This window comes from Methylocystis sp. Sn-Cys (assembly GCF_016745395.1).
Classification (GTDB): Bacteria; Pseudomonadota; Alphaproteobacteria; order Rhizobiales; family Beijerinckiaceae; genus Methylocystis; species Methylocystis iwaonis.
In genome coordinates, this window is sequence record NZ_JAERVJ010000006.1 from 1 (window position 1) to 230686 (window position 230686).

194 protein-coding genes, 4 pseudogenes and 1 riboswitch (1 of these 199 cut by a window edge) are annotated in these 230686 nt (G+C 61.0%); of the genes and pseudogenes, 73 read left to right on the top strand and 125 right to left on the bottom strand.

Annotated elements, in window-relative coordinates:
* Positions 1–184 precede the first annotated feature (184 nt).
* Entirely contained in the window at positions 185–1291 is a 1107-nt protein-coding gene (locus tag JJT62_RS12550; protein WP_202073115.1) for a tyrosine-type recombinase/integrase, read from the top strand.
* A 310-nt stretch (positions 1292–1601) separates the two neighbouring features.
* On the opposite strand, the gene repC is transcribed toward JJT62_RS12550, so the two are convergent.
* The 11 genes from repC to JJT62_RS12605 form a co-directional block, all read right to left on the bottom strand.
* On the bottom strand, positions 1602–2948 hold the full coding sequence (gene repC / locus JJT62_RS12555; RefSeq protein ID WP_202073116.1) for a plasmid replication protein RepC: 1347 nt from the start codon (positions 2946–2948) through the stop codon (positions 1602–1604).
* A gap of 186 nt (positions 2949–3134) precedes the next feature.
* Positions 3135–4118 carry a plasmid partitioning protein RepB gene (gene repB, locus JJT62_RS12560; protein ID WP_202073117.1) on the bottom strand — a complete coding sequence of 328 codons (984 nt, stop codon included), beginning with the start codon at positions 4116–4118 and terminating at the stop codon, positions 3135–3137.
* Positions 4115–5314: a plasmid partitioning protein RepA gene (gene repA / locus JJT62_RS12565; protein WP_370568553.1), complete on the bottom strand. Its 1200-nt coding sequence runs from the start codon at positions 5312–5314 to the stop codon at positions 4115–4117. Before repA ends, repB begins: the two co-directional genes overlap by 4 nt.
* A 538-nt stretch (positions 5315–5852) precedes the next feature.
* On the bottom strand, positions 5853–7556 hold the full coding sequence (locus JJT62_RS12570) for a bifunctional protein-serine/threonine kinase/phosphatase (protein WP_370568541.1): 1704 nt from the start codon (positions 7554–7556) through the stop codon (positions 5853–5855).
* An 18-nt stretch (positions 7557–7574) separates the two neighbouring features.
* Complete coding sequence (locus tag JJT62_RS12575; RefSeq protein WP_202073119.1) at positions 7575–8837, bottom strand: MFS transporter; 1263 nt, start codon at positions 8835–8837, stop codon at positions 7575–7577.
* Complete coding sequence (locus JJT62_RS12580; RefSeq protein WP_202073120.1) at positions 8834–11539, bottom strand: nitrate reductase; 2706 nt, start codon at positions 11537–11539, stop codon at positions 8834–8836. Before JJT62_RS12580 ends, JJT62_RS12575 begins: the two co-directional genes overlap by 4 nt.
* 10 nt (positions 11540–11549) lie before the next feature.
* A complete protein-coding gene (nirD, locus tag JJT62_RS12585; RefSeq protein WP_202073121.1) occupies positions 11550–11888 on the bottom strand; it encodes a nitrite reductase small subunit NirD in 339 nt (112 codons plus the stop codon).
* A 9-nt stretch (positions 11889–11897) separates the two neighbouring features.
* Positions 11898–14378, bottom strand: a complete 2481-nt coding sequence (gene nirB, locus JJT62_RS12590; protein WP_202073122.1) for a nitrite reductase large subunit NirB — start codon at positions 14376–14378, stop codon at positions 11898–11900.
* Between the two features lie 363 nt (positions 14379–14741).
* Positions 14742–15905 carry a CmpA/NrtA family ABC transporter substrate-binding protein gene (locus JJT62_RS12595; protein WP_202073322.1) on the bottom strand — a complete coding sequence of 388 codons (1164 nt, stop codon included), beginning with the start codon at positions 15903–15905 and terminating at the stop codon, positions 14742–14744.
* Positions 15902–16474 carry an ANTAR domain-containing protein gene (locus tag JJT62_RS12600; RefSeq protein WP_202073123.1) on the bottom strand — a complete coding sequence of 191 codons (573 nt, stop codon included), beginning with the start codon at positions 16472–16474 and terminating at the stop codon, positions 15902–15904. Before JJT62_RS12600 ends, JJT62_RS12595 begins: the two co-directional genes overlap by 4 nt.
* 111 nt (positions 16475–16585) lie before the next feature.
* A complete protein-coding gene (locus JJT62_RS12605) occupies positions 16586–17692 on the bottom strand; it encodes an alpha-amylase (protein ID WP_202073124.1) in 1107 nt (368 codons plus the stop codon).
* A 583-nt stretch (positions 17693–18275) separates the two neighbouring features.
* Here JJT62_RS12605 and JJT62_RS12610 point away from each other — a divergent pair.
* Both JJT62_RS12610 and JJT62_RS12615 read left to right on the top strand, forming a co-directional pair.
* Positions 18276–19670, top strand: a complete 1395-nt coding sequence (locus tag JJT62_RS12610) for a cytochrome B6 (protein WP_202073125.1) — start codon at positions 18276–18278, stop codon at positions 19668–19670.
* Positions 19671–19801: 131 nt separating this feature from the next.
* Entirely contained in the window at positions 19802–20311 is a 510-nt protein-coding gene (locus JJT62_RS12615; RefSeq protein WP_202073126.1) for a DUF4142 domain-containing protein, read from the top strand.
* A gap of 16 nt (positions 20312–20327) precedes the next feature.
* Here the strand turns inward: JJT62_RS12615 and JJT62_RS12620 are convergent, their stop codons facing one another.
* Both JJT62_RS12620 and JJT62_RS12625 read right to left on the bottom strand, forming a co-directional pair.
* Complete coding sequence (locus JJT62_RS12620) at positions 20328–20783, bottom strand: MgtC/SapB family protein (protein ID WP_202073127.1); 456 nt, start codon at positions 20781–20783, stop codon at positions 20328–20330.
* Positions 20784–20805: 22 nt separating this feature from the next.
* On the bottom strand, positions 20806–22362 hold the full coding sequence (locus JJT62_RS12625; RefSeq protein ID WP_202073128.1) for a SulP family inorganic anion transporter: 1557 nt from the start codon (positions 22360–22362) through the stop codon (positions 20806–20808).
* A gap of 145 nt (positions 22363–22507) precedes the next feature.
* Here JJT62_RS12625 and JJT62_RS12630 point away from each other — a divergent pair, with 145 nt between their 5' ends.
* The 4 genes from JJT62_RS12630 (at position 22508) to JJT62_RS12645 (ending at position 26185) form a co-directional block, all read left to right on the top strand.
* Entirely contained in the window at positions 22508–23167 is a 660-nt protein-coding gene (locus JJT62_RS12630; RefSeq protein WP_202073129.1) for a carbonic anhydrase, read from the top strand.
* A gap of 61 nt (positions 23168–23228) precedes the next feature.
* The gene (locus JJT62_RS19170; protein ID WP_246744866.1) at positions 23229–23882 is read left to right on the top strand and encodes a hypothetical protein; all 654 of its coding nucleotides are present in this window, start codon (positions 23229–23231) and stop codon (positions 23880–23882) included.
* 240 nt (positions 23883–24122) lie between these two features.
* A complete protein-coding gene (locus JJT62_RS12640; RefSeq protein WP_202073131.1) occupies positions 24123–24974 on the top strand; it encodes a tryptophan 2,3-dioxygenase in 852 nt (283 codons plus the stop codon).
* Positions 24974–26185 (top strand): aminotransferase class V-fold PLP-dependent enzyme, encoded by a 1212-nt coding sequence (locus JJT62_RS12645; protein WP_202073132.1) that lies wholly within the window; start codon positions 24974–24976, stop codon positions 26183–26185. The genes JJT62_RS12640 and JJT62_RS12645 overlap by 1 nt, the downstream gene beginning before the upstream one ends.
* A gap of 27 nt (positions 26186–26212) precedes the next feature.
* Here JJT62_RS12645 and JJT62_RS12650 read toward each other — a convergent pair whose 3' ends face one another.
* Positions 26213–26731: an RES family NAD+ phosphorylase gene (locus tag JJT62_RS12650; protein ID WP_202073133.1), complete on the bottom strand. Its 519-nt coding sequence runs from the start codon at positions 26729–26731 to the stop codon at positions 26213–26215.
* Positions 26728–27063: an antitoxin Xre/MbcA/ParS toxin-binding domain-containing protein gene (locus JJT62_RS12655; protein WP_202073323.1), complete on the bottom strand. Its 336-nt coding sequence runs from the start codon at positions 27061–27063 to the stop codon at positions 26728–26730. The genes JJT62_RS12650 and JJT62_RS12655 overlap by 4 nt, the downstream gene beginning before the upstream one ends.
* 757 nt (positions 27064–27820) lie before the next feature.
* On the opposite strand from JJT62_RS12655, the gene JJT62_RS12660 reads away from it, so the two are divergent.
* The 7 genes from JJT62_RS12660 to JJT62_RS12690 all read left to right on the top strand — a co-directional run bounded on the left by JJT62_RS12660 (position 27821) and on the right by JJT62_RS12690 (position 45712).
* Positions 27821–31366 carry a FecR domain-containing protein gene (locus tag JJT62_RS12660; RefSeq protein ID WP_202073134.1) on the top strand — a complete coding sequence of 1182 codons (3546 nt, stop codon included), beginning with the start codon at positions 27821–27823 and terminating at the stop codon, positions 31364–31366.
* The gene (locus tag JJT62_RS12665; protein ID WP_202073135.1) at positions 31366–33237 is read left to right on the top strand and encodes a CHASE2 domain-containing protein; all 1872 of its coding nucleotides are present in this window, start codon (positions 31366–31368) and stop codon (positions 33235–33237) included. The genes JJT62_RS12660 and JJT62_RS12665 overlap by 1 nt, the downstream gene beginning before the upstream one ends.
* Positions 33238–33447: 210 nt before the next feature.
* Positions 33448–34599, top strand: coding sequence for a Rieske 2Fe-2S domain-containing protein (locus JJT62_RS12670; protein ID WP_202073136.1), 1152 nt, complete (start codon positions 33448–33450; stop codon positions 34597–34599).
* 30 nt (positions 34600–34629) lie between these two features.
* Positions 34630–34953 (top strand): SCP2 sterol-binding domain-containing protein, encoded by a 324-nt coding sequence (locus tag JJT62_RS12675; protein ID WP_202073137.1) that lies wholly within the window; start codon positions 34630–34632, stop codon positions 34951–34953.
* 138 nt (positions 34954–35091) lie between these two features.
* Positions 35092–37248 (top strand): AMP-binding protein, encoded by a 2157-nt coding sequence (locus JJT62_RS12680; protein WP_202073138.1) that lies wholly within the window; start codon positions 35092–35094, stop codon positions 37246–37248.
* Between the two features lie 144 nt (positions 37249–37392).
* A complete protein-coding gene (locus JJT62_RS12685; protein ID WP_255537267.1) occupies positions 37393–38199 on the top strand; it encodes a thioesterase II family protein in 807 nt (268 codons plus the stop codon).
* A gap of 16 nt (positions 38200–38215) precedes the next feature.
* Positions 38216–45712: a non-ribosomal peptide synthetase/type I polyketide synthase gene (locus JJT62_RS12690; protein ID WP_202073140.1), complete on the top strand. Its 7497-nt coding sequence runs from the start codon at positions 38216–38218 to the stop codon at positions 45710–45712.
* Positions 45713–45787: 75 nt separating this feature from the next.
* On the opposite strand, the gene JJT62_RS12695 is transcribed toward JJT62_RS12690, so the two are convergent.
* Positions 45788–48898 (bottom strand): chemotaxis protein CheB, encoded by a 3111-nt coding sequence (locus tag JJT62_RS12695; protein ID WP_202073141.1) that lies wholly within the window; start codon positions 48896–48898, stop codon positions 45788–45790.
* Between the two features lie 83 nt (positions 48899–48981).
* Here JJT62_RS12695 and JJT62_RS12700 point away from each other — a divergent pair, with 83 nt between their 5' ends.
* The gene (locus JJT62_RS12700) at positions 48982–49992 is read left to right on the top strand and encodes a chemotaxis protein CheB (RefSeq protein ID WP_202073142.1); all 1011 of its coding nucleotides are present in this window, start codon (positions 48982–48984) and stop codon (positions 49990–49992) included.
* 11 nt (positions 49993–50003) lie between these two features.
* Here JJT62_RS12700 and JJT62_RS12705 read toward each other — a convergent pair whose 3' ends face one another.
* The 13 genes and pseudogenes from JJT62_RS12705 to JJT62_RS12765 all read right to left on the bottom strand — a co-directional run bounded on the left by JJT62_RS12705 (position 50004) and on the right by JJT62_RS12765 (position 67894).
* A complete protein-coding gene (locus JJT62_RS12705) occupies positions 50004–52310 on the bottom strand; it encodes an ATP-binding protein (protein ID WP_210340659.1) in 2307 nt (768 codons plus the stop codon).
* A gap of 756 nt (positions 52311–53066) precedes the next feature.
* Positions 53067–53660 (bottom strand): annotated as a pseudogene (gene cysC / locus JJT62_RS12710) (adenylyl-sulfate kinase); the annotation flags it as partial.
* A gap of 240 nt (positions 53661–53900) precedes the next feature.
* Positions 53901–54926, bottom strand: a complete 1026-nt coding sequence (locus JJT62_RS12715) for a sulfotransferase (RefSeq protein ID WP_246744868.1) — start codon at positions 54924–54926, stop codon at positions 53901–53903.
* Positions 54927–55044: 118 nt separating this feature from the next.
* Positions 55045–56694, bottom strand: coding sequence for a methanobactin biosynthesis FAD monooxygenase MbnF (gene mbnF, locus JJT62_RS12720; RefSeq protein WP_202073144.1), 1650 nt, complete (start codon positions 56692–56694; stop codon positions 55045–55047).
* Complete coding sequence (gene mbnM / locus JJT62_RS12725) at positions 56691–58010, bottom strand: methanobactin export MATE transporter MbnM (protein ID WP_370568542.1); 1320 nt, start codon at positions 58008–58010, stop codon at positions 56691–56693. Before mbnM ends, mbnF begins: the two co-directional genes overlap by 4 nt.
* Positions 57989–58567: a methanobactin biosynthesis protein MbnC gene (mbnC, locus tag JJT62_RS12730; protein WP_202073146.1), complete on the bottom strand. Its 579-nt coding sequence runs from the start codon at positions 58565–58567 to the stop codon at positions 57989–57991. Before mbnC ends, mbnM begins: the two co-directional genes overlap by 22 nt.
* Positions 58536–59375, bottom strand: coding sequence for a methanobactin biosynthesis protein MbnB (gene mbnB / locus JJT62_RS12735; RefSeq protein WP_202073147.1), 840 nt, complete (start codon positions 59373–59375; stop codon positions 58536–58538). Before mbnB ends, mbnC begins: the two co-directional genes overlap by 32 nt.
* A gap of 79 nt (positions 59376–59454) precedes the next feature.
* On the bottom strand, positions 59455–60222 hold the full coding sequence (locus tag JJT62_RS12740; RefSeq protein ID WP_202073148.1) for a methanobactin precursor domain-containing sigma factor: 768 nt from the start codon (positions 60220–60222) through the stop codon (positions 59455–59457).
* A gap of 777 nt (positions 60223–60999) precedes the next feature.
* Positions 61000–62184: a methanobactin export MATE transporter MbnM gene (locus JJT62_RS12745; RefSeq protein ID WP_202073149.1), complete on the bottom strand. Its 1185-nt coding sequence runs from the start codon at positions 62182–62184 to the stop codon at positions 61000–61002.
* Positions 62181–63233 (bottom strand): MbnP family copper-binding protein, encoded by a 1053-nt coding sequence (locus JJT62_RS12750; protein WP_202073150.1) that lies wholly within the window; start codon positions 63231–63233, stop codon positions 62181–62183. The genes JJT62_RS12745 and JJT62_RS12750 overlap by 4 nt, the downstream gene beginning before the upstream one ends.
* Positions 63234–64119: 886 nt before the next feature.
* Positions 64120–65487 (bottom strand): hypothetical protein, encoded by a 1368-nt coding sequence (locus JJT62_RS12755; RefSeq protein WP_202073151.1) that lies wholly within the window; start codon positions 65485–65487, stop codon positions 64120–64122.
* A 9-nt stretch (positions 65488–65496) separates the two neighbouring features.
* Positions 65497–66867, bottom strand: coding sequence for a lipopolysaccharide biosynthesis protein (locus JJT62_RS12760; RefSeq protein ID WP_202073152.1), 1371 nt, complete (start codon positions 66865–66867; stop codon positions 65497–65499).
* Between the two features lie 31 nt (positions 66868–66898).
* Entirely contained in the window at positions 66899–67894 is a 996-nt protein-coding gene (locus JJT62_RS12765; protein WP_202073153.1) for a hypothetical protein, read from the bottom strand.
* Positions 67895–68487: 593 nt separating this feature from the next.
* Here JJT62_RS12765 and JJT62_RS12770 point away from each other — a divergent pair.
* Complete coding sequence (locus JJT62_RS12770; RefSeq protein WP_255537268.1) at positions 68488–69732, top strand: acyltransferase; 1245 nt, start codon at positions 68488–68490, stop codon at positions 69730–69732.
* A gap of 105 nt (positions 69733–69837) precedes the next feature.
* Here JJT62_RS12770 and JJT62_RS12775 read toward each other — a convergent pair whose 3' ends face one another.
* Positions 69838–71433, bottom strand: a complete 1596-nt coding sequence (locus tag JJT62_RS12775; protein ID WP_370568543.1) for an FAD-dependent oxidoreductase — start codon at positions 71431–71433, stop codon at positions 69838–69840.
* Between the two features lie 279 nt (positions 71434–71712).
* On the opposite strand from JJT62_RS12775, the gene JJT62_RS19175 reads away from it, so the two are divergent.
* Positions 71713–72006, top strand: a complete 294-nt coding sequence (locus JJT62_RS19175; protein ID WP_246744871.1) for a hypothetical protein — start codon at positions 71713–71715, stop codon at positions 72004–72006.
* Positions 72007–72012: 6 nt separating this feature from the next.
* On the opposite strand, the pseudogene JJT62_RS19570 reads toward JJT62_RS19175, so the two are convergent.
* From JJT62_RS19570 to JJT62_RS12790, 3 genes and pseudogenes are all read right to left on the bottom strand, one after another.
* Positions 72013–72390: pseudogene (locus tag JJT62_RS19570) on the bottom strand (aldo/keto reductase); the annotation flags it as partial.
* 399 nt (positions 72391–72789) lie between these two features.
* Complete coding sequence (locus tag JJT62_RS12785) at positions 72790–74307, bottom strand: aldehyde dehydrogenase family protein (protein WP_202073157.1); 1518 nt, start codon at positions 74305–74307, stop codon at positions 72790–72792.
* 208 nt (positions 74308–74515) lie between these two features.
* Positions 74516–75484, bottom strand: coding sequence for a helix-turn-helix domain-containing protein (locus JJT62_RS12790; protein WP_202073158.1), 969 nt, complete (start codon positions 75482–75484; stop codon positions 74516–74518).
* Positions 75485–75825: 341 nt separating this feature from the next.
* Between JJT62_RS12790 and JJT62_RS12795 the strand changes: the two genes are divergently transcribed.
* The 10 genes from JJT62_RS12795 to JJT62_RS12840 all read left to right on the top strand — a co-directional run bounded on the left by JJT62_RS12795 (position 75826) and on the right by JJT62_RS12840 (position 89712).
* A complete protein-coding gene (locus JJT62_RS12795) occupies positions 75826–77724 on the top strand; it encodes a methanol/ethanol family PQQ-dependent dehydrogenase (RefSeq protein ID WP_202073159.1) in 1899 nt (632 codons plus the stop codon).
* A gap of 355 nt (positions 77725–78079) precedes the next feature.
* Positions 78080–78646 carry a hypothetical protein gene (locus JJT62_RS12800; protein WP_202073160.1) on the top strand — a complete coding sequence of 189 codons (567 nt, stop codon included), beginning with the start codon at positions 78080–78082 and terminating at the stop codon, positions 78644–78646.
* A 447-nt stretch (positions 78647–79093) separates the two neighbouring features.
* The gene (gene sbnA / locus JJT62_RS12805; protein WP_202073161.1) at positions 79094–80110 is read left to right on the top strand and encodes a 2,3-diaminopropionate biosynthesis protein SbnA; all 1017 of its coding nucleotides are present in this window, start codon (positions 79094–79096) and stop codon (positions 80108–80110) included.
* A gap of 39 nt (positions 80111–80149) precedes the next feature.
* Positions 80150–81193: a 2,3-diaminopropionate biosynthesis protein SbnB gene (gene sbnB / locus JJT62_RS12810; RefSeq protein ID WP_202073162.1), complete on the top strand. Its 1044-nt coding sequence runs from the start codon at positions 80150–80152 to the stop codon at positions 81191–81193.
* A gap of 8 nt (positions 81194–81201) precedes the next feature.
* The gene (locus JJT62_RS12815; RefSeq protein WP_202073163.1) at positions 81202–82977 is read left to right on the top strand and encodes an IucA/IucC family protein; all 1776 of its coding nucleotides are present in this window, start codon (positions 81202–81204) and stop codon (positions 82975–82977) included.
* A gap of 278 nt (positions 82978–83255) precedes the next feature.
* Entirely contained in the window at positions 83256–84140 is an 885-nt protein-coding gene (locus JJT62_RS12820; protein WP_202073164.1) for an MFS transporter, read from the top strand.
* A 281-nt stretch (positions 84141–84421) separates the two neighbouring features.
* Positions 84422–85855: an IucA/IucC family siderophore biosynthesis protein gene (locus JJT62_RS12825; RefSeq protein ID WP_246744894.1), complete on the top strand. Its 1434-nt coding sequence runs from the start codon at positions 84422–84424 to the stop codon at positions 85853–85855.
* Positions 85852–87684 carry an IucA/IucC family siderophore biosynthesis protein gene (locus JJT62_RS12830; RefSeq protein ID WP_202073166.1) on the top strand — a complete coding sequence of 611 codons (1833 nt, stop codon included), beginning with the start codon at positions 85852–85854 and terminating at the stop codon, positions 87682–87684. The genes JJT62_RS12825 and JJT62_RS12830 overlap by 4 nt, the downstream gene beginning before the upstream one ends.
* Positions 87681–88487 carry an aldolase/citrate lyase family protein gene (locus JJT62_RS12835; RefSeq protein ID WP_202073167.1) on the top strand — a complete coding sequence of 269 codons (807 nt, stop codon included), beginning with the start codon at positions 87681–87683 and terminating at the stop codon, positions 88485–88487. The genes JJT62_RS12830 and JJT62_RS12835 overlap by 4 nt, the downstream gene beginning before the upstream one ends.
* Before the next feature lie 7 nt (positions 88488–88494).
* Positions 88495–89712: a type III PLP-dependent enzyme gene (locus tag JJT62_RS12840; RefSeq protein ID WP_202073168.1), complete on the top strand. Its 1218-nt coding sequence runs from the start codon at positions 88495–88497 to the stop codon at positions 89710–89712.
* 404 nt (positions 89713–90116) lie between these two features.
* Here the strand turns inward: JJT62_RS12840 and JJT62_RS12845 are convergent, their stop codons facing one another.
* Both JJT62_RS12845 and JJT62_RS12850 read right to left on the bottom strand, forming a co-directional pair.
* A complete protein-coding gene (locus JJT62_RS12845) occupies positions 90117–91259 on the bottom strand; it encodes a PepSY domain-containing protein (protein WP_202073169.1) in 1143 nt (380 codons plus the stop codon).
* A 66-nt stretch (positions 91260–91325) separates the two neighbouring features.
* A complete protein-coding gene (locus JJT62_RS12850) occupies positions 91326–93284 on the bottom strand; it encodes a TonB-dependent receptor (protein ID WP_370568554.1) in 1959 nt (652 codons plus the stop codon).
* Between the two features lie 563 nt (positions 93285–93847).
* Between JJT62_RS12850 and hemP the strand changes: the two genes are divergently transcribed.
* The 8 genes from hemP (at position 93848) to JJT62_RS12890 (ending at position 99647) form a co-directional block, all read left to right on the top strand.
* Complete coding sequence (hemP, locus tag JJT62_RS19575) at positions 93848–93970, top strand: hemin uptake protein HemP (RefSeq protein ID WP_283484295.1); 123 nt, start codon at positions 93848–93850, stop codon at positions 93968–93970.
* A gap of 253 nt (positions 93971–94223) precedes the next feature.
* Positions 94224–94940, top strand: coding sequence for a hypothetical protein (locus tag JJT62_RS12860; RefSeq protein ID WP_202073172.1), 717 nt, complete (start codon positions 94224–94226; stop codon positions 94938–94940).
* Between the two features lie 14 nt (positions 94941–94954).
* The gene (locus tag JJT62_RS12865; RefSeq protein WP_202073173.1) at positions 94955–96037 is read left to right on the top strand and encodes an ABC transporter substrate-binding protein; all 1083 of its coding nucleotides are present in this window, start codon (positions 94955–94957) and stop codon (positions 96035–96037) included.
* On the top strand, positions 96034–97095 hold the full coding sequence (locus JJT62_RS12870; RefSeq protein ID WP_202073174.1) for an iron ABC transporter permease: 1062 nt from the start codon (positions 96034–96036) through the stop codon (positions 97093–97095). The genes JJT62_RS12865 and JJT62_RS12870 overlap by 4 nt, the downstream gene beginning before the upstream one ends.
* Entirely contained in the window at positions 97092–97844 is a 753-nt protein-coding gene (locus JJT62_RS12875; protein WP_202073175.1) for an ABC transporter ATP-binding protein, read from the top strand. Before JJT62_RS12870 ends, JJT62_RS12875 begins: the two co-directional genes overlap by 4 nt.
* Positions 97841–98491 (top strand): hypothetical protein, encoded by a 651-nt coding sequence (locus tag JJT62_RS12880; protein WP_246744873.1) that lies wholly within the window; start codon positions 97841–97843, stop codon positions 98489–98491. The genes JJT62_RS12875 and JJT62_RS12880 overlap by 4 nt, the downstream gene beginning before the upstream one ends.
* Positions 98488–99096: a hypothetical protein gene (locus JJT62_RS12885; protein ID WP_202073176.1), complete on the top strand. Its 609-nt coding sequence runs from the start codon at positions 98488–98490 to the stop codon at positions 99094–99096. Before JJT62_RS12880 ends, JJT62_RS12885 begins: the two co-directional genes overlap by 4 nt.
* On the top strand, positions 99093–99647 hold the full coding sequence (locus tag JJT62_RS12890) for a hypothetical protein (protein WP_246744874.1): 555 nt from the start codon (positions 99093–99095) through the stop codon (positions 99645–99647). Before JJT62_RS12885 ends, JJT62_RS12890 begins: the two co-directional genes overlap by 4 nt.
* A 148-nt stretch (positions 99648–99795) precedes the next feature.
* On the opposite strand, the gene JJT62_RS12895 is transcribed toward JJT62_RS12890, so the two are convergent.
* From JJT62_RS12895 to ribA, 3 genes are all read right to left on the bottom strand, one after another.
* Positions 99796–101967, bottom strand: coding sequence for a TonB-dependent receptor (locus JJT62_RS12895; RefSeq protein WP_246744875.1), 2172 nt, complete (start codon positions 101965–101967; stop codon positions 99796–99798).
* Positions 101968–102220: 253 nt separating this feature from the next.
* On the bottom strand, positions 102221–102757 hold the full coding sequence (gene msuE / locus JJT62_RS12900; RefSeq protein ID WP_202073178.1) for an FMN reductase: 537 nt from the start codon (positions 102755–102757) through the stop codon (positions 102221–102223).
* A 25-nt stretch (positions 102758–102782) separates the two neighbouring features.
* Complete coding sequence (ribA, locus tag JJT62_RS12905; RefSeq protein ID WP_246744876.1) at positions 102783–103763, bottom strand: GTP cyclohydrolase II; 981 nt, start codon at positions 103761–103763, stop codon at positions 102783–102785.
* Between ribA and JJT62_RS12910 the strand changes: the two genes are divergently transcribed.
* Positions 103683–103913 (top strand): OmpW family outer membrane protein, encoded by a 231-nt coding sequence (locus tag JJT62_RS12910; RefSeq protein ID WP_370568544.1) that lies wholly within the window; start codon positions 103683–103685, stop codon positions 103911–103913. The two genes, ribA and JJT62_RS12910, sit on opposite strands and share 81 nt — an antisense overlap.
* 19 nt (positions 103914–103932) lie before the next feature.
* Here the strand turns inward: JJT62_RS12910 and JJT62_RS19430 are convergent, their stop codons facing one another.
* A complete protein-coding gene (locus tag JJT62_RS19430) occupies positions 103933–105915 on the bottom strand; it encodes a sigma 54-interacting transcriptional regulator (protein WP_202073180.1) in 1983 nt (660 codons plus the stop codon).
* 422 nt (positions 105916–106337) lie between these two features.
* On the opposite strand from JJT62_RS19430, the gene JJT62_RS12920 reads away from it, so the two are divergent.
* Positions 106338–106529 carry a hypothetical protein gene (locus JJT62_RS12920; protein ID WP_202073181.1) on the top strand — a complete coding sequence of 64 codons (192 nt, stop codon included), beginning with the start codon at positions 106338–106340 and terminating at the stop codon, positions 106527–106529.
* A gap of 44 nt (positions 106530–106573) precedes the next feature.
* On the opposite strand, the gene JJT62_RS12925 is transcribed toward JJT62_RS12920, so the two are convergent.
* From JJT62_RS12925 to JJT62_RS12935, 3 genes are all read right to left on the bottom strand, one after another.
* A complete protein-coding gene (locus JJT62_RS12925) occupies positions 106574–106819 on the bottom strand; it encodes a hypothetical protein (RefSeq protein ID WP_202073182.1) in 246 nt (81 codons plus the stop codon).
* Between the two features lie 187 nt (positions 106820–107006).
* The gene (locus JJT62_RS19385; RefSeq protein ID WP_202073183.1) at positions 107007–108401 is read right to left on the bottom strand and encodes a HAMP domain-containing sensor histidine kinase; all 1395 of its coding nucleotides are present in this window, start codon (positions 108399–108401) and stop codon (positions 107007–107009) included.
* Positions 108398–109078, bottom strand: a complete 681-nt coding sequence (locus JJT62_RS12935; RefSeq protein ID WP_202073184.1) for a response regulator transcription factor — start codon at positions 109076–109078, stop codon at positions 108398–108400. The genes JJT62_RS19385 and JJT62_RS12935 overlap by 4 nt, the downstream gene beginning before the upstream one ends.
* A 231-nt stretch (positions 109079–109309) precedes the next feature.
* Here JJT62_RS12935 and JJT62_RS12940 point away from each other — a divergent pair, with 231 nt between their 5' ends.
* Positions 109310–111622 (top strand): TonB-dependent siderophore receptor, encoded by a 2313-nt coding sequence (locus JJT62_RS12940; protein ID WP_202073185.1) that lies wholly within the window; start codon positions 109310–109312, stop codon positions 111620–111622.
* A 9-nt stretch (positions 111623–111631) separates the two neighbouring features.
* Complete coding sequence (locus tag JJT62_RS12945; RefSeq protein ID WP_202073186.1) at positions 111632–112474, top strand: DJ-1/PfpI family protein; 843 nt, start codon at positions 111632–111634, stop codon at positions 112472–112474.
* 201 nt (positions 112475–112675) lie between these two features.
* On the opposite strand, the gene pqqA is transcribed toward JJT62_RS12945, so the two are convergent.
* Both pqqA and JJT62_RS12955 read right to left on the bottom strand, forming a co-directional pair.
* Positions 112676–112753 carry a pyrroloquinoline quinone precursor peptide PqqA gene (gene pqqA / locus JJT62_RS19580; RefSeq protein ID WP_202073329.1) on the bottom strand — a complete coding sequence of 26 codons (78 nt, stop codon included), beginning with the start codon at positions 112751–112753 and terminating at the stop codon, positions 112676–112678.
* A gap of 140 nt (positions 112754–112893) precedes the next feature.
* Positions 112894–114291, bottom strand: coding sequence for a histidine kinase (locus tag JJT62_RS12955; protein WP_202073187.1), 1398 nt, complete (start codon positions 114289–114291; stop codon positions 112894–112896).
* A 105-nt stretch (positions 114292–114396) separates the two neighbouring features.
* On the opposite strand from JJT62_RS12955, the gene JJT62_RS12960 reads away from it, so the two are divergent.
* Entirely contained in the window at positions 114397–115029 is a 633-nt protein-coding gene (locus JJT62_RS12960) for a response regulator transcription factor (RefSeq protein WP_202073188.1), read from the top strand.
* Positions 115030–115191: 162 nt separating this feature from the next.
* Here the strand turns inward: JJT62_RS12960 and JJT62_RS12965 are convergent, their stop codons facing one another.
* The 12 genes from JJT62_RS12965 to JJT62_RS13020 form a co-directional block, all read right to left on the bottom strand.
* Positions 115192–115710 carry a hypothetical protein gene (locus JJT62_RS12965; RefSeq protein ID WP_210340661.1) on the bottom strand — a complete coding sequence of 173 codons (519 nt, stop codon included), beginning with the start codon at positions 115708–115710 and terminating at the stop codon, positions 115192–115194.
* Between the two features lies 1 nt (position 115711).
* A complete protein-coding gene (locus JJT62_RS12970) occupies positions 115712–116236 on the bottom strand; it encodes an SRPBCC family protein (protein ID WP_202073189.1) in 525 nt (174 codons plus the stop codon).
* A gap of 23 nt (positions 116237–116259) precedes the next feature.
* A complete protein-coding gene (locus JJT62_RS12975) occupies positions 116260–117237 on the bottom strand; it encodes a vWA domain-containing protein (RefSeq protein ID WP_202073190.1) in 978 nt (325 codons plus the stop codon).
* On the bottom strand, positions 117237–117827 hold the full coding sequence (locus JJT62_RS12980; protein WP_202073191.1) for an MxaK protein: 591 nt from the start codon (positions 117825–117827) through the stop codon (positions 117237–117239). Before JJT62_RS12980 ends, JJT62_RS12975 begins: the two co-directional genes overlap by 1 nt.
* Complete coding sequence (locus JJT62_RS12985; RefSeq protein WP_202073192.1) at positions 117824–118822, bottom strand: vWA domain-containing protein; 999 nt, start codon at positions 118820–118822, stop codon at positions 117824–117826. Before JJT62_RS12985 ends, JJT62_RS12980 begins: the two co-directional genes overlap by 4 nt.
* Complete coding sequence (locus JJT62_RS12990; protein ID WP_202073193.1) at positions 118819–119712, bottom strand: nonribosomal peptide synthetase MxaA; 894 nt, start codon at positions 119710–119712, stop codon at positions 118819–118821. The genes JJT62_RS12985 and JJT62_RS12990 overlap by 4 nt, the downstream gene beginning before the upstream one ends.
* An 8-nt stretch (positions 119713–119720) precedes the next feature.
* On the bottom strand, positions 119721–120566 hold the full coding sequence (locus JJT62_RS12995; RefSeq protein ID WP_202073194.1) for a DUF58 domain-containing protein: 846 nt from the start codon (positions 120564–120566) through the stop codon (positions 119721–119723).
* Positions 120563–121594: a MoxR family ATPase gene (locus JJT62_RS13000; RefSeq protein ID WP_202073195.1), complete on the bottom strand. Its 1032-nt coding sequence runs from the start codon at positions 121592–121594 to the stop codon at positions 120563–120565. Before JJT62_RS13000 ends, JJT62_RS12995 begins: the two co-directional genes overlap by 4 nt.
* Positions 121595–121726: 132 nt before the next feature.
* A complete protein-coding gene (locus JJT62_RS13005; protein ID WP_202073196.1) occupies positions 121727–122017 on the bottom strand; it encodes a methanol dehydrogenase [cytochrome c] subunit in 291 nt (96 codons plus the stop codon).
* A gap of 82 nt (positions 122018–122099) precedes the next feature.
* On the bottom strand, positions 122100–122675 hold the full coding sequence (moxG, locus tag JJT62_RS13010; RefSeq protein ID WP_202073197.1) for a cytochrome c(L), periplasmic: 576 nt from the start codon (positions 122673–122675) through the stop codon (positions 122100–122102).
* 30 nt (positions 122676–122705) lie between these two features.
* Positions 122706–123623: a methanol oxidation system protein MoxJ gene (moxJ, locus tag JJT62_RS13015; protein ID WP_202073198.1), complete on the bottom strand. Its 918-nt coding sequence runs from the start codon at positions 123621–123623 to the stop codon at positions 122706–122708.
* A 98-nt stretch (positions 123624–123721) separates the two neighbouring features.
* Positions 123722–125596 carry a methanol/ethanol family PQQ-dependent dehydrogenase gene (locus tag JJT62_RS13020; protein WP_202073199.1) on the bottom strand — a complete coding sequence of 625 codons (1875 nt, stop codon included), beginning with the start codon at positions 125594–125596 and terminating at the stop codon, positions 123722–123724.
* 343 nt (positions 125597–125939) lie between these two features.
* Here JJT62_RS13020 and JJT62_RS13025 point away from each other — a divergent pair, with 343 nt between their 5' ends.
* Positions 125940–126749: a serine protease gene (locus JJT62_RS13025; RefSeq protein WP_202073200.1), complete on the top strand. Its 810-nt coding sequence runs from the start codon at positions 125940–125942 to the stop codon at positions 126747–126749.
* Here JJT62_RS13025 and JJT62_RS13030 read toward each other — a convergent pair whose 3' ends face one another.
* Complete coding sequence (locus tag JJT62_RS13030; RefSeq protein WP_202073201.1) at positions 126750–127613, bottom strand: c-type cytochrome; 864 nt, start codon at positions 127611–127613, stop codon at positions 126750–126752.
* A gap of 293 nt (positions 127614–127906) precedes the next feature.
* Between JJT62_RS13030 and JJT62_RS13035 the strand changes: the two genes are divergently transcribed.
* The gene (locus JJT62_RS13035; protein WP_246744877.1) at positions 127907–128380 is read left to right on the top strand and encodes a DUF3617 domain-containing protein; all 474 of its coding nucleotides are present in this window, start codon (positions 127907–127909) and stop codon (positions 128378–128380) included.
* Between the two features lie 214 nt (positions 128381–128594).
* Here JJT62_RS13035 and JJT62_RS13040 read toward each other — a convergent pair whose 3' ends face one another.
* From JJT62_RS13040 to JJT62_RS13060, 5 genes are all read right to left on the bottom strand, one after another.
* A complete protein-coding gene (locus JJT62_RS13040; protein WP_202073202.1) occupies positions 128595–130049 on the bottom strand; it encodes a TolC family outer membrane protein in 1455 nt (484 codons plus the stop codon).
* Positions 130050–130163: 114 nt separating this feature from the next.
* Entirely contained in the window at positions 130164–130670 is a 507-nt protein-coding gene (locus JJT62_RS13045) for a hypothetical protein (RefSeq protein ID WP_202073203.1), read from the bottom strand.
* Between the two features lie 454 nt (positions 130671–131124).
* A complete protein-coding gene (locus tag JJT62_RS13050; protein ID WP_202073204.1) occupies positions 131125–132306 on the bottom strand; it encodes an HlyD family secretion protein in 1182 nt (393 codons plus the stop codon).
* A 23-nt stretch (positions 132307–132329) separates the two neighbouring features.
* A complete protein-coding gene (locus JJT62_RS13055) occupies positions 132330–133607 on the bottom strand; it encodes a glycosyltransferase family 2 protein (protein ID WP_202073205.1) in 1278 nt (425 codons plus the stop codon).
* Positions 133604–134890 carry a hypothetical protein gene (locus JJT62_RS13060; RefSeq protein ID WP_202073206.1) on the bottom strand — a complete coding sequence of 429 codons (1287 nt, stop codon included), beginning with the start codon at positions 134888–134890 and terminating at the stop codon, positions 133604–133606. Before JJT62_RS13060 ends, JJT62_RS13055 begins: the two co-directional genes overlap by 4 nt.
* A 532-nt stretch (positions 134891–135422) precedes the next feature.
* Positions 135423–135485, top strand: a riboswitch (Fluoride riboswitch).
* A gap of 91 nt (positions 135486–135576) precedes the next feature.
* On the opposite strand from JJT62_RS13060, the gene JJT62_RS13065 reads away from it, so the two are divergent.
* The 4 genes from JJT62_RS13065 (at position 135577) to JJT62_RS13080 (ending at position 141384) form a co-directional block, all read left to right on the top strand.
* Complete coding sequence (locus JJT62_RS13065; RefSeq protein WP_202073207.1) at positions 135577–137166, top strand: MFS transporter; 1590 nt, start codon at positions 135577–135579, stop codon at positions 137164–137166.
* A 31-nt stretch (positions 137167–137197) separates the two neighbouring features.
* Positions 137198–138751: an efflux transporter outer membrane subunit gene (locus JJT62_RS13070; RefSeq protein ID WP_202073208.1), complete on the top strand. Its 1554-nt coding sequence runs from the start codon at positions 137198–137200 to the stop codon at positions 138749–138751.
* Positions 138752–138753: 2 nt separating this feature from the next.
* The gene (locus JJT62_RS13075) at positions 138754–139983 is read left to right on the top strand and encodes an HlyD family efflux transporter periplasmic adaptor subunit (RefSeq protein ID WP_210340663.1); all 1230 of its coding nucleotides are present in this window, start codon (positions 138754–138756) and stop codon (positions 139981–139983) included.
* A gap of 174 nt (positions 139984–140157) precedes the next feature.
* The gene (locus tag JJT62_RS13080) at positions 140158–141384 is read left to right on the top strand and encodes a cation:proton antiporter (protein ID WP_202073209.1); all 1227 of its coding nucleotides are present in this window, start codon (positions 140158–140160) and stop codon (positions 141382–141384) included.
* Between the two features lie 125 nt (positions 141385–141509).
* Here the strand turns inward: JJT62_RS13080 and JJT62_RS13085 are convergent, their stop codons facing one another.
* The 3 genes from JJT62_RS13085 to JJT62_RS13095 all read right to left on the bottom strand — a co-directional run bounded on the left by JJT62_RS13085 (position 141510) and on the right by JJT62_RS13095 (position 147526).
* Complete coding sequence (locus JJT62_RS13085) at positions 141510–143288, bottom strand: carbohydrate porin (protein WP_202073210.1); 1779 nt, start codon at positions 143286–143288, stop codon at positions 141510–141512.
* Between the two features lie 536 nt (positions 143289–143824).
* Complete coding sequence (locus JJT62_RS13090) at positions 143825–147169, bottom strand: HAD-IC family P-type ATPase (RefSeq protein WP_370568545.1); 3345 nt, start codon at positions 147167–147169, stop codon at positions 143825–143827.
* A gap of 69 nt (positions 147170–147238) precedes the next feature.
* Entirely contained in the window at positions 147239–147526 is a 288-nt protein-coding gene (locus JJT62_RS13095) for a hypothetical protein (RefSeq protein WP_202073211.1), read from the bottom strand.
* Positions 147527–147669: 143 nt separating this feature from the next.
* Here JJT62_RS13095 and JJT62_RS13100 point away from each other — a divergent pair, with 143 nt between their 5' ends.
* Complete coding sequence (locus JJT62_RS13100) at positions 147670–148971, top strand: MFS transporter (protein ID WP_202073212.1); 1302 nt, start codon at positions 147670–147672, stop codon at positions 148969–148971.
* A 65-nt stretch (positions 148972–149036) separates the two neighbouring features.
* Here the strand turns inward: JJT62_RS13100 and JJT62_RS13105 are convergent, their stop codons facing one another.
* From JJT62_RS13105 to JJT62_RS13215, 24 genes and pseudogenes are all read right to left on the bottom strand, one after another.
* Positions 149037–149726, bottom strand: a complete 690-nt coding sequence (locus JJT62_RS13105) for an ATP-binding cassette domain-containing protein (protein ID WP_202073213.1) — start codon at positions 149724–149726, stop codon at positions 149037–149039.
* On the bottom strand, positions 149726–150895 hold the full coding sequence (gene devC / locus JJT62_RS13110) for an ABC transporter permease DevC (protein ID WP_246744879.1): 1170 nt from the start codon (positions 150893–150895) through the stop codon (positions 149726–149728). The genes JJT62_RS13105 and devC overlap by 1 nt, the downstream gene beginning before the upstream one ends.
* Positions 150892–151812, bottom strand: coding sequence for an efflux RND transporter periplasmic adaptor subunit (locus tag JJT62_RS13115; protein WP_202073214.1), 921 nt, complete (start codon positions 151810–151812; stop codon positions 150892–150894). Before JJT62_RS13115 ends, devC begins: the two co-directional genes overlap by 4 nt.
* Before the next feature lie 157 nt (positions 151813–151969).
* Complete coding sequence (locus JJT62_RS13120) at positions 151970–152746, bottom strand: DUF1295 domain-containing protein (protein WP_202073215.1); 777 nt, start codon at positions 152744–152746, stop codon at positions 151970–151972.
* 69 nt (positions 152747–152815) lie between these two features.
* Entirely contained in the window at positions 152816–153964 is a 1149-nt protein-coding gene (locus JJT62_RS13125) for an acyl-CoA dehydrogenase family protein (protein WP_202073216.1), read from the bottom strand.
* A 39-nt stretch (positions 153965–154003) separates the two neighbouring features.
* On the bottom strand, positions 154004–154897 hold the full coding sequence (locus JJT62_RS13130; RefSeq protein WP_246744880.1) for a hypothetical protein: 894 nt from the start codon (positions 154895–154897) through the stop codon (positions 154004–154006).
* 39 nt (positions 154898–154936) lie between these two features.
* Positions 154937–155086 (bottom strand): annotated as a pseudogene (locus tag JJT62_RS19585) (nitroreductase family protein); the annotation flags it as partial.
* Complete coding sequence (locus JJT62_RS13135) at positions 155083–155811, bottom strand: 4'-phosphopantetheinyl transferase superfamily protein (protein ID WP_202073218.1); 729 nt, start codon at positions 155809–155811, stop codon at positions 155083–155085. The gene JJT62_RS13135 and the pseudogene JJT62_RS19585, both read right to left, overlap by 4 nt.
* The gene (locus JJT62_RS13140; protein WP_202073219.1) at positions 155795–156142 is read right to left on the bottom strand and encodes a hypothetical protein; all 348 of its coding nucleotides are present in this window, start codon (positions 156140–156142) and stop codon (positions 155795–155797) included. The genes JJT62_RS13135 and JJT62_RS13140 overlap by 17 nt, the downstream gene beginning before the upstream one ends.
* Before the next feature lie 31 nt (positions 156143–156173).
* Entirely contained in the window at positions 156174–158786 is a 2613-nt protein-coding gene (locus JJT62_RS13145) for a beta-ketoacyl synthase N-terminal-like domain-containing protein (RefSeq protein ID WP_202073220.1), read from the bottom strand.
* A 3-nt stretch (positions 158787–158789) separates the two neighbouring features.
* Complete coding sequence (locus JJT62_RS13150; RefSeq protein ID WP_202073221.1) at positions 158790–160421, bottom strand: AMP-binding protein; 1632 nt, start codon at positions 160419–160421, stop codon at positions 158790–158792.
* Between the two features lie 11 nt (positions 160422–160432).
* Positions 160433–162562: an aminotransferase class I/II-fold pyridoxal phosphate-dependent enzyme gene (locus JJT62_RS13155; RefSeq protein WP_202073222.1), complete on the bottom strand. Its 2130-nt coding sequence runs from the start codon at positions 162560–162562 to the stop codon at positions 160433–160435.
* Positions 162563–162598: 36 nt separating this feature from the next.
* Complete coding sequence (locus tag JJT62_RS13160; RefSeq protein ID WP_202073223.1) at positions 162599–162871, bottom strand: acyl carrier protein; 273 nt, start codon at positions 162869–162871, stop codon at positions 162599–162601.
* Between the two features lie 10 nt (positions 162872–162881).
* A complete protein-coding gene (locus JJT62_RS13165) occupies positions 162882–163895 on the bottom strand; it encodes a methyltransferase (RefSeq protein WP_202073224.1) in 1014 nt (337 codons plus the stop codon).
* Between the two features lie 12 nt (positions 163896–163907).
* Positions 163908–166451 (bottom strand): aminotransferase class III-fold pyridoxal phosphate-dependent enzyme, encoded by a 2544-nt coding sequence (locus tag JJT62_RS13170; RefSeq protein WP_202073225.1) that lies wholly within the window; start codon positions 166449–166451, stop codon positions 163908–163910.
* Positions 166448–168934 (bottom strand): hypothetical protein, encoded by a 2487-nt coding sequence (locus JJT62_RS13175; RefSeq protein WP_202073226.1) that lies wholly within the window; start codon positions 168932–168934, stop codon positions 166448–166450. Before JJT62_RS13175 ends, JJT62_RS13170 begins: the two co-directional genes overlap by 4 nt.
* Positions 168935–169022: 88 nt before the next feature.
* Positions 169023–171740, bottom strand: a complete 2718-nt coding sequence (locus JJT62_RS13180) for a PEP/pyruvate-binding domain-containing protein (protein ID WP_202073227.1) — start codon at positions 171738–171740, stop codon at positions 169023–169025.
* A 51-nt stretch (positions 171741–171791) separates the two neighbouring features.
* Positions 171792–173438 (bottom strand): NAD(P)/FAD-dependent oxidoreductase, encoded by a 1647-nt coding sequence (locus JJT62_RS13185; protein WP_202073228.1) that lies wholly within the window; start codon positions 173436–173438, stop codon positions 171792–171794.
* Positions 173439–173522: 84 nt separating this feature from the next.
* Positions 173523–174032 (bottom strand): DUF6041 domain-containing protein, encoded by a 510-nt coding sequence (locus tag JJT62_RS13190; protein ID WP_202073229.1) that lies wholly within the window; start codon positions 174030–174032, stop codon positions 173523–173525.
* A gap of 268 nt (positions 174033–174300) precedes the next feature.
* On the bottom strand, positions 174301–174603 hold the full coding sequence (locus JJT62_RS13195; RefSeq protein WP_202073230.1) for a HAMP domain-containing sensor histidine kinase: 303 nt from the start codon (positions 174601–174603) through the stop codon (positions 174301–174303).
* A gap of 192 nt (positions 174604–174795) precedes the next feature.
* Positions 174796–175134, bottom strand: coding sequence for a cupin domain-containing protein (locus JJT62_RS13200; protein ID WP_202073335.1), 339 nt, complete (start codon positions 175132–175134; stop codon positions 174796–174798).
* Between the two features lie 364 nt (positions 175135–175498).
* Complete coding sequence (locus JJT62_RS13205) at positions 175499–175765, bottom strand: type II toxin-antitoxin system VapC family toxin (RefSeq protein ID WP_202073231.1); 267 nt, start codon at positions 175763–175765, stop codon at positions 175499–175501.
* The gene (locus JJT62_RS13210; RefSeq protein WP_202073232.1) at positions 175762–176013 is read right to left on the bottom strand and encodes a type II toxin-antitoxin system VapB family antitoxin; all 252 of its coding nucleotides are present in this window, start codon (positions 176011–176013) and stop codon (positions 175762–175764) included. Before JJT62_RS13210 ends, JJT62_RS13205 begins: the two co-directional genes overlap by 4 nt.
* 157 nt (positions 176014–176170) lie before the next feature.
* Positions 176171–177172, bottom strand: a complete 1002-nt coding sequence (locus JJT62_RS13215) for a GlxA family transcriptional regulator (protein WP_202073233.1) — start codon at positions 177170–177172, stop codon at positions 176171–176173.
* A gap of 139 nt (positions 177173–177311) precedes the next feature.
* On the opposite strand from JJT62_RS13215, the gene JJT62_RS13220 reads away from it, so the two are divergent.
* Together JJT62_RS13220 and JJT62_RS19590 are read left to right on the top strand one after the other, a co-directional pair.
* Positions 177312–178076, top strand: a complete 765-nt coding sequence (locus JJT62_RS13220; RefSeq protein WP_202073234.1) for a DJ-1/PfpI family protein — start codon at positions 177312–177314, stop codon at positions 178074–178076.
* A 330-nt stretch (positions 178077–178406) separates the two neighbouring features.
* Complete coding sequence (locus tag JJT62_RS19590; RefSeq protein ID WP_370568555.1) at positions 178407–178634, top strand: LysR substrate-binding domain-containing protein; 228 nt, start codon at positions 178407–178409, stop codon at positions 178632–178634.
* A 101-nt stretch (positions 178635–178735) separates the two neighbouring features.
* Here JJT62_RS19590 and JJT62_RS13230 read toward each other — a convergent pair whose 3' ends face one another.
* The 9 genes from JJT62_RS13230 to JJT62_RS19595 all read right to left on the bottom strand — a co-directional run bounded on the left by JJT62_RS13230 (position 178736) and on the right by JJT62_RS19595 (position 187357).
* Complete coding sequence (locus JJT62_RS13230) at positions 178736–179425, bottom strand: spermidine synthase (RefSeq protein WP_202073235.1); 690 nt, start codon at positions 179423–179425, stop codon at positions 178736–178738.
* Between the two features lie 18 nt (positions 179426–179443).
* Entirely contained in the window at positions 179444–180088 is a 645-nt protein-coding gene (locus JJT62_RS13235; protein ID WP_202073236.1) for a DUF938 domain-containing protein, read from the bottom strand.
* Positions 180089–180263: 175 nt separating this feature from the next.
* Positions 180264–181184, bottom strand: coding sequence for a ketopantoate reductase family protein (locus JJT62_RS13240; RefSeq protein WP_202073237.1), 921 nt, complete (start codon positions 181182–181184; stop codon positions 180264–180266).
* A 52-nt stretch (positions 181185–181236) separates the two neighbouring features.
* Positions 181237–182751, bottom strand: coding sequence for an argininosuccinate lyase (locus tag JJT62_RS13245; RefSeq protein WP_202073238.1), 1515 nt, complete (start codon positions 182749–182751; stop codon positions 181237–181239).
* A complete protein-coding gene (locus tag JJT62_RS13250) occupies positions 182748–183770 on the bottom strand; it encodes a 1-aminocyclopropane-1-carboxylate deaminase/D-cysteine desulfhydrase (protein WP_210340665.1) in 1023 nt (340 codons plus the stop codon). The genes JJT62_RS13245 and JJT62_RS13250 overlap by 4 nt, the downstream gene beginning before the upstream one ends.
* The gene (locus tag JJT62_RS13255) at positions 183767–185098 is read right to left on the bottom strand and encodes an adenylosuccinate lyase family protein (protein WP_202073240.1); all 1332 of its coding nucleotides are present in this window, start codon (positions 185096–185098) and stop codon (positions 183767–183769) included. The genes JJT62_RS13250 and JJT62_RS13255 overlap by 4 nt, the downstream gene beginning before the upstream one ends.
* Positions 185095–186009 carry a hypothetical protein gene (locus tag JJT62_RS13260; protein WP_202073241.1) on the bottom strand — a complete coding sequence of 305 codons (915 nt, stop codon included), beginning with the start codon at positions 186007–186009 and terminating at the stop codon, positions 185095–185097. The genes JJT62_RS13255 and JJT62_RS13260 overlap by 4 nt, the downstream gene beginning before the upstream one ends.
* On the bottom strand, positions 185996–186811 hold the full coding sequence (locus JJT62_RS13265) for a phosphosulfolactate synthase (RefSeq protein WP_202073242.1): 816 nt from the start codon (positions 186809–186811) through the stop codon (positions 185996–185998). The genes JJT62_RS13260 and JJT62_RS13265 overlap by 14 nt, the downstream gene beginning before the upstream one ends.
* A gap of 96 nt (positions 186812–186907) precedes the next feature.
* Positions 186908–187357: an OsmC family protein gene (locus tag JJT62_RS19595; RefSeq protein WP_202073243.1), complete on the bottom strand. Its 450-nt coding sequence runs from the start codon at positions 187355–187357 to the stop codon at positions 186908–186910.
* A gap of 322 nt (positions 187358–187679) precedes the next feature.
* On the opposite strand from JJT62_RS19595, the gene JJT62_RS13275 reads away from it, so the two are divergent.
* The 6 genes from JJT62_RS13275 to JJT62_RS13300 all read left to right on the top strand — a co-directional run bounded on the left by JJT62_RS13275 (position 187680) and on the right by JJT62_RS13300 (position 192799).
* The gene (locus tag JJT62_RS13275) at positions 187680–188693 is read left to right on the top strand and encodes a Nit6803 family nitrilase (protein ID WP_202073244.1); all 1014 of its coding nucleotides are present in this window, start codon (positions 187680–187682) and stop codon (positions 188691–188693) included.
* Positions 188683–189783 (top strand): MSMEG_0568 family radical SAM protein, encoded by a 1101-nt coding sequence (locus JJT62_RS13280; RefSeq protein WP_202073337.1) that lies wholly within the window; start codon positions 188683–188685, stop codon positions 189781–189783. The genes JJT62_RS13275 and JJT62_RS13280 overlap by 11 nt, the downstream gene beginning before the upstream one ends.
* Positions 189780–190334 (top strand): MSMEG_0567/Sll0786 family nitrogen starvation N-acetyltransferase, encoded by a 555-nt coding sequence (locus JJT62_RS13285; RefSeq protein WP_202073245.1) that lies wholly within the window; start codon positions 189780–189782, stop codon positions 190332–190334. The genes JJT62_RS13280 and JJT62_RS13285 overlap by 4 nt, the downstream gene beginning before the upstream one ends.
* The gene (locus tag JJT62_RS13290; protein ID WP_370568547.1) at positions 190331–191320 is read left to right on the top strand and encodes a sll0787 family AIR synthase-like protein; all 990 of its coding nucleotides are present in this window, start codon (positions 190331–190333) and stop codon (positions 191318–191320) included. The genes JJT62_RS13285 and JJT62_RS13290 overlap by 4 nt, the downstream gene beginning before the upstream one ends.
* 88 nt (positions 191321–191408) lie before the next feature.
* Positions 191409–192335, top strand: coding sequence for a Pnap_2097 family protein (locus JJT62_RS13295; RefSeq protein WP_202073246.1), 927 nt, complete (start codon positions 191409–191411; stop codon positions 192333–192335).
* Positions 192336–192391: 56 nt separating this feature from the next.
* Positions 192392–192799 carry a DUF983 domain-containing protein gene (locus JJT62_RS13300; RefSeq protein ID WP_202073247.1) on the top strand — a complete coding sequence of 136 codons (408 nt, stop codon included), beginning with the start codon at positions 192392–192394 and terminating at the stop codon, positions 192797–192799.
* Between the two features lie 123 nt (positions 192800–192922).
* Here JJT62_RS13300 and JJT62_RS13305 read toward each other — a convergent pair whose 3' ends face one another.
* Both JJT62_RS13305 and JJT62_RS13310 read right to left on the bottom strand, forming a co-directional pair.
* Positions 192923–193477 (bottom strand): cupin domain-containing protein, encoded by a 555-nt coding sequence (locus tag JJT62_RS13305; RefSeq protein WP_370568548.1) that lies wholly within the window; start codon positions 193475–193477, stop codon positions 192923–192925.
* Between the two features lie 135 nt (positions 193478–193612).
* Positions 193613–194278 (bottom strand): hypothetical protein, encoded by a 666-nt coding sequence (locus tag JJT62_RS13310; RefSeq protein WP_202073249.1) that lies wholly within the window; start codon positions 194276–194278, stop codon positions 193613–193615.
* A gap of 187 nt (positions 194279–194465) precedes the next feature.
* On the opposite strand from JJT62_RS13310, the gene JJT62_RS19205 reads away from it, so the two are divergent.
* Both JJT62_RS19205 and JJT62_RS13320 read left to right on the top strand, forming a co-directional pair.
* Positions 194466–196055 carry an oxidoreductase gene (locus tag JJT62_RS19205; RefSeq protein ID WP_202073250.1) on the top strand — a complete coding sequence of 530 codons (1590 nt, stop codon included), beginning with the start codon at positions 194466–194468 and terminating at the stop codon, positions 196053–196055.
* Positions 196052–197269, top strand: a complete 1218-nt coding sequence (locus tag JJT62_RS13320) for an MSMEG_0565 family glycosyltransferase (RefSeq protein ID WP_202073251.1) — start codon at positions 196052–196054, stop codon at positions 197267–197269. The genes JJT62_RS19205 and JJT62_RS13320 overlap by 4 nt, the downstream gene beginning before the upstream one ends.
* Before the next feature lie 69 nt (positions 197270–197338).
* On the opposite strand, the gene JJT62_RS13325 is transcribed toward JJT62_RS13320, so the two are convergent.
* The 4 genes from JJT62_RS13325 to JJT62_RS13340 all read right to left on the bottom strand — a co-directional run bounded on the left by JJT62_RS13325 (position 197339) and on the right by JJT62_RS13340 (position 201049).
* A complete protein-coding gene (locus JJT62_RS13325; protein ID WP_210340666.1) occupies positions 197339–198766 on the bottom strand; it encodes a DUF1116 domain-containing protein in 1428 nt (475 codons plus the stop codon).
* Positions 198767–198880: 114 nt separating this feature from the next.
* Positions 198881–199369 carry an MSMEG_0572/Sll0783 family nitrogen starvation response protein gene (locus JJT62_RS13330; RefSeq protein ID WP_202073253.1) on the bottom strand — a complete coding sequence of 163 codons (489 nt, stop codon included), beginning with the start codon at positions 199367–199369 and terminating at the stop codon, positions 198881–198883.
* A 67-nt stretch (positions 199370–199436) separates the two neighbouring features.
* Positions 199437–199715: a hypothetical protein gene (locus tag JJT62_RS13335; RefSeq protein ID WP_202073254.1), complete on the bottom strand. Its 279-nt coding sequence runs from the start codon at positions 199713–199715 to the stop codon at positions 199437–199439.
* 2 nt (positions 199716–199717) lie between these two features.
* Positions 199718–201049, bottom strand: coding sequence for an FAD-dependent oxidoreductase (locus tag JJT62_RS13340; protein ID WP_202073255.1), 1332 nt, complete (start codon positions 201047–201049; stop codon positions 199718–199720).
* A 776-nt stretch (positions 201050–201825) separates the two neighbouring features.
* Here JJT62_RS13340 and JJT62_RS13345 point away from each other — a divergent pair.
* From JJT62_RS13345 to JJT62_RS13360, 4 genes are all read left to right on the top strand, one after another.
* Positions 201826–203241, top strand: a complete 1416-nt coding sequence (locus JJT62_RS13345) for a cytochrome ubiquinol oxidase subunit I (protein WP_202073256.1) — start codon at positions 201826–201828, stop codon at positions 203239–203241.
* Positions 203242–203253: 12 nt separating this feature from the next.
* Entirely contained in the window at positions 203254–204261 is a 1008-nt protein-coding gene (gene cydB, locus JJT62_RS13350; RefSeq protein ID WP_202073257.1) for a cytochrome d ubiquinol oxidase subunit II, read from the top strand.
* On the top strand, positions 204261–204404 hold the full coding sequence (locus JJT62_RS13355; RefSeq protein WP_202073258.1) for a DUF2474 domain-containing protein: 144 nt from the start codon (positions 204261–204263) through the stop codon (positions 204402–204404). The genes cydB and JJT62_RS13355 overlap by 1 nt, the downstream gene beginning before the upstream one ends.
* Before the next feature lie 236 nt (positions 204405–204640).
* Positions 204641–206032: a PLP-dependent aminotransferase family protein gene (locus JJT62_RS13360; protein WP_202073259.1), complete on the top strand. Its 1392-nt coding sequence runs from the start codon at positions 204641–204643 to the stop codon at positions 206030–206032.
* Between the two features lie 520 nt (positions 206033–206552).
* Here the strand turns inward: JJT62_RS13360 and JJT62_RS19600 are convergent.
* Both JJT62_RS19600 and JJT62_RS19210 read right to left on the bottom strand, forming a co-directional pair.
* Complete coding sequence (locus JJT62_RS19600; protein WP_370568556.1) at positions 206553–206771, bottom strand: GCG_CRPN prefix-to-repeats domain-containing protein; 219 nt, start codon at positions 206769–206771, stop codon at positions 206553–206555.
* 330 nt (positions 206772–207101) lie between these two features.
* Positions 207102–207322: pseudogene (locus JJT62_RS19210) on the bottom strand (ParB N-terminal domain-containing protein); the annotation flags it as partial.
* Between the two features lie 242 nt (positions 207323–207564).
* Here JJT62_RS19210 and JJT62_RS13370 point away from each other — a divergent pair.
* Positions 207565–207840 carry a hypothetical protein gene (locus JJT62_RS13370; RefSeq protein ID WP_202073261.1) on the top strand — a complete coding sequence of 92 codons (276 nt, stop codon included), beginning with the start codon at positions 207565–207567 and terminating at the stop codon, positions 207838–207840.
* A gap of 85 nt (positions 207841–207925) precedes the next feature.
* Here JJT62_RS13370 and JJT62_RS13375 read toward each other — a convergent pair whose 3' ends face one another.
* The 3 genes from JJT62_RS13375 to JJT62_RS13385 form a co-directional block, all read right to left on the bottom strand.
* Positions 207926–208609: an outer membrane protein gene (locus JJT62_RS13375; protein WP_202073262.1), complete on the bottom strand. Its 684-nt coding sequence runs from the start codon at positions 208607–208609 to the stop codon at positions 207926–207928.
* 330 nt (positions 208610–208939) lie between these two features.
* The gene (locus JJT62_RS13380; RefSeq protein WP_202073263.1) at positions 208940–210091 is read right to left on the bottom strand and encodes a DUF5666 domain-containing protein; all 1152 of its coding nucleotides are present in this window, start codon (positions 210089–210091) and stop codon (positions 208940–208942) included.
* On the bottom strand, positions 210088–210942 hold the full coding sequence (locus JJT62_RS13385) for a DUF6502 family protein (protein ID WP_202073264.1): 855 nt from the start codon (positions 210940–210942) through the stop codon (positions 210088–210090). The genes JJT62_RS13380 and JJT62_RS13385 overlap by 4 nt, the downstream gene beginning before the upstream one ends.
* 511 nt (positions 210943–211453) lie before the next feature.
* Between JJT62_RS13385 and JJT62_RS13390 the strand changes: the two genes are divergently transcribed.
* The 7 genes from JJT62_RS13390 (at position 211454) to JJT62_RS13420 (ending at position 216623) form a co-directional block, all read left to right on the top strand.
* A complete protein-coding gene (locus JJT62_RS13390; protein WP_246744882.1) occupies positions 211454–212764 on the top strand; it encodes a glycosyltransferase family 1 protein in 1311 nt (436 codons plus the stop codon).
* A 10-nt stretch (positions 212765–212774) separates the two neighbouring features.
* Positions 212775–212912 carry a hypothetical protein gene (locus JJT62_RS13395; RefSeq protein ID WP_202073266.1) on the top strand — a complete coding sequence of 46 codons (138 nt, stop codon included), beginning with the start codon at positions 212775–212777 and terminating at the stop codon, positions 212910–212912.
* Positions 212913–213510: 598 nt separating this feature from the next.
* Positions 213511–214593: a sensor histidine kinase gene (locus JJT62_RS13400; RefSeq protein WP_202073267.1), complete on the top strand. Its 1083-nt coding sequence runs from the start codon at positions 213511–213513 to the stop codon at positions 214591–214593.
* A gap of 61 nt (positions 214594–214654) precedes the next feature.
* Complete coding sequence (locus JJT62_RS13405) at positions 214655–214927, top strand: hypothetical protein (RefSeq protein ID WP_202073268.1); 273 nt, start codon at positions 214655–214657, stop codon at positions 214925–214927.
* A 284-nt stretch (positions 214928–215211) separates the two neighbouring features.
* Complete coding sequence (locus tag JJT62_RS13410; RefSeq protein ID WP_202073269.1) at positions 215212–215607, top strand: hypothetical protein; 396 nt, start codon at positions 215212–215214, stop codon at positions 215605–215607.
* 263 nt (positions 215608–215870) lie between these two features.
* Positions 215871–216143, top strand: a complete 273-nt coding sequence (locus JJT62_RS13415) for a hypothetical protein (protein ID WP_202073270.1) — start codon at positions 215871–215873, stop codon at positions 216141–216143.
* A 99-nt stretch (positions 216144–216242) separates the two neighbouring features.
* Positions 216243–216623, top strand: a complete 381-nt coding sequence (locus JJT62_RS13420) for a DUF4189 domain-containing protein (RefSeq protein ID WP_202073271.1) — start codon at positions 216243–216245, stop codon at positions 216621–216623.
* Positions 216624–216944: 321 nt separating this feature from the next.
* On the opposite strand, the gene JJT62_RS13425 is transcribed toward JJT62_RS13420, so the two are convergent.
* Positions 216945–217541, bottom strand: a complete 597-nt coding sequence (locus JJT62_RS13425; RefSeq protein ID WP_202073272.1) for a hypothetical protein — start codon at positions 217539–217541, stop codon at positions 216945–216947.
* Between the two features lie 151 nt (positions 217542–217692).
* On the opposite strand from JJT62_RS13425, the gene JJT62_RS13430 reads away from it, so the two are divergent.
* A complete protein-coding gene (locus JJT62_RS13430; protein WP_202073273.1) occupies positions 217693–218406 on the top strand; it encodes a hypothetical protein in 714 nt (237 codons plus the stop codon).
* Between the two features lie 178 nt (positions 218407–218584).
* Here the strand turns inward: JJT62_RS13430 and JJT62_RS13435 are convergent, their stop codons facing one another.
* From JJT62_RS13435 to JJT62_RS13465, 7 genes are all read right to left on the bottom strand, one after another.
* Positions 218585–219136 (bottom strand): hypothetical protein, encoded by a 552-nt coding sequence (locus tag JJT62_RS13435; RefSeq protein WP_202073274.1) that lies wholly within the window; start codon positions 219134–219136, stop codon positions 218585–218587.
* A 19-nt stretch (positions 219137–219155) separates the two neighbouring features.
* Positions 219156–219416, bottom strand: a complete 261-nt coding sequence (locus JJT62_RS13440) for a hypothetical protein (protein WP_202073275.1) — start codon at positions 219414–219416, stop codon at positions 219156–219158.
* A gap of 346 nt (positions 219417–219762) precedes the next feature.
* Positions 219763–220254 (bottom strand): hypothetical protein, encoded by a 492-nt coding sequence (locus JJT62_RS13445; RefSeq protein ID WP_246744883.1) that lies wholly within the window; start codon positions 220252–220254, stop codon positions 219763–219765.
* A gap of 418 nt (positions 220255–220672) precedes the next feature.
* On the bottom strand, positions 220673–221230 hold the full coding sequence (locus JJT62_RS13450) for a hypothetical protein (protein WP_370568549.1): 558 nt from the start codon (positions 221228–221230) through the stop codon (positions 220673–220675).
* A gap of 195 nt (positions 221231–221425) precedes the next feature.
* Entirely contained in the window at positions 221426–221764 is a 339-nt protein-coding gene (locus JJT62_RS13455) for a hypothetical protein (RefSeq protein ID WP_202073278.1), read from the bottom strand.
* 25 nt (positions 221765–221789) lie between these two features.
* Complete coding sequence (locus JJT62_RS13460) at positions 221790–222248, bottom strand: hypothetical protein (RefSeq protein WP_202073279.1); 459 nt, start codon at positions 222246–222248, stop codon at positions 221790–221792.
* A gap of 157 nt (positions 222249–222405) precedes the next feature.
* The gene (locus JJT62_RS13465; protein ID WP_246744884.1) at positions 222406–222858 is read right to left on the bottom strand and encodes a response regulator transcription factor; all 453 of its coding nucleotides are present in this window, start codon (positions 222856–222858) and stop codon (positions 222406–222408) included.
* 231 nt (positions 222859–223089) lie between these two features.
* Here JJT62_RS13465 and JJT62_RS13470 point away from each other — a divergent pair, with 231 nt between their 5' ends.
* On the top strand, positions 223090–224178 hold the full coding sequence (locus JJT62_RS13470; protein WP_202073280.1) for a sensor histidine kinase: 1089 nt from the start codon (positions 223090–223092) through the stop codon (positions 224176–224178).
* A complete protein-coding gene (locus JJT62_RS13475) occupies positions 224175–224951 on the top strand; it encodes a LytTR family DNA-binding domain-containing protein (RefSeq protein WP_202073281.1) in 777 nt (258 codons plus the stop codon). The genes JJT62_RS13470 and JJT62_RS13475 overlap by 4 nt, the downstream gene beginning before the upstream one ends.
* Positions 224952–224978: 27 nt before the next feature.
* Here JJT62_RS13475 and JJT62_RS13480 read toward each other — a convergent pair whose 3' ends face one another.
* The 7 genes from JJT62_RS13480 to JJT62_RS19215 form a co-directional block, all read right to left on the bottom strand.
* Positions 224979–225719, bottom strand: a complete 741-nt coding sequence (locus JJT62_RS13480) for an ankyrin repeat domain-containing protein (RefSeq protein ID WP_202073282.1) — start codon at positions 225717–225719, stop codon at positions 224979–224981.
* Entirely contained in the window at positions 225716–226165 is a 450-nt protein-coding gene (locus tag JJT62_RS13485) for a hypothetical protein (RefSeq protein WP_202073283.1), read from the bottom strand. Before JJT62_RS13485 ends, JJT62_RS13480 begins: the two co-directional genes overlap by 4 nt.
* A gap of 37 nt (positions 226166–226202) precedes the next feature.
* Entirely contained in the window at positions 226203–226601 is a 399-nt protein-coding gene (locus tag JJT62_RS13490; protein ID WP_202073284.1) for a hypothetical protein, read from the bottom strand.
* A gap of 68 nt (positions 226602–226669) precedes the next feature.
* The gene (locus JJT62_RS13495) at positions 226670–227299 is read right to left on the bottom strand and encodes a hypothetical protein (RefSeq protein WP_202073285.1); all 630 of its coding nucleotides are present in this window, start codon (positions 227297–227299) and stop codon (positions 226670–226672) included.
* A 107-nt stretch (positions 227300–227406) separates the two neighbouring features.
* Entirely contained in the window at positions 227407–228048 is a 642-nt protein-coding gene (locus JJT62_RS13500) for a hypothetical protein (RefSeq protein WP_202073286.1), read from the bottom strand.
* Positions 228049–228169: 121 nt separating this feature from the next.
* Positions 228170–228940: a hypothetical protein gene (locus tag JJT62_RS13505; protein WP_202073287.1), complete on the bottom strand. Its 771-nt coding sequence runs from the start codon at positions 228938–228940 to the stop codon at positions 228170–228172.
* Positions 228941–229505: 565 nt separating this feature from the next.
* The gene (locus JJT62_RS19215) at positions 229506–229712 is read right to left on the bottom strand and encodes a hypothetical protein (RefSeq protein ID WP_246744885.1); all 207 of its coding nucleotides are present in this window, start codon (positions 229710–229712) and stop codon (positions 229506–229508) included.
* Here JJT62_RS19215 and JJT62_RS19605 point away from each other — a divergent pair.
* Positions 229707–229976: a spore coat protein U domain-containing protein gene (locus JJT62_RS19605; protein WP_370568557.1), complete on the top strand. Its 270-nt coding sequence runs from the start codon at positions 229707–229709 to the stop codon at positions 229974–229976. The genes JJT62_RS19215 and JJT62_RS19605 overlap by 6 nt on opposite strands.
* A gap of 618 nt (positions 229977–230594) precedes the next feature.
* Here the strand turns inward: JJT62_RS19605 and JJT62_RS13520 are convergent.
* On the bottom strand, positions 230595–230686 hold the 3' portion of the coding sequence (locus JJT62_RS13520) for an alpha-amylase (RefSeq protein WP_246744886.1). It continues 868 nt past the right edge of the window; the window shows 92 of its 960 coding nt (coding positions 869–960); its start codon lies off the right edge, out of view; its stop codon occupies positions 230595–230597.

The following is a 230686-nucleotide window of genomic DNA, read 5'->3' on the forward strand; positions in this document are numbered from 1 at the left end:
AACCGCCGCTCTTGTCGCATCATATCTAGGTCCGATAATGTGCGCTTATCGGACACGAATCGAGAGGCGCGGATTTCTGGGCGGTAAGCCCGCTTTTCGGCCTTCCAAAGCCCGCCCAGGCGTCGGATTTTTCCGGCCGGAACCAAGCCCAGCGGCCCCAAAAGGGCGTTAAAACGAGGACGACATGGCCGACATCGACGACAATCAGGACGCCGACGACCACGGCGGCGCGTCGCTCGCCGAGCGGGCCCCCTCGCCGCATCTCGCCGCGCTTTCGGAAAAAGCCCGCGATTACGCCCGCGCCGCCCGCTCGGAGAACACCCAACGCGCCTATGACGCCGATTGGCGGCACTTCGCCTCCTGGCTGCGACGCCAGGGGCTCGCCCCCCTGCCCCCGGACCCGCAGACCGTCGGCCTCTACCTCGCCGCCTGTATGGAAGCGGCCCCCGGCCGCAATCCGCTGAGCGTCCCGTCGCTCGAGCGCCGACTGTCCGGTATCTGCTGGCGCTATCGCCAGCTCGGCGCGCCGCTCGACGCCTCCGATCGGCATATAGCGACGGTGCTCGCCGGCATTCGCCGGACCCACGGCCGCCCGCCGGTCCAAAAGCAAGCGATCTTCGCCGACGAGCTGCTCGCCATGCTCGCCGTCCTCGACAATGATCTACGCGGCTTACGCGACAAGGCCATTCTCGCCATCGGCTTCGCCGGCGGCCTGCGCCGCTCGGAAATCGTCGGGCTCGATTGCGGCCCCGGTCAGACCGAGGATGGAACCGGCTGGATCGAGGTTTTTCGTCCCGCGAATAGGAGCGCCGGGGAATCGCCAGAGACGCGCGCTTCAGACGCCTCCGGCGAGGGCGGCCTGCTGCTCACCATCAACGGCAAGACCGGCTGGCGCGAGGTCGAAATCGGCTGTGGCTCCTCTCCCCTCACCTGCCCCGTCGCCATGCTGGAGACCTGGCTGAGGCTCGGGCGGATCAGTCACGGGCCGGTGTTTCGTCCCGTCGCCCGCAAAAATGGCGGCGTCTCGCCGGAGCGCCTGACCGATAAACATGTCGCGCGGCTCGTGCAGAAAACCGCCCTCGCCGCTGGCCTGCGCGGCGATCTCCCTGAGGGCGAGCGCCGCCTGGCTTTTTCCGGCCATTCCTTGCGCGCCGGCCTCGCGAGCTCGGCGCGGATCGAGGAAGCCCATGTGCAAAAACACCTCGGCCACGCCTCCCCGGAAATGACCCGCCGCTACCAACGCAAGCGCGACCGCTTCAAGGTCAATCTCACCAAAGCCTCGGGGTTGTGAATCCTCTGGCGAGCGCCTCGCGCATTCGAGGCTTAAATCGCTGGCGTCACATGGGCCGTAGCGATCGTGAAGCCAGCAACGGCGCGCGATACGCACTCGCTCCAAGATTGAGCAAGCCGCAGGCCTTCCTTCGCCGAAAGGTTCTCGCCGCCAGCACCATGCGCGCTTCCGGCCGGACAACCGGCGACGCGCTCACGAGCGCAAGTTTCAAACACATTCTCCAACGCTGCGATAATGGTCCGCTGGTCCTCGGATGCCGAGCGAAGCTCGACCGACTCGGGCAGTCGTCCAAGCGCGTCGCCTCGGAATGTCACCCTGCCCTTTTTCGCTCCCGCGCTGTTTTCCCAGCCTTTCCGCGCAGCAGCGCCATCAGCACTGGCCCGAGGGAGAATTCCCCTGCCCGCGCCTTGGCCGTCAAAACGCGCAAATAGCCGCCTGCAGATTTGATTTCATCGCCCCGCTGAAGGATCGCGGCGATGACGATCGCGGCGTCATGCTCGCCCAAAACATCGAGCGCCTGCGACCAGGCGTCTGGCGAAACGCCTAAGGCCGACCGCACGATGGCCGACGCGTCCACCAAGTCGCGCCAACAAGAAATCTCACCGCCCTTGGCGTAATCGACGATGTCCGGGCAGGCTTGCAGCACCATTCCGAGCGGGTAAGCGCGCGGCGCGACGGCGGCACGGGCTTCGAGTTTAGGATCGGGTAGCTTTCCTCCCAAATCTCCTGCCCTATCGCCTTCCGTGTCTTCGACGATTGGCCCGAGCGGTTCGGCCCTGCCTTCTCGAAGGCGAGGTTCAAGATCAGAAATGTTTGTGGTTTGATTCTGTATGTGGCGCTCAGTCTGAGACTCATTGCCGCTTGTTTTTTGGCGTTTCACATGGGTTTCCAGATCGTTAGTGATTTCCCCGGCAAGCTCCGCCAGTTCCGTAGCCAAAGCCTCCAACCCTGCCCGCGTCATCTTGCGCGCCAAGCGGCCGGAAAGCGCTCGATAATCGCCGTGGCGGGCCTCCCAATCGCCGGGAACGCCCTCCGCAATGCCGGTCTCGATCATCTTGACGATGTCGCGCCGAGTGAGCGTGATTTTTTCGCGCAACAGGGCCATGGCGCGGTTCTCCGCGCGCACCTCTTCGGCGAGATTTTCGATTTCGTTGGCGCGTGCAATCAACGGCGTCAGGTCGAAACCGAAGGACTCCTCTATCGCGCCGCCTTCCCCGCGTCTCGCGAACCGTTTTCCGTTAGGCGAGTCGCGCCGGATGATCAGGCCTGCCTCTACGAGCGACGCAAGATGCCGCCGCAGAGTCGCCGGCGCCATGCCGTGGGCGCGGATCGAAAGTTCTTTGTTGGAGGGGAAAACGACGACGCCAGGCGCGAGGGGAACAATCCCCTCCTCCGCAGCGGTCTTCGTACCGCCCTTGGACAGAGTCAGCGCGGTTTCCTGGTGGAAGCTCAGCAGGGCATGAAGCACCGACAGCGCGCGATCAGTGACGCCGAGCGGGCTCTTAGCTTCTGTGAGTGAGCGAAACAGCCGCCATTTATGGACAGCCGTCTCCGATGCGTCGGGTTGGGCGACAAAATCCCGTGTCGCCGCTTGCGCCGCCACCATGGCAAGCGACAACGATCGCCGCCCAAAGGGCGTCGTTGAATATGTGCGCATGCTCTTTTGCCTCTTCAGGCAAAAGAAATCAGCTCGCCGAAACGGCGCCGACACTTGACAGCGATTCGCGGAAGTGGGATTCTCTAGGTGCTACTCTATGAGAAGGGCTTCCGGGCGGTGACGTTTCGGGGGCCTTTTTCTTTTGCTGGTTCCTTTTCTTTCCTGATATTCCTACGCAACGATCCGCTACTCACGACTTGTGCGGAATTCCTCATAGAGATCGCTCAGGCGCCTGGCGACGTAAGCCCCGAAATCGGGCTCTATTTTCTCGTCGAAGCGCAATATGGTCGCCTTGGGATCGCGACTGATGCGCGCCAGAGGCGCGCCATCGGGGCGTTTCCATATCTCGTCGCGCGTCGTCTTGGACGCCTTTTCCATCGCCGCCGCAAACGCCTTCAGAAATCGGGCGTCGGAGTCCGCCGGCAAATTTGCGTCGGAAAGAACCGCCTCTACCCGCGCGAGCGTTTTTCTCCCGCGCAAAAGCTCGGCAAGTTGCAGCCATCGCCGGCGTCCAGCTTTTGGCGCCGGTCCGATCGCTCGAACGACTGCATCGGGCAGAGCCCGCGCGGCGGTGATCAACTTCGAAAGCTCGGTTTTGTCGGTGGAGAGCGCCGCCATAATCACGCTGCGATCGTGCCCGCTGTCCTCGAGGGATCGAGCAAAAACGGCGCGCTCGATAAAAGAGAGATCGCGCCGCGCGGAATTCTCGATGCCTTGCGCAATAACGAGCTGCCGGTCATCGAGATTGCGCACGACGGCTTTGATCTTGATCCCGAGATCTTGCGCGGCCTTCAAGCGCCTATGCCCATAGGCCGCCTGATAGCCGCCGCTACGCGTTGGATGGGGCCTCACGAGAATAGGGACTTCCTGACCGTGGGCCCGAAGCGATTCCTTGAGCGTCTGAAACTCGGGATCGTCGAGACCGGAAAATCTGTCTTTGACAAAAGAAACATCGACGGATTGGGGGTCCAATTCGACCACCGCCGAGCCGGTGGCGAGCGCCTCCTGGAGCGTCCGGGATTCTTCCGCCATCCGATCAAGCGTCAAGCTCATCGTTCGCACCGGCCCCGCAAGGACCCTGTCGTTGCTTTGCGGGGCAGGGCGGTCGGACAAGTTGGCCGCGGCCAACTTGTCCTCGAGGAGCGAGGTCAAAATGTTCCGTCGGCTCATGGAATCCGCCCCCAGGTTTTGAGAATGAGCCCGAGAATTTCGCTATTGACCGCTTCCAGAGACTCGATGGCGCGGTCGTAAGTCGCGCGCCCGATCGATCCGCGCTCGAGCTCGTAAAGCGACTGCTTGGTAAGCCCTGCATCCGCAATGGCCGTCGATTTCCATGCCGAGGCGGCGAGCACCTCCTCGCCGAAAAGGCTCCGAAGCAGCGCTACGACCTGCGACTGCGGCCCGTCATGCGGCTCGTGTCGCGTGATGACGTAGCGAATGAAGTCGTGACGGAGATCGCCGGCCGCTTTTCGAACCACCGCCATCAAATCGGACGCCATCAGCAGAAACTGCGACATGGACGCGACGTCGACCATTTGCGGATGAACCGTAATCAGAAGCGCTGTCGCCGCACAAAGCGCGCCGAGCGTCAGATAGCCGAGCTGGGGCGGGCAATCGACGACAACGATATCGTAGTCGGCTTCGATTTCAGCGAGAGCATTCCCGACCCGCTCGAAGAACATGCCGCCGGGCAGCCGCGTCCCAAGGGCCAAGGCGCGCGGCGTTTCGTGCTCGAACTCCATGAGCTCGAGATTGCCGGGGATGAGGTCCAGCCCGTCGAAATAGGTCTTGCGAACGCAATCTCTGACCGAACGTCGGGCCCCGTCATATCGGATGGCGCCATAAAGCGTGTCCCCTTCCGCGAGGTCGAATTCCGGCTGCAATCCGAGCAGGGCGGACAGGGATGCCTGAGGATCGAGATCGACGGCAAGCACCCGGAAGCCCGACATCGCCAGATATTGCGCAAGATACAGACACGTCGTCGTTTTTGCCGACCCGCCCTTGAAATTGACGCAGGCGATGGTCTGCATTTTCTCGCCCGGCCGGCGATGCGGCAACACGGACAGCGCATCGCGCGGTTTGACCCTGGCTATATGCGTGCGCAGCTCGTTAATTTGTGCGAGCGTGTAAGAGCGCCGTCCCGAAGCGCTTATTTCAGGCGCGGGGCCGATCCCGTCGAGAGAGAGCTGTCGAAGATATCCGTCTGACACGTGCAAAAGTTTCGCAGCTTCCCCCGATGAGAAGGATCGGAGCGACTTGTGACTGTCGGGGGGAAAAAGTCGTGTGCCAAGGGCCTGAAGCTGTTCGGACAAAAGGCGCGCATGCGCGGAGATACGCGCATCGGAAGTTGCCGTCGCCTCGTTTATCTGCGCACCCACGATTTTTTCCTGCGATACGATTTGAAAGCGCAAATTCGCCTTGGCCCGTATCAGGACCACGATTCGGCGCCTGTGCGCAACGAATTTTAGGTAAACGAGACGTTAACGCCGAATTTCGGGAACTAGATGACGGAGTTGGCCGCGGCCAACCCAGGACCGAAGACGTCGTCGGATCATTTCGAGCCGCCGCTTAGACAAGCTTGTCTCACAAGACATTTCTGGCCAAAGTGACAAAATCGGTCGAGCATTCTACGTATGCGCAAGGCGGGCGCTCCGATGGGAAAACCGCTCAAGCCGGAAGGGGAGAAAGCACGTCGACAGAGTCCTTGCCGGGGCCCCGAGCGCCAGAGACGGGGTGTCCCAGCAGGGCAGGGGAGTTGGGCTCGCAGAACGGAACCGCTCTAAGTCTCTCCGGCTCCGATAAGCGCTCGGCGCAATTGCTGACAAAGGCGCACGCCAGACCCAGCCGCCGATGGCCATGTTGTGATATCAGCGTCGACAGTCCCTGACACAACGCCATTTGCGCTCATCGTAGCGCCAGCGACGCGATCAGCAGACAAGCCAGCAGCAGACAGAGTCCTTGCCAGAACGCGAGAGGATTGCGCTCGTAAAGGGATTGTTTGCGCAACGGCGCAGGCCCGCTCCGCGCCGCGCCATTCTCGATCTCGAAACCGAACTCCAGGACGTCGCCGAAGCGGTCGCGCGGATCGACTGCAATAGCTTTTTGCACCGCTAAATCGAGCCATGCGGGAAGATCGGGCCTTTTTGCGCAAAGCGGCTGCGGCCGCCCGAAACGCGGCTTACTAAAGGGTTCGACTTCGCCATAGGGATAGGCGCCAGTGAACATGCGGTAGATCGTGACGCCGGTCGCATAGAGATCGGAGCTTTCGTCGCCCACCGCGCCTTGAAACAGCTCTGGCGCCATGTAGCTCGGCGTGCCGGGAATCTCCTGGCTCGTGAAATCATCCAGGCGCGGGGCGCGGCACACGCCGAGGTCGACGAGCTTCAGCCCGCCTTCCCGCAGGAGTATCACGTTATCTGGCTTAACATCGCGATGGATGACGCCAGAGCGATGCAACGTCGCGACGGCCCGGGAAAGGCGCGTCGCAATCAATTGGCCCTCCGCCAGCCCGACGCTCGGCTTCCGCCGCAGGCGCTGCTCTAGCGTCTCGCCTTCGTAGAACGGCATGGCCGAATAAAGGCGGGTCTGCCGCCCCGGCGGCAGTTCGACGATTTCGCCGATAAAGGGGCTCCTCACCCGCGCAGCCACCCACGCCTCATTGACGAAGGCGAGCCTGTAGGTTTCGTCCTCGGCAACGCGGGGGTGAGGGAATTTCAGCGCCAGAGACCTGCCAGTTTGCAGGTCTGTCGCCCGCATCAACAGGCTGTAACGTCCCTCGGAAAGAACCGATTCCAAGCGGAACCCGTCCATTGTTTCGCCGACCGCAGGCCACTCTCGAATGGGAAGAGCCTCGATAGCGCGCGATAAGGCGCGCTCATCCGCCGGAGGCAAATCGACGACGTCCAGAACAAGGGCGGTCGCATTATCGCTGCTTCCAGCGCGGAGCGCTGCTTCGACGATGGTCTCCGCGGTTTCTTGCGGCGAACGACGCTCCCCAAGCATCCCGCATAGAGCGCGATTGCGCAGCGACCCATGGACCCCGTCGGAGCAAATCAGAAAGCGATCATGCAAGGCCAGACTGATAGACGCCTGATCGAAGAGCAGCGCCTCCTCGAATCCCATCGCACGGCGCAGGGTGGCGAAATCGCCGCCCCCGACGATGTGATCTTGCGTCAGCAGCTCCAGACCGCCTGCGTTCAGGCGATAAACGCGCGTGTCGCCGACGTGAACCACGAAAGCGGCGCGGCGCGATAGAATAACCGCGCTGAAAGTCGTCGCCATCCCTTGAAGCGCCGGATCGACGCGCCCCTGAGCCGCGATCCAGGCGTTGGCGGCCTCGAGGGAACGCGCTGCGGCGCGACTGACCCCGATCGTTTCTGGCTGAGCATAATAACCTTCCATAAAGGAGCGAACGGCGGTTTCAGCCGCCGCGCGTCCGCCCTTGTGGCCGCCGACGCCGTCAGCGACGGCGGCGACCACTCCCTGCAATGCGCCGGCGCCGCGAGGGCCGAAACAAATCCCCACGTAATCCTGATTGTCCGGCCGCCGGCCTTTCTCACTGGCGAAGCCCGCTTCGACGCGAAGATCGTGATCATAGCGGGTCAGCACGAGTCGCCTCGAAATCAGCTAGATTCTCGCCCCAGACACCGCGCCCCATGTGGTGCGCCACCGGGTCTTGACGATAAACAAGCCGATGAGGCCGAGCAGCGCAAGAAGGCCGAAGAAAACAAAGCCGCCGCTGAAGCCGCCTGTGGCGCCTTTCGAAAAAGCCAGGGTTTTGGCCAGGAAAAAGCCGCCCAAGCCCCCCGCTGCGCCAACGAGACCCGTCATGGCGCCGATCTCCCGGCGGAACCTTTGCGGCAGCAACTGGAACACCGCGCCATTCCCCATGCCAAGGCAGAGCACGCCGATAGAGAACAAGCCGACCGCCGCGAAGGCGACCGGCGGAAGCTGCGTCAGATTCCAGCCCGCCGCGCCAGCCGCCGGGGCCGGCCCCGCAGGTAGAAGCGCGATCGCGAAGTAGCACAGCGAGACGGCCGCAAAGAGAAAAGACAACGTCTTCACGCCGCCGATCCGATCGGCGATGTAGCCGCCAACGGGTCGGAAACCCGAGCCAAAGGCGACGATGATGGAGACCATCAGTCCGGCGGCGACGCCGGACGCGTGGTACTGCGCCGTGAAGTAAAGCGGCAGCGCAGAGGCGAGCCCGACAAAGCCGCCGAAAGTGATGAAGTAGAAGAACATGAACCATAGGCTGTCGGAGTCGCGCAATATCTTGCCGTAATCGGACAGGCTGATCGTCGCCTTCGCGCCCGGCGCGTCCTTCGCGGCGATTGCGTAAATCGCAAAGACGGCGAGCATCAAGACGAAAAGCACACCGTAAACCGTTCGCCAGCCATATGTCTCGGCGATCCACGGCGCGAACAACGCGTCCAGCACAACGCCCATATTTCCGGCGCCTGCGATGCCCATCACCAAGCCTTGGTATTGCGGCGGATACCAGCGACCCGCCTGGGGCAGGGCGACGGCGAAAGACGCCCCCGCGATGCCGAGCACAATCCCGAAGAGCGCGATCGCTGAAGGACCGGTTAGTCCGAGGACGCTAACGAGCGCAACAGCGAACATCACGATCGCCTGGGCGACGATTCCCGCCTTTTTCGAACCGATGCTATCGGCAATAAGCCCGAGCGGCACGCGGAAAAAGGCGCCGCCAAGAACCGGAATCGCGACAAGCGACAACTTGTCCTCGACAGGGATCTGCATGCCTTTGGTGATGTAGATCATCAGCGGACCGAGAGAGACCCAGGCCATGAAGCTGATGTCGAAATAAAGGAAAGCGGCAAGCAGCGTGGGCCAGTGGCCAGCTTTTTTGAAGTCGTCGAGTTTCATGCGTGCTCCTCTTGGGGTGAATCCTCGGCCGGCGCCATCGCGCGCTTGGCGTGGCTGGTTTTTTCATTGATGAGGCGCTGAATCTCGGGGCGGCATGAGCCACACCCCGTCCCGGCGCGCGTCGCGCGCCCGATGGCTTCGACCGTTCGCGCGCGGCCGTCGATCGCCACCGCTATCTCTCTCGCGCCGACCCCGTGGCAGATGCAGACCGTGCGGCCGCAATCGGCGTGCGACAGCGGCCGGGCGGCAAGAAGCGACATCACGTCTTTTGGATCATGCGAGGCGAATTTCTCGCACAAAAACGCACGCGCCGCTTCGACGGGTTCCCGCGACACGATAAGCGAGCCCAGCGCCCGACCATGTTGATGGGCAAGGAAACGAAACGCCCCTCGTCCGAAATCCTCGACGCAGGCGAGTGCTGCGCTGTCCGCGGTGACGCCAAAGAGTTCGCGGGCGTATCTTTCGAAGTCTTCCGGTTCGCTTAGGCCCGCAAGCTCCATACGCCAGCCAAAACCCGTTCGCGCCAGCGCCCAGTAGCCGGCGTCGACATCGGTAGGTTTGTTGCGTGTCAGCGCGAAGCCGAACCAGGCAGCCGGCCAAGGCTCGATGCCAACGAACGCGCCTTTCGAATTTGGCTGGCCGGAAATCGGATCCGTATTCGCGCCGACAAGCGCGTCGATGCGGCCGCAGCTCGAATTCTGCTGCGTCCAGTGGATCGGCGCAAAAAGCGACCCTCTCCTTTGGCGATCGGTGACAAGCGCGCGAAGAATCACCGAGCCATGCGCATTAGAAAGACGCGCCAGGCTCGCCGGCAGAATATCGAGGGCTCGGGCGTCCGCCGGGTGAATTTCGACAAAGGGCTCGACGATGTGGCGCGACAGGCTTGGCGCGACGCCCGTCCGGGTCATGGTGTGCCACTGATCCCGAATACGGCCGGTGTTGAGCGTGAACAATCCCGCATTGCGCCTCTTTGGCGCATGAAACGGCGTGACGATAAAGCGCGCGCGGCCGTCCGGCGTGAAGAAGCCGCCGTTGGCGAAGAACCTTTGCGATCGTCTGTTTAGGAAGGAGCCCTTGCGCCGCGGCCATTGGAAAGGGGAAAGGCTGTCATAATCGCGTTGCGAAATATCGTCGTAGTCGGAGATATCGAAATCCCGCGATCCATTATTCAGATGACCCGAAAGACCGGCGTATTCCCGAAAAATGTCATGGGGCCCACCGTAGTCGAAACCCCTTGAATAACCCATAAGCTTCGCAACACGGCAGATGCTCCACCAATCCGGCATGGTTTCGCCGGGAGCCCGACGCAGCGGCCTTTGACGCGAGATGCGCCGTTCCGAATTCGTGACCGTCCCATCTTTCTCTCCCCAAGCGCGCGCCGGAAGCAGGACATGCGCAAATTCGGATGTATCCGTGCGCTCTACGACATCGGAAACAACGACAAAGGGGCAAGAGGCCAGCGCGGCTTTCACATTGTCGGCGTCGGGCAAGCTATCGGCTGGATTTGTCCCAATGATCCACAGCGCCTTGATCGTCCCGTCGGAGACGGCCTTGAAGAGTTCAACGGCTTTGAGGCCGGGCTTGGTTGCGATAGTGGGCGAACGCCAATAACGCCGTACGATATCCTGGTGCCGCGGATCATGAAGCTCCATATGGCAGGCGAGCTGATTGGCGAGCCCGCCAACCTCGCGCCCACCCATAGCGTTTGGTTGCCCCGTCACCGAAAAAGGCCCCGCGCCGGGCCTTCCGATACGCCCCGTCGCGAGATGGCAGTTCAGGATCGCATTGACCTTATCGGTTCCATGAATCGACTGATTTACTCCTTGTGAGTAGACCGTCACGACGCGCTCATTCTCAGCGTAAAGCTCATAGAAGCGCTGCAGTGACGCCTGTTCGATGCCTGTCGCCTTCGCCACGGAAGCGATGTCCCACGAATCCGCAATGGCGAGCGCATCGTCGAACCCGTGGGTGTGAAGGGCCACGTAAGACGCGTTGCATTTCCCGCTGCGATCGAGGTGACGAAGCAAGCCAAGGAAAAGCGCGACGTCGGAGCCGGGCGCAATCGAAAGCTGGAGGTCGGAAATTTCGCTCGTCGCCGTGCGCCGGGGATCGACGTTGACGACTCGCATCTCGGGCCGTGTGGCCTTTGCGTTTTCGAGGCGCTGAAATAGCACCGGATGGCACCAGGCGAGGTTCGACCCAACGAGAACAATGAGGTCCGCGAGTTCGAGATCCTCATAAACATTCGGGACGATGTCTGCGCCGAAGGCGCGCTTGTGCCCGGCGACGGTCGACGCCATGCAGAGACGAGAGTTAGTGTCGATATTGGCGGAGCCGATGTAACCTTTCATCAGCTTATTGGCGACGTAGTAATCTTCTGTGAGCATTTGTCCGGAGACATAGAAGGCGACAGAACTGGGGCCGTAGGTCTGTATCGCCTCGCGAAAGCGGCCGGCGACCATTGCAAGCGCCTCGCTCCAACTCGCGCGTTTGTCGAAAATTCGCGGATGAAGCAAACGCTCGTTTAGCGTCAACGTCTCGGCGAGGGTCGCGCCCTTGATGCAAAGCCGGCCGAAATTCGCCGGATGCTCTTCATCTCCGGAAATATGGACTCCGCCGGAGGCGGAAACGGTCGCCTTGACGCCGCATCCGGTTCCGCAATAGGGGCAAGTCGTGCGAATGATTTTAGAAGACGCGCTCATTGTCGCTCCTTCATGGCGTAACGGCGGCGGTCATTTCGAGATAGACGCGCCCCTTTTCGATCTTGACTGGAAAACTGCGCGCACAGCCGTGATCGGCTCCGGTGGCGGATCCACTGTCGAGATCGATGATCCAGTTGTGGAGAGGGCAGGCGACCTTTCGGCCATGAATGATGCCCTCGCTCAAAGGGCCGCCCTTGTGGGGGCATCGATTCTCGAGGGCGAAAACCTCGTCTCCGGCGGTGCGGAAGATCGCTATGTTTCGTCGCGGCGTTTTGACGACACGCGCGCCGCGTTGAGGGATTTGCTCGAGCGGCCCAATGTCGAACCAGTTTGGTGAAAGATGAGTCATCGCGCGTCCTCACTCCGCCGCAAGTTGCGCAATGGGCGCAACGATCGCCAAGGGTGCGAATTCCTGCGCGTTGAAGCCCGCCGCGCGTTCCGCCCAAGGATCCTTGCGCACGGCGCGCTGTGAGACGAGGAAGCGTTCATAAAGCGCTTTGCGCGCTACATGATCTTCCATGATTATATGACGCACGCGCTCCAGGCCGGTTTTCTCGACCCATTTGTAAAGCCGGTCGAGATAGGCGGCCTCTTCTCGATAGAGCTGCAAGATCGCGGCGACATATTCGAGCGTTTCCTCTTCGGTCTCGACATGCCCAAGAAGGTCCGTTGCGCGCACATGCAGCCCGGCTGCGCCAGCAACGTGGAGGTCGTAACCCGAATCCACGCAGATGACGCCAATGTCCTTCACCGTCGCCTCGGCGCAATTGCGCGGACAGCCAGATACGGCGAGTTTTACTTTGGCGGGCGTCCAGGAGCCGCACAACAGCCGCTCGAGCTTAACGCCGAGTCCCGTGGAATCCTGCGTGCCGAACCGGCACCATTCCTTGCCGACGCAGGTCTTCACCGTACGCAATCCCTTGGCGTAAGCATGGCCCGAGACGAGCCCGGCGCGATTGAGTTCCGCCCACACGGCAGGCAAATCTTCTTTTTTGACCCCGAGCAAATCGATACGTTGTCCGCCTGTGACTTTGACGGTCGGGATACTGAAGCGATCCGCAACATCTGCGATGGCGCGCAATTCATTCGGAGTCGTCAGCCCACCCCACATGCGCGGGACGACAGAGAAGGTGCCATCCTTTTGGATGTTTGCGTGCACGCGCTCATTGACGAAGCGCGATTGTGCATCATCGCGGTAAGCCAGCGGGAATGCGCAAAGCAGATAGTAATTCAACGCTGGTCGGCAGGAAGGGCAACCGCAGGAGGTCTTCCAGCCGAGTTCTTGCATAACAGCCGGCAGAGAGGTGAGGCTTCTGGAGACAATAAAGCCGCGCACTTCCTCGTGCGTGAGGTCCGTGCACTTGCACATGGCCTTACGCGTCGCGCCTTTGTATGTGTCTCCAAGCGCGCCGACGATCAACGCTTCCACTTTGGATGTGCATTGACCGCAGGAGGCGGACGCCTTCGTCTGCGCCCGCACCTCGTCGAGAGACGTCAGGCCTTGTTCCGTGATCGCCGAAACGATCGCCGCCTTACATACGCCGTTGCAGCCGCAGATCTCCGCATCATCCGGCAACGCTGCAACGGCCGCCGTAGGGTCCAGGGGAGGGCCTCCCTGATACGCCTGCCCGAAGATGAGCGTATCGCGCATCGCGGCGATGTCCGTCTCTTTTTTCAGGAGGTCGAATAACCACGGTCCGTCTTCGGTCTCGCCGTAAAGCACTGCGCCCTTGACGCGATTATCCCGAAGCACGATGCGCTTGTAGACGCCGCGCGATGGATCGCGCAAAACGATCTCGTCATCGTCGTCTCCCGGCGTAAAATCGCCGGCGGAGAAAAGATCGATGCCCGAAACTTTCAGTTTCGTGGAAACGACCGAACCCTGGTAGCGCGCAGCGCTATCGCCGCACAGTTGCGCCGCCACGACTTTGGCCATTTCGAAAAGAGGCGCCACGAGGCCGTAGCATTGGCCGCGATGCTCGACGCATTCGCCGACTGCATAAATATCAGGATCGCTGGTGAGCATTTCGTCATCGACCCTGACGCCGCGCTCAACCACGAGACCTGCCTCTTTGGCGAGACGCGCATTGGGCCGAATCCCCACCGCCATCACGACCATGTCACAGCGAATGTCTCTGCCTCCGTCCAGCTTGACGGCTTCGACCTTCGAGCTGCCGAGGATCGCCTGAGTGTTCGTTCCGGTCAGAACCTCGATGCCGCGCTTCTCGATAGCTTTCTGCAACAGATAGCCCGCGGAGGGATCCAGTTGCCGCTCCATCAGCGTTGGCATCAAGTGAACGACGGTCACCGCCATGCCCTTTGACTTGAGCCCAGCCGCCGCCTCCAATCCCAACAACCCACCGCCGATGACAACGGCATGGCCGCCTTTTTCAGCCTGTCCCAGCATGGCGTCGACGTCGTCGAGGTCACGGAAGGTGACAACGCCGGGCAGATCGACGCCATGAACGGGGATGGCGATTGGCGCGGAACCCGTCGCGATGAGTAGTTTGTCGTAATGCTCGTTCCGGCCTGACGCCGTCGTCACGCGCTTTGCGTTTCGATCGATGGAGACGACCGTCTCGCCCTTATGCAGCGCAACCCCATGGCGGGCATACCAGCTCTCGCCATGAATAATGATGTCCTCGTAGGCCTTCTCACCGGCGAGAACCGGCGACAACATGATGCGGTTGTAATTGACGCGCGGCTCCGAGCCGTAAACGCTCACGTCGAATGCTCCCGATCGGCGCTCAAAAAGCTCTTCGAGCACGCGGCCGGCCGCCATTCCGTTGCCGACGACAACGAGCTTGGGTCTATTCGCTTGATGCGTGGTGACAGGCATATTCTCGACTTCTGTTGAGCGTCCTCGCGGTCCGTTCACACAGTCGATCGTCTTGTTTCTATGAAGCTTGGCAAGACGACCGCGTCGCCTTGGAATCTTTTGCAGGATTCCACGGCGGCGTCTGTGACCGAGCCCATCGTTGGGCGCGGTTCCGGCGGACCGGAGGTCGTCGTTGACCGAAAACTCTCTTGCAGGAAGCGGGCCAAATCCGCGCAACTTCCCCAATGCGAGTCCATCTCGCGAGAAATCGCCGGCTCCCCGACGAATGCGCCAACTTGCAAGCTTGTCGATTATTGTCTTTGGCGCTTACTTCAGGGGCGCCGCTAGCTCAAAACATAATTTGATTGCCTAGAGACTGGGCGCTCAAATTTTCGAGCCGATGTCAAAGCCGTTCAAATAAGAATCGAGATCACGCTCGTCGAGATCAGGCCCCGCAAAAGCGCCGACGACGTCGGGAAGCGATTGGGACGAGACCTCCCGAACGCCAATAGCAGCGTCATAAAGATCGGCGCGATAGACTGCTTTCGCAATCTCCACGAGCTCGGTAGAAAAGCGAGCTTGGCCCCAGCGGAGCATTTGCGCATAAATCCAAACGGCATGGCGAGGATCGGGCCGGCAGGCGTTATTTTTTCCAAATATGAGATAATCTTCACATGCGCGCGCGCCGCCCTCCGAGTCGAGGTTTATTCGCCCCGCGAGCGTGCCCCGGATCGCGGCGTGACCGACGCCAATGTAATCCGGACGCGCCAACACGCTTACGACGTCGTCGCGGTTCATCGGATCATCGACATACGTCGCCGCCCGAGAGATCGCGCGCGCCAAAGCGGCCGCGACGTCTGGATCATCCGCCGCAGCGGCCTCGCGCATGGCCAAGACCTTCTCCGGCGCGCGGGAGAAGATTTCGCAACCAAAGTGAAGAATGATTCCGACGTCGGCGTCGACGGCCAAGGAGCTCCAGGGTGCGCCAACACAGAAGCCGTCGATCTGCCCTCTCGTTAAGCTTTCGACCATATAGGGCGGCGGAAGCACGACTAGTCGTACGTCCTCGTCCGGGTCGATTCCGCCTTCGGCCAGCCAATAGCGAAGTTCATAGTTGTGCATCGAGAAGGGAAACGTCATCCCGAATGTCAGAGGCTCGTCGCCGTGCTCCGCGCGTTTTCGAACGATCTTCCCGAGCGCCCTGGCGCTTGCTGCGGGATCTGAAAGCCTGTCATCAGAAGCTTCTTGCAGCTCGAGAAATAGCTTGCGCGACAAAGTGATTGCGTTGCCGTTCATGGCGAGGCTGATGGGAGAGACGAGCGGCGCCTTTACATGTCCAAGGCCGAGGTTCGAAGCCACGGCCATTGGCGCAAGGAGATGAGCGGCGTCGAACAAGCCTATGGCCAATTTGTCACGAATATTGGACCATGACGCCTCCCGAACCAACTGGACGTCCAGACCTTCCTCTGCCGTAAATCCTTTGTCGACCGCTATGAGCAAAGTCGCCGCGTCGACGAGCGGGATGAAGCCAATCCGCACAATTTTCATTTCAGCAGCTCTCTCGCCATAATGATCGATCTGGCGATGTCGCCAATCTTCTTGTTTTCCCGCATCGCGGCGCTGCGCATCAGCCGATAAGCCTGGTCCTCGGAGATGTTCTTCGACTTCATCAATATGCCCTTCGCACGGTCGACGTCTTTCCGCTGCTCGAGGTCGTCTTTCGCACGCTCGAGCTCGCTTTGAAGCTTGGAAAAGGCGTTGAACCGCGAGACGCAAAGGTCGAGTATGGATTTGATGCGCTCTTTCTTCAATCCGTCGACGATATAGGCGGATACGCCCGCATCGACGGATCTTTGTATCGAAACGGCGTCGCTCTGGTCGACAAACATGGCGACGGGCCTGCGCACGGCGCGACTCACCTGAAACATCTGCTCCAGCGTGTCTCGAGACGGGTTTTCGAGGTCGATCAGAATCACATCCGGATCGATGGCGTAGATTCGCGCGAGAAGATTGTTCATCTCGCCTATCCGCTGGACCTGCCCAAGCCCCGCCTCTCGCAAGCCCTCTTCGAGGATGACTGCGCGGATCGGGTTTTCGTCGACGATAACGATTTTCACGGCCCTGTATCCGCAGGAATTGGGTTTGCGCCCATTTACATTAAGCGCGATGGCTGGAGAAGCGCCAGCAGGCGCCTTTGGCTTCGCCAGTTTCTGCTGCGGCGCGAGGCCCTAGATCTTGAAGCGCAGCGCCAGCCCCGCTTGCCACGCTTTCGATAGCTGAGGGCCGTTTAGATTCTGATAGACCGGCAGCCCGGCTTCGATTGCAAGAAGGACATTTTCATACCCCACCAATTTGCCGCTGATCGTCGCGCCGCCAAAGAGCTCCACGCGCTGGCCGCCATAGAAATTCGGATTCGCCGCCTGCGCCTTTCCAGCGATGTTCCAGTCGAAGCCTCGGATTGGGCCTTCGAGGCTGCCTGTCACGCGAAATGTCGTCGTCACGCCGGGGATCCAGCTATATCCGCCCCACCCGGTAAATTCGTGGAGATCGCCCCACCGATAGCCTTCCGGATTTGCGGCCAGCGGAAAACGCCCGCGATAAGACAGGCCCCAGGACCAATTATTCAGTTGGCCGGCGTAAACGACGCCGGGCATTGCGTCGAATGTCCCCGTCCCGATCTGCATTGCATAAAAGGCGCGCGTCGTTGCGTAGGTTCCGTTCGGTTGCAACAAGGTAAATGTGTTGTGGTTGCTCCCGGTCGGGAACGACATGCCGACATTGACCTGCACGCGATTGATGTGATCTTCATAAACGCGCCAGATCGCTGACGCCGTTGTATCCGATATGCTGTCGGTTCCCGTGTAGCTCATGCCGAGAGGCGTAATCCCGCTCAGTCCCTTGAAGGTGAGAAAACTGAGATTTTTTTCAGTCATGCCCGTCCCGACAACGATCGAGAGAACTTTCGTCACGCCATAGGCCAATTGGACGGTCTGAACCGCTTGAAGAGCGCTTTGCGGCACGCCGCGCAATTTTTGCCGCGGGTCGAAAAACCAAGGCGTCGTCGCGACAATCTCCTGCGAGGAGACAGGGCGCGCGCCTTCGAGCGACGTCGACCGTCCGAGGAACTGCGGGACGATCGACAAAATCAGCTTACCGGCTGGCGGCATGTCGGCGCCGAAGACCCCAAGCGGCGCCGGCGCCAAGGGTTGCGGCGGCAAGGGTTGCGGCGGCGGGGTCACCTCGCTTTTCGGCGCGCCATCCGCCCAGGCGCCAGACGCGGCGAGGCAGAGCATAAAAAGGGCGTTGCCGATTCTGCTCATCGTTCTCTTGCTCATATCTCCCCCTCGCTCCTTCAGCTCGACGCGCGCGAAAGAGCGGCTCGCTGAAAACAAAAAAACGCCGCTGCCCAGAACCGCCGCACGGTTGCGGCAAGTTCTGGAGCAGCGGCGTTGCTGCGTGACCCATCATTGGGAGCTGGCGCCAAAGTCGGCGCATCTGGCGTGGGAGAATGCAAAGGGCGAGCCAAATGAAGACAGGGACGCGTTATCCCATGGCGCTAACTGATTGCGGGGCACCGCTGATTTTGCCCAGTTTAAGGCTGAGTATTTTGGAGGCGGCCATGTCTGCAAACTAAGCAAGCAGCACGCCGGTCGCACTAATATGAGGCGGATTGAATAGTGCAGAACCTCTGTGCCCGCGGAGCGTAGGCCGAAGCGCGGCGCCGATTTCCTGCCCGAGGCGATGGCTTCACCGCCGAGCGGCGACGCTTCTAACAGCTCAGCTCGAGGACAGGATCCGAGGAAGGTCGCAGCTCTTCACGCGACCGACCAAGCGTCGCTGTCGGAACTCGATGAACTGGGAATTGTTGAGACATGTGCTGCGTTCGGAGGACGCAGGGGTTCGCTGCGGGAGGCCCACATGTTCCGTCACGCGCTTTCCTCGATTGCGCCGATCGCGTTTGTTGTAGCGACGTCCTGCGCGACGGCCGATCCGTTACCGCCCGACGCGACCTATCGGCCGTTGCCGACCCAGCCTTTCGACGCAGTGAGGGCCGAGGACGAAGCGCAAAAGCCGGGCGTTATGCAGCGGCAGCAATCGCTGATGCAGGAGCGCTACGACCTGTCGGACCGCGCTCAGCCGGGCGCGATGATGTCCGGCGGGCGCAAGCCGGTGCAGGGCGCCGTTCGCGTCAGATTGCCGCAAGGCGTCTCCTGGGACAGCCTCGCGTCGATGACCCCCGACGACATCCGCAAGAAAGGTTTATTGCCCGCGGGCTTCATGCCGCTTCCGCACGTCAAGCAGGCGACGGGCGGCCAGGTCATTCCAAAGCAACAGATCGACGAGATCAATCGGCAAGAGGGGCGCGACCTGAAGCGATTCGACGTGGATTTCGATTTGCCCGCGCATTTAACGCCGGAATTTCCCCCGCCGATTTTTCTGACCACCCACCCCGAACTCGGCGACGTATCTCGCGGACAGCTCCTGACCATCAAGAACCATTATTCCATGATGGTCGGGTTCCTGACGCCGGTGCAGCTCGAAGGATTGCGCCTCCTGCTGACGCCATTCCCGCAGGAGGAATTCAACCAAACGGAAGATCGCAAGGTCGCCGAGCAATCGCTCGGCATCAGTTGCCTCGATTGCCATTCGAATTTTCACACCAACGCCGCTTTTCACCTCACCCCCGACGTTCGACCCCAGGCTTCGCGCTTCCGCCTCGATACGGTCAGTCTTCGGGGCATGTTCAATCAGCAAATCCACGGGTCCAAGCGCTCGCTGCGGTCCGTGGAGGATTTCGCCGAATTCGAGCAGCGCACCGCCTATTTCAATGGCGATCATGTCAGCGCGCAGCGTAAGGGCGTCCACCTTCCCAACCGGCCGGATCAAGTCGCGATGATGGCGCAAATGCAGAACATCATCGATTTCCCGCCGGCTCCGAAACTCGACCCGACAGGCAGGCTCGATCCCGCAAAGGCGACGCAGCAGGAGCTTTCGGGCGAGAAACTCTTCCTCGGCAAAGGGCGTTGCGCCGAGTGTCACATCCCTCAGACGTCTTTCCTCGACAACAATATGCATGATCTGAAGCTCGAACGGTTCTACGAGATCGGGCAGACGATCAACGGGCTGGTGGCGCTGCCCGACGGGCCGATCAAGACCTTCACCTTGCGAGGGATAAAAGATACGCCGCCCTATCTGCACGACGGCCGTCTGTTGACGCTCGCCGATACGGTTGAATTCTTCAACCTCGTGTTGGGCGTGAAGCTCACGCAGGAAGAGAAGGACGCGCTCGTCGCCTATATGCTGACGCTGTAGCGATAGAGACGCGAGATTTCCGAAAGGGCCTCAGCATGCGCATATGCTATTTTCCGCTCATTCTCGTCGCTTTGGCTTGGCCGGCTCTCGCGCAAGCGCCAGACAGGCGGACAGGCGCAGGAAATCCCGCCTTGGCGCCGCCGCCCAGCGCGAAAGGAAGCGCAATAGCGACGCGCGAAGCCAGCACGTTCAACGACGCGGACAGGTTTTTCCTGCGCGCGGCGGCGGTGAACCGCATGGCCGGAGCTGAAGTCGCGCAGCTCGGCGGACAGAAACGCGCCGACGCCCCGGTCGCGCAATTCAGCGAGCGTATGACGAAAGATCACGCAGCGTTGGGCGAGCGGCTCGCCGCCATTGCGAGGGACGCCGGCGTGTCTGCGCCTGCAGCTCTCGACAAGGAGCGCGCCGCTCTGCTGGACGAGTTGCGGAGCGCGAGCGGTCCTGACTTCGACAGGCGCTTCTGGATGTATCAGCTCGCCGAACATCAAAAGGCTGCGCAGCTTTTGTCCTATGAGATCGGGTCCGGTCTGAACCCGGCGCTCAAGGGCCTCGCTTCAGAGGTCTTGCCGACCGTTATGCAGCATCTGCGTCAGATCCAGACATATGCGGCGGCGGTGGCGGTGGGAACGGGATCGCAATAGCGCTGAACAGGAAAAATCAGGTCCCGCCGTCTCGCTTGGAATGCGCGTCTTCCGACTCTTCTTCCACTTTGAAGGGCGTGATGAGCTTCAGCGTCACGAAGGTCAAGGTCGCGATGGCGATCGCAACGTCGTAGCTTCCAAGCGCGACGGCGACACCGACCGCGCCTGTCGCCCAAAGGCTTGCGGCCGTCGCCGTCCCATGAACCGAGGCGCCAGTCTTGAGGATCGCGCCGCCGCCGATGAAGCCGATGCCGGTGACGACTCCCTCGACGATGCGCGCAACCCCTTCGGGCGAATTCACGAGGATCGACTCCGCAGCCTGAATGAAACCACAAGACGCGATCGCCACGAGCGGGAAGGTTCTCAGCCCAGCGCTGCGGTCTTCCTTTTCCCGATCCCATCCGATCGGCAGGGCGAGGACATAGGCCGCGCCGAGCGCGGCGAGATGCGGAAGGATTTGGAAGCGGTCCACTGCTGCATTCCTTGCGTCGCGCTCAGGTCGCATTCGCCGGGCGCCAAGCCTTTTCTTCGAAGAGCCGGTGCACGACGTCCCAGTCGAGATGGAGGCGGCCGCCCGCCGCTTCGAAATTCTCGCCCCAGTCCATGAGCATCGTCAGGCAGGCGTGGTCGATATAAGTGAGTCCGCTCAGATGAATATGCGCGTCATATCCTGCCGGAATCTTCTCGAAAACGCCGGCGAACCTCGGCAGACGGATGAAGGTCGCGGCGCCGTCGAGAAACACATGAGCGACGCCTGAAGCTTCGTCCTTTTCGACTCGAATGTCGAGATGAGAGAAAGTGTAGACGAGCCTCGCCAGCGATACGCCGATGCCGAGCAATATGCCTGTCAGAAGATCGAATCCAACCACGCCCGCGAAAGTGACGCCGAAGACGAGCGCCTCGATGCGATCCTGTCTCCAGAGATCCGTAGCGAAGTCCACCTTCACGAGCTTCACGCCGGTGTAAACGAGAATGGCGGCGAGGGCGGCGATTGGAATCATGCCGAGCAGTTGCGGCAGCAGCAGCACGAAAAGCAGCATCCAGGCCCCATGGAGGAACGCCGAAAGGCGCGTACGCCCGCCCGCCATGATGTTGGCGGAGGTGCGCACGATAACGCCGGTCAGCGGCAAGACGTTCAAGAGGCCGCACAGAATATTGCCTGTCCCCTGCGCGACGAGCTCACGGCTGTAACGCGTGCGCTCGGCATGGCGCTGGAGTGAATCTGCCGCCGTAGCGGTGAGCAGCGATTCGGCGCTGGCGACGAAGGCGAGCGACAGACCGGCGAGCCAGACGCCAATGTCGCGCAAGGCGTCGAGATCGGCGAGGCTCGGCGCACGCGCCGCGTCGAGCAGGCTCTCCGGCACGGGCACGCGCCTCATGTCGAGATCGAATATGGCCGCAGCCGCGGTGGCGGCGACGACGCCGAGCAGCGCCGCCGGCACGAGCCTCAGCGCTTTCGGCGCGAGAACAGACCATAAGGCGACGATCGTGATCGTCAGAAGGCCGATAATCGCGGCGGGTCGATGCTCAGCTACGGTAATTCCTTTGAACACCGCTTCGGGGATGAACCACAGATTGATCACGCCGCCGAACTCCTGGCCCGTGCCCGGCGGCGCGTCGTCGACCATGACGTGAAATTGCGAGGCGAAAATCAGCACGCCGATGCCCGCGAGCATCCCCTGAATGAGCGCCGGGGACACGGCGCGAAACACGGGACCTAGCCGGAGAAGCCCGGCAAGAACCTGGATCGATCCGCCGATCGCAACAATGATCCCGAGCGCTTCGAAGCCGAATTTCTGAATGAATGCGGCGACCATAACGGTCAAGCCCGCTGCGGGGCCGCTCACTTGCAAGGGGCTGCCGGACAGCGGTCCAACAACCAGGCCGCCGACGATCGCCGTCACGAGACCCACCGGCGCAGCCTTTTCCATGGGCACGCCGGAGGCAATTGCGATGCCCATTGAAAGCGGCAGCGCCACCAGAAAGACGACGATGGAGGCGAAAAGGTCGTGTCCGAATGTTCGCGCAAGCGGCGCCTTCAGTGACTCCATCGGCGTCTTCTCCTCGCATGTTTCTGAGGAGAAATAATGGGAGCGCCTCATTCTACCAGCCCAGCGGCGCCGAAAGCGCGGGCCGCTTGCTTGAATTCACTCCGGAGGCCGTCATCTTTTTAGGAGGCCCGGTAAGGAGAAGGCGATGCAGCGGCTTGTCGAGGGTCTCCATCATTTCCAGAGTGAAATCTTTGGCTCGCAGCGCGCGCTGTTCGAGCGCCTGGCGCTTGGCCAGAGGCCCGAAACAATGTTCATCACCTGTGCGGATTCGCGCATCGATCCCAATCTTCTCACCCAGACAGCGCCAGGCGAGCTCTTTATCATGCGCAACGCCGGCAATTTCGTGCCGCCCTATAATCCTCACAGCGGCGAGGCGGCGACGATCGAGTTCGCAGTAGCGGCGATCGGCGTGCGAGACATCGTCGTCTGCGGCCATTCCCATTGCGGCGCCGTGGAGGCGATCCTCGATCCGCCGCCGCCTGCGCGATTCCCCGCGCTCACGAACTGGCTCGCCAACGCCGAGTCGACTCGGCGGATCCTGCGGGACAAATATCCAGAAGCCGATCCGACGCGCCTGCTCAACGTCGCCGTTCAGGAAAACGTGCTGATGCAGCTCGAGAATCTGCGCACACATCCGGTCGTCGCCTCCGGCCTTGCGCAGGGTAATCTCAATCTGCACGGCTGGGTCTACAAGATCGAGACGGGCGAGGTCTTCGGCTACGATCCGCAAGCCCGTCAGTTCGGGCCGCTCACCTTGCACCGAGACGGGGAGGGCGCCGCGCCGCCCGCCGCGCGCAGCGTCTAGCGCGCTTTCCGCCCGCATGGAATCATCGGCAGACAAGGGCAGGGGAGAGAGGATCGTTAGAATGAAGGCGGGTCTTCTCGCGGCTGTCCTTTTCGCTCTCTGGGCGTCTCCGGCGTTCGCCGTCGAGAAAAGGCATCATTATGGTCACTTGCCGATCCATGTGCGTGGGACGCTGCAGGGCTGGCAGACGCATGAAGATGTTTTCTACGCTCGCGCGGGTCAGCGCATTCTGATCAAAACCCATTCGGCGCGCATGAAATGGCTCGTCATTTCCGTGACGCCGCTTTCCACCAATACGCCGATCTTCAAATCGGGCGAGACCCAAGGCGCCAGCCAGGAAGTCACAGCGCCCGCCTTTGTCTCGGCGAGCTCCGCGCGAGCCTCAAGAATACGCAGCCGTTGGCCCGGCAATGCGCAGCGCGTCGACGACCGTGCCGCCAACAAGGTGCTCTTCGATAATCTTATCGAGGTTCTCTGGAGTGCATCGCCCGTACCAGACGCCCTCTGGATAGACGACCGCAACAGGCCCGCTAGAACAAATTCGGAGGCAGTCCGCTTTGGTGCGCTGGACGCCGCCAGCCTCGCTCAGGCCGAGCTCCTTCAGCCTTTTCTTGAGATGGTCCCAGGATCGGGCGGCCAGTTCGTCGCTGCAACAGGCCTGCTGGCTGCATTTCACGCAGAGGAAAATGTGACGGCGCGTCGCGTCGAGACCTAATTTGGCGGCTTTTTTTCTTGCTTCGGCGAACATGCTTGGCTTTCGGCTGTTATGGCGATCGAGGCGCCTTCTCGGTTTTGCATATGCAATCGACCAACCTCGGAGTGGCTATTACATATGCCCTCATGAGCGCAATAGCCCCTTGTCTAGCGCGCTTCCGCTCGCATGGAGTCATGCGAGCGATTAGGCCTGGCGCCCCAGGTCCCGACGCTTTGAGGCAGTCACTGCTGAGCCATGAAGATGACAGAGACACAGCCGGTCCGTCCACTCGAAGACCAGATCGATCGCGACCTTGCTGGGCGTATGACCTATGCGGATTATTTGAAGCTCGACACCTTATTGAGCGCTCAGCGCCCGCTCAGCGCCGAGCACGACGAAATGCTGTTCATAATCCAGCATCAGGTGGCGGAGCTATGGTTCAAGCTCATCTTGCATGAGCTGCGCGCCGCCCGCAGCGCCATCATGCGCGACACGCTCGACCCCTGCGAGAAAATTCTTTCTCGCGTGAAGTGCATCGAGCGGCAGCTCTTCGATCAATGGTCGGTGCTCGAAACGCTGACGCCAAGCGATTACGCCAAATTCCGTCCCATGCTCGGGCCGGCGTCGGGCCTGCAATCTTACCAGTATCGCGCCGTCGAATTCATTCTTGGCAATAAGCAGAAGGATGTTCTCCAGCTTTTTGCGCATGACCCAAAAATCTGCGAGGAGCTTCGCCGAGAGCTCGAAAGCCCGAGCCTTTACGACGAATTTCAGCGCTATCTGGCGCGACATGGCCACGCGGTGCCTCAATCCTGTCTTAGCCGGGACTGGAGCGCGCCCTATGTGCGCAATCCGGCCCTCGTGCCGGTGTTCGAGAGCATCTATGCGGAGCCTTCCGCCCATTGGCCGGTCTACGCCTTGTGCGAAAAGCTTATCGACATAGACGAGCTGTTCCAGCTCTGGCGCTTCCGGCACGTCAAAACAGTGGAACGCATCATCGGCTTCAAGAAAGGAACCGGAGGCTCGTCAGGCGTCGCCTTCTTGCGGCGGATCGTCGACTATGTCTTCTTCCCCGAACTGCTCGATGTTCGCACACGGATCGGATCGGCGTGATGGATGACATCACGACTGCCGTGGCCGCTCTCGGGCCGGGACCTCTACAGGACGCATCGCTGCGGCGCTGCGTCGATCCGCTATTTTCCCGTGTGCTCGGAACGAATCCGGGCACAATTTGTCTCGCGAACCATTCTCTCGGGCGTCCGCTCGACAGGATGCAGGCGGACCTCGAGCGCTATACGGCTGCCTGGTATGACAATCTCGACGGCGCCTGGGAAGAATGGCTCGCAGAGGTAGGCGCTTTTCGGGCCAATGTGGGCGCTTTGATCAATGCGCCGGAATCGGGATGCATTGTTCCGAAAACGAGCGCCGGCCAGGGGCTGCGGGCGGTGCTGAACTGTTTCGACAGGCCGATCCGCGTGCTGACGACGCGCAGCGAATTCGATTCGATTGACTTCGTGCTCAAAAGCTTCGCCGGGCGCGGACGCGTCGAACTGCAATGGATCGCGCCGCACGCGAACCGGCTGTACCGGGAAGTGGACGTCATCGACGCGCTGGGGCAAAAGCCCGATCTCGTCGTTTTTTCTCTCGTTTTTTACGACACCGGGCAGTGGTTGCAGGATGCGGGGGCGATCGTGCATGCGGCGCGAGAGCAGGGGGCTTGCGTTCTCGTCGACCTCTACCACGCCGCCGGCGCTCTGCCGGTCGATGTTCAAAGCCTCGACATCGATTTCGCTATCGGCGGTTCCTACAAATATTTGCGCGGCGGGCCGGGCGCCGCTTGGCTCTATGCGCATCCGCGACGGCTCGCGACGATGCGCACCTTGGACACGGGCTGGTTCGCGCGCCCAGAGCCTTTCAACTTCACCCGGGCGGAGGAAGCGCGCGTAGCGGCCGGCGGCGACGGCTGGCTCGAGTCCACACCGGCCATCGCGCCCTTTTATCAGGCGCGCGCCGGTCTCGAATTCACACGCGCGATCGGCGTGGAGCGGCTGCGCGCCCATTCGCTCGCGCACTGCGCACGGCTCCAAGACCTGCTTGCCGCAAATGGGGTCGAGACTCTACATCCCGGCGCGCCGCGCGGCGCCTTCCTCGCGATCCGCACGCCGCAAGCCAGAGACTGCGTGCGCAGGCTCGAGGAGGCGGGCGTCGTCTGCGATGCGCGCGGCGACGTTTTGCGGGTCTGTCCGGATGTTCTGACCAAGCCTCAGGAAATCGAAGACGCGGCGCGGCTTATCAGCCTCGCGCTTTCAGCCGGCTCGAAATGACGCTGGTCTAAGAATGGCGTCTTCGGATCATTTCCAGGAGAGCTGATCTTTTGGCAGGCGGCCGCTTGGATCGTAGACAGAAACTTTGTGAGGGAGATGCTCGCCCCATTTCCACAAAACAAGGTTTTGGTCAGTCTCGCTGGCTCCCGGCGCGAAGCTCGGGACGAGGATGCCCACAGCGCCGGCATTCATGAGCCGCTGAGCGACTCGCCAAGAAGCCGGCTCCCGCCCCTGCGAAATGTCAGAGAACCAGGCGCAGGCCATATCGTCCAGAGAGACGCCAGCGGTTTTGCGATGATCTTCGGTTCGAAGATCGACAACATCTTCGCAGTCGATGTCGTATGAGCAGAGCACGCAGGGTTCGATCTTGTGCGCGAAGCCTTGGTTGATCTCCTTGACGGCTGTCATGATCGTGAGCGCGAGATAGAGCGCCGGCGCGCCTTTCGGGTTGAAGCGCGCCCCGCGTATCGCGGCGCCTGCCCCCGAGAGCGGAGCAAAAGACCAACGCGGATCATGCGCCCTGTAGCAGGTCGCCTGAAATCTCAAGCAAAGCCGCCTTGCGCGATATGATCGAGGTAATCGCGTAGCGCGCCGGCTTGCCCGTCCTTCACCAGGGACTCTGCCGTGCGCCCGCCGAAAGCGGCGATCGGCTGGGCGCGATACCAGGCCATCGCCTGCTCCTTGCCGCCTGCCCAATCCGAGACGCGCGACACGATCTCGAGCATTTCCTTGAGACGGGACTGGGTCTTGGGCGCCTCCAACCGGGCGAGCTTGTAGAACGCCTCGCGGCTCAAACCGACGGTTTCAGCGATTTGTCCCTTTGACATGCCGAATGTCGTCGCGACTTTATCCACGGTGACCAAGCCCCGGTGATTCATAAGGTCCGCAACCAAGGGCGCGGGCTCCAGCCCGGCTGGAAAATCGGCCGCGGCCTTTGCCCGTGATTTGCGGCGGACGGACGCTGTTGTCTTGGTTGTTGTTGCGCGGGATTTGGGAGTGACCATTGGAAGCTATTTTGCCTGATTTAGAGGGCGTATTATAGGGCATAAAGAGGTCGACGCAATTGGGTCACAGGGTTTTTCGGCTAGGCGAAGTTAATCGCGCCAAGAGGACAAGCTGAGCAGTAAAGGCGAGACGCTCGATCCCTGGGCCAACTAGTTTCGCCAAATCGCCGTTGCAGCGCCCCTCTGCCGCAAAAGGTACCCACAGATTTTTTCGCCTGCCGAGACGCCCGACGGTCCATGTGGCTCATCGATGATTTGCTGTGCTTATAGCCGCCCGTTAGTCAGCCCGACAATTAATCCCGCTGATACATGCAATATCCGCCCGAATTTCTGGAAAAATACCTCCTGGATTCTGTCTCGGCTTTCCCCTTTAAGCTATAGCGTGAGCGGAACTGGGCGTTTCGATCTCGCCTGGAGCGTGGCAAGATATCGCGCTAAGGCATAACCGTGTGCGGCTTCCGGATTAAAAGGCTTTTCGCATAAGGGGGGTCTATTGCGTCGGTTTTTCTGCTTGTCGATTGTCTTAGGCGTTTTGTGGAGCCAGGTTGCTTACGCCCAGGAACCGTTCCCCCGACCGCCGCCGCGCGCCGGCGTGATCGTGTCCGCCAAGGGCGGCGAAGAGTTGCGGATCATGCGCGAAGGACATTGGCGTCCCGCCGTGGTTACGCAGGATGTCCTCGGCGGCGACACGCTGAAGACCGGCGAGCTCGGCGCTTTGGGAATCACCTTTGCCGACCAGACGACAATTCGTCTCGGCCGCCAGTCGACCCTCGTCGTCAACGCCATCGCGTCGAGCCCGGAACAAGGAACGACCGAACTCACGCTTCCGGGGGGCGCGGTTTGGGCCCGGGCCTCCCGCGGGGGCTCCGGCGTCAAGGTCAACACGCCGGCCGCAGCCGCGGCCATCCGCGGCACCGACTGGTCGCTCAACGTCCAGGGCGACCGCACGGCGCTCGTCGTCATGGAAGGGGAGATCGAACTCTCCAATCCGCAGGGATCGGTGATAGTGCGCCAGGGGGAGGCGGCGAGCGCACGCATCGGCGAGAAGCCCACGAAGACGGTCCTCGTACGCTCCGACGACCGCGAGCAGATGTTGTTCTATGTGGAGCTGCGCGATTTGTTCCGTCAGCTTTTGGCGTCGCCGCTGCAAGGCAGTCGGCGTCAGGCCGAGCTGGCCCGTCTAACCGCCATCCCCCCCGCCTCGAGAACGGCGGAGGACTGGCTGCGCATAGCTGAAACCGGCGTCAACATCGACCGACGCGAAACGCTTCAACACGCAATCGCGGAAGCACACCAGCGCTTGCAAGGTCGAGAGGGCGGCGGCTCGGTCGGCGCTCTGCGAGCAAGGCTCGATCTTGTCGAGGCGATCGTCGCCGGCTCGGAGAAGCGCTACGCCGAAGCCGCGACGCTTTTCGCACGCGCGGCGCGCTCCCTGAGCGGGCCGCGCCGGGAGGAGGCCGAGTGCGGATATTTCGCGGCGGCGACGCTGGCGAATCCCAAGAAGCTGCTGCCCTGGCCCAAAGCCGGCGACGCCAATCAAAGCTTCTGCGCAGCCTATGTCACCGCGTTCGGCAAAACCATCGGCGAGGCTCAGACGATCCTCGATCTGGCGACGAAGACGCATCCGCGCGACCTCAGAACGGTTCTTTTGTCATCCGAGATTGCCGTGCTTATGGATCGGCGCAGCGCGCTGCGCGCGATGGTCGAGCAACTGCGCGCGATCGACCCGACAAGCGCAGAGGCGCTGTACGCCTCAGGCTCGCTCAAAGGATTGATCGATAACGACCTAGATGGCGCGGTTCGCGACCTGACCGAAGCCGCCCGTCTCGCGCCGGGTTCGAGCAGCGTCTGGAATGCGCTCGGGCTGGCGGAATATGCGCGCGACGCGAACCTCGAGGCCGAGGCCGCCTATCGTCGGGGGATCGCGGAAGATCCCTATAACCCGGTCCCCTACGCGAATCTCGCGACCGTGCTGCTGGATCAGAGCCGCGTGCGGGAGGCGGGGCAATTGATCGACAGGGCGCTCGAACTCGACCCGTCCCTCGACGCAGCCTACACGGCGAAAGGCCGCTATTACCTGCAGACCGGCGATATGACCAAGGCGCTGGAATATGTGCTGGCGGGAAGCGCGGCCAATCCCGCTTCGGCGCAAGCGCTCTTGATGACCGCCATCGTCCAATACCAGTCTGGAGACCTCCAGGTCGCCGCCCAGGCCTTCGACAACGCCGACCGCCTGGACAAGAACGATCCCGTCACCTCTATCGCGCGCACCGCGATCGCCATCGACCAGCGTGACGCGGACGCGGCGATTCTCAACGCCCGCGAGGCCGTGCGCCGCTATCGTAACCGGGGCGGGTTTTTCTCCGCCCTGGCCGCCACCCGCACAGGAGGAAGCTATCTGGGCGATGCCTATCGGCTCCTGGGACTCGACGAGTGGGCGCGCTTCTACACCGATCGCGTCGCCGATCCTTTCACGGCGGTCAGTTACTTCGATTATTCGGCCGTCCGCCGAACACGGCCTTTCTTCACTTTATCCACGCTCGATGAGCTCAATGGCGCTGAGCACGCCGACGTTGCCGGGAATTTCGTTATCCAGGGACTTCTACTCGACCCTTTGGCGGTTTCTAGCCGGCTTGGGCGTATCGATTTGCTGAGACGCCCGTTTCTCGACGTGGAGATCGGCGGGTCGTGGATCAACCGGGGCGGATCAGGCGGCTGGTGGAGCGAGGCGTCGGCGCAGGCGTTCGCCAACGACCCGCTTCCGACCGCCGTCTCTATCAACGCCTCGCAGACTCGCGCAATGGATCGCGCCGACCGTTATCCGGGAGGCGAGAAAACCCAGAACGCGAGCATCTTTGTCGGCATGGCCCCGAACGCCGCAGACCGGTTTCTGTTCTGGAGCGCCGCGAGCGCCGTCGAGCCGGACCTGATCTCGCCGGCGATCACTCTCGCGGATGAAGATCGGCGCAAAATTCGCGCGGGCCAAGCTGGCGCGGGCTACAGCCACACCTTCGGCTATCGAGACGTGCTGAACATGGCGGTCGTCGGAACGCGCACCGAGCTTCGAGACCGCCGCTTTGCTATCTCCGCCCTGCTCGACCCGTTTTTCAACCTATTTCCGATGACTCTCGAGACGCAAGTGAGACGCAGGGTCGAAACCGATACGCTGACAGCCGCCGCGAGCCACTTGTTCGGCGTGGGCGACCTTACGTTGCGTAGCGGCGTTGAAATGCAGACTGGCCGCTCGCGCGCCGCCGAGAACGATTTCCTGAGGCTGACCATTCCTGCCTTCGACACTCAGGCGACCCAATTGGTGAACAATGCGGCCAGCGTCAATTTCACCGCCGGCCGGCTCTATTCGTTCGCCACCTGGCAGCCGATCGACAATTTTCAGGCGGAGGCTGGCCTCGAAGCCGTCCGACTGGATACGAGCAACACATCGGTCGAAACAAGGGTCAATCCACGCGTTGGCGTTGGCTTCGCGCCCATTGACGGCCAGTGGTTGCGGGCGGCCTGGCGACGCGACACGGAACTGCCGAGCAGCTTCTCGCTGGCGCCGGTCGCGACGCTTGGTCTCGTCCCGAACAGTATCCCGCTCCTGCTCGCCGGGCGCAAAGAGACGGCGGCGCTCCGTTACGACGCCGAATGGACATCACAGATTTTTACTTCGGTGGAATACCAGCGCCAGCGCGCCTCTGGGCTTAGGGTAGGGGTTCCCGACACGCTCGAGACCTTCGACCTCGCCAAAGCGCGCCTCGATACTCTGAGCGCGAGCGCCAACCTCTGGCTCACACATGGCGTCGGCGTGTTCGGCGCAGTCGGTCTCGCCCGCTCGCGGACAACCGACGTCAACGGCGACGCCGTGGACGTACCTTACATCCCCAAGCGCTTCGGGCGGGCTGGTCTGACCTTCGTTCACCCGAGCCGCCTTCGTTTCAGCGTCGTCCAGAACTACATTGGCCGACGCTTCGACGCGCCGGGAGGAGTCGAGCTCAAGCCGTTGTGGACCACCGATCTGAGCGCGAGCTTCGAAACGCAGGACCGCCGTTTCCTCTTCGGCTTCTCGGTGCTCAACCTGTTCGACAGGCGATATGATCAATGGGCGGCGCGCGCTCAGAGCGAGGCTGTTGCCGGTGAACGGCGCACCCTCGCCGCAAGCGTGAGGGTCCGCTTCTGATGCTCGGCGGAGCGCGTCTGTCGGGGGCCCGCGCGCGCATGGGCGACATGCTGTCGCGCGTCATGAACGCATGGGCCCGCGCGCATCCATCGCGCCGTGGATTGCTGCTGGCCATTTTCATCGCCGTTCTCCTCTCGGCGCTGCATGCGCGCGCCGACCTGCAGTTCGCCGAGGCGCGGGCGTACGACCTGCTTTCGACTCTCTGGCCGGCGAGGCCGCCGGCGCCAGGCGCAGTCATTGTCGCGATCGACGAACCCTCCTTCGCCGAGGTCGGAGCGCGCTGGCCTTGGCCGCGCGCGCTCCATGCGCGCCTCGTGAAAGAGCTACGCGCGGCGGGCGCCCGCGTCGTGGCGCTCGACGTGCTCTTCGCGGAGCCGGCCGATCCGGAGGACGATGTGGTGTTGGCGCAGGCGCTCGGCGCGGACAATGTGCTTGCCGCCGTTCAAGACGTCATCCACATGGATCAGGGCACGCAGGTCTCTCGCGTGAACCCTCTTTCGATGCTGCTGGCTGGCGGCGCCAGATCCGGCGACACTTCTGTGAACCTCGACGGGGACGGCGTGATGCGGCGGGCGCCGCCCATCGAGGAAAGCTTCATCGAAGCCGTCCTGAGAGCGCGCGGCGAGACGGCGAAGAAAAGCCCACCCGGCGCTTTGCTACAGTTCTTCGGCGGCGCCAGAACTTATCCGACCGTCTCCTATTATCAGGCGCTCGATCCGAAACGCTTCCTCCCCGCCGGGTTTTTCAAAGACCGCACGGTGCTCGTTGGCCTCAGCCTGAAGGCGGCGCCCGCGACGGACAGCAGCGCGACGGACGCGTTCCAGACGCCCTTCACGATCCATGACGCCACGATGACCGCGGGCATCGAGCTGCACGCGACAATTCTCGACAATCTGAGTTACCGCCTGTGGACGACGCCGGTGAGCCAGAGCGTGTTGAGTCTCGCTGTGTTTTTCTCGGCGTGGATCGGCGCAGGCTTTCGCACGGGGCAGACGGCCCTTCGTCAGGCGGCCGAGCCAGCTCTGATGGTTATCGCTGTGATCATTGGAAGCTATCTGCTGCTCCGCTATGGGCGCTTATGGCTTGCCCCGGTCGCTCCGGCCCTGGCCGTCGTGGGCGCTTACGGGGCGCGCGTGGGTTTCGACTATGCGCGCGAGCGGCGTCTGCGCGCGCAGATCTCCAACGCCTTCGCGCGCTACGTCGCGCCGGCGCTCGTCGAAGAGTTGATGAAAGACCCGAAAGCGCTCCAGCTCGGCGGCGAGCGGCGAGAGATCACCGTTTTGTTTTGCGACGTGCGCGGTTTCACAGGCCTGTCCGAGCGTCTCAAAGATGATCCGATCAAGCTCATGACGATCATCAACCGACTGCTGGACGCGCTCTCCGCCGAAGTGCTAGCGACGCGCGGCACCATCGACAAATACATGGGCGATTGCGTGATGGCGTTCTGGAACGCCCCGGTCCCTGTCGCTGACCACCCCCACGCCGCCGTCGCCACAGCCGTTCGGATGGGAGAGACGGTCGCACGCCTCAATACGCAGCTTGCGGACGAAGACCCGACCCATGTGCCCCTCGCCGTCGGGGTAGGAGTCGCCACGGGGGTATGCGTGGTGGGCAACATCGGGTCGCGCTGGCGCTACGACTACTCTGTGCTTGGCGACACAGTGAATCTGGCCTCGCGACTAGAGGGCCTGACGAAAGAGTTCGGCGTCGGCGTCATCGTCGGACCGGAAACCGCGGAGAGGGTCTCGGATCGATATGATGTGCAGAAGCTCGCGCATATCGCCGTGAGAGGCAGAAGTGAAAAGCTTCCCGTTTTCGCCGTCTCGGAAAGGCGCGAAACATCTGCGACGATATTAGAGCAGACACCCTGAAACGCCATGACGCAGAGTCGCGCTTCAGCGCCAGCGCCACGCTCTGCGAGTCATATTAGCTAGAGTCTCTGTCGAACCCGAATGGTTCTTCGAGGCGGAGTCCCGCCAGCGCGTCTCATGTGCATTAGCACACAGGTTAACGCCCGAGGGAAGGCCTAACTGGCTCCGCTAGTTGATCGCGCAACTGCGTCACAACTCGAGGATGCTGAAATGAGTAGTTTGACAGACGTTGATTTCGAGCACACTGGACCCGGGTGCTCTGCTGGCGTGCTTCTGAGGCGCTTTTGGCAACCCGTATTTGTTTCCGAAGAACTCAAAGTCGCGCATCCCGTGCCGGTGAAAATCCTGGGTGAGGAGCTCACGCTTTATCGCGGCGAAGATAATGTCGCGCACATCGTCGAGGGGCGCTGTCCGCATAGAGGGCTCGTGCTCTCGGTCGGCAAAGTCGAGGGCGACAGCATTCGTTGCCGCTATCACGGCTGGCAGTTCGACGCTTCCGGCCAGTGCGTCGAGCAGCCCTTCGAGCCGAAGTGTTTCTCGTCGAAAGTGCGTTTGCGCAGCTATCCGGTCGAGGAATATTTTGGTTTGATCTGGGCCTATCTGGGTCCCGATCCTGCGCCGCCGCTGCCGCGCTGGCCCGGGTTGGAGCGCTACGGCTATTTCCATGTCGTGGAACAGCGCAAATGGAATTATTTTCACGACCTGGAGAACACGGTCGACGACGTTCACCAGCGTTGGGTCCATGCCGAGGGCATCTATCAGGACGCGGGCAACGCGGGTGAAATCCCGGCCTCCGCAGCGCGCGCGACCGATTATGGTCTGATGCAATATACGTCATTCCCGAGCGGCTACCTGCGCAAGCTGGCGCTGTTCATGCCCAACATGCTGTATTTCAATTCGGGCGCCGGGGTGTTGCGGGGATTCAAGAGCTTCCTTTGGAACGTCCCGATCGATGACGTCAGCCACAAGATGTTTTTCATCTTCATCGCAACACATCTGTCCCCCGAGGAGGGACGCAACGTCGCCGACGGCGTGCGCGCTGGCCTGCGATACGTGGAAACGCTGCCCTCGGTCGAGAATGTCGTCGATTCCGTGTTGTCCGGGCGGATACGCTGGGAAGACGTCGACTCTCGTCCCGATCTCGTGCTCATCGAAGATGGCATTGTTCTCAAGGGACAGGGCGTCATCCCCGACCGTTCGAAGAACCGCCTGGGAAGCTCCGATGCGGCGATCATCCTGCTGAGAAAGCTCTATGCGCGCGAGATTGCCCGCATCGAGAGAGGGGAGCCGCCCGCCGTGTTTTCCGTACCCGACGAGCGCATCCTGTCGCAGATCGACGAATTTCAACCCGAGCCGGAGTAAGCGGACATTCGAGATACGAGGAGGCCTCTCATGGTTACTGTCAAAGAAATATTGGAAAGAGCCAATGCAATCGTTTTTTCGAACAAGGAACAGGCGAGCGCGGCCAATGTCCGGTACAAATTTGTGCTCAATGGCGACGCCGTCTGCACATTCGTGCTCGATCTGACGGAGGCGCCCGGCGTTTTTGAAGGCGACGGAGCGGCCGACTGTACCTTCCGCATGGGCGCCGCCGATTTTATCCGGCTGGCCGATGGCGAGGTCGACAGTCGCGAATTGTTTTTCTCCGGCAAGCTGAAAGTCGACGGCGACATGGGGCTGGCGCTCAAACTCAAGAAGCTGATGGCGCCGGCTTAAAGTCCCACGCCGGGCAAGCGTTTCGTGGTCGTCGGAAACGACGACCCGAGCGCGGCAAAGCAAAAATCAACGAAGCACGCTCTCGCCGTGACAGCCGGCGAGGCGAACGAACGATCGCGCCATTTTGGGATACAGCAAATGATTAGCTCAATTAACCCGACAAATCACAAAGATCTGGTGACGGACCGTCTGCGGCGCCATGTTGCGGCCAATCCCAGCCGGCTGGCCCTGGCCTTCCTCGACGACGATCTCGAAGTCCGCGACTCCTGGACCTACGCGGAACTCGACCGCCGAGCGCGATCGATGGCCGCCTTTCTTCAGGAACGTGGCGCCGAGGGGGCCAGAGTGATTCTGGCCTATCCGACTTGCCTCGACTTCCTCGCTGCATTTTATGGTTGCCTCTACGCCGGGGCTGTGGCCGTGCCAGCGGCCCTGCCGCTCGCGCATGGCAAGGATAGGCGGCTCGAGCTCATCGCGGTCGACAGCGGCGCGAAGCTCGTCCTCACGATCGACAAATACGCCGACATGATCGAGCGTCGTTTCGTAGAGGCAGGCGACTCCGCCTCCGTGTCGGTGGTGGCGACGGACAGACTTCCGGATCGAAGCGACGCATTCCGGGAGATCGCCCGCGGCGCGGGAGACCTGGCGTTTCTTCAATATACGTCCGGCTCCACGCGCGCGCCTGCCGGCGTGATGATAAGTCACGGCAATTTGGCAAGCAATCTGCGGGCGCTGCAAGACGGGCTCGGATCGTCGCCCGACTCCGTCGGCGTTAGCTGGCTGCCGCTGTTCCACGATATGGGGCTCGTGGCGGGGGCGCTCGAGCCCACCTGGGCCGGAGGCTCGGTTTATTTGATGGCCTCAGCGAGCTTCGTTCAGAATCCAATGCGGTGGATGCGCGCATTTACGCGTTTTCGCGGCACCATGGGCGGCGGCCCCAACTTTGGCTATCAAGCATGCGTCGACGCCGCACGCACGCAGGGCGTCGACGGACTCGACCTCTCGTCGTGGGATCTGGCGTGGAACGGCGCCGAGCCCGTGCGCGCATCTACGGTGGCCGACTTCATCGCCACATTCGCTCCCGCGGGCTTCCGGCCGGAACGCCTCTCGCCGGCTTTCGGCCTTGCCGAGGCTACTCTTCTTGTTTCGGGCAAGCGCGACCTTGTTCCGCCGATCGTGCGCACGGTCGACGAGACGGCCTTGCGCAAAGGCAGCGTGATCCTGTGTGACGAAAAGACTCCGCAGGCAAAGCGTCTGGTCAGCTCCGGCGTGCCCGCGCTCGATACAGAGATTCGGATTGTGAACCCGGAAACGCTGGCCGACGTCCAGGCGTCGACCGTGGGCGAAATTTGGCTGCGCGGCGGCAGCATCGGCCAGGGCTACTGGGGCAAGCCGGCGGAATCGGTCGCTGTCTTCGGCGCCCGCACCGCCGCAGGCGAGGGTCCATTCCTGCGCACGGGCGACCTTGGTTTCATACACGAAGGCGAACTCTACGTAACCGGCCGGCGTAAGGACGTCATCATCATTCGGGGCGTCAATCATTACCCGCAGGACATCGAGCTGACGGTGGAATCCAGCCACCCCGCGCTTCGCGCGGGGGCCTGCGCGGTATTTGGCGTGGAGGACGGCGACGCCGTGCATGTCGTTGCGGTGCAGGAATTGAGCCGCGGCGCTTGGCGCAGCGTGGATCCTGCCGAGGTTTTCGACGCAGTCCGGCGTAACGTGGCGCGCGAACATCAATTGGCGCTCGACCGCGTCGTGCTGCTCCGGCCTTTCGGCTTGCCGATGACCTCCAGCGGCAAAGTTCAGCGCGCGCAATGTCGCGCCGCCTTGGAGGATGGCGCCTTGTCCGTGGTGCACGAGTGGCGCTCGACCTTGCAGGTCCCGGTCATGGACTTGACCGGCGAGCCCCTCACCCAGCCGGGCGTGCTGGAGCGGCGGTTGGCGGAATGGCTAGAGCGTGAATGCGGCGTGGAAGGCGTCACCTGGAAAACGCCGCTCATGGAGCTCGGAATCGATTCTCTCAAAGGCGTCATGTTGAGCAACGCTTTGTCAGCCGCGTTCAAACATTCGTTCCCCGTGACGCTGATGATCGAATACCCGACGGTCGAAGCGCTCGCGAGGCTTATCCGCGAAGAGGCGCTCGGCGTCGGCTCCGAGAAGCGCATCGTTCCGCCGCCGATGGCGTGGGAGGAGTCGACGATCAAACAGGAGATCGACCTTCTAGACGAAGCAGCCCTCGACGCTTTGCTGGAAGACAGCATAGACGCGGCGCTGAAGATCGATCGACGATAGCGACGCCGTTATAAAAAACTCCCCGCTCACGATCGAACCGCGCGCGAACGCGTCCACGATCGAAGCGGGGCTTTCAACAGATCTTGCTCAGCGGCGCGCAGGCGCCTCGATGCTGACTTTCACTGACATTGCGAGCTTTCGACAATGAATCCTTCAATTTCTAGCGCTCCCGGCTGGCTCTGGCCGTTGCCCGGCCCCGCAGACGCGCCTGTGGCGCTCATCTGTTTCCCTTCGGCCGGCGGCGGCGCGGTCGGATATCGATCGTTGATCGAACCATTGCGCGCCTGCGCGGATGTGTACATCGCATCGCTGCCCGGCCGCGAGTTCCGTCTCCGCGAGGAGCCGGCGCGCCATCTAGAGGACCTCGTCTCGCCGCTGGCGTCGGCGGTCGCAGAGCTGGCCAACCGTCGCCTCGTCGTCTTTGGGCATAGCTTCGGCGCCCTGCTTGCGTACGAGGTCCTGCATCGCTTGTGTGACGACGGTTGCATCGCGGCTGACGTGGCGCATCTCGTCGTGTCCGGCCGGATCGCCCCGCACCTCGCGTCCCGAACGCCCAGGCTGTCGCATCTCCCCACTCGCGACATCGTCTTCCGGATCGCGGAATTACACCGCAACATTCCTGCCACGCTGCTCGAGGAGCCCGACTATGTCGCGATGATCGGCCGCGCCTTGCAAGCGGATCTGCGGATCAACGAACAGTACCTATGGCGGGAACGGCGTCCATTGCCCTGTCCTATCACCGCAGTAGGCGGAATATCAGATCCTGTCGCATCGCGCGCTGAAATGAACGCATGGGGGAGGCATAGCCGCATAGGGTTCAAATCGAGGTTCGTCGAAGGCGACCACTTTTATTTCCGGACGCCCGCTGGCCAGCAACTGCTGATCGAGCTCCTCGAGCAAAGCTGCTCGTCTTTCACGGCCGCGCGAGGCGCGGCCAGTGCAATTGCTTAATGACGCGAGGATAAAAATGAGCGATCTCGACTTTAGAAAAAAAGCAGTTGTCGCGCTGGAGACTCTTCGGCGACGGGTTTCGGAACTCGAAGCCGGCACGGGCGATCCGATCGCGATCATCGGATATGAAGGGCGATTTCCTGGGGGCGAAGACGCCGACTCTTTCTGGACCTTGCTGCGCGAGGAACGCGATGCGATCTCCACGATCCCTGCGGACCGCTGGGACGCCGACGCCTTTTACTCGCCAGACTCCGACGCGGCCGGCAAAACCGTCACGCGTCGGGCGGGTTTGTTGGACGCAGTGGATGAATTCGACGCGCAGTTCTTCGGGATCGCGCCGCGTGAAGCGATCAGCATGGACCCGCAACATCGTCTGATGCTCGAAACGAGCTGGCGCGCGATCGAGCACGCCGGAATCGCCGCAACCGAGCTCGAAGGTTCGCGCACAGGCGTCTGGATGGGGCTGAGCACGCACGAATATCTCGGTCTTCTGGCCACGCATACGGCGCCCGAGACCCTGGACGCTTATTTCGCCACGGGCACGTCGCCGGCAGTGGGCGCCGGACGCATCAGCTATCGGCTCGGGCTCGAAGGGCCGGCTGTGACGGTCGATACGGCGTGCAGCTCCTCTCTCGTCGCAATTCACCAAGCATGCCAGGCTTTGCGGTTGCGCGAATGCGACCTCGCCCTCGCGGGGGGCGTGAATGTGATCCTCACGCCGGCAGTCATGGTCAGCATGTCTCGTGCTCGGATGCTTGCGCCCGATGGCCGATGCAAGACGTTCGACGCTGCTGCGGACGGCTATGTGCGCGGGGAAGGCTGCGGCGTTTTGGTTTTGAAACGCCTTTCGGACGCGGTTCGCGACGGCGACAATATCCGGGCGGTTTTGCGCGGCAGCGCCGTCAACCAGGACGGCGCGTCGGGCGGACTCACCGTGCCCAACGGCCGCGCGCAACAGCGGGTGATTCAGGACGCGTTGAAGCAGGCCGGTCTTGCGCCGGCGGAGATCGATTATCTCGAAGCGCACGGAACGGGAACGTCGCTCGGCGACCCAATCGAGGTGCAGGCGGCCGCCGCGGCTCTGGGAGCCGGCAGAACCGCCGACCGGCCGCTGCTGATCGGTTCGACGAAAACGAACATTGGCCACCTCGAGGCGGCGGCCGGGATCGCGGGCGTCATCAAGGTCGTGCTCGCATTGGAGCATGGGCTATTGCCGAAGCACCTGCATTTCCAAACGCCATCGCCGCACATTCCCTGGCGACGGCTCCCGCTGGAAGTGGTTTCAAAGGCGCGCCCCTGGCGCCGCGGCGAGCGTGTGCGCCGGGCGGGGGTGAGCTCCTTCGGCTTTTCCGGCACGAACGCACATGTGGTGATCGAGGAGGCGCCGAGCGCTCCTCTTGCGATGGCGTCCCGGGACGGCTCGTCGGCGCCGGCGGAGCGTCCGTGGCATCTCCTGACATTATCGGCGCGCACGGGACCGGCGCTGAAGTCGCTGGCGCTGGACTATGCGCGGCGCGTCGAGGCGCTGCCCTCGGCGTCGGCGCTGGCGGACGTCTGCTACACCGCGGGGGTCGGGCGCAGCCATCTCGAGCGCCGGGCCGCAATCGTCGCGGCGGACCCCGCCGGCGCAGCGCAACAGCTCGCAGCTTTCGCCGAGGAACATTCGTCGCCGGGCGTTCATAGCGGCGTGTCGGCGGACCCGCCGAAAACCGCGTGGCTGTTCACGGGTCAGGGCAGTCAGCGCGTGGGCATGGGCCGCGAGCTTTACGAGACACAGCCGGTGTACCGTCGAACGCTCGATGAATGCGCGGCGGCTGTGGAGGACATGCTGGAGCGTCCATTGCTCGATGTGATGTTTGCGAGCGACGGTGCGGTCAACCACACGTCTTATGCGCAGCCGGCCTTGTTCGCTGTGGAGATGGGCCTCGCGCGCCTGTGGGAGAGCTGGGGCGTCTCGCCGGATGTGGTGCTGGGCCACAGCGTCGGACAATATGCGGCCGCCTGTGTCGCCGGGGCTTTCACGCTCGCGCAGGGCGCGCAATTGCTGGCGGAGCGCGGCCGGCTGTTCGGCGCGCTGCCGGCCGGCGGGTCGATGGCGGCTGTGTTTGCGCAGGCGGAGGCGGTAGAGGCGCGTTTGGCGGCGTACCCGCGCCTTTCGCTTGCGGCCTATAACGGCGCACATGTGGTCGTCAGCGGCCCACAGCAAGACGTCCGCGCGCTTGTCGAGCTGTTTCGGCAGGAGGGGCTTCGCGCGGAGGAGCTGGAGACCTCGCATGCCTTCCATTCGGAGCTGTTGGAGCCGGCGCTGGACGCGTTCGAAGCCTATGCGGCGCAGATGCCGTGTGGCGCGCTGACGCGGACGCTGGTGTGCAACAGGACGGGCAAAGTTTTGGGCGGGCAGACACGACTGGACGCGCAATATTGGCGGCGACACGCGCGCGAGCCGGTTCAATTCGCGCAGAGCGTGCAGACTTTGGGGGGGCTCGGGTGCCGCGTGCTGCTGGAGATTGGGCCGCAACCCGTCCTGGCGGGGATGGCGCTCAGGGCATGGCCCGAGGGCACTCAAGTTCCGCAGGCTGTCGCGTCGCTGCGGCGCGACACGCCTGACGCGCGGCAGATTAAAGAAGCGCTCGGGCGGATTTATGTCGCGGGCGCGCGGATCGACTTCAAGGCTGTCGACGAACCGTGGGAGCGCAACAAGGTCGATCTGCCGAAATATTCGTTCAAGCGGAAAAAATTCTGGTTCACGCCGGCGCGCCGGTTCGCGGAGGCGGCTATCGCGCCGAGCGACAATATCCCCGAAACAGCATCGGCCGAACCAGATCGCCGCGACGCAGACGCCTGGCTCGCCCACGCGCCGCAAGGAGAACGCCTCGGGATCGTCGTCGAAAGGTTGCGGGCCGAGATCGGGCGCGCGCTGCACATGAGCGCCGAGGACGTCGACGCCCACACGGCTTTCGCCACAATGGGCATGGACTCGCTTACGGCGATGGAGCTGCGCAGCCGCATGCAAGCGGCGCTCGGAGCCGCCCCGCCAGTCGCGCTTTTCGTTGAGAGCCCGGACGTCGCAACGCTCGCCGCCCGTCTGCTGGCTTGGTGGGAAGAGTCGCAGCGGGACGAGTCGAAGCGGCAGCCGCCGATGGCGCGCATTCCTCGAGACGACTCTCCGCTGGTTCTCTCCTCCAGCCAAGAGCAGCTCTGGTTTCTTCATGAGCTGGCGCCGTCCTCCTGCGCCTATAACGTCGCAGCCGCCGTGCGCATCCGCGGCCCGTTGGATGCGGCGGTCATGGAGCGCAGCCTGAACACGCTCGTGGCGCGCCACGAGGCGCTACGCACCGCCTTTGGCGCCGATCGCGGCCAAGCGCGCTCGAAAATTGTACCCACGGTGAATGTTCCGCTTCCGATCGACGACGTCCGCGACGAGGCGGAAGTTTTCGAATGGGAGCGACGCGAGGCGGGCGCGCCCTTCGACCTGGTTTGCGCTCCTCTCTTCCGCGTCCGGCTGCTGCGCTTCGACGCGGCCCACCACGTGCTGCTGGTGACAATGCATCACATCATCACGGATGGCTGGTCATTCGGCGTGCTGCTGCGGGAATTGTCGGCCATATACGGCGCCTATCAGCGTGGCGAACCGTCGCCGCTCGCAGAACTGCCGATCCAATACGCCGATTATGCCGCATGGCAGCGCCAATGGCTCAGCGGCGACAGGCTGGAGGAATTGCTCGCCTATTGGAAATCGGAGCTGGCGGGGATTTCTCCGTTGTCCTTGCCGACCGACCGGCCCCCGCCGCGCACGTCGACCTTCCGCGGGCGTCGAATACGCTTCGAGCTCGGCGCCGACCGCGCGCGCGCGTTGCGCAAGCTGGCCCAATCCGAGCGCGTTACCCTGTTCGCACCATTGCTCGCTGCATTATCGGCAGTGCTCCAGCGCCATACGGGTCAGGACGATTTCGTCGTCGGCGCCATGAGCGCAAACCGGGGGCGGCTGGAAATCGAAAGTCTGATCGGCCTCTTCGTCAATGCCGTGCCCCTGCGAGTCCTTCTCGACGGAGACCCGGAAATTCGCGACCTGCTCGCCCGTCTGGCCGCGCGCTTACAGAGCGCGATGGCGCATGAAGCGCCATTTGATCTCGTCACCAATGCTGTCGAGCGCGAACGCGGCGGAGCTAGAAGCCCATTATTCCGCGTGCAATTGCTTCTCCAGGCAGCGATAAACCCGCCTGCTTTGCCAGGCCTCGAGATCGAGGTCGAGGAGATCGACACGCAAACCGCCAAGCGTGATCTCACATTCACGCTCTTCGACGATGCGACAATGGCCGGCCATGTCGAATATTCGACCGACCTGTTCGACGCGCCCAGGATCGAGCGCCTGCTGCGCCATTTCCTCAATGCGCTCGACGCGATTGTCGAGAACCCAACGCGCCGCCTGTCGGCCCTCCCGCTGCTCACGCCGGAGGAGCTTGCCGCCGGGCGAGCGGCCGCGCCGCTGGCGCTTGCCGGCCCGCTGACGGTCGCGGAACTCTTCGAGTCGGTCGCAGCCCTGCGCGGCGAAGCCGTCGCCTGCGAAGATGGCGAGCGCCGCCTCACTTACGCCGAGCTGGAAGCAGCCGCTCGCCGGCTGGCGCGCTGGCTGCGTAGCCAAGGAATTGGCGCCGGGGCGGCCGTGGCGGTACGGACGGGACGAAAGGTCGATATGATCGTCGGCATGCTCGGCGTCATGAAGGCCGGCGCAATCTATGTTCCCCTAGACGAATCCTATCCGAAAGATCGTATCGCGCACATGCTCGCCGAAGCGAAAGTTGCGCTCGAAGTGTCGGAGCCGCTCGGCCCCGAAGTCGCAAAAGAGACGGCCGAGCCGCTCGCGCCCGCGGTGGGGCCGTCGGATCCCGCCTATATCGTGTTCACGTCGGGCTCCACTGGCCGGCCCAAGGGCGTCGTGATCTCGCATGGCGCCGCCGCCGAATATGCGCAAACACTGGGACGCGAACTCGATGTGCGACCTTCGGACGCTTGGCTGCACACCGCTTCAATCGCCTTTTCGTCCTCGATGCGGCAGATTTTGGCGCCGCTCGCCGCCGGCGCGAGAATCATCGTCGCCGACAATGACGAACGACGCGATCCATTCGCCTTGCTTGCACGTGTGCGCGCGGCGGAGGCGACCATCGTCGATCTCGTGCCCTCGGTCGTGAGGCAAGTGGTCGACTCGCTGCGGATGCTGCCGGATGCCGAGCGCGCCACGCTCCTCGACAATGATCTGCGTCTCCTGCTTACCGCGAGCGAACCCCTGCGCTATGGGCTCGCGCGCGATTGGCGCGCGCTCGTCGGCGAAAAGGTTCGGTGGTTCAATCTTTATGGGCAGACGGAAACCGCCGGAATCGTCAGCCTGCATCCGGTCGATCCGCTGGCAGAAGCCGATCCGCAGGCGATCGTGCCGATCGGGAGGCCACGCGCGAACATCCGGATGATCGCGCTCGACGCACAGCGGCGACAAACGCCTGTCGGCGTCGCCGGGCAGTTGCACATCGGCGGCGCCTGCCTCGCGCTCCGATACCTCGGCGAGCCCGCTCTCTCCACGGAGCGCTTCTTCGAATTCGAGGACGCCAGCAACGTCCCGCAACGCTTCTATGCCGCTGGCGACATCGTGCGCATGAACGAGAACGGCCTGTTCGAATTCCTCGGTCGCGACGACGCACAAGTCAAAATCCGCGGCGTGCGCGTCGAACCCGGCGAGATCGAGCGCGTCCTGCTCGATCATCCGCTGGTGAAGGAGGCGGCGGTCGCGGCCTATGACGATGACGGCGACAAGCGCCTTGCCGCCTATGTGACCGTCAATGGGGCGGAAGTTTCCGCGCAAGCGCTGCGTGATCACTTGCGTTGCATTCTCCCAGAGCACATGATCCCGTCTTCCTTCGTGACCCTCGAAAGAATGCCAACGACACCGAACGGCAAGCTCGACCGCGCGGCGCTGCCGGCGCCGACGCGCATCGCGACGGACGTCGCGTTCGTCGCGCCGAGGCCGGGAGTCGAGGAGACCCTGGCGACGCTGTGGCGGGATTTGCTGAAGGTCGAGCGCGTTGGGGCGAACGACAACTTCTTCCTTCTCGGCGGCCATTCGATGCTCGCCGCCCAGCTCCGGGCCCGCATTCACCAAAACCTTGATGTGGAGCTGCCGCTGAACGCCATTTTCGAGGACCAGACGCTGGCCGCTCTTGCGGCGCGGCTCGAAAGCGCCCGCCACGGATCGTTCGCCGTCCTGCCACAACTTGTAAAGGCGCCGGCGGGAACTGCGACGCCGGCCTCCATGGCCCAGGAAATCGCATGGTCAGCGGAACAGGCTCATCCGGGATCGCCGGGGAACTGGATCGACGTGAGCGTGCGCATCGTGGGGCCGCTGGACGAAGAACGACAGATTCGGTCCATGCAAGAGGCGTTGCGGCGCCACGCCATATTGCGAACAATCGTCGCGCCGACCGACAGCGGGCTGACGCTGCGCGTTCTCGACGCCATCCCTGAGATCTCGCGCTGCGAGCTCGAAAGCCTTTCGCCGGCGGGGCGCGCATTCGAGCATGCCGCTGATGGCCAAGCGGCTGTTCAGATGTCGCTCGAGCGGAAGGGAGAGGAAGAATGGTTGCTACGGCTGCGCTGTCACCGCATGCTTGCCGACGGCGCAACCGTTCGTATGTTGCTTGGCGAAATTTGGGCCTTTTACGCGAACAGCCTGGAGGGAATGGACCTCTTCCCCCTCCTCGATCCGTCGCTGTCCTACGCGGACTATGCGAATTGGGAGCGTCAATGGCTCACCCAGAAAACGCGCGACGAACAGGTCGAACATTTTCGGCATGAGTATGAAGCTGGCCTCACGTCGCCGCTGCCGACCGATTGGCCGCGCGCCTCGGGCGAACTTCCTTCGGAGGGTGATATTCTGCGCTTCGCGCTTCCGCGCGTCGCGGTGGAGGCTGCGAAGGCTTGCGCCATGCGCGAACGCGCAACCTTGCCGATGGCGCTGAGCGCCGCTTTCGCGTCGACGCTCGCGCATGAACTTGGAAGAGAGAGCGTGACCATCGCCCTTCCGGTGTCGCGCCGGCACCCTCCGGCCACGCACCGAATGCTCGGACCTTTCATGAACACTCTGCCGCTGCGCATCGATGGCGCTCACCGCCCGATCGAGGAGCTCGCGCCATGCGTGCGCGCAACAACCCTTGCCGCGCTCGCACATCAGAATGCGCCGTGGCACGAGATCGTCGCGGCTCTACGAAAGGACCACGGCCCCGACGCGGAACGCCTCGGCGACGCCGCCCTCGTCGTCGAGGACGCGGCGCCGCAAAACGTGCAGCTTGCAGGTCTGCGGCTCTCTCGCATGCCTGCCGCGCGCATTTTCGTCCGGCGCCCGCTGACCCTTTCCCTCGCAATCGACGAAGGCGAGATCAGCGCCAGCCTGATGTATGCGACGAGCCTGTTCACGCGCGAGACCATCGAAAAACTTGCGCGAGGATTTCTCGCGGTCTTTCGCTAAAGAATGCGCTTCAGCACTTTTTAAAGTGCGCGCTTTCCGCTCGCATGGAAATCATGCGAGCGGCGAGAAAGCGCGCTAGGAAGTAAGGGGCAGGGCGATGGAACATTGGAACTCGCCAGCGTCACAGCTACTGCGAGCGCTACTGCCCTTCACGGCTTGCTCGATAACAGAAAAGGCGGCGCTTGCCGCGGCATAGTCGGGCGCGGCGGCGGCGCCGCGCTCCGTCCATTTCAGCTCCAGGAGTTGAGCGCCGTTCTCCATCGTCCGTGTTTGCCACCTAACTTCCACCTGCGCGTTTTTGTGCCCCTCGGTGCGGTGCTCTACGGCCGTTTGCGAGAGCGACTGCAAAACCAGGGCGAGCGCCATAGCGACTCTGGGCGCGACTAAGACCGAAGGGCCTGCGAGCTGGGTCGCTTTCATGAATTCAGCTCCGTGGGCGGCGAGCAGCCTGCGGGCGATGGCGTCGACAGCCGCGCCCCGCCAGTCGCTTTCCACCAGCAATCGATTGGTCTCCAAGAGCGCGTCGAGGCCCGACAGAAGCGCTTTCAAGGCGTCCGGCGTCGCCCGGCCGTCGCCAAGCGTATGGCTCGCCAGCATTCGCACGACCTCGAGCGTACACTCGGCTCGATCGGCAATTTCCTTGAGCAACCCTTGCTGGCGCGCTTCCCAGGCGGCCTCGGCTTCCCGGTGTTCGGTGACGTCGACGAATGTCGCGACGACGCCCTCGATTTTGTCATCGATGGTCCGATAAGGCCGCAGACGCAGCAAAAACCACCGGCCCGCAACGGTGCGCACCGTTCGTTCGATTGGAATAAGGTCGGCCAGCACGCGCTGCGCGTCCGCTACCAAATCCTGATATTCCAGACGATGGGTGAAATCGGTGACAGGGCGCCCTTCGTCGCCTTGGACGATGTTGAAGAGTTCGGCGATGCGCGGCGTGAAGCGTTCGATGCGCAGGCTCGAGTCGAGGAACATCGTGCTCACATCCGTCGCGGCCATCAGATTCTGCAAATCGTTATGCGCGCGCGACACCATTTCGAGCTTGAGTTTCAATTCATTGTTGAGGGTCTGAAGCTCCTCGTTGATCGACTGCAGCTCTTCCTTGCTCGTTTCCAGCTCTTCGGCGGTCGAGCGATATTCCTCGTTGATGGATTGCAGCTCTTCATTGGCGGCGCGCAGCTCTTCCGTCGCCGCCTCATATTGCTCACGCGTGGTGCGCAACACCGTTCGGGTCGCGTGCAGCTCCTCGCGAAGCTGAGCAACGACTCGCGACTGCTCGCCTCCTTCGGCGCCCGCGGGTGAAACCGGCTCGGCGGCGCCGCCCTCGATGAACATCACCAGCGCGGCGCGCGGCGCGTCATCGCGCTTGACCGGACGCACATGCAGCACGACGGCCTTGGGCGCGCCGTTGAAGCGCACGGGAATCGGCAGGCTGACCGTCGGCTCGTCGCTTTCGAAAGCGCGGTGCAAAGCGGCGCGCAGCTCCAGCCGAAGCTCGGGCCGCACGATTTCCGCCGCGTCATTGGTCATGGGTCCGCTTGGGAGCAGCAGGAATTTGCCGCAGGTTTCGGAGAGATTGACGATCAGATGCCCCTCGTCGACGAGCAGGCTCGGGGGCGCCAGATCTTCGAGCGCCTGGCGATGCAGCGAGGAATCGACGCCGCTTTGCGTGCGCGGCGGTCGTGGAACGCCGGGCAGCTCGGGAACGCGCACCGACGTGAAGAGGCGCGGCAAAGCCGGCAGCCTGTCTCGGGGCCTGTCGATGGCGCGATAGATATGGGAGTCGCGATCGACGGGTGCGAACAAACCCGGCGGATTGTCGGCGCTCTCCGACGTGCCCAGAAATAGATAGCCTTTCCCCAGCAGCGAGTAATGGAGAATCGAGATGACCTGTTGCTGCAGATCGCGATCCAGATAGATGAGCAGGTTACGGCAGGAGATCAGGTCGATATGCGAGAAAGGCGGGTCTTTCAGAATGCTGTGCGAGGCGAAGACGACGAGATCGCGCACCTCGCGCCTGATGCGGTATTGATCGCCTTCGCGCGCAAAGAAGCGACGAAGCCTTTCTTCCGATACGTCTACGGCAATTGCGGCGGGGTAGCGTCCTTCCCGCGCAATCGCGAGCGCGGCCTCGTCGATATCGGTGGCGAATATCTGAATATCGGGGCGCAGCTCGCGCCGCGCGGCTTCCTCCAGCAGAAGCATGGCGATGGAATAGGCTTCCTCGCCGGTCGCGCAGGCTGGAACCCAGACGCGTACCGCGTTCTCCCGCGGCTGATGATCGAACAATCTCGGGATCACATGCTTGGCGAGCGCGGCATAGGTCTCCGGATCGCGGAAGAAGCTCGTGACCGAAATCAGCAGGTCGTTGAAAAGCGCATGCACCTCCTCGGCGTGGTCTCGCAGATAGGCGAGATATTGATCCATCCGCTCAGTGTGCGTGACCTGCATGCGCCGTGCGATGCGCCGCATCAGAGTGGCGCGCTTGTAGCCTGAAAAATCCTGGCCGGTCCTGGACCGAAGATGCGCCAAGATGCGACGCAGGAAGTCCTCATCGCCTTCATCATTATGCGCATAGACCGAAAGATGCCCCCTCGCCCTGATCAAGCCGGCGAGGGTTCGCGCCAGATCGGCGACGGGAAGCACGAAATCTGCGCCGCCTTCGAGCGCATTTCGCGGCATAGAAGGGAATTCGGCCTCGTTTGGGTCTTGCACGAGAACGATTCCGCCTTTCTCCTGTATGGCGCGCGCGCCGATGGAGCCGTCCGCGCCGCCGCCGCTGAGAACAACGGCGTAGCCATCCCCGTGGTGCTCGGCCAAAGAGCGAAAGAAAAGATCGATCGGCGCTCTTTGTCCCCGAGGCTCGTCGAAAGGCCCGGTCGCGACGCTCTCCCCCGAGACCAGCAGCCGACGGTTCGGCGGAATCACATAGACTGTATTGGGCTCGAGAGGCGCGGGGTCATTGACCTGCAGGACACGCATCCGCGTGTGGTTTTGAAGGATGGCGGGCAATTCGCTGGAATGCGCGGGATCGAGATGGACGACGACGACGAAGGCGGCGCCGACATCGTCCCCGAGCGCGTCGAAGAATTTCTGAAGGGCAATAATTCCCCCCGCGGATGCGCCAATCCCGACGACAGGCAACCGAGGCGCGTCAGCGGGCAGCGTGTCGATATCCTCAACCATTTCTATTCTTCCCTCGCGCGCTAGCTTATCCAGCGATCCGCTTGCGCGCGCAAGCGAGTCCTTGCGTTTCTCGAATAGAGAGCATGCGCCCCGTGGAGCGGTCCGACATTATCGCCATCGGCGCCTCGGCTGGCGGGATCGACGCGCTGAGAACGCTCGTGGCCACGCTTCCAGCCGATTTGCCAGCTTCGCTGCTTATCGCCCAGCATCTCTCCCCCACAAGCCCCGGGATGCTTCCAGAGATTCTCGATCGTGCGGGACCTCTGGCGGCCGTCTCGGCGCAAGACGAGGAAACGCTCGAACCCGCAAAAATCTATGTAGCGCCGCCGGACCGTCATTTGCTGGTCGGCGAAGATGGTAGGCTCCGGTTGAGTCGGGGGCCCAAGGAGAACCTCGCCCGCCCGGCGATCGATCCGCTCTTCCGATCCGCAGCGCTCGTGTTTGGGCCGCGCTTGATCGGCGTGGTGCTCACGGGCTATCTCGACGACGGCACGGCGGGATTGCAGGCCATCAAGCTGTGTGGCGGCGCGGCCGTCGTGCAGGATCCAAAAGAGGCCGTGGCGCCGGGGATGCCGTCGAGCGCGCTCAAAAATGTCCAGGTCGATTATTGCCTCCCGCTCGTCGAGATCGGGCCGCAACTTGTCCGGATGATCGCAGAGCCCGCGCGGCCTCCGACAGACAAGCCGCGTGATCTCGCGGCGGAGGCTGCAATCTTCGCCGGCGGAGCGGGCTCGATCGAGACGCTGAGGCAGATCGGAGAGCCGTCTGCTTTGACATGCCCGGAATGCCACGGCGCTCTGACGCTGTTGCGAGGCGGAAGGCCCGCGCGTTTCCGGTGCCATACCGGTCACGCCTTCACGGAGCAGGCGCTGATGGCGGGGCTGGCCGAAAACACCGAGATCGCCTTTTGGAACGCCATGCGATGCTTGCAGGAAGAAGCGATTTTGAAGCGACACATGGCGGCGCATTCGATCGCCCGCGGCGCCGACGCCGAAGCGTTGCTGAAAGACGCCGACGAAGCGATGGCGGCGGCGGACCGTGTCCGGATCATTCAGGAAAATTACGCGAAGCGCCGACCTCGGCGCGACGGATGACGGGGCGGCGGTCACGCTTGCGCATCCCTTTGAAGCGCCTGCTCGAGAGCCTCCAGCGAGGCAGGCTTGATCAAATGGGCGTCGAAGCCGGCCTCTTTGGTCCTGGCGCGCGCCTCATCCTGACCCCAGCCCGTTAGCGCCACGAGCCTGAGCTCGCGTCCGATCTGGCTGGAGCGAATCCGCCGCGCGGTTTCGCAACCGTCCATCCCCGGCATGCCAAGGTCGATAAACACAACCTCCGGCGCGAAATCGCGAACAGCATCCACGCCAGAAGGGCCATCGTAGACGACTCGAACTTCCGCGCCCAAGGTCGAGAGCAATATGCCGAGACTATTGCCTACATCCAGATCGTCGTCGATGACGAGCGCCCGGATCGGCCGATCCGAGACCTTGCCTCGAGCTTTCGCCGGCGAAGCGCTCTGCGGAACAGAAGGCTGAAGCGGAAGGCGTACGATAAATTCGCTGCCTTTGTCCTGCCCCTCGCTTTTCGCCTCGATTGATCCGCCATGCAATTGCACGAGCTTGCACGTGAGCGCCAAGCCGATGCCGAGCCCGCCGACTCGGCGGCTCGAGTCGCCTTGCATAAAAAGGTCGAACACATGCGGCAGCGACTCAGGTGGGATTCCGACGCCATTGTCGCGCACGACGACCACAATCTCATCGCCCCGCCGCTCTGCCCGGATCTCGATCGCGCCTCCCGGCGGCGTGTATTTTGCGGCGTTGTTCACGAGATTGGCGAAAATCTGCACGAGCCGCACCGGATCGCCGAGCAAGGCGATTTTCTCGGCAGGCAAATGAAGGCCGACGTTGTGACGGTTCTGCTCGACTAAGGGCTGCGCGGTTTCGACGGCATTTCGCAGGATCGACGCAAGCTCGCAACGCTCCCGCCGAAGCTCGATCTTATCGCGCTCGATTCTCGAAATCTCGATCAGATCGTCGACGAGCCGCACCAGATGCCGCACTTGGCGTTCCATCATATCGAGCATGGTGCGTCGCTTTTCGGCGGGCGCGTCTTCGGTCCGCCGCAGAACTTCAACCGCATTGTGGATCGGCGCGAGCGGGTTGCGCAGCTCGTGCGCGAGGACCGCAAGAAATTCGTCCTTGCGCCGTTCCGCCTCTCGCCGGGCTTCATCGGCGCGTTTCTCTTCCGTAACGTCATGCGCGGTAACGACGGCGCCGACGATCTCGCCGCCGCGTCCGCGGATGGGACCAAAATTATACTTCCCGAACCATTGGGCGCCCGTCTCTTTGCGCCGCAAGCGATAAACGAGGCCGATGCCTGTCTCGCCCTTCATCGCCCGCCGGTCGGGCTGATCGCTCCAGGGCACGAAATGCCCTGACTCGTCATAATATTCGAAAAGCGAGGGGTCTGATTTTTTGTAATCCTCGGCGTCGTCGAATCTATGGAATCTGACGAAGCCCCCGTTGAACTGCGTCAGCCGCCCGTCCGCGCCGTAAATTGCGATAGACTCCGTCATACTTGCGAGGGCCGCCTCGAGCTGGGCCTGATTTGTCTCGAGGGCGTCCTCGATCGCCCGCCGCCCTGTGATATCCTGGACGGCGAGCAAAACGCCGCCAATTTTTTGGTCGGAGGCGCGCCACGGCGATGCGTCCCAAGCCAGCCACTGGCGGCGCCCATCAGGGGAGAGAAGGAGATCCTCTCGCCGCGAGACGCTTTCGCCCTGCAGCGCCTGTCGGTGCAGTTTGCGCCAGTGCTCCGGAACCCTGGGAAGGACGTCGTATAATGATCGACCGAGCACATCGGCCCGCATCCCAAAGGCGTCTAGCCATTTGTGACTATAAGCGATGTGGCGCATCTCCGTGTCGAACATGGCGATCGCGACCGGCGCCTGCCGAATAAAAGCGTTCAAGTGGCACCTGCTTTCGCAAAATCTCGAAACCAAAAGATTATTCTCTTTCGTTATAAGGGCGAGATCGACCGCAACGCGAACCGCGGCCGCGACGCCTTCGTCCGAGAGAGTGTTTTTTTGCAGATGGACCACCCCGTCGGTCTCCGCATCGAAATTTCCGGTCGAATGCGCGTCGATTGCGATAATGGAGCCAGACAGCTCGCCGCCCTCTCGCAAGGCGGCAAGAAGTTCATGGCGCTCGCTTTCCAAGCCTTCATCCAGGACGAGGCAGTCGGGCTTGAGCTGCCTCAATCTGGCGAGGCCGTCCTGCCCATAAGGCGCCTCGACCACAATAAGCCCGTCTCGTTCGAGCGCACGACAAACGAATTCCCGCTCTGCTCCGCCACTGCCGACGATCAGGACAAGGAAATGGCGTTTGCGATCTAATTGCGACGCGCATTCGGACATGCCCGAGGATGGTCTCCGCTCGTTTACTGGCTAATGGCCTTGCATCGCGCCGGCCATCCATGGCGCGCCCCCTAATTCAAACACGCGTCGATATTGTCTGTTCGGGCTTATTCCAACATTTCTAGCTATTTAGCGGGCGGATGGTAATGGAAAGCTTGCCTGCGCTTCAAGCGGGAGCGTAAGTGAGAGCGCCCAGGGCACGGCAGTTCTTCCGTGCGCGGCCAGCAGGCCGAGGGGACGGCGGCGCGCCTTCGCGGCAATCGAGAGCGCATTTTGGCAAAAGTTGATGGACTTTTGCGATTAGAATGCGCTCCAACTTTTTGACGCTGCGCTGCGCGCTTTCTCATCGCTCGCCTGATTCCATGCGAGCGGAAAGGGGGCCAAGGGCGTGCTAATCGGTAATGGAGGATCGCCGTCCTGGCCTCGATAAGGCGAATTCGCCGGCGCGCGAAAATGGCGCACAGGGCCGAGCGCCATGCTCTCGGAAACCTGCGCTCGCCACTTGCCGCTTCCGGCGCCTCGTAGCCGTTCGCGGTCAGGGACGGTCTCAAGGCCCGCCTGATCTGCGCTCGTCGTCCACAATGAGGACCCGAAGCTTGTTCACGCGCCGGTTCCCGGCAGTTCGAGCTGGCGTCGCCCACCAGGCCCTCTTGGGAACATAGATCTTCCCACCTTCAGGCGGCGAAGAAGCTCGTCCGGCGCGGTGTCGACCAGAATGACGTCATGGGCGTCCGGTCGGGGACAGAGACGTCTCGTCTAGCGAATATGCAGGTCCACGTAATCTTCGACGCGGCGTGCGAGCTCGAAGGGATCACAACCAACGGTCCGAATGTGGAGCTCAGGGCTCTCGGGCTCCTCGTAAGGCGACGAAACCCCGGTAAAATTCTCGATCTCACCGGACATTGCACGCTTATATAAGCCCTTGGAGTCGCGCCTCACGCATTCTTCGAGCGGCGTATCCACAAAAATCTCCACAAATTCCCCCTGAGCCATGATTTCGCGGGCCAGACGTCGCTCGAAACGGAAGGGGGAAATTAGGGAAACGAGCACGATGAGACCAGCGTCTACCATCAGTTTGGCGACTTCGGCGACGCGTCGGATATTCTCCACGCGATCGGCATCGGCAAAGCCAAGGTCATTGCTGAGCCCGTGACGGAGGTTATCGCCGTCGAGCAGGTAAGTATGTTTCCCTTTCTCGTACAAATGTTTTTCGACAAGACTGGCGAGCGTGGTCTTGCCGGCTCCAGAAAGTCCGGTAAACCACAAGACAACAGGCTTCTGGCTTTTCTGAGTGGCCCGCCTGGCCTTGTCGACCAGCGTCGGCTGCCACTGAATATTCTGTGTGCGCTGATGCACGGGGCTGCTCATTGGCTGCATTGCAGTTGCGTGAGGATTTCCTCTATCGTCGATCACACAGACACTCCCCAGGCCGGACACCGCCTAACGTCGCCGGAATGAACAATACGCGCGCCCTGAGATTAGGCTGGGTTCTCCCAGAACATCTGCCACCATTCCCGTTTGAATAACTCGCATTGGCGCTTGTCATTTCCGATCGCTCGCTGCGCGAGCCTCGGGAATGCGCCGCACCAATCACTCGGACCCCGTATAAGCTGTTCCCCAACCGAAATCTTTTCCGACAATTTCGTACGTCGCTTCATTATAGGGCCGGAAGAATTCTGTGAGTTCCGAGCGCAGCGCGTCGGGAAGCGCGCCTGATGGACCCGAGTTTTGCTCGTCGATAATAAGCGGCTCGATCTGCGGAAGGCCAAGGAATCCGTAGATCCGTTTCGTAACGCCGCCCGGATCGCGGAAGAGTTCGGCGGCGTCAACGACGAAAATGCGTTCGCGCCCGAACTGCTCCGCCAGCAAACGAAGAAACGGCGCATAGATGCCGTGCCTCAAATAGCCAGCGCGCGCCCCTGAAAAGGCATGGACCTCCATGCCCCCGGCTCGGATTGTCTCTTGTTCTGTCCGAATGAGCGTTTCGAACCTGGGAAATCCCTTCCAATGCGGGTCGAGCTTTTTTCGTTCTACAAATCGCTTTTGGTCCCAGCGCCAATGAGAAAATGCGCGTTCGACCGGATCCCGCAGCACGCAGACGATTCGCAAATTCGGAAACATCGACTTGGCAAGGAATATCCAAAGCGGATTAGGCATCACCGGCGTGCAATAGCCTGTGATCGCGCCGCCATACCGCCGTTCGGCGGCATGTTGCTCGGCCAGAGTGGGAAAATGCGCCATGAGGTCTCTCATGGTTTCTGTAAAGGATATTTCCTTGGAAAGCGGGAGCACCACATGGGGATGCTGGAATATATACGACGATAGAAATGACGTGCCCGAACGCACTGCGCCGATTGAAGCGAAGCTGGGCTCCATGCGTTCGGCCGACCCCAGCCGCCGCGCCCACACCCGCCATTTTGGGGGATTGAAGAAATAATAGCTTCTGAACTGGCGACGCGCCTCTAAAGGCAACTTCCGCCAATTCTCCCCAGCTAAAGACAGCTCTCTGAAATCCCGATAAGGAAGCTGCAGCGTCTCGACCCGTTTCTGGTCGACGGCTATACGCTGGGAAGCGAATGGGCTTTCAGAGACGCCGACACTCCGCGACATGTCCATCCTCCACATATTGGGGCATCCGATGCTAGAAACAAAAGCCGATCGAGGACGCTCGGCGTGCGCCTGCTTCTTAGCTCATGAGTTCGACACCCTTGGGTTGTTCCTTGTGGGTGCGAACTCATAGCCCCGTTTCGAACAGCGATTCAGCCTCGGCTTGGTGTGATTGCGTCATAGACCTCATGCCGCGCACACGCGCAAAAGCGCCTTCCAGAACCGAATGCGCTTGCCGTTGGCCCTCGCGCGACCGCCACGCAATATAGCCATCCGGGCGCACCAGAACCGCGCCGCTTGAAGACAATCCCAAGCGTGAGAGAAACTGATCGCCAGCATCGGCTATGTCGCTGGACAGCCGGTAGCACGAAAGCGGCGGGTCCGACTTGGAGATTTCCTCCGCAGCCTCGGCCCAGCATTTGCCTTCTGGACCCGCAAACAAAACGAAATGACGGCCGATCAGATCGTGAGAGGAGAGTCGCTCTCCGCCACGGACCAACCAGACGTGCGGAAGACGGGTTCCGGGCGCGCCGCTCGCCTCCAGCGGGTTTTCTACCGCTTTTCCACTATCGTCCTGTTCCGAAATGATGGCGCTGGAGCGATAGCGATACCCGATCGAGGTCGAGAGCATGTCATATTCATCGGCTGGAATGCGCAACTCCTGCCGGTCCGGCAAAAGACGTTCGACGTAATTGGCGATCTGCCGCGCAATGGCAATACGCGCGACCGGCCGACGCTCGGGCTCGTAGGTCTCGACCAGAGTCGGACCAGCGTGCCCTTTGATCACCAAGGCGAGCTTCCACGCAAGGTCTGCGGCGTCCTGTATCGCCGTTTGCCCGCCTAATCCTCCCACCGGCGGCATGACATGTGCGCAATCCCCGGCAAGCAATACACGGCCGAACGACATACGATCGGCCATCAAGGCAGACATCTTCCACGGCCAAATGTCGCGTATCTCGAATTCAAGATCGCTCAGGCCGACCGCGTCCCTCACAAATTGGGCGCAACGGTCCAAGTCAAAATCCGAAGCCTTGTCGAAGGCGGGGTCGTATTCGACGTTGAGTTGGAACAGATTTGGGTCGTCGCAGGTAACGATAGAGCCACTGAAGGACGGATGCCGGAGATAATAAAGCACAAGCCCGCGGCTCGGCAAAACCGACGCCAGATCGGCTTCGAAAAGAATTGAGACCGTATGCGCTAGCACGCCAGGTCCGTCCATCTTCACGCCGGCGACTTCTCGGATCGCCCCTTCAGCACCGTCAGCGGCGATGAGATAATCAGCAAACACGATCCTTTCGGCGCCGGTCCTTTCGTCACGAAGGACTGCTTCGACGCCTTCGCTCATCGCGCGAAACTCGACAAGAGTGGTCGTAAAATTGACATCGGCGCCGTGTTCCTCGGCATAGCGCAACAGCACAGGCTCGACGCGATCCTGACCGGCCGTGCATACCTTCGCGGGCGACACGAGAGTCGAGTCGAGCGCGTTCTTGGTGACCAGCGTTGCGATTGCAGGCCCGACGACCCGCTCGGCGATGATGAGCGTGGAGTCGTTTGCGGGAGCGCTGCTCGCAGAATGCAACGCTTCTTCCAGGCCTTCGACGACCCTCAGCACTTCCATGCTTCGCCTGTTCAATCCATGCGCTTTTGGAAGCCTCGATGTCGACTCGCGCCGTTCGACCAGCATGCATTGAACTCCCCGCCAGGCCAGCAGGGTCGCGGCGGATAGGCCAGCGTATCCCGCGCCTACGATCAACACAGGCACTCTCTGTCGGATCATCGAATAGGCCCTTCGGATGGAAGCGGTGAGAGGGAAGCGCTGTGGCGCGATCGACAGAGCGCGACCGGAATCAAGCAGACGCAAGCGACCTCCGGAATGATGAGCGAAAGATAAGCCAACCACGGAGCATCAGCGGAAAGGCCGAGAAACAGAAACAGCGGTGTGAGGAGCCATTGCGCAAACGCATCGATCATGGCGAGCTCGGGAAACCTGCCACGCGCGAGCATCGCTCCCCTCGACACGCAGCCCAAATATCGAATGGGAAGTGATAGAGACAAGACGGCGATAAACGTCGACCACCAGGGTCCGTGCTGATGGTATAGGGAGTCGCCAATCCAGTCGCGGCCAATGAATAGAGAAATTGCAATAATCGAAACGATTGGCGCGCCGGATTGCGCCAATTTGATCATCGCGGGTGACTGTTTCTGAGGCGCGACGGCTGTTAAACGCAGGGCAAGGAAACGCGTCAAGACGGGCATCGGGCTGAGAACAAACAACATGAAGGCTTGCCCCGCCGCGAAGGCGTCGAGACGATCGACGCCGTAGCCGCTAAATCGCGTGGAGGAGAACAGAGCCAGGGCGAGGAGCATTGCCGCTTGAGGCGACAGGATACGATGGGATTCCCAAAATGTTGTCCAGAGAAACCATCGCGCAAAGGCGCGCTCTGGCCAATCGAACGACCAGGCGCCGCGCTCTCGCAAACGAAGCCAAAGCCACAAGGACGAAGCGGCTGCGATGACGAAGCCGGCGATCATGCACCCCGCTAGATCGAATCCGAGCGCGTCCATGAGGAGGAAATTGAGAATAAACTTCGACGGCGCCTCGGCAAGTTTCGAACGGAACACCACCGAACCCTGTCCGAGGGCATGCAGCACAAAACCTTGTGCATTCGCGAGCATTCGCAAGGGCGTGCCGGCGACGAGCCAAAAGATGGGCTGGCCGATCAAAGGCGCTGCTTCCTCCGTCCCTATCAACTGCGCCAACAGGGGCGGATAAGCAAAGAAGCCGAGAGCGCTCGTGACGACGCCAACCGCCGTGACAAGAACGCATAACTGGCCGACGACGCTACCGAGATGGTCACGGTCTGTCGCATGAGCGGCGGCAATCCCGGCGACGGAGGCCAAGGCGATCGTCAAAGCCACATCCAGCAAGGTCATACGCATGAGAACGGCGAAGGCGCCCGCAACGCGCCCTCCCGATCTGGCGATCATAGCAAGGTCGATCTGCATGGTCACAGATGCAGCGCAGGCGCTCGCCGCGAGCATCGAATATCCACGCCAGAACCCCGTGTCGATCATCTCGACAAGCCTTGCCATCCGGGAAATCCGCCGAGCTCGAAATCGGGCTGCGTAAAATACCCGAACGTATTGGCTGGCGGCGGCAGCGCTTCCTCGGGCTCGATGAGCTCGATTTGCCGCCCACCCCGGATGCTGTGGCATTTCCAGCCCACCACGAGATCGCTTGTGTCGGCGCAGCCGATCACAATTCCACAGTCCCTGCTGCGATCGAGGATCGCCCAGCGCGCCGCAGAGGCGCCCATAATCGTTTGAAGCAGCCCGTCTCGATCCAACCGATCCCTGAATTCCGACTCTTGCAGCCACACATATACCCAGAGATAAAACGACCAGTCGAAGGCCAGACGCCGGCGCGCGGCCCATGTCATAAAGGGTCGAAAGATCGCCATCCCATCCGGGCCCGAGAGAGTCAGTAAATCCGGACATATATCGAACAGCGTGTGCCAGTAGACGCGAAGGCTCGTGTCGATGCGCACGAATGACTTATGATTTCGCGGGAAGTTTTCGCTCTCTTCGACCGACATGAGCGCGGGGTAGAGATCGCGATCAGCTCTCGTGGGCGGATAAGACAAGTTCATTCCTGTGACCTTCCAGCGGTTCGGCGAATATTTTTCTTATCTCTTTGAGGTCCTCGACGATGGCGTCGAACTCGATCTCGTCGTCACGCTCGTAAGTGATCGTCGCGCCCGATTTGTCGAAGACCGACCTGTAATCCCGAAGGAAGCTCAGAGTGTCCGCCGCCAGCGCCTCGGCGTGAGTATCCAATGCGATATATGGCTCGATCAGAGATTGCCTGTATCCGGCGACGTGAAAATGCTTGGCTGAACCGATGACGCGTCCCCATGACTCTAGGGGAGTCCCGCAATTGCGATGTGAACAGATCGCGTTGGAGGCGTCGAAGAGCACGCCTGCGCCGGTGTCGTCGACGAGGCGTTCGAAAAAGCGAGGCGCTTCGAGGCCGCCATCCATGATAGAGGGATAGTTTTCGAAATGAATTTTCTGGCCTACCAGTTCCTGCCAGCGCAGCGCCCGGTCGCGCACGAAATCATACTCTGCAAAATAGTCGATTTCTCCTAAATGAAAAAATTGCCGGCCGTCATGCGAAAACCGCAAAATATGATCCGAGACGTAGATCGGATCAGCGGCGTCTATGTAATCGCGTAATCTCTTCGCGAATTCGACGAGCGTCGCCTCGTCGCTTTCCAAAAAACGCGAATACATGACGTGGAAGCCGACAGGGCAATCAAAAGCGCCGGCAATTTCCGCAGGGTCGACGCAGAAAAAATTGTCGATTAGAAACTCGCAGTAGTCGATATGACCTTCAGCGAGCAATCGCTTCACCATATCATATGTGTCGCCGAGCGTGAAATTGAGGCCGATGCGCATGTAGCTCTATCCTTTCTGCGTCTTTTGTAGGCGCTTGCGGCGATCCCGGCTGGGATCGACGCAAGGCCTCGGCAGTTGGTTAGCCGTTCGTCATCGCGCAGGTCGACGCGCAACGGGCGCTGGCGCGGCCGATGACATTGAGCTCGACGCGCTTGGCAATGCGAATTTTCATGGCGTTTCTCCTGGTGTGAATTTGTCCGATTTTGATCGGACGAGGCTCCGAATTGGGAGGCCCGTTAGGTAAGACGATCGGCGCCGGGCAAATCGGACTCTGCTGAATTAGTTTTTTCTTATGGGCGCCAATTGAAGGTCGGCTGGCTTCCCCGGACCGTTGCGCCGCCTGGCCTTCAGCTTTGCCAGAATCGACATCCAGAAGCTCGAGTGCGCGATTGATACAGCGATAGACAGTTCGAACGGACAGGCCGGTTTCTTTCGCCACCTCGGCGTGGCTGTGCCCGAGAACCCGGCTTAGGAGGAAGATTCTGAGGCAATCCGGCGGCAGATGACCAAGGATCATTTTCAAGTGAAACATCGGGTCCGATTCGATCGAGGCGACGGCAACAGACGCCTCGCCACTCGCCAATTGTGTGAATGCTACGTCGTTGGCGATGGACTTGCTGCGCGCCCTCTCCCGGCGAAGCCAATCGATTGCGATGTTCGAGGCGGTCTTCGATAGATAGCTCCGGACGTTGGTTACATTTTCCCAGTCTCCCTTTTCGAGCATTTTTAGATAAGCCTCTTGGACGATGTCCTCGGCTTCGTGTGCGCCGATCAGACGTTTCGCTCGGCTTGTGAGCGCGCGATGGTGATTGCGAAACAAACGCTCGAGGGTGGATGAATGGCGCATGAGCACCTCGCGGTGTTGTGGGCGCTGTTGCGCTCCGGTTGGTGAAAGGGTGAGGTCGCGTGCATTCCGGCGGCCCTCTATTGAAGGCTCGACGTCCAATCTGGCCGTTGAGCGCGGTCTAGCGCGCAAACGCGTTCCGGGCGCCGGCCTCGTCAATGCGGGGTGCGTTGCAACGCGTTCAATTCAAGCGCGATGGCCACTACACCCAAGGCCACTGGAGATAGAAGCGAAAGGAGATTAGACGGGCGGAGCGCGCGCCCTTTGGCGGCGCGAATGCAGGGGCGATAGATCATCGCAGCCCCAAGGACTCGCGCCGATCTCTGTCGAAGAGTTGCCTATGTAGGCCGCGTGATCTTGGGCGTGCAGGAACGGCTGCAGATCCCCGCAAGCGCCACAGAAAAAGTTGCAATCGCACGCATAGGGAGATTCGATAGGGTTCAGAGGCGGTCCAGGCGAGGCGCCAATCCGGCAGATTTGGCCCTCTATGCGCGGGCCATGACCCCGCACGGCGAAAGTCGCCGGTGCGCCAATCACCTGCCAAAAGACGACTGTTAATAGGAAGATGCGAAGAAGCATGGACCTCCGCGATTCCTTGCTTTTGCCCAACGCCAGGACTCGAGGGGGACCCGCCTAGCGCGCTTTCCGCTCGCATGGAATCAGAATGCGCTCTAGGGACAAGTCCCGCGCGGCAGATGATGCTGCGCCAACGCGAGTGAAGCAAAAACGCCGCGCGTCAGGCGAATCTTGTTAGCCACGGACCGAATTCCTCAGAAGCTCTCAATGAGGCGGAGTAACGACCGAGACGCCGATCGAGGGCGAGGCACCGTTCCACGGATCGCTGAAACGCGGTGACGAGAGGAAAGACTCATCCGTAAGCGTTTTCAAAAACGCGATGAGATCGGATTTCTCTTGCTCGCTGAGATCAATCGGAACGATCAGCGCGCTCTTGTTTGGATTGTGGCGTCCATCGCCGGCGAAGGGGCCTTCCTTCAGGTTCCGCCCGCCGGCGGCATAGATCTCGACAGCATCCTCAAGAGTTGCAACGCTTCCGTCGTGCATGTAAGGCGCTGTCACCGCGATGTTCCGCAGACTGGGCGCGCGGAATGTCCCCATATCTTCTGGCTTGTGAGTGTTCTCGTAAACGCCGCGATTGGGCGCTGGATATGACCCGTCCTTGTCGAGATTATACAGCCCCGTATTGTGGAACGGCGTTTCGACGCCTCGGGTTTTGGCGTGATAAAACTGATCGTCGAAATTGACGCTCCCATGGCAGTGATGGCACTCGGCTTTCTCTCCGAAAAACAGATCCTTGCCGCGGATTTCCTCGGGGGTCAGCGTCGCGTTTCCTTGGAGGTAGAGGTCGTATTTCGAATTCGCTGACACAGCGCCGCGTTCGAATACGGCGATCGCTTTGATGATGTTTCCAAAGGTGAGCGGCTCCGCTTCGCCGGGGAAAGCCGCTGCGAAATCTTGGCGATAGGTTGCGTCATTTGCAAAGCGCGAAAGAATTTCCTTCCGGTTCTTGTCGTTGACGCCCATTTCGATCGGGTCTTCGCCAAAGAGCGGGGCTTCCATCTGTCGCTCCAGCGTGACCATTGCCGGGTTGGCCCAGGTAAGCGTCGCGCGCCAGGACACGTTTGCAATGCTCGGCGCATTGCGCGGCGTGTTCTGGCCCGTGGCGCCCACGCCGAGCTTGCGCCCGTCTGTGAACGCGAGACGCTGCAAATGGCACGAGGCGCAGCTTTCCTTCCCGTTTCCCGACAGCCGTGTGTCGTAAAACAACTTACGCCCGAGCTGGAAGCGGGACTCCGACATTGGATTGTCCGTCGGGACGCGAGGCGGCGGCAAGAAATCCGGCAAGGACCAGCGCCATGCAGACTCGTTTTGGTCCGCTCCTCCATGAGCTGCGGGAGAGATCAGCGTGAAAGCCGTCAGAAGGACGGCAAGACGACGATGAGTCATTTCGCGGCCTCCACACGGAAAATTTTCGTGACCGCGCCGGATGGTTTACCGGCGTCGTTCGCGTCAAGGGCGGTTTCTTTGAGCCGAAGCGCCAAATTCTCGAACATCGGCCCACATTCGGGGTCGGCGGGGCCGCTCATGCATCCCGTCGAGAAGCCCTTGTCTTGGCCGAGATCGATGCCGGAGAACAAGGCCGCCAAATCTAAAACCACGCGTTGTCGGGCCGGGTCGAATGACGCAAATTTTACCGGAATTCGATTGGCGCTGGCGCAAGAGGTGATCTCGCCTTTTACCGCGTCGCCACGACACCCAGTCGAGCCTAAATGCAGCATCCAGGTCGATACGGTGACTGTGCCATCGGCGTTGACCTTCGCAGGCGCCGGCTTCAGCGCATCGGCCATTGCGGGAGCGCCAATGGCGCTCGCCGTAGCGCCGTCCGCACTGCCCGGCGCAAGCTTGGGCGTGATCGGAGGGCGCGTCACGCCTCCCTCCGGATCGACTTCGACCTTGATGAACTTACGCCCGGCCTGCCAATTCCAGGCCATCGCCTGAATGTCGAGAGGCGCCGGCGCCGTCGCGAAGTTCGAGTGATTGAGAAAGATGTCCTTTCCCTCTTTATCCCTTACGACGCTTGGAACGCCGACGACGAAGCTGACGCCGCGATAACGTCCTTTCGGCGCCAGGCCCTTGATCGTGTCGTATGTGTCGGCATTGCCGACGCATTTGCCGGTCTTGTCCTCGAAATCCAGCAAAGCGACGTTTGCGTACTGCCAATCATTCTGGTCCAATTCGATGGGAACCTCGCGCCCGGCGGCGTCGATGAGCGTGGCAGCCGAGATATAGAGTCTCGCATCACGGAGCTGCGCAGAGCGGCCGCCGGTTCCGAGGCCAGGAATGTCTTGTCCGCATCGGACCGGATTGCCTCCAGCCGCCAATGAGAAACGAATTGCGACCTGCTGCTTGTCGCCTCGATCATCCTGCGCGGCTCGCGCGACGCCAAGAGGCGCAGAAACCGCCACGAACAGCGCCAACACCCGAAAAATGTACATAGCTTCGCCTCCTGTTCGCGACGTGCGCAAAAACAGTGCGAGAAGATGGCCGAGCGAATCTAAATCGCCCGGCGTGGAAGTATTAGGAGAGGGAGGTCGGGGGCCCGCGGGACAGCGGTATGAGGAAACGTCGGGATGGTAGCGACGGAGACTCTTGCGAACTCGACGCCGCCGACGATTCTTCTAGATCCGGCGTCAGTAAGATCGCCACAGCCGCGAGCAACGCAGGCGTCACGTTCCAATGGTCGCGTCCGGCGCCCGCACAAAGCACACACTGGCAATCGTGAGTAGAATGCGCTGGATCGCCATGAGGCGCGTCGTCCCCGCAAATTGCGCCAACCAAAGCGAGCGAAACCCCGGGAATATCGTTCTGGACGTGGCTCCGGCTGACGGGCGCGAAAAGAAAGGCGAGTGCTTGCAGCACAATTAGACAAATGACCGCGTGCGCACGAAAAGCGCGCAAAAAGTCCTTTATCTGGTAAAACTGCCGCATAGTTCCATGTCTCTTATTGCTGTCCGCTTGTCAATAGGCAACCAAGATTACAAGAAGCACATTTCTTGTGGAGCGCGCCTCGACGGCCACGGTAGTCTCAAGAGCCTCACGGCGCCTTGTCGCTTTAATTCTGGTTTAGTGCAGCTTCCTTCATCCGCCCGTTCTCCTCGTCGGCCTAGACAAGACGGATCGGGGCAAGTTCTCAGCCTTCCGGCAGCAGACGGCAAACGGCCCGGCCATTGGGCCACGGGATCGAACCGCGCATAAGCCAGCTCTCAGTAGGGCTTGTCGTGCGGTATGACGACCAAGGCCGAAACAGAAATGGCCCCGGTGACACCTCACCGCAGGCCTTCCGCGCGATCGAGGCGGTAGACGCGGTTCCTACCGGCGCGCTCACCCTCCTGTCGCAGAAGATAAAGAGCCGCCAGAAGGCGATACGCCGACGTTCGACGACGAGGTGATGCAGTTTGACCCACAATTTTTACGGAACGAGCCCAGTGCAAACGCTCCGCGCAAAATGACGCCCCAGAGGAAGTAGTATGGGATCGCAAAATAGGGTTTTTCCAGATTGTCTTCGCCTAACGAGCCCATAAGAACGAGCACGATAAAGGCTAACATCACAAAGATTCGATCCTGCCAGAGGCGGGAAGGCAAATGGGCGCCTGCGCGAAAAAATGCTTTCAGGGCGGCGTAAAAGAGCTCGGCATGCATCCAGAACCAGACGGCAAATCCGATCAGGCCGCATCGAGAAAAAACAGACATCATAGAATTATGTGGCTCTCGCACTTGAATTCCCGCGACATTTCCAAACGAGATCAGCGGGAATCCGAACCCCAGACCGGTGAGGAACGTCGTGGAATCCGCGGTAACTCGATCAATCAGGTCGGTCCACCATTGCATGCGCTGATCCACGCCCGAAGCGGCGGCGGATATCGCGTCGTTGCTCCCGTCCGAGATTCCGACCATCGCAGCAATGTGATCGACGAAAAACGAAAGAGAAACCTGACTCGTCAGGCGCCCCGGAACGTGCAATTCCAGGACTTCGATCGCCGCCAGCGCAGCAACCAAAAGAGGCGCAAAAGATAAAAGCGGTCGTATCGCCGATCTACGCAGGAACCACATTAGCAACAAGAGCGCGGCGAGCTGCATATAGGCGGTGCGATTTTGGAAAACGACAATGATATAAGAAGCCAGCGCGCCCGCCAGCAAGGCGGCCCAAGGCGCACCCGGAAATCTGATGATGAGATAGGCCGCCGCCCAAAAGATGACGACGTCCCCCGTGTTGAACAGGCCGAATATAGGAACCGCCTCACCATGCTCGGATACGATCTGAGGCGACGCCGCTATAATTTCGGTTCTAAAAAGATAGCCGACGCTGGCATAGGCGACAGCGACAACAAGCGCTGCCGGAAGCCAGCGGAACAACCGTTCCAAGGCTTGCTGTTGTGACGCAAACGAATATCCTACGATCAGATAAAGCGAGTCGATCGCTTGGGACGCGTCGCGCAGCGCCCACAATCCGTATTCGGGCGTAAAAAACACCGCCCAACCGATCGCATAACACCACCACGCGACGAGGGGGAACAGTCGGATAACCGACCTCATCTCGAGCAATGAGCTCACCACATTCGATCCCAGCAAGCCCAAAATCAGAACAGTTTCCCCAAGGGGGATGCCGAGTCCCGGCAGCCTGATCTGCATGAAGCTAAATCCCAGGATCAGGTTTCCCGCCAGGACCAGGGCCAGGGCAAAATTGAGCATCCAATCCTCCTAGTCCCTGTGACCTTGCGCATCAGACGCACGCTTCGATAACCGGTAGGAACACCATATGTTGCGGCTGAGAAGAATTACGCTACTCAGCGCCCAACCGATGAAGACGCCCAACAATCCGAATGCCGCGCATGCGGCTATGCCGATCGTCATCGTTGACGCCGTCCAAGCAAATTTGGAAAGGGCTATGGATTTCATCTTGCCGTTGAGGCGTAAGTTGAGCTCCACGATTGCGTTCAAAACGGAAAGCACCGGGATGACACAAAGCCACACGATCAGCGACGGGCTAACGAGCTTGTCGAACGCGCCTCGATAACAATAGTGAATGGCTTGCATGCCAACGAAAGAAAACAGGAACGCGTAGACGGCGGTCCCGCTCAAAACTGTGCCGGCGAAAAGCCCGAGCGTTCTTCGGTATCGATCGCGCTGGTTGGCCGAATGGTACCTCGCAAGCGTTGGCGCGGCCGCCGATAAAGTCGCCGCCGTCGCAAGATTTACCGGCAAGATCATGTTGAAAATAGCGCGGACGGCTGCAGTTGCCTCGAGGCCGATCATGGAGGGTCCCACCAAGTGGAAAATATTGCCGCCGAGCCAGTGGTTCGTCTGAGCGATAATGGCCCAGCGCCCATAGCGCCAATGGTCGCGCAACACCTCGCGGATCATCGACCCGACGCGCGCGAGCCTTAAATCGGGACGAAGAAATACGACCATAATAAACAGGCAGGGAAGAGCCATCGCTCCCCCGATCGAGATAATGGCGTAAGACGGCCTCAAAACGCCGGCGATGTGCAGAACGAACAGAAATGCCGGCGCCAAGATGGCGTAAGCCACTCCGCCAAGCGCAAACAATCCGTTATAGGAATGCGTGTAACACAACTGTTGCGTCATCGGGCGCAGGAACAGCAGCGGCGCTGCAATGAGGGCCCCCACCATCGTCTCCGCAATGAGGGGAGATCCCCGATCGTGAAAAATCGATCCCGCCGCCAGAAGCGCCAAAGATGCTAACACTGATGTAGCGAAATGCAGGAAGACGACCGCTCCCGTATAGCAGCGCAGGCGATTTGCGTATCTGGCGGGCCCGAGGATCGGAATTGGCTCAGACACGAGCGCTTCGAATAGCATACAGGTTACGATAATCAGGGAATAGCAGAAGCTGTATACGCCCACGTGATCGATCGGCATCCAGCGCACGAGCAAAACGGTCAGCATGAAGTTCGTGCCGGCGAAAATAGCTTGTTCGGCAATGGCCGACATGATTTTGATGAAATGAAGTAACCCGCTGGGCGCTTTTCTCAGACGCGCAAAGTCGAGCGCCGTCGCCTTCTGTTCGCCCTGCGCGTCATCAACAGTCGCGGCGGAAGGTCCTTCCATGGTCACTTTCCAATCTCACGGATGGCTGTGCTTAATGATGCTCGGAAGGCTGGATAATGCAGCGCCGATCCCCCGGGTCGTCTGGTTCGAACGGCGCCTGGTTTTCGGCCTTGACAGTATTATTGTTGGAGACCGTTACGTCGCTGCGCCCGAATGTGGACGCCGGGCGATGGGCGCTGTTGATGATAGTATTGCCCGTTATGACGTCGCCGGCGGAATAGGCCGTAATCCCCACTTCAAATCCGTCGACATAATTTCGCTCCGCAATTGCACTCTCGCCGGAAATCTCAATTCCAATGCCGGTCCGCAATGTCGTTTGCACATAATTGCCGATCACCTTTGTCCCTACTCCACCGTCGGTGACGATCGAATATCCGATTGTGTCAGCGGCCGGATTGTTCCAGGTCGAGAAGCGATTGCCTTGAACGAGAAGATTCCGACTTTCTCCGGGTCGTGGCGGAGCCTTTCCCTGGATCTCGATTCCCATACGGGAAATCCCCAGTCCGACATTATCCGAGACGATAACGTTCCGTCCCTGATTCTCGACGTCACCGAGTACGATGCTCATTCCCTGATAAACATTTTTGAAGACGTTGTGGTCGATCGACGAATTATCGAGATTATACCCGTAGACGCCGGAGCCGCCTGCGGCGACGTCCTCGAACCGGTTGCCCGATATCCGTGCGCGTTTCAGGAAATTGAAGGTCAGTCCGTTATGTCGAAACGTCGAGTTCGAAATCTCGATGTTCGACACGGAATCGGGCGACGCATTCCCAAACAGTCTGATCACGCCTCGCATTGGATTGGCGCCGTTGCCCAAGAAGCAGAAAGAATCGATCCTGATGTCGTGGCTGTCGTTTGGATCCGCGGTAAAGATTGGGCTCGAGCTCATCGCGCTCAGGATTGCGTTCTCTCCTTGAAATGTAACGCCCGATTTGAGGGCGATTTCGCCAAGGTGAAATAGCCCCGGAGAAAAGATGATTACATCGCCAAAGGCTGCCGCGATGATCGCGGATCGGACCGCCAAGGTGTCATCCCCTCCGGAGGGGGATACTCTCCTTTCGGCCGCATAGCCGCCGCTGTCCGCCACGCAACCAAGGAATAAGACGCCGGCGACTCCAATGGGAACGCGTGTTGAAGCGCGGCAGTATTTTGTTCGAGTGCGTTCAAAATTCGCGTGAAAGGTTCTCAATCTATTCGCTCACTGTGTCGTTTAGAACCGACAACAACATAGCAGCCATTTTGTGGTCGGGGTCCGACACAAAAGATTTGTCGCGTGCCTACTTAGAGTTAACTCCGGAGGGTATTTCCCGAGCAGCAGGCGACGCGATCGAGGGTTTAGGATGTTGCCGAGCGCTCCCACGCATGCCACTCAATGGAACGATCGCTGATTATGCATCTTATGGGTTGAACTTTTGGACTAAGTAAGCCTGCACATGCGTTCAATTGACCGTTTCCGGACTTTCCAATTACCTTCCCTGACGCCGTCGTTCTGCGGATAGCGCCATCGCCCAAAACCGCTAACTCGATGAATCGCAAGATAGCCGCGATCTGCCCATTGGGGCCGCCCCACTCCGTCGCGTTTGACAGCGAAGAGAGTCAAAAGAAGGTTAGAGCATCATGGGCCCACGCGCTTCGACTGCGAGTAGCCATTCAGAATTCGTATCGATCCAGATATTGCGGGCTTTCGCCGCATTCATGATCGTTGTCTGGCATTCACATCTCTCTATAAAGAACTTCGAAGATACGTACTGGCGATCCGACAGCTTTGAATACATGCAAGAACATTACCTGTTCCCGTTCAGGCACCTTGATTTTGGGGTGGATATTTTTTTCTGCCTGAGCGGCTTTATAATGTGTATGCTTGTCATGAGTGGGAAGGAGGCACAATTTAGGCTATACGTTTCCAGGAGGGTCGCTAGAATATACCCGATGTATTGGTTTTTCTCGCTTCTCGTGGTTGCCGCCTATGCATTGAACAATAATTTCAATGTTGGCGGACTCTCGGGAGATAGAGCGGCGGATATTCAAAGAATTGCCTTATCGCTGTCTCTCATTCCCCAATATAAAGCGCCGGTGCTCGGCGTCGCCTGGACGCTTATCCAGGAAATGATATTTTATTGTAGCGTGGCGCTGATTTTGATGTTCAATGGCTCGAGAGGCCTCGTTGCCTGGATCGCCTCTTTATCTGCGGTCTGCATAGCTCTGTATTTGGCTGGAATCGACCTCGTCAACGGGCAATTGTTGAGCCTCTATTACGTGGAATTTTTGTTCGGAGCGTTGGCCTACCGCTTTCATCGAAGCGTCGCTCCGCGCGAGCCAATTGCTCAGATTTTGTTGGCCGTCGCACTTTATGTTGTTGTGGGGGCGGCGCTCGAGCGTTGGCGAAGCTCCGGTCCTTCTTTGCTGCGCGTATTCGGCTGCGGAACAATGGGGTTTTTCTTCATCACAGGCTCGATTGGGCTCGAGAGATGGGCGTCACAAACGTCTTTGACGACGCGCTTCCTGCGGGTGATGGGAGATAGCTCATACGTGCTGTATCTCAGCCACTGGCTCGTGCTTTCAGCTCTCGGTAAGATTGGCGGGCTATTCGTCGGACTGCCCCGACCAGCAATCTTGCTTTGGCACGCGGGCTCGATTGCAGCCGCGGTCTCTTTTGCTCTCGCGTTCCACTTTTCCGTCGAAAAGCCCTTCAATAAATGGCTGTGGCGGCTTTTGCCCACTCGAAAAGAACGCTCGGCTTCTAATGACGAACATTTTGCGCCGTCGATCCACGGCAGCGATTTTGCCGAGGGCAAGGAGAGAGTTTTAGTTGGGACGCCGGCCCAACTTGCCGGCGCGGGCTCGTCTGAGAAAGCCTCCTAATACGACGCTTTATGCGAGAAGAAACGAAGCCGCAGACCCATTGGCCTCGGCGATTTTGGGCCGGCGAGATGTAGACGTTCGATCGATCTCGACGTTCGCGCGCGCTCAAGATTCTAAGCAGTATGTTCTGCCTGTTTTGAGCAGTCGCGGCGTAAGCCGATCGGCAAGCCGAAACGCCGCCATCAGTAACATCATTGTCGGGTTTGCGCCTCCGCCAGTGGGAAAAGCCGACGTTGAGAGGACGCTCAGATTCGGGATGGCGAATGTTTGGAGGTTTTTATCGACCACGCCGGTCGTTGGACTTTTCCCCATCCTGGTCGAGCCTCCAGGGTGATAGACGCCTCCTCCCGACGCCAGCTCTTCGAGAATCGTCGCTTGTGGCTTGATCTCGAATCTGGCGACCGAGGCGAGTGCGCTTGCCTCCCAGAAGCGCACGAAATGTTCGGTCAATATGGCGGCGTTACGGGCGTCTTCGTCACTTGGACGCCAATCTATCTCGGCGAGAGGATTCCCAAAGAAATCCCCTCGCTCGGAGGAAAGTGTGATCCGGTTTCTCGCGAGGGGGGTCTGCTCGATAACCATCTCGAGTTGGTGAGTCGCGCCTGGCGGATAGAGAAGGCGTTTCTCCGCCATGCGCCACCAGACTGCGCGGGCAAACCAGGGCAGTTGGGACGCCAGGAGCAATAAATCGCTCGTGGAAGGAAATCGTCCCTCTTGTCGCGCGCCGACGATTCCACGTAAGGCGTCCAAACCATTTTGCGAATGAGAAGCAAAGGAAATATGCGCAAAGCCGGTGCACGAACCAAGCCTTTTGCGTAGCTTCGGGTTCGGCTCGAGACGAAGAAATCTGAGCATCTTGTGTTCGAAGCGGATTCCCGCGGTTCGGTTCAAAGCGCGATCGTCACAGACCTGTATTCGGGCCGTCGGCGCCGCGAGATGGTCGTGGAAAAAACGGCCGAGGATGTTGTCGGGAGCAAAGATTCTGTGCCCGTAGCGCCGGTCCAAAAGGAGGAGAATGCGCGTGCTCTCGATGGCGCCGGCGGCGACGACAACTTCCCGCGCTTTCACGGAAAGGAGCCGGCCATTCAAACTCCTCGCGCAAACGGTTTCCATGCGTCCGCTAGAGTCGAGAGAGAAATCACTGACTGTGGCGCCGAGCCATATCTGCGGACCGCTTTCGCGTTCGAGCTCCTTACGCAAAAGATTCGCCGTGTTTCGATTGGAGACCGGTATGGCCTTGGCAAGGCGGGGTATGAAATCGAGCTGAGCGGCCTCCTTATGGCCGACCACTTCGGGCGCCTCGTATGGGCCCTCACTGACGCCAAACAGTTGTTCGACGTCCCCCTGGTAGCGGGTGAAGGCTTCCACGCCGACGGGCCATATGGCGTCCCAACCCGCGATGGGATCGGCGTCCTGCGGCAAGAAAGGGATCAGGGCGCCGCCCCATCTGGTGGAGGAGCCCCCGAGGCAACGGAATCGTCCTTCCTCGGCGCCCTTATAAATAGCCCCAGTTTGGATGACCTCATTGAGAGGGTGCCTGTCTTCCGTCTGCTGTTCTTGACCCGACTCGACGACGACGACGCGCAAGCCTTTTCGACTAAGGAGAACGGCGATAACGAGACCGACCGTGCCTCCGCCGATAATGGCGACGTCGGCCTCCAACTTTTGGTCCGCGCTTGATGTCATGAGATTTTGGATCATCGCGACACTCTCCAGCGCGTTTTGGCTCGCATGGGATCATGCGAGCGATGAGAAAGCGCGCAGATTAAAAAACGTGGAGCGCATACCTTTCGCAAAAGCCTAGCACCTTTTGCGCAATGCGCTCTAAGAGGCGCACGCGACCGCTGCGGTCGCGTCGTGCTTATCGACGGCGCTCACGAGACCGCCGATTCGCTCCGGCCGCCCTGTCGATACGAGGATGCATCCGGCGGAATTTCGTCGCAGCGCGCCTGCGAGCGCTTTTTCCGCGCAAAAATTCGGATGACGCTTCGCTTCAGAAAAATAGCCGAAGGTGATCTGAAGGGGGCGGCCGGCTTGGATCAAGACGTCTGCTTCGCGGCCCTCGACGCTGTCGCTACATTGTACGATCTTGGCGAGCGGCGACTCGCTGGCAAGAAATGGCGCAAGCCGTCCCGCTTCACATGCAATTCCGAAATTCGCCACGCGATCCCGCTCGCATTCGAGCCACCGAAGCCACTCGTCGGCGGCCAGCAGATGGGCGTGAGGTTCGTGCAGCAGATAGAGATCGACACGCTCCCTACCCAGCCGCCTTAAGCTTCCGTCGAGGGATCTTCGCGCTCGATCGACACTCCAATCCACGGTCTTCTTGCAAAGGGATGGTAAGATTTTTCCTACGCCTTTCCGAAGCGCTACAGAAATGGGCGTCTGATCTTCACCCCCTGCTGTGTAAATCCCAACTTTCGTCGCAACCGTCGCGTCTGGATGCGAAGCCAGGATTGCTCGCAAGTCGCTCTCCGCGATGCCGCTTCCATAAGAGGGCGCCGTGTCGAAATGCGTGATTCCCGAATCATAGGCCGCCGCGAGAAGACGATGACGCGCGGACGTCGAGCCTATGGAGCGCAGGCTAAAAAGCCGACCTGTGCCAAATCCGATCCTCGATAGACGCAAATTGGTCCCGTCGAGCAAGACGTTTCGCATGGGCTAGGCCTCAACAACGCGGTTGGAAGCATGACAAGCTACCGCGCCATTGGCGCGAGTGGTTGCCTGGCTGCATGGGATTGGTTCGCGCCCCCTCGCGGTCATAGCTGACGAGGGATCATGTCCCCGGCTTGCGTGCAGCCGCTCATCCTTGTGGTTTCCAGCCCTCTGTTTGCACGCTCGTCACCCCGGTCGCGAGGATACTAATCCGATAGCGCAGGAAAACTCAGCGAGCATCCGTGCTACCCCAAAATCGCGCACCCGCTTCTTCGAACAACCGAAAGCACGGCCTCCATGAAACGCCAGTTATCCTTGCCGCTGCGCCCGGGATCGCTAGCTTGCCCGAACGCAGCGGCTCCATCTGCGCCCACGCGGCGCGCGCCAAATCCGTGACGGGTTCTAGAAGAAACCAACCTTGTTCGGATTGTAGGAGACCAGCAGGTTCTTCGTCTGCTGGTAGTGACCGAGCATCATATGGTGGTTCTCGCGGCCTACGCCCGATTGCTTGTAGCCGCCGAAGGCGGCATGGGCAGGATAGGCGTGGTAGCAATTGGTCCAAACGCGTCCTGCCTGAATGGCGCGGCCCATTTGATAAGCGCGGTTGACGTTGCGCGTCCAAACGCCAGCGCCGAGGCCGAAGATCGTGTCATTGGCGATCTCCACTGCTTCTTCGTCGGTGTCGAACGTCGTGACGGAAAGGACCGGACCGAAAATCTCTTCCTGGAAAATGCGCATCTTGTTGTGGCCACGCAGCACTGTCGGCTGCACATAATTGCCGCCCGCGAGATCGTCTGGCAGCTCCGCCTTGCCGCCGCCGATCAGTAGTTCAGCGCCTTCCTTCCGGCCGATGTCGATATAGGAGAGGATCTTGTCCATCTGTTCGCGAGAGGCCTGCGCGCCGACCATCGTCTTCTCGTCGAGCGGATCGCCCTGCACAATCGCGCCCACGCGCTTCAGGGCCTTTTCCATGAAGGCGTCATAGATGTTCCGCTGCACGAGCGCGCGGCTAGGACAGGTGCATATCTCGCCCTGGTTCAACGCGAACATGACGAAGCCTTCCAACGCCTTGTCGAGGAAAGCGTCGTCCTCGGCCATCACATCGGCAAAGAAAATATTGGGCGACTTGCCGCCGAGCTCCAGGGTCGCGGGGATCAAACTATCGGCCGCATAGCCGGCGATCAGGCGGCCCGTCGACGTCTCGCCGGTGAAGGCGATCTTGGCGATCCGTTTGGAAGATGCAAGCGGCTTACCGGCCTCGACGCCAAAGCCATTGACGATATTCACGACGCCCGGCGGCAATAGGTCGGCGACGAGCTCCGCCCAGATCAAAATGGAAAGTGGCGTCACCTCCGCCGGCTTGAGGACGACGCAATTGCCGGCGGCGAGCGCAGGGGCGAGCTTCCACGCCGCCATCAATAGCGGGAAATTCCAAGGGATAATCTGACCGACGACGCCGAGCGGCTCGTGAAAATGATAGGCGATAGTATCCTGATCGATCTCCGAAAGGCCTCCTTCCTGCGCGCGTATTGCCGAGGCGAAATAGCGAAAGTGATCAATCGCCAGCGGCACGTCGGCTTTGGTGGTTTCTCGGATCGGCTTACCGTTGTCCCAGCTCTCGGCTTCGGCAAGGATCGTGAGATTCTGCTCCATGCGGTCGGCGATCCGGTTCAGAACGCGCGCGCGTTCGGCGACGCTGGTTCTGCCCCAGGAGTCTTTTGCCGCATGGGCGGCGTCGAGCGCCAGCTCTATGTCCGCTGCGTCAGATCGTGGGATTTCGCAGAGGATTTGCCCGTTGACCGGCGACGGATTCTGGAAATGTCGGCCATTCGCCGACTCGACCCATCGGCCACCAATAAAGTTCCCGTAATGCTCTTTGAATTTGGGTTGAATCGAACGGATGAAGGCTGGTTTGTTCATGGGGGTTTCCTCGGATTATCACACGCCGTTCTCCGGCGTCGCCCGAGGAAATTCTACCTATAGAGCTTCATCCGCTAGCGTCGGACGAAAAGCCTCAGCGCCGTCTGTCGCAATTTTGCGACACTCGAGCGCGTTCAATTTTCAAACCCGAACGCACTCGAGAGCGTGGCCGCACAAGAGCGGTCATATTCCCAGTTTTCGGAATTTCTCAGTGCGTATTCGAAATGCCGAGCTTGTTCATCTTACGGTGCAGCGTCGCTCGGCTGACGCCGAGCAGCTTAGCCGCGGCCGAGACATTACCTTCGGCGCGGGCGAGCGCTCTGCGGACCGCGCCGCGCTCGGCGTCGACAAGCTCCGCCTCCCCGCCGACGCCCGTCGGCAAGAGGAGATCGACGGCCGGTAGCTGCGCGGCGATGCGGGCGTCGGAAATATCGAGCTCCAGTCGCGCTGACCGGGTCGCGCCGATAATGAGATCGTGGCGATCCACCGCGAGCAGCGAGGCGCCATTGCGGCCGGCGCTCGGCGACAAGACAATGCGGGCGTCGGCGAAGAATTGACGGAAATTCAAAGCTTCGATCGCTCGCGCGGCGTCGGCCAGGGCCACCGCGACGAGGCCGATCAGCCCCTCGGATTTGATTTCTCGGCCGCAGGAAACGTCCAGAGCAGCGGCAAGCCGGCCTTGATGATCGTAAATGGGCGCAACGGTGCAGCTCAAGCCGGTATGACGGGCGCGGAAGTGCTGGTCGCGATGAATCGTGAGCGCGCGGGCTTCCGCGAGGCAAGTGCCGATGCCATTCGTGCCCTCGCGCGCCTCGCTCCACATCGCCCCGAGCCGCAGACCCCAGCCTTGAAAGACAGCCTCGTCGGCGCCGCGCCCTTCGATCGGCACGCCATCCTTGTTGGTCAGCAACACGCAGCAACCAAGCTCGGCGACGGCGCCGAACAGCCGATCGATTGGGGCTTGCGCGACCCGCGCCAGGGGCTCCAGCTCTTCGCGCGCCTGGCGCAGCTCGGCTTCAGTGAGGACATCTGGCGCGCGGCTCTGACCGGGGTCGAGCCCGTATACCGTCATCGAGCGGCGCCAGCTCGCGGCGATCGCCGACGTCGCCGGCGCGATCTCATTCTGGACGACCGAGCGCACCAAATCCGTGTGCGTATGTGGGATCCGCCCCTCCATCGAAGGTCTCCGGGAAAAGAAGAAGAAACGAGTATAAGCGCTTTCTCAGCGAGATGCACGCCGCTCCACCGCAGACGTCGACGCTCCGCGCGCGGTAGGAAACCGCCTTGCATTCCGGATCGGTGCGAAAAATCGTCGCAGAATTGCGACACACGGCGTTTCATTGCTTCGCCCCCCACTAGCGGTCGGCGCCGCCTTGTTTGAAATTCCCTTGGCACGAGCCGGCAATACGGTCCTCTGCTCCTCCCCGCGATAGACAGCGCACGTTCTCCCAGGCGTGCGCTGTCGATCCATCTGAGAGAGAGCCGCTTTCAAAAGATGCCGGGCCATGGAGGAAAGCCATGAACAAGTTCTTGGTGTCGTCGTCTCTTACAATGCTGGCGCTCGCTTTAAGCAACGACGTATGCGCCGACGAGTTGCTCGAGCTGCAAAAGGACCCGACACAGTGGGTGTCGCCCACGGGGGATTACGCCAATCTCCGCCATTCGGCCCTCAAGAAAATCACGACGGAAAACGTCGGCAAGCTCGTCGTCGATTGGCAGTTCTCGACCGGCGTATTGCGGGGCCATGAAGGCGCCCCGCTGGTGATCCATAACATCAAGATACCTGCCGAGGAAAAGGACGGCGTGGTCGTCAAGCAAGCTTACACGACCGACGTCATGTATCTGCATACGCCTTTCCCCAATGTCGTCTACGCCCTCGACCTTAAGGACCGCGACCACAAGATCATTTGGAAATATGCGCCGCAGCAGGACGCCTCGGTCATTCCGGTGATGTGCTGCGACACCGTGAACCGCGGCCTCGCCTATGGCGACGGCAAAATCTTCCTGGCGCAGGCCGATACGACGCTCGTCGCTCTCGACGCCGCGACAGGCGCTTCGTCGGGCGCGACCAAAGACAAGCCGATCTGGTCGGTTAAATTCGGCGATCCTTCGAAAGGCGAAACGTCAACCGCCGCGCCGCATATTTTCAAGGATAAGGTTGTCGTCGGCAACGCCGGCGGCGAATATGGCGTGCGGGGCCAGATCAGCGCCTATGAAATCAAGACCGGCAGACTGATATGGCGCGGCTATTCGACGGGTCCGGACAGCGACACGCTGATCGACCCTGAAAAGACGACGCATCTCGGTAAGCCCGTGGGCAAGGACTCCGGGATCAATAGCTGGCAGGGCGATCAGTGGAAGTTGGGTGGCGGAACGACCTGGGGGTGGTACAGCTATGATCCGGAGCTGAACCTCATTTACTATGGCACGGGCAATCCTTCGACCTGGAATCCGTTGCAGCGGCCCGGCGACAATCGTTGGTCCATGACGCTATGGGCGCGCGATCTCGACACCGGCAAGGCGCGTTGGCTCTACCAGACGACCCCCCACGACCAGTGGGACTATGACGCCGTCAATGAGCTTCTGTTGGTCGATCAGGAGATCGGCGGGAAGAAAGTGAAGACGGCTGTCCACTTCGACCGCAATGGTTTCGGCTACACTCTCGATCGCGTCAACGGCGATCTGCTCGTTGCGGAAAAATTCGATCCGGCTGTCAATTGGGCGACCAGGATCGACATGGACAAATCGTCGAAGACCTACGGCCGGCCAATTCTCGACGAAAGATTTTCGCCCGAAAAGAATGGCGAAGACGTGACGACGCAAGGCGCCTGCCCGACGACGCTCGGCTCCAAAGACGAGCAGCCCGCGAGCTACGACCCGAACACGGGGCTTTTCCTTGTTCCGACAAACCATGTCTGCATGGATTTCGAGCCGTTTCGCGTGAGCTACTCGGCTGGTCAGCCCTATGTCGGCGCCTCGGTGGAAATGTTCCCTGCCGACCGCGACAAGGGGCAGACGCACACGGGCAATTTCATCGCCTGGGACGCCAGGAAGGGAAAGATCGTGTGGTCGAATAAGGAGCAGTTCTCCGCGTGGTCGGGGGCGGTCTCCACCGACGGCGGCGTGACGTTCTACGGCACGCTCGAAGGCTATCTCAAGGCGGTCGACACCAAGACCGGCAAGGAGCTCTACAAGCACAAGACGCCTTCCGGCATCATTGGCAATGTCATCACTTATGAGGTCGAGGGGAAACAATATGTCGCGGTGTTATCGGGCGTCGGCGGTTGGGCCGGCATCGGCCTCGCGGCCGGTCTGACCAAGAGCAACGACGGTCTTGGCGCAGTCGGCAATTATCGCAGCCTTTCCAATTATACGGCGCTCGGCGGCGTGCTGACGGTCTTCTCGATAAGGGAGTAACGATCCGGATTTACTCCGACTGAGGTCTCGCGCCTGGCGCATCCCGTCACGGGACGCCGGGCGCTGTTTTTTAGGAAGACGCCGGCTGCGATTTGATCGCTGCTCTTCCTGATGGGCTTCAGTCGCCTTATCGGAGACGCGAACTCGGCCAGCTTTATTCATCCTGCTAGCGACGCTCGATTTGTAGCCCTATATCCTTGCTCGCCGGGGCGCCCGGCAGCGCTTGCACAGCTCCCCAGAAGGCGCGGCTTACGCCTGCTCTCGCGCGCCCAGAACAAAATGATGCGGCGCGGATTGATTTGCGCCCGCCGGTCAGCAAATCTCCTGCGAGCGAACCGATAAAAGAACCGCCCGAATGCCCCACGTTCCAGACGACGTTTACTCGAAGCGGACGAGAAGCATCGCTGACAATCTCCAGAAAGAACTAAAGCGTGTCGCTGCCGAAGCGCCGTGGCGACAGGTTCAGGAATTCGTCGATTTACTCGGCGTCGCGCAGATCGTTTACGGCCTCGAAGAGGTGGCGTCGCCCGAGGGTAAAGAGGCGGAAATGTTGCGCGCCGCAGCATTGCGTTTCGAGCGGCTGCTCCACCGCAAACGGGACAGGCTCGCCAGGGAAAATCCTTTTATGACAAAGGACGCCCGCACCCGTTTCGACAGTGATATCGAAGTCGTGCGCCGCTATACCCATGCCCTCTCCGCAGAAGCGCGGGTCGCGCTGGCCGTCCGCGACGCTTTCGATTGCGCCAATGAATCATATCCAGGAAGCGATAAAATTCCGACAAGTCTCACTCCCGACGGGCCGCTCATAGCGTTGACTTGCGCCGCGTTGGAGTTCACGCCCGTAAGAGACAAGGCGCCGCAAGCGCTCTGCAAAGCGCTTGAAAAATGGCCGGTCCTACGACGGCAAAAGAAAGAAGGGTGAGGCGAGACCAAACGCAAAAATGAAGCCGCCCAAAGGAGCGGTCCAAGTCAGAGCCAGAGAAGCGATCTCCGCGCGCGCGCGAGAACTGAGTGGCCGGTCGCCGCGGCGCAACTCTGCCAGCCCCGGGCAAAGTTGACGCAATGCTGCGCAAACCTCTTCACGCCATTCACGCGGAGCGCCCGATCGCCGAGCGCATCCAAATTGAAACCCTTCTCAACTGCTTCCTGTAAGGCTTCCAATAGAGACCTCAAATGCGTTGACGATCTTCAACGCGTGTCGGATGCTTATCGAGATCGATAGCCAATTTCAGCTTAGAGAGCATTGAAGATGAATATGGTCTACAGCTCCTCTTAACTCTCATCACTCACGCAAAAACCGCTGAACTCGCGTGCCGGCAGCGCAGCCGAACGCAGCGACATTGTCTTGCGCGTTGCACGGAGCGCACAGATGATTCCGAATTTATGTTCTTTCGTTGGTGACACGCCTCTCGTGGAGCTGGAAGTCTCTTTCGACAATGCGGCGATCAGGTTGTTCGCCAAGTTGGAAATGTTCAACCCCGGAGGCAGTATCAAGGATCGTCCGGCCTTGTTCATGATCCGACAAGCGATGGCTGACGGCAAAATCACTGGAGCTAGCCATTTGGTCGAGAGTTCGTCCGGAAACCTCGCCATCGCCATCGCAATGATCGCGCGACAGATGAAGCTGGAGTTTACGGCCGTCATCGATCCAAACATCACGAAAAACAACCGCGAGCTGATCGAGACTTACGGAGGCAAAATCGAACTCGTCGATGAAAAGGACGAAGAAGGCGGCTATTTGCAATCGCGAATTTGTCGCGTACGCCGACTTCTGGACGAACTACCAAACGCCGTCTGGCTGAATCAGTACGCCAATCCAGACAACCGACGATCTCATTACGAAGGCGTCGGAGCGGAAATTGTAAGAGACATGCCGGTCGAGCCGACACACGCCTTTATCGGCGTCAGCACATGCGGAACGATCATGGGGGTAGCACGTCGACTACGCGAAGCATGGCCAACCGTTCGTATCGTGGCCGTCGATGTCGTCGGCTCCGTCATATTCGGCTCTCCAGGTGGAAAGAGACGGCTTCCGGGCATCGGCGCCAGTCGTGTTCCAGAACAGCTCGATACGCGCGAGATCGATGAGGTCGTCTATGTGACCGATTGGGAGTCTATCTTGGGTTGCCATCGGCTCGTTCGCGAAGAAGGACTTCTTGCGGGCGGCTCCTCGGGCTCGATTATCGCAGCAATTGAAAAAATGGCCCCTCGCCTTCCGCGGGGCGCTGTCATCGTGACGATCATGCCCGATCGCGGCGAGCGTTATCTCGACACCGTCTACAATCGTAACTGGCTCTCTGAGAGCGATCGTGTGCGGCGACCACTCGACGAGTCGCACAGAGTCCTCGCCAAGTTCCGCGAACTGCAAAGCGTCAACCGATCTTAGCTGACCAAAAGCATCTTTCTCTTCCTGAGGTCTACAACAATGAGCGCTCTCGATATCGCCCGTCATACGCCGGCGACCACTCATGTATTGCGTTTTCTCTCTCGCACCGACATCGCTTCTCTCGGCGGCGATCGTTCCGGGCTCTACATGCAAGCGGTGGAAGACGGTTTCCGACTTCATGCCGCGGGCGACTATGCACAGCCGCTGAAGCCCTATTTACGCAGCCCCCGTTCCTCCCATATCGCCGACCGGATCATTGCAATGCCTGCCTGGATCGGCGGAAACGATCCGATCGCCGGGCTCAAATGGATCGGATCGAAACACGACAACCCGTCCGCCCGGTCCATCGACCGAGCGAGCGCCGTCATCGTCCTGAACGACCCCAGCACGCATTTCCCGATCGCAATTCTCGAGGCGGGTCGGATCAGCGCTCTGCGCACTGCTGCTGTAACGGGCGTAGCCTGCCGTCGCCTCGCGAAGCCACTATTCGATCGCGTAGCGATTATCGGTTGCGGCCCCATCGGACGCACGCAGATCGAAATGTTCTGCGAGCAATTCCCACACATTCGAGAGATCCGTCTTCACGACGTCCATGCAGGAAACCTCAGCGAAGGCGTTCAATGGGCGCAAGCCGCGTTTCCCGACGTAGAATTCGTGCCTGTCGAGCAGCCTCGCGCCGCCATTGAGGGAGCGGACGTGGTGGTGACCTGTACGGTAACCGATCGGCCATACTTGCAATTCGAGTGGCTCTCGCCGGGAACATTCCTCGCCAATGTCTCCATAATGGACGTGGAGAAAGAAGTCTTCTTGAGGGCGGACAAGGTCGTCGTGGACGACTGGGATCAGTCCAACCGCGAAAAAAAGATCATCAATCAACTCGTCGAGGCGGGCGCCTTCTCGAGGCGGCAGCTCTATGCGGAACTCGGCGAGATTGTCGTCGGCTCCAAGCCGGGCCGCGAGAACGCCGAAGAAATTATTCTGCTCAACCCGATGGGAATGGCGATCGACGACATTGTCTGCGCGCGGGCTATTCTCCGCCGCGCGGAAGCAGAAGACGTCGGAACAATGCTCGATTTGTTTTGAGGTCGATCATGCGCCAACCGCTCATCGCCTCAGCCGACCCTGTGCTCGCGGAGCTTCTGGAACTCTTGTGGACGGAGGACATCGCGGGCTTTCGCTCTCGGATGCTGGTCGAAGCCCGAGACGGCCGAGCGACTGCCTGCTTGCGCCTCGGCGAGCACGCGCTTTCGGCGGAGTTGGCTTGGGACGCCTGGCGCGAGGAGCTTCGACCGGTGGCGGTCTTCGAGCGCTCGTCGGGGGATGTTCGTCGGACACTAAATGCTAGAGATCTGTTGTGGATTGCGCTTTCGAGTCTGAGCGATCTCGATCTCGCCATACTCGATCGCACCATACGTCAGCTCGACGATAGCGTTCAAAATTTCGAGTTTCTGGAGAAAGCCGCTCCTCGCCTCGAGAATGAGAGCAAGCTCGCCCTCGCAAAGGGCGACAATTCGATCTGGGAACAGTTAGCGGCGTGGCGCGACAGGCCTTTCCATCCTCTTGCGGGCGGCAGGGGAGGCTGGGGACGGGATGAAATCGAATCCTATGGAGCGGAGTTTGGGCGCTTATTTGCGCTGCGTTGGTGTGCGGCGCCGCGTGATCGTATCCGGATGTCTCCCGCGATGGAGCGTGGAGAGCCGGCGGATTTCATCCTCGACTCACCCCAGGCGGAAGCGTTGACGGAAAAAATGGCGCGAAGCGGCCTTGCGGAGAGTCATATCGCGCTACCTGTTCACCCTTGGCATTTGGACACTGCGGTCGCTCTGGAATTCACCCCCGAATTAGCCTCGGGCGAGATCGTTGCGCTAGAGTTCATCGGACCTCTCGTTTCTGCAACGTCGTCTTTGAGAACAGTTGCAATTGCTGCAAATCCGCGTCGCCACATCAAGCTCCCCTTGGATGTCTGTACGCTGGGCGTGCGCCGGCTCATGAGCGCTCAGTCGCTTCACAACGGATTGATGGGCGCAGCGCTGCTGGAGCAAGCCTGCTCGCGTAGGCCGATCATTGGTGCGCGGGTTCGGATCGCCGACGAAACACGCTTCTGGACTTTCGACGAAGCCTCGCACGACATATTCGCACCACGGACGGCCGTTCTCGGTTGCGCCATTCGCGACCTTCCTGTCTCCGCCAACGACACGGCGCTGGTCCCGTTGGCGAGCTTTTCCGTCGCGCCATGTGCGGGATTGCCTCCGGTGATCGAACAGGCGCTCGAGATTCGGCCCGGAACAAGTGTCGAAGGCTTTCTCGAGGAGCTCTTTCAGCTCGTCATCGGCGTCGCTATCGAGGCGCTGCATTGCGGCTTCATGCCGGAGATGCACGGTCAGAACGTCCTGATCGAGCTGGTTAGGGGGCAGCCTACCAGGATCGTGCTGCGCGATCACGACACGGTGCGCTGCCTACCGGAATGGCTGAGGAGAGCGGGCCTTCAGCCGCCGGCCTATCTGATCAAAGATCCCCGCCGCGCGACCATGCTCCTGGAGCGCCCGGAGAGCCTGATCGCCTATGCGCAGACACTGCTGTTCGATGTCGCCCTGCGTGCGATCTGCGAAGCGATCGATCGTTCGGGGCGTCTCGAGCTTCACGCCTCGAAGCGCCTCCTCCGGCGCGTCACTACGCGGGAGATCGAGACGCTGGAGGCGCCGCCAGATATACGCGAGCGGCTGAGAACCGCTTTTCTCGATGATCGAGAATGGCCTTTCAAGCAGATTTTGACTCCTCTTCTCGCAACCACGCAACTCGGCCTCGGCATGCCAAGTGCGATCGGCCGGGCGAAAAACCCGCTCGCGAATCCGGAGCAGGCCGCATGAGCGCGTCTCTTCTGAGCTCCCGACACGCTTCGCTTCTCCTCGTGCAATTCCTGACGGCCGCCACCCCACTCGCCGTTATCCCGTTCCTCTCGTTGCAGTTGGAGCAACTGACGCGAGGTCGGACAGCGGAGGCGTCTTTCTGGACCGCGGTGGCGGCTGCCGCGCCCGCAGCGACAGCGGTGGTTGCGACACCGTTGTGGAGTCGTTTCGCGCGCGGGCGGGAGGTATCTCTGCTGCTATCTTCGACCTGCGTGTTGACCGCCGCGAGTTACGTAACCATGGCCATCGCGGATGGCGCCGCGACTTTCGCGATCGGTCGCGCTCTGCAGGGCGCCGCCGGCAGCAGCATCATCCTGCTGCTCGCCATCGACGGCTCGAGCGCGCGTCCCACGCGCGGCTATATCGACTTACAGCAAGCATTCTCCGCAGGCTGCTGTGTCGGGCCCATTCTCGGCGGATGGGCTTTCGCGCATCAGCGCCTCTCGGTCTTATTGTTTTTCGCCGCCGCCGCTCTTGTCGCGCTCGCGACCGCCTGCGCCCTGCTCTTCCGGAGCGCCTACTTCGATCCACCGCAACGACGCGAAGGCGAGACCCAATTGTCCGAGTCGGTCTTTGCACTTGGCGGTCGCAATCGCGTCCTGATCGTCGCCGCCCTGTTCGGAACGGCTGGCGCTTTCGGCTTCATTCCTTTTTTCGCCGAGTGGGCGATGAGGCGAGACGCCGCCCGTCTCGACTCGAGCGCCGCAGGCATGGTCCACGCGTCGGCCTGGTTAGCCGCGATGATCGTCCTCCCCATTTGGAGCCGAGTCATCGAAAGCGTGGCGGCGACCCGTTCGATCGCGTTTTCACTGTTGGGGACGTCGGCGGCCTGCGCAGCGCTGTCCCTTTCAGCAACCACGCCCTGGATTATCGCTTTTCGCGTCGCGCACGGAGCCTTTCATTCTGGGCTCAATCCGGCCGTCTACGCCGGCGTTCGCCAATCGGACGAAGGAGTCGGCGAACTCGCCTCGGCCCGTACTGCTGTGACCTTGGGGCAGATTCTCGGGCCTGCGCTATGCGGCGCCGTCGTTCCCTTTGCCGGCGTCGATGGCGCGCTCGCGCTCGCTGCGGGGCTTCCCGCCGTTGGACTGCTGGTTCTCCTCAGCGTGCGAGGCGATCGATGACGACCACGAGCGAAGAACCTGCGGCCTTTTGGGACCGTCTGGAACGAAACCGGCTGATCAACACCTGGGTGCGAGAGAGATGCCCAGAGCTTGCCGCGAGGATGGCGGAGAGATCCACAGAGGCGGCGGCAACCGTCTGGGAGATTCCTCTCGGCCGCCAATCCCTGCTCGCCGTCTGCGGACGCTACTCGCCAGGCGGATTCCACGATTGGAACGCGGTTCGGCTCCATGACTCTCGGACGAGCGCAGATCAAATCGCGCCGTTCGATCTCGCCCGCCTCATGCTTGACTCGCTCGGCGATGGAACAGCAGACGCGAGAAATCAAGCCTGCGAACGGATTCTTCATTCGATCGAATCGAGCCGCAACCACGCCACATTTCTCTCGAAACAGGAGCTAGTCTCTTGTGCAGAGCAAGCCGAGCGCAGTCTTTGGTTCGGACATCCTTTCCATCCACTCGCAAAGAGCATCCTCGGTTTCACGTCGAACGATTTCGACAGATACGGGCCCGAACGGCACGCGCGATTTCAGCTCTGCTGGCTTCTGGCGAAACCCGATCGGGTCGAGAGCTACGGTTGCACGCCAGAGTCGATGTCGAGCGCCGACGCCGTTCTGACCGCGGCGTCCGGATTGAGCACGAGTGTGATCGCCGGACGGACGCTCATTCCCTGCCATCCTTGGCAGGCCGAACGGCTCAGGAACATTCCGCATATTCGCGACGATTTGGATTCGGGAACATTGTCGCTTCTCGGTCCGTCGGGCGACGTCTCCATACCGACCTCCTCGGTGCGGACCGTTTGGTTCAAGGAGCGCAAACTTTTCGTCAAACTTCCTCTCGAAGCTCGCATCACCAATTTCTCACGCGTGAACACCGCAGAGCAGTTGGCCCGCAGCATAGCTGGGGCGCGCGCGATCACGGCGGCCGCAGAGCAGGTGCGCGCAGCAGGGCTCTCCATTCTGCGGGAGGCAAGCGGACGAATCCTGCGCGACCGGCGGGATTCTCGCCGCACCTATCCCGAGACTGGCTTTCTCTTGCGATTGGCCGACTTCGACGAAGGCGCCGATCCGATCGTCGTCGCCGGTTTCGTGGAGCGCGATCCCCGCACAGCTCGTCCGAATCTGTCCGCCATCGCAGGACAGCATTTCGATGGACAGCAACGGACATTCGAGTGGGTCGAAAGATACATGGAGGTCGTTCTGCTTCCACTCGTCAGGCTGTTCGCCACGACAGGTCTCTGCCTCGAGGCGCATGCGCAAAACAGCCTCGTCGGTTTCGAGAGGGGCTGGCCACGGCGCCTTTTCGTGCGCGATCTTGAGGGGGTCGCCGTCGATCGCGCGGTTTTCCAGCGCGCCTGTCCGTCCGTCGTCGATCTTGACGAAGCCTTGTTCTACGAGCGCGACGTGGTTCGTCGACGTTTTCTCTATTACGTCATCGTCAATCACGTCGCGCACGTCTTATCCGTCGTCGCGGAGCTTTCCGGCATGAGGGAGGAAAGCCTATGGGCGGCGAGTCGCAGTGTGCTCGAGAAGGAAGCGGGCGCAGCCCGAACAATTATCGAAGAGATTCTTTCCGCGCCTTTCCTGCCCGCCAAAGCCAATCTCATGAGTTGCGTCGCCGGACGCGGTGAAACGCCAGATTACGTGATGATCGCCAATCCGTTCACCGCCGGATGCGCCAGTATTCGTCCTAGAAATCTCGAAGAGGCTTCGCCATGACCCCATGCGAACCGAGCTATGCCAGGGCGCATGATCAAATCGATCTTGGCGCATGGGCGGCGGCCGGCCGTCGAGTCGTCTCGCAATTGCTGACGGCCCTCGTGAACGAAAGCCTCACGCCCTACTGCGCGGTTTCGATCGAGCCGGTCAATTCCCGCGAAGTGGAAGTCGTTCTGGACGTCCTTCCGGGAGCGCTTCGCTATAGGATGCGGGCGCGTCGTGCGCTCGCCTACGATCGCCTGTTGGTCATAGAGGACACGGTGCGCAGAATATCGGACACAGAGCAGAACCTCCCCGGTCCGATGCGTCTGCTGACCGATCTTTTTCCAGCGCTTCCAGGAACGCGGGAGGCCCGAACGCAGTTCGTAGAAGAAATTCTCCGTACCTGGTCGAACCACGCACAATCGCTCTGCTTTGGCGCGGCCAGAGGCGCCAAATTATTGGCGCTTCCGTTCGAGGAGGCAGAGAGCGCTCTGACCGATGGGCATCGGCTCCATCCATGCTTCAAATCCCGCATCGGCTTCTCGCCCAGCGACAACCTTGCTTACGGACCCGAATTCGCTAACGCCGTCCGACCGGTTTGGCTCGCCGTCCATCCGGAACTGGTAGCGAGCCGCGCTATTCGCACCGGGCAGGACCAAGATCATGCCATTATCGCTGCGTCGATCGACGAGGCGAGCAGGCGAGAATTCGCCGCCGTGCTCACCAGCATGGTCGACGAGCCAAGCGCCTACCACTGGCTGCCCGTGCATCCCTGGCAATGGGAAAGGATTGTGGAAGCGGGAACGGTTGCGCCGAGGGCGGATTCGCGCATCGTCCTCCTTGGGAGATCACAGCGCCGATATCTGCCTCAACAGTCGATCCGCACGCTGTCGGATATAACCGAACGTCACGCGCCGTCTCTGAAACTCGCTCTGTCCATACGCAACACGTCGACGGCGCGGACACTCGCGCGCCATACGGTCTTGAACGCACCGATCGTCAGTGAATGGCTGAGAAACATCGCATTCTCGGATTCCTTCCTCAGCAAAACGGGAGCAATTTTTCTCATGGAACATATGGGCAGCGCCGTTGCTTTGCCGAGAGATGACGATCCGGCCGGAGGACTGACCGGCGCTCTGGCGGCGATCTGGCGCGACCCCATCGGAATCTTTCTTGCCGAAGACGAAGAAGCCGCGCCTTTTTCGGTGCTCACCCATCTCGATCACGACGGCCGGCCGGCAATTGAGGACTGGATTCGGCGACATGGCGCGCAAGCATGGACATCGGCTTTGCTCCGTGCGGCGATGCTTCCGGTGGTCCATCTGCTTCTCGCTCGCGGGGTCGCCCTCGAGAGCCACCAGCAGAACATGATCTTGGTGCATCGCGAGGGATGGCCGGTCCGCGTTGCGCTGAAGGATTTCCACGACGGCGTTCGGTTCATCCCGAGCAAGCTCGATGCGCCGCGCCCGAACCTCGCCCCGACCCCTGTCGAGCATGCGCGCGTCAATCGCAATTCCTATGTGGAGGCGAGCGATCCCGAAGACGTGCGCGACTTCATGTTCGACGCTCTGTTCGGCGTCAATCTCGCCGAACTCGCCTTGTTCCTCGACCGCCACTTCGATTTCGACGAACAGCGTTTCTGGCTGCTGGCGATCGATATGCTTCGAAAATATCTGTCGGAAAACGACAGCGCGCGCGCTGGCGTGAAGACGTTTCGTTTTCTCGATCCGTCGGTCGCTGTCGAAGATCTCGCGCGGCGCCGTCTAGAGCCAGACGCCACTTCGGGAAGGCGCGCACGCAATCCTCTCGTCGGTCTGAACGGCGACGTCGTCGGGATGTTCTCGTGACCGCGCGGCTGAGGCTGCGAAGCCTGCTCGATCAGGGCCAGCCCGCCGGAGGGCTTTTCCTTTCCCTGCCCGCCCCTCAAATCATCGAGATCGCCGCCGTCGCAGGATTTGATTTCGTTCTGATCGATCTGGAGCACACGCTGATCGGCGGAAGGGAGCTGGAGGAGCTGATCGCCGCGGCCGATCGCTCGGGAATAAGCGCTTTGGTGAGAGTGGCGGATGCGCGCTCCGAACGTATTCTTCCGGTCCTGGACGCGGGAGCGGCCGGCATCGTAGTCGCGCGCGTCTCGAGCCTCGAGGACGCGAGAGAAGCGATTCGCCGAGCGCGCTACGCCCCCTTGGGGAACAGGGGATTGAATGCCGGCCGGCTCGGGCGTTTTGGAGACTGCGACCTGCCCGCGCTTCTTCGGCAACTCGATCGGGAAACGCTCCTGATCGCGCTCATAGAGGATGCCGTCGGCCTCGCCGCCGCCGAAGAGATCGCTTCTCTGCCCGGGCTCGACGGCCTGCTCCTCGGAGCCGCCGATTACTCTCAGTCGATTGGCGTCCCCTGGCAAACCACAGCGGAGCCCGTTCGGGCGGCGGACCGACAACTCGCCGCGATCGCCCGTCGAACCGGCCGCTATTTCTTTGCAATTCCGCGGCGCGACGAGGATGTCGTCGATCATCTCCGCGACGGCGCGCTCGGAATCATCGCCGGCAATGACCGTGGCGTTCTGCGGCAGGCGCTTTCGTCCAAAGACCGCCTCTGGCGCGAGATTTACCGCAGGCAAGAATTGCAAGAATTGGAAGCAGGAGAATAGAGGACGAATGACCGCCTTCGCTCCATCCCTCGAAATGATAGAACATCTGGTCAGCCGCGACCGTCCGGTGTCGGCCTTCATCCATGATCTCGACGCGCTCGATCGTCACGCGCGTCGGCTCGTATCCGCTCTGCCGCCGGGGGCCGATCTTTTCTACGCGATCAAAGCGAACAGCGATCCGGCCATACTGAGAACATTGGCGCCGATCGTCGCCGGCTTCGAGGTCGCCTCGGCCGGAGAAATCCGCAAAGTGCGCGAGGCGATCGGGGACGACGCCCGCATCATTATGGGCGGGCCGGCGAGAACCGCCACGGATTTCGCCGCGGTCATCGACCATGTCGTCGAACGCGTGCATATCGAGAGCATTCATCTTCTCCATCTCGCCAACGCGGTGGCCGAGGCCAGGAATACGACGCTTCCCATTCTCCTTCGCGTGAATCTGTCAGGTCCGGTTCCCGGCGCGACGATCACCATGGGCGGACGGCCGACCCAGTTCGGAATAGACGAAGCCGAGATCGACGAAGCCGTCGCCGCGCTCGCCGCCTGTCCGCATCTGCGCTTCGACGGATTTCATCTTCACACCGTATCCAACAATCTCGACGCCGATACTCATGCAGATTTCTGTCTCGAGGCTCTATCGCGAGCGAGGCGCATCGCCGATCGTCACGGGCTCGATCTCCGCGTCGTGAATCTCGGCGGCGGTTGGGGCGTCAACTATGCCAGGATAGACGCTCTTTTCGATGTGGATTGCCTCGCCGGGCGCCTGCGAGACGCGCTGGAGCCGGGTGCGCCGCAAATTCAGTTCGAGTGTGGGCGGATCGTCGCAGCCTATTGCACTGTCTATGTGAGCGAGGTCGTCGACGTCAAAACGAATCATGGAAAGGCCTTTGCGCTCCTGCGCGGCGGTTCCCATCATTTCCGCCTGCCCTCGGCGTGGCGCCACAGGCACCCATTCATCGTCATTAATCGGGAGAACTGGCCATGGAAATGGCCAAGGCGCGCCCATACGGATTGCCTGGTCACCGTGACTGGAGAGCTCTGCACGCCAAAGGACGTGCTGCTCGATGCAGAACCTCTTTCCACTTTGCGCATAGGCGATCTCGTCTGTTTCCTCTTGGCGGGCGCCTATGGCTGGGACATTTCGCACCACGATTTCCTCAGCAATGCTCATCCGGAAAGGATATTTCTGCCCGCTCGGCAGGCCGGCGGGGACAAGGAAAGGTGAACATATGAGAACGCAGAACATTCGCCTCCTCTCGCCCTTGGAATTGAAGCCGCATGAGCAGACCGACAGTTGCCGCGTTCGCCATGTGATCGGTCTCCTCCTGCGCGAGCAGGCATGGACGCGCCCCATCTGTGTCGAGGCGACAAGCCTTTGCGTCATGGATGGCCACCACCGGCGCCTCGCCGCCATCCATTTGGGGCTCGCCGCGGTCCCCGTGATCGCCTTCACCTATGACGAGATCCGGCTCGGAAGCCGACAGCCGGGCATGAGCATAGGGCCGGAGGAATTGATCGATTGCGCAATGCGAGGGCGTCTCTTCCCGCCCAAATCCACGCGCCACGTCTTTCCGCCGTTCCAAACGGATGCTATCCCGCTCGCAAAGCTTCTCTCCTCGCCGGCTCGCCTCAGAGCATGTCCGGAAGAGAGCCCAAGTTACCGGAGACACGTTGACGCGAGTTGGAATTCGCAAGCCTCCGAGCGCGCCTCTTGTTTCGCCACATCACAAAGCCCGTGACGAACAGCACGAGCGGCGCAAAGCCGGATGCGAATGCCGCCAGACGGCCAAGCGCTCCGAAAGTGGCGCCGTTGTGCAACCAGAGCTGTTCAGTAACGTATCGATCGCCCGCCGACATAACATCCGAGGTGCGAGCGTGAACGATGTCGCCCGTCCAAGGGTCGAGCCAAATCGCCCCCCGTGAACGCAGGGCCGGATCGGCTCCAGCCGGACGGAACAACACTCGCCAGGTGTTGCGCGATTCGGTCGGAGGATTGAGGAGCGCGATGTTTGCACCCGGTTGCGCGGCGCGCGCGCGCGCGAGGATTTGATCAGCGGAAAGTTTGCGCGCGTTCTTGTCCAGCGGCGTTGCGACCTTCGGCGAGGGATAGGGCGTGGCGATCGAGATCAGGCCGATCACCGGCCGCATGACGTCGGGAAAAACGATTCCCACGCCGGTAGCTGCAATCATCGCCAGCGCAGGCAAAGTCCACGCGCCGGCCGCATTGTGAATGTCCACGACAAAACGCTGCGGCGAAACGCCTTTGCGGAGAGACATCGAGCGCCAGACGCGCCCCGGCCGCGGCCACCATAAGTATAGCCCCGACAGGGCCGAGCAGAGCAGACAGAGACCCAGGACGCCGACGAGCTCCCTCCCCCACCACTCGCGCAGCAATAGCGAGGAGTGCAATCGGTAGATCGTGAACGCGAACGCGTTCGTATAGTCGCGCCTCCCGAGGACCGCGCCATTCGAGGGGTCGATCATCGTGGTCCAGAGGTCCGAATGAGGCCCCTTGCCGTGCGCATGAATCGCAATCCAAACGGGCCAGGTCGTGTCGGGCGCGATGATGGATGTGATCGGCGCCGGGTCGGCCGCAGCCGCCGCTTGCATCGCTTCGGCGGCCGTAACATTGCGTTCGGAGCCGAGTGGATTGTAGAGCGCCGGATTCAGCGCAGCGTCGATCTCGCGGTAGAAGACGTTGAAGCTGCCGGTGAGACCGATGAGAACGAGCAGAGCGCCGGCGACGAGCCCGATCCATCTGTGCAGCAACATGAACGCCCCGCGTAAACGGTGCGTCCATGCGGCTGCAGAGCCAGTGATCACGGAAGGCTTCCTCTCTCAGAAGTCCACGGTGGTCGAAACCAGGAACGTGCGAGGCGCGCCTGCGGTGAGAAGACCACGTCCGGTCGTCGCCCAATAGTTCGTGTCGAGGACATTCTCGACACTCAGGCGAAGCGTCACCGGCCGGCCCTCTAAGTCGATAGTGTAGCGCCCACCGAGGTCCAGCCGCGTCCAGTCTGGTATGCTCTGCGTGTTGGCCTGATCGTAAAATTGGGACGAGGTGTAGATGACGCGGCCGGTGAGCGTCGCAGTTCCCGGCGCCGACCAGAACGGCAGGTCGTATTCGCCGTATAGGTTGAGCTGCACGTCCGGGACACCGGCGGCGGTCTTGCCATTATTGGTTCCGCTGGCGGTCTTCGTCAGCACGCCGTCGAGCAGGGTGACGCCGCCGAGAAGACGCACTCCCGGCAAAGGCTCGCCGAAGATATTGAACTCCAGACCGCGATTGCGCTGCTCGCCATCGACCGAGAAACGCCGGGTCGTCGGATCGGTAAAGCTGCTCGGCTGCGTGATGTCGAAGGCGGCGAAGGTCAGTCCCAGAACTCCGAAGTCGTATTTCGCCCCGACCTCGATTTGCCTCGCTATGAACGCCGGAAACGCCTCGCCGGCGTTCACCGCATTCACCGGCGCAATGCCCCCCGAGGTCAACCCTTGAATATAGTTCGCATAGAGCGACAGATTCTCGATCGGTTTCACCACCAATCCCGCCGCCGGGCTGAAAGCCTGATTTGTGGAGCTAGACGCGATCAGTCCCGTATTGGCGTTGTAATTTTTGACGTCGATCTGCTGCCAGCGTCCGCCCAGGGTGAGGAGCGCCCTGTCGTCGAAAGCCGACAATGTATCGGCGATCGCGACGCCGCGATTCATGCGCGCGGCGGTCCGCGGCGCGTCTCGCGGTAAACCGAAATCGCTTCGCGCAGGAACATAGAGAGGAACAAAAATGTTCGAGGTGATCGCGCGGCCGACGGTCGAGTTGGTAATCCCCGTGTCTTGCCACAGACCGACAGCAGAAGCTGCGAGCTGATGCTTAATCGGACCCGTCTCGAAGCGGGTGCGCAGACCAATGTCGGTCGTATTGCTCTGCACGTCCTGCGGCGTGAGAGTGGGCGTCGTGCGAAAATCGCCGCGCGCGTTGACTATCTGCAACACTCCTCCGAAGAACAGCTCGTCGAACCGGGAGTGGCCGAACGCCGCGTAAACGGTGGCGTTTTCCGATACGTCATATTCGGCGCGCAATGCGCCGTGCCAATGGTGGGCGTTATAATATTCCCATGGCTGCTGCGGGTTGATGACAAGCGATGGCGAACTTGGAATCGGAAAGCCGGTCGATACGGTTTTTTGCCGCGTTGGCGCGTCGAGATCGCGCCCCTGGAGTTCGAGATCGGTGGTAACGCGCAATCTGTCGCCACGGTAGTCTAGAGCCAGCGCTGCGACCCCGAACTCTTCGCCTTGGAAGTCGATCGGCGTGCTGCCCTTGCGATAGGCGCCATTGAAGCGGATGCCCCACTCGTTATTTGGACCGAAACGGCGGCCGACGTCCACATGTGTGCCGAGCTGTCCGCGGGACGCGAAGCTCGTCGTAACGCGCGTGATTGGCGCGTCGGTCGCCCGTTTGGGAATGAGGTTGATCGCGCCGCCGATTGTTCCGAGCGGCGGCACGCCGTTCAAAAGAGCGCTCGGCCCTTTGAGAACCTCTATTCGTTCCATCGGCTCGATCGCCTGGCTGCGCCAATCGGCGACGCCATAGAGACCGTCGATTGCAAAGTCGCCGGCGAATACCGGAAACCCCCGGACCAGAAATCCATCGATTCCGCCATATCGGGGCGCGTTTGTGCGGATCGAGGAATCATTGTCGGCCACATCCGTCACGGTTCGCGCCTGCTGATCGCGAACGAGCTTTTCCGTATAGCCGGTAAGGCTGAACGGCGTGTCGAAGACATTGCGGTTGCCGAGCACACCCAAGCGAGCGCCGCTGCCGACCAGACCGCCGGCGTACGGCGCAGGCGGCTGCCCGATCACGCTGGTTGGCGGGGATTTACCGGCGGACGGACGAGGCGCCTCTCGCGTGCTGGGCGTCGCCGCTTGTATGTCGATGGTCGGTAAGGCTTGTTGCGCGTCGGCCGGCAATGCGCTGCAAGCGGCGATGAACAACAAAGAAGCAGCGCCGCGTGGCGCGTTGTGAGATATGCCACTCATGAAATGCGAACCCCAGCTCTGTGCAACAATTTCGGCTGGCTGGCTCGGCCCGTCGGCCTGGCTGGCTCGCTACATATGCGCGCCATAGGCGTGCATGTTGGAATGCCCACCCTTGTCTTAGCCGAGACATGACAGGTCGATCAATGATTATGGCCGGTGATCACTTTGAAAGATTTCCAAGCGGCAAACTGCAAGGCTTCCAATGAGACGCTTCGAGCATTGACCGACGACGCTGCTTTGTCGAAATTCTTTGCATGACGAATTTCAACGATCATCCGACAAAGCGGAATCCCGATCCGCAGCAGGCTTCAAAAAGCCGAGCCGTGACTCGCGAGCACCATGCGAGCGACCTCTTGGGCGAGAAAAAGGAAGCCACGATCATCCACGCCGGAGAGCATTACCGCCTCCGCATTACTGCGAACAACAAGCTCATTCTGACCAAATGAGATGCGCGCACCCGGCCGCCAGTTCCGCGCGTCCGGAGCCGAATGTTTTCTAGCAATGCGAGTGCAGGCGATGCGCTTTCGACGTCGGCCTATAGCGACCCCGAGCACGAGCGCCAGTCATGAAAGATACGTCGATCTAACCTGTCGCCATGGTGGCGATGAACGGCGTCACCGATATCGCGATTGTCGCCGACTCGCGCAGCAAGACCGCCCCGGGCGCGAGAACGACGGCGGCGGCTGGAGTAGCGGTAAAATGACTGATCTTACGCCCGCCTCCTTCGAAGCCGGAGCGCTGATGGCCGATCCGCCGCCCGTCACGCCGAATTGGCTGCGGGCCGCGAGTCTTTCGGGCGTGCTGGCGGCGCATGGGGCCGTCGCATGGCTGCTGCTGGCCGTCGCCGTTCCGACCATCTCGAATCTGGATTCGATCAGCATGGATCTCGTGCCGCAAGGCGATTTCTTCGAGTCGCAACAGGTGACGGCAGCCGAGGAACAGCCGCCGCCGCTCGAAGAAGTGGCGCAGCCCGATCTGCCTTTGCCGCCACCCGTGGTGATGTCACCCGACGCGCCGCCCCTGCCGGTGAAGAAGGAAGTGGTCGAGAAGAAAAAGAAGAAGGTCGCCGAAAGGAAGCCCGAGGTCGACCACGCCGACAAGCGACGCGAGGCGCAGGCGCGCCGCCGCATGGGCGCGCCCGAAGGCCATTCGGAAACGCCCGCCATGTCGCAGAGCGATTATAAGGCAATGCTCGCCGCAACGATCCGCCAACACACGCCGGCGACGTCGTCCGCCGGCGAGGGCTCGGCCAGCGTCGCCTTCCATGTGACCGCCGGCGGCGGCATCGCCGGAATATCCGCCAGCGGATCGACGCCTGCGCATGCGGCGTTGGCGCGCCAGATCATGTCGTCCGTCCACGCCCCGCCCCCGCCGGGCGGCGGCTTCTTCGCCAGCCAGAATTTTCACTTCCATTGAATGTGGAGTCTGTCATGGCGAGACGAAAGAGACATGGGCGCTGCTTCGCCGCTGTTCTTCTCACTATCGGCGCGCCGGCATGGGAGCGGGCAAAAGCCGAAGATCGTCCGGTTACGCGCGTGGCGACAATTCCCATCCCCTCGGCGTCCATATTCATCGCCGTCGACGGCTCGGCCGAACGGCTCGTTGGAATGCACCCGCTATCGAAGAGCGCGATGGAGGAGGGCGTGCTCGGTCGAATGTTTCCCAGCGCGCGCGTCATCAATTCTTCGATTGCCGCGGGCGGCGCGGATGGTTTCATGCCAAATGTGGAGACGCTCGCAATGCTTGATCCGGATGTCGTCGTCCAATGGGGCGATCGCGGCGACGATATCGTCGCGCCTTTGCGTAACGCCGGGATGCATACGGCTCTGATGCGTTACGGAACCGAGCAATTCGCGCGCGACAGTCTGACGTTGATGGGAGAGATCGCCGGGAAACCCGACAAGGCGCGCGCGCTGATCGCCTGGCGCGAAGCCGTCGCCACGGAGATCGCGGCAAAAGCGGCGGCCATTCCCGATAAACGCCGCTTGAAGGTCGTCTATCTTCAACGCGCTTCGACCGGGCTCGTCGTCGGCGGAGCGAACACCTACTCTGACTACTACATTCGTCTGATCGGCGGCGTGAACGCCGCAGCGGAGCTGAGCGGCGCGCTCGCGATAAACGCCGAGCAGCTCGCGCAGTGGGACCCTGACGTCATCCTGCTCAACGGCTTCGAGGAACAGCTCACGCCGCGTCGCATTTACGACGATCCGCTTCTCTCCGGCGCGAAAGCGGCCAAGGAGCGGCGCGTCTACAAAATGCCGATCGGCGGCTATCGCTGGGACCCGCCGAGCCATGAGAATCCACTGGCTTGGATGTGGCTGGCGCAACTCCTCTACCCGGATCTGTTCCGTTACGATCTGCGAAAAGAAATCGAGGAGAGCTACCAGATCGTCTACGGCTATCGGCCGTCGCTCAGCGATATCGACTCCGTGTTGCGACTCTCTGTGAATGGCGACGCGCGCGGCTACGATCGATTCACAGCCGTAGCGCCGACACCCGGACACGCGCCATGAGCCTTCTCTCCGCGATCACAAGCGAGGCGCGCGCCGCCCGCTCGACGCTGCCCCGATGGGCCGGCGCACTCGGCGTCGCAGGCCTGTTCACCGCCGCCGCGTTGACCGCGCTCTGCGTCGGCCGCTTCCAAATCATGCCGGAAAAGGCGATGGCGATTCTCCTGTCTCGCATTGCGCCTGTCACGCCCGATTGGAGCGCGATGGACGAGCGCATAGTTCTGCTGGTCCGAGCGCCCCGCGTCATCCTCGCCTCGCTGTGCGGCGCGGGGCTGGCGATGAGCGGCGCGGCGCTGCAGGGCGTGTTCCGCAATCCGCTGGTCGCGCCTCAAATCCTCGGCGTCTCACCCGGGGCCGCCTTCGGGGGCGCGCTCGCCATTCTCGCGGGAGCGAGCGGCTATGCTCTGATCGGCGCCGCCTGCGCGATGGGCGTGGCGGCGCTGGCTCTGGTCGGCGCGCTCGCTCGCGTCGACGGCCGCAGCGACGCCATCATGCTGGTCCTGACCGGCATCGTCGTCGGCGCGCTATTCACCGCGCTCGTCTCGCTCGTGCAGTTCCTCGCCGATCCCAACAGTTCGCTGCCGGCGATCGTCTTCTGGCTGATGGGCAGCTTCTCGGCCGCGACCTGGACGCGCGTCTTCGTCGCTGCGCCTGCCGTTCTTGCAGGCATGGCGCTCGTCTGGCTCATGCGCTTTCGTATCAACGTGCTTTCGCTCGGCGAAGAAGAGGCGCGCGCGCTCGGCCTCGCGGTGGATCGCGATCGCTGGCTCGTGTTCGCCGCGATCGCCCTCATCGAGGGGGCGACCGTATCGGTCGCCGGCGTCATCGGCTGGGTCGGGCTCGTCGTGCCGCATGCGGCGCGGATGCTGGTCGGCTCCGACCAGAGATTGCTGCTGCCGACAGCAGCGGCGCTCGGCGCCTCCTATCTGCTGTTCGTCGATAGTCTCGCGCGCGCAGCGACGGCGGCCGAAATCCCGCTCGGCGTCATCACAGCGGTGATCGGCGCCCCGATTTTCGCGGCGCTGCTCAGAAAGACTCGCCGCAAGGAGATCCGCGCATGATCGGTTTGGAGAACGCCGGCGTACGCCGCGGGCGGTGGATTTTCTCCGACGTGTCTTTCGCGGTCGAACCCGGACAAACGCTCGCGGTGCTCGGGCCGAACGGACGCGGCAAGACGACCCTCATCAAAGCGCTCGCCGGACTCGTTCCGCTCGCCGCCGGGCGGCGGATCGCGCCGCCGCTCATCGGCTATGTGTCGCAAGCGATCGGCTCCGACATATCCTATCGCGCGCTCGATGTGGTGGTGATGGGCCGCGCACTGCGCCTCGGCCTGTTCGGCGCGCCGGGCGCCGCCGACTATCGCGCCGCACTCGACGCGCTCGAGCAGGTCGGCGCGGCCCAATTTGCCGAGCGGCCGTTCGATCGACTCTCGGGCGGAGAGCGGCAGATCGTGCTGCTCGCACGCGCGCTCGCCACCGGCTCTTCCGCGCTCGTTCTCGACGAGCCGGCCTCGGCGCTCGACCTCGCCAATCAGAACCGGCTGCTCGCGGTTTTGCGCGACCTCAAGACGGCGGGTCGTCACGCCATTCTGTTCTCGACGCATCTGCCCCAGCATGCGTTGAGCGTCGCCGACGACGCTCTGCTGATGATGGACGCCGCGAGCCATGTAGTCGGTCCGGTTCGAACCGTGCTCGACGAAACCAATCTGACGGCACTCTACGGCTTGCCCGTTCGTCGCCTCAGCCTCTCCAGCGACAGTGGCGGAACGATCGAAGCGGTCGTGCCCATGTTCGGCGGAGTCTACGCTTGATCGACGACCACAGAGCGGCGCTGCTGATCCTCAGCGCGGACGGCACGCCCCCCGCGGCCTTCGCGAAGTCCATCGCAGCCGGATTGCTGCAGCCGGTACGGCAAATCGCACTCGAAAATCATCAACTCGCGCGGGCGCGCGGACTCGTCACCACAATGCATCTCGATCAGATCGATTTTGCCGCCCGCGCGAGCGCGCTCATCGAATTCTTCGATCGCGGCGGCCGGCTCGCCTTCATGGGCCATCTTGCACGCCCTTTCCTACCCGAGCTCACGCCTTTCATCCCGCTCGCTTCGGGGCGACGCATCGATTTTAGGCTCGTCGCAAACGGGTCACATCCGATCTTCGAAGGGATCGATCGCGCTTTGCTCGAGACCCGTCGCGGCGTCGCCGGATTCTATGGTCGCGGCTATGCGCCTATCCCGAGGGGCGGCCGGGCGCTGACCGGCATCGGGCCGGAGAAGGCGCCGATCGACTGGGTATGGGAGCGACCGGAAGGCGGCGAGATCCTGATGCATTCCGGCAACGACCTCTGGAGTGTGTGCGATGACGCGGCGGTGAACATCCTTCTCGCCGAGCGTCTGACCGCCTGGTGCGCCGGCGCCGGCGAGACGTTCGACCACATGGACACGGTGCCATTCGTATGACCATCCTCGCCGTCCACGCTGGCGCAGCCTATCATTGCGAAGCGCTCGAGGCGCCCCGCTACGCGCGCTTCTTCGACCGGCTCGTCCGCCCCGAAGAACTCGATAGCGTCGTCTTGTCGGACTTCGACGTCGTTCTCATCCCTTGTCGCACGCCCGCGAGCCGCATGGCGCCGCATCGGCAGCGCCTCGTCGCGTTTCTCGACGCCGGCGGCTGCGTGGTCGCGATGGGCGAGACCGAGCAGGAGCGATGGCTGCCCGGAGTTTGCTTCACGCCCTGCCCGACAAATTGGTGGTGGTGGCTCGAACCCGGCGCGAGCCTGGGTCTGACGATCGCCGCTCCCGACCATCATCTGTTCGAGCGCATCGGCCCGAACGACGTCACATGGCATCTGCACGGCGCCTTCGATCCGCCGAGAGGCGCGTGCTCGCTCGTCGAAGACGCCGGTGGCCGCTCGGTCCTCTATATCGACAAGGTCACGACGCGCGGTCGAATGATCGTGACGAGTCTGGACCCCTTCTACCATCACGGGTCGCACTTCATGCCGGCGGCCACGCGTTTTCTGGACGGTTTCCTTCCCTGGTTGAAAGAGGAGTTTTGTCGATGACCGAAAATGGCGAGAACAAAATGCCGAAACTCGCGCCCGCCTGGCTTGAGACGCTGGACCACGGCGAGCCGATCGCCATCTCTTTCGACGACATCCTCAAATATCACGGCCGAAGCTTCGTCGGCGGGGCGGCGCATGGCTTCAAGGCGATGCAGCGCGCGTTCCCCCTGCTCTGCGCGGACGCACGTCCGGAACGCTATGAGGTGACGATCGAGACCGCATTCCCGGGGCCGGGCGCGCGCGACGCTTTCGAGATGGTGACGCGCGCCGTCACCGGCGGCCGATACGAGGTCGATACCGATCTCGTCGGCGACGAAGTCATCGCCAGTCCGCGAGGACGCTATTTCTTCCGTTTCTCCTATCGTGGAATGGTCGTCGACGTGAGTCTGCGTCCCGGGCTCGTGCGCGACGAATTCATCGAACTCGCCCGCAAGGGCGCCGCCACCCCCGCCGAGGTGGCGCGCCTCGACTGGTTGAAGCAGGAGATGTCCGATCGTCTGATGAGCCTGCCGGCGGAAGAGGTCTACGACGCGGCGTTCGCCACGCAATAGTGAAGCAATCCATCGAAGCGGCGCGGGACGACAATGTCGTCTCGCGCCGTTTTGTCGTTGTCGGAATGCCTTCGCCCGCGGCGTTCACGGCGATCCGGAGCGGCGCGGGCGAAGGCGACAGGTTTATCGCGGCCAGAGATCGAAGCGCTCAAAACCGATAGGATAGTCTCGCAGTGAAATTGCGCCCCGGCTCAAGCAGAGGATTGGTCAGGCTCCGGCCGAAGGAGACATTCGCGAAAGTCGCTGCGTCGACATAAGGAGTGTTGAAGACATTCTCCAGCCCCAATGACAGCGTCGTGTCGCCGAGCTCCGGCGCGATCAGCGTTCCGAGTTGAAAACTCGAATAAAGATTCAGGATCGCATAGCCGGAGGTCTTGTATTCGGACGACGTGTCGATGCGCGTCTTCCCCGCCGCGGCGTTGACCACGCCCATCAGCGAATAGCCGCCGCCTGGCGGCGCGAACTGCAATCCGACGCGCGCCCGGAGCGGCGCGATATAGGGCAGCGGCGTTTGCGTCGAAATATTCGTCCCGCGCAGATAGGTAAGATTGCCGGAGATATTGAGCGAGGGCGTCGCCTGCCAACGCTCCTCGACCTCTATGCCGTCGACCTCGGCGCTGCCGACATTCTGGTTCTGCGTATAGGTGGACAGGCCCAAATAAGTGACCTGCTTCGCCAGGATCAGATTGTGATAGATGCTGTGGAACCCTGTGATGCTGGCCGTCGCGTCGGCGCCGTGGAATCGAAGCCCGCCCTCGTAAGTGAGACCTGTCTCGGGCTTGAGATCCGGATTCGGGATCGTCGTCGCGGTGGAATTGAACAGTTCCGAATTGGTCGGCTGCCGGAAGGATGTCGCGACATTGCCGACGAGGTCGAGTTCCGGCGTCATGCGCAGGATCGCGCCCACGCTGCCCGTCGGCGCGAGTCTATCGACATTGCTGTTCGCCTGATAGGAGGCCAGCAAGGCCGTCGATGCGAGCGGCCAGGTTTTCGTCTGCGTATTGAAATAATCGAGGCGGCCACCCGCCGACAGAGTGAGCGGCGCGATGGGCGTCCATTCATGCAACGCGAACACCCCGCCATTGGTCTGAGTCGAATCGGGAACCGTCTGGTTCGGGAGCGTATATTTGATCGCCGTGATGCGTCCGGCGGCGTTCAGAGCGGCGACGAGCGAGCTCGACTGGCTGCCCGGCCGCGCCTCGTGAAAGGCGTCGCCGCCGATCTTGGTGACGCCGCTCCCCCAGCCCTCGATATTCCACGGCATCACACCCAATGCGCGCCCGCCCACAACGAGCGGTCCGACCACGTAATTATCCCCGAACGACCTTTGTCTCGCGTTGCTGGCGTTGAACGTCAGCACATGCGTGTCGAAGTAATTGACGTAAGCCGATGCTTCGACGTGCTTGAAGAGGCCTGCCGCAAAGTCGCCGGAGTAGTCGATGCGGCCCATCAGCAGTTCGTTGGGGCTCTGGCGCACTTTGAGAAATGGATAACCGGGCGCTCCACCCACGCCTCCGGCGCGGCCGTCGGTTTCGGTATAGCCGCGGAAGGTTGCGGAGATGCGTTGGTCGGGCGTCGGCGCATAGCCCAAAGTGAAGCTGCCTCCCAGGCTTCTGTAGTCGCTGTTCCGCGCCACGCCCTGCGGAGTCTCGTAAGAAACGCCTTTGCGACCGCTGACCCCGCCGCGAACCGAGAAGCCCTCACCGGCGCCTTCGACCCATTCATATGTGCTGAGCGCCGTGGCGGCGCTGCCGAAGCCGAAGGAGGCGCCGCCGCCAGTGAAACGAAACGGACCGGAGGAATCCGCCTGGGGCTGACGCATGACAACATTGACGAGGCCGGTGAGCGCATCGCTTCCGTATAGGACTGAAGCCGGCCCACGTATGACTTCGACCTGCTCGATCTCCTCGGGCGCGAAATAGTTGAGCTGCAGCGTGTTGCGGCCACGCAGGCGATTGCCGTCGATGTAGAGAGGAGACCGCATGCTGTTGGAGCTGAATCCGCGCAGATAGATCTGCCCGCCGATGCCGCCCGAGCGGGCGATCGAAACTCCCGGCGCCTGGCCGAGCACGTCGAGCAGGCTCGTGGGATTCGTGAGTTCGATCTGCTGGCGGTCGATGACCGAGACATTCTGCGTCGCCTGTTTCAGAATACTCGGCTCAGCCTGCCGAGCGCCGATCGGACCGACGCTCGAGCGACGGCTTCCGTCGCGCCGGGGAGAGCCTGTTCCCGATGCGGAAGGCGCCGCATTTTCCGAGGATATGTCGATGGTCGGCAGCACTTCCTGCGCCTGCGCCGCGCAAGCGCATGCCGCAGCCATGATCAACGATGAAACGCTGCGAGACGCCTTATGGCTTACGCTTTCCATGAAACTCGCCCTTCCAGTCCGGCATGTCTTGCTGGCTGGCTGGGGCGTCGGCCGCCTTGCTGGCTCGCTCTTTTGCGCATCGATTGCGCGAAGGAGAAATACCTAGCCGCCCGAACTGGTCCAGGCAACAGGTGCGCCCGCATATATATTTGAAACATTTCCAGGTTTTTGGCGCGCCATTGCTTCTAGCGGGCGGACATAGGGTCTAGCGCGGTCGAAGATGCCCTATGCTGCGCTCTACCGCCAAATCAATGCGCGCCTCGAGCCCCTCGTTGCTTACCTCGTAATTTGTAAAATCGCCGTCATTGGCGAAAACGCCGATCGGCAGCGTCAAGGACTGGAAGAAGCTGAACAGCGGTCGAAGCTGATGGTCGATGACCAACGCATGGCGATCGCTCCCCCCGCAAGCCGCGAGCAGGACAGGCTTACCGATCAATGCCTCGTAGTCTATGAGATCGAAAAGATGCTTGAAAAGCCCAGTGTAGGATCCCCGATAGACCGGGACCGAAACCACGAGCGCCTCTGCCGATTCAATCTCGCGGATTGCTTCGGCGATGCGCGGGGGCGCGCCCTTCGGAGAGAGGACGCCGCCTAGTTCAGGGGCCAGATCGGCAATCTCTATGGAATGGATGTTGAAAGCGCCGTGAGTGGCTAGCTTTCTCGCAATGGCGGCGGCGAGCGCAGCCGAGCGCGAAGGCCGACTCAAGCCGCCCGAGACCGTGACAAGTTTCACTTTGCTCATCGCTGTTCCTTAGTCTGTTTCAGTTTCAGGCGTTTTGGAGTCGAGCCGCGGCGGAAGGGGTCAATCGAGTAAGGTCGAGTTGATGACGCATTCTTCGGCTCTTGGTTTCCAAATAGCGGATGTTTTCATACGTTGCCGCCGCATGGAGAGAGACAACCTCTTTGATTGCGACGCCCAGAGAGGTCAGCGCTTCTGTCTTGGCTGGATTGCTGGTCATCAGGCGGACGCTGGTCACGCCAAGGAGAGTCAGGATTCCTGCCGCGGTGCCATAGTTTCGGGCGTCGACCGGCAAGCCGAGCATTAAATTCGCATCGACTGTGTCCGCTCCTTGATCCTGTAGCTCGTAAGCGCGCAATTTTTGCGTCAGCCCGATCCCCCGCCCCTCGTGGCCCCGAAGATATATCAAGACCCCTCTGCCCTCCCGCGCGATACGCTCCAACGCGAGATTAAGCTGGGATCCGCAATCGCATCGCAGAGACCCGAGGAGATCGCCCGTCAGGCACTCTGAATGCATTCTGACCAACGTGCCGTCGCCCTCGACCGGCCCCATGACAATCGAGAGGTGCTCTGCCCCGTCCGCAGCTCTGAAAACATGGGTGGTAAAATCACCATAACGCGTCGGCAAACGTGAAACCGATATGCGCTTGGGACGCTCATTCTGCTTTTGCCGATAAGCGACAAGATCATTAACTGTAATTATAGGAAGTTCGTGCCGCTTCGCGAATTCGACCAGCTCAGGCCGCCGCGCCATTTCACCGTCGTCGCGAATGATTTCACAGAGTGCGCCGACGGGTGCGAATCCCGCGAGGGAGGCGAGTTCGCTGGCGCTTATGGGCCCGGAAACGGCTGGACCCCGCTCGTCACCGCGCTTGGCTTCACCGGATTCAATTCTGTGCGAGACCTGCAAATCGGCCAGTCCGTCGGCGTGGCCGGTCAGATCGGGTTCGATTACATGATCACGCCCAATATTGGCATAAACGTCGATCTTAAACGCATCATGGCGCAACCGACAGCCTATGCGACGATCTACAACACCGCGCTCAACCAGAATATCTATGTTCGAGTGCAATCCAATCTCGACCCATGGCTCGCCAGCGTCGGCGCGACGTTCCGTTTCGGGGGCGCCTCTCCGGCGCCCGTGCTGGCCAAATATTAAGGAGGCGCCGCGGCTCGCTCTACGAGCCGCGCCACACCGCATCGGCGATAGCGGCGCGGGCGGGCAATTGTCCCGAGCTGAGATACGCGTCAGCAATCGCTTGCTGCTCTTCGATGATCTCATCGTCGAGAGGCTGGGGCCGGAACTCTAACCGATTCAAATGACGCTCGGCGACAGAGTGGTCGAGGTTCAAGCAGCGGGCAATAGCCCTAAGATCGTTTGGCTGCCTGGCCGCTCGGCTCGCGCCCAGGGCGCGAATCTCCGTAAAAATCGCTTCGATAATTTGTGGATGCCCGACGGCGAATAAGCGGCGCGCAACATAGAATTGTCGATTCACGACATGTTCTGAGCCATCGAGGAGAATACGCGCAGCGTCATTGTCCCGCGCCACGCTGAGGAGGGGTTCCCAAATCCCCCAGGCGTGGATAGCGCCACCTTTGAGGTCGTCGAGCAAATCGAGACTGGGAGGGATGTATATTGGTTCAATATCCGCACGCGAAAGCCCCCGCCTCTTCAGGGCCGTCATCAGGAAATAATCCGCATTCGACCAGCGGCTGAACGCGACTTTCTTTCCTTTCAAATCGTCGACGGTGCGGATGTTTCGATCGGCGACGACAATGGCGACGTCGCTGGGCGCCGGTGGTTCGAATCCTACATAGAAGAATGACACCCCCATAGCGACGGCGAACACGGTTGCTGCTTCGCCCGTAACGCCAAAATCAATCTCGCCGCGCCCTATTGCATCGAGTATGTCGGGCCCGGAATTGAATTCCCGCCATTCCGCGTGAAAGCCCAAGGACGCCAATCTGGCGTCGAGAGAACCTAACGCTTTCAGAGCCGCAAGAGTGCCGAATTTCTGATAGCCCAGCCGGGTGACATTTATATCTTTATCTCGGGTTTTTCCGTTGGTTGGCACACGGAATTTCTTGCGTGGCGCTATCATGCCCATATGAGCAAGATGCGTGCGCAACGCGTTGCGTGTCAGTCCGAGCTTTTCGGCGGCGTGAACTTGATTTCCGCCCTCGCGTTGGAGTGCGGTTGAGACGAGCGACCGAGTGACGAACTCGAAAAGATTTATTTCACCGCGAGAAATAGCTCCTTCGAAGAGTTGACGAAGTTGTTCTTCGAAATCTAGCGATAGTTCGATTTGAGCAGCGGACGATTCGACGATTGGCACATGCTGAACGAGCGAGCCATTTGTTAGTAGGAGCGCATTGTGAAGAACATTCTCTAGTTCGCGAATATTCCCTGGCCAGCTATAATTCATCAACTTTTGTAAGGCGCCGGGGGTCAGCTCCGGATCACGGCGACCGAGCTTCTCTCCGTAAAGCTTCAAAAAGTAATCAGCTAGCGGCTTGACGTCCCCTTTTCGCGCGCGCAACGGCGGCAAATGAATCGTCGCGACATTCAACCTGTAGAATAGGTCGTTGCGAAAGGTCTTGGCTTGCACGGCCGCATCGAGATTGACGTTGGTCGCGGCGATGAGCCGAACATCAATTGGACGCGGGCGACGCGAACCGACGCGGACGATTTCTCGCTCTTGCAAGACGCGCAACAATTTCACCTGCATAGGCGGCGGGAGGTCTCCGATCTCGTCAAGAAGCAGCGTGCCTCCATTGGCGGCCTCGAACCAGCCCATCTCTGTCTTCAAGGCGCCCGTGAACGCTCCTTTCTCATGCCCGAATAGTTCAGCTTCGATGAGCGTTTCACTGAACCCCCCGCAATTCACGGCGAGAAATGGTCCGTTTTTGCGCTTGCTGTGGGCGTGAATGTAACGTGCGACCAGCTCCTTTCCGGTCCCAGTCTCTCCGATGACCAAAACGGTCGCGTCGCTGGGCGCGACGCGAAGGATGTCTTCCTTCATCTTCAGCGACAACGGATCTTCGAACACCATCGCAGTGGCGCGACTTGTGGCGCCATGTGGCACGCCGGAGACGGTCTCCACGCCCGCCCGGCTCTTGCCCTGAACCACGACTGAGAGGGACGAGGGGTCGCAAGCCATTTCCACGCTCCGATTAGTTTATAATACCGATAAACTAACTTAGATGATGTTTCAACCGCGACGAGTTCTACCCAAATTTTTGATCCAGCGCCCGCCGCGACCGAGCGGTCCAAAGAGCCCACATCTCCCCTGCCGCGATCGACGGTCAGTCGAACGAGCGACCTCGTTCGGTCACCATCATGTTCTCGAACTTGCTTTCTCCCGTTCATGCTATGTTTAAAAGTTTCTAAGACCTGCCTACGCAAAGCCCAGCCGCGGCGCGCGCGAGTGGGGGCGCCCATTCGATCTTGGGGGTGAGCGAAAGAGCACGCGTCACAAGACGCGAAAAAGGCGCTTTCAAAAAGCTATTGGTTTCGTATATTTAGAGGTGCGGCGATCGTCGGGGATTTCAAATGACGCTATCCGGTCGTCAGAGCAACAGGGTGATTTGGCTCACTCCGAGGCAGGGCCAAAGCCTGGAGACGCGGGTCCTTATCCACGGCCTTGCCGCCTTCCTGGCTTTCGTGATGGCGACATCTCTCGCGGCAGAGTTTTTGGCGCAGTCTATCGTCGCCTGGATGGGGCCGGGTAGAGGTTTCGTGCTGAGCTTTCTTTCCGCATCTAGTTTTCTGTAGAGGCCGAGCGGCGGTATGGAGAGCTGGTCCTTTCGGACACGCAGCTAATGCCATCCCAGCAGGCACACATTCGTCCACACCTGCTCGAAGCCGTTCCAGACAAATTGGAAGCAGTCGCTTCCAAAGTCGTGACCCTTGTAGCACGTCGGGCAATCGAGGCGCGGCGGCATGGGACGTACGAGGACGGGTCGAGCGTCGTAGATCGTGGCCGCGCATGCGGTCATCGGCGTAAGCGCCGCGGTTGCGAGAAGGGCGACGCCCGCCATTGAGCGGATGGAGCGCATGTTCATGAGGAGGCCCTTCTGCCAAAGCTGCTTCAAGCCGCATCTATCGCGCTCGGTCGCGGCGACAAGCAGCAAGTATGGACAACGGGCGCTTGCCTCGCCGGCTGCTGCTACGGAAAGGCTCTTGGCTGGGCGCAATAGAGCCTTGCATCCGGGCGCGAGAAGGAATGGCTTTGGGACGTCACGCCTCGAGCTATGCGCTCGGACCCGAGCCAGAAACCTTCACAAACGAAATTTTGAAAGTCGCGCCCCCGCCCGGCGTCTCCTCTAGAGAGAGCGCGCCTCCCATCAGTTCGACCAGCTCTTTCGAGATCGCCAATCCGAGCCCCGCGCCCTTTCCGCTGGTCTCGCGGCGCCAGAATGGTTCGAATATTTTGTCCCGATCCGACGGCGATACGCCATTGCCGTGGTCGACGACCTCGATCACGGCGGGCTCCAGGACGCGCACCTGAATGACGCCGCCTTCCGGCTCGGCGCGAAGCGCATTGTTGAGGAGATTTGTCACCACGCATTCGAGCGCCCATTTGTGCAGGCGGAGACCGATTCGGCTGCGCGGCTGTTCGAAGGCTATGTTCCGTTTGTTTTCGATTACGAGAGGCGTGAAATCGGCAATCAACGCAAGGACGGTCGTCCCAAGATCGAGATCATCGACCTCCTTCTCGCATGAAACTGAAAAACGCGCTGTGGCGAGCAATTGCTCGACGATCGACTGAATGCGGTGAATATCCCGCCGCATGTCACGCCTGAAGGCCTCGTTATCGGGATTATCGGCGTGAGCGCACATGATCGCGATCGGCGTCCGCAATTCATGCGCCGCATTCGCCGAAAAACGGCGCTGCGCCGCGACGCCGGCGTCGAGGCGAGTCAGCGCGCCATTGACCGCGTCGATAAAGGGAACAACCTCCTTCGGAGCGTCGTCCGAGGAAATGCGTCGATGAAGCGTATTTACGTCGATCGCGGCAATATCGGCGGCCGCGGCGCGCAATGGCGCGAGCCCGTGCCGAACGACAACCCATCCGACTAGGACTGCCCCAAATATGCCCGGCGCAATCACGATCGCCGTGTGCAAGGTCAGGAACAGCCTTGCGACCTCGTAAAGGTCTTCCCATGCAAAGCGGTAGCCGTAGACGGCGATCACGAACCGGCCGATCGCCGTCTCGATGAGCCGCAGGCTGCCGCGCGCGCGCTTGGCCTCGTCCCCGGGTAGATGAAATTTCAACGCCAGGGCGTCGATCCGATCGAGACCGGCGAGCGCCGCGACGAGTTCCGGCGACGAGCCGGGCAGCGCTTTTTTCGTTTGCGGGTCGACAACGGCGTATCGCGCCTGCGGATCGGCGATCATATAGTCGCGCAGAGCCGCCGTCGGTTGAATGATGGCGTTCTCGTCCGGCGTTCGCGCGAGCGACTTCTGGACCAGGGCGATGAGCCGATACTCTCCCCACTCGTCCGGGCTCATCGCCGAGGCGGCGCCCAAGCCCAAAATGGAGATGGCGAACTCCATGAGGGGAACGAGAAAGACGATTGCCACGAATTGCGCCGCCGCAAGGCTGACGATCAACCGGAAAGAGATGGATTGTCGCGCGCTCACGCTTGCGGCGCTCGCGCAATCATATAACCAATGCCGCGCGCCGCATGTATCTCGACCTGTGCGCCGAGATCGTGCAGCCGCTTGCGCAAGCGCGAGACGAGAATGTTCAGGGCGTTGCCCTGCACGTCGTCATCGAATCCGTAGACTTCGTCCTGAAGCTGGTTGCGCAGGACGATACGGCCGGAATTCCGCATCAAAGCTTCGAGCAAAGCGAGCTCGCGTCTATGGAGCACCAAGGGCTTTCCGTCGATTGACACCTGATGACTAGCAAGATCGAATGAGAGCTTGCCGAGAACGACGGGCGGCGGCGCCTCCGCGCCGGGGCGCCGCAGGCAGGCCCTGATCCGGGCCATCATCTCGTCAAGATCGAAGGGCTTTGCGAGATAATCATCCGCCCCGGCATCGAGTCCGCAGATACGGTCGCTCACGGTCTCGTAAGCGGTCAAGACAAGAACACGGATGCCGGGCTGCAGCCGCTTGAGGTCCGGCAGAAGCTCGAGCCCGTCGCCGTCGGGGAGTCTGCGATCGAGAAGCGCCAGCCCGTAATGGTGACATTGCAGAGCGGCCCGCGCTTCCTCCAACGCGCCGACATAGTCCGCGATAAAGCCGGATCTGCCGAGACGCGCCACGATGGCCCGCGCCATCTCCGGCTCGTCTTCGACTAGCAGCGCGCGCATGTCGACAGGCAGTTTGCCGTCAGGCGCGCGTCAGAGGGAAGAAATTGGAGCATAGATCGTTCCGCCGCAAGCGAACAGCTTTGTAGGTAAATCAAGACATGGCAATTTTGCAACAGTCGCGCGCAAGCGCGGGAGGGGCGTTCTCACGTTATCTCCGTGAAAGCTTGGCTTTCTATACCCCGCTCCGGGATGCGGCAACTTCCCGACGAAAGAGCGCTTTAGGAGGCCATTTTGCTCAATCGCAATCGACTACTGGGACATGTGTGCGCGGGGGCGCTGGCGGTTTCATATGCAGGCGACGCCGTCGCTCAACAGAATTTGCCCACGATCGACGTCGGCGTCGCGTCGCGGGCGCAGGCGCGAGGGGCCGCGCGGCCGGAGCCTGCGAGCCAGGCGGCCTCGAATCAGCGAGACAACGGCCCCCCAGTCCGGCAGACGACCGCTGGACCAGTGCGCGGCTATCAGGCGCTGACGTCGCGCGCCACGCGCTTCGAGACGCCGATCAAAGAATTGCCGATGTCGATCGTGGTGATTCCGCGCAAGCTCATCGACGACCAGCAAGCGGTATCCCAAGCCGAGGTTTTCCGGAACGTCTCGGGCCTGCAGCCGGTCAGCCCGCTATTTCCGGGCGAGCTCGGCCCAAGCCTTCGCGGCATGCGCGCCGAGCGTTACATCGATGGCTTGCCGAATTACTACGATCTCGGCGTGCGCGACCTCCTCGCCAATGTCGAGCGGGTCGAGGTGTTGAAGGGGCCGGCCAGCATCCTGTTTCAGGGCGGCGCGAGCCCGGTCGGCGGCGTGGTCAATGTCGTTTCCAAGCTGCCGACGCCGGATCGTTTCGCAGAAGCCGGCATCCGCGGCGGCGGCTACAGCTTCGCAAGCCCCTATATCGATATTAATCAGCCGCTTACCGAGAACAAGAGCGTTTTGTTCCGGCTGACCGCGCAATATGAAACCACGCGTTCGAACATCGATGTAGTGCAACGGCGCAGCTATACGATCAATCCGACGATCAAAATCGCGCCGACGGATGCAACCTCGCTGATCGTGCAGGGATATCTCACCCGGCGCGAGCAGCCTGACTATCCGGGATTGCCAGCGATGGGCACGATCGACAGAACCTTCTATTCGGTGCGCCCGACCGCCTTCCTGTCCAATGCTGGGCTGCTTGCGACAAGCACGTCCTCCTCAGGGGTCACGCTCCGCTTCGATCATAAGTTCGACGAGACGTTCTCGACCTTCACGAGCGCGCGCTTCTCATCGTCGAGCCTCTATGAGCCGTCGCAAATTCCGTTCGGCAACAAGCCGACCTTTTACAAAGACCCCTATGTGGGCGTCGTTGGCGGGCCGAGCCAGTTCTATATGGCCAACGTCATCATGGCCCAGCAGACGAAAGAAATCTCCGTCACATCGAATGTGATGGCGAAGTTCGACGCGGGGCCGACACGGAACAAGCTTCTTGTCGGCGGCGATTTCAACCGCGTCTGGGATCAGGGGTACATGTCCAGCGCCAACGCTACCCCGCCCGATCCAAAGATCCAGAAGACGCTGAACTTTTTCGGATTGGGCGCCTATGCGTCCTTTTATCCGACCCTCGTCGACTTCCGTGCGCCGGTCTTCCCGCCCTACGCCTATCCGCTTCCCGGCCAGGGCGGCTACACGATTTATAGCCGCGGCAACAGCGCCTATCAAAACGCAGGGCTGACGGCACAGCTGCAGTCCACGATTTTCGAGCGGTTGCATATTCTTGCCGCCGGCCGCGTCGCCTTCATCGATATTTATTCCGAGGAAGGCGCCGCCCGCCCGCCGCGGAAATTCAATTCGAGCCAGACAACTTTTCTGCCCCGCGTCGGCGCCCTATTCGACGTTACAGATTGGCTCTCGGTCTATGGCAGTTACGCGCGAGGCCTCCGGCCGGTCTCCATTTTCCTCGGCGTAGGCGGCGCGGCGCCGAAGGCGGAGGGATCGGAGCAATGGGAGGCGGGCGTCAAGCTGGACGGCCCGATGGGACTGTCGGGGACGCTCGCCTACTTCGATCTCAAGCGGACCAATGTCGTGACGACGCTCGCGGGAAGCATCACACAATATCAATCGGGCGAGTGGCATTCGTCCGGCGTCGAGGCTGACCTCGTTTGGCAGCCAACGACGGACCTCTCCTTTCTCGCAAGCTACGCACATATCGACGCCAAGGTTTCGAAAGATCTGAATCCCAAGATCCAAAATGCGCCCTTGAACCTGGCGCCGGCGGACTCCGGGCGCCTTTGGGGGAACTACGCCTTCGACGGCTTTCTCAAGGGCTGGTCGTTTGGCGCGGGGCTTTATGCAGCTTCCGGGCAGGTGATCGAGATCGGCAGCCCCTGGAGCACGAGCGGCTATGTCACTTTCGACGCCGCTCTGACCTACAAGCATGAACACTTCACTTTCTCGGTCAACGGCAAAAATCTCTCTGATCATCAGTATTTCGTTCAATATCCGTATCTTTCCGGCCGCGTCATGCCGGGCGAGGGACGCACGTTCTTCGCCAATCTTTCCGTTCGTATGTAGGAGTAAAGCATGAGCACGCTCGACCGCCGCCAGGTCGGAGAGGCGATCGCCGCCTTCGCCGCGATTCTTGCAAGCGGCCGAGCGTTTGCCGCGAGCGACAAGCCGAGCGACAGCGCGGCGCCTGGGCATGACATGTCACAGATGCCGAGCCACTGGCATGGCAAGGAGCGGATCGCCTTCCTGATCTATCCGGGCTTCACCGCCCTCGACATGGTCGGGCCGCACTACATGTTCGCAAGTCTGATGGGCGCAAAGATCGACATTGTCGCCAAGACGCTCGACCCCGTGCGTAGCGACACGGGTCTGATCTTTACGCCATCGGCGCGCTTCGAGGAGGCGGTCGCGGATTACGACATCCTTTGCGTTCCCGGCGGGACGCAAGGGACGCTCGCCGCCATTCGAGACGACGCCACAATCGCCTATGTTCGCGACATCGGCCAAAAGGCTCGTTTCGTCACCTCTGTCTGCACAGGTTCGATCGTCCTCGGCGCGGCGGGGCTGCTCGAGGGCTATCGCGCGACCTCGCATTGGGTGACAAAGCCATTGCTGCCGATCGTCGGCGCAATACCAACCGATGGGCGCTTCGTGAAGGACCGGAACCGCATCACGGCTGAGGGCGTCACGGCCGGGCTGGACTTCGCACTTTCTCTTGTCGCGGAGTTGCGGGACGAGAGATATGCGCAAGGCGTACAGCTCCTCGCCCAATACGCGCCCGCCCCGCCCTTCAACGCCGGCGATCCAGCTACGGCGCCGAAAGAGGTGACCGGGATGATCGACGGGATGTTCACGGGCCTGAGGCAAGAAATGCGCGCCGCCGCCGCGGCGACCTATGAAAGAAACAAGAAGCCTTAGATTGGTTCAGCGTCATTGCCGACGCTCGCGTAGCGAGCGATCGGGAATCCAGAGCAACACCCGCTGCTTCTGTGGCTCTGGATTCCCGGTCGGGCTTTCAGCCCGCCGGGAATGACAGCCGCCAATGTAGCTGTTCAAATGGAAATGGCGTCAGCCTTTCGCGCCGGGAGGAACGCCCTACCACGGCGCTCCAAAGCGGCGTTAAATCTCAGCCGATTCGTAGCTCGTGACTTCCATGCCAACGCACACTTCGATGATAATCGGGCTCGACCAGGTCATGACTGCTTCCTTCTATCGGGGCCCTGGATCGGGCCCTTGAGGCAAGATAACGGTCTGCGCTGGTTCGATCAGCCTGAAATTTCGCCAAAGGGCTGTTCCAAAGCTTCCCGACCAACTCCGCATTCTCCGAGGCATTCGCCCTACTCCCGATCGGCCTCGTCTTCGTCGCGGATCGGCAGCGAGACGATCACCCGCGTCCCTCCCGCCACGCCTCGCTCTACTTTCATCCGACCGCCCAGTCCCTGAACGCGCTCGCGCATCCCGAGCAGGCCCATTCCGGAACGGTGCTCTTCCGCGATGCCGACCCCATTGTCTTCGACGACGATAATTAATGTCGGCGCATCCTCCGTTTCGCTTTCTCCCATTTCGCCGATCATATCGCACCCGAATTCGGCAGAGACCCGCGCCCAACTTGCATTGGCGTGCCGAAAGACGTTGGTCACGCTCTCCTGAACAACTCTGTACGCCGTCAACGCGGTAGTCTCGTCGAGCGACGATAAATCATGGGGGCACGACAGCCGAAGATCGACTTCTGGATGGCCCAGCGACCAGGACGCGAAAAGATTTTTGAGCGCCGCCTCGAGCCCGAGTTCGGAAAGCCCCGTTGGCCTCAGGCGCCCGAGCAGACCCCGGAACAAAGACTGAAGCGCCTCGCCTGCCCGATCCATGATCGTGCTGATCTGGCGTAATCGCTCAGGGTCCGCCGGAGACTGCGCGACAGCCTCCTGTAGAGACGCCGCCGCCGCGCGGATCGAAAACAGGCAGGGGCCAGCCTCGTCGTGGAGGTCTCGGGCGATGTCTTTTCGCTCGCTGTCCTGAATCTCGATGAGCTCGTTGACGAGATCGCGGTTCTCCTGCCGCACGCGATCGAGCGTCGCTGCGAGCGAATTGAGCGCGTTCGAGATGTCGCGAAATTCCGTGGCGCCCTGCGGCGCGATCCGGATTCCGCTTTTCCGCGCTTCGAGGTCGGCAAGGCAGGCCTGCAGCGCTTCGAAAGGCGCGAGCGAATACCGAACGAGGAGCAGCACGAGAACGATGATGGCAAGCGTCACGACCAGACTGATCGACGCCAGCCAGGTCATGTCCGACCAGATCTCCTCCAACTCGTCGAGGGGATTGGAGACGATCGCGACGCTGCCATAGTCGCGCTCATGGGCGCGGATGGGAACGATGACGACGCGTGGCGGAGGAACATCCACGAGTCGCACAAACCAAGCGGGCGGATTGTCGGCGAGAAGGCGTTCTGGCTGAGACCACTGCGCCGGCGGCGCTTCGCCCCGTTCGAGTATCGTGATGTCGACATGGCGCAAACGACCGAGATTTGCGTAGAGTTGACGCAAGGCTGGAGCTGGATTCGCGTTGCTGGGAATACTTGCAATTGTTGTCAGGACAAACTCCCGAGCGAGACGGAGATTGCTTCCCGCCTCGGCCCGCACGCGCGGTCCCGCATGCATGAGCTGAATCGTGAGATTGATCAGGAGCATTGCAAGAAGCACGAGGCCGATCAGCCAACTCAGCCCCGCTTTCAGTGAGATCATCGGCTTTTGCCTGTGAAAGAGCAGCCACAAAACGGCCACAAGACGATTGACACCGCGCACGCTTTTCACAACAAAGATTTTAGGTCCACAACAAGAAAAATCGTCATGCGTGTTTTGATCGTCGACGACCATCCGATGGTGATCGAGGGCTGCCGCGGCATGCTCTCCGGGCAAAAAGACATCGACGTGATCGAGGCCCACAACGCCGACGAAGCGCTCGAAAAATATGCTTCCACCGCGCCCGACGTCATTGTTCTCGACATCAATCTCCCCGGTCTCTCCGGGTTCGAGCTGCTGCGCCTGTTGCTGAAGCGAAACCCGGATGCGAAAGTCATCGTCTTCACCATGAACGACGATCCGGTTTTCGCGGCGCGGGCAATCGAACGCGGCGCGCGAGGCTATCTGGCAAAAAACGAGGACCCGAAAGTCTTCATCAAGGCGCTTCGATCCGTTGCGGCGGGCGAACGCTATCTCTCCGGCAATCTGGCGCTGAGACTCGCCTTCGCCGACCAGAGCCTGACCAAGAATCCGCTCGACGCGCTGAACAGCCGAGAGATCGAAATTCTGCGCAACCTCGCCAATGGCAAGGATATGACCGAGATCGCGCATATTTTGAAGGTTTCCTACAAGACGGTCGCCAACAACTGTATTTTGCTCAAGCGCAAACTCGGGGCACGGTCCAAGGCCGACCTTCTGCGCATTGCGGTCGAGAACAAAGTCGCCATGCGGCTGGTGTAATAGATCCGCTTGATTGGGCCGGCGTCATTCCCGACGCTCGCGTGAGCGAGCGATCGGGAATCCAGAGCAAAACCAGCGCTTTTGTGGCCCTGGATTCCCGGTCGGGCTTTCAGCCCGCCGGGAATGACATCAATCGGAGCTATTCTAACGGAAATAGTACATCTACCTGAACTGCTTTTGCGTTCGGTAGCGCTCCGAAAGAAGGCGCAAAGCCTCTTCGCGCGTCACGTCCTTGTGACGTAGATTGAAATAATGCTGGCAGAGGACGCCATAGGTCTGCTTCTGTCCGGCCTCGGCGGCGACATTCGATAGCGCCTCCAGCAAATCCGCATAACCCTCGACACGTCCGTCGTCCGCCAGCATTTTTCCAGTCTGCGCCGTCCGGTTGGCGAGCATGCGGTCCGTTTCGAGGAAATGCGGGCGCGCTGCGAGCAGCGCCGCACGCATGCGCCCGACCGCCACCTCGCCGGCGACGCCGTCGTGGCCGGCTTCCCGGCGCGCCAGCCAGAGCGCCGGGTCGGTATTGTCCGTCGCGCTCAGCCAGGGGCCGCCGCTTTTGGCCTCCTGCGCCTCGATCACATCATTTGCGCCGCTCGCGCGTTCCTCTTTGCCGCAGGCTGCGCAGAGGAGGCACGTGACGAGCACAAATGCCGCTTTCGAGGCGGTCGACCGCGGCGGCACGCTATTTTCCTTCGACTTTTCTCTTCAGGCTCTCCAGCCCGTTATGGAGATATGTCGCCATCGCGGTGCGCGCCGCGTCATCGTTGAGATTTTCGGGCGGCTCGTTGCTCGTGTCGCCGCGATAGAGGCGCCCATACCATTTCACTTGGCTGCCACCGCTCGCCGCCGGCTCCACCGTGAAGGTGAGCGTGTAGGAACTCACCGGCAGCGCGTCGAGATTGGGATCGGACATGCGCCAGGAAAGCTTGTGCGCCGCCGCGTCATATTCGTCGAGGCCTTCCTTCAACGCCCCGCCCTTCTTGAGCGTCACTTCGCGCTCGGCGCCCGCAGCGTCGCCGCCCTTGGCCTTCACCGCCTGGACGTCCGGATGCCAGGCTGCCAACCCATCGAATTTCCCCGCGACCGCCCAAACCGCCTTGGGATCGGCGGAAATGACGATGGTTTCATCGACCTTGATCGGCGTCGGTCCATGTGCGAACGCCGGCGCGGCGAGCAAGAAGGCTATCAACGACACTGCTTTCTTCATTTGTTTCTCCCTCATGGTTGTGATTACGCGGCGCGCGCGATTTGTCGCTTGCGCGTGAGCCGCTCCAAAAGCGGCGCGATCAAGAAGACCGCAAACAGGCAGGCGGCGGAGGCGCCGCCGACAAAGGCTCTGAGATCGAGATACCCCGAGCGTGGACGCGCCGTTGCCGCGGCAAGATAGTCGTCGCGCAGACGCGCTGCGTCGCCGAGATGGGCGTAGCCGAGGCCGGTTTTTTCGGCGAGCGTGCGCAGATAGTCTTCCTTCACCGAGGAAAGATGCTCCGCGCCGACGGCGGCCGTCGCGCCGAAGGGCGCGTTGCGGGCATTGTAGCCCTCCCTTTGCTCGGCGCCTTTGGGCGGCAGGCCGAAACGGCTCTCATGCGGGACTTCGTCAACGGCGACGAAGCCGATGTCCCGCCCCCGGTCGTCGAACTTCGGGATCGGCGAGAGATCGTAGCCGCCGGTTCCCACGATCAACCCACGCGTCTCACCGGCTTTCCCGTCGAAAGCGGGACCGCCGGATGGCGGCAGCGGCGGGGCCTCGTGGCCGTCCGTGAAAAACAGCAGGTCCGTCTTCAACTCGCGCGCCATGTCGATGGCGCGGAACAGACCCGCCGCTATTCGGCTATCCCCCTCCCAGGCCATGCGCCAATCGAGCGCTGCGATCGCAGAGTCGAGCGGCGAGAAATCGGCGCAGGCGTCGATGGGCTCGAAGAGCAGGAACGGCCGCCGTTCGGTGAAAACGCCGAGCGCGACGCGCGAGGGGCAAGGGAGGCTGGCGATCAGCTCCCGCAAGGCGGCCTTGGCCTTTTCGAGACGGCTGATCGGTTTGCCCGAGGCGGCGTAGTCGCGAACATTCATGCTGCCGGTGATGTCGACGACGGCGAGGAGGTCATACCCCGGGCGCGTCACCAGCACCCGGGGCGTAATGAATGTAGCGACGAGCAGCGCCACCGCCAGCGTCAGCAAGATGAACCGGGGATCACGCAAGTCCGGGCGCATCAGGGCAGACCTTTCGGCTTGCCCGGAATATCGGTCCAGAGCTTTTTCGGATCGGCGCTGAGCTCGTCGCCGCTCGTTCGCTCGAAGTCCGGAAAGTCGCGCACAAGTCGCGCCGCCACGTCGAAATTATATTTGGCGTCCCAGAATTCCGGGTCGAGTTGGAGCGCGCGGCGATATTCCCGCTTGGAAAGATTCACGAAAGGAGCCGCCGCTTCGAGCTCGGATCTCTCGATATGCGCCAGCGCCACGCGCAGCAGCGCATTGGCCAAGAGATAATGCCCCCGCGCGCGGGTCTGCGTATCGCCGACGCGGTCCAACGCCTCCAGAAGACCGCGGGATTGATCCAGTTCGTCGCGTTTCGTCAGGAAAGCAATGCGCGCGAGCAGCAGTTCCGGGCGCGCGTCGGCGTCGATTTGAATATCGTGGCCTGTGCGGAGCAATTCGATCGTGTCATTCGTGGCGAGCGCGCGGCGCCACGCCACCAATTCGAAGCCGGTCGCGACAGCAAGCGTCAGGAGGAGTGCGACGAGCAGCGCAGAATGCTGCTCGCGCCAAAAAACGACGGCTCTTTTGCGCAGGCGGTCGATCACGGGACGCCTCTGGGTGACGCGAGCTGAACTTCCGCTAGTTTTGCGACGAGCAGCAGACACACTGCGCCGAGCGCCGCTGCAAAAAATGTCCCGGACAGATCGCGTCGCGGCAGCTTTTCGAAATACGGCATGGGCCGGCGCTCGAGCTGATCGATCTGACGCAAAGCTTCCTCGGTCGCTTTGGGTCCTTCCGCTTCGAAAGCGCGATAGGGCACGCCAAGCGATTTGAAATAAAGATCGAGATGGCGCTCCGGGGCCGCTTGTGGGGACTCGTCGTTGTCGTGCGCGTCGTAGATCCCCTGGCTTCCCTCGGTGCGCAGGAAAAGCCAATAAAGATTGACGTGGGCCTTTTTGAAATCCGCGCGCAGATCGTCCTGGATTTTCGGATCGATGACTCCCGCGCCGTCCGATATCAGAAGAACGGCCCGGGAATGATCGGCGTCACTCGCGCGAAACATCGAAAGCGCCATGACGAGGCCACGTGCAATATTGGTGTAATCCAGCCCCGGCCGATCCATGGCGTCGATCGCTGCTTTGGTCGCGTCAGGGTGATCGGAGAGCGGCGTGACGAGCATGGGCGAGGTCGAGAAGGCCGCGACGCCGACAAGGTCGCGCCGCCGACTCTCGACAAAGCCTTTCAATATCCGCTTGGCGGCGGCCGCCTTGGACTCTTCGTCGCCAGAAGGGTTCCGGCCCGCAAATGTCTCGTTCATACTGCCGCTGCGATCGATCAGCATAACGATCTGCGCGCCTTCGGCCACGCGCTCGACTTCCTCTCCGGGAAGGAAAGGACCGGCCGCGCCCGCGAGACTCGCGAGAAGCGCCATGACGCCGAGCAACTTCAAGCCAACGTCGACGAGTCCGGAAAGACGGTCTTCGGGTGCGCAATCCAGTGAGGAGATCGCGCAATCGCGCAATGCGGATTTCCACAGCGGCGCGAGGGCGGCGGGCGCCAGCAGGAGCAGTTCCGGGAGGTCGAAGCTGATAAGCGTCACTGCGCGCGCTCCCGGCGTGCGAGCGCTTTTACAAAATCGAGGAGCTCGGCAAGGGGGTAATCGCCGACGTGATCTCCCGCTTGCGAAAAGAAGGCCCATCGCGATGCTGAGAAGAAGCGATCGAACGCAGGCTTCAGGGGCGCGAATTCCGGCCGCCGCGCCAAAAAACCGGGGACGTCCTCAGCGAGGAGCGACGCGCCGTTCGCAAGATCGATCGCGCGATGCAGGCTCTGAAAGGCCAACGGAAGAACGGTCGCGTCGGTCGCCGCGCGAGTCTGAACCGTGAGCTTGCGCGCCAGCGCGCTGAAAATGCGCGCGGGTCTTTTCTGGAATGGCGGCCAGGCGCGATCCCGCGCGACCGCAGTGAGCGAGAGTAAAGAGAGAGCGGCGAATGCCAGCGCAAGACGCTTCGGCTCGGTCTCCTCCGCATAGACCACCGGCGCATCCGGGCGCAAATAGTCCTCCGAGCGCTCCTGCTTTTCAGGCGCGATTTCGCGCAAGGGCGCGACGCCCACGCGCCAGGCGGGAACCGAAATGGTTTCCTCTCCAAGACGCACATCGAAAGCAGGAATGTCGATGTTTCGCACATCGAGCGCGACGTAGAAATTCTGGTAGACCAGATCGATGTCCCAACGCGTGTCCGCGCCGACCGCTGTCGCGTGAACGCCTACGTCTTTGAGGTCGAGCGAAACCCCGAGGGGCCCCGGCCGCGGAAGTGAGGAGGCCGAGAGCTTCGCGTCCGCTGATGACATAATCTCGATGCGGGCATGGATAAGATCGCCGACAAAATAGCCGAAAGGCCGCGCGGAATGAATTTTGACGCGCTGGTCGGCGGCCTGGGCGCAAGTGGCCCAGAAGAGCGCGACAATGAAGAGTGGCGCGATACGCATGTCGCGCCTCACGCCGCCATGAGACGTAAACTGAGGGATCGGGAATCGACACGATCCTCGACGAAAACCGGCGGTCGAACGCGTCCGGCCGCGAGCTGAATCAACGCCGCCCGGCGCTTCGACTCGGCGTCGATCCATTTTTGCCGCAGGCCCGGACGCATGACAATTGTACGCCGCCGCGCTGTTTCGGGCTCACGTAAATCGAGCAAACCCCAGCGCGGCGGATTCAGCTCGACAGAGTCGACGAGCACCACCGGCAAAACATCGTGAAGCGCCAGCGCGTCAAAGATCCTCTGGACAAGCGCCGCCGACCATCGGAAGTCGGAGATGAGCAGAACGAGCTTTCGCCCCGCGCCGAGGCGTATCGCGGCAGTCTCGAGGCTTTCCGCGTTCGTGCCGGCCGGACGTTCGTCGCGAAGCCGATCAACGGCGTGAAGCGCCGCCCTTCGCGATAGCGTCGCCGGAAGAAAGGCGCTCTCACGCAAAACGTCGCCGCCGGCGACGAGACCGAAGCGGTCGCCAATGCGCGTCGCCGAAAAGGCGAGCGCGGCACAGAGGTCGCAGGCGACCTGGAAACGGTCGACCGCGCCGACAAAGCCCATGGACGCGGAAAGGTCGACAAGCGCGTAAACGTCGATCGCGCTTCTTTGCTCGAAGCGCCGGACATGAGTCTCGCCGAAAGGATCGCGCAATGTCGCGCGCAGATCGATGCGTCTTGCGTCAGGATAGCGCAGGAAGGGCGCTTGGTCACGGAACACGCCGAACCCACCGACCTCGCTCGATACATGCGCGCCGGCATGATTGGACCGGAAGCGTCCGCGAGGGCGGTACAGAAGGTCGCCAGTTATGGTCATGGAACCGGAATCGTGTCGAATGCGGCTTGGCAGAGCTGCTTGACCGGTTCGTCGCCGCGCAGCGCATGAATGGGATCGACAAAAATGCGATGCGCCATCACCTCGAGAAAAACGTCTTTGATGTCGTCCGGCGTCAGATAGTCCCTACCCTCGAGCCAGGCGCGCACCCGCGCCGCAAGCGCCAGAGTCGCAAGGCCGCGTGGGCTGGCGCCGCCCTTTACAAGCGTCGCGACGTCGACGTCGCGCAACGATATGCCGACGGACGCCGGCTCGGTCAGCGCGCGCCAGAGGTTCAACACATAAGACTGGAGGGTCGGGCTCGCCTTCACCGTCTCCTGGATTACGCGCGCCACGCTCCCGATCTCGCGATAGTCGACCGTTCCGGGCGCCACTCTGTCGAGAAGTAAATCGACATCCTGAAAGACGGGATCAAAAATAAGGCTGCGCCGCGCCTCTGGATCGGCGGGCGCCTGCATGGAAATTTCCATAAAGAAGCGGTCTCTTGCGGCGGCAGGCAGTTCGAATGTCTCTTCGCGCTCGACCATATTGCGGTCGGCGAAAACCTGGAGATAGGGAAAATTGACCAGACGGTTGAACGCCGTCACGCTTCGTTCGGCCATCAGCCGCAAAAGGAGCGAATGGACCTGTGGCCGCGCGCGATTGATCTCGTTGAAGAAGAATACGGGCAGCGTATCCGCCAGCCGCAGAAGCTCCGAGGCTTCGACGCGCGGGCGACCGTCGTCGCCAAGATAGGTATGGTAGAGGATGTCGCTCGGCATCATATCGACCGTGCCCTCGAAACGGGCGAAATCCCCGCCGAGCGCGCGGGACACCGCTCGAAGCAAGGTCGTCTTGCCGACGCCGACGTCGCCTTCGATCATGATATGGCCGCGGGCAAAAACGCCGATCGTGACGAGCCGAATGACGCGCTCCTGGCCGATGACCGCTTTTCGGATTTCCTGCTCGAAGGCGAGCGCGCGTTCGCGCCATTCGCCGAGCTTGTGCTCTTTTTGGGAGTCGTCGTTCAAGACACGACCTTACAGCGCGATAAAAAGGGCGGCCACGATCTCGGGAACGGACGCGATGCGCTGTTGTTGAACAACATCGGATCCAGATCGTGGCCGCTTTCGTTCATCGCGGAAAAACCGCGACGAATTCGATTATTGAGCGATCTTGCTCACGTCATATTCCCATTTGCCGGTCTTCTTGAAATTCTCGACCCGCTTTTTGTTGCGATCTTCCATGGACTGGATCGAGGCCTGCTGCTTGGCGAGTTCCTTCGGATCGTGCTTGGGGTCGTATTTCGAGCCCTCGACCTTTTCCGGAAAGCCCGGCTTGGGTTCCCAGCAGTTGCCGGGCGCTTTGCACTTGGTGCCGTCATAGGCGAGAGCGCTGCCGGCGCTGAACATGATGCCAACGGCGACCGCCGCAGCGAAATGCATCTTACGCATGCCTGGTTCCTCCATATGTGCGAGGCTCGAGCCTCTTTGTTTGCGCCTCCCGCCGATCGGCGGAACTTGCTTCGCCGTGACCTTACTTTTTGGCCTGGCACTTGCCTGGCGGATTGTCCGGCAACGTCTCATGTCCGGCGTAAGGCTTGAACGACTTGCGCTGCGTATCGCTCAGCCAAGTCGCCTTCTCCGGCGCTTCCTTGAAGAGGTGGCGGACCCAAGCCATTACCTTCAGCATCTCGTCGAGCTGAAGATTCTGATATTGCGGCCCCATCGACGCCTGTGCGCCGCCATAGATCGTCGAGAACAGGCCTTCGTCGGTCTCGTTCTGCGGATAGGTCCAATAAGCGTCGTTGAGGCCGGGCCCGATCTTGCCTTCGCCGATATGGCCATGGCAGCCCGAACACGCCGAGAGGAAAGTCTGCTCGCCCTGTTTCAAGCAGCTCAGATCCTCATTGTAGGGGTTGACGCCCGTCGTCATGAATTCCTTGACGGCGGGAGTGTCTTTACCCTCCGGCAGCGCGTCGCTGAAATTGAGGACTTCGCCAGTGATGGTGTTGCGGAAGGTAATGGCCGACTGTGCGATTGCCGCTACGGCTACGAAGGCTCCGACCGCGGCGACGATCACACGCGCCGCATTTTTTCTTTGCTTGAACACGTTTTCTCTTCCTGCTCAGTATGCGCGCGTCTATTGGGTCACCGGCAAAAGGGGGACGCCTTCGGCTTTGAGGATTTCATCGATCTTCGGCTTGGCGGCGACCAGCGCGGTGTTGACGGCGTCCAGCAACGCCTTGTCGTCACGGCGAACGGCGACCGATTGTTCGAAGCGTTGCGGCACTTTTTCGCCATTGCTCTTCGCCGCATCGTCTTCAATCAAGCTCATTCGCAAGGGAACGGTCGACGCCTTGACGTAACGCGCGACATCCGGCGCAAATCCCACTGCGATTTCGGCGGAGCCATTCACAACCTCGCCCACCATGCGACTCGGATCGATCTGCGTATATTGATTGCGCGCTGATCTGAAGTTCACGAGCGAGTAAAGATAGGCCATATTATCTTCATATTGGCCCATGTCTTTGAGGAGCACTTCGCCCGGCGAGCCAAAGGCGACGACGATGTGGCCAGCCTTTTTCAGTCGAGCGTCGTTCCACGACTTCACGTCGAGGCCGCGATCCGCGCGGCTCACGAAGACGTAGCCAGTCCGGTAATAAGGTTTCGACGTCGCGACGCGCGGATCGCCCGTATCGAGGCCGATGATGATGTCGCAGAGGTTCTTGTCGAGATAGTCGCGGACGAGATAGATCGCTGGCCGCTCGGACCACACGAACTGCGCCTTGCGCTTCAACGCGTCGGCGAGCGCTACCCCAATCTTGTTTTCGAGACCCGAGCCGTCTTCCAACGACAGCGGCGGTTGGTTCTTTGCGGCGCAGATTCGCAGCGAATGAGGATCGGCTGCTTGTCCAGGCGCCTGCGCCGGATTCGAAGCCGCGTTGTTGACGGCGTCGCCGGAAACGCCAAGCGACGCAGCGGTCGCCGGCGCGGCGCCGAGGAGCGCCGCAGCAGCGACGGCGCTAAACCATGTAGACGAGCGAGTCGGACGCAACATCTTCGCTTCTTTCGTGAACTTCCTCGGGCGTTTGCCCGAGCGCAGATTTATGCGCCCGAGCAAACGTCTCAATTGCTTCTTGCAAAGCAGAGAGGAGATTAGTTGGCCTTGTATTCGCCGAGGTTCAGATCGTCGTAGGGACCCTTGCCGTCGAGCGCGAAGACCATCACGCCGCCGCCCATCTGGGTATAATTGGCAAGCTGCTTGAAGGCGCCGACCGCGCCAAGACCGGCCGTCGGATCCTGAAGGTCGAACACGAGGCCAACGCCCGGCCAACCACCGACGCCGTACAGGATGGCCACATATTCGACGCCCTTGTGCTGATAGACGATCGGATGGCCGATGACGCCGGACGGAAGCTTGAACTTCCAGAGCAGGTCGCCGGTGTCGCTGTTGCGAGCCTTGATGAAGCCGTCGAGCGTTCCGTAGAAGACGACATTGCCAGCGGTCGCGGCGGTGCCGCCCCAAACCGCGAAGCGCTCCATCTTCTCCCATTTGAACTGGCCGGTGATGGCGTTGTAGGCCTTGATCTGACCCAGGCCCTCGCCCTTCTGGCGGTCGCCCTTCGGACCCGGAAACATGTTCAGCGTCGCGCCGACGAAGAACTGACCGGCGCGGTACGGAAGCATGAAGGGCTCCCAGTCCATGCAGATATGGTTCACGCCGAGGAAGAACAGCTCCTTGGTCGGGTCGTAGGAGTCGAGCCCCTGATTGTGATAACCCATCGCCGAGGGGCAAACATCCTTGGCGAGATGATCCATGCGGGTGCCATATTCGGGGTCGCGAACCGGCAGGCCGCTCTTCAGATCGACCTTTTTGAAGACATTGACCGTGTCGTCGATTTTGTCCGCCGAGACCAAGGTGCCGTCCGTGCGGTCGAGCGTGTAGACGATGCCGTTGCGGTCCGGATGGGTCAGCAGCTTGCGAAGCTTGCCTTCCTTATCCTTCTGCTCGCTGAGCATCATGAAGTTGATGCCCGCGTAATCCCATTCGTCGTGCGGCGTCTTTTGATAGCCGAATTTCGCCGCGCCGGTTTCGAGATCGCGGCCCCAAATGGTCATCGTCCACTTGTTGTCGCCCGGACGCATCGTCTCGTTCCACGGCGCGGGGTTGCCGCTGCCGTAGTAGACGAGATTCGTGCCCGGATCATAAGCGAACCAGCCCCAATTCGTGCCGCCGCCGATCTTCCAGGCGTCGCCTTCCCAGGTCGACGTGCCAAGGCCCTTCTGGCCATAATGCGGATTCGCCTTGTTGAAGTCGTCGCCGATCAACACGTCGGAATCAGGCCCCGTGGCGTAAGCGCGCCACTTCTGCTCACCGGTACGAACGTCGTAAGCGGTCATATAACCACGCACGCCGAGCTCGGCGCCCGAGCTGCCGACAAGCACCACATCCTTGTAGACATGCGGCGCAACGGTCAGGGTCGAGCCGACTTTGAAGTCGGAGTTTTCGATCTTCCAGTATTCCTGGCCGGTAACCGCGTTCAGGGCGACAACATTGCCGTCGAGAAGCGTCTTGATGATCAACGACGGCGTCTTGCCATCGCCAGGCCAATAGGCAAGGCCGCGATTGACGATGTCGCAGCAGGCGACGGCGCGCGCGGCGGCGTTCTGCTTGGGCTTGTGCTGCCAAAGAATGCGCGTCGGATCGCTCAGATCGAGCGCAAAGGTGTTGTTGGGAAACGACGTATGAACATACATTTTTCCGTCGACGACAATTGGCGCGCCTTCGTGGCCGCTCAGCAGGCCCGTCGAAAAAGACCAGGAAACCTTGAGGTTCTTGACGTTGTCAGCGTTGATCTGCGTGAGCGTGCTGTAGTGGTTCGCGCTGTAGTTCTTGCCCTGCATCGCCCAGTTGTCTTCGCTCTTCGCGAGCGCTTCGAGCCGGTCTTCGGCCTGGGCGACCGACGCCATAGTGACGGGCGCCGCGATCAGGACCGACAGCAGGGAAACGGAATTTAAGAATTTCCTCATAGACGAGTCCTCCTGCGACGTCCTGCAAGACCGTTGGCGGCTTCTTGAAAGGATGACGTCGCCTCGTGAAGACGCTCCAGCATTTCTCCAGAGTCGTCATGTTCGTTGAAGGTCGCTTCCTTGGAAGCGCTTGCCGCGCTTTATGGGAGAGACGATCCGCGAGCATATAAATTTAAGCGTCGCAGCGTGTCTCTACGATTTATCGGTAATGTGCCTCGGGAAAGAATGGCATATCGCCTCCCGGTATTTCCTACGCACCGGCGCTAACGCGTCGTCATCTTGACGCGGGTCGACATGCGGTATCTTCTCCCGCCGAACTGCATGGCTATAAGAAGCATGACGCATGTCTGATCGTATGGTTTTCGGCCTTTTTGGCGCCTATCTGCTGACGCTCGGCGCCGCCGGTTTCGAGGGCCCGAAGGCGCCGATCGTCGACATCGCGCTGTATCCGCAGGACGGGCGCCGCCTGATGACCGACGCCGACTTGGCGCGCTTTCCTGGGGCTGGCGTGCTGATGTGCTATTCTGATTTTGGCGCGCTGGAGCGCGGCGCGGCGGCATGGCTGATCGGCGCGCATGATCTCGTCGTGGTAAACGCGCATAATTTTGTCGACAGCAAGCTGGTTCCGACGCACCCCGTGACGAACTGCTTTTTTCGTATCGCGGGCGGCGATTATTACTTCGACGGCGACAATGTGCTGTTCGGCGCGGCGGTGGAGTCCAAAGGCCTGCACATCACCGACGACTGGGCGCTCCTACGGCTGCTGCAACCGACGCCTGACAATGTGAAGCCGCAGCCCATCCCGGATGCGAGCAACATAATGACCGGACCGGGGATGAAGGTGACGATGGTGGCGCCCGCGGGACATTCCAATACGCGCCTCCCCGCCACGATCGAATTATGCGAGATCCATCGCATCGACGAACCGAGCGAGGGCCATGTGCGGCGTGCGCGGCACGACTGTAATGACGGCTACGGCGGCTCCGGGTCGGGATTATTCTCGGAAGACGGTCGGCTGATCGCCATGCACAGCGCCTCGTTGGATATGAACCTTCAGAGGCCCTTCGACATCGAGACGCATTATGGCTCCGCCATGCTTTTCGAGGGCGACCTCGCGAAAGCCATTCGAGCGGCCGTCGAGACCCCGCGCTGATTATTCTTTCGGGGGGATGGTTCGTAGATAGGCGACAAGCGCGTCTAGATCCTCTCTCGACATCTTTGCGAAATGCGCCTTGGCGAGCGTCGACATGGGCGGCTTGAGCGGATCGCCGTTACGCGAGACCCCTTGCGTGATGGCGCGCGCGATCTCCTCGCTCGACCAGGCGCCGAGACCTTTCTCCTGATGCGCGCTGATATTCGATGCGACAGCGACTCCGCCGGGGGTGCGGAAGATTTTTCCACCCGCGCCGAGTCGGTTTACGTGATCGGGCGCATCGTCTTTTTCGCCACTGTGGCAGGACAGGCAGCGGGCGATCGAGGCGACATAGAGCCCGCGCTTGATTTTGTTGGAAAGCGCCGCGTCATCGAAAGGGGCCTCGGCGCCGGGTAGCGGATGCGGCGCCCATTCGCCATGTCGCTGTGGCGGTTGCGCAGGTTGGGTTCGAACGGGAGCTGCGGCGCGAAGAAAGGAGATGATCGCGTCGAGATCGTCTTTGGTCAACGCACGGTAGGAGTCGGAAGGCATCACAGGCGCGAGCTGCCCGTCCCGGCCGACGCCGGCGACAATGGCGGCGCCCAGCGCCTCGTCGCTCCAGCCGCCCACGCCCGTCTCTTTGTCGGGTGAGATATTCGAACCGCGTACGGCATAGCCATTGCCGGAGAACGTCTGAGACCCGCCGGAGAAGCGCGCGGCGTAATCATAGCCCCCGGGGCCCCGCGGCGTGTGGCAATTATCGCAGGCGCCGAGGGCCTCCACCAGATATTGCCCGCGCGCTCTGTCGGCTGCGGCGGAGTCACGGATGCTCAGGGCGGCAGCCCCCATGCAGAAGGCAGCAAGGAGAAATACGCGACTGATCATACGAACGACCCAAAACGCCGCGGTTGAATCGACATCGACGTTCCTACAACAGCGCCATTGTGACGTCTTCTTCATTATTTCCCGGAGACTACAGGAAGAATCAGCACTTCGCAGCAGACCCCCGCCTCGCCCGACAGATGGACGTCGAAGCAGCCTGCGTTAAGGAAATTGCAATGGTCGGAACATTATGGCGACGAGAAGCATCGACGGCGGAGCGACTCTCGATCGGGATGCTTTCACGGAAGCAAGGGAAAAATCGGAAGGCGCCTTTACGGCGACGACTAGAAATGATTATGGCCGCACATCGGACCCTGAACGCTCAACGCTCTGCGGGAACAATGTTGAAAAGCCCCCTGCTTTCTCCCAGCCTGTTCGCGTTGGTCATGAGCCTCTCCGGTTCGGTGGGAGAGGCGCAGCCGACGGGCGCGGCGCAAACCGAGCTGCCAACAAGAGCTCCGGGTTTGTGGCGGATCACAACGGTTTCTCCCGAGATCGGGATGCAGACCAATGACGTCTGCATTGCCGAGGGCGACAGCATCATCGGCCCTCGCGCGAGTGGCTGTACGCAACCATCCGTCTCGCGTGCAGGCGACCAAGTGATCGTCACGGTCGAATGTGTCGCGGGCGGCAGGCGCGAGGTTGAGAGCTTTCTCTTCACGGGCGATTTCAAATCCTGGTATCGCGCCCAATCCAAAATGAGCTCGGGAGCGAAACGTTCCGGCTTCACGATCGACGCGAAATTACTGCGAAAGAGCTGCGAGCCTTGAGGCCTGCGGCGTGTTCCGCCGCGCCCGGCGTCGAGCGTATGCCGTTTCACTATATGAAAGACGCGGGGGCGAATTACATCCAGCCCGTCTCCGGAATTCAGTCTCCCGCTCTGTCCGACATGAAGTTGCAGCTCGAGGTCGTTATCAACGGACGTCCTGCCAATCTGCTGATACTCTGTGACGTTTGCCTCGAAAGGTTACGAAAGATCATGCCCTACTCTGCTTGCTTGACGGCTGGCGGGTTCCACGCTTCCAGCCCAAACCATTGATCCTTGATTTGCTCGTAATGCGTCGTCGCGTCATAGACGGGGACATCGAGCGCCAGTTTTTCCGCTGAAAGCTGCCCCATCGACGCCAGAAGCCCGAACCCGGAGAGAATGCGGTTGCGCTGAGCGTCCACCAGAGCAATCCTCGCGCTCAACAGCGTCAGTTGGGCGTTCAAAATATCCCATGTGGTTCGCAGGCTGATTTTGGCTTCCTGCCGAATGCCGGCAAGAGCGGACTCGGCGCTTCTGGCTTGCTCCCTTGCCGAGGCCGCGAGCTTGCTCGATTCGTTCCAGGCGGCCCAGGCGGCCTCGACCGACTGCTTAATCTCGTTGATTTGCTGGTGGTAAAGGAACTTTGCTTCCCCGAGCCTCTCCTTGGCCTGCCGGGCCCGGGCATAGACAATGCCGCCTTCATAAACGGGCACATTCACTTGAACCCCGACCATACCTTGAAAAAGCCGCTCGTTCGGCGCGCCGACATATCCAACGTAATTGAAGTTCTGATTTACCGAACCGACAAGGTTCACTGTCGGCGCGAGCTCTCCTTCGGCAATTTTCACAGCAAGCTCGATGATATCGACGTTGTATCGAGCCGCGAGCGCAGCCGGATGGTCGGTAAGGGCGAGCTGAACGGCGGCGCCAACATTCTGTGGCAGCATCCGATCCGGCGACCCGACAGCCGTCAACCTGTTCGGCGATCGTCCGATCAACTGGCTGTAGGCGGAAATGCTCGACTGAAGATTCACCGTCGACGTCGAGCGATCCAACTTGCCGCGAGCCAGATAGGATTCCGCCTGGAAGATATCCGTCTTGGTGACTTCCCCGCCGAGAAACCGTCCTTTGGTCGTCACGACCTGATTGGCGACGGCGCGGACAAAATTATCCCGAAGCTTGTAGACCGCAGCGTCGTGCAAAACATTCAGATAAGCCGCTGCGGCGTTTGCCAGAACGATATTCTCGGCATTGCGCAAAATCTGGCGAGATTGGAAAATCTGAGCCTTCGCTTGGTCGATTCCGTTAAGCCCTCGAAAGCCGTTGAAGATATTGAGATTGACCAGCAAGCCTGCGCCGGCCGGCTGAGTCAATGTGTAGGACTTGAACGCGCTCGTCAGCAGGTTCTGCTGGAGGACGGCATAATTGCCGAGAAGATTCACCGTGGGAAGAAGGGTTCCGCGCGCCATCGGCAGGTTCTCGTCAACGCTGCGTGTGCTGGCTCGCTGTGCGTTCAGTTGCGGATTCGTGAGATAGGCTTCGGACAATGCGTCTGTCAGCGTTTCGGCGTGCGCGTGCCGAGCAAGCAAGGGCCACGAGCAGGCAGCTAAAATAAAGAGCAGCGTGTGACCGCCGATTGAGGGAACTCTCCTTGCCGGTTTCCCGAAGGGAAATACTCTCGCCTGTCCCATCACAGTTTTCCCCTAACGATCCTTCGAGCTCCCCGAGAGAGGAGTGCGTTCAGCATGAGCGGGAAAAGAAATTTGCAACGATCGCCTCGCAGAAACCTCCATTATCGTTCGTTTTCAGCCGTCGACTTCTCCATACATTTGCGCGAGTGAATCGTAGTCGTGCAACGCCAGGCCCTCGTAACGGGGGGACCGGAATCGACCCGTGATCAGATTGTCGAAATCGACCATAGCGGAAGAAAAACGATCCGGCGGCGTTCCGCGCCAAGTGACGCCGGGCTCGGCGTCGCCGACCTCCGCCCCCATCCTCCAACGCCGGCCAGCCCCCTCGATCTGTGCGATTGCTGGAGCGGCCCACTCGAGCGCGCGTTTGGGATCGGATCGATAGGACATGATCGACAGCGAGTCAGCCCGTCTTGCAAGCTCGCGCATGAAGTTGGAGCCGCCTGTCGTAAGCGTCGCAAAAACCGGATTAACGGCGATGTCGATCTTTTGATAAGGCGCGGCGGCTCGCAAAAGGTCATAAAACTTCACCGAACCCTTCATAAGAGCAGGTCGCGTCGGTTTGTCGTTCCAATCCGGCACTGCATTGGGCTCGACATCGAAATGGAGCCCGTCGAACAATTTCGTTTCCACCGCCAACCTGACAAGTAAGGCGGCATGCTCCGGCAGTTGCGCTGGTCCCCACGCCCAGTCGGGCTCGCCGGCCACTGCATAAACGCGCCGTCCGTTTGAACGCATCGCGCGCAACGTCGCGCAAGCGTCTCTGCGTCTGGTGAGAAGCGCCTCGGCAGCCGTCGGGCTGACGTAAACGAATAGTGTCGATATCCCGCGCTTCTCTGCAAAAGTCAGCATAGCGCCGGGGGACAAAACGCGATCCTTCCACACCCACATCGCCATGCGCGGCGGCGCGTTTCGCGCTTTCGCGAAAACGCTCGCCAAAGGCGTTACTGCACAGGCCGACAAGAATGAGCGGCGAGACGTCATAACTGCTCTGATCATGTGAAGCGGCGCCTTTCGAGAAATGAGCGGCCGAGCAAGCGGCGGCGAGCGACTTTGCAAAAGGCGCTGGGGTTGCTCACTTGCGCTGCGCCTTTTCCCGAGGCTCGAGCGGCGTCTCGCGCGCGGCCAAGCGAATCCCTAACATTCCATATTCAGGCGCTGGATTCCTATCGCGAGCAAAAGCGGCGATCAGCCATTTGGAGCTGGAGACAACGGCGCTTACAATTGCCTCGGGCGCCGATGTAATGACATTCGAAGGCGCAAGCGGCGTCGTCACTCTGATTTTCGCCAAAAGCGGAAAAGCGCCGCCGTCTTCGATAGAGATTCGCGCGAGTTGCTGACGCTCTATCGTGCGGAAAGCCGATTGAAACTCGGCTGGTAGTTGGTCGGTGATGTTCCCAACGGCCTCGATGCGCCCGACCTGGCGCTTGAACCCATCCGTGATGACAACGGTTTGGCCCGGATCGGCTGCATAGATGCGGTTTGTCGGGAGATAGGCCAGAATGAACTGCTTTCCGTGGTAAATCTCCGCAATCTTGCCCGCTGCCCCCGGCGAGAGCACGGTCCCAGGGGTCGCGACATGCGCGCCGAGCGTTCCCGCGACCGGACTGATAATTGCGCCATCGCGGTACGAACGCTGCGCCGCGTCAACGGCTTCCTGAAGACGGACGAGATTGCTGAGAACCGAAGCGCGCTCGCTCGTCAGGCCCGCCTGCTCCGCCCGTAACGACGCGACTTCGCGTTCGGCCTCGAAACGATCTCTCGTTGCTTCCAGCAGACGCGTCGTCGTGCTGTAGCCGCGCGCCATCGCTTGGTCCACGACGGCATAGGCGGCGCCGGAATGTTTTATGCGCTGCTGCGCGACTGGAAGCATAGCGTCGATCGCCGATAGCCGCGCGTCGATCTGGGCCTTGCGGACGTCGAATTGACCTTTGCGCGAGGTGAGATCGGAAATCAGATCGATCATCTGTGTCGACAGGACTTTGCCGATCTGATCGCCCGCCGCGACTTTGTCGCCCGGCCGAACCGAAATCGTCAGCAGTTGCGCGCTGAAGGAAGGCGACACGACTTCCTCGTCCTCGAGGACCATGCCGTTGGCCTCCATGAAGATCATCGGGCCGAAAACGAGAAACAAAACCCAGCATCCCGCGCCAACGAGCGCGGCCAGATAAATCTTGCGTGCAAGAGACTGGGCGGCGCGGGCTTGATTCTTCAGGTTGTCGGGCCGCGAAAGCGGACGCAATGAATGGAGCGTCATGGATCCCTGTCTCCTTTTTCGTCTTAGCGCCAGATCATGAGATCGCGTGACTTTTGCGGGACGTAGTTGTCTCGGAGCGAAGATGAAAAAATGATCTCCGTGACGTAGGCATATAACCGGTTCATGCGCATGACGTAGGACTGGAACAAGCCAAACAACGGAACGAATGGCGCCAATCGCCAGAAAATGGGTTTGCCTGTGATGAGCACAGCCGCAAAAAACGTCACGACATCGAAGGTAAAGAGCAGCATCGCAACCGCGATCAGCAAAAGAACTCCAAATTGACCGTAATTGACCAGGAGCCAGACGACATAAAATGGAGAGGCAAGCGTCGGCAGCATGTTGAAGATGATGAAATCCCACTGATGGAACGCTTCACGCCAGTTGAAGGCGGAGCTGAACGGGTTCATAAGCCGGGGATATTTGCGGTAGCGAACCCAGATGGCGTCACGCTCCCAGCGATTGCGCTGGCGCCAGAGATTGTAAAAGGAGTCGGGGACGTCCGTGTAGCAAACCGAATGTCTGGTGAAGACAACTCTGTAACCGCAGGAACGTAGGCGAAGCGTAAAGTCCAAATCTTCGCCGCCGCCCACATCCATGCCGCTGACACGCTCCCACGCGTCGCGCCGAAATGCGCCAAAAGCGCCAGAGACGCAGACAACTTGGTCGAGAACGTCCGAAAAGGCCTTTCCCAGCGAAATCGAAAGCAAATATTCGATTGCCTGCAGCGATGTGATGATCGACGCCTGCCAGTTGCGCACCAAGATATTTCCGCTCGAACCTGCGATTTCTGAATCGCTAGCAAATGGTCGCAGCAGCTCCTCGATTGCATCCGGCTCGAAGGAGCAATCGCAGTCGATGACGACAAAGATGTCGCCCTTTGCAATTCGCGCTGCGAGATTGAGCGCGGCAGCTTTACCGCCGCGTAATTCGAGTCGGGCGACTGAGCTCACAAGATTTTCGCGCCTGGCTCGGGTCATGATTTCGTAGGTCCGGTCGTTTGAACCGTCATCGACACAGACGATCTCGAAGTTTTTGAAGGTTTGAGCGTGAAGCGAGCGGATGCACTTCTCGATCGACGCTTCTTCATTGTGCCCGGCGAGAAGGATCGAGACGGCAGGAAGGGGCCCTATCGGACCGGTGTGGCGGCGCTCGCCAAACAGCAATGCTGCGGCGGTGGCTTGCACGCCAAGGAAATAGCGAGGCGCCTCTGCAAGAATTGTGAGCCAAAGAAGCGCGAAGTAAGCCGATCCCGGCAGCGCTAGGAGAAAGTGCCAGGCGGAAATGACAGCGTCGATCATCGTGGCGCCTGCGCGTTGGAGTTGGCGGCGGCGAGCGCCAGAAACTCAGCGCATGTCAGGACGGCATATTCGACCGACGGAGCGAGCGAGAGATGCCGCTCGAGGCGCGAGCTAATCTCGGGAAGAGCCCGTTCAACTTCCCGCTTCGCATCGCTCTCGATCATCACGAGGAACACAGGAAGCTCCTCGACGATCTCCGTGTCTTGCACGAAACACTCTCGAAGCAAGGAGCGGAAGAACGACCATGTTTGCTGCCAACTACGGCCCGCGGGCGGCGTTCCGGGCGGCTCATGGAGCCGCACTTTCAAAATACAGCCGACGGCGCCTCGCGAGGATAAACGGTCGGCGAAAGCGCGCACCGCGCCAATCATTCCCTCGTTGGGCGAAGAAGGCGGCAGTTTCGGCGCGGGCGAAATGACGAGGGCTCTCGCGGCGTCGGTGAGACTGTATCGATAAAAATCCCGCCTGCTCATATCGCCGGCTGCGATCGAGGCGCCGCAATTCAGGCAGAGTAACTCGGTCCGAATGTCGCCCGACGAATGGCCGCATGCGTGACAGATGTACAGAGAGCCTGGACGGTCGTAGTCGAGACTAAAAAAGGTTAGGGCCTGACGACATTTGGGGCAAATAAGCCCGCCGGTTTCTTGTCGGAAATCTGACTCTGGACCCTGATACGCGCAGCTCAGATGATGCAGAACAGCCTGTTCAGTGACGTGCGGACTGCCACAGGAAGCGCAGAGTTCTCGAACGACGAGCCGGGCGGAACACGCACAATGGGGACAAGCCGCCACGGCGTCAAAAAACCGTCGCTCCAGCAGGCCACTCCCAACGAGGTCTTCCGCGGTAGTTACCGCTCCATCGACAGCGGCCTCGTCACGATAAACAAAAGCGTCTTTCGCAGCAGGGTCGATCGAAGGAAGCAAATCGCTGTCTCGCACAAACAACCGCGCAAGAAGCAGAAGGCGTGGATCCGCCGCCTGAAAAATTGCAGGAGAAAGCTGCCTAATTCTCGCAATCATCGGAGACAGTGTGATCAGCGCCTCCGAGAGGGCGCGCGGAGAAGCCATGCCGATGCTGAGATCGCTACGGCGCTTGACGCGATTGTCTGCCGAGATTCCGGTCGCATCCACGACAGGCACGATCGCGGCTGCGGCTGGAGATAAGGCCGATGCAAGGAGAGAAACCGAAGCGGCGTCGTTGATGATTACGAAATCGGGGGCCTCATCGCGCCCGCAGGCGGCAATGCTGTGCGGCAGGAGACTTTCGTCGAGCGGAAACGGCAAGCTTAGAGCGCGCCACTTTGAGCCAGACGCCAAGCGCGTCTCGTTCGATCTCTCGGCAGGCGCATCGAAAGAGGCTTTTCGCAAGGTCACTGACATCGCTCTCTACTCGATCATGCAAGCATTTTTGCGTCCGCCGCCAATGGAATGGAGTTCTCCACTTGGCTGAGAAAGCGCACCTTCTTAACCGGGGAGTATTTCCGACGTAAGCATACAGATTGGTCGATAAACGAAAGGCGATGCTACGTAATTGCCGTGCAGATGGGAGAAGGTTGCACACGTCGTGACTACCCCCGATGCGCTGCGGCGCCGGGACGCCATATGAATGTGCGTGAAGGGTAGCGAGTCGCTTGCTTATCCCCCTGCGGCGGCGAGTGCTTGGCGCTTTGGCCGGGCGAGGCGCCATAAAGACTGTGCTCGAGAAGGACGGGGCCAGCGCCGCTCCCCTCGGGGAGACGTAATCGCAAGCGCCCCTGCCCGCCCTCGCGGCGCGGAAAGCCAAGCGGTTGACAGGGATACGTCCCTTCGGCTTATAAATGGCGTAGGCGATGGAGTTCGCCTTATAACCGCCCTTGGGGCTGATGACTCCTGCTTGCGCACGCACGCTAGGAGTCCGCTTTGAAAAAGCCGTTGTTTTCTCTGCGCTTACAGCCGAGCCCGCGTCGGTCTAGCTTCGCAAGGGCGGCAATATGACCGCCTTCGACGACGATGATCGGCTGACGGGTTGGCGATTCCTCCTTTTTAATGCTGCGCTGGCCGTGGGCAACGTCATCGCTCTCTCCAACGTGCCCGGATATACAGTGCTGGCCCCCTATGCGGCTGGCAGCCTCCAGGGCGTCACGCCCAGTTTCGGCACCTGGGCGACGACGGACCACATGATGGGCATCGTGCTCGGCCTGCCTTTCGCCCGCTGGCTGTCGGCGCGCTATGGCGACTACCGGGTCTATGTCGCCGCTTTCGTCGCCTATGCGGTTTTTTCCCTCGCATGCGCTTTGAGCGAAACCATCTGGTTCTTCGTGCCGGCGCGCTTCCTGCTCGGACTTGCCGGCGGCATATTGCTGCCGATCGGCCAGGGGCTCGTCCTGAATGAACTCCCCGAAAAATACCGCCCCTATGGGGTCGCCTGGTGGGGCGTGCTCAGTATGGCGCCTTTCACCCTGGGCGTTTTCATGGGCGGATTCTGGGCCGAATATTTCAACTGGCGCGTGCTTTTCTATTCGAACATTTTCCTCGGCTTACCAATCGCCGGGGTTGTGGGCGCTCTGCTCTATGGCCGTCCATTCGCCCGGCGGATCACGCGTTTCGACGCCATAGGGGTGTTGTTGATCTCCGTTACTCTGGTCGGGTTCCAAACAGTGCTCAACCAAGGCAATGACTTCGATTGGCTTGGATCATCCTTCCTCACGATCGTCATGGTCGTGGTCGCCATCTCCCTCCCGATCTTTATCATCTGGGAGCTCGGCGAACGCCGCCCGGTCCTGGACCTACGGCTCTTTGGCCACCGCAACTATGCGGTCGCGACTTTTTGCTCGGTCTTCGGCTTTCTCTTTATCCAAGGCATGCTGTCGGTCTTTATCGGGCAGCTTCAGTTGCTGCTGGGGTACACCTCCTCGGGCGCGGGGACGGTATACCTTACGATGGCGCTGCTGGCTGTGCCTGTCGTCTCAGTGGTGCACCTTCTCGTCAGGCACATTGATTTGCGCCTTTTTGCGAGCCTGAACTTCCTTGGCTTCTCGGTGACCATGACGTGGCTGGGCCTGTTCGATAAGCCTGCTTCCTTCGATCAGATCACCGTGCCGATGATTTTCTTCGGCTTCTTCCTCGCGACGTTCTTCGCGCCGCCCGCCGCCATTGCAGTCCAAGGCCTTGGGGGCTCTCAACTCATCCGCGCCGCCGAAGAGCTTGCGATGCTGCGGACAGCGGCCGGCGCTTTTGGCATCACCCTGCAAGGCGTCGTGCAATTCCGGCGAACGCCTTTCCACCAACTCGACCTCGCGGATCAGCTTGGCGGCCGGCGCTTTCCCTCGCTCGACCTGCTCCCCCAGCTTCTCGATAAGCTGCAGGGGCTCGGGTTGAGCGAATCCGTGGCGCGGGCGCAGGTCTCGCGCCTTATTCGCCAGCAAGCATTGCTTATGGGGCTCAACGACGCTTTCCTCACCGGCGCGCTCGCCTTTTTTGGTCTTGCTATTTTTGTCTGGTTGGCCAAACCGGCTAGGAAGCCCGCGCCGAAGCAAAGGTTGGAGCTCCTCCGCGCCAAGGAACTTATGGAAGAGCCCTAATGCCTTGCCTCAACCTAGATGGACTGACCGAATGATCCGGCGCTTGCAGAGGTCCATCCCTGTCGCGGCGGCCTTCGCGTCTTTAGGCGGCTGCATGCCCACAGCGCCGCAGCAACGCGCCGAGTTCATGGAGCCGCCGTCGATGAGCCGCACAATCGCGGCTTCCGGCGTCAAGAGCGTCAGCACGGAAAACGGCTGGCCAAGCACGCAGTGGTGGAGAGCCTTTCGCAGCGCGGAACTCGACGCCGTCATCGGAAAATCGCTGCTCGGCAATCAAGGCTTGAGAAAAGCCGCCGACACCCTGAAAGACGCCGAGGCGGCGGTCGACATCGCAGGCTCGCGTCTTACCCCCTATGTGGAGGCCGACCTCTCCTACAAGCAGTATCGCTACGCCGAGCATGGCGTCGCGGCGGGGCTCAATCCGCTGCAGGGAGGCAAACAAAAATCCGCCGCCTTCCTCAACCCGATTTCCGCCAAATGGGAGCTGGACTTCTGGGGCAAGAACCGCGCCTTGCTCGACGCCGCGATAGGCGACGCGCTGGCGCAGGCGGGCGAGCTCGAACAAACGCGCTTATTGCTGACGACAAGCGTCGCCCGCGCCTATCTGCGCGGCTATATTCTGGCGGAGCAACTCAAGCTCGCCAAGGAATTGACAGGCTTGCGCCGCGAGCTGCGTCAGCTCGCCGAAACGCGTTACCAAACCGGCATCGAAATCCTCGACATCGTCCAACTGGCGCGGAGCAATGAAGAGGCGGCCGTCCGCCGCGAGGCCGCATTGACGGCGGCGATCGAGATTCAGGAGAACGCGCTCGCGCGCCTGATGGGCGAGGGGCCGGACGTTGCGCGCGGTCTATTCGCTCGGAGAAAAAGCGTTGCGCCGGCGCAGCCCGCACTGCCGAGTAAACTCCCGATCGAATTGCTGGCCCACCGCCCCGATCTCATGGCGGCGCTACGTCGCGCGGAAGCCTGGGCCGAACGCATTCACGCCGCCAAAGCCATGTTTTTGCCCTCGATCGATCTGTCGGTTTCGGCGGGGCTCGAAGCCTCGGTCACCTCGACGCAATTCGCAAAGCTTGGCGGCTATTTGTTCAACCCGGGCGCCATGGTCTACAGCGTCACGCCCGGACTGCATCTGCCGATCTTCCAGGGCGGCAAGCTCACCGGCAATCTCGAATCCCAGCGCGCCGATTACGACCAGGCGGTCGACGCCTACAATGAGACGCTGCTCACCGCCGCGCAGCAGGTCGCCGACGCGCTCGCCACGCTGAAGCGCGCAAGGGCGGAGCACGAGTCGCAGGGGCGCTTTATCCGGGCGCGACGCGCCGAGGTCGAGCTTGCGCGCATCCGGCTGCGCGGCGGCCTGCAGGATCGGCGTGAATTCATCCAGCAACACGCCGACACGCTGGACGCCGTCTTTATCCAGCGTGGCATTGAAGGCGACAGACTCGTCGCGACTGTGGATTTGTTTCAGGCTCTCGGCGGCGGCTATGACGCCGGCCCGCAAGCCCATGAGCCGAGGCCGGCGCCGGAGAGCGACCCGATCACGCCGGTCGTCGACGTCGTCCAATCGCTTGGAGGAGGCTGATTTTGAACGCGGAACAGATAGACGCCCCGCTCTCCCGCAAAAGCATACGCGCGCGCCGCAATTTCTTGCTGAAGGCGGTGGCGATCGGCGTCGTCGTTGGCATGTTGGCCGTCGCCTATCGCTATCTGACCTACGACCGGGACTGGGTGACGACCGACAATGCTTTTGTCAGCGGTAACATACTTCCGGTGCAGGCCGACGCGACCGGCGTCGTCGCAAAGGTCCTCGCCGAAGAAACCCAACTCGTGAAGGAAGGCGACGTGCTCGTTCAGCTCGACGAGCAGCGGGCGCGCGCTGCGCTGGCCCAGGCTGAAGCAGAGCTTGGTCGCGCCGTGCGAAATGTTGGGGCGTTGTTCGCCAACCGCCGGCAGATCTGCCAGAAGGTCACGGCGCGCGCCGCCGTTCGCGAGCGAACGATCCATGATCTTGCGCGCTATAAGCAGGCGGCGGCGAGCGGCGCCGCCTCCCGTCAGATTTTGCAGAATACCGAAGATACGCTGGCCGCGCAGGACGCTGATCTGCGGGAAGCCCGTGCGGAATATCAGGCGATGGAGTCGCGGCTTGGCGGTGTGACGCCAACGACGCACCCCGATGTCGAGCTTGCCAAGGCGCGCTTCAACGACGCTTATATCGAGTTCCTGCGCCAGAGCATTCGAGCGCCAACGACTGGCTATGTCGCCAAGCGGCGGGTTCAAGTCGGGCAGCGTGTGCGGCCCGGCGACCAGATTCTCAACATTGTCCCCCTCGACCATCTTTGGGTCGAGGCCAATTTGTGGGAAAACCGCATGGCGCGGGTACGCCCCGGCCAGGAAGCCGTAATTAAAGTCGATCTCTACGGGTCGAGCGCGATTTTCCACGGGACGGTCGAGGGCCTCGTGCCGGGCTCTGGCAGCGTTTTCGCCACCTTGCCGCCCGATAACGCAACCGGCAACTTCATCCGCATTGTCCAGCGTGTGCCCGTCCGCATTGCGATCGATCCCGATGAACTAAAGAAGACCCCATTGCGTCCGGGCCTTTCCACAGTCACATCGATCAACGTCGGCGCAGAGCCCACGCCACTCGCCGCCTCCACCGTCAAAACCTCGACGAGCGAATATACGACCGGGATATTCAATAAGGATCTTGCTGAAGCGAAGACTCGCGCGGATGAAATCGTCAAGAAGAATATCGTGCGCGACGTAAACGAAGGGGACGGCCGGTGCGTCATGGAAAGGGAGGCCAGCGCACACTGAGCTGAGCTTTCTAAATTACCAGGCAGGCTTCGGTATTGGCGCATTTGCGCGCAAGCGGTGCTTCCAATGATTTTATTTGGCGCAGCGGCAGGGACCGACCTCGGGTTTGCCGCGGCTCTGCAATCCAAGAAAACCAAGCGCTTTGCCGCGCGATAAAACACCACGGGGGACGTTATGGCAGGGATTTGGGCTCAAGTCGCATTGGTTTTCGCTTTAGCGCTTGTCGCAAGCGTCATCGCGCACCGTTATCGCTTCTCGACGGCGCTTGTGGAAATTGTCGTGGGCATGGTTGCCGGCTCCGCGCTCGGCGCCCTCGGCTATTACGGCGCCTTCTCGGTCCAGGAGCCATGGGTCAAGGCGTTCGCCGGCATCGGCGCTATATTGCTGACGTTTCTTGCCGGGGCGGAACTCGACCCCGACGTCTTCAAAATGAAGTGGCGGGAGGCGGCGGCCATCGGCGCGGCGAGCTTTTTGCTGCCAGCAATAGGGTGTTGGGCGGCCGCCCATTATCTCCTTGATTGGGAAAGCGCGCCCGCGCTTCTCGCCGGCATCGCCCTGGCGGCGACCTCCGTCGCCGTCGTTTATACGGTCATGATGGAATACGGCTTCAACCGGGTCGAATATGGCAAGACGATCCTTGCCGCTTGTTTCATCACCGACCTTGGAACCGTCATCACCCTCGGGCTCGTCTTCGCCCCCTTCACCTGGAAGACGCTGGCGTTCGTTCTTGCCCTCGGCGGCGCCTTCGTCGGCCTGCCAAAAATAACGCCGCGCGCTTATGCGATTTTTGGCGGCAAGCCGTCGGAATTCGAAGCCAAATTCTTGCTCTTTTGCCTGATGGGCCTTGGCGCGCTCGCCGTCTGGGCAGGCAGCGAAGCGGTGCTCCCCGCCTATCTGATCGGGATGGCGCTTGCGGGGAGCGTTGGGCGCGATGCCGCCTTGGTCAAGCGTCTTCGTGCGATCACCATCGGATTATTGACGCCGTTTTATTTCGTCCGCGCCGGCTACTTCGTGTCCATCCCGACGGTGCTCATGGCGCCCTTCGGCGTCGTCGCGCTTCTTATCGTCGAGATCGGCGCCAAGATCGTCAGCGTCTACCCTGTAGCGAGAGCATTCAACGCGCCGCACAAGGACGCTATGTACACGACCTTGCTGATGGCGTCAGGACTGACTTTCGGGACGATATCGGCGCTCTTTGGCCTTTCCAACAAGATTATCGATGACGCGCAATATTCAACCCTGGTTGCCGCGATCATAGGAACCGCTTTGCTTCCAACACTCATCGCAAACAAGTTTTATTTGCCCCGCCATCTTCTACCTAAGGACGAGGCGGCCTTGCACACGCCCGCTCACCAGGCGGAGGTTGAAGAGGCCCTGGAAGACTCCGAAATACGATCCTGATCACCACCGGGAATCCAGAGCCGCAAAAACGCAGGCTTGCTCTGGATTCCCGACGCTCGCGACGCGAGCGTCGAGAGTGGCGACGAATCCGCATTACAGAGAACGGGCCCGAAACGGCCGCACTTTTACCAATAAACCTGGGCGCGCGCTTCAAAGAGGTTCGGGTGCGCCCCATTCATATATGGTCCCTGACGGGCGGGCACACCCGATGTGAAGAAGGCGTAATCGTTCAAGGGCGCGGACGCATGCAGGACGTGAACCCAGTTGAACTGGAAATGAAGGCCATTATCAGGATACCAGTTGAGCCCCAAGGTCACATTCTCCTGGCGCCCGCCTGCCACACCCGCGTTGGCGATGGCTGCGGTCGCCGTGGGATTAGGCGCAATTGACGTCGTGTAAGCCAGCATATTGTAGAGGCCAGACCCAGAGAATGGCCCGCTGTTCAAATTGACCTCGCTGTAGCGCGCCGCGACGCCAATCGCGCCGAAGCCGCCTTCGCTCAGCGGGTGCTTGATCTTTATCTGGGTGAAATTCGCGCCGAGTTTGTCACTGACGTTATACGCGGCCGCGCGCTCCTCGCCGGTGAGATACCATTGGCCGTAAACATAGTAGCCGCTAAAATACTGCGAAGCGCCTCCCGGGGCGAAGGCGCCCGCCAGACGCGAGAGGAGGATATTGGTCGCGTTGCGATTGACGAACTGGCCGAAATACTCCGCCTGCAACGAAAAAGGCCCATGAGCCGCGGACAGCTCGACCCCGAATGTCTCGATGTTTTTAACGCAGTGTCCGGAAACGGCCGTCGCGCCGAACGGGAAGGCGACCGAGCCGCAGGAGAGATCCGGGGTCCCCAGCAGCCCTTGATTGAGCATATAGGCCTCCGATCGAATTCGATTGCCGACTCTGAGCGCACGATCATCCGAAAGCCCCGTCGCATTGTTCGGTTGGTGATAACGCCCCGATATCCCGACGTGCAGAAGATCATGCTCGGTCATGATCGGCGCATAAGTCATGCGGCCGGAGAGTTCGAAATATTGTCCCCCTCCCGTTGGGACCCACCCCGCCTTGGCTGGAACGCCGATCACAGCGGGGGTTCCAACCGCAGGATTGGTATTGAGGTCTTCGAAGCTCGTGGTGAAGATGCCTCCCTTCGCCGACCAATTGCCGCCATATGCGCCGATCGCCGCGCCAAGATGACGACTGGGCGCGAATGTTTCGACCGGCATGGCCCGTTCGATGAAGTCACGGAATCGAGATGAAGATGTAAACTCGAGACTGAAGGGTTCGAAGTAGCTTCCCACATGGATAAACGCCGGGTCTTTTGTGAACGGCAAGCTGAGCATCGGATGTTGGAACGCGATATAGAAGTCGCGAATGCCCCCTTGGACCGGCGCGTTGAATGGCGTGCCGTATTGGGAGCCGGCGAAATCGTACTGCAGCTTATAAAACCAGAATTTCGCCGCCTTTCCTTCGATTTCGAGACGCACCTGCCGCACGCCTGCCTGGCTATCCCAACCGTTGAGCGGCTGCGTCGCCCCGCCGCCGTCGAACTGCATTCGGCCGCCAATCTTGAAGCTATAAGCCTTGTCCTCGGTCTCGGCGTAGAGACCATTTCGGAAGGATACAAAGACGGGAGGCGGAGGCGGACCGGGCGGCCCTTTGACCGTTCCGGCGTTGGCGACATTGCCTGCTTGGCTTGCGGCCTGCCGAGCCTGTTCCTTCGCTTCGCGCGCCTCACGACGCAATTTCGCGATCTCCGCCTCGAGCGGCCGTAGCTTGGCGACGCGCGCTTCGAGCGCATGCAGGCGTGCTTCGATGTCGTTTGGGCTTTGTGCAGCGCTTCCACTCGTGGCTGTGAGAAAGCCACCAATCGCTACACCGACCGCGGTCTTATTCCGTAGCTTCATAATTGCGTCTCGCGTCGGACAGATTCAGTCAGGCATGTTTTCGTAGAGATTGCGGCGTGAATGTGTCTTCACCAGACGCATGTCAGTGTGCGAAGCATTTGCCGAATAATGCAGAAACAACGGAAACAATTATACGCTTTGCTTAGACTATGAACAGCCTGCCTGGGCGCAACCGGTCCCATCGTCGCGCGAGGAGAGTCGCAAACCGCTCGAACGGGAAGAAGCGCAAGCGACCGGCGAACGGCTCATGGCGCAACAAGCGCGTGAAGACGTTTTTGGAATCGAATGCCCGCTTGCGCTCTACATTCTGCGCAGGCGGGGCCTTATGAATATTGCGTGCTTTCGTCACACGACATCTGCGACAAGGCGGGCGAAACCTCGGTATATTTCGACGCTTACACAGGCAACTTGCTTTCATTGACTCTGCCTACCGGTCTACGTGCCGGCGGGAAGAGCCAGTTGCTCGAAGGCCGGCGGGCGTCTTTGGTCGGGACAAAGCGGAGCGCCGCCCAACGCGCCAAGGCGCGTGGCGCGGCTTATCTGGCAGGCACGATTTGGAGCAACGCCTCTCCAGCCTGTACCTGTTTGCCATACTCGAGACGGCTGTCGCGGACGGTGCCGGCGCTGGGCGCCGTCAGTGGCGCGCCCCTCTCGAGCGTCGCACGCAGCGCCTCCTCGCGCCGGGTGGTCTCCGCCCGGACTCGCGCCAGGCGGGCTTCCGCGCGCGCCGCCGCGCCGCGGGTCTTGGCTCTGGCTGCGGCGTTTGACGCGCGCCGGCTCGCGGCGCGGTCATACGCCGCCTTGGCGCGTGCCAGCCCGGTCTCCGCCTTGCCCTGCGCAGCCTGGGCGACTGTCAGCGCCTTCCGCGCACGCGCGAGTTCTTCCTCGAGCTCGGGCGGAATGATCCGGGCGCAGACGCTTCCAGCCTCGACCAGAGCGCCGTCGTGGCATGCGACCGCCTCAATTCTCCCCGAGACCGGCGCGGACGCCTCGATCGGCGGCGGAACGGCGACGCGCTCCGCATCGGCAGTCCGGTCGCGCCCACTGCGGTCGATTGTCGCCAGCTCGTCGCGCGCGCTCTCGCGCGTGGCCTGCCAATAGAGCGTCCCGCCGGCCGCGACGACAAGAAGGAGGCCTGCCGCAATGGGCGCATATCGGCGGGCGAGTCCCGCGCCGGCGGCCGCGACCTCGGGTGGCGCCTTGGGGAGCTTGCGGCGCTCGCCCCACCATTTTTCGAGCTCCATGACCACGAGCAGCGAGGCGCCCAAGGCGAGAAGCGCCCCCCACTCGGCAAGCGTCGGCGGCTCGATCCGCAGCGTATCGGCGAGGACGGGCGTATGCGCCGCCAGAAGATGGATGACTTGCGCGCCGATCACGCTTGCGACGAGCAGCGGACTCGAAAAGAGGCCCTTATAGAAAAGCGAGTGATGTTCCGAGCGCGCGTTCAACGCCTGGAAATTCTCGAAGACGACGAAGAGCAGGAGCAGCAGATTGCGCGCGCTGTCCGTGGCGTAGCCATGCTCGATGAGCCAGTAGAACAAGGCAAAGCCGCCGCCGGCCATGACGAACGCCGAATAGACGTTACGGATGATCATCACCCGGTCGAAGATCGGCTCCTGCGGCTTGCGCGGCGGATAGGTCAGTTCGTCGCCTTCGGGCTTTTCGGCGGCCAGCGCGATGTGCTGAACGCCATTGGTGACCAGGTTGAGCCACAAGAGCTGCACGGGCAGTAGCGGCATGGGCAGGCCAAAGGGAATGGTCAGCAGAAACAGCAGCAGTTCGGCCGCGCCGGTCGAAACGAGGAGGAAAATGACTTTTCGGATGTTGGCGTAGGCGACGCGGCCCTCCAGCACGCCGCGCACGATCGAGGCGAACTTGTCGTCCGCGATAATGATGTCGGCGCTTTCCTTGGCGACATCGGTGCCTTGCCTGCCCATGGCGACGCCGACATGCGCGTGCTTGAGCGCCGGCGCGTCGTTGACGCCGTCACCCGTCACTGCGACGAAATGGCCGTTGCGCGCCAGCGACAGGACGATCGCGAGCTTCTGGATCGGCTCGACGCGGGCGTATATGCGGGCGCGGCCGGTCAGGGAATCGAGCGCCGCCTCGCCGGCTTCCTCGGCGCGCTTCACTTCTTCGCCCGTCACGATCTGATCGTCTGAAAAGACCATGCCCGCGTCCTTGGCGATGGCGGCGGCGGTGCCGGGCGCGTCGCCCGTGACCATCGCCACCGCAATGCCCGCGTCGCGGCACTCTGCAATAGCTTGCCGCACTTCCGGACGCAGCGGATCCTGCATGCCGACCATGCCGAGGAAGACGAGATTTTGAAGATGGCTCGCGCCATAGCCGTGCTGCGGCTCCGGCGTCACCTCGCCCTCGGCGAAGGCCAGAACGCGCAGTCCCTTCGCCGACATCTCGTCCTTCTGGCGCCAGAGCGCCTCCCGATCGATCGGAGCGAGCGCGCCGCCGACATCCATGCGGCTGGCCATGGCGATCAGCGTCTCCGGCGCGCCTTTCGCAAAAGCGAAGACGGCGCGCTTTTCCTCGTGGCGGTGAAACGACGCCGCATATTTGAGGTCCGGTTCGTAGGGAATGCGCTTCACCAGCGGATAGCGCGCCCTCAGCTCCTCATGCACGACGCCGCTTCGATGCGCGGCGACCAGCAAAGCGACGTCGACCGTGTCGCCCACGCCCCTGATCTCCTCCTTCTCGCGCCGGATCTCCGCCTCGTTGGGCAGCGCCGCCGCGCGCAGCAGGGCCGCCAGGAGAAGATCGGCTTGTTCGTTGCGCGTCGCGCCGCGAAAAGAGTAGGAGTCGAGGCCCTCGCCCGACTGCAGGGACAGAGCTGAGCCGTCCGGCAGCGCGATTTGTGTGACGGTGAGTTCGTTGCGCGTCAGCGTGCCAGTCTTATCCGTGGCGATCATGGTGCAGGAGCCGAGCGACTCCACCGCCGCCATCTTGCGCACGATCACATTGGACTTGGCCATGCGCCGCATGCCGATCGCCAGCGCCACGGCGATCGCAACCGGCAGCCCTTCGGGAATGGCTGCGACGGCAAGGCCCACCGCCATCATGAAGAGCTCGACGAACCCCATATGGCGCAAATAGCCGACGACCATCAGGACGCCGACGGCCATGGCGACGAGAATGGCGACGAGCTGCGAAAACCGCTCCATGCGGATGACGAGCGGCGGCTGCGAAACCGATGGTCTGACGAGCTCCCCGGCGATCTTGCCGACCTCTGTCGCGAGCCCTGTCCCTGTCACCTCGCCGGTTCCACGCCCGCGCGTCACCATCGCCCCCGCGAAGGCCCTGCCCTCGCGTGCGCTCTCCTTGGCGTTCGCCGCCCCGGTTTTCTTGACCGGCGCCGACTCGCCCGTCAGCAGAGATTCATCGCAACGCAAGTCGACGGCTTCGATCAGCCGCATGTCGGCAGGCACGCGGCGGCCGGCTTCGAGCAACACGACATCGCCCGGCACGAGGTCGCGCGCCTCGATCTCCTGCTGAACGCCGTCGCGCAGGACGAGCGCCTGCGGCTGGTCCTGCGCGCGCAACGCAGCCGCAGCCTGGCCGGCAGAGTATTCCTGAACCGCGCCAATGATCCCGTTGATCAGCAGGACGACGCCGATAAAGACGGCGTCCTTCGCGTCTCCAACCACCATCGCGACAATGGCGGCGGCCACGAGAATGTAAATCAGCGGACTGAGAAACTGTCTGAGGAAGACCGCCACGAAGGAAGGCGGTCGCGCTTCTGGTAACGTGTTCGGTCCGAATTCAGCGAGGCGGCTCCGCGCCTCGAGGCTCGTCAATCCCTGCATGATGCTCCCGGAATATCTGGCCGTCGCCGCGTCGCGGAGCATGGTCTTCCGCAGAGAAAGCATGCTCCGTTCGAGGCGCCTGTGAAAGAATTAGCGTTGCCGCCGGGAGGGACAAGCAGACGGGTCGCGGGCTCAGCCGTTGTCGAGAGACCGCTGCGCGGAGCTTCGTCCCCAGTAGATGAGGCGGCGGTCGCGAGCTTGACGGCTGCAAACAAACATAGGATGAGGATCCTCGAGCCGGGCGGCTTGTTCATCAACGGCAATCGCGCCGCGCTGGACGATCACGCCCTTCAGCCCGCCGCCACCCAGGCGGATATCCGCAACTGGTTCAAAGTCTTCGGCAAGGCGAATCGCGACGATCTCCTCGAGGAATGGATCGATCGTGCATTTGTTCGGCGACGAATCCGCAGATCGCCTCACGAATTCTTCGGAAACCCTGTCGGCAATGCGCGCTCTCGGCTTCGCGGATGTGCGATCGTTTTATCATGAGGGCGTCGACATGCTCGTGGCGACGACGAAAGCCTGAAGCGCTTGGCGCGACATCGACGAATCGGAATAGACCCATGACAGTTCAATTCCGGCCTCTGGCGCCGGGCCAAATCGAAGCGCAGCGCGGTCTCTCACGCAATGAGGCGAAGACGCTGGCGCTCGCCTCGCTCGGCGGCGCGCTCGAATATTATGATTTTATCGTCGGCGTCTTTTTCGCCAAAACCCTCGCCGCGGTATTCTTCCCGCTGGACAGCCCGCAATGGCTCTCGCAGCTCCAGATCTTCGGCATATTCGCCGCCGGCTATCTCGTGCGCCCAATCGGCGGCGTCGTCTTCGCGCATTTCGGCGACCGCGTCGGCCGCAAGAGAATGTTCGCGCTTGGTCTCTTCCTGATGGCCTTTCCCACGCTGCTCGTCGGGCTGACGCCCGATTACAAGACGATTGGCCTCGCCGCTCCGCTTGTTTTTCTCTTCTGCCGGCTGCTGCAAGGGCTGTCGGTGGGTGGAGAAGTGCCCGGCGCATGGATTTTCTGCGCCGAGCATGTCCACAAAACCCGCGTGGGCTTCGCCTGCGGGCTGCTGATGGCCGGGCTCTGCTGCGGCATATTGATGGGCGCGCTCACCGCCAAAATACTGACGTCGAGCCTCGGCGCTGACGATCTCGTCGCCTGGGGCTGGCGCATTCCGTTCATCCTCGGCGGCGTCTTCGGCCTGATCTCCGTCTATCTGAGGAAATATTTGCAGGAGACGCCGGTCTTCGAGGCGCTTCGCGAGCGGCGTGTCGCCGACGCCCGACTGCCGATCTCGCTCGTTTTCGCGCGCTGCAAAAGCGAGGTTCTCCTCTCCATGGCCGCGACCTGGGTTTTCGCCGGCGTCTTCGTGACCTATTTTCTCTACCTGCCGACCTATCTGCAGTCGCAATTCGACTATCGGGCGGCGGATGTCTTCACCGCGAACTGCTGGTCCATAACGCTGCTGATCCTCGGCAGCGTCTTCGTGGGCCGGGTCACGGATGTCATCGGTGGCGGGAAAGCCTATGCGATCGGCGGCGTTGCGATGGCGGCGGTTGTCGCCGCGCTCGGCTTCGCCCTTGCCAACGGCAGCGCATGGACGCTGCATCTCTATGCGATCGGCGGTTTCGCGATCGGAACGATCACGCTCACCCCTTATCTGATCATCCGCAGCTTTCCACCCGAACTGCGATTCACGGGATTCGCTTTGTCCTACAACACCGCCTACGCCATCGTCGGCGGAACCACGCCGCCGCTAATGACGATCTTGGTCGGAGAGCGCGCCCTTGCCATGGCGCCCTTCTATTACATGTCGGCGCTCTGCCTTTTGGGCGCGGCGATCGGCTGGCTACGGCGCGAAGGGTGAGGCGATAGGGCTTTTAATGAATTGCGACATCGCGGTCGAGACCCGTCGCAACGGCCTACTATCGGTCAACTCGACGGCGCCCGCGTGGGCGTTATTGCGCCATCCTCGAGAGTGATGATCCTGTCTGCGATATCGAGAATCCGGTAGTCGTGAGTTACGAGAAGGATCGTTGCGCCATAGTCCTTGGCAAGGCGTTTGAGAATATTGACCGCTTCATGACCGCTCGCCTTGTCGAGAGAGGCGGTTGGCTCGTCGGCCAGCACGAGCGTTGGTCGCGAAACCAGGGCGCGCGCGATTGCGACACGCTGGCGCTGTCCTCCCGATAATTGTTTCGGCCGACGGTCGAGATGGTCGGCCAGACCAACCTCGGTCAGCATATCGCCGGCTCGCCGTCGGCGTTCGTCCTCTGAAAGCCGATCGTCCAGCTCGAGCGCCATGCAGACGTTTTCCATGGCGGTCAGCGGCCAAAATAAATTGTGCTGCTGGAAAATGTAGCCGATTTGTCGCCGCACGCCCATGCGAACATTTTCGTCGCTGTTCACCAGCTCGCGGCCCAGAACGACGGCGCTTCCCGTCACGGCGAGGCGCAGGCCGCCCAGGATCGTGAGCAAGGTCGTCTTGCCCGAACCCGAGGGTCCGGTGAGTATGACGATCTCGCCCCGATCGATCGAAAGATCGACATTTTTGAGCACCTGGCGGCGGAATTCGCCGACGCCGTAAGCAAAGCTCACTCCTTTCACGTCGACCAGCGCCATCAGAACATATCCGCTGGATTTGCCGCTTTTAGGCGACGAATGGCGAGCGCGCCGGCAAGCGAACACATCGTCAGAATGAATGCGAATACTGTCGCGACTTTGCCGAACGGCATCGGGAAAGGAATGAATATTTCCTGTTCGGCAAGACGATAAAGCGCGAGGGACAAGGCAAGACCCGGCACGAATCCAAGAAGCGCGAGATAGATCGCGGACGAGAGAACCACCAGTTGGAGGTAGAAGTGCGAGTATCCCATCGCTTTGAGCGTCGCATATTGGCTCAAATTGTTGCTCACGTCCGTGAAGAGAATTTGGTAGACGATCACCATGCCGACAACCAATCCCATTACGACGCCGAAGCCGAAGATAAATCCCATCGGCGCAGAATTCTCCCAGTAGCCTTTCTCGAACTCGACAAGCTGGTCGTAATTAAACACGCGCATCTCCCGGCCCATCAACGCGAGCAAGTCCGCCTGCGCCTTGCGAACGTCGGCGCCCGAGCTGAGCAGGACGAAACCGAGATCTATTTTATCCAAACTCCGCTGCGGAAAGATGCGATGGAAATTCAACTCGCTCGCGACGACGTTTCCGTCGGCGGCGAATGTCGTTCCCATGCGGAACGTCCCGACGATCGTGATCCTGCGCCCGTTGATTTCCGTCACATCCCGCCCTTCAGAAAGTTGCTCGGACACCGGGCCGAACTCGGGCCTCGAGGCAATGTCGAAGAGCGCGACATCCTGGCGTTTGAGATCGTCGCGGCGCGCGCGAATGTCGGCGCTATCGATCAGATTGCTGTTGAGATCATATCCATAAACCATCAAAGTTCGCTGTATGCGAGTGTCCATGTTCTTGAATTGTCCAAGCGACATGTACATGGGATAAACGGCGCGAATGTCTGGATGGCCGAGCGCGCGCATCAACGCGCTACGCTCGAATTGCACGGGCCGCCACAGCGCCTCCGTCTGCTTGTGCAGCACGAACAAATCGGCCCGCATCTTGATCGGGGCCGACGCGGCGCTCGCGTAAAGCGAATCGAGAAAACCGAGCTGCATGAACACCAGCACGCTGGCGAACAGGACGCCCAGCGTCGCCGCGATGAGCTTCGGTTTGTCGTATATCAATTGCCGCCAGGCCAGACGAGCGGCGAAGAAGAAAATTGGGAACGACGTCATGGCGCGATGTGGACCTGAACCTGCCTGTAAATCTGATGCTGGAAATCTTTTCGCGCGGGGTCGGAGAGGGTCAGTCGAACTTCGACGACCCTGGCGTCGTGGTCCACGAGAGGATCCGAGCTGTTCACGAGATTCTTTTCAACGGTGAAACCGAGCGTTCGAACTTTCGCTTCGTAGGCCGCCTCGCTCGGAGGCACCCTCACGACGGCCGTCTGACCAGCCTTGACGCGCGCAATGTCGGATTCATACACCTCGGCCACGACGTCCAGCGACGAAAGGTCGGCCATGTCCAAAATCCCTTTGTCGCCAACGCGTTCGCCCGCCCTTGCACGAATTTTGAGAATCGTGCCGTCTATCGGCGCCATCGTCTGCGCTTGCAATAGCTGGAGCTTCTTGAGGCGAAGATTCGCTTCGGACTGTTTGAGGCTCGCGCGCGTCGCTTCGAGGTCCGCCTTCGCCTTGCTGGAGCGTAGTTCCGCCTCGTCGAATGCGAAAGCCGAGACCGTGCCCGAAAGGCGCAACGAATTCTTGCGGTCGTAATCTCGCTGGGCTTTCTTGAATTGGGCGTCTGCCGCGGTCAGATGCGCCGTCGAGACGGCGAATTCGGCTTCCGCGAGATCGACCTCCGCCTGGCGGCGCTCATAGTCGCTAAAGACGGCGATAACGTCGCCTTTGGCCACCTCCTGCCCTTCCCGAACCCGTATTTCCGAAATGACTGTTCCCGCGACTCCCTGGTCGGGCGAGACGCGAATGACGCGCGACATCGGCTCGATGCGCCCAAGCGCGCCTACACCCATAACCGTTTGGGGAGCAGCGGAATTTGGCGGCGACGTCTCCGCGGCCAGCGGCGCCGGGCGCGCTTGCAAGAGCGCGCCCGCAGCGATCAGCGTCAGTCCGATAAAGTTTCGCGCTTCCATGAGATATCCTTGCGAATGTTTTTTTGAGAACCGTTTTTCGCGTGGCGAAACGCGCCGAAGCCTGGCGTCTCGCATGCTGTCGAAAAAGATCGTTTCGGCAAAGCTTCGCTATTTGTGCGTCGCCTCCCATCGACAAGGATCCCCGCGGTCGACGCCTTTACGCGGACGGCCCTTTATTCTCGCCGGGAGAGTCGCCTGCCGACGGCGAGAACCACGGCGCGAAGCAAGGGACGCGATTGCAATATTCCTCCCACGCGGCGCCGTAACGCTCCTTGGACATGGCCTCGCTCTTGGGGATCGCGTCGAGAAAATATTGCACAGCATTGGCCAGCGGCGCAATTAAACCCCAGGGTGAGGCGGAAAGAAGAGCGAAGGATACGAAAATGAGAAAATCGCCGAAATAATTCGGATGGCGCGACAGGCCCCACAAGCCCGTGTCCAGAATTTTGCCTCGGCTGCCCGCTTTCCGTTTGAAGCGCCATTTCTGGTAGTCGCCGCCGATGTGAAAGACGGAGCCGGCGAGATAAACGCCTATTGCCGCGACGTCGAAGACGTCGAACCGCCCGGCCCGATCGGCGGCCCAAAGGAACGGCAAGCAATAAAGCCAACCGAAGGTATTCGTCAGAATGACAGGCAAAGCATAGAGCGTCGGCCGATCGATCTGACCCTCGAGCTTGGCGGCGGCGGTCGCGCGATAGGCCGCCGTCAGCACCCAGTTCATATGGACGAGATAAGCGATCACGAAGACCAATATCGTGATTTGACGCCAGAGCGCGCCGGTTCCGTATGCGACGATGATTGCGGCGACGAGAAACAGCGTATTGAAACCGATGATGAATGGCGCTCTTGGCTCTTGGGTGACCTTCGCGGCGATCACGCCGAAAATGGCCAGCGCCTCGATAACAACCAGAAGAACAATATATTTTTCGTCCATCCTCAAATCTCTTTCTTCTTCATTTAGCTTGACCGCGCGAGGCGGCGCAGCCAGGCGCTTCACAAAAAATCAGCGCAATCCCATGTGGCGCGCGACGATCTCCCTCTGTATCTCCGAACTCCCGGAGAACAGGCGCGACGGGAGGCTGTCGAGCAACAGGCGGTCGAGCCCGTTGTCGGCGATCGCGGCGGAAGCGCCGAACAGTTGAATGGCGTCGAGACCCGCCTTCACGGCGCTTTCCGATATCCAGAGTTTGCTGAGCGCGCTCGCCTCCTCATGAGGCAAACCCGCATCGTGCAGCCAGCCAGTGCGGTAAAGCAGCAAACGGGCGGTCTCCAGACGAAGCTTCATGTCGACCAACTTGTCGGACACGCTCTGATTCCGGCCAATCGGCTTGCCGAACTGTCGCCGGTCGCGCGCGTGTTCGACGCACTGCTTCAGCACTCTCTCCATGGCGCCGACATAAGCGGCGAACAGGCAGCCGCGCTCCCATATCATGCTGTCGTGGAAGATCGCGGCGCCTGCCCCCTCGGCGCCGAGCAGATTGGCCGCCGGGATGCGGCACGCGTCGAAATAGACGCTGCCCCAGGGACTGGTGGGCAGCCCACTTTTGCGCGCCTCGGGTTGCACCGTCAGGCCGGGCGCGTCGCGCGGGACAATAAAGCAGCTTATGCCAAAAAAACCCTGTCTCGGGTTTGTCTTCGCATAGGCGATGAAAACGTCGGCGATCGGCGCGTTTGTGATGAAACATTTCGAGCCGGTCAGCACATAGTCGTCCCCGTCGCGCTGCGCCGATGCGCGCATCGCAAATGCGTCCGAGCCCGATTCCGCTTCCGTCATTGCATTTGCGGCGATAACGCGCCCGCTCGCCATGTCGCGCAGCCATTTCTCGCGAATCTGCAGGGAGCCGTGACGCCAAACCGGCACGACGCAGGCGAACATATGCGCGCACAATGAAAATATGAGGCCCAGATCGGCGCATTTGCGACCCAGCGCCTCAATCGCCAGCATGGTGTCGAGCGCGCCGAAGCCCAGGCCGCCCCAATCGGCGTCGACCGGCAGTCCGGCCAATCCCATCTCTGCGGCGGCGTCCCACTTGGTCCGGTCGAAACGCGCGTCACGAATGCGCTCGGCCGCGCCCGCGGACAGGATTTCGGCCGCGAAGCGGCCAAGGTGGTCGTTGCGGGCAATCTGGTCGTCGGTCAATTGAAAATCCATCGCGCGCTTCCTTACGAATGCGAAAGTTTTCCTTGATCTTCAGGTAATGTGAAGGATTGCGTCGACCGCCCGGCGCGGACTTATCGACGGCTTCGGCGAAGCGAGGCCAAATCTGGCGACGAAGACTGGACGACTCGAGAGGCAGAGCAGTCGCTGTAACTCTCGACGCGGCGCCTCATGCTGCAAAAGAACGCTTACCGGATGAAGAGCGAGGCCGGTCGCCTGTGCGTTCAGCCAGATCTCGGCCAGCCGGGCGCCGGCCCGGAGCAAATCCTGGCGGCGAGGGCGCTCCTCGGGCAGGCTGCAGCACAGAAGACCGGGGCCGGCGGCGACGAGGCCCGCCAAAGCGTCGGCCATGCGCGAGGGGACGCCGAAGGGGCGGAGAGCTTGCATGACCAGGGGCGCGAGCGCAAAGCGTAGGAGCTGGCGCTTGAAAGGCGTCAGCGGCCCGAGCAGGCTGTCGATGAAAATGCCGTCGGTGACATCCTCGTCCCCAGGTTCGCCGAAGCGAAGATGACGATAGGTTTCGGACCAGGCTCTAAGATGGGTGAAATCGAGGGCGGCATAACGCGCGGTCAATTTCGCAAGGCTCTCCAATGTTTTCGGGTCCGTTTCGGTGCGGATCTCGAGCGCCGCGCCGGTCAGCGTTTCCGGCCAGCGGCGGGCGGACAACGCGGCAAGGGCTTCCGTCGACGGCGGATCTGGAGCGAAGGGTGTGCGACATGTCCGGCGGCGGCGCCCAAGATTGACGAATGAGTCCAGGTCAGCGCCGCCAAAAATCTGGGCAGTGGCGCGCCGCACGGTTACGATCGCCAAAATCTCGCCATCCGGCGACGGATCGTTTGCGTCGCACAAGGCCCACTCACAGGCTAGGCCAAGGCGCTGGAGCGCCGTCACGAGAAGGCCGAGGAACAGGCCGACGCTGAGAGCCATCTCCAAATCCAGGCTTTCGAGCGCAGTCAGCCGTCGGCCCTGATCAAGCGAGAGACGAAGCAAACGCTCAATTTCGCTGGCGCCCGGAAGGACGGTCACCCGCCAAGGCTGACAGTTGTGCGACGACGGCGCCCATCGAGCCGACTCGACGGCCTGTCGGAGGAGCAGCTCGAAATCCGGCTCGCTCATGCGCGCTCCGATTTGCGTTTCGGCGAGGCGCCGACGACGACGACGGCGTAGTCGTCGATCAGCCGCCCATGCGCTTGCCAGTTTGCGAAAATGGCGTCCTTTTTTCGCGGCGCGGCTTCCTGGGGCCAGCGCCACAGCAGCCGGCCATTGTCGTCCCATCCGCGCCATTCCGGTCCCGGCAGGCCGTCTTGAATGCCGATCAACCGGGCCTTGCAGAACGCCTCCTTGAAAGCCCATCCCAACGTCGGCAACTCCGGCTGCTCAGCCTCCGCACGGCCGAGCCAGGCGCGCTCGGCGTCGTTGAGAAACACCGTCCGAAGAGAGGCGCTGAACGGCCGCAGCCGTTCGATATCGACGCCCACCGGCGCCGGTCCGGCAACCGCCGCGGCGAGCCCATGGGAGTGGCTAATGCTGACGACGCCCGCGATCGGCGAGACGGGCGGACCGCTGGCGCCGTCACGATTCGAAACCCCGATGCGCGCGAGCGGCGGCGCCGTTCCGCCGCTCGCGCGTAACCGACGACGCAGGGCCAACTTTGCGGCGAGCCGGCCCGCCAGCCACTCGCGGCGGCGCTTCTCGAAACGCAGCGCGTTATAGGTTTCCGCTTCCTGGGGCGACAGCACGGCGCGGCGGCGCTTCTCGTCGGCCAGGCTTTTCGCCGTGACGTGAACGTCGACGAGGGTGACCGTCCAGTCGCCGAGCCGCACGTTACGAGCCCATCGCATCTGCGGCATTCTTCGAATTCGCACGGTAACCTGCGCCAAGACGCGTTCCGATCGCCTCTTCGGCGATCTCGGCCATGGCGGAGAAGCGATCGACGAGCCGGCTGAATGCGGGGACCGCCATGTCGCGTTCGAAGTCGGTCATGGACGTGACGGCGATCAATTCGAAATAATGGAACGCCGCATCGGGATCGAGGCTGACGCGCTGAACCGAGAATTGACGCACGCTGGGTAGGTCCGGGCAGGCGGCGTAGTCCTCCGTCGTCACCCACTCCTCGAATGCGGGCGCGCGTTCGACGTCGAGCAGCCGAATTTTATGTATGACGATGTCCATCGGTCAGGTCCGTTTCCTCGCAACTACGAAATCAGGGCGCTTCCACCAGCAGGTGGAAATTGACGCCGCCAGTGCCGAAAGAGTTGATCGCCGCCCGCCGCGGCCCGTCAGAAGCGGGCCAGGGTCGAGGCTTCGAGACGATGGCGCCCGGGATCGCCGCAAGCGCCAGATCGGGGTTGAGTTCTCGCCGCAGCAGCGTCGGCGGCACCGTTTCGCTGTTTAGAGCGAGCAGCGTCTTCATGAGGCCGGCGGCGCCCGCAGCGGCGAAAGCATGGCCGATGTTGGATTTTACCGAACCGATCAACAGCGGCTCGCGGCGTGCGCCGCCTCCATAAACGTCGCGCAACGCCGAAATTTCGACCCCGTCCCCGATGCGCGTTCCGGTTCCATGGGCTTCGACATAAGCGATGCTATCGGGCGAGGCGCGGCCATCGGCAAAAGCGCGCCGAATGGCCAGGGCCTGCCCCTGGGGATCGGGCGCCGTCATCGACGCGGCGTCGCTCGACGCGCCGACGCCGATGATGCAGCCATAGATCGGGTCATTGTCACGACGGGCGTCGCTCAGCCGGCGCAGCACGAACATGCCGGCGCCGTCGCCTGGCGAAAAGCCGTCGGCGTTCGCCGCGAATGGCGCAATCTTGTCCCTGGACAGCATGAGCTGGGTCGAGCACAAGATGAGATCCCGCATGTTGACAGGCAGTTCGACGCCGCCGGCGACGACAAAATCGGCATAGCCGAGCCGCAGCGCCTGCATCCCGACATGCACCGCGGCGAGCGACGACGCGCAGGCGGCTTCGATCGCCATCGTTTCCGCGGAAAGTTGGAAGCAGCTTGAAATCAGCGCGGCGATATTGCCAGCAAGAAGCCCATCGAGCGTGAATGAATCGATCTCCTCGGCGGCGCGCTCGGCGTCGGCCAGTCGCGACTCGTCGGGGCCGAGCACAGAGCCAAGCTCCGGCGAATGCAGGCGATTCGAAAGCTCGCGCTCTCTCGCGAGACAGAGGGGGGAGGCGCACACGACCATCGCCTTGCCCAGATCGGCCCGCCGCGCGGCGTCGAGGCCGAAATCATCGAGCGCTTCGGCTGCAACGCTCAAGGCGATCCTGTGGGCGACGTCGAGCGCCGCGACGCGCTTGGGGAACAACCGCAAACGCTTCGCGTCGAAACGGTGGATCTCCCAATCGGCGTTCAGCTCTCCGCCATTCTCGGCGTAACTGGTCAGGGCGCGGGCGGCGCCGCCGCTGAACGCCGCGCCGCGCGGCAAAACCCTGTCGCTGATCCGGCCGATCCCGTCGGCGCCGGTGCAGAGCGCCTCCCAATAGGCCGAGCGGCCAAGGCTCGGGCCAAAGCAGCCGCCGAGGCCGACGACGGCGATAGGCTCGGGCGCGCTCGCCGGTTCCGCAAACGGCCCGCCGGCGGCGGCGCGCGACTTGTCGCGCCGATCGAGAATGACCGTCCAGGTCAGGCCGCCGAGGCCGACGCCGAACACAGCGAGAGGCTTTTTCGGCGCATCTTCGTCGTCGAGCGAAAGGGTCGCCGCGACGATCCCGGTCAGTCCCGCGTTCGCGAACCCATGGCCCAGCGCGCTTGTCGCGCAGGTCAGCGGTTTTTCGGGAAAGGCCGCCGCGGCGGTCGCCGCACCGGCGTGGCGGAGGCCCGGAACAACACACTCGACCGACGCCACGTCAGCGATGTCCAGCCCCGCCTGAAAGCAAGCCTCCCGAGCGCATTGGCGCGCCGCATCGTCGCTCCCGGCGTAGCGAAATTCGAGCGCATCCGTTCGCCGGGCCGCGACTCCCGCGATGACTGCGCGGATGCGGTCGCCGTCGCGTCGCGCGTCCTCCAATCTCTTCAAGAGCAACGCAACCGCGCCTTCGCACAACGGCGCGCCGGCGCCGGCCGGGTCGCCGTCAAAGCCTTTCGCCGCCAGCACGAGCGGCGTCAGAACGCTCTCGAAGCGCTGGCCGGTCGCAACGAGCGCGGCGTCGCTCTGGCGCTCGGCGAGCGACAGGATGGCGGTCCTCAAGGCGGCGTAACCGGTGGAGTCGCCGTCCTCCATGGCCATGATGCGGCCACGCCAGCCATACATTGCGCCAATGCGGCTCGCGATGCTGCTCGACATCTCGCCGAGCCGGTCGTGCGACGAGGATCCAAAGCGCGCGCGCAAGGCCTCGCGACCGGCTTCGACGGCCGCTGGATCGCCGTCGGCAAGCCACGTAAGGCCGTGTATTTTGAGCGCGTTGGTCAAGGCGCTGTCGAGCCCGAAGCAGGTCCCCACGATCACGTCGACGGTTTCCTTGGGCAGGCCGCTCCCGTCGTCGCCATAGCCCGCATCACGTACGCAATCGCGCGCCGCCTGCATCAGCATGGGCGTGATGGTCGACACCGCGCGGTCGTAAACTTTCGGAATTCGGAACTGACGCAGGTCGACGCCGAGCTCGCCGAAAAAAGCGCCGCGGCGTCGACTCAGCCGCGCGCGAACGGCCGGCGGCGCCCGCCAAAACCGGTCGACCGGATAAGGCGCGAATTCGCCACGCTCGTCGGCGAGCAAGCGGCGAAACGCGTCGATCCCGGCGCCCCAAGGATGAAGGCAGCCGACGCCGACGATAGCCACTGGCTCGATAGTGAAAGGCTCTCGTTGCACGGTTCAGCTCGCCATAGCGGGCGCCGTTCGATGCAAGCCCGGCCCTGCGATGGCGTGCTCGGCGACCTGGCGCAATGCGAGATAATCGATCTTCCCGTTGGCGTTCTTCGGCAAAGCGTCCAAATGGCGCGCAAGATGCGGGATCATGTATCGCGGCAGCCATGCGCCGCAGTGGCGCTTGATCTCGATTGCGCCGGGCGGCGCGGCGCCTGGGCGCACCGAATAGAAGGCCGCCAATGTCTGGCCGGTCTCCGTGACGACGCCGATGGCGGCAGCTTCGATAATCGCGGGATGCCGTGACAAGGCCGCCTCGATCTCGCCAAGCTCGACCCTGTTGCCGTTGATTTTCAGCATCCGGTCCTTGCGCCCGCAATAATAGAGCAGCCCGTTCTCCCGCGTGACCAGATCGCCCGTCGCGTGACGGCCTGTCCGATGGTTGTCGTGATTGGCCGGATCGATGCGATTGAAATAACCCGCGGTGACGCAGTCACCGGCGACGATCAACTCGCCGATCTCGCCGTCTTTTTCCACGGGTAGGCCCTCGCCATCGATCACCATGGCGATTTGCTCTGGCAGCGGCAGGCCGATGGGAATCGGTCTCTCCTGCTCGAGGTCGCTCGGGCGCACTTTGTGAAAAGTGCAGACGTTCGTTTCCGTCGGACCGTAGAGATTATAAAGCGCGCATGTTGGCGGAAGCTGCTTTGCGAGCGTTCTGAGATGCTTGATCGGGAACGGCTCGCCGGCGAACAGCACGCGCTCGAGCCTTGCTGAGACTGCAGGGGTCAGCGCGCCGCTGCTCGCCAGCATCGTCAAAAGCGAGGGCACGCAATACAGCGTCGTCGCGCGGTGCTGGGAAAGACCGTTGGCCAGCGCACAAATGTCGCGCTGCTCGTTCTCACGAACAATCCAGACCGCTGCGCCGACGGTTGCCGCCGCGAATAGATCGAACGTGCTCAGATCGAAGTGGAATCCGGCATGATTGACAAAAACGTCGCTGGCCGTCAGCTCGAACTCCTCGACCGCCCAGCCGATGAAGCGATTCAGATTCTTGTAGCTGATCTGCACGCCTTTCGGCATTCCAGTGGAGCCGGAAGTGAACAAAATCGCCGCTATGTCGTCGGGGCCTACCCTGGCCGGTTCGGGCAAAGACGCCGCGCGCGCCGGGGTTTCATGCAGGGGCGCGACGACGTCCGTCTCCACGCCCGCCGTCAGGACTGGCCAATCCCCGCCCTCGCCGTCGAGAAGCAGGACGAGGCGCAACGACGCCGGCAGATCGCCGGCAAGCGCGTCAAATCTTTCGCGGTCGGTCACGAGTATGGCTGGCTCGGCGCTCGCGACGATCTTGCGCCCGCGTTCGGCGGGCTGCGCGCCGTCGAGCGGAACATAAGCGGCGCCCGCCTCCATCGTCGCATAAATGGCCGTGACAAAGAGGTCGCTTTTTGGCGCCCAGATCGCGACGCGTTCGCCCCGGGCGAGGCCCGCGCGGGCGAAACGCTGCGCCCAGTGTCGAACCCGTCGATAAAAATCGCCATAAGCGATGGCGTCGCCTCCGACAAAGGCCGCGCGGTCGCCGTGAACGAGAGCGGCGGCGCGCAGCGCGTCGATGACCGTCGTGAAATTTCGTACAGGCCGCATATGGAAATTCCTTAGAGCGACGCGCCGGAAAATGCAGGCGCGCCCTGCGGTTCGCAACGAAGGCCAACATCCGTCGCGCTGTCGATTAGAATCTCGGCTGCGAGATCGAGATCCTCGAGCGTGTGTTCCGAGGTCACGCTGATGCGGAGTCTCGCGTCGCCAAGCGCCACCCCCGGATAAACGACAGTCTGGCAGAACATTCCCCGCGCGCGGACAAGGCGGCCAAATTCCAGAGTCTTCGTCTCGTCGCCGATCACGACTGGTATGATCGCGCTCGCCGACTGACCAAGATCGAAGCCAGCGCTCAACAGCAAACCGCGCAGGCGATGGATGTTGCTCCACAATCTTTCCAGCCGCTGCGGCTCTCTTTCCATAACGTCGATCGAAGCGATCAGCCCCGCGGCCACGGAGGCCGGAATCGTCGCCGCGAACACATAAGAATTCGAATAGAAGCGCAGATATTCGACGACTTCGCCTTTGGCCGCAACGAAGCCGCCGACGCCCGAGAGCGTCTTGCTAAAGGTTCCGAGCTCGAGATCAACCTCGCCTTTCATACCGAAATGTTCGCTCGTGCCGGCGCCTGTTTTTCCCAGGACGCCGGTCGCGTGGGCGTCGTCCACAAGCACTTTCGCGCCGTATTTGCGCGCCAGCGCAACGACCTTCGGCAAATCGACGATATCGCCATGCATGCTGAACACGCCGTCGGTGACGATCAGCTTGCCGCCCGGATGGTCGGCCCATTTTTCCAGCGTGCGTTCGAGCGCATCGACGGCGTGCGGATATATTTTCTTGGATGCCACCGACAGCTTGCAGCCATCCTGGATGCTCATGTGATTAATGGCGTCGGTGAAGATGAGATCGTCATGTCCTGCCAACGCCGATATGCAGCCGAGATTAGCCGAGTAGCCGGACGGGTACACGATTGCGTCATCGGCGCGTTTCAGCCGGGCGAGACGGCGTTCGAGCTCCTTGTGGAGAACATTGGAGCCGCCGATCAGCCGACAGCCGGTGTTTGTCGCGCCGTAACGCCGGGCCGCGTCCGCGATGGCGTCGATCACTTCGGGGTGATTGGCGAGGCCCAAATAATTGTTGGACGCGAACATGAGGAACTCGCGCCGCCTGCCGGTGATTTCATCGAAAATCACCGCGCGGTTGCGGCATTTGCTTTCGAGCGGCATACCATACCAATATAGTTGTTCCGCCTGTTTGCCGCGATAGAAGGTGTTGAACTCGTACGCCTTGTGGAAGAGGTCGCGATGGGGCAGCCCGATGAAGTCCTTCATCGTGCGGTTGTCGCCGCTGGGTGCGGCGAAACGATCGCGCGCGCTCGCAACACGCTCGCGCGTTTCGACGAGCGTTTCGATCTTATGGGCGTCGGACGCGCGCAAGAAGGCGTGAAGTTTTTCCATCGTGTCGCAGTCGGAGAGACGGACAACCTCCGGCACGCCACGCTCATCGCGCAGTCTATTGCGCAGCGATTCGACGGCGCCTTCTCGCAGCCCCATCGCCGAAAAGCTCGGAAGCTCGACGGATTCGAAACTCGCGGGTTTCGCCTCGCTCCCGCTTAACCCAGCGCTTCTGGCGTCCGCGCGAGCGAAGATGGCGATCATGTCGCCGATCGTTACGAGTTCCGCGGTAACGTCGCGCCGGGCGACGTCGAGGGTCGCCGCCGTCTCCGCGAGCACGTCGATCAGCTTCGCCGCGTCGAGACCCAGATCCTCGCACAGTCTGGCGTCTTCGATCAATCGAAGCCGCGAGTGGCCTGTATGCCTCTCGAGCGTCGCGATCACCGCCTCGAAGATGGGGTCGCGATCTGTGCCGTTTTCGTCGACCGCTTTATCGGGAGCAGGCATCGGTCTGCACGCGCCGTCATTATCCAGGCGGGAGCGAACGAGCTGGACGAGATCGTCAACCGTTCGCAGACCGCGACCCGTCGATTGCAAGCTCACGCCATAGGCGTTTCCGATGTCGGCGAGGATGGAAACCAGCACGATGCTGTCAACTCCGAGATCGCCCTCGAATTCGGCGTCGGCCGTGATGTCGTCGCGCGCGTATCCGGTGTGACGTTGAATGACGTCGACGGTCGTCTCCCATGGCGAGGATTCGACGCGCCGCGCATTTTCCGCGATCATGGCAGTCATTACTGACTCCTAATGCCTAGAATGATGAAAAATCGCTCACGCTTGCGCGGCGAAAGCGTCTGACTGCAATCGCTCGACCAAATCGATTATCGCTCGCACAGAGGCGAAGTTATCCGGCGTGACCTCTCGTAGCGGGATGGCGACGCCAGCTTCGCGATTAAGCAGATCGACCAAATCAAAAAGCGCGCTCGAGTCGAGGAAGTTGAGTTCCAGAAGGGGGGTATCCAGCTCGATCTGATCCGACTCGCAACCCGCACACGTTTCGGCGATAAGCAGCAGAATCTTATTTGCCAGCATTATTTCCTCCAAATGCTCTCAGTCAGGCTTTTTCGCCGATCAACAGTTTGCGTGGCCCGGGGATTGTCTGGGCTCGTGTGTTGACGAACCCAGCATCACGGAAACGTCCGAGGTATTCCTCTGTCGTGGATTCGACGCCCCCGTCGGTGGATAAAAGCATGTTGATCGAAAGAAGCGATGTGAAGAGCGGCCCGCTCTCGTCGTCGTTGAGCGGCGTTTCACTTGCAACAAAAGTTGCGCCAGACGGCATGGCCGCCAATATGTTTTCGAGAATTGTCCTTTGGCTTTCGATGGCGTAGTCGTGCAGCATCCAGCCGAGGTGAACGAGATCGAAGCCGCGAGGAAGGTCGCCTTCTAAGACATTGCCTTCGAAGACGGCAATGTGATCCTTGAAGCCTCGCGCGTCGAGCTTCTCGCGCGTGAAGGCCGCGGCCTGCGGAAGTTCGCAAACCGCAACTTCTAGCTTAGGATGGCTTCTGGCGACCGACATCGGCAATGAGCCGCATCCGGAGCCGATATCGATGAACCGCCGGTAGGGCGAGAAATCGAAGGATTCGATCATGCCGTCGACGAAAGGCTGCGCGAGGACGCCCAGAAATTCCTGGAAATCCGCAACGTCTCTCGGATTCTGATAAAGAATGTCGAACCAACTACGATTGTCTCCAAACACGGCCGTGCGCCGATCCTCGTCTTGGCGAATCGCCTCCGCACATTGGCCCCACAGCGGGTAAAGAAAAACGTCGCAGTGGCGCGCCATCCACCCCATCCATTGCGGCGACGTGCTGACCAGGCAGCGTTTGGCGGCATCGGAGAGGCGATATTCATCGTTTTCACGAGAAATAAGCTTCATGGCTTCGAGCGCGATCAAAAGTCGCTTTCCGGAGGCAAGCGGGACGCCCGCCCTACGGCACACCACCTCGGCGCGCGCTGGCGTATCAATGGCGTCGAATATCCGCAACTCCAACGCGGCGGCGACTGTTTTCGACTGGAAAAATCCCGTCAAAATGCCGGCGATTTCCTTTACTGCTGACTCCAAGGCTCAGTCTCCTCAATCCAAGAAAGTGGACATCTCGTCACAGACAACTGCAAAGGCTTGCACGAACGCGTCAATTTGCTCGCGGGTGATAATGAGAGGCGGCTGAATACGGATGACAGTCGAACTATTCGCCGTCACGAACGTCAAGATGTTATGGTCGTTGCCGAGCTTGGTGACGAAGCGCATGCAAAACATCTCGCCGAGCGTCTCCTCCACCTTGTTCATAGCGTGCATCAAATCGTCTCGGACAGCGTCGGGAAGAAAACGCCATGTGAGGTGCCAGTCTCCAGGCAGGCGTGTAGCGAATTCCTTCGCGCTCGCCGCCACGCAGCCGCGAAAATCGCTGGCAAATTGAATCGCGAGCATCAATCCGCGTCCGCGAACTTCGGCGACGAATGGATAGTCGGCCGCAACTCTGGTCAGCTCGTTCTTGAAATAGGCGCCAAGCTCCTCGGCGCGGGCCGGCAGATTCTGTTCGATCAAGCAATCCAGAGTGGCGAGTCCGGCGACGGCCGCGAAGTTGCAGCCGCCAAACGTGGATGTATGCAGGAGAAAGCGGTCGGCGGTCGCGTAAGCGGCGTCCCACGCCTCAGGCTTGGAAAGCGTCGCGCCAATCGGCACGAGCCCGCCGGAAAGAGACTTCGACAAAGCCAAAATATCCGGTTCGAGCCCGTCCCATTGACTGGCGAGCATACGCCCCGTGCGGCCCAAGCCCGTCTGGACTTCGTCGACGATGAGCAGCGCGTTGAACCGTCGGCAGAGATCCCGCACGCCCGCGAGGTAGCCAAGTGGCGGCACGATCACCCCGCCTTCGCCCTGGATCGGCTCGACGACGAACGCGCTGACGTCGCCTTTGGCGAGTTCGCGTTCGAGCGCCTGCAGGTCGCCGAAGGGAACGCCGAAGCAACCGGGAAGCAAGGGCCGAAACACGCGCTGATGCTTATCGCGCCCTGTCACGGAAAGGGCGCCGAGCGTCTTCCCGTGGTAGCTGTTCTCGGCGAACAGCAGTCGCGGGCGAGGGTTCGCGGCCTTCGCCAATTTGATCGCCGCCTCGATCGCTTCGGCGCCCGAATTGCTGAAGAACGCCCGTTGCAACCCGCCGCCCGCCATCTCGCACAGGCGTTCGGCGAGCAGCGCGGTGCGCTCGGGCAATGAAACATACTGAACGAAGTTCGGCTGGCCTTCCGCTAAAAATCGCTGCAGCGCATCGACGACGACAGGCGGGTTATGCCCTAGGTTGAGACAGCCGTATCCAGCCACCATATCCAGGAAGCGACGCCCTTCCGTATCGGTCAGGACGCAGCCCTCGCCCTTTGCGAACACATGATCGCAATGGAGCATGTGCAGGAAATCGGCCATCATCGGGTTAATGTGCCGGCGGTAGCGATTGATCGTTTGAAGCCGACTGTCTCGTCCGTCCGCAGCCGGCATCTCTATCTCGCCAGCGGGAGGCGCGGTATGCGCCCGAACGCCATTCGGCTTCAAATGGAAACGGCGGAAACTCGCGATCGTGTCTTCGGCAAGGCGCTCACCGTACGAGGCGAGGGGATAGGGGACGAAGCCGTGGCGCTCGGCGATGCGCCCGATTTCGATCACCTTCTCTGGAGGGAGTTCGCGCCCGATCGAGAAACGCTCGGCGCGGCCTTCGAGCGCCAGAACCATCGTCTCCGCCAGACAGCCGTTGAGCTGCTGCTTAACCGAGAAATTCATCGACTCCGTTCCCAGTCGCACCGCGCCGGAGCCCGTCAGACAGCCGCCGTCGATCACGAGAATATCGTCGCGGCGCTGCGAGCCTCGCTTGACGTCACGCGGCAGGCCGACGTCGATCACCACCGAGCCGGGGAGCAGTCGATCAGCGTCGATCACGCCGCCGGTCGAGGTCGCGGCGACAAAGAATCGATCCACTGGATAACAGTCCGCGACCTCGCCGGTCAGAGTGACCCGATTGCGCCACTCGGGAGGCACATGCGAAAGCACGTCGTCGGGATTGGCGCCCGGGCGATGAACCAGATCGAGGCAAACGCCAATTTCCAGTAGCATTCGAGCAATCGCGAGACAAATTGAGCCGGGAAAGCCGACCACCGCCACGCGATGCGCCTCGGGATCGAGGCGCATCAGCTCGAATACTTTTCGCAGGCCTTTGAAACCGGCGTAAGACGTCAGCGAGTTGCCGCTGGTCACTGGTACCGGGGCCCGTTTCGCCGTTTCCAAAGCCCGGCGCCCGATGATCGACGTGAAGCCGCCGAGGCCGACAAGATCGGCGCCCTTGTCGGCCATCTGCTCGACGCCCTCGACGACGCGCCGAAGGATAATTTGCGGCTCATCAAGCATCTCTTCCGCCGTCAACGGAAGATACTGGACCCAGCCCGCGCATTCGGCGCCGCAGGCCGAGCGAATGGGCGCAAATTCCATGAATGGGACAAGGTTACGGCGGCTCCACAACTCTCTCGAATAGCCGTCATGCAAATCACGCGACGTGCGCTCCATCATGTCGATCATCTTGACGTAGCGCTTCAATCCAATCGACGTCGGATGCGCGATGAAACCGAATTTCATATGCCGAATTCCTCCGTGAGGCCGCGCACTTCGGCGCCCGCTGCGTTCAGCCGGGATCGCAGCGCCGGTTGCTTGGCGAAAGCGCCATCGCGCTGCCAGCCTTTGGCGCTCGCCAGCGAAAGCCCGTCGCCTTCGTTGTTGTGCGACAGATTGACGTTGAAAAGATTCAGCCGGCCGCGTTCGAGCAACGCGCATTTCAGCATTTGCGCGTCGAATGCGTCGACGGTGCGGGAGACGACCTTCAGTCCGCAGATGTTTTCTTCCCATTCTTCGGCGGCAATGTTGACGAGTCGCATTTGCCGTGACGTACGGTTGAAGAGCACGAGCTCCTGATAAGTGTTGATTGCCGACAGGCCGCCGTTGAAGAAGGTGAAGATGGTGATCGTCTTGTCGCCCAATGGGGCCTGCGCGAGTATGTTTTCGGCCATGCTGGGCAGAACGTCGGGGACCATCGCGCGCGCGCCGTCGCCGACGAAGGCGATCAAATCGGTTGGGCAAGTGTGGGCCAATGACATTGTCGCGAGCAAAGCGTCGCCCATGAGCGCGCGTCCGTACCAGCCCGAAAATCCGCGCCTCGTGCGCGGAACATTGCGCACGGCCGAGATGCCGCAGCGGCCGACATCGTACACGCCGGTGTAATCGTAGCCGTCTGCGACAATGAGGCTCTCGATCAGCCGGCTGAACTGGTGAAAGAAGTAGTTTGGACTCATCGGCGCCGCCGGCAATTTGCTGATGATGTCGGACGGCGTATCGCAGAGCGCCGACATTGCCTCGATTCTTCGCTGGCGCCGGGCAGGATCAACATCGAGACGACGATCCACCGCTTGCAGAAACGCACGGCTGTCCATGACCAGCGGATGGTCGGTAAAGGGCGAAATATGAGCCGGGTTCTGCGTCACCTGAACGATGTCGAAACTTCTGCCAAGTTTCGCCTCCGTGAAGGGCGTTGCGATCTGGGAGATTTTGCTCTTTACGAAGAAGAGGCATTGTTCGTTGGGCGGATTGATCCGCCCGTCGGTGTGTAGAAAACGATAGACGCGTTCGCTGAATGCGTAGACCCCCAATGTTCCCAGAAAATTCGCGTTTCGCTCGCCATTACGGAACTTTGGGATCGATCCCGGATAAGCGAGACTGTCGGTCAACGCGACGCCGGCGCGATCGGAGATGTCGAGGACGAGCTCCAACTCGTCGTCCTCCATTGGGCCGCACTGCCACAACACTTTGTCGGGCCCGTTGTTGAGTAAATCCATTACAGCCGTAAGTTCAGGCGGATCACCCTCCGCCGTCGCAAACGGGCCTGTCAGGTTATGGGCTGGCGGCAAGCACGCCTCGATGGGGCCACTGACGTCCATGACTGCGCGGGTCGCGAGTAGCACAACCGGACCCTCGCCGGCGTCGTAAAGCGTCGCCGCGATTTGCAGATCCTCGGCAAGGCGCTCGGGATCGTCCATGTAGACGCAGGGCAAGCGCCGCGCCTTGACAACCTCTCTGCTGTCCTCGTCGGGGGTGATCGTGGCCTGAAACGCGAACCAGGAATTCAACCGCTGTTCGGCGCACACGATGAATCCTTTTGCGCGCGCCTCGCGCAGATTCGCCAACGTACCTTTGAATTCGTCGATCATGCCACTCGTCACGACAATGACGAATGGCTTGCTATAGAGTTGCCAGTTGGCCATCGCCCCGCAAGCCAAGCTATGCTCATTCGGTCCGCGAAGGACGGCGGCGCCAACATTTTGGCAGCAATTTTCGAGGGCGTTGATCAGCGTCGAGACAACTGAGCCAGTGTAATAGAACATCAGCCAATTGGATCCGGCGCGCTCTGTGAGAAAGGCGGCCAAAATCTCCGCCAGCGCGGATTTTGGCCGCCGCGCGGCGCCGGGTTTGACCCGCTGGTTGGCATAGCTCATCTCGAAGAAGTCCATCCACAGACACAAGAGCCTCGTCTGGAGAACCTCACGTTCCTGAGGCATGACGCATCGGATGTAGTTCATTGGGTGATATTGAATGCGCGCAAAGCCGGGACGTTGAAATACGACAGTCGAGAACGACGATTGAAACGCCGGAATCGAGGCGTCGCCGAGCGTCGCGTAAAAATCGGCCAGGGCGCGGTCGAAGTCGTCGATCGACATTGCGGCGAAGTCTGAATCGCTGAAATCGACGAAGGCCATGCCGACCTGGAAACCGCCTTCCGTCCACTCCCGCAACGCAATCAATTTTCCTGCAACACGCTCCAAAGTCGACGACTGCACAACGAGCAGGGTCAGTCGATCCTTGCGGCTCGATAAGAAACGGATCGCTTTCTCGCGCGCCTCCGCGTAGACGGAATCTTCGACGAGATCATCCTGGCCGCACGGCCATTCCGCGTCAACGAAGACGCGGTGGAAGACGTCTGTTTTGATGTCGTTAATGACGCTCACGCCAGTCTGGAAAAACGACTGGCTTCTCGTAACGACGACGACGGCGATGGAGATTGAAGTTTCCACGGTCGGCTTCCAGCGTTTGTGAAAAATTACGAAGTAAACCTCCCGCCGGGCGCGATGCCCGAAGGGCCACGAATTTTGTGTGATTCTGTCAGGCGGCGGCTTGCCGCTCGGCGCGTTCTTCGATGCGAACGACGCCCGCGTCTCCGTCGAGATAAAGGAAGTCGCCAGTTCGGATTTTCAGCGTCCCCGATCGAGTGTTGACGACCGCAGGGATGCCGAATTCCCTCGACACGATGGAGCTGTGGGACAACGGCGAACCGATGTCGGCCACAACGCCCGCGGCCAGAACAAAAAGCGGAGTCCAAGAGGCGTCCGTGAATTTGGCCACGAGGATTTCACCCGGCTGAAACTCCTCGGCCTGACGCTGCAAATCGGTGATGACGCGGGCGCGCGCGACGACGACGCCGGGGCTCGCGGCGAGTCCCACAAGGGCGTCGCTATCATCCGCGAGTCGCGCCGCTGCGTTTGACCGTTTCGGCTTGTAGCCCCCGACAATGCTCATGGGAGGCTCCTCGGCGCGCAGATTGATGAGATGCTCGCGCCGATTTTTCTCAATGAACTCGCGCGAGAACGCTTGCGCCGCGGTTTTTTGGCCCGCGACGTAAGCGCGCAGCTCGTTGAAATCGAGAAAAGGCAGGTCGGAGAGATTCGCCACGCCCTCTTCGCTCAACCGCCGTATGATCTCCAGCGCAATTTTGCGATAGAACCAGGTTTCGGCGACGAAAACGGGCCGGACGCGCTCGCGCAGGTCGGCCATTTTCGCATAGGCGGAGATCACGAAGCGCAGCTTCAACCGCGCCTTCAGCGGAAGGGTCGAAAGCAGACGCGTGGTATCTTCGCGCCGCTTCGCGTCGCTCTCGCGCATTTTGTCGTAAAGATCGAATTCGTTCAGTAGATACAGACGGATGACTTTTAGCAAATAAAGCGGCTCGTCGTTCCAGCGCGCAATGCTCAAATCGAATTCCTGACGCCCACGCGTTCCGAACTGGCGCAGAAACGCTGCGAACGGACCGTCCCAAAACGTCTTGCCGGAGCTACTGAGTTGCAGCCGCTCGACCAGCTCGTCCGGCGAGCCGTTCAAAAAGAGAACGCGCAGCTCTGGTTGGGCCTTCACCGTGTCGGCGAGCGCGACGACGCCTTTGGTGACGTCGATCGTCCGCAGATTATTGAGCGACGCCTTGATGCGATTATGCAGGCCTTCCCCTCTCCCGCCGAGCCATGTCTCGCATAGCTCCGCTAAAGCGTCGTAAAGCGCGAAGGATTGCAGAAAGAACGGCATATAGGCCGAACAGCTCGCTAAAAAGTTGCGGTCGATCAGTTCGAGCTCGGCGTTGAGCTCCTCGAGACTCATTTTCGTCAGATCGAGCGCGAGAAACCTGTCGATGCGGTCTTTGCCCAACGCCTCCATGCGCCGCGCTGTCTTTTCAGCAGTCGCGACATTGATGAGTTGCTGGCGCAGCCAGTAAAAGGCGCTGCGCAGATAGGCCAGCCCCTTCACCGGTTCGCCGTAAGGATTGCGGTAGTTGGAGAGATCGACCTCGTCGGTGGCGTATCTCTTGGTGAATTTCATGTGATCGCGGGTCGGCGGACACTGGGTCAGCATGTGGGCCGAGGCCGAGATGTTTAGGTAGACGTATCCGCGGATGTAGCCCATGAAATGCCGCGACGACGACATATTCAGCAGCCCCATCGTCTTGACCGCCGGGCCGTGAATGTTGTTTTGGTAGAACCGGCAGAATGACAGACCGAACGGCGTCATCAGCCCGGTGACGATCTCTCCTGTGTCCATGCGCGAGAACATCGTATTGTCTCGCAGCGAGCTTTCCGCTTCCTCTGGATCGGCGAAAACAGCGTGGGCGGCGCGCGGGTCGCTCACGGTGATGGGCCGCGCTTGCAAAATGGCGATCTTCCCGTCCTTGATCGCCCATTCGACGTCGAGCTCCTTGTCGGCGAAGGCCGGACCGCACGACTGCCTGATAGTCATCGCGTGTCGCGCGAGCTGTGCGGCCTGATCGTCCGTCAGCGTGGCCGCGTCGGCGAGCGTGGCCGGCGTTTTTTCCAGCGCCACGCCGCCGTCGCGGTTGCATACCGTGCGCATCGGCTTGTGGCGGATTGTCCTCGCGACGGCGAAGTCCGTGCGATCGACGAGATAGCTGTCGGTGACGACCTGGCTCGACACGACTCCCTCGCCGACGCCCCAGGCGGCCTCGATGACCATGCGGTTGGCGTCTCCGCCGATCGGGTCTGTCGTGAAGAGTACTCCCGCGGCGTCGGCGTTCACCATCTGCTGAACGACTACAGCAATGGATTTTTCTATGTCGCCGCTTTGCGCGACCGCCTCACGCTGACGGCCGTAGGCCGCGACATGGTCGGCCCATAATGACGCCCAACAGCGCTTTACGCAGTCGATGACGGCACGCTCGCCCTCGACATTGAGGAATGTCTTGTATTGGCCGGCAAACGAGCTTTCCGCCAAATCCTCGCTTACGGCAGACGAGCGCACGGCGACCCGCCCGCCTCCGAGCGTCGCATAGGCGACGATGATTTCGCGTTGCAGGTCTTGCGGTAGCGTAGCCGCCTCCAAGACGTCTCGTAGGCGCGCCGGATCGTTTTTGGTCGCATCTTCTGTAAGGCCGAAGCGTTCGACGAAAGCGCGATAGGCTTCTGTCGTAACGCAATAGGCCTCTGGCGCGGGCAAGCCGGCTCGGGCAAGCGCATTCAGCGACATGGCCTTTCCACCCAGGATCAGGCGGTCCTCCTCGAACGTCCCATCGAGCGCTCGGACGTATTTCATCGCTTCGGCCATTGTTATCTCTTCGTATGTGGAAATTGCGCGAATTGAATGGTTAGGTAACAGTTAGACCATCGAGAACTCTGCACCGAGCGGCACGCTTGTTGCGCCCAGCGCCATCGTCAGACGTTCGGCCGCATCGAGTCCCGCGCCAACGGCCGACTCGAAATTGCCGACGCCATAGGTGTCCTGATTAGCGAAAACCATGCGACCAAAGGGCGCCGACGCTCTGCGGAAGAGGTCGCTTTTCATTTGTCCTGGACGAGGCGATACGAGCCCTTTGGGCCATAGCCACAGGCGAATGTCCTCGACGGCTTGCGGGGGAACGCCAGCGCAGGCCAATATGTCCGAAACCTCGGCTCGCGCCGTCTCTTGAAGATCCCGGAACGCCACTTTGGCGAGCCGACCCATGTTGTCGCGACGAGAAACCGGCTTAAGGAGCGTGAGGACGCCCCCTGGATGGCTTTGCGTCGGATCGAGCCAGTTTGCGGAGATGCAGCCCCCGATCCGGCACCATCCCATAGGGGCGGCCTCGTCTTTTCCGGCAATGATATATGCGCCGAAGCGGTCGCCCCAGACCGGCTGCTTCAAAATGACGTTCGCGACAATGTAGTCGCCATATTCGATCTCGGCCATCGCAGCCCGCTGGGCGGAGGGAAGATCGTGTATCGCTTCGAGCGCCGCGTGTTTCGACGCCGCCCATACGACCGCACGCGCCTCGACAAGATGCTCCCGTCCGTCGCGTTGAAAGGTCACGCGATAGCGATCGGCGCCGTGGCTGCATATGGATGTGACTTTCGCCCCATTGACGCAGCGAAAGCTCTCGCGCAGTTCCAGACGCTCGCGCAACCGCTCCGTGACGAAGCCGTTGCCCCCCGGAAACGCGACAAGCTCGCCATACAGGTAGCCAATAAGGAAATGAAGCCCGACGTAGCCCGATACATCGTCGAGCGTCAGGCTTTCGACCTGCAACGTCGTGACGATGGCGTCACGAACCAGATTATCGAGGTTTTTGGGGGGACGCAGGTCTGGCGGCAGCGTCTCGCGCAGGCGAGCGTCGGACAGCAACTGCTCCAGAGTGACGCTGTCGAATTGCTCCATTTCGGCGCGGCTCCAGCCGTCGGCGGAATTCCATGGAATGGAGGGATAGTGGCCCATTCCGGGCGCAAGGCGACCCAGATAAGCGTTCAGATGCGCGAAGATCGGGTCGCCAAGCCGCTTTTCTGCGGCGACATAGGCTTGACCCGACAACGCGGCGCCGATGAGCGATCCGGTCAGGCGATAGACTTTCGGGTTCATCAGTGACGCTGGATGGGAAAGGAAAGCGTGCGACACGACGCCGAGATTTCTAATCAATTCGCTGGTCTTGAAAAGCACCAGCAAATCGTCCGACGTCGAGCGCCACGAACCCCACAGGCCAAGATCTTTCAAGAGTTCTGCGATTCTTCCGTCGGGCGCCGGCGATTGCAGGCAGGAAGCTGCAGTGGGAAATCGCAATTCGCCATGGCGTTCGAAACGGGCGGCGCCGCCGACATTGCGACCGTCTTCGAGGAGAGTCACATCAAATCCTTCCATGCGCCAAGCGGCGGTCAGTCCCGCCAGTCCGCCGCCGACGACGATGACGTCCGCGAAATCTGGCGCGTCAAACGCACGGGTATCCCCAAAGTGGTCGAACTCTTGCGAGTTCGGTCTGTCGAATTCTCGCGTAAGCATCGCAATCTCCCAAGCTTCGAGGCGCGCGGGATCAATCGGCCGCGGCGCGGCCGCAATATCATCGATGTTCAACGCCGGCTTGGTCTATCGGTTCTGCGTCACAGCCGATGCGCGCTGTCGTAGATCATCTTGCTTCGCTGTCGGTGGCGTTGCAGGAGCGCGCCGCTTTTGCAGTTTGTCGCGGATCAGTAAAATTGCGACGATCGCAAAAGGCAGGTCGATAGCGACGATCTCCGGAGTCGTCTTTGCGAGGATGGCAATGAAACAGGCGATCATCGCCAATTGGCCGACCGCCGCCGCCATTACGAGGCGATCGAAAAGATAGCTGACGCCCGACGCGAACAGCGCGACGCCAACGATGACCGTCACGACTCCGCCGTGGTCTGCGAGCCATCTGCTGATCGGTTCGAGAATCGTCCCGGCGTTGTTGAACGCCGCTGCGCGCAGTGTTTGCGGCACGTTCTCAATGTCGGGGAAGGCCTTCGCCAGGCCCGCAAGGACATAAAGCAGACCAAATATGTAACGTGCGTAGCGCATGAATTCCCACCAATAATGTTTACGTTGAATTGGGCCACCTAACAATGCCTGAGCCAATACTGTGCAAAAGCGTGTGACGATAAAACGGGGTCAACTATTTGATGGCTCAGTCGCTATTTAGCTATACATCTGAACTTTGACAGGCTCATGACTAAGTGCACATCTGCACTTCATCACCCGTTTCTGTTTCTAATAAACACGGCCATGCTCGGAGGGCCATCGATCCAGCGTCGATCACGTTTTTTGAATTATTGCTCCCTAAAGCATCATTGATGGGCGGAGCATTCCGAAACTACGATGCGCTCTGGCTTTGAACTGACTAGCGCTATCTTGAACGTAGCGCCGCAACCCGACGTTTCCTCGATCCAATTTTCCCCCCAAGCTTGCCAATAATTTCTCTTGCAATGGAGAGCCCGAGTCCTGTGCCAGTAGTCGTATTTTCTTTTCGCCAGAATGGTTCGAAAATGGCGCGTAAGGCATTCGTGATCAAATTGCCGAGCACGCTTTCCAAAGCCAGCCGCTGCGCAAATATGACCTGGGGCAGCGCGGCGACCGGTGGCTTTTCGCCTCCCCACAGTTGGGATTGGCGCCCGCTCATCGAAGCGCGTCCGCTCTGGGACGTCGTCATGCTTCTCCTTTGCGGCGGCGGTTTCGCGCTCAGCGTGACTGGCGTCGTGATCGGGTGGCGGCGGCTTGATAAAAAGCTGGCGGCGCGGCCAGATCGCCAAACAAAGCTCAGGCGTCTCCTGCACAAGCGTAACATCAAAGGGCTGCGCAGTGCGCGTTCGAATTCCCGCGACGCCGAGCCATCCGCCCCGCATCATCGAGCTTTGGCGCCCACATGCACCGCCAGCCACACCGTCGGTTCATTGGCGTCCGTCCATTCGATGCGGTGCCGAGCGTGGGCCGGGATATCCACGTAATCGCCCGGGCGCAGGATGCGCGGCGCGGCCTCGCCCTCGAACAACAAGCCCGCCGAGCCGCCCAGCAGCACGACCCATTCCGCCTGCTCTTGGTCGTACCAGAGGCCAGGCTGGCTGGCCTGCCCGGTGGAGACGATCCGCTCGATCCTCGCGCCCGGCAACTCGGCCAAGATCGTGATCTCTTCGTCCATCAAGCGTTCGGGCACGTTCGCAAACAGGTTCCTGGCGCCGAGCATCGGCTTCCTCCATGCGGCTGCAGTCCCCTGCACCCCGTGGCCCGTCAAATGGAAGTAGTCGCTTCTTCCGGTGAGCATCTGGGCCAGTCCGTCGACGGCGGCCAAGACCGTAGACGACGAGAAATATAGCGGGCCTGAAGCGAGCGTAGCGCACGCGCATGAGGAACCATGCCGATCGGCAATCGCGCTGAATTGCGACGTTGGCTCGAAGATTCGTCCCGGGGCGTCAATGTCTCACGGAATCATTGATGTCGGTCTGCGAGAAATCATTGCCTTTGAACAAGAGGCGCGCGCGGTAGGCGCGAGCACAGGCGTAAGCGAAGCAATCCCCGAAATTCAAAGCGGCGGGATGGCGGCTTCGCCCCTATTTCTCGAACGCGCCGAGCGCGACGCTTGTCATGCCTTCAGTGATAGGAACGACGCGCACCGCGGCCTCGTCCAGCAATTCGCGCAGCATGTCCCGCGCGTCATTGGCGGCGATCTGGCGCGCGTTCATGAGACGCGCGCAGGTTTCATAAACCGCGAGAGGGGACGTATATGGCGCCTTCGCCGAAGCGATACGCTGCGCCATCTCGGGGCCGTCTGGCTCTTCCAGAAGGATCGCGAGAAACGCGGATGCGTCGATCATCATTTCTCATTGTTCCACATATCATCGAAAAAACCCTTATGGCTCGCGTGCGTTTGTTCGGGCCGGGCGGGGTGCGACGCGACGCGCGCGCGAAGCGGCTGCAGTCGTTCCCACAAAGGGATTTTCGCCCGCTCGCGCGCGAGCTCATTCGCGCAGGCTTCCTTGATCGCCTCGACGATGGGCTTGCGCTTCGCTTTTGCGAGCTTGCGGATGAGTTCGTCGGTTTCAGGGTCTTTGATGCTATAGGCCACAAGATACCTCGTTTTGGATATACAGATATCTGACAATAGAAATATAGCATTGGGGAGGCGCTAACAAGCCGGAAGCTTTTGATCTGCTCCGCTATTCCTTCGATCTGAGGGATGGCGCTGCAAATTCCCAATTTACCGCCGAAAGAGCCCAAGAGATTCATGCTCGATCCGCTCCACCCATCGCCGGAGATCCAGATCGCGCGTTCAGCCGGCTGGCGCGTCGTAGCGATTGCGGTGGTTGGCCGTAAATCCTCACGAATGCCCTGCGCATTCTTTCTACGTCGCCAAAGCCGACGCTTCGCGCGACTGATTCGATGGGTTCGGTCCCCTTTTCGATCAGGGGGATTGCAGCCTCGGCGCGCAAGCGCTCGATGGCTTTTGCGGGCGTTTCTCCTGTCTCGTTGACAAACGCTCGCGCAAATTGACGCGCACCGATGCAGACCGCTCCAGCGAGCCTTTCGACCGTGAGCGGCTCGTGCAAATGTTCACGCGCGAAGGAAAGCGCGTCCTTGATCCGACCTGACGCCGGTTCGAGCTCGAGAATGGTAGAGAACTGGGACTGGGCTCCCGGCCTGCGGTGATAGACCACCAAGTCTTTCGCGACGGCCTTCGACAGTCCCGCGCCAAAATCCTCTTCGATGAGCGCAAGCGCCAGATCGATGCCGGATGTGATTCCCGCCGCTGTCCAGATGTTGCCATCCTTGATGAAAATCCGGTCGGCGTCGACGCGAAGTTTTGGAAAGCGCCTTTGAAGCGCAGCGGCATATCGCCAATGTGTCGTAGCCTTGCGGCCGTCGAGCAGCCCCGCTGCCGCCAGTAGGAATGCGCCTGTGCAGACGCTCGCAACGCGCCGCGTTCTCGGCGCTAGGTTTTCGAGCAGCGCGACCGTTCGTCGATCGCGTTCGAGCGCCTGGCCTTCGGGACCGCCGACCACCAGGAGCGTGTCGACGCTGCGGTCGTGCGTGGCCTTCGATGAATCTACGGACACCCCGGAACAACTGACGACCGAACCACCTCGCGCCGAGATGACCGAGAGCGCGTAAGGCGCCTCATGCATGCACGAGGCGACATTGAAAGTGCACAGCGGACCACTGAGATCGAGCAATTCGAAGCCAGGATAAACGACGATCGCTATGGACCGTACGACTTTGTGAGCCATGGCTGACCAACCTTGCAGCCATAAGCTGCCTCCATTTGCTGGCGCCGTCAATGACAGATTTTGAGGTTTATATGTCATTTCTGCCATCGTCTGCGTTGGCTATGGTGTCCTCGATAATCACAGCCGGGGAGTAACGCGCATGCCCATTTTACCCGAGAAATCCAGCGTGCCTTCGATCGAGAAACTCCGCGCCATGATATCGCCGCAGGGGACCGCGCCATTCCATGTCGGCATCGTCATCGGGCCCGGCTTCATTCCCATGGACATGGTCGGCGTCCAGACAGTTTTCGGGCTAATGCCGGGCGCCGAAATACATTTGGTCTGGAAATCTTTGGACTTGGTCGAAGGTTTCCCCTCCTGGTGGACGAAGCCGACAACGACCTTCGCAGATTGTCCAGATCTTGACGTCATCGCTGTCCCGATGCTGCCGCCGGAAATCCAGAACGACGCCGAGGCGATTGAATTCGTCGCAGCGCAGGGGCGCAGGGCTGGTTGCGTCATCGGCGTTTGCAATGGCGTTCTTATGCTCGGCGCCGCAGGTCTTCTCAAGAACAGGCGCGTGACCTCGAGCCATAACGCGCTGCCGATGTTAACCCACCTCGGGGCGGCGGAGGTGGTGCAGGGGGGCGCTGGCGTTGTCGTCGACGGCAATCTTTACACTGCGGGCCCTGGCGTTGGCAGCTTCGAGGCTGCACTGCTCGCAGTCGAACGCATTTTCGGGCGGGCTAGCGCTGAATTGGCCGAGTGGATTATCGAATACGATCCCCATCCGCCCTTTGGCAGAGGAACCGCGACACAAGCGCGACCCTTGCATGTCTCGCAGTCCGAGGCGCTGATGGCCGACATGGCTTCTCAATACTCACGCGGCGCGGTGGAGGCGTTCGCCAAAATGTCGCGGTGTTGACCGAGAATCCGTCTGTTTTGCCTTCAGCAGGCGCTTCGCCACACGCGACGATCGGAGCACGACCAACATCCACGCAGCCGTCTGCATCGCAGCGGCAAATTTTTTGGGGCGAAACAGCGCCGCGAAATCTCGCGCCCCTCGAAGCGGCGACGTCAAGCGCGCTTTGGCCACCCGAAATTTCTCGGGTGGCGGAACGTCGATCTCGGGAGCGCCACAGCTATGAGCATGGGGAGCCGCACGCTCGCGGTCTACTCCCGCCTCAGCGCGTCGATCGGATTCATCGCCGCGGCACGCAGGCACGGAAGATAGCGAAAATTAAGCCGAATCCTGCTGCAGCTCACGCCTGCCGGCTACGGAACGACTCTTGTTCCGCAACTCGCCGTAGAAGCATGGCGGGATCGGAAGAATCGCATGACCATTCTGCCGATAAAGGGGTTTAACGTATCGCGGCGCGTCAGACTGGTTTTTCGCCGTGGCGAGCCGCGGCACAAAGCGATGAACGTCTTGGCGCAAACGCTCCGCGCGGGTCTCCCGGCTTGCGTGACCGTCGCGCCGTAGATCTTCCGCTTGGTCTTCAAAGAACTTGGTTTCCTTTTCACGAGGGAGCGAAGGCTCGTTGGCTTACCAGCCGTTGACGAAGTCTTGACCGACTGGGGGAACTATTGGGCGCCGCGACCGACGCGCGTCGCGATCCAGACGACGTGCCGGGCCCCGCCTCGTCCGCCATTGGCGCGAACCTTGATCTCCTCGACGCCGAACCCCGCCTTGTGGAGTCGCTGTGTGAAGCTGCGATCCGGGGCGCAAGACCAGACGGCCAGGACGCCGCCGGGACGCAAGGCTTTGCGGGCCGCCGTCAATCCCGCGCTGTGATAAAGCCCGTCATTGGCTTCGCGCGTCAGCCCCTCGGGGCCGTTATCCACGTCTAGGAGGATTGCGTCATAGGACCCCCGCCCCGAATGAATGAGGCGGCCCACATCCGTTTCCTGGATCGAGACGCGCGGATCCGTCAGACTCCCCCCGTGTAATTCGGCCATTGGGCCGCGCGCCCATGCCACTACGGCTGGGACGAGTTCCGCGATGACGACTCGCGCCTTCGGATCGAGGACCGCAAGCACGGCGCGCAAAGTAAAACCCATCCCAAGCCCGCCGATGAGGATGCTCGGCCCTGGGCAAGAGCGAATTCTCTCATATGAGAGTGTGGCGAGCGCCTGCTCGGATCCACTCAAACGGCTGTTCATCAGTTCATTATTGCCGAGCATGATCGAAAATTCGGCTCCCCGGCGCATGAGTCGCAGCGCGCCCTCGCCGCCAGGTATTTGCGCCGTGTCGATCAAAGACCAGGGAATCACGCTCGCCTCTTCAGTTCGTCAGAGATGCTCTTTCAACGCCGGCGTCGGCTGTCTCATCACGGCGCTGCGGCGAAAAGTCAAACTTAGATTATTCGCCGGCATTTCCACAATGTCGGGTCTTTCGAAGCCTGCCTGGCGGCCAAGATCGGCCACTGTTTCGAGATCACGCACGCCCCAGCAGGGATTCTGCGCGCGAAGGCCCGCGTCGAATTCAGCGTTGCCCGGCGCGGTATGAGCGCCGTCCCGTTTGTAGGGGCCATAAAGATAGAGCGGCGCGCCGGCCGGCAGAATCGCGCCTGCATTGTCGAACAAGCCCACCGTCGCCGCCCATGGCGAAATATGGATCATGTTGATGCAGATGACGGCGTCGGCCCGCTCGATTGGCCAGGGCGCGTTCGCCGCATCGAGAGCGAGCGGCGCCCGCACATTCTGGGCGCCAGAGCACGCGATCCACGCCGCGACGCTCGCGCGGGCCTTTGCGCTGGGGTCCGATGGCGCGAACGTCAGGTTTTTCAGGTGGGCCGCGAAATGCACTACGTGTTCGCCGGAACCACTCGCGATCTCCAACACAAGCCCCTGTTTGGGCAGAACCGCCCGCAACACATCCAGGATGGGCCCTCGGTTGCGGGCCGCTGCGGTCGAGAAAAGGCGATCGTCGTTCATGCGTTTATCCAGATTCCGCGGCTTGAAGGAAACGGGACCGCTGGTCGTCCCGCCCCATCGAGCGGAGATGCCCGACGAGAGAACGCTATGCGAGAGCCAAGCCAATCGAATGCGCTGCAAAGGAACGCCATCAAAGAGCAGTCAGGCCCCTTTCTCAAGCTTCAATAACGCACGCTCATGCAGCCTTGACCCTGTTCTGGTAAATACAGAGATGAGCGTAGGCTGCGGAGAGGAGAGGCGCTTTGATCCCCACTTTTTTCCCTCGACGCACCATGTCGCCGATAATCTCTTCCACCTCAATAGAGCGGCCACGCTCAATATCCCGATACATCGAAGAGGCCACCGACGAACCTTTGGCGATAATCTGTTGCCGTGTTGCCGTGAGGAAATTATCCGAGGGAGCTTCACCCACCGCTCTGACAATCGCGACGATCTCATCTAGAATCTGGAGCGCGAAGGCTTTGCCCTCCGGGCAAGCTTCTACCTCGCCTATTAGCCCGCGCATTAGGCAAGTGACCGCTCCCAGGGCAGAAAGCAAAATCCATTTTTCCCACATTTCGCAACGGACGCAGCTCGAAAGCCGGGCTCCTATCTGAGCGCTTCGGAGGAACGCGTCCAGCTCCTGAATCCGCGGAGTCAGGCTGCCGTCGAGTTCGCCATAGGCCAACTCCTGCAGGAGCGAAAGCTGTATAATGCGGCCGTCCTCTTCGAGAACGGTCATAACTCTCAGAGCGCCGCCAATTACGTTGTGCGGAAATCGCTCCGACAAGATGTCCATATGACGCATTCCGTTGAGGACCGGCAGGATCATCGTGTTGCGGCCGACCGCCAGTGAAAACGCGTCAAGAGCGGCATCGAGCTGAAAGGCCTTTACGGTTACCAGGATGATATCGTAGGGCTTGGTAATCCTTTCCGCCGTAATGAATGTCGGGTGGAATATTGTATCGCCAAAGGGGCTGATAATCCGGAGCCCACTCTCTCTTATCTGTGCGGCACGTTCAGGTCGCACAAGGAAGGTAACGTCACGCCCCGCCTGCGCCAACCGCGTTCCAAGATAGCCCCCCGTTGAACCGGCTCCGATGACAAGCAGCCGCATGATTCTCTCCTCCTCTCCTGCGCATGTCGGTGCGTTTGCTGTGCCTTCACGGTCAGCAGCCAGCGACAAGCTTTTCGACTCGGCAAAGGAGATCCTTCTCTACTTGCGTGAATTTTGCCAAATCCGCGCTCGCTTGCGCGCTCAATCGGCGCGCAGACGCCCCATATTCTGCAGCCATCGTTTCGACGACCCTGGGCGCGGCCCCACCGGCCGAGGACCGGCTGGCGACGATCTGTTTAGGATCGAGGATCGCCGCCAGCCTATCGGGATCGAGAGAAAGCTCCACGCCCGCCACACGCCGCGCGGACAGATGAATCATTTCTACATCAATATCTATCCCCCGCCGTCCGCCTCTGCTCGCCGCGCTGACCACATCGCCAACGATTCGGTACGCTGTCCTGTAGTCGACGCCACATTCGAGCATGACGTGCTCGGCTAGGTCGGTCGCTTGGCTGAAACCATTTTCTAGCGCCTTCCATAGACGAGCCTCGTTGACCATCAGAGTGGAGACGACGCCTCTCGTTAGATCGCTCACCTTGCGCGCATACTCTAAGGCCCGCGGAATTTCACCGTAGGCAAAGATCAGGTTGTCGCTCCGAGCAGATGGGCTTTTAACGACCGCAAGGAAGCCAGCAAGACGCCCGATCAACATGCCACTTCCACCGCGTATGATCGATAGCGCGTAGGGGTTGCGCTTCTGTGGCATCAGCACTGACGAGCGCGTGTAGGGCCCGGCGAGATCGACATAGTCGAATTCCTGGCTTGACCAGATTTCCAGGTCTTCGGCGAGCTTTGATTGGTTGGATAGTAGACTCACGCCCGTCCCCAAGAGATCGATAAACGTATCTGTCTGCCACATCGCGTCTCGCGTATGCTCGATCACCCTGTCGAAACCGAGAAGGTCTGCGACAAACGCGCGATCCCCAAGCAGGCGGCTCCCGTTGACGCACCCAGCTCCCCCTGGGCTTTCATTGATTTGGCTAAGCGCCGTGCGCAACCGCTCGGCGTCACGCAGCGCCGGTGGAACGAAGCTTAGAAGATAATGGCCAAAGGTCGATGGCTGGGCCTGCTGCAGATACGTCTGATCGGCCATGAAGGTTTCGGCATGCCGCGCAGCGATATTGCTTGCAGTTTCAGCGAAATCGGCTGCGGATTTCAACAACTCCGCGGTCAGGCGACGCAATGAAATGCGTAGAGCAACGCGCGCCGCCTCGCGGCGGGGTCTGCCCGCGTGGAGCCAGCCGGCGACATCTCCAAGCGAAGCTACTACGTATTGTTCGCGTGAATTATATGCTTCGCCAAGCTGCGGATCGTAAGGAAACTCTGCAGCGTCCGTGTGATAGATTTTCAGCAGCACACCCAAAACCTGGCGCGCGACGCTGTCCGAGATGATTCCGCGATGATGCAGATCGATTACATGCCCGAAGTCCGCCATGTTGAGCCCGTGATGCAGAACTGCTGCATCTGCGATCTCCCAGGCGAAGCCAGCTTCGATCAGCTCCTGCGCCGGTCGATCAGAAGAAGGGCCTTCAATGCGGGCGTGGTAGTCGCGGGTCGGTGAGATCATGTCATTCCATCTCGAGATTTGGCGGGCGGTTGTGTGATTCGATTTGCGGCCCGGTCGGCGACAGCGAGAAATCCCCCCGTATGCCAGTAGACGACAGAGCCTGCCGGCCGGCTTAATGAATCTCCGAGCCAGATCATCGCCTTGCCGTTGTATGTCGTGTCGACCAGTAACCGGCTACGGCGCGTGATCTCGTCAATGAACATTTCCTCGTGCCTGTCGCAGACTCCGAATCCCGCGCCGCGGCCGTCGACGAGTCGCCACTTGCAGTGAACGGATCGCAGTGCGCTTCGTCCACCTCCGCAAGCGGTCGCCATCGCGTTGATCACGGGCGACAACTCCTCAGGCGGTCGAGACACACAGACGCCGACGACTTCGATATTGAAAGCTCCAGCGTCATTTTCGTTTTCAAAATCGTGTTTGAATCCGGAGACAAGACCAGCAATCGTTCCGCCCGATCCCACCGGGATAACGACGGTAACGTCGCGCATTCCGACGTCCGCAAGTTGCTGTCTGAACTCTCCGGCCGCGTGAGCGTATCCCAACGCGCCGACGACGGTTGCGCCGCCACGAGGGACGAGATAAGGACGACGCCCTTTAGCCCTGAGATCATTGACGCATTGTTTCGCGGCGTCATCCATGCTCGCACGGTTGGCCGATCCCGTGAACATCACTGTCGCGCCCGCGGCCAGGGAGAAAGCGAGCGCAATCGGTTCACGATGTGAAACCTCTCCGTAACACACTTGGTAGACCGCAATTCCATGCCTCGCGCATGCGGCCGCCATCAGCGCCGCAAAGTTGGATGTCGGTCCTCCACAAACCACCATGCAGTCTGATTCCTGGGCAATGGCGTCTCCCAGGATGAACTCGATCGTCCTTACCTTGTTGCCGCCCCACGAGTAGCCCGTGAGATCGTCTCTCTTAATCCACAAATCGTCGACGCCAAGCACTTCGCCAAGATCCGAACCTCTCTCGAGCGGTGTCGGAAAGGCGCCGAGCTCGACCCGTGCAACTGGCCTCATTGCCAGCATTCCGATTCCAACGCCCTGCGGCGTCCCGCCGCCTCAACCACGCGATCGACCATCAACGCGCATGACCCAAAGTCTACCCTCGCAAGCTCCGAGAGTTCGTGTTGCGTTGCAAAGCCTTGCAGCAGGCTCGTGAGAGAAACTTTTTCCTCGGCACCCGCACGATAAGCCTCTTGAAGCAGCATTTGCGCACGGTGCTTGCCAAGACGAGCGGACATCACGCTCAGCAAATGCTCGGACGCGGGTACGTTGGACAGATTGCGCCGCATCGCGGCCATATCAATCTCGAGCCCGCAGAGCAGCTCTCTGGACATGGCGGCTGCAGCCAAAACGGAATGACATAACGTCGGAAAGACATGCCACTCGATTTTCCAGTGCCGCCCATCTCGCTCATGTTCATGGACGAGCGAGTCGGTAAGAATATTGGACTGGGCGCGCGCCAGTTGCGCGAGCGTCACGATCTGCTCGCTGCGTTCGGGATTACGCTTGTGCGGCATAGTGATACTCCCCACGGTCGCGTTTTCCGATCGTTCACGAAGCTCGCCGATTTCGCTACGCTGCAAGACGTAAACCTCATTGGCGATGCGAGCGAAACTTGTCGCGGCCATGGCAAATACATGGGCGAATTCGGCAACGCGATCTCGACAAGATAGCCAGGAGATCGCCGGCTCGCGCAATGAGAGCCGACGGCAAAATGCAGCGCGCAGGTCGAGCCCAGAATCTCCGAAGAAGGCCAATGCTCCGACCGCGCCGCCGAGCTGTCCAACGAGCCACCGTTCCTGAGCGCCGCGCATGCGTTCGAGATGACGACCGATTTCATCCGCCCACGAAGCGAGTTTGAAACCGAAGGAAATCGGCGCCCCTAACTGCCCGTGCGTCCGCCCCGCCATGGCCGTCACGCGATGTTGGCGCGCGAGCTCGAGCAACGCGCCCTCCAGCATCCACAAGTCTCGCCAGAGCAACGCGCCGGCAGCTTTCATCTCCAGCACTTGCGCTGTGTCGGACACATCCTGCACTGTCGCGCCAAAATAGACATATTCAGACGACGTAGCGGGCAACAGCTTTCGCAGCGTTTGTATCATGCCAAGCGTAGAGTGACCCGTTGACCGCGTTCGCTCGGCGATGCGATCGAGTGGCAGCTCGGCGCCGCGAAGGGCGCCGATGTCTTCAGCCGCTGCAACCGGGATAATGCCGCATTCAGCCTGAGCCTCGGCAAGAGTCACGATCACTTCCAGCCATCGCGCTACCCGCGCGGTTTCACCGAAAATCTTATGACTCTCGGGCGTGGACCACTGGTGGCCGAAGATCTTGGAGTCGATCATGTGCGCGTCCATGGGACTCCTACCTTTCGGACGATCCGATCGATCGCTTCCCGAACTTCCGCAAGAGACGCGCCCCACGGCACATATGTCGCTCGCGAACGCTCCTCGACGCCTTCTTGGATGAGGCAACATCGTGCGATTGTCTGCGCACCGCCGAGTCGCCCATCCAAAAAGCGGTTCGGGCATATATCGACAATGGGCGCCGTGGAGCCATAAAACCAGCGATGGATCTGTTGGGAACGCTCGCAGCCGAGCAGTATCCAGTCTCGTTTGGAAGGCCTCTCATCGAGGAAGGAAACATTTGCGCCGGTGATGTCGACGCCGGCCCCTCGGCAGGGCGCCAGCACTTCGGCGGGAAGCGGATCGTAGGCTCTCTCCAGCTCCTCTCGGCTGTCGACGAAACTCGGAACCGCGACGATGGGAGGTAAATCCTCCGCCATGTCCAGAACACGCTGCACCTGATCTAGCAACTTCGAGGGAAAGGGAGGCACAACGTCGAAGACATTCAACATTAGAGGCGCCGGATTCAGGAGGAAACTCACGTGCGAATAGCGCCCCTCGACTACAATGCAGGATGCTCGGGGATGCGCCATCGCTATGCGCGCGAGCTGGGAAGGAACCGCCGTGTCGATCGCCGGCGCGACGACGTAACGGCAGGCGTTGGCAGGCGCGAGCACTCGCACCTGCGTAATTCTTGAGAAAAGCCCAGAATCCGCGGGACGCGCAACCTCGAGGACAGCCGAGTCGCCGCCACATCGCGCGACGATGAAACGCGTCCGCATATATGCTTCTCGGCCCGAAAAGTGTTTTATGAGCCAATCCGCGTCAAGGTTATCGACATTCGTGCTGAGCGCGACTTGGCGGTACCGCGTCGGCGTGACGTTGGGAGCAGACGGCTCAAACGCGAACATCTTTGCCTCTTTCCCCCTCGATTGCATAAGAGTTTGGGAGGATTCCCAGCGTGTCGGCGCGTAACCCTCGCCGAAGCGCCTCGAGGCTGATCAGCTCATCGACGAGAATATTGCCGAGATTGACGTCTGATCCGAACTGCCGAATAAGAAATGCCTGCTGTGCACGTTGCGGCGCCTCATAGATAAGGCGGTCCGCCCGGCGGCTTCGCGCGAGCGCGTGGAGCACATTATGCCGGACCTTGCCGCAATCATCGTAGAGGCCGACTGTTCCGCTCTCTCGTCCTTCCACGACGATCCAGTCGGAACCGGCCATCAAGTCAGTTTCAATCTGGGAGATCCAGTCGACCGCCGATAGGATCTTACTTGGATCCTTGCTTCCAATCTCCGACATCACTTCGAACCCGAAAGACCGGGCGCGGGCGATAAGCATCTGCTTATCGCAGTACGGCATATCTGTCGCGCCGTCCGAGATTTCCACGCAATCGAAACCGACCTCTTTTGCGAACGCGAAGAAGCTTTCAGTTCGCCCCTGAAGCCAAGCTGCTTCCAACAGTGTGCCACCGGTGCAAGTCTTGACTTGAGCAGCGCGCAGAACGGCGACTTTCGCTCGGGCGGTCGGATCGACGTAGGATGTGCCGAAGCCAAACTTCCAGACGTCGATGATCCGAGCCGCCGAAGAAAGGATGCTCTCCGTCGCCAGCAGCGTACAGCCTTTGTCGAGAACGTGCGTGATCCCTTTACAACGCGGTTTCGCCGAACGTGGGGGAAGATCAAGGAAGGTTGGAAGCTCACTACCAGGCATGACGCCGATCTCCCTGTGGCGACGCGTAGTATTATAGTATATACGCTATGTCGCATCCGATAGCACGTCAAGGACGTGCGTGATCTCCCGCGCGATTCAGGGCGCCCCCGCAATGTTGGGCTCGCCTGCCGCCTCGACAGAAATTTCAACATCGGAGCGAAGAGTGTTGGTTACGTAGCACAGGCTCTCCGCACGACTGATTAGGGCATCGATCATCGAGGGGTCACATCCCATGCGAGCCGATATATGAATCGCGCGAAAGCGAGGGCCGTCGTAAGTCCCCGTTGCCGTCACCGCCAAGTGCTGCAACTCGACCGATAGCCTTTTGGCGCTAAAAGCGATTGCTAGCGTAAAGCAGGACGCCACAGCCGAAAGCAGAAGCTCCGTGGGTTGAGGCCCACTGTCATCTCCTCCGACGCTTTTCGGCTCATCCGCGACGAGAACGAAATTTCCTGCGCGTATGTCGCAGCGCAGCCCTCCGCGCCACGAACTCTCCACCGATCGTTTGAAACGCCCTGATGCCATACTAAAGACCCCATATTGCATGAATTCCTGAAGCGCATTGTCTCAGACAAACCCGACCCACAACGACAGATGCGTAGCAAGGGCCCCGAGGAGTGCTCTAAGGACGCATTCTCAAGCGTGGAGAAGCCCACTCTTTAGCAGATGCTGCCTTATCGCGGGCCGTTTTGCAAGATTTGTATCATACAATTTTTTATCTTGACTGCCAATTGAATGCATGATTGCATAGCCACTGTAACCACATTGACTGGCATGATTAGAGTCAATCGAGGCCCGGCAACGAGTTGTAGCGCCGAAAATAAACCCGCGGGGAAGCGACGCCTCTCGGCTAGGGAAGGAAAAGCGAATGGCTGAAAAACGAATTGTCAAAGTCGCCGCCGTGCAGATCGCTCCAGATCTGGACACCTCTGAAGGCACTCTAGATCGCGTGCTCGCGGCAATCGCGGAAGCTGCCCAAAAGGGCGTACAGTTCGCAGTGTTTCCAGAGACATTCGTTCCCTGGTACCCGTATTTCTCTTTCGTCCGCCCACCCGTTCTTAGCGGCGCGGACCACATGCGCCTCTATGAGGAGGCTGTGGTTGTTCCAGGGCCGGTGACCGAGGCGGTAGCGCAGGCCGCGCGGCGGCACAAAATGGTGATCGTTCTCGGCGTCAACGAGCGCGATCACGGTTCGCTTTACAATGCTCAGATCATCTTCGACGCGGACGGGCGGATTCTGCTGAAGCGCCGTAAGCTGACGCCGACCTTCCACGAACGCATGATCTGGGGTCAGGGCGACGGCGCCGGGTTGAAGGTTGTCGACTCCGCAGTCGGCCGGATCGGCGCGCTCGCCTGCTGGGAGCACTACAATCCGCTGGCCCGCTATGCGCTGATGGCGCAGCACGAAGAGATTCATGCCGCGCAATTCCCGGGTTCTCTCGTCGGCCAGCTCTTCGCCGACCAGATCGAGGTGACAATACGCCATCATGCGCTGGAGAGCGGCTGCTTCGTGGTCAACGCCACGGGGTGGCTGACGGAAGACCAGATCGCCTCCATATCGCCGGACGAAAATCTGCGCCGCGGTCTGCGCGGCGGCTGCATGACAGCCATTGTCTCGCCCGAGGGTAATCACGTCGTGCCGCCCCTAACCTCCGGCGAGGGTCTGCTCATCGCCGAGCTCGACATGGGGCTGATCGTCAAACGCAAACGCATGATGGATTCGGTTGGCCACTACGCGCGGCCGGAGCTGCTGTCGCTGCTCATCGACGACCGCGTCGCGGCGCCGGTGCGCAGCATCAACGCAGCCCGCTTTTCATCCTCCGGCGAGTCGGCCGAGGACGCAGCCGAAATCTCGAGCGGGACGAACGATGATGCCGACTGAGCATCTTATCAATGAGCTGCAATCCTTCGGGATCCGGCTCGCCGCCCCCGGAAGCGCGGGGGTGACGAGGCGCGGCGGCGCCGGACCATCGGACCATGTGCCGGTGACAATCGACGGGATGACGGTGATGGCGCCGGTGCATAATGCGCCGGCCTTCGAAAGCCCTTACCTGGCGGAAAAACCCAACGCCCAGGGGCGCAGCCGTCTGAGCCGCGACGGCGTTACGATCGGCGACATCTCGTTTACCGCGCGTCCCCGGTTCTACGATCGCGTCACAGCCGACGGCGTCCCCTACTCCCACATCGCGACCTTGCATGGTCGCGATGTACTCGCCACGACAGTGCTGCAAACCTGCATCCGATACCAAAGCCGCGCAAAGACTTGCCAATTTTGCTCGATTGGCCACTCGCTCGCGGCCGGCCGCACCGTCGAGCGCAAGACGCCGTCGCAACTTGCGGAGGTCGCAAAAGCTGCGGTCGAATTCGACGGCGTTCGCCACATGGTGATGACGACGGGCACGCCTCCCGGTCCCGACCGCGGCGCGGCAATTCTCGCCGAGAGCGCGCGCGCCGTAAAAGCCGCGGTCGACCTGCCGATCGAGGCGCAGTGCGAACCGCCGGATGACGACGCATGGTTTGTGCGCATGAAAGACGCCGGCGTCGACTCGCTCGGCATGCATCTCGAAGCGGTTTCGCCGGCGGTTCGTGCGCGCGTCATGCCAGGCAAGGCGCAAGTTCCAATCGAGCGCTACTTCTCAGCGTTCGAGGCCGCCGCGCCCATCTTCGGTCGCGGCCAGCTCTCGACCTTTATCCTCGCGGGATTGGGAGACAGCGCGGCGGAAATACTGGATATCTGCGAGCGTCTGACGTCGATCGGCGTTTATCCATTCGTAGTGCCTTTCGTGCCGATCTCGGGGACGCCACTCGAAAGTCACCCGGCGCCGACGCCTGATTTCATGCACGCCGTCCTCGAACCGCTGGCCGCCATGCTCGCCAAGACGGGTCTTCAGTCTAACGAAATCAAAGCCGGGTGCGGCAAATGCGGCGCGTGCTCGGCCCTCTCCACTTATGAGCGGAAAACCGGCAAATGACGGCTCCGCTCGACACCCCCCGCATCGCCTCGAGCCTTCAAATCAAATGGGCGACCGAGGAATGGGAAAAATCAGCCGCGATGGCGCTCCGGCGCCGCGTCTTCTGCGACGAACAACAAGTCTTCGAGCAGGACGACCGAGATGAGATCGATGTGGCGGCCATCCCGCTGGTCGCCGTTTCGCTCTTTCAGGACATTGCCGACGGAGTGGTCGGCGCCGTGCGCATCCATGAGGACGAAGCCCGGGATGGAACCTGGTGGGGATCACGGCTCGCCGTCGAGAAGCGCTATCGCCGGTTCGGCGGCGTTGGCGTTGGCGCGGGGCTAATCCGCCTTGCGGTGTCCTCTGCGCATGCGCTTGGCTGCCGGCGTTTTCTCGCCAACGTGCAGAGCCAGAATGCGCCGCTGTTTCAGCGACTGCATTGGCGATCGCTCGGTGAGTTCGAATGCCACGGCCGACTCCATCACCAAATGGAAGCGGATCTCAGCTATTACCCGCCATGTGAGACGCCGAACATAGGCTTCTTCACCCGAGCGCGAGGCGCGGCATGACCATGTCAATCATCGCCAGCCAAGTCGCGCATACACTTAAGGAAAGCAAAAGTTTCGCGGCAAAAGCCGATATCGCCGACGTGATTGGCTTGCTTGGCGTTTCCGCCGAGGAAGCGATAGCGGTCGGCGACGACTGTGCGGCGATCCCGGACGGCGACAGTTATCTTTTAATTGCGATCGAAGGCTTCATGAATGAATTCGTCGCCCGAGATCCTTGGTTTGCGGGCTGGTGCGGCGTTATGGTCAATGTCTCCGACATCGCCGCAATGGGGGGCGCGCCGATTGCGGTCGTCAATGCCATCTGGTCGGACGGCGTGGGCTCGGCCTCGCCGGTCCTTGAAGGCTTGAGAGAGGCGTCACGCGCCTTCGGGGTACCTGTCGTGGGCGGGCACAGCAATCTCCGTACGGACCGCGCCCAGCTTGCGGTCGCAATACTCGGGCGCGCCAAAAAGCTTCTCACCAGTTTCGACGCGGAGCCGGGCGACCAGCTTATTTCGGCGATCGATTTGCGCGGGCGCTTCCGAGAGCCGTTCTCGAATTGGGAAGCGGCAACGACCGCCCCACCTGAGCGCCTGCGAGGCGATCTCCAGCTCTTACCTGCAATCGCTGAAGCCGGGCTGTCGAAGGCCGCGAAGGATATCAGCCAAGGAGGCGTCGTCGGCACCGCGGCCATGCTGGCCGAATGCTCGAATGTCGCTGTCTCCATTGATCTCGCCGCAATTCCCAAGCCGGACTCGATCCCGTTAGAACGCTGGCTGACGAGCTTTCCCAGCTTCGGCTACCTGATCACGGCGCGTCCGAACAAGGTCGATGAAATCTTGGCTCTGTTCCGAGCGCGCGACATCGCCGCGGCAGCGATAGGCGAGATCGCCTCGGGCGCCACCGTCGCAATTTGCAATCAAGGAAAGCGCGAAATCGTCTGGGACTTCTCCCAGAGAGCGCTGATCGGGTGCACCGCGCAGGGCGCGAATCGACGCTCGAATTGAGAGCTGCAACCAAGGCGAGTCTACAGGTCATATGACACACACCCCTTTTCTCTCAGGCTCATCATCCCGAGACCATCTCGGTTGTCCCATGAGCGCATTTCACCCGGCGCTCAGCGCCACCGACACGCGGCGTGGGATCGAGATCGTCGCCGGACAACAATGCCGCTGGGGGCGTGCTGAAACGGATACGTATTTGCTGGGCATGCCCCAGCTTGGTCTGAACGGCCTCTCGGAAACCTGGCTCCTAAAAGAACTCGGCCATCGCCACTGGATGATGCTCGCGCGCCTCGCCGGGCAGGATGCGCCGCGTTTCACCGACGAGCGCGGCGCGCCCGTCTACGCAGCATTTTGTGCTCTGTCTATTTACGACGCTAGATTAGAAGCGGCGCGCGAGAACGATCATCTGGTTATCAGTTCAAAGCTGCGACGACTGTCCCGGACTCAGATGCTCAGCCGTCACGAACTGAATCTGCCAGATGGCGACATTGGCGTGGTCGAAATGGTGTCCACCTTCGTGCGTCGCGGCGCTGAGGGCGGCAATCATTCGGTTTCACGCTTCGCCGCGCCGGGGTTGCCGCCGGTATCTCCCGGGCTGGAAAACCATTGGCTCGCCGCCCGCGCAGCAGCACTACGCGCCGGACGGGCGGATGCCCATATGGGCTTCTCGGTTCGTCAGGCCCAACCGCGCAAGGTGGCTTCCTTCGACCCCTGCCCTAGCCAGGATTTCAATGGCGCTGGCCTGCTCTACTTCAGCAGCTTCGTATCTTTCGCCGATCGCATGGAATGGTCGTTCGCGCGAGAAAAATCTCTCGGTGCGACAACGGTCAGGCGAGACGTGTTCTTCTCCGGCAACATAGATCCCGGCGAGACATTGGCGGTTAGCTTGGTTGAATTGCGGGACTATACGGAAACATTTGCTCATCACTGCCAGATCTTGCGCGAGCAAGACGGCGCTCCCTTGGCCCGCATTTTCACAGTCAGACGAGCGCCGACGAAACCAGAGCAATCCCGATGATTGCCGAGAGCTCGCAATGAATCCAAAGGCTTTTTTCCCCGTGAGGAGTCCAAGCCATGCCGAAGAGAGTACATGTTCCGCCTTTGTCGCCGTTACAGGCCGGTCTGCGGGGTCGATGCCCGCGTTGTGGACGAGGATCGCTCTTTAACGGCTTTCTTGAGCTTCATAAGCAGTGCGACGCCTGCGGCCTCGATTATTCCTTTGCGGACCCAGCGGATGGGCCGGCGTTTTTCGTCATGTGTTTCGCCTGCGTTCCTTCGGTCGCGCTCGCCCTGTGGCTGGAGGCCGTCTATTCTCTTCCCTATTGGGCGCACCTTTTCACGACGCTTCCGTTCTTGTTAGTGACCTGTGTGCCGCCTCTGCGACCGTTAAAAGGGTGGTTTGTCGCCCGCCAATATTACTATGACGCCGAAGAGGGCCGCCTTGCGCTCGAAGATGTGCGCGCCAAACATCAGACGACGTAACCGCGGCGATGACGACGCATCGGCTCGGTTCTCAGAGTCCCCAATTGTAGGATGACAAAATGCGCCGTGAGGGCGCCCGTGGTTCGGTCTTCATCAACAGATGGAGGACCGCCAACGCCCTCATCAGTCACGATTGCGACACGCTATCCAGATCAATTGAACCGGCATCTTGCTTTTATTTTCCCAATGGTGCGGGAGGTTGCCATCGAATTGCAGTGAGTCTCCCGCTTTCAGGATGTAGTCGCGACTGTTGACTCGGAAAGAGACCTCGCCTGACAAGACGTGAACGAGTTCCTCGCCCGCGTGTCTCAGGGCCTTCTCGCCGCTGGAGGCGCCAGGCGCCATTCGAGCGATCGCGGCGGCCGTCTGAAATTTCTGATAGGAGCCCGTTATGCCCGAGAGGCTCAATCCCTTATGTGACGTATAGACGCGCGGTCGCTGGTCCGCCGGCGTGTAATGGACGGGCTCCGGCAGAGTCTCGTCTTCCTCGACAAAATAAGAGACTGAAACGCCCAGGGCCGCAGCGAGCTTGAGCAGCGTGGTGATCGTCGGCACCATGCCGCTACGTTCGATCTTGTGAATTGCGGCAGGCGACACGTCGCTGATCTCTGCGAGCTGCTGCAAAGACAAGCCTTTTGTTCGACGCAGATTCGCCACCTTTTGGCCAACCAAACTCACAATGTCGTCTACTTCGCGAGAGCGCGAGCCTGCAACCTCGCGGGGCGCGCCATCAGCCGCCCGCTTCCGCGGTTCAGCCTTCTTCTTCGTCTGCGTAACCAAGGTGTACTCCGGCTTATCGGCGTAAAATGGCGATTACCGATCTAGCGCTACAAGCGCCGTTTCGATTTTCATTTTCTGAGTATATTCGATACGGTCGCGCAGGGCGTCTCTCGATTCCAGCGCAGGTCCGACTGCCTCATGTTCTTTCCAATCGTCTACGCCGGGAGCGATTTCTATCACTTCTCCAGACTCAGGATCAAACCGCGCAAGCGCCGTCACGAAAACGGTCGCTCCGTCCAGCGGATTTCGTTGAAGCATGGATATGATGGCCAATCCAGTTTCAATATGCATCTCGATCCCCTGAAAAGGCGCGGCCGCCCCCCGATCGAGTTCCCCACTCCCTTCGAGGGTCACCCAGGCATGCCCTGAACCGCGCGCCTTGTCTATGCGCGATCTTCTAATCCTGCGAGCGTCGAGTTCACATATCTCGCGCTCGCGGATAGCGAAGGCTGCGCCTAACAGTTGCTCCTTGGGAAAGGGTAATGCTTCCAAAGTAATTGCGAGCGTGGAGTCCCCTGGCCATGCCGCCTCCAATTGTTCGAGCGCCTCGATATGGCGCAGCTCATCTGCCAATCTGCGGACGGTTCCCAGAATTCCTTGGTAGCGCGACACGTCCGAAATAGCGCCCTCGTACAACTGGCGCTCAAACGCAGCCCAGCGTGCGCGCGGCGTATGATAATCCACCCTGCCGTCGATCATCCTTCCTCTCCCCCTGCCTCGGATCGCCATCTTAGTTGGGCCATCCCCTTCTTTGCCTGACAACAATCATACTAGATATGAAATGAGAGTTCACTATAATAAACGTGCTTTGGACGCGCCCTGCTTCAACGCCGCAACCGTTCCCTCACAGGCCATCGCCTGCGACTAGAAGATGAGGAAAGCCCAGGTGACCAAAAGCGTCGTCGTCTCTGTGCATAGCAATTCGTATAAGGATAGCATTTGTTTGCTCGAGACGACGCGGACCTTGCTCGAGCACCCCGGCGTCACGTGGGGCTGGGCGTTCATGGCGACCCCGGCGAATTTGGAGACCTTGGTCAAGGCGGGGTTTACCGAGGATCCGCTGAGAGCGGACGCAAATGACCTCGTGCTTGCCGTCCGTGCAACCGACGAGTCAGCCGCCGCGGCCGCGCTCGAAGCAGCATCGAGGCTTCTGTTCAACTCGGAAAGGGGCAGCGTGGCCAGCGAGCCCGAGCAGATATTCGATTTGCGATCAGCGCTCAAGTTACATCCTACCGCCAATATCGCGATTATCTCGACGCCGGGACACTATGCAACGCTCGAAGCGCAAAAGGCGCTCACAGCAGGTCTCCATGTGCTTTTGTTCAGTGATAATGTTCCTCTTGAAGACGAAATCGCATTGAAGCGACGCGGCCTGCGCCTCGGGCGTCTGGTCATGGGACCTGGTGCGGGCACGGCAATGCTCGGCGGCGTGGGTCTTGGTTTTGCCAATCGCGTCAGCGCCGGGCCGGTTGGCATCGTCGCCGCATCGGGAACCGGGGCTCAGGAAGCCATGAGCCTTCTCGATCGTTGGGGCGTCGGCGTCTCTCATGTGATCGGTGTCGGCGGTCGAGATCTTTCCGCGGAAGTCGGGGGCCTCATGACGGAAATGGCGATCCGCGCCCTCGACGCCGACGCCGATACGCAAGCGATCCTGCTCATTTCGAAACCGCCGTCGCGAGACGTCGTAGCGCGCGTGCTCGAATTGCCGCAGAAGCCAACGGTTGCTTCGCTGATCGGCCTCACAGCGCCTTTGAAAGGTCACCCACAGCACGTGACGATTTGCGACACGCTGGAGGAAGGCGCATTCCGCACGCTTGCAGGGCTCGGCATGCCACCGCCCGACAACGGCGTCGGCCGCCTGATCGAAAAGGTGGCGCGCGCAGCGGCGAGGCTGAATGCGGGCCGCAAGCGGCTCGTTGGCCTCTATAGCGGAGGAACTCTTTGCTACGAGGCCATGACGGTCGCATCTCGGCGCCTCGGCCCGGTATTTTCCAACGCCCCCTTCGACGAAAATTGGACCATCGAGAGCGCCACACCGGGCGCGCATATCTGCCTCGACCTCGGTGAGGAAAGCTATACCCAGGGTCGCCCGCATCCCATGATAGACGCCCGCGCCAGAGCGGAGCTGCTTCGTCGGCAGGCGAGCGACCCGACCGTCGCGGCCGTGGTCTTCGACGTCGTGATCGGCGATGGCGCGCACCCTGATCCTGCAAGCGTATTGGCCCCTCTCGCCGCCGAAGTGGTGCGATCTGGCGCGGCGGTTGTCGTTTATGTGCTCGGGACGATGCGTGATCCGCAGGGCTTCGAAGAGCAACGCGCCCGCTTCGAACAGACGGGATGCATTGTCGCCGATAGCGCCGCGCGCGCCGCGCTCGCAGCCACAGCACTCGTCCTGAGAGACCCCTCGGTCGCCCTTGATAATCTTCCGCCTGGTTTCTCGCCGTTCCTCAAGATCAACCCGGAAAAAGAAATATGAGACCTGCGCCCACTCTGAATTCGCCGCGCGTTGCGCTGACCACCTATTCCACAAAGCCACGAGGAGGCGTCGTGCACACGCTGGAGCTTGCGGAAGCCCTGCAGGCTGCTGGACTCGACGTGACCGTGATCGCCATGGGCGAGCCTGGCTCACTGTTCAGGAAAGTTGCCGTTCCCGTGGAGATGATCGCGACCCCGCCCGCAAAGAATACGCTTGAAGAACGAGTGTTCGACTGGATTGATGCCTTGACCGGCGGCCTCACCCGCCTGCGAGACTCATTCGATATCGTCCACAGTCAAGACTGCATCTCCGCGCGCGCCGCCGCCCGTGTGAGAGATGCAGGGGCGCGCTTTCGGTTAGTGCGCACCGTGCATCATGTCGACGATTTTACGACACAGGCGCTCATGGATTGCCAACGCAACGCCATATTGGAGCCGGATCGCGTCCTGGTTGTCAGCAAGACATGGCAAGAACGGCTTCGGGTGGAATATGGAGTCGACTCATCGATCGTCACCAATGGCGTTAGAAGCGAAGCATTCGCAAATATGCTAACGCCGCAACGGCGCGCCGAGCTGCGGCGACAAATCGGAACAAAAGATCGCTTCCTTTATCTGACCATCGGCGGGGTCGAGCCCCGCAAGGGAACCGAATTCCTTGTCAGGGCGCTGGCCCAACTAAAAGCGGAAAGAGCAGATCCGCCCGAATTAGCGATCATCGGCGGCCATTCGTTTCAGGACTACCGTGATTATCGCGAGCAGGTTTTGACTTCGCTCTGGCCGCTTGGTCTGGAGTTAGGCGAAGACGTCGTTTTGTTGCAGACGCTCCCCCAGACTGAACTGGTTGAATGGCTGGCCGCTGCGGACGGATTTGTTTTCCCCTCCATCAAAGAAGGCTGGGGCTTGGTGATCATGGAGGCTGCCAGCGCAGGGCTGCCCGTCGTGGCGTCGGACATCGATGTTTTCCGGGAGTTCCTTGTGCATGACCGAGATGCGATTCTGACGGAAACATCCAATCCCGCGTCTCTTGCTCGGGGGATGGCAAGACTGATGGACGAGCCCCACACCGTCAAGCGCCTTGTTAAAAATGGGCTCGAAATGGCGGCGCGCCATAGCTGGGATCGAACAGCCGACCAGCACATTCGCATCTATAACCGAGTTATCGAAGAAGAGATGCAAGCCTCCACGCTTTTGAAAGGCGCGTTTTCTACAACCTAAGGAAAAGCCTGCCACGGCGGCGCCCCTCACGCCGCAATGCGCTATCTAGCTTTGCTGGGCAGGACATGTTCACAGAATTCTCTGGTCAAGATCCATCAACGCTTGGGTAAAACAGTCAATTGGAGCCGAAGCGACGCCGGCCCCAATTTGGCCGGCGCCGCTAAAAGCGTGAATGACGCCTGTGTTGACAGCCGGAGTGATCGCAAGCTCGACGACGCGTCGAACATCCACGCCGAGTGGGGCGCCTGCGTTCTCCAATATTGGTAGAAGGAAGGAACGACTCTCTCCCGCACAGATGCGCTGCATGTTGCGCGTCGCCGCGATCGCGTCGGACATTCTGCCACCGAGGAAACCCGCGACCGCCGGAGAGTTTGCCGAAACTGCCCCTCCAAGGCCAATCAGCTCGAGTACGGCGCTGTCGCCGATGTCCGCGGCGCTCGCTTCCGGACCATGGCCGGGAAAATACAGCGCCTTCTGGATTGGCGGCGCGGCCGCAAGGAACCAACGCTCTAGGCCCGCCAGCCGAATGCCGTAGGTCACGCCATTGCGCGACATCGTCGTCACGATGCTCGAATTCTCGACTTTGGCCGCGGAGTCCACCAACGATTTGGCCGCAGCCATGGCGATGTTGAGAAACATCGTGTGATTGCGGCTGAGAAAATCAGCGGCGTCTCCAGCGCCAGGCCGGGAGATTCGCATCAAAAACGGGAGGAGATCCCTCAGTAGGAGACACGTTGTCGCCTGTACCCGTATATGAACGTCGTCGCCCATGACGACGCCCTGCGCCGCCAGCGACCAAACGTCTATAGCGCCCCTCCTGGCGATCGCTTCCCCAATTACAGGGCCAATCACATCGCGAATAAAAAAAAGCCGATCGATCGCCAAGCTGCTGTCGACGCCGAACCATTGAGTTTCGCCCGCTCCCTGGTTGATGCTCGAAAAAGCGATCGTTCTTCCCATTTCATTTTCTACCACGTAAACCGGGGCGGACGGGCCGATTACAGTGGCCATGGGAACGACGGTCGAATGTTCGTTCGCCGGTCGTAGCTCGATTTCGCGAGAGGCAATGAGACGGGCCGCCGCCTCGATGTTTCCGGCCCACCCCTCCGCGACGATGGCTGCCTTGATCGAACGTCGCAGAGGATCGCACATATCCGCCCATGCTATGGCGGGCCCGCAATGGAGCAATGTGCGCTCGCTCATGCCGGGCACGACCGCACCGGCTCTCTCGACACCTTTGAGAAGGGGCGCGCCATTGTTCAAGCGCGCGACAACCTCTGCATTCGCAGCGTCGATAATGGATGATTTAGGCCCCATCAGCCGGGCTAACGCCGAAATGACGTCGCTCTCTCCTCCGCAGGGAATTTGCCAATCGATGCCTATGACAGGCGCCCCCTGGCTTCTGATCGATTCCTCGAATAGAGGCAGGCCGATGTTGATAACGTCGATCTTACGAGGAAGAGGGATTATTGAGGAAGGAGCCGGCATGAGCGTCATTCCCGCCTAGGATAAGCCAAACTGGTAAAGCCATTTCGCGGTCTGCGCGGGCAAAAAGAAAAGCAGCAAGCGGTTTCAAGGCTTGCTGCTTTTCACCGCACAACCGAAGGCCTGTTAAATCGTCCAGGTCGTCATCACGAGGGCGCGGTCTCGCCAAGCCTGGATGGTGAGATCGAGGATGTCGAGTGGGTTCACTGGAATAACGCCGGGGATCAGATCGTCTTCCCGCATGCCGTACAATGCGCCCATGGCAAATCGGCAAGCGTAGATTTTGGCCCCCTCGTCCATCAATGTCTTGAGTTGACGATTATACGCTAGATTGCCAGGGAAGCCTTCGGCGCCGACGGACGGGTAACCGCGCGCGGCTGAAGCCATGAGGACACCCGGCCCATAGAGCACGAAGGACAGCTCGAACCCTTTCCGGGCTAGGCGCGTAGCCGTCAGCATGTTCACGAGTCCGACCGATCCCTCGAAGGGAACGGTGTGCATAAAGATATAAGCCTTGTCGCCGGGATTAGCCTTGTGATCCGGGAACACCTTCTCCTCGACGTTGAATAAAACATCGCCGGGCTGCGGAGCGGGGATTGTAACGGTCTTAGGCATTTTGTCTCCTTTTTGCTTGTGACAAACCGTGGGCTTCCTTCGCAAAGTTGCGAAGGATCGAACTCAACTAGTCGAACTTGGGAAATGCCCGATGGGCGGGACGCGGTCGTTCGGCCTGTGCCGGCCAAGCGCGGTGATGGCTTCCAGGAAGCACGTAGAAAGCAAACCGCCGCAGGCCATCGGGAAGCACGCGATAAATCGGCACAAACACAAAGCGCCAAAAATAGTCCTTGAGACTGCGCGGCCTGAATGAAAACGCCATCCCATTTTGCGTTGCGATGCGCTCTTGCGCCGCGGCGAGCAGGTAGTATTCCGAATTGGATCGGAGCCATTGCGGGAAAGACATGATTATCGCCTCCCGAGTTTTTGCTGCACGGCTTGCGCCGCCATGGCGATTGGCTCGTTCAACGCCCCTATGGCCGGGGAATAGACGTTTTCCATCGTCGCCAGATCATCGATCGAAATGCCCGAGCGGACGGCCATGCCCAGGAAATCCGCTCGCTCCTTGACGCCTTCGCCCCCAACCATCTGCGCTCCGATGAGGCAGCGCGTAGCAGGATCTGCAAGCAGCTTCACCGTGATTGGACGCACCCCGGGATAGTACCGCGCCCTTGTGATACCGTTTGACGCGCCGCTCACGAATTTCACGCCAATCGCGGCGGCTGTCGTTTCACCAAAGGAAACGCCCCCAATCATCCAGTCGCCTGCGAGCATCGCCCAGGGGACATAGACGGGCTGGTATTCGCGTCGCCCTCCCGCAGCATTGACGCCCGCGGCCTTGCCCTGCGCATAGGCATGGCTTCCCGAGAGGCCTTGAAGCGGAACATTGGTGACGCCATGCGGAATTTCCGTGCAGTCGCCGGCGGCAAACACGTCGCTCGCAGAGGTTTTCATGAAGGAATCGACGATAATGCCACCGGTGGCGCCCAGAGCGACGCCCGCCGCTCTTGCCAAAGCTGTATTCGGCGCCTTGCGCGTTCCGATGATGGCAAGCTGCGCCTCGACCCGCCCGGCTGTCGTCTCGGCATAAGCAAGGGCGCCCTGGCCGCCGAAGGCCGTAACGCGCTCTCCCCACAGCGTCACAACCCCAGCGTCGGCCCAGCTCTTTCGAACCGGCTCGATGATGTCAGGATCGACGACGCCGGCCATCGGCCAAGGGGCGGGATCGACAACGGTGACCTTGATGCCGCGATGAACGAGCGCCGACACCATTTCGACGGCGATCGGTCCGCACTCGACCACGACCGCTGATTTCACCGTGTCGATGAATTTGTCCCACTCCATCGCGCGACGAATATTCTTGACGCGGTAGATGCCCTCCAGATGATCGCCGGGAATTTGGGGATCCGAATAATTCCAGCCGGTCGCGAGCACCAGCCGGTCATATCTAATTTCGCCTTCTTCGCGGACCTTGATGGCATGACGCTTGACGTCGATGCTTTCGACCGTAGTCGTATAGTGAATATCTATGCCCTGATCGGCGTATTGTTGCTTCGTTGCAAGGAACAGTTTGTCGAAAGATTCAATTTCGCGACCGTGGACGAATGGAATGCCGCAGGGGCTGTAAGCAACGTCCTCGAATTCCGTGTAATTCACGATGTCAGCCGACGGGTCCACTCCTTTTGCAGCCCCTGCGGCGCCGAGCCCGGAAGCGCCGCCTCCAATTACGACGATCTTCATCCCTCGTTCCTCCCGATTTGCCGCCATCTCGTATGAGACAAGCACATATCCTATCGTATACGACAGGAGCATTTCGTCAAGAGGCATGGGCAGCATTGTATGCATTTTGTGTGGCAACAAAGGAAGCCAACAACCAGAACAATTGTTATCGACCGATAACGTAACTTATTATCAATATGTTATGTAACATATGAGCCGCCATAGATTCGGGCTTTATGGCTCTCAGCGATTTTTTGCCGTCATTTTTTATGGCGATGAACAACCGATTTGACATATTTGTATGCATATTGTATCAGAAGCAATCTCACTACAAACTCACTTGTGTGGCAACGAGATGCAGAGGGGACGTCGATGCTCACCGGCCAAGTTTCACAATTGGCGGAGATCTCCTCGATCACAGCCCAAGCGCTGCGAGCTTGCGCTATGCGGACAGGCCCCCGGGCCAAACTATCGAACAGCGAGCGCGCGAGACTGAAAGAACTGGAACGCGAAGTGCGCGAGCTCCTCGGCTACTCGGCCAGGCTGCTGCAGGATCAAATGCCCGACGCGGATCACAGTCGCGGGTCCACTCCCTGATCGCTGGCCGCAAGTCCTCCTAATCCAGCGCACGCATGGCAGCGCAACACGCCATAGAGGCCTAACGCGGACTGCAACGCGCGGTCGTTCAGGTTTTGAAAGCCCACCCAAATGCACAAGGCCGTCAAAACCGCAGCCGTTCAGGCTGCGCCAATTTGCCACTGTCGAATTGGTCGCTTGTCCCGTCCAGGAGAAAAGACATGTTCGAATTAACGGCGCTCGATCTCGCCCGCGTCCAATTTGGATTCACAGTGTCCTTCCATATCATCTTCCCGACGATCACGATCGGGCTCGCCAGCTATCTGGCTGTGTTGGAAGGCTTGTGGCTCTGGAAGAAAGATTCCGTTTATCGGGACCTCTATCTCTTTTGGTCGCAGATATTCGCGGTGAATTTCGCGATGGGCGTCGTTTCAGGACTGGTTATGGCTTATCAGTTCGGGACGAACTGGAGTTACTTCTCCACTTTCGCCGGCGGCATTACTGGCCCACTACTCACCTATGAGGTGCTCACCGCCTTCTTCCTCGAGGCAGGGTTCCTCGGCGTGATGCTATTTGGCTGGAACAAAGTGGGACCGAGCTTGCATTTCTTTGCGACCGTGATGGTCGCAATAGGCACTCTCATATCTGCGACTTGGATTCTTGCCTCCAATAGCTGGATGCAAACGCCACAGGGCTTTGAGATAATCGACGGTCGCGTCGTACCGGTTGATTGGCTGAAGGTGATCTTCAACCCCTCCTTCCCCTACCGGCTCGCACACACTTCCATCGCGGCCTTTCTCGCCACCGCGCTGTTCGTCGGGGCTGCAGGAGCCTGGCATCTGCTGCGCGGGCGCGCGACGGCGGCAGTGCGCGCCATGCTCTCGATGGCGATGTGGATGATCTTGATCGTAGCGCCGATTCAAGTCGCCGTCGGCGATGCGCACGGTCTTAACACGCTTGAGCATCAACCAGCCAAGATTGCCGCCATGGAAGGTCACTGGCGCAACGAACCAGGCCAGGGCGTACCCCTCATCCTGTTCGGCTGGCCCGACATGGCGGCTGAGACCACACGCTACGTCATCGAAATTCCACGGCTCGCCAGCCTGATCCTGACCCATGATCTCGATGGCCAATTTCCAGGCTTGATGGATTTCCCGGCGCAGGACCGGCCCAACGCCACGATTGTTTTCTGGTCCTTCCGAGTGATGGTTGGTCTCGGCCTGCTGATGCTGTTGCTCGGGTTCCGGGGCCTGTGGCTGCGCTGGCGCGAGCGACTCTATGACGACCGCACATTCCTGCGGTTTACGACAATGATGGGACCAAGCGGCACGATCGCGATTCTTGCCGGCTGGTTCACCACAGAGGTCGGGCGGCAGCCTTGGGTGATTTACGGCGCGATGCGGACCGAGCACGCAGTCTCGAACCACTCGGCTTTGGCGCTATCCGCCACGTTGCTCATGTTCGTCGTCATGTATGCCTCCGTCTTCGGGACCGGCATCGGTTACATGCTGAAGCTGGTTGCGAAAGGGCCGCAGGAGGGGCTGGGCGTCGAGAATATGCCTAACCACGGACAGCCGCCGCATGCGGCCCGGCCGCTCTCCGCCGCCCCCGACAATATCCGCCCAGCAATCCGCTAAGGAGGCCCAACCATGGGTATAGACCTTCCCCTCCTCTGGACCTTTGTCCTCACTTTCGGGCTCATGATGTATGTTGTCATGGATGGGTTCGACCTTGGCATCGGCATACTGTTCCCCTTTGTGCGCGACCGTTCCGAACGAGACACCATGGTCAATACGGTGGCGCCGGTCTGGGACGGCAACGAGACGTGGTTGGTGCTCGGCGGAGCTGCTTTACTTGCAGCCTTCCCGTTGACCTATTCGGTTCTCCTGAGCGCGCTCTATCTGCCGCTGGTCGCGATGCTTGCAGGTTTAATCTGGCGCGGGGCGGCCTTCGAGTTCCGATTCAAGGCCGACGAGGCGCACAAGCCTTTCTGGGACAAGGCGTTCGCTTGGGGCTCTTATATCGCGACCTTTTCACAAGGCATCGCGCTGGGAGCCTATATCAACGGCTTCGAAGTCAGGGATGGCGCCTATGCCGGCGGTCTGCTGGACTGGCTCACCCCTTTCGGTCTCTTTACCGGCCTTGGCCTTTTGATCGCCTATGCTTTGCTCGGCGCAACATGGCTTGTGATGAAGACCGAAGGCCCTCTCCAACGCCGCATGCGCGCGCTCGCGCGGCCGGTCGCTATAGCTCTGCTCGGGGCCATCACGATCGTTAGCCTCTGGACGCCATACGCTCACGCGGAAGTGGCGGCCCGATGGTTCTCGCTGCCCAACTTCATATTCTTCGCCCCTGTGCCGATGCTCGTGCTGGCTACCACCTGTACGCTCCTGAAGACACTCGGCGACGACCGCGACGTTGCGCCCTTCCTGTTGACGCTGCTGCTGCTGTTTCTCGGCTATACAGGCCTGATCATCAGCCTCTGGCCAAACATCATTCCACCGGCCGTCTCCATTTGGGATGCAGCGGCGCCGGCGCAGAGCATGGGCTTCGCTCTGGCTGGAGCGCTATTCATCATCCCCTGCACCCTCGCCTACACTGCATGGTCTTACTATGTCTTCCGCGGCAAAGTGCGGACTGGCGAGGGCTATCACTAATGCGAGCCCTTCCGCTCTTTCGGATCGTATGGGTCCGCCGTCTCGGCTGGCTCGTTGCCCTTTGGGTCGGGAGCGTAGTCGCACTCGCCGCCGTTGCGATGCTATTTCGGACCGTTATGAGTCTTGCCGGGTTGACGAGATGAACGGCGGCGTATCCAGCGTCGCCCGCGCCGCCGGGCCCGTGCCGGTCGGATCATCCGTACAACGAGGAAGCGGACCTCGACCAATTACTCGATTCTTTTGCGGCTTGCCCGACGCAATGACTGGAAATTGATCGAATGATTGAATATGTCAGGAGTTCTAGCCCACGAATTGCAGGCATAGACTAAAGCGTCGGCTACGGGTTTCGAAATCGAGAATGTTTGGCGCAGAGGCTCGAATGACTGGGAAGCAGCAGTACTGGCTGCCGGAGATTGAGAACGCCGGAAAGCCGGTATATCTGGAGATTGCCGACGCAATCGAAAGGGACGTTGAGTCTGGCCGGCTTGCCGTGTCTGCGCGCTTGCCCCCGCAGCGCTATGTCGCGGATAAGCTCGGGGTGAACCTCGCGACGGTGGCGCGAGCCTATACCGAAGCGCAGCAACGCGGTCTGATAGACTCCCGGGTCGGGCAAGGGACCTTTGTCCGCCGCCCCGCCGAACGACGGACTGCGGCGCCGCCGCGTTCCCCCATGCGCGGCGACATGCTGATGAACATGCCTCCCGAACCCTACGCGCCTGCCCTCCTGGAAAGGATGCAAGCCGGGATAGAGGGGCTGGACGATTTACCGTCTCTCCTACGCTACCAGGAATTCGGCGGCTCGCCGGAAGCCCGCGCAGCCGGCGCACGTTGGCTATCGCCGCGGCTGGGCGACCTGGCGCTCGACCGTTTGCTCGTGTTCCCGGGCGCGCAGGCGTCTCTCCTTTGCGTGCTGTCGGGCTTTACGCAGCCGGGAGACGTGGTGTGTTGCGAAGAGCTCACCTATCCTGGCTTCAAAAGCTTGGCTCAGCAATTCGGGCTACGTCTCGTCGGCCTGCCCTTGGATGATGAAGGAATCGATGCGTCGGCCTTCGCGAAGGCCTGTAATGATGCGGCCGTCAAATTGCTCTACATGAATCCCACGCTCTTGAACCCGACGACGACGACAACTTCGAAAAGACGGCGCGAAGCGCTGATCAAGGTGGCGAGGGCGCAAGGGGTGATGATTCTTGAGGATGACGCCTATGGCGCGTTGCCCCTCGAATCTCCGCCATCATTCGCTCGATTGGCCCCCGACATTACCTTTCACGTGTCGAGTCTCGCCAAATGCGTCGGCGCAGGATTACGCGTCGCTTATATGAGCGTGCCAGAAGGCAGACATGCCGCGAGGCTTATGTCCGCGTTGAGCATGACCAACGTGTTCGCGTCTCCCATTACCACCGCGATCGCCACCCGTTGGATCGAAGAAGGCGTTGCCAGCGCTGCTTTGGAAGGCATAAGGAGCGAGACGCGCGCGCGGCAGGAGCTGGTTGCTCGAACGCTTCCGGTCGGAAGCTATGTTTCGGATCCAGAGGCTTTCCACCTATGGCTTCGTCTGCCACAGGGCTGGAATCGGCACGCGTTCGAGTCCCATTTGCGAGGACTTGGCGTCAGTGTTGCAGTGAGCGACGCGTTCGCTGTCACCTCCGCTCCGCCGGAGGCCGTACGCCTCTGTCTCGGCGGACCAGCCTCTCGATCGGACGTCCAGACCTCCCTTGCTATCCTAGCCGATAGCCTCGCTCCGCGCCCATTGATGGCATCCATGGTAATTTGACCTGAGGTCCGCGGATGTATCGCAATGAAACCAGCGAGTCTTGGAGGATTTCCTTGGCTACGCTTTCAACGAAAGCGGTCGAAATCGGCTGTCGATCGTGGCGTCGCCGTCCTAGCACTACTTTGGCAGTCTGCGTCGGCTGCGGGGGATTCCGGTTTGGCATCGAAGCAGCTAGGCTGCGTCGTCATGAATCGCTGGAGGCGGGTCATGGCGACGATAGCTGCGCATTTGGGCGTCGATGCGTTGCGTGAGCGGTATGTTTCGAGTTCGAACGCGCGCGGGGCGCGGCATTTTCATGCGCCCGGGCTTTTTTCTTTAGCCTCATGCCGAGACCTTCGCAGACGCTCAGAGATAATCCGATGCAGCCGCTTGTCAGTGCTGTCCCGGACAGAGCTTGGGCTCAAGAGCGAGAAGCGTGGAGAGGCTCGCGGAACTTTGGCGGCTTCTCTTCCCGAGCGCGAGGATAAGCGCGCGGCCGCGCGCTCAACCTCCGGATGAGTTCGGATTGCCTTTCAGGCGATTACCTGAAACAGCGGAGCGTGCCGTTCGGCATGCGAGTGGCAGGATGGCCCGTCCTTCTCAGGCACCAGTCCCGATTTTGACCGCCGAACACGCAAAAACCCCGCCCATTCCGATGCCCGTTTGGGCCGCAACCGCCCAACGCGAAAGCAGGCGTAGCCACAGAAGACACCGCGGCGGAAAGAATAGCAGCGCACAATGCAAAGGAAAGTCTATTCATCATTCAACCCCGACTCTTATCGCCATCCGAATAAGTGGCGCGTCGATCTTAGCGCCTGAGAGTAACTTAGGCAGGTCCCGCAAGACTTTGAATTAGGCTATGCCTACCGCAGTCTTACTTCGGCCCCCTCAACATTCTTAAAAACCAATGCATGAGGATGGCGGCGGCGAGCAATCCGCTGCTTCCAAGGTTCATTGCGCACAATCTCCAAAAGCCGTTACCGCGGCCGTCCTGCGCGAGGTTTATCCACGCTCAAACCCTGAAGCTCTCCCCTTTGAAGCTGTAGCAATTCCTTTTGATGAGCTTCAGATTGGCCGGGCAAACTGCATCGCCCGCGAGCACTTCGAATTTACCGGTTTCGGCGCCTTCGGCGTCGGGACGGCGCGAACGTGGAGGCTTTGGATCAGCCCGCGCCGAGCGATCGACGCGGCGAGTTCTTCGATAGAAACGCCCGCCTGCATGCGCCGGACATTCGATTGCGACAAAACGAGCTTGTCGAACGGGATATCGCGGGAGGAGGAGAGCGTGATCTTCTGGGCGGCTTTCGCCACGGTTGTTACTCCGCGACGAGCCGAGGCCCTCTCTCTCGCCCAATTCCTCGTCAGTGCGCCAAGCGCAGCCCTCTAGCTCTATACGTAGAAAGGAGAATCACACCGGGTTAGATGCTCAACTACCGACCACTCCGGAGGGTGAAAGCCCCTCCCTGCCACACCGTGCAGCGTGGGGCGGGAAGCGAACGGGTGAGGCCGACCGGGGGCTTCGGGATCGGTGCGTTCTCGCCGAGCGTCCGACTGTGATCGCGACCCACCACGCCCCGCATCCGGATGCGGTGGCGGCGCGCTTCTCGAACGACCCGCTTACGCCTTGCTTCGTGAGCCACCTCTCGGACGTCATCGAAGCGCGTCAACCGACGCTTTGGATCCACGGCCACACCCACGACTCCTTCGACTACCGGGGCGGGGCGATGCGCGTCGTCTGCAATCTCAAGGGGCTATGGGCCCATAAGGCCGGCGCGACGGCTAGAGAACGTGGACTTCGGGATGAAGATTGTGGAGCTTTGAAACCGTAAATGCACAGCTCGACCATCAATCGTGGCCACCGCGCCTTCGGCGCGGCGGCCACCAAATCAACCTTCCGGTCACGCCAAAGTCAGGTCAGAATTTCGTGAGGCTGAGGAGATCACTGGCGTCGAAGCGGTAATTGACGCCGGCTCGAACGACGTGAAAGCTGATGTCCCGCTTGCCGCCGGGGCCGCCCGCGGCGCCGCCCGAGACGTCGTTGAAGAGATACTCAGCCTTCGCCGACCAATTGCGTGCAAAGGTCCATTCGGCGCCGCCGCCCACTGTCCAGCCCGTCGCGACGCCGCCGCCGGCGCCCGCATAGGCGAAGCCGCCCGTGCCATAGAGCAGCAAGGTCGGACTAAGCGCCAGAACCCCGACGCGCGCCCGCAAAGTGCCGAACCAGGGAACAGAACGTGCGCCTTGCGCTCCCGGAAATGGGACAAGGGGCGCAGCGCCGGCAGCGAATGCAGTCGGGTCGAACAGAGCCGGACGTCGGCCGGAGAGGGAAAGGCTGGTTCCCTGAAAATCGGTTTCGAGACCGACCACGAACAGCGGCGTCAACTGATAATTGTAACCGATCTGCGCGCCGCCGACGACGCCGCCCGCGCCGCGTTCCGGCCATCCGCCGCCGAGGTTCAGGCCGAGGTAAAGCCCGTTCCACAGAGCGGCGGGCGGGGGCGGCGGCGTGTAAACGGGCTTGCGCGAAGGAAGATCGGCGGCCCGCGTCGGTTCGAGGAGCGCGATCAGGGCGAGGATGGAGAGCGTGGGTTTTTTCATTTCCGTGAAATCCTGCTTTCGGTTTTCAGTTGACCCCTGCCGCCACTGGACGGCAGTGGCCCGGCAGGGGATGCCCGCCGGGCACGGATCGGCGGCTCGAGAGGGCAAGAAGCCGGCCGACCGGGCGACCGCTCACTCGCGCGGCCGTTCGTTCCGACCCGGCTGGCCGGGTCGGCCGTCACTTCGAAGAGGCGTCGATAGAGCGGCGCCGCTTCGTGTGAAATTTACCCACGTATACTGCGTGGGTAAATTTCACACGTCAACAGCCTGCGCGGGAATTTCGTCGCCATTCGCGGACTGTTATCGCAGAAAACAGTTGGTTACGCGCGCTCAGCGCCTCGGACGGCCGCCGGGACCAGGCATTCCAGGCCCCGGGAAGCCGCCAGGAGGCGCTCCGCCGGCTCCGAACGGGAACGGATCTCCAAAGCCGCCAGAGGGCACATTTCCGAAATTGGGTGGGGCCTCGGCGCCGGACCGCGACCCGCCACCGTCGCCCGCGGGCGCCGGCGCGGTTTCCTCGACGCTTTTCATCCGCTGGCGGAAATCCTTACCTGAACCCTTCTCGCCGAGGCTTTCCGAGGCGCGGAAGGTCTCGATGGACCATCCGCCGTTCCGGTCCATGGCTACGCCGATCACGGCGCGGATGACGCCATAGAAGGAGGGGTCGCGCCGCGCCGTCAGCATCGGCCCGGCGGCAGCGGCGACCATATCGCCGTCCCGTTCGACATAGGTTTCGACGAGCGCCTGTCGCACCCCGCGCGGCAGCCACTCGTCAGGCGCGACATGGGAAACCTCGAAGGCTCCGGCGGCGACTGCGCCGCGCAGCGCGACCCGTTGTCCAGCCAGCGACCGCGCCGCGCCGGCGAGCGGTTGCGCCCCGATCGCCAGCCGTCCGTCCGCGTCACGCGTCACCGTGCCAACGATTTGCGCTACCGCGGCATCGACGGGCTCGACAAGGCTTGCGACGATCGTCTGATCCGGCAGGCGCAGTCCGCTGACTGCGACATGCTGCCCGACAGCCAGTCCGCCGGCGGCGACGCCACGCCCGAGTTCGACCTTCTGCCCCAGGATGCGCAGGCTGCGACCGGAGATCGATTCGATCGACCCCACCACCTCGTGCAGGATGCGGATGCGCGTCGTCGTAAAGCCCGCTTCATTGCGCTGCGCGACGAGCGACACGACATGGCCGACGCGCATGCGCGAAACATCGACCGGCTGTCCGTCTATCGTCACCTCCGCCGTCGGCGCGTAGGAAATCTTCAGCCCGTTGACGAGAATGCTGCCGAAGCCGCGGATCGTGCCGACGACGCCGGTGCCCCCCAATCCATTGTCGGGGTCGGGAAGCACGGAAATGTAGCCGGTGCCCCCGAGGCCGTTGTCCTTCGGCTTCTCTCCGGCGCGCCCGGGCGCCGCGCCGTTGGCGAGACAGGCGAAGAGAGAAGCGATCAGCCGGCGCCGGTCGAGCCGTAGAAATCCTGTCACGACGGCTCTCCCGGCTGGTTTTCCGGCGCGCCGTCGCCGCGCGGCTCCCGTTCGCGGTAGACATAGACGCCGAAGTTCCAGCGCCACTCGCCGCCGGCGTCGCCCCGGTGAAGCGTCTGCGCCTCGCGGTTGGCCGCGAGCAACGCCTCCATCGCCACTTTGCGGGACAGCGCCTCGAGCTGGCGCGCCACATCCTCGGACAGGCCCTCGTAATGGACAGCGCGCTCGAGGAAGGGCGCCGGGTTCGAGGTCACGTTCTCTACAGCCGCGGCGATATGGTCGTGCAGATTGCGGCCGAAGTAATGGAGCTGTCGATCGTCGCCGCGGTTCGGCGCGATCGCCGCCTCGGTGAGGACCACGCGGCCCTTGGCGTCGAGGACTACGATCTTGCGATCAAGCCACTCGTCGAGCACGGCTCGCGGGCGAAGATCCTTGGTGACCTCCTCGACCAGCGACTCGAAGGTAGGCCCGGAGCCCGCGCGCCGCAGCGGCGCCGGCGCGCCGTTCCTGTCCGTGAAGCGGCGGTCGGCCAGCCACAGAGCGACGATCTGGGTCGTGCGGGACAGCGAGGCCGGCGTCATGCGGACCGGAGCCCCCGCTTCACGCAGACGCCGGACCTCCTTGCGGTGGATTCCCGTCAAGAGGCTGATGCGGCTGTCGGTCTGCTCCTTGTCCGGCAAGGCGAAATCATGGACGGCGACATTGACGTAAAGCTCCCGCAGCAGGTCGCAGAGTGCTGGAAAGGTCGTGCCGCAGCGGATGAACAGCCGCACGAGCGGGCGCAGCAGGCGCGCGATCGGCTGCTGAAGCTTCTGCGCGTCTGGGAGCGCGTCGTCGCGGCTTTCGGTCATGAACCTTGGTAACCCGAGTCAAAGTGGGACACAATCCCACGCCTCCTTGACGTGGGAAATTTTTACACGCATATTGGCGGACGTGTGATGTTTTCCCACTTCGGAGTTTGGAGATGTCCCTCACGCTCCTGCCCCTGTCGGCCCCCCCGCGCCGAAAGGCGTATGCCGCACCCGATATGCTGAGGCGTCTCGGTGTGGTCGTCACAATCGGCGCGAGTGCTTTCGCGTCGTCGAGCCCCCGGATCAGCGCCCAGCCGCGCCCTTCAATCCAACAATCGTGCGATGCGCTGGCGACGACGACCTCGGTTGCGTTCTGCTCGCTGCGCTGAGCCCCAGGCGAAGAGAGACGGAGTCAATAATGGTTGACTACATCCGCACTGCCTTTTTCGACGAGGATCGCGCAGATCGGGGTTCTTCGGGATCCTCGCCATGCGACCGCAGTCGGCGCATCGATGCATGGCTTTCGGCCTGGATCCAGGCCGAGAACCAACATCTCATATGCGACCGCGCCATGAACGCTCTCGATCCGGTCACTGCGACCCTCTACTTCCGCGCGCGGGAACTCTACTGGACCGTGACGCGCGCGCTCGGCCTCGGCCATCTTCACGACGGCTCGCGCGTCCGCACTTGCCAGTCTCGCCCGCACCTTCCTGCCAATTCCTCCCCGGCGCACGGCTGCTCCCGATCCGCCGCAGGGCGGCTGTTCATCGACGTGACGCCGACACATCGCTTTGGAGGGCAGACGGGCATTCAACGCGTCGTGCGCGAGGTCGCGCGGCGCGCCCCGAGAAGCGGTTTTGCGATGCCTGTGATCATCGAAAGCGGCAAGCTTCTCTCGTGGTACGATAGTCCGGACTGGTCGAGCCCGCTGTCGTTCGCGCCGGGGGACCGACTCCTATTGCTCGACGCCTGCTGGGGCCTGACCGGGGAATACGAGTCGATCATCCACAGCCTGCGGGCGGCAGGTGGAAGCCTCGTCACCGTCGTGCACGATCTCATCCCGCTCACGCATCCGCTGGCTGTTTCGCCGCGCATGCACGCAGAGTTTCAGGAATGGTTTGACACGATCGTGATGGAAAGCGACGGCGTCGTCTGCGTCTCGCGCAGCGCTGCTTCGGATTTCATCGAGTACATCGAGAAATGCGCCCCTTTCGGGCGCCCCGATCTTCCTGTCGGCTGGTGGCGCCTCGGCGCTGATTTCGAAGACGAGGATCGGCGGCCCGTTTCCGCGATGGCGCAAGCCATTTTTGCGGAAACGACACCCTGTTTCCTTAGCGTCGGAACGCTCGAGCCGCGAAAGGCCTACCCGATCGCGCTGCACGCTTTCGAGCAACTGTGGCGCATGGGGGTCGACGTCCGATATCTCATCGTCGGACGACCCGGCTGGCAGAGCGACGCGCTCGCTCACGACATCACGCGACACCCGGAGTTCGGTCGACGTCTGTTCTGGCTCGACCGCGCGAGCGACACGGATCTGCGATTCTGCTATCGCCACGCCCACGCGCTCGTCTTCCCTTCGGTCATCGAAGGCTTCGGTCTGCCCCTCGTCGAAGCCAACCGGCACGGCCTGCCCGTCATCGCCTCCGATCTACCGGTGTTTCGCGAAAATGGCGGCGGCAATGTCGACTTCGTGCCGCTGCTCGATCCACGCGCGCTCGCGGAGAAGATAATGGAGCTTTGCAACCGGACTGCTGAACGAAAGATCGTCGTCGCGCCGTCATGGGATCAGTCCGTTGACAGTCTCATTCGGCTGATTCACGAAGGCGCCTACCAGGCCGGCGCGCGCATCGCCGCGAGGCAAGCCGTGATCCAGAGAGGCTGAGCGCCGAGCCATGACGTCAACAATCGTCGCGACCATCCTGTCGCTCTTCGAGCCCGACTTGATTTCGACAGCGTCGAATTCGCTCATGGCGATCGACGTGGCGGGATTTATGATCGTTCTGGGAGTCCTGCTGTTCGGAAAGATCTGACGGCACACCGATTGATCATCGCGTTTCGCGGGATGAGGTTAAAATTCGCGAGCCAAACTTGCTAGACACCGCGTTACGGCGCCGCCTAACAGCAAGCAGTTACTACTATGGTTGGCGCTTCGCGCACAGCGCATCACCACGAATGCTAGTGAGAAAACGGCAAGATATGCCAGCGAAGCGTGACGGCGCGCAATCGGCTGCGGCGCGACAGCGTTGGTGACGGTCGCGTTCCCACAATATCCGTCCGAACGGGGCTGTTCCAGGGATTGATCGCGCCCGGCAGATATTCCTCGACGGTGAAGCTGCGGGGGTTAGGCCGGGTCGGCTCCTACGACGGAAGTCAGATTTCGATAGTTGGCGGTGGCCACCCCCTCAGGTCGTGATGAGAGAAAATCAGCATGGCGACAATAAGCGAGCCCAATGTGGCCAACCCCCGCCAGTTCATGGGATTTTCACCTGTCCATTGACCATCGGCCATCTTTTGTGGACGTGTTGCCAAGGACGATCAAATGCGACGGTGTACCAGTTCTACGCTGGCTGATGACAAATCAATCCGCTGGGCATCTTTACCAACCTGGTGGAAGCAGGGACCATTAAGATGGAAGAAGGAATGCCAACCCGAAAATCCCTCTTTGGGGAAGCGTTCAAGCTGGGAATAACATACCTGTTCCTGACGGCGTTATTATATGGCGTATCTGCATTTTTTTCGGGATCGGAACAGAACGAAAATGGTTCGGAAGGCTTCGTTGGACACTCCGGAATTGTCGTTCTTGTGTCCGGAGTTCTGTCATTTTCAATGATGTCGATTGCAGTCTGGCATTTCCGCGGAGCCACGATGATTTATAACATCATCACCTGCTTCTTGATATCTGCGCTCGTTTCTATCACAGATTTTTTCCTCACTCGGGAATTATCCCGGATTCTCTTCGCAGAGGACAATCTGGATTTTTCCATTTCCAATAATATTAAGGACTTGTTCATCTGCTGGGCAGCGTTCTTTGGCTGGTCCAGCGTGTTTCTGACGCTTCTGTACAGCTTCGATGTTAGGGATCGCGAGCGCCGATTAGCTGTGGTTCGGGAAGACGCCCTTTCCGCGCAAATGAGGGCGCTGCGCTATCAGGTAAACCCGCATTTCCTCTTCAATACGCTCAACTCGATCGCCGGACTGATTGAAGAAGGCTCCGCGACACGCGCCGAGCGGATGGTGCTGTCGCTATCGACGTTCCTGCGCACAACGCTGACGCTGGACCCGTTCCACGATGTCCGATTGTCCGAGGAACTGAGGTTGCAGGAGGAGTATCTGGAGATAGAGCATGAGCGTTTCTCGGATCGGATGACCTTTCATATCGATATGCCGGATGATGTGCGTCACGCTCTGGTGCCCAGTCTGATCCTCCAGCCCCTGATCGAAAACGCGATCAAGCACGGCGTCGGGGCAATGACGGACAAGGTCAGTATTTCGCTTTCCGCCCGTCGTGAGACGAACCGGCTTCGCGTGATCGTCGAGAACGACATGCCGATGGAAACGGTTGGGCCAAAGCCCGCCGGCATGGGGCTCGGGCTGAAGAATGTGGCCGAACGCCTTCGAGCGCGGTTTCAGGATGACGGGCGATTTTCGGCCGGCCTTGCCGCACCGGGCATCTATCGGGCAACGCTCGATATGCCGTGGAGGACGGAATGACCGAACTGTCGGTTCTTGTTGTCACTGCTGACCCGCTGCCCGGCGCCGGCTGATACGACTGTTGAACAAGCTCGTCTGGGTAAGCCATGTCGACGAGGCCGGCGATATCATGAAGGCCCGCGCCCTCGTAGAGGAGCGCGTACCGGACATTGGCAGGATCGCCACGCCGATGGCGTTGTCGGTCTTGGGCGCATCGCCGTTGATTTCCTACGGCGTGGATTCGAGCCGCTCCGATGCACCGGTACGCATTCGATGGTACAGAAAAGATCGGGCTCTTGGTAAGCGTTTGCTGCACGGCGACGGACAGAGGAGACCATCTTGGCGACACTGGTAAGCAGTGTGTTGCGATTTGCATGCCGCACATCATTACTGCTTGGCGCGACATGGCTCGAATTGGCGCCTCGCCCCGCGCAGGCCCAGGTCTATCCCTGCCCGGCAGGACCTAGCCCAGGCGAGAGGATGGTCGGATCGAGACAGGGAGGACAAGGGGTCGGTTCCGTGCCGATGTGCGCGGCTGATGTGCAACCGGACAGCGATTACCGCTCTGGCGACGGGCGCGGCTTGGTGATCCCCCCTGCGCCATGGCCTGAGAATCTCATTCCGGGATGGGGGATAGTCGTGACTTTTACCAACCGGAAGGGCAAGGAAGCCGGAAAGAACAGCAAGGATGCCTATGTCGCCGTGGTTAACCAACCGACGAGCGACGACGCCTTCACCGCCGCGGCAAGGGAATGTCTGGCGAAAGTGATGCCAGGGCATGAATCCGAATGCCCCCACAGAGGCGATGGTAGTTCCGCTACGACGCTCGCCTATGTCACGGTCTATCGGTGGCCGTCGGGAGAGCATACCTATCAGATTACCAACGAGCCGGACAAAGGGCGGAACATTCCTCGGTCGACCTGCGAGAGCGCCCAACAGCAGGCCAATTACCTCAAGATCGCTAGATTGAGCGGAATCGAATGCCCCATCGAGATCGTTGAGGAGCTGGTTAACGGAACTCCGAAGGAATGGTGATAACTCGGCGGCCTCGCATCTAGACGCCGGCCGAAAGCTTCTGAGGGTTACGCCCCGATCCGGCCCATAATTACATCGTCATCCCCATCATCTAGCCAAGTCGGCGGAGGAAGGGCGCGGCCGGCGCTCGTGACCGCGCAGGTCCCGTCACCTTTGGCGTCAAATGATCCCGGAGCGTGGGGGGCTACGTCATGAAAACTTGGGTCGGACTCTCTGTTATCGGCTTTGTGCTGGTTATAGGCATCCTATTCCTGCGTTCTGACATGAGAGGCTGGACGCCGGGGACCTGGACCGACCCAGCGACCGTCGTTGAACCGGTAGATGGAAACGACCCTTCCTTTACGGTCGCCGATTGCCTGCCGGGTACGATTGACCCCTATCAGACGCCACGCGGCCATGATTACGGCGACATAGCGACCATCAGAGTCCTCACCTGCCGCAGCCGATCGAGCGCGGTGAAGATCATGTCTGTCTATCTGCTCCTGGCCTTGAGCTATCCAGCTTACCGCTGCGCCACGCGCCGAAAGAAGCGATGAAATACGGGACAAAGCGCTGGCGGAAGTCTCCTTCTCCATGAGGAACCAGTACATCCCAGACGATTGCGTGAAGCATCGGTTTGCAATCAAGCTAAGCGCATGAGACTGTTTGCATTCATTTTGGTGACCGGGATAACAGCACAAATTGCGCCGGCAGGCGCAGAGGAAAATCTCTGGGGCGCCATAGCCCTCGGCGGCAATGGGTTCGGCGCGAGCCGCGGACGTCCGGACGAAAACGCCGCGATCTCGGGGGCTCTCCGCCAGTGCGAGGAAAGCGGTGGTGCGGGCGAATGCAAGATCCGGCTGACCTACCGCAACCGGTGCGCCGCCTACGCCTCCGGTGACAATCGGGAAGTCGCTATCGCTTATGCCGACACGATGGAGAAGGCGAGCAAGCTCGCGCAGCGCAGTTGCTCGGAAGCGACTAAAAACTGCCGTATCCAGTATGCGGCCTGCAGCGTTCCCTCCTCCTTCAACTGACAAGTTGTCGGCAACCGAATGCGGATCGACGACATAATCCGGATAATTTGCAGGCGGGGCGCATGATGCACGGTTCCGACCTCGAGGACTGAAATTCAGCGTCTCCGGTCGCAACGCCTTATTTGTCCTTCACACGGTTTCTTGCACATCGGCTGTGAGCGATGCTGGTAAAACTCGGCCTGAAGAGGCCGTCAGAATGGATTCCTCGCACTCTGCTTCGGGCGTCAAAATGGTCGATAATCCCTGAAAATTGGCCGCTCACCGGATTACCGCAGTCTCGCTACGAGCTTGCGACAACCTCTTCGCCCTTGCTTGCGACCATCAGCGCCTGCTGTAACGAATATCCGCGACGAGTTCCCAGCAATCTTTGGTCGGGTCGAGAAGCAATCGGCCATCGACTCGCCTTCCCGGACGGTAAGGTTTGCCGTCGAGGTCATACGCCGTCCCCAAACTCTCCTCGCCCACGTACGGTCCGCGGTAATGCACGCGCGTCCAGTCGACGGAAATCTGATTGCTCTGGCTCTGATTGAACTCCATCATCACATATTCATCTTTGTCGCCGGGCTTCGCCGGGACGGTCGATTTCCAATAGAAATCGAACGTCTGGATGGGAAATTTGTCGTAACTCTCTTTCGGAATCGCGCTCTTCCTCATCTCGCTGTTTTCGCCGCGTTCTGCATAATCGATCTGAGGCGCGGCGTATTTCTTTCGCACCGCTGCCGATCGGATCATTGCCCAGAACAGCTCTTTATAACTCCGGGACTGGCACGCGAGCGTCGCCTGTTCGAGTTCATGCTGTTCGAGTTCGGCAATTGGATTTTCGGCGCCGCCCCATGCCGGTCCGGCAGACAGGATTTGAGGCAGCGCCAGAGCGACCAAAAGGCGGGTGAAGAGAAAGGTTGAAGAGAAGGCGGACATTATCCATTCATGTCTGATTTTGCTTTCCTGTCGAAGCTATCGTCGGTCCGGGTCGAAGTTGAGCGTAAAAGCGAACCGGTACGTCGTATATGTTGATGGCGTGTGGCGCTGGGAATATCCACGGATAGGACGGCTTGCGCGAGGACTGGCGATGTCTCGAAGACGATGGCGACAAATCGCCACGGTCGGCTTTGTAGCCTGTTCATTTTGCTTTTGGCCGTCCGCACCGGGCTTTGCCGGACCCGGCTGCCGCGATGAAGCAGCTTTGGACTATTTGACCGAATACAGCGCGCAAATCGCACCGGAGGACAAAGTGAGCAGCAAGGGCGAGGCCTTGTCCGACGCGGTCGCTATTCTCCTGCAAGACCACTTCAACGCAGGCGCCACGTTGACGATGAACAAGGAAACGAGCACGGCTATCGTCGACGGCAATCCGTCGCGGCTGGCGGACGTCTACCGCGCCAAGAGCAACGGACGGCCGCGGATCCCTGTCGGAATCTCGAACGGGGCCCCGCCAGAGGGAATTGAAGCTGCGGAGACGCCGCGCCCGTTGCATGAGATTCCGCTGCAATATCGCGGAAAATGGGCCTATTCGGCGCATGATTGCACCGCGGAAGAACCGACCGCCATCCTCGTGATCGATTCCGAAGGCCTGCATCAGGCGGAAGGGGAAATGATCGCTCTCGGTGTCCTCCCTAAGGGGAGCTCGCGCCGTACGATTTTTATCAACGCTCGAAATTCGGGCGGCGGAGGCGAATGGGATTCTACGGAGGAGTTTACGCTTTCATCCGATGGCGCCGTTCTCGAATGGCGGACGGTGCGGCCCGATCCATCGCCGGTTTCGCGATTGTTCCGTTGTCGATAAAGCGGCGTATGAAGCAGCGCCACAAGTGGAAAAGACTGTTGGGAGACACGGGATGATATCGCGACGAAAGCTTTTTCTATGTCCCTTTGTCGTCGGCGTCATGCGCCTCGCGGCCGGGGACGTTAGCTGCGACAAGCGCGGCGACAAGGCATGAAGCTGCGTGGCGGATGGGGGGCTCTCACTCGCAAAGTTTCAATGTGACGCGCTCACGACCGGCTTCCTCCATCACGAGCGTTTTCTTCTCATCCGAGAGGCTGAGCTGATAGAAATGGCTTTCGCCTTGTCGAAGCGGGCGTAGCTCGACGAGCATCTCGGCGGCGTTCCGCTCCTTCTCGGACGAAAGGACGATCTTGCGCTTCTCCGCCAGAGCGGCTTCTGCGTCTCGCGGCGTCATCGTCTCCGGCGTTCGGACATAAGCGCCAGCGACCACGAGCGGGCCGGATTTGGTGGAGATGCGATCGGCGGCGATCCCGACGAATCCGTTGGGAGTCTGGTCCGGGAACGCGGCCGGGCGCGGCTCCTCGCCGCAGATTTCCGGACGCAGGGCCCAGGCGCCGAGGAAGCCCGGCAAGATGTGGGAAACATCCAGAGGGGCGTAGGCTTTGCGTGCGCCCCAGGCGCCGGCGACCACGATGCCGCTTTCGTCCATAGTCACGCTGGACGACGCGGCGTAAGCGGGTGAGGTCGCCAAGAGGATGCCGACGAGAAATTGCGTCAGTCTATTCCACATCAAGATACTCCTTCCGCGCTCACGGCGCGGAGCAGGGAAGCTTGGGCATCAGGTGGAGACCACTGGCCCCAAGGGCGCGCGTATCGAAGACGACCCTCGGCGTCTCGACGCGGATCTGCGAAGCGTCCGTGAAGCTCTTGACCTCTTCGCGCGTCAGACGCCCCGTTTCCAAAGTGCCCGAGCCTGTCACCAGAATGGGCACGCGCTTGAACTCCTTGTCCATTTCGTCGATGAGGATGACCGTCCCCGGCGCGCCGAAGTAATACGCCTTGTTTTTCATATAGGCGGTTTCCTCCTCGCCCGAAGCGTCGGAGCCTAACGGTGCGAGTTCTACGAGGAATCTCCAAACGCTCTTTGCGGGGTCGATGCGGTCGCAGCCGAGCGCAAAATTCGGCATCAGGTCCGGCGGACCGGACTTATGTTTCGCATCTAGAAAATACAAGCGGACACCGCCGCCCCATGCGTGTTCGTCGATAACCCATTCGGATCGAGCGCTCGAGTCGATGACCTCGAGTTTTTCCCGAGGGGCGGCCGCTACCGAGAGCGACGCGAGAATCTGCAAGCCAGCGATAGCGGCGACGCACACTCGGGCGACGCGGCGCGCGGCGCGCTTTGCTTTTGGCATCTTATGATACTGGCCTTTGAGAGCGAGGGAGCGGATGAGATCGATATGCGAGCTCAGGCGTTGCGCAGGGAAGCTTCGCATTCCTGTCGATCGTCGCCTTCAGCGCCGAGGTTCCGGATTCGAAATAGATCCTCGGCGTCTCGGCGCGGATTGCCGAGGCGTTCAGGATGGCTCGGACATCATCTTGCCTCAGAGCAGCGGTTTCGAGCGCGCCGTTCCTCGGCGTAAGCGGAGTGCGCTTTATTTCCTTGTCCGCCTCGTCCAGGAGAACGAGCATCCCCGGCGCGCCGAAGTAATATTTCATGCCTCTCTCGTGGGCGATCTCGTCCCTGCTCGTGATGCCCGATCCGGGCGGTGTGGCTCCCACGCGGAAGCGCCAGTAGCTCTTGGTCGGATCCTGATCGGCGCAACCAAAGGCAAATTCAGGCGCTCCTCCGGCGAGAAAGTTCAGGGAAGGCGCGCCCGCTTCCTTGCTCTGTTTCAGATCGAACACAAAGCGAGCGCCGCCGCCCCAGTCAAAGGCCTCGATCCAATTCGCCCGCGGATCGCGATCGACGGCTCTGAGCGGCGCCGGAGAGGCGGCAATTGCGGGAAGCGACGCGAGCATTTGAAGAGCGACGACGACTGCAAGGCGAAAGCTGGCGCCGATTGGCGTGGAAGGCGTCTTTTTGGACATTTCGCAACCTAGACGAAAGGGTGAGCGGTTAGCTTTCGCTCGAGGGGCAAAAGAGAACCGCGGGGTGACGGGTGGACTCATCGCTGTGTCGGCCGCCGAGGGGTGGCCTCGATCGGGAGCGATGCGAGACTCCGAGCCCTGCGATCGTGACGACACGGCGACGCCGCGCGCTTTGCTTCTGACATTTTACGATCCTGACTTCGAGAGAGAGGGGGATGCCGATCGACACGCGAGCTCACCGCGCGGCGCAGGGAAGCTTCGCATTGCCGTCGATCGTCGCTTTCAGCGCCGAGGTTCCGGATTCGAAAAAAATCCGCGGCGTCTTGGCGCGGATCACGGGCGCGTTCAGGATGGCTTGGACATCGTCTTGCGTCAGAGCGGCGGTTTCGAGCGCGTCATTGCTCGGCGCAAGCGGAATGCGCCTCATCTCCTTGTCAGCCTCGCCCAGGAGAATAAGCGTCCCCGGCGCGCCGAAGTAATATTTTATGCCCGTCTCATACGCGATCTCGTCTCTGCTCGTGATGCCAGATCCGGGCGGCGTGACTCCCACTCGAAAGCGCCAGTAGCTCTTTGCCGGATCCCGGTCGGCGCAACCGAACGTAAATTCAGGACCGCCTCCCGCGAGAAACTTCAGGGAAGGCGGCCGGACATTTGTTTCGAATTCGGTTCCAGCGAGAAAATCTCGGTGCGCCGCGTCCGCCGCCAGGCTCTGCTTCAGATCAAAAACGAAGCGAGCGCCGCCGCCCCAGCTACGGTCCTCGATCCAATAATTGGACGGAGAGTCGCGATCCACGGCTCTGAACGGCCCCGTAGATGCGGCTAACGCGGGAAGCGATGCGAGCGCGACGACGGCTACAAGGAGGGAACCGGCGCCGACTGGCATGGAAGGCGTCTTTCTCGACATTTTGAGTGACCTCGATGAATGAGTGGGCGGATAATGTTCGCCCGACGCGAAAAAGAACGGCTGCGGCGGGGATTCACCACTGTGTCAGCCGGTTCGATCGAAAGACAGCCGCTTGCATCGCCGCCAGGAGTGAACGACGAGGACCAGCAACCACAAGAGGAACAATCCCGCGCCAATGGGCAGGGTGAAGATCGTCAGCCAGCCGCCGACCGCCATATTGTAGAGGGTTTGTCCCACGTCCGAACCGAGGACGAGGCAGGGGTGCGGATTGCCTTCGTCGAGCGCACTACCGTTCACGTTCGCGATAAAGCTCGCGGCGAAGAGGGAGATCAATGGGAGCGAGGTGACGATAATGATCGCGACGAGCGCCAGCCCGTGGCGCCAAGCCAGCCTATGCGAATGTACGCCGGGATCGTCTGTCATGGCGGTGATCTTTTCCACATGCGCTTCAGTCATCGATGGCATAGATGCTTGCGTCGTAAACGAGTCCAATCTCCGCTCCATCCGGAGCCTGGACCCGTAGGGCGGTCCATTCCTCGCCCGCCTCCGGCCCGTTATCGATTTGCGAGGCGTTGCCAAGCTGCAGCGGACGGTATTGTCCCGCGGCCGCGGGTTCGCAACTTTGTCCGGCGAGCGAGCGCAAAAGCGTGGCGCGCAATGTTTTCGGCGTCTTTTCGTGCAGATGGGCCTTCTCGACAATAGAGACGACGAAGGTCGCGGCTTCGTAGCTCGGGCAGCGATAGCCGCGATGATAGTCTCCGTGCGTCTTTCCGCTCAGGCGGATCGTCCCCTGGAAGGTTCCCTGACTCGGATCGCCGATCCACTCTTGGAGCGATTTTTCTGAATCCCGCGCGGACGCGAAGCGAAAAGCGAAGAGCAGGACGAGCAAGGCGCAAATATTTCTCATAATTTTTTTTGGAATCCCAGCCTCTCGGATAAGGCATGGAGGCATCCGATCCTCGCGGAATCAACCCCGCCGAAGCACCAGTACAATGCGCGCGTTGCGGCTGACAGAGACGCGGCAAATAATGCGCTGTGGTGCCTCGGGGCAACGAACATCCTCGTCAATCAGAAAGGGGCAGGACATGCGCATCTTCGGCGAGAGTGTCATTCAGCAAGGCGACAACTGCCTTGCGCGAGGGGACGTTCAACTGTCTCAACAGTTGCGAGACATGATTGCGTACCGTGAAATGCGACAGCTTCAAGCGCCGGCCGATCTCCTTGTTCGACAGGTCATGCATCAAGAGCCGCAGTATGTCGCGTTGTCGGTCCGTCAGCGAGGAAAGCGTGTGCAGGAGGGAAAAGTCGCGCGCGCCGGCTGCTTCGCGCTGCGCATACAACACGCTGCCCTCCGGCAGCATGTGACGCACTCGAGCAAGAATATCATCCGCGTCATTCGTCCGCACCGCGAACAACACGACGCTCGCGGTCGCACTGTGCTCGATCATCGAGCGGACTCCTGAACGCCCGCTGACCCGAAGGTTTGGCGCGATGTCCGAAATATCGTATGTGTCCATGCTGAGACTTCCGCGTGGTCCCTTGCCCAACTCCGTAGCATCGCTCGAGCGAGGGTTCATTCGACTTCCGGCGACGAGCGCGAGCGCGGCGACGAGCGGCGGCAAGAATCTGCGAATGGCGACTGTGGGGGGACGAACGGCATGCCGAAGACGGCTTTGCGGGTGTCCTAGAACGCCGACACGAGTCGATGAATGGGAAGGCCCTGTAGGTCGAAGAGGGAACGAAGGGTGATGAAACGATCGTCTAACGCATGCGCAATCCGTCAGGCCACCTTTCGCTTCGGCCTGATCTATTGGGTGGGCGTATTCATTTTCTCAAGCATATTATGGGGTATCGTCGGCACGGACCCGATCGAATCCGCCATTGGCAAGCTTTTGCACTATGCCTTGTGCTCGGTCATCACCGCCGGCATTTCGGCGCTATTATTCCACTTGCACGAGAGGCTGGTCGAGACGCGCTCCTCGGAGAATGCGCTCCCGTTGCTCGTCGCCGCTTCCTTCATTCTCTCTCTGGCGGCGGCGCCGGCCTGGGCCGCGCTTGGCTATGCGGTTTACACTCTCTGCGTCTGGCCGCAGCCCGCTGTCTTCGATTGGAAGGATTTCGGCTATGACACTGCATATGGCGCGGCGTTGTTTTTCGGATGGTCCTGTCTGTTCATTACTCTCGTTTTCGGTTTCGAGCTCCATGACCGTGAACTTAGGCTCGCCGCCGTTCGTGAGGAGGCCCTGACCGCACAGATGCGCGCGCTGCGGTATCAAGTAAATCCGCATTTTCTCTTCAACACGCTGAACTCGATCGCCGGCCTGATCGAGGAAGGATCGGCCACCCGCGCCGAGCGCATGGTCCTGTCGCTCTCGACATTCCTGCGCACGACCCTGTCGCTCGATCCCATGCATGACGTGTCCCTGGCGGATGAGCTGGCTCTGCAGGAGGAATATCTCCAGATCGAGCGCGAGCGCTTTTCCGACCGAATGGCGTTCAGCATCGACATGCCCGAGGACGTGCGCAGCGCCCTTGTGCCGAGCCTGATCCTCCAGCCGCTGATCGAGAACGCCATCAAGCACGGCGTCGGCGCCACTGTCGGCAAGGTCGAGATCGCGCTGCGCGCGCGCCGTGAGGCAAACCGGCTTAGGGTTACGGTCGAGAACGACATGCCCATCGAGGATGACGGCAAGAAGCCTGCCGGCATGGGAGTCGGATTGCGCAACGTCGCGGAACGCCTGCACGCCCGCTTTCAGGGCGACAGCTCGTTTTCATCCGGCCCGGTCGCGCCCGGCCGCTACCGGGCATTCATCGAGCTCCCGTGGCGGCTCGCATGAGCGAGCTCACGATTCTCGTTGTCGACGATGAGCCGCTCGCGCGCCGCAGGCTCTTGCGTCTGCTCGCGAAGATGGAATGGGTCGGGCGGATCGACGAAGCCGCCGACGCCAGGGAGGCTTGTCGCGCGGCGGAACAATCCCGGCCCGACATTCTTCTGCTCGACATTCAAATGCCGGGTGGCAGCGGCTTCGACGTTCTCGAAAGCCTCGGACCGGAGCCGCCGGTGGTCGTTTTCGTCACCGCATTCGACCATCACGCCCTGCGCGCCTTCGAGGCCAACGCCGTCGATTACGTCACCAAGCCGATCGAGCCAGGGCGCTTCACTCGCGCCCTGGAGCGCGCGCGGATCGCCGCGGGCGCGCGCCATCAGGCGGACCGAGTCGCCGAATTGCAGGAAACGATCGCTTCCCTGAAGCGCGCTTTGACCGAACAGCCGAAAAAGTCGACCGAGTTCTGGGTGAAGGCGCGAGGCGAATATTTGCGCGTCACGCTGGCCAATGTGATCCGCTTTCAGGCGGAACGCGACTATGTGCGCATCCATGTTCCTGGCGCGGACTATCTCTTTCAGGAGAGCCTGTCCTCGCTCGAACGCCGTCTCGACGGCGAAGAGTTCCTGCGTATCCATCGCGGAGCGATTGTGCGCCGCAGCGCCATCACGCGTATCAAGCAGGCGCCTTTCGCGGCGCTGATCGCGGTTCTAAACGACGGCTCGGAAGTGCGCGTGGGGCGGACCTATGCGCCGTCGATCCGCGCAAGGCTGATACGCACGTAGGCAAAGGCTCCCTGTGCGCAATCTCGTTCAGCGTTCGAGGGAAACACCGTTTTGCACCATCCAGTCGAGGACCTCCAGCCGCGCTTGCCGAGCTTCGGCGTTGAGCAGACGCTCCGGCGTCATAAGGAGGTAGGTCTGGAAAGTCTTGCCCTGCCGGTTGCGCGCCCCGGCTGGGGCTCCTTGTTGCAACAATCTCAGAACGCGCGCCGCGTCGTTGATTTGCGCCGCGAGATGCAGAATGGTATTGCCCATGTTGTCGGCATGGTTCAAACGCGCCCCGGCTGCGAGTAACATTTCGAACTGCCGCTCCCGTTCCCCCATCAAGGCCGCCATCAAAGGCGTCCTGCCGGTCTGACCATTGCGAGCGTCGACGTCGACATGGCGCGCGAGGAGGAGACGCAAATATTCCAAATCATTCGCCATGGCAGCGAAGTGGATCGCCGTATCGCCGTCGACGCCGGGCTGCGCAGGATCGGCGCCGACATTCAGCAGCACTTGGAAGGCGAAGTGGCTTTTGTTGAGCATAGCCCATTGCAACAGCGTGACGTTCTTGTCGCCTCTCGCCTTTACATTGGCGCCAGCCGCCACGAGCTCGGCGGCGCGCGTGCTGTCCCGCTGCATGGCGGCGTCGAGCAGTGCTTCGACCTTAGGGTCGGAAAAAATCTCCGCAGCGTCGGGCGCGGCGACGCTCGCCCTCGGATAAGAGAATGAAGATGCGATCAGAGCGCCGATAAGGAAGCTCCGCCGCGACAGAGTCGTCTGCGTCATGGCGCGGACTTCCTCCAGGGCTCGAAGGTGCTCAACGTGTAGCCCGTTTCTCCACTGATGTGGAGCATCGCGCCTTTGCATTCCCGGAGCCGGGTCTCGAAGCTGTGGCTCGTTTCGATCTGTCCGAGATCGGTCCGAACGCGCCCGTGGTGATACCAGACGGTCGCCTGATAACGGACGTTGTCGGTCCCATTCCGCTCTATGCCCGATGTTTCCAATGACGTCTCTTGGCTGGAGCCGTCGGCGTCGACGGTCTTTTCGACGATGCGTCTCTTGTCCTCGGCATATTGGCGCTCGAGCGCTTCGACACATGCGCGATGCGACGCGAGCGCTTGCGAAGATGGCGGTACCGGCAGCCTGCCGCTCGCATGGGCCGGCCACGACGCAAGAAAGATCTCGAGACCCAAAGCAGTAGTCGCCAGCGCTCCAAAACTCATCAATGCCATAGACGCTGCTCCAGCGACATGCGATCCGCTTCGAGCTTCAACGCGTCTCGCCATAATAAGGGGACTCTCCGCCTCGTGAATCATTCGTGTGCTCTTTTAGATTTACGCAGACGCAAACCGCGTCGGCGCAATTATTGGAGAGCTCCTTGTGAACAAAGGAGCAGTCCGGCTTCGAATGAACCGTTTCCCTCTTGGTGGCGTTCTCATAGGCGTAAACGGCAGCCTTAGTGTCCAGGACTTCCATGAGCCTCAATCCGCTGTTTTGGCAGATCAGCCGCTCGATCGGCTTGTTCTGCCTTTGACAGTCGAGGCAGGACGGCACGTCGCCGTAAAACTCCGATAACTCGCCGATCGCGCGCTTAACCTTGTCGACGTCCAAGTTCGGGCAATCGACCGCAAGGGCGCGCCCCGCGACGCCCGTGAAAGAAAAGATCAACAGAGACGCCAACAAAGCTCTTCGCATATCATCCTCTTTTGCGGTTGTTGTTCCACGCCGCGACGACGTCATTGAAGTGGCTCCACGCGGTTGACGCAGGACCTCTTGGTCATATCGCTCCCGGGCGTGAACAGAGAGAAGGAAAAGAACGTCTCTCCTGGGCTGTTTTTGCCGCCATCCTCGTTGCGCCCAGCGCGGACAAAGACCGGCGTCGGCGCGGCTGGAAGATCAATCCGGAAAAAGGCGATATGCTCGTCATCAGGCAGATCGCCATAGCCGTCCGTCTTGCAATTGTCGGCTAGCAGGGTCACGGTCCCGACGCTCAACTGCCCTCGGAGAATTTCTTGATAATTGCTGCTCGGATAGAACTTCTGAAGCTCTATCGCGCGAACGCCCTTGGCGCTGTGGAAAATGACGTCGATCGAAGCATCGCCTGCGTTGCCCTTTTTGTGCGTAGCGTTCGCGCCGATTCCAACCGGAAGGTCGACCTCGCCAAATCCATTCAGGCGCAGTCGTCCGCGCAAATGGTATGTCACGCTGAGATCTTTTTCGGAATCTTCGGGATAGGCGAAACCTTGCCATTCGATGTTCGAAAGCGCGGCGATGTCCTTGTCCCGCTTCCCCTGTGCGAAGGCGATGAGCAGCGTCTCGAGCGGGTTGCTCGCGTCGCGTGCGTCTACCGAAGCGCCAAGCGCCATTGCGAGAACGAAGGAAAGCGCAAAACGATATGTGCGGCAGGTGAGAGCCATGGCGTCCATCGGTTGTAAGAAATTCACTCTGAGAAGTGGGGATGATTCCAGCGAGGTTATTTTTCGGACGGAAAAAGCATGAAGCGCTTGCCTTTCAGGCGGTCGGCTTTGTCCGGCCCGAGACCGCGTAAGCTGTACGGTTCTACTTCGAAGGAGGACAAGGCATAGCGGTCGGTATTGTGCAGGAAACGCCACGATCCTTTCTCCCCGGAGTCTTCACTGGCGCCCCAACGCTCGTCGCTCGTTATTTCAAGGCTATTCGAATTGATTTTCCCATTCGAAAGTCTGGTCACGACCTCGTATCCGATCGCGCTAGGCTTCTCCGCCAACTCGGATCCGATGTCGTCGGCCCAGCGAAGTTCATATACAGGCTTTGCGAAGTGCATCAGCCGGTAGCTGGAGAAAGTCCGCCACAGAAGAAACACGCGGGTCCGAGTGGCGGAATACTCGCAATGGAGATCATAAATGATCGTGGCGACATTGCCGCTCCGCGACGCCACGATTATCCGGTCATCTTTGATAAGGTGCGCGTTATCTGTATCGTCGCATCCAGCGTCGGTATGTGAAATTAGAAATTTACGCGCGTCTCGCAGCGTCGGAGCATCCGGCGGCAATTCTGCGCTGCAGGCGGAGGTTTGCGCGAAGAGGGCCAAGGCGCAAAAACGCACGGCGAACCGGGTGAAGATTTTGTGCGTCATGCAAGTTCCGACCATCTCGCCTGCGCTTTTTCGAAATCACTGCAACGAGGCAGGCGAGAACGCGCATGTTCATTCTTGCTCTCGGCAAGGGGCGGTCGCTGGAGAGCGCTCCGCTCGTGATTCATTTGCCACGCTTGTTGACGCAGTTGCTCAACCACTTTCGCGCCGTCGAGCCGCTGTGCCACTTGCCGTGGATGACTTCCTGTCCGTGCAGTTCAACCGCATAGTCCTGCATTTCTTCAATCGACCCGAGCAGCGCCTGTGTGGAGGGGACGGCGAATATGATCATTCCGATCTTCGCGGACCAAGGCAAACTCGCATGAAAAGCACGGACCCTCTGGATTTCCCCGGACTGGGTAAGACTGACCGTCTCGGTGCGTATGTCCGCGGTCGGTGGGATCGCCCCGCCGAAATAGGCGAGGAGCGTGCCTTTGGCTTCGCCAACCCAATCCATGATCAAGACGCCGCCATTCAACTGGAGGAATGATGCGGTGCATATCTGGCGTGAATCTTTCGGCTGCGAGCGTGAGAATTTCCATACGCCTTGCTTCAATTCACGCAAAACAGGATCGTTCTTCAAGAGACGCTCTTCGTTTTCCTGCGCGACTTGTTTTTCCCATTGGAGAAGGGCGCGGAATTCAGCGGCATTGAAGGGAGGAGGGCCGGAATCGCCGCCACTGCGCGGCGCGGCGCCGTTACCGCCGCCATCGTCGACGTCGTACATGTGGAGGCAACCCGTCCAACCGGCATTTTCTTGTCCGGGGACCATAGCGCCGCCCGGGATGAATCCTGGCGGGCAGGCGCCTTCGGCGGACGCGCGGTCGCCGCCATGGAACGCAAACGCGAAGAGGGAAAATAGGACGCCACGCAAAAATCGGAATTGTCTTGTCATTTTCGTGCCTGGTCCCTACGCCTCGCGCCATGAGGCGCCTTCCGAAGGCTCTTCGTTGTTCGGCAAAACCCCCGACCGCATCCGCCTGTCGCGGACCGGACTGCCGCGCCAAGCTAAGGGAGATGACCAAGCTGGCCAAGGCTTACGACGTACCGGTGCTTGCGAGCGCGTCATTGTGGTATTCTCATGGGCGTGTCCGAACCGACGCCATGACCCAGCGCCACCGCACGGATTCGTTAGGCGTTCGCCAAGGGTCATGGGCGCCTTCCTTTCAGCGCTCCTGGCGGCGCAAGGTCATAGGATCTCGCGTATCGCGCCGACGATCGCCTCCGGCTTCTCGAGCGGAATGGCGCGACCGCTGTCAACCCACACTTGGCGGGCGCCGGGGTTGAGGCGGAGAATGTCAATTCGCTTTGCATTGCCGTCACGAGCGAGTTCGGCCCGTGGTTGTGGATTTGGGGAGCAAAGATTGCCGCGCTGGCTTCCACTATGAGCTACAGGCCGGCGACCGTCGCCCGGTCAGGGCAATTTGCCAGTAGTCCCCTATCAGCGTCGGGGTTTTCTTCTATTTATGAGGAGCAAGCGACATGCTGGCCATTCGGAAAATTCGCTTGGTTGTCGGGCTGGCGATCTGCTGCGGCGAGTTCGTCTTGAATTCCATGGCTTGGACGCAGTTCTGCAACCTTTCAATTCCCGACTTATCTTTCGGTTCATTCGACGTTACCGCAAACACCCCTTCGAACGGTTCAACAACAATCTCGGTAAGATGCACGGCACTGTATCTGTGGCGTTGCGCGTATGCGTCAACGTAGGCCCAGGTTCGCCAGCGGCTTTGAACGCTTCCACCAGATATATGACGTCTGGCTCCAACAGTCTGACCTACGGATTGTTTTCAGACGCTGGCGCAACCACTACGGTTGGCTCGAACTTCTGGCGCGCCGGTGGCGGGAACCCAATCATCATCGCCTTCCCCTTATTTATCGGCACCGTTACCAGAACAGCGACCTTGTATGGACAGATTTACTACGGCCAGTAGACCGCCCCAGCAGGAACATATTCGACGAGCTTCGGCACAACGGGCGCCATGATTCAATATGGTCTGTTTTCGTTCGTGAGCTGTAATTTGCTGACGGCGACCCCGCCACCTTTAACGCTTCAGCCAGCGTTTCAATGAACTGCTCAGCAATCTCAACTTCGGCACGCTGGGCGTGTCGAACGCTGCAATCAACGCCAACACGACCGTTTGACCGGGCTGCGCCAATGGTACGCCCCAGACTTTATCGGGATGCGGCGCGGACATAGCCGTCCGATCAACTGCTGCTTCCCATGGCGCTTGGCGCGCGCGGCGATTTCATCACATGCGAGCCGTCGTCGCATATGCGGACGAATATAGCGGTCATTCGGGCATTTCTAGGTGAGAGAATTGCGCTCACAGAACTGGGGATGACGAGTGGCTGGCGCAGATTCGATAGGGCGCGAAAGCACCGATCCGTTTCACGGCAACGAACGAATTAACCTTTCGTCTCACGCTTGGCGCCGTATCGAATTCTGGCGCTTCTGGATCGTCGCCCCAGCGCGCCGCGTCGACGCTTTAGTCCGGCTCAGAGCACGCGAGCGCACCTGCCTCCCCTCCCGACGTCGCCCTTACACTGGCTCAGATGCGAAGACGGAATGAGAAACCCGCCTGCCAATTCTTCTTGATCTGCGGACCGTTGAGATTTTGATAGACTGGCAGTCCGGCTTCGA

What these genes read in the sequence shown, in the direction of transcription:
- JJT62_RS13400 (WP_202073267.1), top strand. Translation starts at nt 213,511, where the DNA reads ATGGAAGAAGGAATGCCAACCCGAAAATCCCTCTTTGGGGAAGCGTTC.
- JJT62_RS13375 (WP_202073262.1), bottom strand. Translation starts at nt 208,609, where the DNA reads ATGAAAAAACCCACGCTCTCCATCCTCGCCCTGATCGCGCTCCTCGAA.
- JJT62_RS13200 (WP_202073335.1), bottom strand. Translation starts at nt 175,134, where the DNA reads ATGCTCGGCGCCAGGAACCTGTTTGCGAACGTGCCCGAACGCTTGATG.
- JJT62_RS13465 (WP_246744884.1), bottom strand. Translation starts at nt 222,858, where the DNA reads ATGGACACATACGATATTTCGGACATCGCGCCAAACCTTCGGGTCAGC.
- JJT62_RS12580 (WP_202073120.1), bottom strand. Translation starts at nt 11,539, where the DNA reads ATGAGCGCGTCTTCTAAAATCATTCGCACGACTTGCCCCTATTGCGGA.
- JJT62_RS13180 (WP_202073227.1), bottom strand. Translation starts at nt 171,740, where the DNA reads ATGGCCGAAGCGATGAAATACGTCCGAGCGCTCGATGGGACGTTCGAG.
- JJT62_RS12595 (WP_202073322.1), bottom strand. Translation starts at nt 15,905, where the DNA reads ATGAAAATTGTGCGGATTGGCTTCATCCCGCTCGTCGACGCGGCGACT.
- JJT62_RS13295 (WP_202073246.1), top strand. Translation starts at nt 191,409, where the DNA reads ATGAGCGCATTTCACCCGGCGCTCAGCGCCACCGACACGCGGCGTGGG.
- JJT62_RS13435 (WP_202073274.1), bottom strand. Translation starts at nt 219,136, where the DNA reads ATGTGGAATAGACTGACGCAATTTCTCGTCGGCATCCTCTTGGCGACC.
- JJT62_RS13170 (WP_202073225.1), bottom strand. Translation starts at nt 166,451, where the DNA reads ATGAAATTCGGTTTCATCGCGCATCCGACGTCGATTGGATTGAAGCGC.
- JJT62_RS19430 (WP_202073180.1), bottom strand. Translation starts at nt 105,915, where the DNA reads ATGGCTTGCGACCCCTCGTCCCTCTCAGTCGTGGTTCAGGGCAAGAGC.
- JJT62_RS13425 (WP_202073272.1), bottom strand. Translation starts at nt 217,541, where the DNA reads ATGTCCGCCTTCTCTTCAACCTTTCTCTTCACCCGCCTTTTGGTCGCT.
- JJT62_RS13320 (WP_202073251.1), top strand. Translation starts at nt 196,052, where the DNA reads ATGAGACCTGCGCCCACTCTGAATTCGCCGCGCGTTGCGCTGACCACC.
- JJT62_RS12885 (WP_202073176.1), top strand. Translation starts at nt 98,488, where the DNA reads ATGACCATCCTCGCCGTCCACGCTGGCGCAGCCTATCATTGCGAAGCG.
- nirB (WP_202073122.1), bottom strand. Translation starts at nt 14,378, where the DNA reads ATGCCTGTCACCACGCATCAAGCGAATAGACCCAAGCTCGTTGTCGTC.
- JJT62_RS13235 (WP_202073236.1), bottom strand. Translation starts at nt 180,088, where the DNA reads ATGAACGACGATCGCCTTTTCTCGACCGCAGCGGCCCGCAACCGAGGG.
- nirD (WP_202073121.1), bottom strand. Translation starts at nt 11,888, where the DNA reads ATGACTCATCTTTCACCAAACTGGTTCGACATTGGGCCGCTCGAGCAA.
- JJT62_RS12770 (WP_255537268.1), top strand. Translation starts at nt 68,488, where the DNA reads ATGGGCCCACGCGCTTCGACTGCGAGTAGCCATTCAGAATTCGTATCG.
- JJT62_RS13325 (WP_210340666.1), bottom strand. Translation starts at nt 198,766, where the DNA reads ATGACGCTCATGCCGGCTCCTTCCTCAATAATCCCTCTTCCTCGTAAG.
- sbnA (WP_202073161.1), top strand. Translation starts at nt 79,094, where the DNA reads ATGATTCCGAATTTATGTTCTTTCGTTGGTGACACGCCTCTCGTGGAG.
- JJT62_RS12935 (WP_202073184.1), bottom strand. Translation starts at nt 109,078, where the DNA reads ATGCGCGCGCTGCTAGTCGAAGACGAGCCGGAGATGGCGCGGGCCATC.
- JJT62_RS12740 (WP_202073148.1), bottom strand. Translation starts at nt 60,222, where the DNA reads ATGCGCCATTCATCCACCCTCGAGCGTTTGTTTCGCAATCACCATCGC.
- mbnF (WP_202073144.1), bottom strand. Translation starts at nt 56,694, where the DNA reads ATGATCCGACAGAGAGTGCCTGTGTTGATCGTAGGCGCGGGATACGCT.
- JJT62_RS12750 (WP_202073150.1), bottom strand. Translation starts at nt 63,233, where the DNA reads ATGTACATTTTTCGGGTGTTGGCGCTGTTCGTGGCGGTTTCTGCGCCT.
- JJT62_RS13285 (WP_202073245.1), top strand. Translation starts at nt 189,780, where the DNA reads ATGACGGCTCCGCTCGACACCCCCCGCATCGCCTCGAGCCTTCAAATC.
- JJT62_RS13240 (WP_202073237.1), bottom strand. Translation starts at nt 181,184, where the DNA reads ATGCGGCTGCTTGTCATCGGAGCCGGTTCAACGGGGGGCTATCTTGGA.
- JJT62_RS13455 (WP_202073278.1), bottom strand. Translation starts at nt 221,764, where the DNA reads ATGACAGACGATCCCGGCGTACATTCGCATAGGCTGGCTTGGCGCCAC.
- JJT62_RS13025 (WP_202073200.1), top strand. Translation starts at nt 125,940, where the DNA reads ATGTCTGATCGTATGGTTTTCGGCCTTTTTGGCGCCTATCTGCTGACG.
- JJT62_RS12945 (WP_202073186.1), top strand. Translation starts at nt 111,632, where the DNA reads ATGAGCACGCTCGACCGCCGCCAGGTCGGAGAGGCGATCGCCGCCTTC.
- JJT62_RS13100 (WP_202073212.1), top strand. Translation starts at nt 147,670, where the DNA reads ATGACAGTTCAATTCCGGCCTCTGGCGCCGGGCCAAATCGAAGCGCAG.
- JJT62_RS12605 (WP_202073124.1), bottom strand. Translation starts at nt 17,692, where the DNA reads ATGAGCAAGAGAACGATGAGCAGAATCGGCAACGCCCTTTTTATGCTC.
- JJT62_RS13220 (WP_202073234.1), top strand. Translation starts at nt 177,312, where the DNA reads ATGCCCATTTTACCCGAGAAATCCAGCGTGCCTTCGATCGAGAAACTC.
- JJT62_RS12895 (WP_246744875.1), bottom strand. Translation starts at nt 101,967, where the DNA reads ATGGCTGCGGCATGCGCTTGCGCGGCGCAGGCGCAGGAAGTGCTGCCG.
- JJT62_RS12830 (WP_202073166.1), top strand. Translation starts at nt 85,852, where the DNA reads ATGACCCCATGCGAACCGAGCTATGCCAGGGCGCATGATCAAATCGAT.
- JJT62_RS12645 (WP_202073132.1), top strand. Translation starts at nt 24,974, where the DNA reads ATGGATGACATCACGACTGCCGTGGCCGCTCTCGGGCCGGGACCTCTA.
- JJT62_RS13420 (WP_202073271.1), top strand. Translation starts at nt 216,243, where the DNA reads ATGAGACTGTTTGCATTCATTTTGGTGACCGGGATAACAGCACAAATT.
- JJT62_RS13115 (WP_202073214.1), bottom strand. Translation starts at nt 151,812, where the DNA reads ATGGAAGCGCGAAACTTTATCGGACTGACGCTGATCGCTGCGGGCGCG.
- JJT62_RS13070 (WP_202073208.1), top strand. Translation starts at nt 137,198, where the DNA reads ATGATCCGGCGCTTGCAGAGGTCCATCCCTGTCGCGGCGGCCTTCGCG.
- JJT62_RS13255 (WP_202073240.1), bottom strand. Translation starts at nt 185,098, where the DNA reads ATGATCGACTCCAAGATCTTCGGCCACCAGTGGTCCACGCCCGAGAGT.
- mbnC (WP_202073146.1), bottom strand. Translation starts at nt 58,567, where the DNA reads ATGAACTTGTCTTATCCGCCCACGAGAGCTGATCGCGATCTCTACCCC.
- JJT62_RS13055 (WP_202073205.1), bottom strand. Translation starts at nt 133,607, where the DNA reads ATGATCGACGCTGTCATTTCCGCCTGGCACTTTCTCCTAGCGCTGCCG.
- JJT62_RS12795 (WP_202073159.1), top strand. Translation starts at nt 75,826, where the DNA reads ATGAACAAGTTCTTGGTGTCGTCGTCTCTTACAATGCTGGCGCTCGCT.
- JJT62_RS13500 (WP_202073286.1), bottom strand. Translation starts at nt 228,048, where the DNA reads ATGACGCACAAAATCTTCACCCGGTTCGCCGTGCGTTTTTGCGCCTTG.
- JJT62_RS13430 (WP_202073273.1), top strand. Translation starts at nt 217,693, where the DNA reads ATGTCTCGAAGACGATGGCGACAAATCGCCACGGTCGGCTTTGTAGCC.
- JJT62_RS12815 (WP_202073163.1), top strand. Translation starts at nt 81,202, where the DNA reads ATGCGCCAACCGCTCATCGCCTCAGCCGACCCTGTGCTCGCGGAGCTT.
- JJT62_RS13485 (WP_202073283.1), bottom strand. Translation starts at nt 226,165, where the DNA reads ATGGCATTGATGAGTTTTGGAGCGCTGGCGACTACTGCTTTGGGTCTC.
- JJT62_RS13245 (WP_202073238.1), bottom strand. Translation starts at nt 182,751, where the DNA reads ATGATCTCACCGACCCGCGACTACCACGCCCGCATTGAAGGCCCTTCT.
- JJT62_RS12690 (WP_202073140.1), top strand. Translation starts at nt 38,216, where the DNA reads ATGAGCGATCTCGACTTTAGAAAAAAAGCAGTTGTCGCGCTGGAGACT.
- JJT62_RS13440 (WP_202073275.1), bottom strand. Translation starts at nt 219,416, where the DNA reads ATGAAAAACAAGGCGTATTACTTCGGCGCGCCGGGGACGGTCATCCTC.
- JJT62_RS12800 (WP_202073160.1), top strand. Translation starts at nt 78,080, where the DNA reads ATGCCCCACGTTCCAGACGACGTTTACTCGAAGCGGACGAGAAGCATC.
- JJT62_RS13360 (WP_202073259.1), top strand. Translation starts at nt 204,641, where the DNA reads ATGACTGGGAAGCAGCAGTACTGGCTGCCGGAGATTGAGAACGCCGGA.
- JJT62_RS12975 (WP_202073190.1), bottom strand. Translation starts at nt 117,237, where the DNA reads ATGCGCCCGGACTTGCGTGATCCCCGGTTCATCTTGCTGACGCTGGCG.
- JJT62_RS13085 (WP_202073210.1), bottom strand. Translation starts at nt 143,288, where the DNA reads ATGAAGCTACGGAATAAGACCGCGGTCGGTGTAGCGATTGGTGGCTTT.
- JJT62_RS12890 (WP_246744874.1), top strand. Translation starts at nt 99,093, where the DNA reads ATGACCGAAAATGGCGAGAACAAAATGCCGAAACTCGCGCCCGCCTGG.
- msuE (WP_202073178.1), bottom strand. Translation starts at nt 102,757, where the DNA reads ATGAGCAAAGTGAAACTTGTCACGGTCTCGGGCGGCTTGAGTCGGCCT.
- JJT62_RS13125 (WP_202073216.1), bottom strand. Translation starts at nt 153,964, where the DNA reads ATGGATTTTCAATTGACCGACGACCAGATTGCCCGCAACGACCACCTT.
- JJT62_RS12840 (WP_202073168.1), top strand. Translation starts at nt 88,495, where the DNA reads ATGACCGCCTTCGCTCCATCCCTCGAAATGATAGAACATCTGGTCAGC.
- JJT62_RS13050 (WP_202073204.1), bottom strand. Translation starts at nt 132,306, where the DNA reads ATGACGCTCCATTCATTGCGTCCGCTTTCGCGGCCCGACAACCTGAAG.
- JJT62_RS19170 (WP_246744866.1), top strand. Translation starts at nt 23,229, where the DNA reads ATGAAGGCGGGTCTTCTCGCGGCTGTCCTTTTCGCTCTCTGGGCGTCT.
- JJT62_RS13335 (WP_202073254.1), bottom strand. Translation starts at nt 199,715, where the DNA reads ATGTCTTTCCCGCAATGGCTCCGATCCAATTCGGAATACTACCTGCTC.
- JJT62_RS13205 (WP_202073231.1), bottom strand. Translation starts at nt 175,765, where the DNA reads ATGATGATCGACGCATCCGCGTTTCTCGCGATCCTTCTGGAAGAGCCA.
- JJT62_RS13140 (WP_202073219.1), bottom strand. Translation starts at nt 156,142, where the DNA reads ATGGACATCGTCATACATAAAATTCGGCTGCTCGACGTCGAACGCGCG.
- JJT62_RS13260 (WP_202073241.1), bottom strand. Translation starts at nt 186,009, where the DNA reads ATGTTCGCGTTTGAGCCGTCTGCTCCCAACGTCACGCCGACGCGGTAC.
- JJT62_RS13135 (WP_202073218.1), bottom strand. Translation starts at nt 155,811, where the DNA reads ATGCGATGGGCTCGTAACGTGCGGCTCGGCGACTGGACGGTCACCCTC.
- JJT62_RS12700 (WP_202073142.1), top strand. Translation starts at nt 48,982, where the DNA reads ATGCGCCCCGTGGAGCGGTCCGACATTATCGCCATCGGCGCCTCGGCT.
- JJT62_RS12640 (WP_202073131.1), top strand. Translation starts at nt 24,123, where the DNA reads ATGACAGAGACACAGCCGGTCCGTCCACTCGAAGACCAGATCGATCGC.
- JJT62_RS13345 (WP_202073256.1), top strand. Translation starts at nt 201,826, where the DNA reads ATGTTCGAATTAACGGCGCTCGATCTCGCCCGCGTCCAATTTGGATTC.
- JJT62_RS12955 (WP_202073187.1), bottom strand. Translation starts at nt 114,291, where the DNA reads ATGATCTCACTGAAAGCGGGGCTGAGTTGGCTGATCGGCCTCGTGCTT.
- JJT62_RS12705 (WP_210340659.1), bottom strand. Translation starts at nt 52,310, where the DNA reads ATGTCCGAATGCGCGTCGCAATTAGATCGCAAACGCCATTTCCTTGTC.
- JJT62_RS13215 (WP_202073233.1), bottom strand. Translation starts at nt 177,172, where the DNA reads ATGGCTCACAAAGTCGTACGGTCCATAGCGATCGTCGTTTATCCTGGC.
- JJT62_RS13275 (WP_202073244.1), top strand. Translation starts at nt 187,680, where the DNA reads ATGGCTGAAAAACGAATTGTCAAAGTCGCCGCCGTGCAGATCGCTCCA.
- JJT62_RS19175 (WP_246744871.1), top strand. Translation starts at nt 71,713, where the DNA reads ATGACGCTTCGCTTCAGAAAAATAGCCGAAGGTGATCTGAAGGGGGCG.
- JJT62_RS13030 (WP_202073201.1), bottom strand. Translation starts at nt 127,613, where the DNA reads ATGATCAGTCGCGTATTTCTCCTTGCTGCCTTCTGCATGGGGGCTGCC.
- mbnM (WP_370568542.1), bottom strand. Translation starts at nt 58,010, where the DNA reads ATGGCAAGGCTTGTCGAGATGATCGACACGGGGTTCTGGCGTGGATAT.
- JJT62_RS13280 (WP_202073337.1), top strand. Translation starts at nt 188,683, where the DNA reads ATGCCGACTGAGCATCTTATCAATGAGCTGCAATCCTTCGGGATCCGG.
- JJT62_RS12870 (WP_202073174.1), top strand. Translation starts at nt 96,034, where the DNA reads ATGAGCCTTCTCTCCGCGATCACAAGCGAGGCGCGCGCCGCCCGCTCG.
- JJT62_RS13090 (WP_370568545.1), bottom strand. Translation starts at nt 147,169, where the DNA reads ATGCTTTCTCTGCGGAAGACCATGCTCCGCGACGCGGCGACGGCCAGA.
- JJT62_RS13065 (WP_202073207.1), top strand. Translation starts at nt 135,577, where the DNA reads ATGACCGCCTTCGACGACGATGATCGGCTGACGGGTTGGCGATTCCTC.
- JJT62_RS13460 (WP_202073279.1), bottom strand. Translation starts at nt 222,248, where the DNA reads ATGAGAAATATTTGCGCCTTGCTCGTCCTGCTCTTCGCTTTTCGCTTC.
- JJT62_RS13185 (WP_202073228.1), bottom strand. Translation starts at nt 173,438, where the DNA reads ATGCTTACGCGAGAATTCGACAGACCGAACTCGCAAGAGTTCGACCAC.
- JJT62_RS19605 (WP_370568557.1), top strand. Translation starts at nt 229,707, where the DNA reads ATGCACGGCACTGTATCTGTGGCGTTGCGCGTATGCGTCAACGTAGGC.
- JJT62_RS12610 (WP_202073125.1), top strand. Translation starts at nt 18,276, where the DNA reads ATGTTCCGTCACGCGCTTTCCTCGATTGCGCCGATCGCGTTTGTTGTA.
- JJT62_RS12970 (WP_202073189.1), bottom strand. Translation starts at nt 116,236, where the DNA reads ATGAAGAAAGCAGTGTCGTTGATAGCCTTCTTGCTCGCCGCGCCGGCG.
- JJT62_RS13385 (WP_202073264.1), bottom strand. Translation starts at nt 210,942, where the DNA reads ATGACCGAAAGCCGCGACGACGCGCTCCCAGACGCGCAGAAGCTTCAG.
- JJT62_RS13300 (WP_202073247.1), top strand. Translation starts at nt 192,392, where the DNA reads ATGCCGAAGAGAGTACATGTTCCGCCTTTGTCGCCGTTACAGGCCGGT.
- JJT62_RS12550 (WP_202073115.1), top strand. Translation starts at nt 185, where the DNA reads ATGGCCGACATCGACGACAATCAGGACGCCGACGACCACGGCGGCGCG.
- JJT62_RS12625 (WP_202073128.1), bottom strand. Translation starts at nt 22,362, where the DNA reads ATGGAGTCACTGAAGGCGCCGCTTGCGCGAACATTCGGACACGACCTT.
- JJT62_RS12630 (WP_202073129.1), top strand. Translation starts at nt 22,508, where the DNA reads ATGCAGCGGCTTGTCGAGGGTCTCCATCATTTCCAGAGTGAAATCTTT.
- JJT62_RS13080 (WP_202073209.1), top strand. Translation starts at nt 140,158, where the DNA reads ATGGCAGGGATTTGGGCTCAAGTCGCATTGGTTTTCGCTTTAGCGCTT.
- JJT62_RS13395 (WP_202073266.1), top strand. Translation starts at nt 212,775, where the DNA reads ATGACGTCAACAATCGTCGCGACCATCCTGTCGCTCTTCGAGCCCGAC.
- JJT62_RS12680 (WP_202073138.1), top strand. Translation starts at nt 35,092, where the DNA reads ATGATTAGCTCAATTAACCCGACAAATCACAAAGATCTGGTGACGGAC.
- JJT62_RS12755 (WP_202073151.1), bottom strand. Translation starts at nt 65,487, where the DNA reads ATGCTCAATTTTGCCCTGGCCCTGGTCCTGGCGGGAAACCTGATCCTG.
- cydB (WP_202073257.1), top strand. Translation starts at nt 203,254, where the DNA reads ATGGGTATAGACCTTCCCCTCCTCTGGACCTTTGTCCTCACTTTCGGG.
- JJT62_RS13035 (WP_246744877.1), top strand. Translation starts at nt 127,907, where the DNA reads ATGGCCGCACATCGGACCCTGAACGCTCAACGCTCTGCGGGAACAATG.
- JJT62_RS13040 (WP_202073202.1), bottom strand. Translation starts at nt 130,049, where the DNA reads ATGGGACAGGCGAGAGTATTTCCCTTCGGGAAACCGGCAAGGAGAGTT.
- JJT62_RS13415 (WP_202073270.1), top strand. Translation starts at nt 215,871, where the DNA reads ATGAGAGGCTGGACGCCGGGGACCTGGACCGACCCAGCGACCGTCGTT.
- JJT62_RS13290 (WP_370568547.1), top strand. Translation starts at nt 190,331, where the DNA reads ATGACCATGTCAATCATCGCCAGCCAAGTCGCGCATACACTTAAGGAA.
- JJT62_RS13505 (WP_202073287.1), bottom strand. Translation starts at nt 228,940, where the DNA reads ATGACAAGACAATTCCGATTTTTGCGTGGCGTCCTATTTTCCCTCTTC.
- JJT62_RS12670 (WP_202073136.1), top strand. Translation starts at nt 33,448, where the DNA reads ATGAGTAGTTTGACAGACGTTGATTTCGAGCACACTGGACCCGGGTGC.
- devC (WP_246744879.1), bottom strand. Translation starts at nt 150,895, where the DNA reads ATGACGTCGTTCCCAATTTTCTTCTTCGCCGCTCGTCTGGCCTGGCGG.
- JJT62_RS12685 (WP_255537267.1), top strand. Translation starts at nt 37,393, where the DNA reads ATGAATCCTTCAATTTCTAGCGCTCCCGGCTGGCTCTGGCCGTTGCCC.
- mbnB (WP_202073147.1), bottom strand. Translation starts at nt 59,375, where the DNA reads ATGCGCATCGGCCTCAATTTCACGCTCGGCGACACATATGATATGGTG.
- pqqA (WP_202073329.1), bottom strand. Translation starts at nt 112,753, where the DNA reads ATGACCTGGTCGAGCCCGATTATCATCGAAGTGTGCGTTGGCATGGAA.
- JJT62_RS12790 (WP_202073158.1), bottom strand. Translation starts at nt 75,484, where the DNA reads ATGGAGGGGCGGATCCCACATACGCACACGGATTTGGTGCGCTCGGTC.
- JJT62_RS19595 (WP_202073243.1), bottom strand. Translation starts at nt 187,357, where the DNA reads ATGCAATATGGGGTCTTTAGTATGGCATCAGGGCGTTTCAAACGATCG.
- JJT62_RS12575 (WP_202073119.1), bottom strand. Translation starts at nt 8,837, where the DNA reads ATGAAACTCGACGACTTCAAAAAAGCTGGCCACTGGCCCACGCTGCTT.
- JJT62_RS12865 (WP_202073173.1), top strand. Translation starts at nt 94,955, where the DNA reads ATGGCGAGACGAAAGAGACATGGGCGCTGCTTCGCCGCTGTTCTTCTC.
- JJT62_RS13265 (WP_202073242.1), bottom strand. Translation starts at nt 186,811, where the DNA reads ATGCCTGGTAGTGAGCTTCCAACCTTCCTTGATCTTCCCCCACGTTCG.
- JJT62_RS12820 (WP_202073164.1), top strand. Translation starts at nt 83,256, where the DNA reads ATGGCCATCGCGGATGGCGCCGCGACTTTCGCGATCGGTCGCGCTCTG.
- JJT62_RS12990 (WP_202073193.1), bottom strand. Translation starts at nt 119,712, where the DNA reads ATGCGTATCGCGCCACTCTTCATTGTCGCGCTCTTCTGGGCCACTTGC.
- JJT62_RS13355 (WP_202073258.1), top strand. Translation starts at nt 204,261, where the DNA reads ATGCGAGCCCTTCCGCTCTTTCGGATCGTATGGGTCCGCCGTCTCGGC.
- JJT62_RS12745 (WP_202073149.1), bottom strand. Translation starts at nt 62,184, where the DNA reads ATGACTCATCGTCGTCTTGCCGTCCTTCTGACGGCTTTCACGCTGATC.
- JJT62_RS13310 (WP_202073249.1), bottom strand. Translation starts at nt 194,278, where the DNA reads ATGATCGACGGCAGGGTGGATTATCATACGCCGCGCGCACGCTGGGCT.
- JJT62_RS13130 (WP_246744880.1), bottom strand. Translation starts at nt 154,897, where the DNA reads ATGGCTCTCAGCGTCGGCCTGTTCCTCGGCCTTCTCGTGACGGCGCTC.
- JJT62_RS12775 (WP_370568543.1), bottom strand. Translation starts at nt 71,433, where the DNA reads ATGATCCAAAATCTCATGACATCAAGCGCGGACCAAAAGTTGGAGGCC.
- JJT62_RS13330 (WP_202073253.1), bottom strand. Translation starts at nt 199,369, where the DNA reads ATGCCTAAGACCGTTACAATCCCCGCTCCGCAGCCCGGCGATGTTTTA.
- JJT62_RS13250 (WP_210340665.1), bottom strand. Translation starts at nt 183,770, where the DNA reads ATGAGGCCAGTTGCACGGGTCGAGCTCGGCGCCTTTCCGACACCGCTC.
- JJT62_RS12660 (WP_202073134.1), top strand. Translation starts at nt 27,821, where the DNA reads ATGCGCGAAGGACATTGGCGTCCCGCCGTGGTTACGCAGGATGTCCTC.
- JJT62_RS19600 (WP_370568556.1), bottom strand. Translation starts at nt 206,771, where the DNA reads ATGAATAGACTTTCCTTTGCATTGTGCGCTGCTATTCTTTCCGCCGCG.
- JJT62_RS13340 (WP_202073255.1), bottom strand. Translation starts at nt 201,049, where the DNA reads ATGAAGATCGTCGTAATTGGAGGCGGCGCTTCCGGGCTCGGCGCCGCA.
- JJT62_RS12960 (WP_202073188.1), top strand. Translation starts at nt 114,397, where the DNA reads ATGCGTGTTTTGATCGTCGACGACCATCCGATGGTGATCGAGGGCTGC.
- JJT62_RS13195 (WP_202073230.1), bottom strand. Translation starts at nt 174,603, where the DNA reads ATGACGACGTCCCAGAGCGGACGCGCTTCGATGAGCGGGCGCCAATCC.
- JJT62_RS13105 (WP_202073213.1), bottom strand. Translation starts at nt 149,726, where the DNA reads ATGGCGCTGGTCGACGTGAAAGGAGTGAGCTTTGCTTACGGCGTCGGC.
- sbnB (WP_202073162.1), top strand. Translation starts at nt 80,150, where the DNA reads ATGAGCGCTCTCGATATCGCCCGTCATACGCCGGCGACCACTCATGTA.
- JJT62_RS13390 (WP_246744882.1), top strand. Translation starts at nt 211,454, where the DNA reads ATGAACGCTCTCGATCCGGTCACTGCGACCCTCTACTTCCGCGCGCGG.
- JJT62_RS12675 (WP_202073137.1), top strand. Translation starts at nt 34,630, where the DNA reads ATGGTTACTGTCAAAGAAATATTGGAAAGAGCCAATGCAATCGTTTTT.
- repC (WP_202073116.1), bottom strand. Translation starts at nt 2,948, where the DNA reads ATGCGCACATATTCAACGACGCCCTTTGGGCGGCGATCGTTGTCGCTT.
- JJT62_RS12715 (WP_246744868.1), bottom strand. Translation starts at nt 54,926, where the DNA reads ATGGACATGTCGCGGAGTGTCGGCGTCTCTGAAAGCCCATTCGCTTCC.
- JJT62_RS13475 (WP_202073281.1), top strand. Translation starts at nt 224,175, where the DNA reads ATGAGCGAGCTCACGATTCTCGTTGTCGACGATGAGCCGCTCGCGCGC.
- JJT62_RS12925 (WP_202073182.1), bottom strand. Translation starts at nt 106,819, where the DNA reads ATGAACATGCGCTCCATCCGCTCAATGGCGGGCGTCGCCCTTCTCGCA.
- JJT62_RS12875 (WP_202073175.1), top strand. Translation starts at nt 97,092, where the DNA reads ATGATCGGTTTGGAGAACGCCGGCGTACGCCGCGGGCGGTGGATTTTC.
- JJT62_RS13120 (WP_202073215.1), bottom strand. Translation starts at nt 152,746, where the DNA reads ATGGACGAAAAATATATTGTTCTTCTGGTTGTTATCGAGGCGCTGGCC.
- JJT62_RS12785 (WP_202073157.1), bottom strand. Translation starts at nt 74,307, where the DNA reads ATGAACAAACCAGCCTTCATCCGTTCGATTCAACCCAAATTCAAAGAG.
- JJT62_RS13020 (WP_202073199.1), bottom strand. Translation starts at nt 125,596, where the DNA reads ATGAGGAAATTCTTAAATTCCGTTTCCCTGCTGTCGGTCCTGATCGCG.
- JJT62_RS12995 (WP_202073194.1), bottom strand. Translation starts at nt 120,566, where the DNA reads ATGACCATAACTGGCGACCTTCTGTACCGCCCTCGCGGACGCTTCCGG.
- JJT62_RS13155 (WP_202073222.1), bottom strand. Translation starts at nt 162,562, where the DNA reads ATGACTGCCATGATCGCGGAAAATGCGCGGCGCGTCGAATCCTCGCCA.
- JJT62_RS12655 (WP_202073323.1), bottom strand. Translation starts at nt 27,063, where the DNA reads ATGAATCACCGGGGCTTGGTCACCGTGGATAAAGTCGCGACGACATTC.
- repB (WP_202073117.1), bottom strand. Translation starts at nt 4,118, where the DNA reads ATGAGCCGACGGAACATTTTGACCTCGCTCCTCGAGGACAAGTTGGCC.
- JJT62_RS12695 (WP_202073141.1), bottom strand. Translation starts at nt 48,898, where the DNA reads ATGGTTGAGGATATCGACACGCTGCCCGCTGACGCGCCTCGGTTGCCT.
- JJT62_RS13495 (WP_202073285.1), bottom strand. Translation starts at nt 227,299, where the DNA reads ATGGCGCTTGGCGCTTCGGTAGACGCACGCGACGCGAGCAACCCGCTC.
- JJT62_RS12860 (WP_202073172.1), top strand. Translation starts at nt 94,224, where the DNA reads ATGACTGATCTTACGCCCGCCTCCTTCGAAGCCGGAGCGCTGATGGCC.
- JJT62_RS12845 (WP_202073169.1), bottom strand. Translation starts at nt 91,259, where the DNA reads ATGTTGCTGCACAGATGGATCGGGCTCGTCGCCGGCGCTCTGCTCGTT.
- moxJ (WP_202073198.1), bottom strand. Translation starts at nt 123,623, where the DNA reads ATGTTGCGTCCGACTCGCTCGTCTACATGGTTTAGCGCCGTCGCTGCT.
- JJT62_RS13150 (WP_202073221.1), bottom strand. Translation starts at nt 160,421, where the DNA reads ATGCGGCCTGTACGAAATTTCACGACGGTCATCGACGCGCTGCGCGCC.
- JJT62_RS13005 (WP_202073196.1), bottom strand. Translation starts at nt 122,017, where the DNA reads ATGCGTAAGATGCATTTCGCTGCGGCGGTCGCCGTTGGCATCATGTTC.
- JJT62_RS12665 (WP_202073135.1), top strand. Translation starts at nt 31,366, where the DNA reads ATGCTCGGCGGAGCGCGTCTGTCGGGGGCCCGCGCGCGCATGGGCGAC.
- JJT62_RS13470 (WP_202073280.1), top strand. Translation starts at nt 223,090, where the DNA reads ATGAAACGATCGTCTAACGCATGCGCAATCCGTCAGGCCACCTTTCGC.
- JJT62_RS13480 (WP_202073282.1), bottom strand. Translation starts at nt 225,719, where the DNA reads ATGACGCAGACGACTCTGTCGCGGCGGAGCTTCCTTATCGGCGCTCTG.
- JJT62_RS12825 (WP_246744894.1), top strand. Translation starts at nt 84,422, where the DNA reads ATGCTTGACTCGCTCGGCGATGGAACAGCAGACGCGAGAAATCAAGCC.
- JJT62_RS12760 (WP_202073152.1), bottom strand. Translation starts at nt 66,867, where the DNA reads ATGGAAGGACCTTCCGCCGCGACTGTTGATGACGCGCAGGGCGAACAG.